The sequence below is a fragment of the Geobacillus sp. CX412 genome (genome assembly GCF_027942335.1).
In the GTDB taxonomy this organism is placed as follows: domain Bacteria; phylum Bacillota; class Bacilli; order Bacillales; family Anoxybacillaceae; genus Parageobacillus_B; species Parageobacillus_B toebii.
The window spans coordinates 3,171,183-3,401,868 of record NZ_CP103461.1 but is presented as its reverse complement, the minus strand read 5'-3'; the positions used below and the strand labels follow the sequence as shown (position 1 = coordinate 3,401,868).

The 230,686-nt window shown below is 43.8% G+C and carries 190 protein-coding genes, 33 tRNA genes, 15 rRNA genes, 26 pseudogenes, 3 riboswitches and 2 other annotated features (2 of these 269 only partly in view); of the genes and pseudogenes, 235 read left to right on the top strand and 29 right to left on the bottom strand.

The window, feature by feature from the left end; translation table 11 throughout:
• The 110 genes and pseudogenes from yabP to salA form a co-directional block, all read left to right on the top strand.
• Positions 1-136 carry the final stretch of a sporulation protein YabP gene (gene yabP, locus NXM86_RS17825; RefSeq protein WP_003247459.1) on the top strand. 170 nt of this gene lie to the left of the window's left edge, so 136 of the gene's 306 nt are visible here — the last part of the coding sequence; its start codon lies off the left edge, out of view; its stop codon occupies positions 134-136.
• Complete coding sequence (gene yabQ, locus NXM86_RS17820) at positions 133-741, top strand: spore cortex biosynthesis protein YabQ (protein WP_012748833.1); 609 nt, start codon at positions 133-135, stop codon at positions 739-741. Before yabP ends, yabQ begins: the two co-directional genes overlap by 4 nt.
• Positions 742-760: 19 nt before the next feature.
• Positions 761-1,132, top strand: coding sequence for an FtsB family cell division protein (locus NXM86_RS17815; RefSeq protein WP_062756170.1), 372 nt, complete (start codon positions 761-763; stop codon positions 1,130-1,132).
• A 119-nt stretch (positions 1,133-1,251) separates the two neighbouring features.
• Positions 1,252-1,650: a S1 domain-containing RNA-binding protein gene (locus NXM86_RS17810; protein ID WP_012748835.1), complete on the top strand. Its 399-nt coding sequence runs from the start codon at positions 1,252-1,254 to the stop codon at positions 1,648-1,650.
• Between the two features lie 233 nt (positions 1,651-1,883).
• Positions 1,884-1,960 (top strand) — tRNA-Met (locus NXM86_RS17805).
• 5 nt (positions 1,961-1,965) lie between these two features.
• A tRNA-Glu gene (locus tag NXM86_RS17800) sits at positions 1,966-2,037 on the top strand.
• Between the two features lie 408 nt (positions 2,038-2,445).
• Positions 2,446-4,926, top strand: a complete 2,481-nt coding sequence (gene spoIIE, locus NXM86_RS17795; protein ID WP_205424255.1) for a stage II sporulation protein E — start codon at positions 2,446-2,448, stop codon at positions 4,924-4,926.
• 62 nt (positions 4,927-4,988) lie between these two features.
• Complete coding sequence (locus NXM86_RS17790; RefSeq protein ID WP_012748837.1) at positions 4,989-5,723, top strand: VWA domain-containing protein; 735 nt, start codon at positions 4,989-4,991, stop codon at positions 5,721-5,723.
• Complete coding sequence (gene prkT, locus NXM86_RS17785; RefSeq protein ID WP_081189188.1) at positions 5,692-6,669, top strand: serine/threonine protein kinase PrkT; 978 nt, start codon at positions 5,692-5,694, stop codon at positions 6,667-6,669. The genes NXM86_RS17790 and prkT overlap by 32 nt, the downstream gene beginning before the upstream one ends.
• Before the next feature lie 122 nt (positions 6,670-6,791).
• The gene (gene tilS, locus NXM86_RS17780; RefSeq protein ID WP_012748839.1) at positions 6,792-8,180 is read left to right on the top strand and encodes a tRNA lysidine(34) synthetase TilS; all 1,389 of its coding nucleotides are present in this window, start codon (positions 6,792-6,794) and stop codon (positions 8,178-8,180) included.
• 21 nt (positions 8,181-8,201) lie between these two features.
• Entirely contained in the window at positions 8,202-8,747 is a 546-nt protein-coding gene (hpt, locus tag NXM86_RS17775; protein ID WP_081189187.1) for a hypoxanthine phosphoribosyltransferase, read from the top strand.
• Positions 8,748-8,841: 94 nt separating this feature from the next.
• Positions 8,842-10,749 (top strand): ATP-dependent zinc metalloprotease FtsH, encoded by a 1,908-nt coding sequence (gene ftsH, locus NXM86_RS17770; RefSeq protein ID WP_062677404.1) that lies wholly within the window; start codon positions 8,842-8,844, stop codon positions 10,747-10,749.
• A 98-nt stretch (positions 10,750-10,847) separates the two neighbouring features.
• Positions 10,848-11,624, top strand: a complete 777-nt coding sequence (locus tag NXM86_RS17765) for a type III pantothenate kinase (RefSeq protein ID WP_012748842.1) — start codon at positions 10,848-10,850, stop codon at positions 11,622-11,624.
• A 14-nt stretch (positions 11,625-11,638) separates the two neighbouring features.
• Positions 11,639-12,526 (top strand): Hsp33 family molecular chaperone HslO, encoded by an 888-nt coding sequence (gene hslO / locus NXM86_RS17760; RefSeq protein WP_012748843.1) that lies wholly within the window; start codon positions 11,639-11,641, stop codon positions 12,524-12,526.
• Positions 12,527-12,603: 77 nt separating this feature from the next.
• The gene (cysK, locus tag NXM86_RS17755; protein WP_498958393.1) at positions 12,604-13,530 is read left to right on the top strand and encodes a cysteine synthase A; all 927 of its coding nucleotides are present in this window, start codon (positions 12,604-12,606) and stop codon (positions 13,528-13,530) included.
• A gap of 110 nt (positions 13,531-13,640) precedes the next feature.
• On the top strand, positions 13,641-13,787 hold the full coding sequence (locus tag NXM86_RS17750) for a hypothetical protein (protein ID WP_498958392.1): 147 nt from the start codon (positions 13,641-13,643) through the stop codon (positions 13,785-13,787).
• Between the two features lie 96 nt (positions 13,788-13,883).
• Positions 13,884-14,183, top strand: coding sequence for a chorismate-binding protein (locus tag NXM86_RS17745; protein ID WP_498958391.1), 300 nt, complete (start codon positions 13,884-13,886; stop codon positions 14,181-14,183).
• Positions 14,184-14,212: 29 nt separating this feature from the next.
• Positions 14,213-14,317, top strand: a complete 105-nt coding sequence (locus NXM86_RS17740) for a hypothetical protein (RefSeq protein WP_498958390.1) — start codon at positions 14,213-14,215, stop codon at positions 14,315-14,317.
• A gap of 10 nt (positions 14,318-14,327) precedes the next feature.
• Positions 14,328-14,906, top strand: a complete 579-nt coding sequence (pabA, locus tag NXM86_RS17735; RefSeq protein ID WP_062677403.1) for an aminodeoxychorismate/anthranilate synthase component II — start codon at positions 14,328-14,330, stop codon at positions 14,904-14,906.
• A gap of 4 nt (positions 14,907-14,910) precedes the next feature.
• Positions 14,911-15,783 (top strand): aminodeoxychorismate lyase, encoded by an 873-nt coding sequence (pabC, locus tag NXM86_RS17730; RefSeq protein WP_012748847.1) that lies wholly within the window; start codon positions 14,911-14,913, stop codon positions 15,781-15,783.
• Complete coding sequence (folP, locus tag NXM86_RS17725; protein WP_498958389.1) at positions 15,780-16,640, top strand: dihydropteroate synthase; 861 nt, start codon at positions 15,780-15,782, stop codon at positions 16,638-16,640. The genes pabC and folP overlap by 4 nt, the downstream gene beginning before the upstream one ends.
• A gap of 16 nt (positions 16,641-16,656) precedes the next feature.
• The gene (gene folB / locus NXM86_RS17720) at positions 16,657-16,992 is read left to right on the top strand and encodes a dihydroneopterin aldolase (RefSeq protein WP_498959063.1); all 336 of its coding nucleotides are present in this window, start codon (positions 16,657-16,659) and stop codon (positions 16,990-16,992) included.
• The gene (gene folK / locus NXM86_RS17715) at positions 16,993-17,520 is read left to right on the top strand and encodes a 2-amino-4-hydroxy-6-hydroxymethyldihydropteridine diphosphokinase (protein ID WP_012748850.1); all 528 of its coding nucleotides are present in this window, start codon (positions 16,993-16,995) and stop codon (positions 17,518-17,520) included.
• Positions 17,472-17,693 carry a helix-turn-helix domain-containing protein gene (locus NXM86_RS17710; RefSeq protein ID WP_062677400.1) on the top strand — a complete coding sequence of 74 codons (222 nt, stop codon included), beginning with the start codon at positions 17,472-17,474 and terminating at the stop codon, positions 17,691-17,693. The genes folK and NXM86_RS17710 overlap by 49 nt, the downstream gene beginning before the upstream one ends.
• Before the next feature lie 17 nt (positions 17,694-17,710).
• Entirely contained in the window at positions 17,711-18,712 is a 1,002-nt protein-coding gene (gene dusB, locus NXM86_RS17705) for a tRNA dihydrouridine synthase DusB (protein WP_062677399.1), read from the top strand.
• A gap of 89 nt (positions 18,713-18,801) precedes the next feature.
• Positions 18,802-20,286: a lysine--tRNA ligase gene (gene lysS, locus NXM86_RS17700; RefSeq protein ID WP_012748852.1), complete on the top strand. Its 1,485-nt coding sequence runs from the start codon at positions 18,802-18,804 to the stop codon at positions 20,284-20,286.
• Positions 20,287-20,809: 523 nt separating this feature from the next.
• Positions 20,810-22,367 (top strand): 16S ribosomal RNA (locus NXM86_RS17695).
• Between the two features lie 791 nt (positions 22,368-23,158).
• A 23S ribosomal RNA gene (locus tag NXM86_RS17690) occupies positions 23,159-26,093 on the top strand.
• Positions 26,094-26,340: 247 nt separating this feature from the next.
• Positions 26,341-26,457 (top strand): 5S ribosomal RNA (rrf, locus tag NXM86_RS17685).
• A gap of 10 nt (positions 26,458-26,467) precedes the next feature.
• A tRNA-Val gene (locus NXM86_RS17680) sits at positions 26,468-26,543 on the top strand.
• Positions 26,544-26,584: 41 nt separating this feature from the next.
• Positions 26,585-26,657 (top strand) — tRNA-Lys (locus NXM86_RS17675).
• 10 nt (positions 26,658-26,667) lie between these two features.
• Positions 26,668-26,752: transfer RNA gene (locus tag NXM86_RS17670), tRNA-Leu, on the top strand.
• 23 nt (positions 26,753-26,775) lie between these two features.
• Positions 26,776-26,850: transfer RNA gene (locus NXM86_RS17665), tRNA-Gly, on the top strand.
• A 6-nt stretch (positions 26,851-26,856) separates the two neighbouring features.
• A tRNA-Leu gene (locus tag NXM86_RS17660) sits at positions 26,857-26,942 on the top strand.
• A gap of 3 nt (positions 26,943-26,945) precedes the next feature.
• Positions 26,946-27,022: transfer RNA gene (locus tag NXM86_RS17655), tRNA-Arg, on the top strand.
• A gap of 3 nt (positions 27,023-27,025) precedes the next feature.
• Positions 27,026-27,099, top strand: a tRNA-Pro gene (locus tag NXM86_RS17650).
• Between the two features lie 12 nt (positions 27,100-27,111).
• Positions 27,112-27,184 (top strand) — tRNA-Ala (locus NXM86_RS17645).
• 119 nt (positions 27,185-27,303) lie between these two features.
• Positions 27,304-28,859: ribosomal RNA gene (locus NXM86_RS17640) — 16S ribosomal RNA — on the top strand.
• A 668-nt stretch (positions 28,860-29,527) separates the two neighbouring features.
• Positions 29,528-32,462: ribosomal RNA gene (locus NXM86_RS17635) — 23S ribosomal RNA — on the top strand.
• A gap of 286 nt (positions 32,463-32,748) precedes the next feature.
• Positions 32,749-32,865 (top strand): 5S ribosomal RNA (gene rrf, locus NXM86_RS17630).
• Together the 16S, 23S and 5S rRNA genes with 8 tRNA genes alongside form the textbook arrangement of a ribosomal RNA operon.
• 226 nt (positions 32,866-33,091) lie before the next feature.
• Positions 33,092-33,553 carry a CtsR family transcriptional regulator gene (locus NXM86_RS17625; RefSeq protein ID WP_012748854.1) on the top strand — a complete coding sequence of 154 codons (462 nt, stop codon included), beginning with the start codon at positions 33,092-33,094 and terminating at the stop codon, positions 33,551-33,553.
• Between the two features lie 13 nt (positions 33,554-33,566).
• On the top strand, positions 33,567-34,115 hold the full coding sequence (gene mcsA / locus NXM86_RS17620) for a protein-arginine kinase activator protein McsA (RefSeq protein WP_498958388.1): 549 nt from the start codon (positions 33,567-33,569) through the stop codon (positions 34,113-34,115).
• Between the two features lie 4 nt (positions 34,116-34,119).
• Positions 34,120-35,208, top strand: coding sequence for a protein-arginine kinase McsB (mcsB, locus tag NXM86_RS17615; RefSeq protein ID WP_012748856.1), 1,089 nt, complete (start codon positions 34,120-34,122; stop codon positions 35,206-35,208).
• Positions 35,208-37,642: pseudogene (clpC, locus tag NXM86_RS17610) on the top strand (ATP-dependent protease ATP-binding subunit ClpC). Before mcsB ends, clpC begins: the two are co-directional and overlap by 1 nt.
• An 86-nt stretch (positions 37,643-37,728) precedes the next feature.
• The gene (gene radA, locus NXM86_RS17605; RefSeq protein ID WP_498958387.1) at positions 37,729-39,102 is read left to right on the top strand and encodes a DNA repair protein RadA; all 1,374 of its coding nucleotides are present in this window, start codon (positions 37,729-37,731) and stop codon (positions 39,100-39,102) included.
• Between the two features lie 111 nt (positions 39,103-39,213).
• Positions 39,214-40,308 (top strand): PIN/TRAM domain-containing protein, encoded by a 1,095-nt coding sequence (locus NXM86_RS17600; RefSeq protein ID WP_081189181.1) that lies wholly within the window; start codon positions 39,214-39,216, stop codon positions 40,306-40,308.
• Positions 40,309-40,331: 23 nt separating this feature from the next.
• Complete coding sequence (gene ispD / locus NXM86_RS17595; RefSeq protein WP_012748860.1) at positions 40,332-41,018, top strand: 2-C-methyl-D-erythritol 4-phosphate cytidylyltransferase; 687 nt, start codon at positions 40,332-40,334, stop codon at positions 41,016-41,018.
• Positions 41,019-41,034: 16 nt separating this feature from the next.
• Complete coding sequence (gene ispF, locus NXM86_RS17590; protein WP_089096709.1) at positions 41,035-41,511, top strand: 2-C-methyl-D-erythritol 2,4-cyclodiphosphate synthase; 477 nt, start codon at positions 41,035-41,037, stop codon at positions 41,509-41,511.
• Between the two features lie 114 nt (positions 41,512-41,625).
• On the top strand, positions 41,626-43,086 hold the full coding sequence (gene gltX, locus NXM86_RS17585) for a glutamate--tRNA ligase (RefSeq protein WP_062677078.1): 1,461 nt from the start codon (positions 41,626-41,628) through the stop codon (positions 43,084-43,086).
• 39 nt (positions 43,087-43,125) lie between these two features.
• Positions 43,126-43,358: a binding site (T-box leader), on the top strand.
• A gap of 71 nt (positions 43,359-43,429) precedes the next feature.
• Positions 43,430-44,101, top strand: coding sequence for a serine O-acetyltransferase (gene cysE / locus NXM86_RS17580; protein WP_012748863.1), 672 nt, complete (start codon positions 43,430-43,432; stop codon positions 44,099-44,101).
• Positions 44,079-45,288: pseudogene (gene cysS / locus NXM86_RS17575) on the top strand (cysteine--tRNA ligase). The gene cysE and the pseudogene cysS overlap by 23 nt, the downstream one beginning before the upstream one ends.
• Positions 45,225-45,476: a CysS/YqeB C-terminal domain-containing protein gene (locus NXM86_RS17570; protein ID WP_498958386.1), complete on the top strand. Its 252-nt coding sequence runs from the start codon at positions 45,225-45,227 to the stop codon at positions 45,474-45,476. Before cysS ends, NXM86_RS17570 begins: the two are co-directional and overlap by 64 nt.
• A 6-nt stretch (positions 45,477-45,482) precedes the next feature.
• Positions 45,483-45,766: pseudogene (locus NXM86_RS17565) on the top strand (ribonuclease III domain-containing protein); the annotation flags it as partial.
• A 137-nt stretch (positions 45,767-45,903) separates the two neighbouring features.
• A pseudogene (gene rlmB / locus NXM86_RS17560) lies at positions 45,904-46,640 on the top strand (23S rRNA (guanosine(2251)-2'-O)-methyltransferase RlmB).
• Positions 46,641-46,644: 4 nt separating this feature from the next.
• On the top strand, positions 46,645-47,157 hold the full coding sequence (locus tag NXM86_RS17555) for an NYN domain-containing protein (protein ID WP_012748867.1): 513 nt from the start codon (positions 46,645-46,647) through the stop codon (positions 47,155-47,157).
• Positions 47,158-47,226: 69 nt separating this feature from the next.
• On the top strand, positions 47,227-47,877 hold the full coding sequence (gene sigH, locus NXM86_RS17550) for an RNA polymerase sporulation sigma factor SigH (RefSeq protein ID WP_498958385.1): 651 nt from the start codon (positions 47,227-47,229) through the stop codon (positions 47,875-47,877).
• 89 nt (positions 47,878-47,966) lie between these two features.
• Positions 47,967-48,116 carry a 50S ribosomal protein L33 gene (rpmG, locus tag NXM86_RS17545; RefSeq protein ID WP_012748869.1) on the top strand — a complete coding sequence of 50 codons (150 nt, stop codon included), beginning with the start codon at positions 47,967-47,969 and terminating at the stop codon, positions 48,114-48,116.
• Positions 48,117-48,158: 42 nt separating this feature from the next.
• The gene (gene secE, locus NXM86_RS17540) at positions 48,159-48,341 is read left to right on the top strand and encodes a preprotein translocase subunit SecE (RefSeq protein ID WP_012748870.1); all 183 of its coding nucleotides are present in this window, start codon (positions 48,159-48,161) and stop codon (positions 48,339-48,341) included.
• A 128-nt stretch (positions 48,342-48,469) separates the two neighbouring features.
• Complete coding sequence (gene nusG / locus NXM86_RS17535; RefSeq protein WP_498959062.1) at positions 48,470-49,003, top strand: transcription termination/antitermination protein NusG; 534 nt, start codon at positions 48,470-48,472, stop codon at positions 49,001-49,003.
• A gap of 247 nt (positions 49,004-49,250) precedes the next feature.
• Positions 49,251-49,676 carry a 50S ribosomal protein L11 gene (gene rplK, locus NXM86_RS17530; RefSeq protein ID WP_012748872.1) on the top strand — a complete coding sequence of 142 codons (426 nt, stop codon included), beginning with the start codon at positions 49,251-49,253 and terminating at the stop codon, positions 49,674-49,676.
• A 108-nt stretch (positions 49,677-49,784) separates the two neighbouring features.
• On the top strand, positions 49,785-50,486 hold the full coding sequence (gene rplA / locus NXM86_RS17525) for a 50S ribosomal protein L1 (RefSeq protein WP_012748873.1): 702 nt from the start codon (positions 49,785-49,787) through the stop codon (positions 50,484-50,486).
• A gap of 47 nt (positions 50,487-50,533) precedes the next feature.
• Positions 50,534-50,687: a sequence feature (ribosomal protein L10 leader region), on the top strand.
• Positions 50,688-50,731: 44 nt separating this feature from the next.
• Entirely contained in the window at positions 50,732-51,232 is a 501-nt protein-coding gene (rplJ, locus tag NXM86_RS17520; RefSeq protein WP_062756068.1) for a 50S ribosomal protein L10, read from the top strand.
• Between the two features lie 53 nt (positions 51,233-51,285).
• Positions 51,286-51,651 (top strand): 50S ribosomal protein L7/L12, encoded by a 366-nt coding sequence (gene rplL / locus NXM86_RS17515; protein WP_041269549.1) that lies wholly within the window; start codon positions 51,286-51,288, stop codon positions 51,649-51,651.
• Between the two features lie 101 nt (positions 51,652-51,752).
• Positions 51,753-52,354 (top strand): annotated as a pseudogene (locus tag NXM86_RS17510) (class I SAM-dependent methyltransferase).
• A gap of 221 nt (positions 52,355-52,575) precedes the next feature.
• Positions 52,576-56,133 carry a DNA-directed RNA polymerase subunit beta gene (gene rpoB, locus NXM86_RS17505; protein WP_012748877.1) on the top strand — a complete coding sequence of 1,186 codons (3,558 nt, stop codon included), beginning with the start codon at positions 52,576-52,578 and terminating at the stop codon, positions 56,131-56,133.
• Positions 56,134-56,272: 139 nt separating this feature from the next.
• On the top strand, positions 56,273-59,872 hold the full coding sequence (gene rpoC / locus NXM86_RS17500) for a DNA-directed RNA polymerase subunit beta' (RefSeq protein ID WP_012748878.1): 3,600 nt from the start codon (positions 56,273-56,275) through the stop codon (positions 59,870-59,872).
• A 132-nt stretch (positions 59,873-60,004) separates the two neighbouring features.
• Entirely contained in the window at positions 60,005-60,253 is a 249-nt protein-coding gene (locus NXM86_RS17495) for a 50S ribosomal protein L7ae-like protein (RefSeq protein WP_097353939.1), read from the top strand.
• A gap of 104 nt (positions 60,254-60,357) precedes the next feature.
• Positions 60,358-60,780: a 30S ribosomal protein S12 gene (gene rpsL / locus NXM86_RS17490; RefSeq protein ID WP_012748880.1), complete on the top strand. Its 423-nt coding sequence runs from the start codon at positions 60,358-60,360 to the stop codon at positions 60,778-60,780.
• Positions 60,781-60,817: 37 nt separating this feature from the next.
• Positions 60,818-61,288, top strand: a complete 471-nt coding sequence (gene rpsG / locus NXM86_RS17485) for a 30S ribosomal protein S7 (RefSeq protein ID WP_012748881.1) — start codon at positions 60,818-60,820, stop codon at positions 61,286-61,288.
• Between the two features lie 157 nt (positions 61,289-61,445).
• A complete protein-coding gene (gene fusA / locus NXM86_RS17480) occupies positions 61,446-63,524 on the top strand; it encodes an elongation factor G (protein ID WP_012748882.1) in 2,079 nt (692 codons plus the stop codon).
• A 144-nt stretch (positions 63,525-63,668) separates the two neighbouring features.
• Positions 63,669-64,856, top strand: coding sequence for an elongation factor Tu (gene tuf, locus NXM86_RS17475; RefSeq protein WP_012748883.1), 1,188 nt, complete (start codon positions 63,669-63,671; stop codon positions 64,854-64,856).
• A 295-nt stretch (positions 64,857-65,151) separates the two neighbouring features.
• Entirely contained in the window at positions 65,152-65,460 is a 309-nt protein-coding gene (gene rpsJ, locus NXM86_RS17470) for a 30S ribosomal protein S10 (protein WP_003247558.1), read from the top strand.
• Positions 65,461-65,480: 20 nt separating this feature from the next.
• Entirely contained in the window at positions 65,481-66,116 is a 636-nt protein-coding gene (rplC, locus tag NXM86_RS17465) for a 50S ribosomal protein L3 (protein WP_012748884.1), read from the top strand.
• A gap of 29 nt (positions 66,117-66,145) precedes the next feature.
• Positions 66,146-66,768, top strand: a pseudogene (gene rplD / locus NXM86_RS17460) (50S ribosomal protein L4).
• Positions 66,768-67,055: a 50S ribosomal protein L23 gene (rplW, locus tag NXM86_RS17455; protein WP_012748886.1), complete on the top strand. Its 288-nt coding sequence runs from the start codon at positions 66,768-66,770 to the stop codon at positions 67,053-67,055. The pseudogene rplD and the gene rplW overlap by 1 nt, the downstream one beginning before the upstream one ends.
• Before the next feature lie 26 nt (positions 67,056-67,081).
• Positions 67,082-67,912 (top strand): 50S ribosomal protein L2, encoded by an 831-nt coding sequence (rplB, locus tag NXM86_RS17450; RefSeq protein WP_012748887.1) that lies wholly within the window; start codon positions 67,082-67,084, stop codon positions 67,910-67,912.
• Between the two features lie 57 nt (positions 67,913-67,969).
• Positions 67,970-68,248 (top strand): 30S ribosomal protein S19, encoded by a 279-nt coding sequence (gene rpsS / locus NXM86_RS17445; protein ID WP_003247570.1) that lies wholly within the window; start codon positions 67,970-67,972, stop codon positions 68,246-68,248.
• 18 nt (positions 68,249-68,266) lie between these two features.
• On the top strand, positions 68,267-68,608 hold the full coding sequence (gene rplV, locus NXM86_RS17440) for a 50S ribosomal protein L22 (RefSeq protein ID WP_012748888.1): 342 nt from the start codon (positions 68,267-68,269) through the stop codon (positions 68,606-68,608).
• Positions 68,609-68,611: 3 nt separating this feature from the next.
• Positions 68,612-69,268, top strand: a complete 657-nt coding sequence (gene rpsC, locus NXM86_RS17435) for a 30S ribosomal protein S3 (RefSeq protein ID WP_012748889.1) — start codon at positions 68,612-68,614, stop codon at positions 69,266-69,268.
• Positions 69,269-69,270: 2 nt separating this feature from the next.
• The gene (rplP, locus tag NXM86_RS17430; protein WP_012748890.1) at positions 69,271-69,705 is read left to right on the top strand and encodes a 50S ribosomal protein L16; all 435 of its coding nucleotides are present in this window, start codon (positions 69,271-69,273) and stop codon (positions 69,703-69,705) included.
• The gene (gene rpmC, locus NXM86_RS17425) at positions 69,695-69,901 is read left to right on the top strand and encodes a 50S ribosomal protein L29 (protein ID WP_003247579.1); all 207 of its coding nucleotides are present in this window, start codon (positions 69,695-69,697) and stop codon (positions 69,899-69,901) included. The genes rplP and rpmC overlap by 11 nt, the downstream gene beginning before the upstream one ends.
• Before the next feature lie 23 nt (positions 69,902-69,924).
• Positions 69,925-70,188: a 30S ribosomal protein S17 gene (rpsQ, locus tag NXM86_RS17420; RefSeq protein ID WP_003247581.1), complete on the top strand. Its 264-nt coding sequence runs from the start codon at positions 69,925-69,927 to the stop codon at positions 70,186-70,188.
• 50 nt (positions 70,189-70,238) lie between these two features.
• Entirely contained in the window at positions 70,239-70,607 is a 369-nt protein-coding gene (rplN, locus tag NXM86_RS17415; RefSeq protein ID WP_003247583.1) for a 50S ribosomal protein L14, read from the top strand.
• Between the two features lie 37 nt (positions 70,608-70,644).
• Positions 70,645-70,956: a 50S ribosomal protein L24 gene (gene rplX, locus NXM86_RS17410; RefSeq protein WP_012748891.1), complete on the top strand. Its 312-nt coding sequence runs from the start codon at positions 70,645-70,647 to the stop codon at positions 70,954-70,956.
• A 5-nt stretch (positions 70,957-70,961) separates the two neighbouring features.
• Positions 70,962-71,522 (top strand): 50S ribosomal protein L5, encoded by a 561-nt coding sequence (rplE, locus tag NXM86_RS17405; RefSeq protein WP_498958383.1) that lies wholly within the window; start codon positions 70,962-70,964, stop codon positions 71,520-71,522.
• Positions 71,523-71,556: 34 nt separating this feature from the next.
• Positions 71,557-71,742 (top strand): type Z 30S ribosomal protein S14, encoded by a 186-nt coding sequence (locus tag NXM86_RS17400; protein WP_003247599.1) that lies wholly within the window; start codon positions 71,557-71,559, stop codon positions 71,740-71,742.
• Between the two features lie 32 nt (positions 71,743-71,774).
• The gene (gene rpsH / locus NXM86_RS17395) at positions 71,775-72,173 is read left to right on the top strand and encodes a 30S ribosomal protein S8 (RefSeq protein WP_012748893.1); all 399 of its coding nucleotides are present in this window, start codon (positions 71,775-71,777) and stop codon (positions 72,171-72,173) included.
• 31 nt (positions 72,174-72,204) lie between these two features.
• Positions 72,205-72,741, top strand: coding sequence for a 50S ribosomal protein L6 (gene rplF, locus NXM86_RS17390; protein ID WP_012748894.1), 537 nt, complete (start codon positions 72,205-72,207; stop codon positions 72,739-72,741).
• A 32-nt stretch (positions 72,742-72,773) separates the two neighbouring features.
• Complete coding sequence (rplR, locus tag NXM86_RS17385; protein ID WP_012748895.1) at positions 72,774-73,136, top strand: 50S ribosomal protein L18; 363 nt, start codon at positions 72,774-72,776, stop codon at positions 73,134-73,136.
• Between the two features lie 19 nt (positions 73,137-73,155).
• On the top strand, positions 73,156-73,656 hold the full coding sequence (gene rpsE, locus NXM86_RS17380) for a 30S ribosomal protein S5 (RefSeq protein ID WP_012748896.1): 501 nt from the start codon (positions 73,156-73,158) through the stop codon (positions 73,654-73,656).
• A gap of 13 nt (positions 73,657-73,669) precedes the next feature.
• Positions 73,670-73,858 carry a 50S ribosomal protein L30 gene (rpmD, locus tag NXM86_RS17375; RefSeq protein WP_012748897.1) on the top strand — a complete coding sequence of 63 codons (189 nt, stop codon included), beginning with the start codon at positions 73,670-73,672 and terminating at the stop codon, positions 73,856-73,858.
• Between the two features lie 23 nt (positions 73,859-73,881).
• The gene (gene rplO / locus NXM86_RS17370) at positions 73,882-74,322 is read left to right on the top strand and encodes a 50S ribosomal protein L15 (RefSeq protein ID WP_081189183.1); all 441 of its coding nucleotides are present in this window, start codon (positions 73,882-73,884) and stop codon (positions 74,320-74,322) included.
• Complete coding sequence (gene secY / locus NXM86_RS17365; RefSeq protein ID WP_081189184.1) at positions 74,322-75,614, top strand: preprotein translocase subunit SecY; 1,293 nt, start codon at positions 74,322-74,324, stop codon at positions 75,612-75,614. The genes rplO and secY overlap by 1 nt, the downstream gene beginning before the upstream one ends.
• A gap of 47 nt (positions 75,615-75,661) precedes the next feature.
• On the top strand, positions 75,662-76,312 hold the full coding sequence (locus NXM86_RS17360; RefSeq protein WP_012748900.1) for an adenylate kinase: 651 nt from the start codon (positions 75,662-75,664) through the stop codon (positions 76,310-76,312).
• The gene (map, locus tag NXM86_RS17355) at positions 76,312-77,058 is read left to right on the top strand and encodes a type I methionyl aminopeptidase (RefSeq protein ID WP_012748901.1); all 747 of its coding nucleotides are present in this window, start codon (positions 76,312-76,314) and stop codon (positions 77,056-77,058) included. The genes NXM86_RS17360 and map overlap by 1 nt, the downstream gene beginning before the upstream one ends.
• Positions 77,059-77,162: 104 nt before the next feature.
• Complete coding sequence (gene infA / locus NXM86_RS17350; protein WP_003247618.1) at positions 77,163-77,381, top strand: translation initiation factor IF-1; 219 nt, start codon at positions 77,163-77,165, stop codon at positions 77,379-77,381.
• 32 nt (positions 77,382-77,413) lie between these two features.
• Positions 77,414-77,527 carry a 50S ribosomal protein L36 gene (gene rpmJ / locus NXM86_RS17345; protein WP_003247619.1) on the top strand — a complete coding sequence of 38 codons (114 nt, stop codon included), beginning with the start codon at positions 77,414-77,416 and terminating at the stop codon, positions 77,525-77,527.
• A gap of 20 nt (positions 77,528-77,547) precedes the next feature.
• Positions 77,548-77,913: a 30S ribosomal protein S13 gene (gene rpsM / locus NXM86_RS17340; protein WP_012748902.1), complete on the top strand. Its 366-nt coding sequence runs from the start codon at positions 77,548-77,550 to the stop codon at positions 77,911-77,913.
• A gap of 25 nt (positions 77,914-77,938) precedes the next feature.
• The gene (rpsK, locus tag NXM86_RS17335) at positions 77,939-78,328 is read left to right on the top strand and encodes a 30S ribosomal protein S11 (protein WP_003247621.1); all 390 of its coding nucleotides are present in this window, start codon (positions 77,939-77,941) and stop codon (positions 78,326-78,328) included.
• Between the two features lie 174 nt (positions 78,329-78,502).
• A complete protein-coding gene (locus NXM86_RS17330; RefSeq protein ID WP_012748903.1) occupies positions 78,503-79,447 on the top strand; it encodes a DNA-directed RNA polymerase subunit alpha in 945 nt (314 codons plus the stop codon).
• Between the two features lie 137 nt (positions 79,448-79,584).
• Positions 79,585-79,947 (top strand): 50S ribosomal protein L17, encoded by a 363-nt coding sequence (gene rplQ / locus NXM86_RS17325; protein ID WP_012748904.1) that lies wholly within the window; start codon positions 79,585-79,587, stop codon positions 79,945-79,947.
• Between the two features lie 121 nt (positions 79,948-80,068).
• Complete coding sequence (locus NXM86_RS17320) at positions 80,069-80,908, top strand: energy-coupling factor ABC transporter ATP-binding protein (RefSeq protein ID WP_062756055.1); 840 nt, start codon at positions 80,069-80,071, stop codon at positions 80,906-80,908.
• The gene (locus NXM86_RS17315; RefSeq protein ID WP_062756053.1) at positions 80,884-81,759 is read left to right on the top strand and encodes an energy-coupling factor ABC transporter ATP-binding protein; all 876 of its coding nucleotides are present in this window, start codon (positions 80,884-80,886) and stop codon (positions 81,757-81,759) included. Before NXM86_RS17320 ends, NXM86_RS17315 begins: the two co-directional genes overlap by 25 nt.
• Positions 81,749-82,546 (top strand): energy-coupling factor transporter transmembrane component T family protein, encoded by a 798-nt coding sequence (locus tag NXM86_RS17310; RefSeq protein ID WP_012748907.1) that lies wholly within the window; start codon positions 81,749-81,751, stop codon positions 82,544-82,546. The genes NXM86_RS17315 and NXM86_RS17310 overlap by 11 nt, the downstream gene beginning before the upstream one ends.
• Positions 82,547-82,559: 13 nt before the next feature.
• Entirely contained in the window at positions 82,560-83,306 is a 747-nt protein-coding gene (truA, locus tag NXM86_RS17305) for a tRNA pseudouridine(38-40) synthase TruA (RefSeq protein ID WP_012748908.1), read from the top strand.
• Between the two features lie 145 nt (positions 83,307-83,451).
• Positions 83,452-83,889 (top strand): 50S ribosomal protein L13, encoded by a 438-nt coding sequence (rplM, locus tag NXM86_RS17300; protein ID WP_012748909.1) that lies wholly within the window; start codon positions 83,452-83,454, stop codon positions 83,887-83,889.
• Positions 83,890-83,911: 22 nt separating this feature from the next.
• Positions 83,912-84,304: a 30S ribosomal protein S9 gene (gene rpsI, locus NXM86_RS17295; protein ID WP_012748910.1), complete on the top strand. Its 393-nt coding sequence runs from the start codon at positions 83,912-83,914 to the stop codon at positions 84,302-84,304.
• Positions 84,305-84,428: 124 nt separating this feature from the next.
• Positions 84,429-84,869 carry a YbaK family protein gene (locus NXM86_RS17290; protein WP_012748911.1) on the top strand — a complete coding sequence of 147 codons (441 nt, stop codon included), beginning with the start codon at positions 84,429-84,431 and terminating at the stop codon, positions 84,867-84,869.
• 64 nt (positions 84,870-84,933) lie between these two features.
• Entirely contained in the window at positions 84,934-85,641 is a 708-nt protein-coding gene (cwlD, locus tag NXM86_RS17285; protein ID WP_062756047.1) for an N-acetylmuramoyl-L-alanine amidase CwlD, read from the top strand.
• Between the two features lie 98 nt (positions 85,642-85,739).
• Positions 85,740-86,756: an iron-sulfur carrier protein/transcriptional regulator SalA gene (salA, locus tag NXM86_RS17280; RefSeq protein WP_012748913.1), complete on the top strand. Its 1,017-nt coding sequence runs from the start codon at positions 85,740-85,742 to the stop codon at positions 86,754-86,756.
• A gap of 39 nt (positions 86,757-86,795) precedes the next feature.
• Here salA and gerD read toward each other — a convergent pair whose 3' ends face one another.
• On the bottom strand, positions 86,796-87,425 hold the full coding sequence (gene gerD / locus NXM86_RS17275) for a spore germination lipoprotein GerD (RefSeq protein WP_062756081.1): 630 nt from the start codon (positions 87,423-87,425) through the stop codon (positions 86,796-86,798).
• A 331-nt stretch (positions 87,426-87,756) separates the two neighbouring features.
• Between gerD and NXM86_RS17270 the strand changes: the two genes are divergently transcribed.
• The 3 genes from NXM86_RS17270 (at position 87,757) to NXM86_RS17260 (ending at position 89,429) form a co-directional block, all read left to right on the top strand.
• Positions 87,757-88,311, top strand: coding sequence for a transposase (locus tag NXM86_RS17270; protein WP_498958381.1), 555 nt, complete (start codon positions 87,757-87,759; stop codon positions 88,309-88,311).
• Positions 88,283-88,600 carry a transposase gene (locus tag NXM86_RS17265; protein ID WP_133066511.1) on the top strand — a complete coding sequence of 106 codons (318 nt, stop codon included), beginning with the start codon at positions 88,283-88,285 and terminating at the stop codon, positions 88,598-88,600. Before NXM86_RS17270 ends, NXM86_RS17265 begins: the two co-directional genes overlap by 29 nt.
• A gap of 223 nt (positions 88,601-88,823) precedes the next feature.
• Positions 88,824-89,429, top strand: coding sequence for a KinB-signaling pathway activation protein (locus tag NXM86_RS17260; RefSeq protein ID WP_012748915.1), 606 nt, complete (start codon positions 88,824-88,826; stop codon positions 89,427-89,429).
• Positions 89,430-89,525: 96 nt separating this feature from the next.
• On the opposite strand, the gene pdaB is transcribed toward NXM86_RS17260, so the two are convergent.
• Positions 89,526-90,287, bottom strand: a complete 762-nt coding sequence (pdaB, locus tag NXM86_RS17255; RefSeq protein ID WP_498958380.1) for a polysaccharide deacetylase family sporulation protein PdaB — start codon at positions 90,285-90,287, stop codon at positions 89,526-89,528.
• A 597-nt stretch (positions 90,288-90,884) separates the two neighbouring features.
• On the opposite strand from pdaB, the gene NXM86_RS17250 reads away from it, so the two are divergent.
• The 22 genes and pseudogenes from NXM86_RS17250 (at position 90,885) to NXM86_RS17145 (ending at position 106,415) form a co-directional block, all read left to right on the top strand.
• Positions 90,885-92,439: ribosomal RNA gene (locus NXM86_RS17250) — 16S ribosomal RNA — on the top strand.
• Positions 92,440-92,603: 164 nt separating this feature from the next.
• Positions 92,604-95,538 (top strand): 23S ribosomal RNA (locus tag NXM86_RS17245).
• Positions 95,539-95,603: 65 nt separating this feature from the next.
• Positions 95,604-95,861: a hypothetical protein gene (locus NXM86_RS17240; RefSeq protein ID WP_498958379.1), complete on the top strand. Its 258-nt coding sequence runs from the start codon at positions 95,604-95,606 to the stop codon at positions 95,859-95,861.
• 72 nt (positions 95,862-95,933) lie between these two features.
• A 5S ribosomal RNA gene (rrf, locus tag NXM86_RS17235) occupies positions 95,934-96,050 on the top strand.
• A gap of 152 nt (positions 96,051-96,202) precedes the next feature.
• Positions 96,203-96,277: transfer RNA gene (locus NXM86_RS17230), tRNA-Asn, on the top strand.
• Between the two features lies 1 nt (position 96,278).
• Positions 96,279-96,351, top strand: a tRNA-Thr gene (locus NXM86_RS17225).
• Between the two features lie 18 nt (positions 96,352-96,369).
• Positions 96,370-96,441: transfer RNA gene (locus tag NXM86_RS17220), tRNA-Glu, on the top strand.
• A 12-nt stretch (positions 96,442-96,453) separates the two neighbouring features.
• Positions 96,454-96,529 (top strand) — tRNA-Val (locus NXM86_RS17215).
• A 156-nt stretch (positions 96,530-96,685) separates the two neighbouring features.
• Positions 96,686-96,758 (top strand) — tRNA-Thr (locus tag NXM86_RS17210).
• A gap of 9 nt (positions 96,759-96,767) precedes the next feature.
• Positions 96,768-96,852, top strand: a tRNA-Tyr gene (locus tag NXM86_RS17205).
• Positions 96,853-96,943: 91 nt separating this feature from the next.
• Positions 96,944-97,018, top strand: a tRNA-Gln gene (locus NXM86_RS17200).
• 144 nt (positions 97,019-97,162) lie between these two features.
• Positions 97,163-97,235: transfer RNA gene (locus NXM86_RS17195), tRNA-Lys, on the top strand.
• 7 nt (positions 97,236-97,242) lie between these two features.
• Positions 97,243-97,314: transfer RNA gene (locus NXM86_RS17190), tRNA-Gly, on the top strand.
• Between the two features lie 20 nt (positions 97,315-97,334).
• Positions 97,335-97,407: transfer RNA gene (locus tag NXM86_RS17185), tRNA-Ala, on the top strand.
• A gap of 165 nt (positions 97,408-97,572) precedes the next feature.
• The gene (rocF, locus tag NXM86_RS17180) at positions 97,573-98,475 is read left to right on the top strand and encodes an arginase (RefSeq protein WP_012748917.1); all 903 of its coding nucleotides are present in this window, start codon (positions 97,573-97,575) and stop codon (positions 98,473-98,475) included.
• Between the two features lie 159 nt (positions 98,476-98,634).
• Positions 98,635-99,198, top strand: coding sequence for an RNA polymerase sigma factor SigW (gene sigW, locus NXM86_RS17175; protein ID WP_041269551.1), 564 nt, complete (start codon positions 98,635-98,637; stop codon positions 99,196-99,198).
• Between the two features lie 13 nt (positions 99,199-99,211).
• Positions 99,212-99,823: an anti-sigma-W factor RsiW gene (gene rsiW, locus NXM86_RS17170; RefSeq protein ID WP_498958378.1), complete on the top strand. Its 612-nt coding sequence runs from the start codon at positions 99,212-99,214 to the stop codon at positions 99,821-99,823.
• Between the two features lie 101 nt (positions 99,824-99,924).
• Positions 99,925-100,746 (top strand): diadenylate cyclase CdaA, encoded by an 822-nt coding sequence (gene cdaA, locus NXM86_RS17165; RefSeq protein WP_498958377.1) that lies wholly within the window; start codon positions 99,925-99,927, stop codon positions 100,744-100,746.
• Positions 100,739-101,974 carry a CdaR family protein gene (locus NXM86_RS17160; RefSeq protein ID WP_012748921.1) on the top strand — a complete coding sequence of 412 codons (1,236 nt, stop codon included), beginning with the start codon at positions 100,739-100,741 and terminating at the stop codon, positions 101,972-101,974. The genes cdaA and NXM86_RS17160 overlap by 8 nt, the downstream gene beginning before the upstream one ends.
• 28 nt (positions 101,975-102,002) lie before the next feature.
• On the top strand, positions 102,003-103,349 hold the full coding sequence (gene glmM, locus NXM86_RS17155) for a phosphoglucosamine mutase (protein WP_012748922.1): 1,347 nt from the start codon (positions 102,003-102,005) through the stop codon (positions 103,347-103,349).
• 463 nt (positions 103,350-103,812) lie between these two features.
• A pseudogene (gene glmS / locus NXM86_RS17150) lies at positions 103,813-105,614 on the top strand (glutamine--fructose-6-phosphate transaminase (isomerizing)).
• A 321-nt stretch (positions 105,615-105,935) separates the two neighbouring features.
• A complete protein-coding gene (locus NXM86_RS17145) occupies positions 105,936-106,415 on the top strand; it encodes a flavin reductase family protein (protein ID WP_003247648.1) in 480 nt (159 codons plus the stop codon).
• A 916-nt stretch (positions 106,416-107,331) separates the two neighbouring features.
• Here the strand turns inward: NXM86_RS17145 and NXM86_RS17140 are convergent.
• The 5 genes and pseudogenes from NXM86_RS17140 to NXM86_RS17120 form a co-directional block, all read right to left on the bottom strand.
• A complete protein-coding gene (locus NXM86_RS17140) occupies positions 107,332-107,637 on the bottom strand; it encodes a transposase (protein WP_498958376.1) in 306 nt (101 codons plus the stop codon).
• 498 nt (positions 107,638-108,135) lie between these two features.
• The gene (locus NXM86_RS17135; RefSeq protein ID WP_081189343.1) at positions 108,136-109,137 is read right to left on the bottom strand and encodes a FecCD family ABC transporter permease; all 1,002 of its coding nucleotides are present in this window, start codon (positions 109,135-109,137) and stop codon (positions 108,136-108,138) included.
• Positions 109,134-110,143: pseudogene (locus NXM86_RS17130) on the bottom strand (FecCD family ABC transporter permease). The gene NXM86_RS17135 and the pseudogene NXM86_RS17130 overlap by 4 nt, the downstream one beginning before the upstream one ends.
• 80 nt (positions 110,144-110,223) lie before the next feature.
• Positions 110,224-111,147, bottom strand: a complete 924-nt coding sequence (locus NXM86_RS17125) for an iron-hydroxamate ABC transporter substrate-binding protein (RefSeq protein WP_013399854.1) — start codon at positions 111,145-111,147, stop codon at positions 110,224-110,226.
• A 4-nt stretch (positions 111,148-111,151) separates the two neighbouring features.
• Entirely contained in the window at positions 111,152-111,943 is a 792-nt protein-coding gene (locus NXM86_RS17120) for an ABC transporter ATP-binding protein (protein ID WP_081189345.1), read from the bottom strand.
• Between the two features lie 181 nt (positions 111,944-112,124).
• Between NXM86_RS17120 and NXM86_RS17115 the strand changes: the two genes are divergently transcribed.
• From NXM86_RS17115 to NXM86_RS17100, 4 genes and pseudogenes are all read left to right on the top strand, one after another.
• Positions 112,125-113,174, top strand: coding sequence for an NAD(P)/FAD-dependent oxidoreductase (locus tag NXM86_RS17115; RefSeq protein ID WP_081189346.1), 1,050 nt, complete (start codon positions 112,125-112,127; stop codon positions 113,172-113,174).
• Positions 113,175-113,949: 775 nt separating this feature from the next.
• Positions 113,950-114,803: pseudogene (gene erm / locus NXM86_RS17110) on the top strand (23S ribosomal RNA methyltransferase Erm).
• Between the two features lie 28 nt (positions 114,804-114,831).
• A pseudogene (locus NXM86_RS17105) lies at positions 114,832-115,706 on the top strand (putative RNA methyltransferase).
• Between the two features lie 172 nt (positions 115,707-115,878).
• Positions 115,879-116,628 carry a MerR family transcriptional regulator gene (locus NXM86_RS17100; protein WP_498958373.1) on the top strand — a complete coding sequence of 250 codons (750 nt, stop codon included), beginning with the start codon at positions 115,879-115,881 and terminating at the stop codon, positions 116,626-116,628.
• Positions 116,629-116,753: 125 nt separating this feature from the next.
• On the opposite strand, the gene NXM86_RS17095 is transcribed toward NXM86_RS17100, so the two are convergent.
• Positions 116,754-117,209, bottom strand: coding sequence for a DUF2269 family protein (locus NXM86_RS17095; protein WP_374718982.1), 456 nt, complete (start codon positions 117,207-117,209; stop codon positions 116,754-116,756).
• A gap of 415 nt (positions 117,210-117,624) precedes the next feature.
• Between NXM86_RS17095 and NXM86_RS17090 the strand changes: the two genes are divergently transcribed.
• A complete protein-coding gene (locus tag NXM86_RS17090) occupies positions 117,625-118,830 on the top strand; it encodes a trans-sulfuration enzyme family protein (RefSeq protein ID WP_374718981.1) in 1,206 nt (401 codons plus the stop codon).
• A gap of 362 nt (positions 118,831-119,192) precedes the next feature.
• Here NXM86_RS17090 and NXM86_RS17085 read toward each other — a convergent pair whose 3' ends face one another.
• Entirely contained in the window at positions 119,193-120,854 is a 1,662-nt protein-coding gene (locus NXM86_RS17085; RefSeq protein WP_498958372.1) for an IS1634 family transposase, read from the bottom strand.
• Positions 120,855-121,002: 148 nt separating this feature from the next.
• Here NXM86_RS17085 and NXM86_RS17080 point away from each other — a divergent pair, with 148 nt between their 5' ends.
• The 8 genes from NXM86_RS17080 to NXM86_RS17045 all read left to right on the top strand — a co-directional run bounded on the left by NXM86_RS17080 (position 121,003) and on the right by NXM86_RS17045 (position 126,752).
• The gene (locus NXM86_RS17080; protein WP_498958371.1) at positions 121,003-121,452 is read left to right on the top strand and encodes an SgcJ/EcaC family oxidoreductase; all 450 of its coding nucleotides are present in this window, start codon (positions 121,003-121,005) and stop codon (positions 121,450-121,452) included.
• Between the two features lie 294 nt (positions 121,453-121,746).
• A complete protein-coding gene (locus NXM86_RS17075; protein WP_375217077.1) occupies positions 121,747-122,211 on the top strand; it encodes a DMT family transporter in 465 nt (154 codons plus the stop codon).
• A 251-nt stretch (positions 122,212-122,462) separates the two neighbouring features.
• Entirely contained in the window at positions 122,463-122,933 is a 471-nt protein-coding gene (locus tag NXM86_RS17070; RefSeq protein ID WP_081189351.1) for a YjdJ family protein, read from the top strand.
• A 321-nt stretch (positions 122,934-123,254) separates the two neighbouring features.
• Entirely contained in the window at positions 123,255-123,896 is a 642-nt protein-coding gene (locus tag NXM86_RS17065) for a tetratricopeptide repeat protein (protein ID WP_498958370.1), read from the top strand.
• 125 nt (positions 123,897-124,021) lie between these two features.
• Positions 124,022-124,327, top strand: a complete 306-nt coding sequence (locus tag NXM86_RS17060) for a CPBP family glutamic-type intramembrane protease (protein WP_171699402.1) — start codon at positions 124,022-124,024, stop codon at positions 124,325-124,327.
• A gap of 550 nt (positions 124,328-124,877) precedes the next feature.
• A complete protein-coding gene (locus tag NXM86_RS17055; protein WP_012748933.1) occupies positions 124,878-125,210 on the top strand; it encodes a PadR family transcriptional regulator in 333 nt (110 codons plus the stop codon).
• A complete protein-coding gene (locus tag NXM86_RS17050; RefSeq protein ID WP_498958368.1) occupies positions 125,207-125,899 on the top strand; it encodes a DUF1129 family protein in 693 nt (230 codons plus the stop codon). The genes NXM86_RS17055 and NXM86_RS17050 overlap by 4 nt, the downstream gene beginning before the upstream one ends.
• Before the next feature lie 142 nt (positions 125,900-126,041).
• Positions 126,042-126,752 (top strand): DsbA family oxidoreductase, encoded by a 711-nt coding sequence (locus NXM86_RS17045; RefSeq protein ID WP_498958367.1) that lies wholly within the window; start codon positions 126,042-126,044, stop codon positions 126,750-126,752.
• A 61-nt stretch (positions 126,753-126,813) separates the two neighbouring features.
• Here NXM86_RS17045 and NXM86_RS17040 read toward each other — a convergent pair whose 3' ends face one another.
• Positions 126,814-127,278 (bottom strand): DinB family protein, encoded by a 465-nt coding sequence (locus NXM86_RS17040; protein WP_062679282.1) that lies wholly within the window; start codon positions 127,276-127,278, stop codon positions 126,814-126,816.
• Positions 127,279-127,339: 61 nt separating this feature from the next.
• Positions 127,340-127,561, bottom strand: a complete 222-nt coding sequence (locus NXM86_RS17035; RefSeq protein WP_498959060.1) for an ATP-binding protein — start codon at positions 127,559-127,561, stop codon at positions 127,340-127,342.
• A 45-nt stretch (positions 127,562-127,606) separates the two neighbouring features.
• On the opposite strand from NXM86_RS17035, the pseudogene NXM86_RS17030 reads away from it, so the two are divergent.
• From NXM86_RS17030 to NXM86_RS17020, 3 genes and pseudogenes are all read left to right on the top strand, one after another.
• Positions 127,607-127,806, top strand: a pseudogene (locus NXM86_RS17030) (DUF3949 domain-containing protein).
• Between the two features lie 110 nt (positions 127,807-127,916).
• Positions 127,917-128,603, top strand: a complete 687-nt coding sequence (locus tag NXM86_RS17025; protein ID WP_498958366.1) for an N-acetylmuramoyl-L-alanine amidase family protein — start codon at positions 127,917-127,919, stop codon at positions 128,601-128,603.
• A gap of 135 nt (positions 128,604-128,738) precedes the next feature.
• Positions 128,739-130,063: pseudogene (locus NXM86_RS17020) on the top strand (S8 family peptidase).
• Positions 130,064-130,081: 18 nt separating this feature from the next.
• Here NXM86_RS17020 and ltaS read toward each other — a convergent pair.
• Positions 130,082-132,034, bottom strand: coding sequence for a lipoteichoic acid synthase (gene ltaS / locus NXM86_RS17015; protein ID WP_498959059.1), 1,953 nt, complete (start codon positions 132,032-132,034; stop codon positions 130,082-130,084).
• 407 nt (positions 132,035-132,441) lie between these two features.
• On the opposite strand from ltaS, the gene NXM86_RS17010 reads away from it, so the two are divergent.
• From NXM86_RS17010 to NXM86_RS16990, 5 genes and pseudogenes are all read left to right on the top strand, one after another.
• Entirely contained in the window at positions 132,442-132,636 is a 195-nt protein-coding gene (locus NXM86_RS17010) for a hypothetical protein (RefSeq protein WP_156779777.1), read from the top strand.
• Positions 132,637-132,798: 162 nt separating this feature from the next.
• Positions 132,799-132,948: pseudogene (locus NXM86_RS17005) on the top strand (hypothetical protein); the annotation flags it as partial.
• A 110-nt stretch (positions 132,949-133,058) separates the two neighbouring features.
• Complete coding sequence (gene ytaF / locus NXM86_RS17000; RefSeq protein ID WP_062756436.1) at positions 133,059-133,727, top strand: sporulation membrane protein YtaF; 669 nt, start codon at positions 133,059-133,061, stop codon at positions 133,725-133,727.
• A 103-nt stretch (positions 133,728-133,830) separates the two neighbouring features.
• Positions 133,831-134,787 carry a sporulation protein gene (locus tag NXM86_RS16995; RefSeq protein ID WP_097353925.1) on the top strand — a complete coding sequence of 319 codons (957 nt, stop codon included), beginning with the start codon at positions 133,831-133,833 and terminating at the stop codon, positions 134,785-134,787.
• Between the two features lie 285 nt (positions 134,788-135,072).
• A complete protein-coding gene (locus NXM86_RS16990) occupies positions 135,073-135,894 on the top strand; it encodes an undecaprenyl-diphosphate phosphatase (protein ID WP_205424238.1) in 822 nt (273 codons plus the stop codon).
• Between the two features lie 47 nt (positions 135,895-135,941).
• Here NXM86_RS16990 and NXM86_RS16985 read toward each other — a convergent pair whose 3' ends face one another.
• The 3 genes from NXM86_RS16985 to NXM86_RS16975 are packed head-to-tail and all read right to left on the bottom strand — an operon-like array spanning position 135,942 to position 138,593.
• Positions 135,942-136,541 (bottom strand): response regulator, encoded by a 600-nt coding sequence (locus NXM86_RS16985; protein ID WP_498958365.1) that lies wholly within the window; start codon positions 136,539-136,541, stop codon positions 135,942-135,944.
• Positions 136,513-138,366 (bottom strand): sensor histidine kinase, encoded by a 1,854-nt coding sequence (locus NXM86_RS16980; RefSeq protein WP_498958364.1) that lies wholly within the window; start codon positions 138,364-138,366, stop codon positions 136,513-136,515. The genes NXM86_RS16985 and NXM86_RS16980 overlap by 29 nt, the downstream gene beginning before the upstream one ends.
• The gene (locus tag NXM86_RS16975) at positions 138,339-138,593 is read right to left on the bottom strand and encodes a hypothetical protein (RefSeq protein ID WP_498958363.1); all 255 of its coding nucleotides are present in this window, start codon (positions 138,591-138,593) and stop codon (positions 138,339-138,341) included. Before NXM86_RS16975 ends, NXM86_RS16980 begins: the two co-directional genes overlap by 28 nt.
• A 975-nt stretch (positions 138,594-139,568) precedes the next feature.
• Here NXM86_RS16975 and NXM86_RS16970 point away from each other — a divergent pair.
• From NXM86_RS16970 to NXM86_RS16955, 4 genes are all read left to right on the top strand, one after another.
• On the top strand, positions 139,569-140,357 hold the full coding sequence (locus NXM86_RS16970; protein WP_375217084.1) for an ABC transporter permease: 789 nt from the start codon (positions 139,569-139,571) through the stop codon (positions 140,355-140,357).
• On the top strand, positions 140,350-141,864 hold the full coding sequence (locus tag NXM86_RS16965) for a permease (protein WP_328268169.1): 1,515 nt from the start codon (positions 140,350-140,352) through the stop codon (positions 141,862-141,864). The genes NXM86_RS16970 and NXM86_RS16965 overlap by 8 nt, the downstream gene beginning before the upstream one ends.
• A 17-nt stretch (positions 141,865-141,881) precedes the next feature.
• Positions 141,882-142,520: an ABC transporter ATP-binding protein gene (locus NXM86_RS16960; RefSeq protein WP_049625389.1), complete on the top strand. Its 639-nt coding sequence runs from the start codon at positions 141,882-141,884 to the stop codon at positions 142,518-142,520.
• A 713-nt stretch (positions 142,521-143,233) separates the two neighbouring features.
• Positions 143,234-143,827, top strand: coding sequence for a hypothetical protein (locus NXM86_RS16955; RefSeq protein ID WP_171699445.1), 594 nt, complete (start codon positions 143,234-143,236; stop codon positions 143,825-143,827).
• Positions 143,828-144,317: 490 nt separating this feature from the next.
• On the opposite strand, the gene NXM86_RS16950 is transcribed toward NXM86_RS16955, so the two are convergent.
• From NXM86_RS16950 to murG, 3 genes are all read right to left on the bottom strand, one after another.
• A complete protein-coding gene (locus NXM86_RS16950) occupies positions 144,318-144,380 on the bottom strand; it encodes a hypothetical protein (protein ID WP_498959058.1) in 63 nt (20 codons plus the stop codon).
• A gap of 290 nt (positions 144,381-144,670) precedes the next feature.
• Complete coding sequence (locus NXM86_RS16945) at positions 144,671-146,038, bottom strand: ISLre2 family transposase (RefSeq protein ID WP_190305579.1); 1,368 nt, start codon at positions 146,036-146,038, stop codon at positions 144,671-144,673.
• A 619-nt stretch (positions 146,039-146,657) separates the two neighbouring features.
• Positions 146,658-147,731 carry an undecaprenyldiphospho-muramoylpentapeptide beta-N-acetylglucosaminyltransferase gene (gene murG / locus NXM86_RS16940; protein WP_062756422.1) on the bottom strand — a complete coding sequence of 358 codons (1,074 nt, stop codon included), beginning with the start codon at positions 147,729-147,731 and terminating at the stop codon, positions 146,658-146,660.
• 347 nt (positions 147,732-148,078) lie between these two features.
• On the opposite strand from murG, the gene NXM86_RS16935 reads away from it, so the two are divergent.
• The 8 genes and pseudogenes from NXM86_RS16935 to NXM86_RS16900 all read left to right on the top strand — a co-directional run.
• The gene (locus NXM86_RS16935) at positions 148,079-148,801 is read left to right on the top strand and encodes a polysaccharide deacetylase family protein (RefSeq protein WP_089096740.1); all 723 of its coding nucleotides are present in this window, start codon (positions 148,079-148,081) and stop codon (positions 148,799-148,801) included.
• An 11-nt stretch (positions 148,802-148,812) separates the two neighbouring features.
• A complete protein-coding gene (locus tag NXM86_RS16930) occupies positions 148,813-149,409 on the top strand; it encodes a DedA family protein (protein ID WP_062756420.1) in 597 nt (198 codons plus the stop codon).
• A gap of 12 nt (positions 149,410-149,421) precedes the next feature.
• The gene (locus tag NXM86_RS16925; protein ID WP_062678770.1) at positions 149,422-150,561 is read left to right on the top strand and encodes an MGDG synthase family glycosyltransferase; all 1,140 of its coding nucleotides are present in this window, start codon (positions 149,422-149,424) and stop codon (positions 150,559-150,561) included.
• A gap of 149 nt (positions 150,562-150,710) precedes the next feature.
• A complete protein-coding gene (locus NXM86_RS16920) occupies positions 150,711-151,805 on the top strand; it encodes a D-alanine--D-alanine ligase (RefSeq protein WP_062678769.1) in 1,095 nt (364 codons plus the stop codon).
• Between the two features lie 18 nt (positions 151,806-151,823).
• A pseudogene (locus NXM86_RS16915) lies at positions 151,824-153,199 on the top strand (UDP-N-acetylmuramoyl-tripeptide--D-alanyl-D-alanine ligase).
• Positions 153,200-153,292: 93 nt separating this feature from the next.
• Positions 153,293-154,003: an alpha/beta hydrolase gene (locus NXM86_RS16910; RefSeq protein WP_169712544.1), complete on the top strand. Its 711-nt coding sequence runs from the start codon at positions 153,293-153,295 to the stop codon at positions 154,001-154,003.
• Positions 154,004-154,094: 91 nt separating this feature from the next.
• Positions 154,095-155,413 (top strand): annotated as a pseudogene (cshA, locus tag NXM86_RS16905) (degradosome RNA helicase CshA); the annotation flags it as partial.
• Between the two features lie 212 nt (positions 155,414-155,625).
• Positions 155,626-155,858: pseudogene (locus NXM86_RS16900) on the top strand (UV DNA damage repair endonuclease UvsE); the annotation flags it as partial.
• An 86-nt stretch (positions 155,859-155,944) separates the two neighbouring features.
• Here the strand turns inward: NXM86_RS16900 and NXM86_RS16895 are convergent.
• The gene (locus NXM86_RS16895) at positions 155,945-156,562 is read right to left on the bottom strand and encodes a rhomboid family intramembrane serine protease (protein ID WP_089096744.1); all 618 of its coding nucleotides are present in this window, start codon (positions 156,560-156,562) and stop codon (positions 155,945-155,947) included.
• 59 nt (positions 156,563-156,621) lie between these two features.
• On the opposite strand from NXM86_RS16895, the gene acpS reads away from it, so the two are divergent.
• The 7 genes from acpS to NXM86_RS16860 all read left to right on the top strand — a co-directional run bounded on the left by acpS (position 156,622) and on the right by NXM86_RS16860 (position 164,443).
• A complete protein-coding gene (gene acpS, locus NXM86_RS16890; protein ID WP_012748962.1) occupies positions 156,622-156,981 on the top strand; it encodes a holo-ACP synthase in 360 nt (119 codons plus the stop codon).
• 81 nt (positions 156,982-157,062) lie between these two features.
• Positions 157,063-158,076 (top strand): LolA family protein, encoded by a 1,014-nt coding sequence (locus tag NXM86_RS16885; protein WP_081189843.1) that lies wholly within the window; start codon positions 157,063-157,065, stop codon positions 158,074-158,076.
• Positions 158,077-158,299: 223 nt separating this feature from the next.
• Positions 158,300-159,463, top strand: a complete 1,164-nt coding sequence (alr, locus tag NXM86_RS16880) for an alanine racemase (protein WP_012748964.1) — start codon at positions 158,300-158,302, stop codon at positions 159,461-159,463.
• A 240-nt stretch (positions 159,464-159,703) separates the two neighbouring features.
• On the top strand, positions 159,704-161,071 hold the full coding sequence (locus NXM86_RS16875; protein ID WP_190305579.1) for an ISLre2 family transposase: 1,368 nt from the start codon (positions 159,704-159,706) through the stop codon (positions 161,069-161,071).
• A 237-nt stretch (positions 161,072-161,308) separates the two neighbouring features.
• On the top strand, positions 161,309-161,590 hold the full coding sequence (locus NXM86_RS16870; RefSeq protein ID WP_003253419.1) for a CopG family ribbon-helix-helix protein: 282 nt from the start codon (positions 161,309-161,311) through the stop codon (positions 161,588-161,590).
• A gap of 4 nt (positions 161,591-161,594) precedes the next feature.
• On the top strand, positions 161,595-161,945 hold the full coding sequence (gene ndoA / locus NXM86_RS16865) for a type II toxin-antitoxin system endoribonuclease NdoA (protein ID WP_003253417.1): 351 nt from the start codon (positions 161,595-161,597) through the stop codon (positions 161,943-161,945).
• Between the two features lie 332 nt (positions 161,946-162,277).
• Positions 162,278-164,443: a Tex family protein gene (locus NXM86_RS16860; protein WP_187252148.1), complete on the top strand. Its 2,166-nt coding sequence runs from the start codon at positions 162,278-162,280 to the stop codon at positions 164,441-164,443.
• Here NXM86_RS16860 and cmpA read toward each other — a convergent pair.
• A pseudogene (gene cmpA / locus NXM86_RS16855) lies at positions 164,438-164,550 on the bottom strand (cortex morphogenetic protein CmpA). The gene NXM86_RS16860 and the pseudogene cmpA sit on opposite strands and share 6 nt — an antisense overlap.
• 88 nt (positions 164,551-164,638) lie before the next feature.
• On the opposite strand from cmpA, the gene NXM86_RS16850 reads away from it, so the two are divergent.
• From NXM86_RS16850 to tsaD, 21 genes are all read left to right on the top strand, one after another.
• Positions 164,639-165,106: a SprT family protein gene (locus NXM86_RS16850; protein ID WP_012748967.1), complete on the top strand. Its 468-nt coding sequence runs from the start codon at positions 164,639-164,641 to the stop codon at positions 165,104-165,106.
• 436 nt (positions 165,107-165,542) lie between these two features.
• Positions 165,543-165,617: transfer RNA gene (locus NXM86_RS16845), tRNA-Asn, on the top strand.
• A gap of 2 nt (positions 165,618-165,619) precedes the next feature.
• Positions 165,620-165,712 (top strand) — tRNA-Ser (locus NXM86_RS16840).
• A gap of 20 nt (positions 165,713-165,732) precedes the next feature.
• Positions 165,733-165,804: transfer RNA gene (locus NXM86_RS16835), tRNA-Glu, on the top strand.
• A 49-nt stretch (positions 165,805-165,853) separates the two neighbouring features.
• Positions 165,854-165,929: transfer RNA gene (locus tag NXM86_RS16830), tRNA-Asp, on the top strand.
• A 20-nt stretch (positions 165,930-165,949) separates the two neighbouring features.
• A tRNA-Gln gene (locus NXM86_RS16825) sits at positions 165,950-166,024 on the top strand.
• 1 nt (position 166,025) lies between these two features.
• A tRNA-Lys gene (locus NXM86_RS16820) sits at positions 166,026-166,098 on the top strand.
• Positions 166,099-166,103: 5 nt separating this feature from the next.
• A tRNA-Leu gene (locus tag NXM86_RS16815) sits at positions 166,104-166,188 on the top strand.
• Positions 166,189-166,204: 16 nt separating this feature from the next.
• Positions 166,205-166,286 (top strand) — tRNA-Leu (locus tag NXM86_RS16810).
• A 75-nt stretch (positions 166,287-166,361) separates the two neighbouring features.
• Positions 166,362-166,438: transfer RNA gene (locus tag NXM86_RS16805), tRNA-Arg, on the top strand.
• A gap of 3 nt (positions 166,439-166,441) precedes the next feature.
• A tRNA-Pro gene (locus tag NXM86_RS16800) sits at positions 166,442-166,515 on the top strand.
• Positions 166,516-166,541: 26 nt separating this feature from the next.
• A tRNA-Gly gene (locus NXM86_RS16795) sits at positions 166,542-166,615 on the top strand.
• A gap of 125 nt (positions 166,616-166,740) precedes the next feature.
• Positions 166,741-168,295: ribosomal RNA gene (locus NXM86_RS16790) — 16S ribosomal RNA — on the top strand.
• A 396-nt stretch (positions 168,296-168,691) separates the two neighbouring features.
• Positions 168,692-171,627, top strand: a 23S ribosomal RNA gene (locus tag NXM86_RS16785).
• A gap of 253 nt (positions 171,628-171,880) precedes the next feature.
• Positions 171,881-171,997, top strand: a 5S ribosomal RNA gene (gene rrf / locus NXM86_RS16780).
• Positions 171,998-172,187: 190 nt separating this feature from the next.
• Positions 172,188-172,264 (top strand) — tRNA-Met (locus NXM86_RS16775).
• Between the two features lie 5 nt (positions 172,265-172,269).
• A tRNA-Asp gene (locus NXM86_RS16770) sits at positions 172,270-172,342 on the top strand.
• A gap of 319 nt (positions 172,343-172,661) precedes the next feature.
• A complete protein-coding gene (tsaE, locus tag NXM86_RS16765; RefSeq protein WP_012748968.1) occupies positions 172,662-173,120 on the top strand; it encodes a tRNA (adenosine(37)-N6)-threonylcarbamoyltransferase complex ATPase subunit type 1 TsaE in 459 nt (152 codons plus the stop codon).
• On the top strand, positions 173,117-173,857 hold the full coding sequence (gene tsaB / locus NXM86_RS16760; RefSeq protein WP_081189578.1) for a tRNA (adenosine(37)-N6)-threonylcarbamoyltransferase complex dimerization subunit type 1 TsaB: 741 nt from the start codon (positions 173,117-173,119) through the stop codon (positions 173,855-173,857). Before tsaE ends, tsaB begins: the two co-directional genes overlap by 4 nt.
• Positions 173,817-174,269: a ribosomal protein S18-alanine N-acetyltransferase gene (rimI, locus tag NXM86_RS16755; protein WP_012748970.1), complete on the top strand. Its 453-nt coding sequence runs from the start codon at positions 173,817-173,819 to the stop codon at positions 174,267-174,269. Before tsaB ends, rimI begins: the two co-directional genes overlap by 41 nt.
• A complete protein-coding gene (gene tsaD / locus NXM86_RS16750) occupies positions 174,266-175,279 on the top strand; it encodes a tRNA (adenosine(37)-N6)-threonylcarbamoyltransferase complex transferase subunit TsaD (RefSeq protein WP_062756384.1) in 1,014 nt (337 codons plus the stop codon). The genes rimI and tsaD overlap by 4 nt, the downstream gene beginning before the upstream one ends.
• 420 nt (positions 175,280-175,699) lie before the next feature.
• On the opposite strand, the gene NXM86_RS16745 is transcribed toward tsaD, so the two are convergent.
• The gene (locus tag NXM86_RS16745) at positions 175,700-177,634 is read right to left on the bottom strand and encodes an ABC-F family ATP-binding cassette domain-containing protein (RefSeq protein ID WP_012748973.1); all 1,935 of its coding nucleotides are present in this window, start codon (positions 177,632-177,634) and stop codon (positions 175,700-175,702) included.
• Between the two features lie 123 nt (positions 177,635-177,757).
• Between NXM86_RS16745 and moaC the strand changes: the two genes are divergently transcribed.
• From moaC to tatC, 4 genes are read left to right on the top strand one after another with little or no spacing between them, the layout of a single operon-like run.
• Complete coding sequence (gene moaC / locus NXM86_RS16740; protein WP_012748974.1) at positions 177,758-178,279, top strand: cyclic pyranopterin monophosphate synthase MoaC; 522 nt, start codon at positions 177,758-177,760, stop codon at positions 178,277-178,279.
• Positions 178,269-178,925, top strand: coding sequence for a redox-sensing transcriptional repressor Rex (locus tag NXM86_RS16735; RefSeq protein WP_081189579.1), 657 nt, complete (start codon positions 178,269-178,271; stop codon positions 178,923-178,925). Before moaC ends, NXM86_RS16735 begins: the two co-directional genes overlap by 11 nt.
• Entirely contained in the window at positions 178,922-179,077 is a 156-nt protein-coding gene (locus NXM86_RS16730; RefSeq protein WP_012748976.1) for a twin-arginine translocase TatA/TatE family subunit, read from the top strand. The genes NXM86_RS16735 and NXM86_RS16730 overlap by 4 nt, the downstream gene beginning before the upstream one ends.
• 20 nt (positions 179,078-179,097) lie before the next feature.
• The gene (gene tatC, locus NXM86_RS16725) at positions 179,098-179,844 is read left to right on the top strand and encodes a twin-arginine translocase subunit TatC (protein WP_081189580.1); all 747 of its coding nucleotides are present in this window, start codon (positions 179,098-179,100) and stop codon (positions 179,842-179,844) included.
• A gap of 14 nt (positions 179,845-179,858) precedes the next feature.
• Here tatC and NXM86_RS16720 read toward each other — a convergent pair whose 3' ends face one another.
• Both NXM86_RS16720 and NXM86_RS16715 read right to left on the bottom strand, forming a co-directional pair.
• Complete coding sequence (locus NXM86_RS16720; RefSeq protein ID WP_375781777.1) at positions 179,859-179,999, bottom strand: YdiK family protein; 141 nt, start codon at positions 179,997-179,999, stop codon at positions 179,859-179,861.
• Positions 180,000-180,045: 46 nt separating this feature from the next.
• Positions 180,046-180,780 carry a CPBP family intramembrane glutamic endopeptidase gene (locus NXM86_RS16715; protein WP_081189581.1) on the bottom strand — a complete coding sequence of 245 codons (735 nt, stop codon included), beginning with the start codon at positions 180,778-180,780 and terminating at the stop codon, positions 180,046-180,048.
• A gap of 279 nt (positions 180,781-181,059) precedes the next feature.
• On the opposite strand from NXM86_RS16715, the gene groES reads away from it, so the two are divergent.
• Together groES and groL are read left to right on the top strand one after the other, a co-directional pair.
• A complete protein-coding gene (gene groES / locus NXM86_RS16710) occupies positions 181,060-181,344 on the top strand; it encodes a co-chaperone GroES (RefSeq protein WP_043903404.1) in 285 nt (94 codons plus the stop codon).
• Positions 181,345-181,438: 94 nt separating this feature from the next.
• The gene (gene groL, locus NXM86_RS16705; protein WP_498958361.1) at positions 181,439-183,058 is read left to right on the top strand and encodes a chaperonin GroEL; all 1,620 of its coding nucleotides are present in this window, start codon (positions 181,439-181,441) and stop codon (positions 183,056-183,058) included.
• 260 nt (positions 183,059-183,318) lie between these two features.
• Here groL and NXM86_RS16700 read toward each other — a convergent pair.
• The 3 genes and pseudogenes from NXM86_RS16700 to NXM86_RS16690 all read right to left on the bottom strand — a co-directional run bounded on the left by NXM86_RS16700 (position 183,319) and on the right by NXM86_RS16690 (position 186,809).
• Positions 183,319-184,576, bottom strand: a pseudogene (locus NXM86_RS16700) (cation:proton antiporter).
• Between the two features lie 9 nt (positions 184,577-184,585).
• Entirely contained in the window at positions 184,586-185,080 is a 495-nt protein-coding gene (locus NXM86_RS16695) for a cation:proton antiporter regulatory subunit (protein ID WP_012748983.1), read from the bottom strand.
• 484 nt (positions 185,081-185,564) lie between these two features.
• Entirely contained in the window at positions 185,565-186,809 is a 1,245-nt protein-coding gene (locus NXM86_RS16690; RefSeq protein WP_081189584.1) for an Nramp family divalent metal transporter, read from the bottom strand.
• A gap of 151 nt (positions 186,810-186,960) precedes the next feature.
• Between NXM86_RS16690 and NXM86_RS16685 the strand changes: the two are divergent.
• The 9 genes and pseudogenes from NXM86_RS16685 (at position 186,961) to rrf (NXM86_RS16645) (ending at position 201,229) form a co-directional block, all read left to right on the top strand.
• Positions 186,961-187,910 (top strand): annotated as a pseudogene (locus NXM86_RS16685) (AAA family ATPase).
• Positions 187,911-187,918: 8 nt separating this feature from the next.
• Positions 187,919-189,109 carry a DUF58 domain-containing protein gene (locus NXM86_RS16680; protein WP_081189585.1) on the top strand — a complete coding sequence of 397 codons (1,191 nt, stop codon included), beginning with the start codon at positions 187,919-187,921 and terminating at the stop codon, positions 189,107-189,109.
• Positions 189,103-191,289, top strand: coding sequence for a DUF4129 domain-containing transglutaminase family protein (locus NXM86_RS16675; RefSeq protein WP_081189586.1), 2,187 nt, complete (start codon positions 189,103-189,105; stop codon positions 191,287-191,289). The genes NXM86_RS16680 and NXM86_RS16675 overlap by 7 nt, the downstream gene beginning before the upstream one ends.
• A gap of 40 nt (positions 191,290-191,329) precedes the next feature.
• Positions 191,330-191,431: riboswitch (purine riboswitch) on the top strand.
• Positions 191,432-191,492: 61 nt separating this feature from the next.
• Complete coding sequence (guaA, locus tag NXM86_RS16670) at positions 191,493-193,031, top strand: glutamine-hydrolyzing GMP synthase (protein ID WP_081189587.1); 1,539 nt, start codon at positions 191,493-191,495, stop codon at positions 193,029-193,031.
• A 95-nt stretch (positions 193,032-193,126) separates the two neighbouring features.
• Positions 193,127-193,228, top strand: a riboswitch (purine riboswitch).
• Positions 193,229-193,327: 99 nt separating this feature from the next.
• On the top strand, positions 193,328-194,653 hold the full coding sequence (locus NXM86_RS16665; RefSeq protein ID WP_171699442.1) for a solute carrier family 23 protein: 1,326 nt from the start codon (positions 193,328-193,330) through the stop codon (positions 194,651-194,653).
• Positions 194,654-194,737: 84 nt separating this feature from the next.
• Positions 194,738-195,279 (top strand): annotated as a pseudogene (locus tag NXM86_RS16660) (GNAT family N-acetyltransferase).
• 525 nt (positions 195,280-195,804) lie between these two features.
• Positions 195,805-197,362 (top strand): 16S ribosomal RNA (locus NXM86_RS16655).
• Between the two features lie 651 nt (positions 197,363-198,013).
• A 23S ribosomal RNA gene (locus NXM86_RS16650) occupies positions 198,014-200,947 on the top strand.
• Between the two features lie 165 nt (positions 200,948-201,112).
• Positions 201,113-201,229, top strand: a 5S ribosomal RNA gene (rrf, locus tag NXM86_RS16645).
• Between the two features lie 367 nt (positions 201,230-201,596).
• On the opposite strand, the pseudogene NXM86_RS16640 reads toward rrf (NXM86_RS16645), so the two are convergent.
• Positions 201,597-202,033: pseudogene (locus NXM86_RS16640) on the bottom strand (Hsp20/alpha crystallin family protein).
• A 148-nt stretch (positions 202,034-202,181) separates the two neighbouring features.
• Positions 202,182-202,283: riboswitch (purine riboswitch) on the top strand.
• Between the two features lie 114 nt (positions 202,284-202,397).
• Here NXM86_RS16640 and purE point away from each other — a divergent pair.
• The 12 genes and pseudogenes from purE (at position 202,398) to purD (ending at position 215,116) form a co-directional block, all read left to right on the top strand.
• Positions 202,398-202,886, top strand: coding sequence for a 5-(carboxyamino)imidazole ribonucleotide mutase (purE, locus tag NXM86_RS16635; protein WP_012748999.1), 489 nt, complete (start codon positions 202,398-202,400; stop codon positions 202,884-202,886).
• Between the two features lie 58 nt (positions 202,887-202,944).
• Positions 202,945-204,023: pseudogene (gene purK / locus NXM86_RS16630) on the top strand (5-(carboxyamino)imidazole ribonucleotide synthase).
• A pseudogene (gene purB, locus NXM86_RS16625) lies at positions 204,020-205,313 on the top strand (adenylosuccinate lyase). The pseudogenes purK and purB overlap by 4 nt, the downstream one beginning before the upstream one ends.
• Before the next feature lie 77 nt (positions 205,314-205,390).
• A pseudogene (gene purC / locus NXM86_RS16620) lies at positions 205,391-206,118 on the top strand (phosphoribosylaminoimidazolesuccinocarboxamide synthase).
• Positions 206,106-206,360 (top strand): phosphoribosylformylglycinamidine synthase subunit PurS, encoded by a 255-nt coding sequence (gene purS, locus NXM86_RS16615; RefSeq protein WP_012749003.1) that lies wholly within the window; start codon positions 206,106-206,108, stop codon positions 206,358-206,360. The pseudogene purC and the gene purS overlap by 13 nt, the downstream one beginning before the upstream one ends.
• Positions 206,357-207,043: a phosphoribosylformylglycinamidine synthase subunit PurQ gene (gene purQ / locus NXM86_RS16610; RefSeq protein ID WP_012749004.1), complete on the top strand. Its 687-nt coding sequence runs from the start codon at positions 206,357-206,359 to the stop codon at positions 207,041-207,043. Before purS ends, purQ begins: the two co-directional genes overlap by 4 nt.
• Positions 207,027-209,253: pseudogene (gene purL / locus NXM86_RS16605) on the top strand (phosphoribosylformylglycinamidine synthase subunit PurL). Before purQ ends, purL begins: the two are co-directional and overlap by 17 nt.
• Positions 209,229-210,641: an amidophosphoribosyltransferase gene (purF, locus tag NXM86_RS16600; RefSeq protein WP_089096759.1), complete on the top strand. Its 1,413-nt coding sequence runs from the start codon at positions 209,229-209,231 to the stop codon at positions 210,639-210,641. The pseudogene purL and the gene purF overlap by 25 nt, the downstream one beginning before the upstream one ends.
• 16 nt (positions 210,642-210,657) lie before the next feature.
• Complete coding sequence (gene purM / locus NXM86_RS16595; RefSeq protein WP_081189525.1) at positions 210,658-211,698, top strand: phosphoribosylformylglycinamidine cyclo-ligase; 1,041 nt, start codon at positions 210,658-210,660, stop codon at positions 211,696-211,698.
• Positions 211,695-212,279 (top strand): phosphoribosylglycinamide formyltransferase, encoded by a 585-nt coding sequence (gene purN / locus NXM86_RS16590; RefSeq protein WP_108430249.1) that lies wholly within the window; start codon positions 211,695-211,697, stop codon positions 212,277-212,279. The genes purM and purN overlap by 4 nt, the downstream gene beginning before the upstream one ends.
• On the top strand, positions 212,279-213,817 hold the full coding sequence (gene purH, locus NXM86_RS16585; RefSeq protein ID WP_081189526.1) for a bifunctional phosphoribosylaminoimidazolecarboxamide formyltransferase/IMP cyclohydrolase: 1,539 nt from the start codon (positions 212,279-212,281) through the stop codon (positions 213,815-213,817). The genes purN and purH overlap by 1 nt, the downstream gene beginning before the upstream one ends.
• Before the next feature lie 15 nt (positions 213,818-213,832).
• Positions 213,833-215,116 carry a phosphoribosylamine--glycine ligase gene (purD, locus tag NXM86_RS16580; protein ID WP_375216787.1) on the top strand — a complete coding sequence of 428 codons (1,284 nt, stop codon included), beginning with the start codon at positions 213,833-213,835 and terminating at the stop codon, positions 215,114-215,116.
• On the opposite strand, the gene NXM86_RS16575 is transcribed toward purD, so the two are convergent.
• Together NXM86_RS16575 and NXM86_RS16570 are read right to left on the bottom strand one after the other, a co-directional pair.
• Entirely contained in the window at positions 215,079-215,159 is an 81-nt protein-coding gene (locus tag NXM86_RS16575) for an EYxxD motif small membrane protein (RefSeq protein ID WP_338049574.1), read from the bottom strand. The genes purD and NXM86_RS16575 overlap by 38 nt on opposite strands.
• Before the next feature lie 74 nt (positions 215,160-215,233).
• Entirely contained in the window at positions 215,234-215,479 is a 246-nt protein-coding gene (locus NXM86_RS16570; protein WP_041269786.1) for a YgaP family membrane protein, read from the bottom strand.
• A 93-nt stretch (positions 215,480-215,572) separates the two neighbouring features.
• Here NXM86_RS16570 and NXM86_RS16565 point away from each other — a divergent pair, with 93 nt between their 5' ends.
• The 12 genes and pseudogenes from NXM86_RS16565 to NXM86_RS16510 form a co-directional block, all read left to right on the top strand.
• Entirely contained in the window at positions 215,573-217,318 is a 1,746-nt protein-coding gene (locus NXM86_RS16565) for an adenine deaminase C-terminal domain-containing protein (protein WP_498958355.1), read from the top strand.
• A 73-nt stretch (positions 217,319-217,391) separates the two neighbouring features.
• The gene (locus tag NXM86_RS16560) at positions 217,392-218,351 is read left to right on the top strand and encodes a DUF3048 domain-containing protein (RefSeq protein WP_498959057.1); all 960 of its coding nucleotides are present in this window, start codon (positions 217,392-217,394) and stop codon (positions 218,349-218,351) included.
• Between the two features lie 13 nt (positions 218,352-218,364).
• A complete protein-coding gene (locus NXM86_RS16555; RefSeq protein ID WP_062755932.1) occupies positions 218,365-218,700 on the top strand; it encodes a YerC/YecD family TrpR-related protein in 336 nt (111 codons plus the stop codon).
• A gap of 93 nt (positions 218,701-218,793) precedes the next feature.
• Positions 218,794-219,480: a heptaprenylglyceryl phosphate synthase gene (gene pcrB, locus NXM86_RS16550; protein ID WP_498958354.1), complete on the top strand. Its 687-nt coding sequence runs from the start codon at positions 218,794-218,796 to the stop codon at positions 219,478-219,480.
• Positions 219,481-219,540: 60 nt separating this feature from the next.
• A complete protein-coding gene (pcrA, locus tag NXM86_RS16545) occupies positions 219,541-221,739 on the top strand; it encodes a DNA helicase PcrA (RefSeq protein WP_498958353.1) in 2,199 nt (732 codons plus the stop codon).
• Between the two features lie 17 nt (positions 221,740-221,756).
• A pseudogene (gene ligA, locus NXM86_RS16540) lies at positions 221,757-223,768 on the top strand (NAD-dependent DNA ligase LigA).
• A gap of 10 nt (positions 223,769-223,778) precedes the next feature.
• The gene (locus NXM86_RS16535; protein WP_089096766.1) at positions 223,779-224,942 is read left to right on the top strand and encodes a CamS family sex pheromone protein; all 1,164 of its coding nucleotides are present in this window, start codon (positions 223,779-223,781) and stop codon (positions 224,940-224,942) included.
• A 108-nt stretch (positions 224,943-225,050) separates the two neighbouring features.
• Positions 225,051-226,598, top strand: coding sequence for an L-glutamate gamma-semialdehyde dehydrogenase (pruA, locus tag NXM86_RS16530; protein ID WP_062755927.1), 1,548 nt, complete (start codon positions 225,051-225,053; stop codon positions 226,596-226,598).
• Between the two features lie 126 nt (positions 226,599-226,724).
• Positions 226,725-227,498: a MerR family transcriptional regulator gene (locus NXM86_RS16525; protein WP_062678529.1), complete on the top strand. Its 774-nt coding sequence runs from the start codon at positions 226,725-226,727 to the stop codon at positions 227,496-227,498.
• Positions 227,482-229,233 carry an ABC transporter ATP-binding protein gene (locus tag NXM86_RS16520; protein ID WP_498958351.1) on the top strand — a complete coding sequence of 584 codons (1,752 nt, stop codon included), beginning with the start codon at positions 227,482-227,484 and terminating at the stop codon, positions 229,231-229,233. Before NXM86_RS16525 ends, NXM86_RS16520 begins: the two co-directional genes overlap by 17 nt.
• A gap of 44 nt (positions 229,234-229,277) precedes the next feature.
• Complete coding sequence (locus NXM86_RS16515) at positions 229,278-229,433, top strand: hypothetical protein (protein WP_498958350.1); 156 nt, start codon at positions 229,278-229,280, stop codon at positions 229,431-229,433.
• 312 nt (positions 229,434-229,745) lie between these two features.
• A protein-coding gene (locus tag NXM86_RS16510) for an IS110 family RNA-guided transposase (protein ID WP_498958349.1) crosses the window boundary here: on the top strand, positions 229,746-230,686 show its 5' portion. Its footprint extends 337 nt past the window's final position; only the first 941 of its 1,278 coding nucleotides appear in the window; the start codon lies at positions 229,746-229,748; its stop codon lies off the right edge, out of view.

Sequence of the window (230,686 nt, the reverse complement as noted above, 5' to 3'; positions counted from 1 at the left end):
CGGACAAAATTTGCAAATGAAAAACTTAGACGTGGATAAAGGGGTCGTTTCGATTAAAGGGAGAATTTTTGACCTTGTTTATTTAGATGACCATCAGGAGAAGGCTAAAGGATTCTTTAGCAAGTTGTTCAAATGAGTTTAACGACGCAGCTGGCGACAATGCTGGCGATGATCGGAATGGGCAGCTGGCTTGGCGCCGCGCTCGATACGTATAACCGCTTTTTAAAACGACAGGACCGCGCCCATTGGATCGTTTTTATTAATGATATTTTATTTTGGATTGTTCAAGGTTTGATTATTTTTTACGTTTTACTGCTCGTCAATGAAGGCGAGCTGCGCTTTTATATTTTTCTAGCGATTTTATGTGGGTATGCTGCTTATCAAAGTTTGTTTCGTATGATATATTTAAAAGTGCTTGAATGGACGATTTGGTTTGCGGTGCGGTTATACCGCTTTTTTGTTCAGTTGTGCTATTATTCCATCGTTCGCCCGATTCAATTGCTTTTTCAAATATTATTGGCACTTTCGTTTTTTGTATGGAAATTGTTTTCCTCTTTCCTTCATATTTTGTATCAATGTGTAAAGATATTATTTGCTCCGGTTCGCTGGATTGGCTTTATGATTTGGAGAGGAATTCCAAAACATTGGAAACAGCCGCTAGAAAAAATTTTCAGCTATTTAGCAGGAATTATTCGCCAAGTGAAGAATATGAAAGATAGTTTCATAAAACGGCGAAAGTAAGGGTGGAGGTGTGAAAACAGTGAGCGTACCGCATAAAACAAATGTAACAAAGTTACAATCTTCATACATATCAGCTCAGGAAGAAAAGAGGGAGAAAGCGTCGAGAAGACGACGAATCGCCGTCGTTCGTTTTACATTTTTTAGCGTTGTATTAGCAGCGTTATCTTCGATATTTCTTTACACCCTCCACTCTCAATCAAAGGACATTGAAGCGAAATTAGCAGATAAAAAGCAGCTTGAGCAGCAGCTAGACAAGCTCGAGAAACAGCAAAAACACCTGAAAGAGGAAATTAAAAAATTGCATGATGATGAATATATCGCTGAGTTAGCAAGAAAAAAATATTATTTATCGAAGGATGGGGAGATTATTTTTGTCGTCCCCGAAAAATAATCTTTTGTCCTGTGATGTTCGATAAATTCAGGCACTCATCTTATTGACACTTGTTTTTTACATTCGTTATAATAAAGGAAATAATTTTGAAAGTTTTTTTAAGGAGGAGCACTTTTTTTATGTCAATTGAAGTAGGCAGCAAGTTACGAGGCAAAGTAACGGGGATTACGAAATTCGGAGCGTTTGTGGAGCTGCCAGAAGGTGTAACTGGACTAGTTCATATTAGTGAGGTAGCGGATAATTACGTAAAGGATATTAACGATCATCTTAAAGTTGGAGATATCGTTAATGTCAAGGTCATTAACGTAGAGAAAGATGGAAAAATTGGTTTATCCATTAAAAAAGCAAAAGATACGCAACCTTCGCAGCGTCCACGCTATAAGGCCAATGATCGAGCCGCAACAGAAAGCTTTGAACAAAAAATCAGCCGCTTTCTTAAAGAAAGTGAAGATCGTCTAGCATCTCTTAGACGCCATATGGAATCAAAGCGGGGAGGTCGTGGCGCGAGACGTGGGTAACTTGCTGCTGAATGTATAAGGATGATCATATCATAATAGTGAATAACAGCTAAAAAGCATCCACGGTGATGGATGCTTTTTCTTATTTTTTAGCGAGAAGGCAGATGTATTTTGCCGTTCGTGTATGTGGAATTTTTTATATTGTTTCACAACAAATTTTTCTAATATATTTCCTGTAGAAAAGCTATTGACAATCACATGTTTTATCATTATTATAAGAAATGTTGTTGCGTGGCGGCGTAGCTCAGCTGGCTAGAGCGTACGGTTCATACCCGTGAGGTCGGGGGTTCGATTCCCTCCGCCGCTACCATATGAGGCCCGTTGGTCAAGTGGTTAAGACACCGCCCTTTCACGGCGGTAACACGGGTTCGAATCCCGTACGGGTCACTAAAAAACGAGGGTGTTTCTCGAAAGAGAGGCGCCCTCGTTTTTTATGTTTTTTGGGAATTTATCTTTTTTGCCGAGAAGGCCCCGCCTCTAAGCAGCGCATAGATAGGGGATGAATCGGCATTTTTTGTTTTTTAGTAATCTTAATAGTTGAAGAACGTTCTTCTTCTGTCATAAATGAACGGAGGGGATTCTTGGGACCTTTGAGCAACAACAGCCAAAGGAAACAAGAATCCCCCACTTCCACCGTCATTAGCCGGTAAGTAGGGGTAGTTCAATGTGAACTTATGGCATGTTAGCAAGAAATACGTCGAACGGTTTTTTTGGTTGCTTTTCTTTTTTTGACAAATTTTTGACTATTGGAAATGTATAATAGGAGCAACAGAAAAACAAAGGAGTGGGATCGGAGTGGAAAGAGTAGAAAGAAGGTTTATGAATCAAATTTCAGAAGTGCCTATTCATGAGACACAGGCTGTGTTGTCGCGGTGGGTGCGCCATGTGAAATTGCGAGTCGGACATTTATTTATTCATAAGGGGTTTCTTCTTCTTATTATCGGTTTTCTGCTTGGACGAGCTCTTATTCTATCCAAGCTAACTCCATTTGCTTTACCGTTTTTTGCCGCTGTTTATATGTTGCGCCGCGATAAAGCAGCACTAGCATTTATTGCATTGCTTGCAGGTTCACTTACTCTATCGTTTGAGGCAACGTTATTTGTATTTGTCGGAATATTCGGTTTCCTGGTTGTGAATGCATTTATAAGGAAGTTTTTTAGTGAGTCGTTAAAAATGGTGCCTTTTGTTGTATTTTGTCTATCATTTTCTACAAAATTAGCCATTTTCTATTATTTGTTGGGAAATAGGACGCTATATGAAGCAATGATGGCGTTTGTCGAAGCAGGGCTCGCATTTGTATTGACACTTATTTTTATTCAAAGCATCCCGTTGTTAATGATTCGCAAATATAAACAAGCGTTAAGAGCCGAAGAAATTATTTCGCTCATTATTTTAATTGCGTCGATGTTAACGGGGATGATCGGTTGGACGTTCTATGGACTTTCACTTGAACATGTAATGTCCCGCTATCTTGTGTTAATTTTTGCGTTTGTGGCAGGAGCGACGATTGGCTCTACAGTAGGAGTAGTAACAGGGCTTATTTTAAGTTTAGCGAACGTCGGTAATTTATACGAAATGAGTTTGTTAGCGTTTGCTGGTCTTTTAGGAGGCTTATTAAAAGAAGGAAAGAAAGCCGGCGTGTCTTTCGGATTGCTCATCGCTACCTTGCTGATTGGCTTATATGGGAGCGGTAAGGCAGAAATTATTCCAACAGTGATGGAGTCGTTCTTGGCGATTATTCTATTTGCATTTACGTCTCGCTCATTGACGGAAAAAATCGCAAAACACATTCCTGGTACAGCAGAATATGCCAATGAACAGCAGCAGTATGTCCGCAAAATTCGCGATGTGACTGCACAGCGCGTTTCCCAATTTTCTCACGTATTTCAAGCGCTGGCCAATAGCTTTTCAACGAAGAGTCTAATTTCTTCTGATGAAGATTATAGCGAACGGGAAATTGATTACTTTTTAAGCGATATTACGGAAAAAACGTGCCAAACTTGCTTTAAAAAAGAACAATGTTGGTCATACAACTTTGATACAACATATGAATATATGAAGCAAATTATGCTAGAAGCAGATGCGGGAATTTTGGAACATAACCATAAACTATTGCGAGAATGGGACAACCATTGCGTAAAAGCAAGCAAAGTAGTCGACATGATTGAAAAAGACGTGACGTTTTATCAAGCGAATCGTAAACTGCGCAAACAAATGAATGAAAGCAGAAAGTTGGTTGCCGAACAGCTGTTGGGTGTCTCGCAAGTGATGGAAGATTTCGCTAAGGAAATTCAGCGGGAGCGTGAAAATCATTATTTGCAGGAGGAACAAATCTTTCACGCCTTGCAAGAATTCGGGATTGAAATCGGACACGTTGATATTTATAGCTTAGAAAAAGGAAATATCGATATTGAAATGAGCATTCCATATTGTGAAGGCCGCGGCGAATGTGAAAAATTAATTGCGCCGATGCTATCCGATATTTTAGGAGAAACGATTGTGGTAAAACGCGAAGAATGCGCCGCTTACCCGAACGGTTATTGCCGAGTAGCATTCGGCTCAACAAAAGCGTTCGTCGTAGAAACAGGCGTAGCGTTTGCGGCAAAAGGCGGCGGTCTTGTTTCCGGTGATAGCTATTCCATGATTGAACTCGGAACAGGAAAATATGCGATTGCGATCAGCGATGGAATGGGAAATGGAGAGCGTGCACATAACGAAAGCAATGAAACGTTGCGTCTTTTACAAGAAATTTTACAAACAGGAATTGATGAATCTATTGCCATTAAATCCGTTAATTCCATTTTATCATTACGGACGACAGAAGATATGTTTTCTACGTTAGATTTAGCCATTATTGATTTGCAAAACGCTGTCACGAAGTTTTTAAAAGTCGGTTCCACGCCAAGCTTTGTCAAACGCGGGGATAAAGTCATGAAAATTGAGGCAAGCAACTTGCCAATCGGAATTATTAAAGAAGCGGACTTTGAGATTGTCAGTGAACAATTAAAAGCGGGCGACTTGCTTATTATGATGAGCGATGGGGTATTTGAAGGGCCGCCGCACGTAGAAAATTACGATTTATGGATGAAGCGGAAAATTAAAGAATTGAAAACGAACGACCCGCAAGAAGTGGCAGACTTAATTATGGAAGAAGTGATCCGAAGCCGTTCTGGAAGAATTGAAGACGACATGACGGTAGTCGTTGCGAAAATCAAGCATAACACGCCAAAATGGGCGACGATTCCAGCTTATATGTATACAAAAAAAGCGCAATAATGGTATAAAATCCCCATCCTCCGGCGATGCTTGTAATACATTAGCTGAGGAGGGAAGATCAGATGCGCAAAGGAACGTTGCGGCAGATTTTGCTTATTACAGATGGCTGTTCCAATCATGGCGAAGACCCGATTGCGATGGCTTCTTTAGCAAAAGAACAAGGGATTACGGTGAATGTGATCGGTGTTCTTGACCAAGATACGATTGATGAAAGTGGATTGCGTGAAATTGAAGGGATCGCTTTATCGGGAGGTGGAATCAGCCAAGTTGTCTATGCCAAACAGCTGTCTCAAACGGTGCAAATGGTAACGAGAAAGGCAATGACGCAAACGCTTCAAGGTGTCGTGAATAGAGAATTGAAGCAAATATTAGGATCGGACGTGTCGCTTGAAGATTTGCCTCCGGAAAAACGAGGAGAGGTGATGGAAGTCGTCGATGAACTTGGAGAAACAGTGGAATTAGAAGTTTTAATATTAATAGATACGAGCGGGAGTATGAAAACGAAATTGCCAACGGTGAAAGAGGCACTGCTTGATTTGTCCCTCAGCCTTAATGCACGTATCGGTGATAATCGTTTCGCTGTGTTTGTATTTCCGGGGAAACGAGGAAATGTAGAAAAAATTGTTGACTGGACGCCGAAAATAGAGGAGCTTTCCACTGTTTTTCCAAAATTAACATCGGGAGGATTGACACCGACAGGACCGGCCTTGCGCGAAGCATTAACATATTTTGAGAAAAAGCGGTCGTTAAGGGGTTTGATTCGTGATGATGAATCATACTTTGAAGAATCTATGTAATCTTCCGCTAGGGACGGTCGTGACAGGAAAGTGGCACCGCCATTCGTACAAGCTGGTAAAACCGCTTGGAAATGGAGCTAACGGGGTCGTTTATTTGGCGGAAAGCACGAAGGGGCTTGTTGCTTTAAAGTTAAGCGATAATAGCGCGGCGATCGCATCAGAGGTCAATGTATTACGTCGATTTTCCAAGGTCCAGGGAGTTGCCCTTGGACCTTCTTTACTAGATGTTGATGACTGGGTAAATCCTTTGATGAATAAAACGATTCCTTTTTATGTGATGGAATATATCAAAGGAGAAAATTTTTTTACGTTTATTCGCAAACGTGGAAAAGAGTGGGTAGTCGTTCTTTTGTTACAGCTTTTATCTGCCCTTGACCAGCTTCACCAAGAAGGATGGGTATTTGGCGATTTGAAGCCCGAAAACTTGTTAGTTGCAGGTCCGCCGCCGACGGTCCGTCTTCTTGATGTGGGAGGAACAACGTTGCAAGGAAGAGCTGTTAAAGAGTTTACCGAATTTTACGATCGCGGTTATTGGGGAGTGGGGTCACGAAAAGCAGAGCCTTCATATGATTTATTTGCTGTGGCAATGATCATGATCCAAGCTTGTTATCCAATCAAATTTGAGCGGAAAGGAGATGGACGCCGTCAGCTAATCTCCATCATTCAGGCAGATGATACGTTGCGGACATATCAGACGGTGTTGATGAAAGCGATTGATGGGAAATATAAAAGAGCTTCCGAAATGAAACAAGACTTTTTGACCGCTCTTCAGCGTTCTTATCATTCTCATTCCAACCAGCGTACTTTCCAGAGAACGATGCAAAAAACACGCCGAAATAAAAAAAGAAAAAGCAGCAAAACAAAGGGAGTGTTGGAAACAGCGTTGATCGTTGCCGTACTTTTATGCGCATACGCAATATATGTATACCATCAAGTACTTCCTTGACAAATTTTTATCGCTATGATGTTTATTTTTGATAAAATAATTGGGCGAGATTTTTGAGAAAATATTGTAATAATGGTACGATGAATTTTAGAATTACGTTATTATAAAGAGGGTTTTTCCGAATGATTGCGGAAGTGTACGAGTTTATAAAAAAACATGAGCTGCTCACTCCGAATTCGACGGTCATTGTTGGCGTATCGGGAGGACCGGATTCACTAGCGCTGTTGCATTTTTTTTGGTCGATTCGACAAGAATGGAATATCACGTTGATCGCCGCACATGTAGATCATATGTTTCGCGGTAAACAGTCAGAGGAAGATATGAATTTTGTGAAACATTTTTGCGCGGCGCGCGGTATTATATGTGAGGCGGTGCAAATGGATGTTCCGGCATTCCAGCGCGAGTCCAAATTAGGTGTTCAAGAGGCGGCGCGTCAATGCCGTTACCGTTTTTTCGGTGAACTGATGAAAAAATATAAAGCGCATTATTTAGCTTTAGGCCATCATGGCGATGACCAAGTTGAAACGATTTTAATGCGGCTTGTGCGCGGCAGTACTAGCAAAGGCTATGCCGGTATTCCGGCAAAGCGCCCATTTTACGGAGGATATATTATTCGCCCGTTTTTGGCGATCAGCCGTGCAGATATTGATGCGTATTGTCGACAACATCAAATTACGCCTCGTCATGATGCTAGTAATGATAAAGATGATTATACAAGAAATCGGTTTCGCCACCATGTTATTCCATTTTTAAAAAAAGAAAATCCGCGTCTTCATGAGCGGTTCCAATCGTATAGTGAAATGGTAATGGAAGATGAGTTATTTTTAGAGGAATTAGCGAAAGATGCGATGAATAAAGTAATGGAAAAACAACATGATACGGTTGCATTAAAAATTGAACCATTTCAGGCGATGCCAAAACCTTTACAAAGAAGAGGGATTCAACTAATATTGAACTATCTTTATAAAGACATCCCTTCTTCCCTTTCGTCTGTACATATCCATAATATATTTACGTTTTTAAACCGCGACCATCCTTCAGGAAGATTAGACTTTCCGCATGGCTTAAAAGTCATTCGTTCTTATGACCGTTGCTTGTTTACATTTCGAGAGGAAAAAGAAGATATAAGCTATGCATTCGAGCTGGATATTCCAGCTGTATTGCCCCTCCCAAACAATCATGTAATCATTAGTGAATTTTGGGAACACTATCCGAAAGAACAGAAGGGAAACGATGTATTTATTATTGATCCGGAAGCGGTTCGTCTTCCGTTACGAGTACGAACACGCCGCGCTGGTGACCGGATGACGTTGAAAGGGACAAAAGGGACAAAGAAGATTAAGGAAATTTTCATTGAAGCGAAAATTCCTTTATATGAAAGGGATCGCTGGCCAATTGTAGAAGACGCGCAAGGAAATATTTTATGGGTTCCGAAGTTAAAAAAATCAAATTTTGAAGCAACAAATGTTACAAAAGCAAGCTACATTGTATTACACTATAAAGAGCAATGAACATCTAGGAGGAAAAGAAAGATGGGGATGAAAGACGATATCCAAAAAATACTTATTACGGAGGAGCAAATTCAAGAAAAGGTAAAGGAGCTAGGCAAGCTGTTGACAGAAGAATATGAAGGGCGTTTTCCGTTAGCCGTCGGAGTACTAAAAGGGGCCATGCCGTTTATGGCAGATTTGTTAAAGCATATCGATACATATTTAGAAATGGATTTTATGGATGTGTCCAGTTATGGAAACGCGACGGTATCGTCCGGCGAAGTGAAAATTTTAAAGGATTTAAATACTTCTGTGGAAGGGCGTGACATTTTAATTATCGAGGATATTATTGATAGTGGTTTAACATTAAGTTATTTAGTCGACTTATTCCGTTATCGGAAAGCGAACTCGATTAAAATTGTTACCTTATTAGATAAACCTTCCGGACGCAAGGCGGATATTCAAGCAGATTATGCCGGTTTTATCATTCCTGACGAATTTGTTGTCGGCTATGGCTTAGACTATTGTGAGAAATACCGTAATCTTCCTTTTATCGGAGTGCTGAAACCGGAAGTGTACAATAAGTAGTTTGCTTTTTCAGCCGCTAGCGAATTGTTTGTATTTATACAATTTTCTATGATACTATTGAGTATAGTGTGTTTCATATGGGAGGAGGCAAGAGATGAATCGGATCTTCCGAAATACCATATTTTACTTATTGATTTTTCTCGTTGTGATCGGTGTAGTCAGCTTCTTTAACGGAAGCAATCAACGGACGGAACCGATGACATACGATGCCTTTATTACACATTTAGAAAATGGCGATGTTAAATCGTTTTCCATGAAACCGGAGCGCGGTGTGTATGAGATAAGGGGACAGCTCAAAACGTACAGTGAGGATCAATACTTTTCCACTTATGTCATGAACAGCGATACGGTGCTGAACCGTATTGACGCTGCAGCGAAAAGAACAAGAGTGGAAGTAATGCCTGCGGATGAAACGAGCGGATGGGTCACCTTTTTCACTTCAATCATCCCGTTTGTCATCATTTTTATCTTGTTTTTCTTCTTGTTGAACCAAGCGCAAGGCGGCGGCAGCCGGGTAATGAACTTTGGAAAAAGCCGGGCGCGCTTATATACGGACGACAAGAAAAAAGTTCGTTTCCGCGATGTTGCTGGTGCGGATGAAGAAAAACAAGAGCTTGTGGAAATTGTGGAATTTTTAAAAGATCCGCGGAAGTTTGTGGAGCTTGGCGCCCGTATTCCGAAAGGAGTTCTTCTTGTTGGGCCTCCGGGGACAGGGAAAACGTTGCTTGCGCGCGCGGTTGCAGGAGAAGCTGGCGTACCGTTTTTCTCCATCAGCGGTTCCGACTTCGTAGAAATGTTCGTTGGTGTCGGTGCGTCACGTGTGCGCGATTTGTTCGAAACCGCGAAAAAGAACGCGCCATGTATCATTTTTATTGACGAAATTGATGCGGTTGGCCGTCAACGCGGAGCAGGTCTTGGCGGCGGACATGATGAGCGTGAACAAACGCTCAACCAATTGCTTGTCGAGATGGATGGATTCAATGGAAACGAAGGAATTATTATCATCGCAGCGACAAACCGCCCGGATATTTTAGACCCAGCATTGTTACGTCCAGGTCGTTTTGACCGGCAAATTACGGTAGACCGTCCGGACGTAAAAGGGCGTGAAGCGGTATTGCGCGTACACGCTCGCAATAAGCCGCTTGATGAATCCGTTGATTTAAAAGCGATTGCAATGCGTACACCAGGCTTCTCTGGTGCTGATTTAGAAAACTTGTTGAACGAGGCGGCCCTTGTTGCGGCGCGACGGAATAAAAAGAAAATTGATATGAGCGACATCGATGAGGCGACAGACCGTGTCATCGCCGGACCGGCAAAGAAAAGCCGCGTCATCTCAGAAAAAGAGCGACGCATTGTTGCATACCATGAAGCGGGTCATACCGTCATTGGTATGGTGCTTGATAATGCGGAAATGGTGCATAAAGTGACGATCGTTCCACGTGGCCAAGCCGGTGGTTACGCGGTTATGCTTCCGAAAGAAGACCGCTATTTTATGACAAAGCAAGACTTGTTAGATAAAATTACCGGTTTATTAGGCGGGCGCGTTGCGGAAGAAATTGTGTTTAACGAAGTGAGCACAGGGGCGCATAATGACTTCCAACGTGCGACGAACATTGCTCGCCGCATGGTCACCGAGTTTGGAATGAGTGAGAAGCTTGGTCCATTGCAATTTGGGCAGCCGAGCGGGCAAGTGTTTTTAGGGCGTGACTTGCACAATGAGCAAAACTACAGCGATAAAATTGCATATGAAATTGATTTAGAAATTCAACGGATTATTAAAGAATGTTATGAGAAGGCGAAAAACATTTTAACACAACATCGTGATAAACTGGAGTTAATCGCTACTACATTGCTAGAAGTAGAAACGTTAGATGCAGAACAAATTAAACATTTATTTGAACATGGAACATTGCCAAACCGTGATGCAAATAATGGCAATGACAATAAAAATAATGAGGATAACAATGACGTCAAAATAAATATTCAAAAGAAAGATGAGTAAGATGTCTCTTTTTAAGGGACATCTTTTTTTTATCCGAGTAAAAACAAGATATGATATGATGTAGAAAGTAACAATTTATGAGAAGTGGTGATGAAACGATGATTTTTGTGTTAGACGTTGGCAATACCAATACGGTGTTAGGAGTATATGATGGCGATGAATTAAAGCATCATTGGCGCATCGAAACGAGCCGGGGCAAAACGGAAGATGAATACGCCATGACGATCAAGGCGTTATTGAACCATGTCGGGCTTCAGTTTTCCGACATTGATGGTATTATTATCTCTTCCGTGGTGCCGCCGATTATGTTTGCGCTTGAGCGAATGTGTTTAAAATACTTTCATATTAAGCCGATTATCGTCGGGCCAGGGATTAAAACAGGACTGAATATTAAATACGATAATCCGCGAGAAGTAGGGGCAGACCGAATTGTGAACGCGGTTGCCGGCATTCACTTGTATGGCAGCCCTCTCATTATTGTCGACTTTGGTACGGCGACGACGTATTGTTATATTAATGAACATAAACAATATATGGGGGGCGCTATTGCTCCAGGGATTATGATTTCCACGGAAGCGCTTTTCGCGCGAGCTGCGAAATTGCCTCGTATCGAAATTGCCCGTCCGGATGACATTATTGGGAAAAATACTGTTAGTGCGATGCAAGCTGGAATTTTATATGGATACGTGGGGCAAGTAGAGGGCATTGTTTCGCGGATGAAAGCAAAAAGCTCTGTTCCTCCAAAAGTGATTGCAACAGGAGGGTTAGCGTCCTTAATTGCCAGCGAATCTAGTGTGATTGATATTGTTGATCCGTTTTTGACGCTGACAGGATTAAAAATTTTATACGAGAAAAACGTTGATAAAAAACAATGAAAGGTTGAGTGTGTATGTCAGACTACTTAGTGAAAGCCTTAGCTTATGATGGACAAGTAAGAGCATATGCCGCACGAACAACAGATACCGTTAGCGAGGCACAGCGCCGCCATCAAACATGGCCGACTGCTTCCGCAGCGCTTGGCCGGGCTATTACGGCGGGGGTCATGATGGGAGCCATGTTAAAAGGAGACGATAAATTAACGATTAAAATTGATGGCGGCGGTCCAATCGGCACCATTTTGGTCGACAGCAACGCCAAGGGAGAGGTGCGTGGATACGTCACAAATCCACACGTTCACTTTGATTTAAACGAACATGGGAAATTAGACGTGGCAAAAGCGGTAGGCAAAAATGGCATGTTAACGGTTGTAAAAGACTTAGGATTGCGTGATTTCTTTACAGGACAAGTGCCGATTATTTCCGGGGAACTTGGTGAAGATTTCACGTACTATTTTGCTTCTTCGGAACAAGTTCCGTCTTCTGTCGGGGTTGGTGTACTTGTGAATCCAGACAACACGATATTGGCGGCAGGAGGCTTTATCATCCAGCTGATGCCGGGAACGGAAGAGAAGACGATTGAACAAATCGAACAGCGTTTACAAACGATTCCTCCAGTTTCGAAAATGGTTGAAAGCGGGCTAACACCGGAAGAAATTTTAGAGGAACTGCTTGGAAAGGGAAATGTCAAAGTACTTGAAACACTTCCTGTTTCGTTTGTATGTCGCTGTTCGCGGGAGAGAATTGCCGATGCGATTATTAGTTTAGGTCCACAAGAAATTCAAGACATTATGGAAAAAGAAGGGTATGCCGAAGCATCATGTCATTTTTGTAATGAAACGTATCATTTTACAAAAGAAGAGCTCGAACAATTAAAACAACTTGCAGAAGCAAAAAATTAAAATGATTGACAATTCCATCAATAACTGATACATTTTAAACAAATTCGATAAAATTAATCGGGATTAGGGGTGGAAAGATGGCAAGAACAGTAAACTCCATTACAGAGCTTATTGGCGATACGCCTGCAGTGAAATTAAACCGCATTGTTGATGAAGATAGCGCCGATGTATATTTAAAACTGGAATTTATGAACCCTGGCAGCAGCGTCAAAGACCGTATTGCCTTAGCGATGATCGAAGCGGCGGAAAAAGCCGGAAAATTAAAACCTGGTGACACGATTGTAGAGCCGACAAGCGGAAACACCGGAATTGGATTGGCGATGGTTGCCGCGGCAAAAGGGTATAAAGCGGTTTTAGTCATGCCAGATACGATGAGTTTAGAACGTCGCAATTTGTTGCGCGCATATGGCGCTGAATTAGTGCTAACACCAGGAAGCGAAGGAATGCGCGGCGCGATTGCGAAGGCGGAAGAGCTAGTAAGAGAGCATGGCTATTTTATGCCACAACAATTTAAGAATGAGGCAAACCCAGAAATCCATCGGTTAACGACTGGAAAAGAAATTGTTGAGCAAATGGGCGACCAATTAGATGCGTTTATTGCCGGCGTCGGTACTGGCGGAACGATTACAGGGGCAGGACAAGTGCTTCGCGAAACATATCCAAACATTAAAATTTATGCCGTAGAACCTGCTGATTCACCAGTATTATCGGGCGGAAAACCAGGTCCTCATAAAATTCAAGGAATCGGCGCCGGATTTGTGCCGGACATTTTAGATACAAGCATTTATGATGGAGTCATTACCGTTACAACAGAAGAAGCGTTCACCGCTGCTCGCCGCGCTGCTCGCGAAGAAGGAATACTTGGCGGAATTTCTTCTGGTGCCGCTATTCATGCTGCATTGAAGGTCGCCAAAGAACTTGGAAAAGGAAAAAAAGTGCTGGCAATTATTCCAAGTAACGGAGAACGTTACTTAAGTACACCGCTTTATCAATTTGAGGAGTAATCATCCTATTTCGACAGGGGAGGACCCCTGTCGAAATTTTTTGTAATGATATGTTCCGCGACTCATTGTACAATAAGAAATGCATAGCTAATAAAGGGAGTGATATCGCTGTGCGGAAATGGAGAAATAGAAAGAGGCGAACGATTCCTTATTCGAAACATGATTGGTTTCGGCAATATAAGATGCTTGCCGCTGGTGAGCCGTATCATGCTCTGCTAGAAAGCGGTCAGGGCGGACGATATAGTATTATTGGTTAACTCCTGCGGGTATCATCCAAACAAAAGAAAAAACGAAAAGGAAATAGCAGGAGCATGTAATGCTGTCGATTTAGAGCGCAACGATTTAGGACGTGTATGCAATATGGTACAGTAAAAGTAGATGAATGGATGACAATCGAACGTTATTCCCACGTTATGCATATTGTGTCCCATGTGTCGGGAAAATTGCAGCAAGGAAAAGATGTATTTGATATTATACAAGCAATGTTTCCTGGCGGTACGATTACTGGTGCTCCAAAAGTACGGACAATGGAAATTATCGAAGAGTTGGAGCCGATACGTCGGGTGTATATACTGGTTCCATCGGGTGGATTAGCTTCGAGGGGATATGGAATTCAAATTGCGATTCGCACGATGATTGCAAAGACGGAATAGCTCATGTGCAAGCGGGAGCTGGAATTGTTATGGATTCCCACCCTGAACATGAATATCAGGAATGTTTGAAAAAGGCGACAGCCCTTTGGAAAGCAAAAGAGCTGAGCGAAGCAGAGAAACTATTGAGAGCATGAGGTGAGATCGATGATTTTAATGGTTGATAATTACGATTCTTTTACATACAACTTAGTGCAATATCTAGGCGTGTTAGGGGAAGAATTAATCGTAAAACGAAATGACGAGATTACGATTAAGGAGATAGAGACACTAAGCCCTGATTTTCTTATGATTTCGCCTGGTCCTTGCACTCCTAATGAGGCGGGCATCAGCATGGAAGCCATCGAATACTTTGCAGGGAAAATTCCGATTTTTGGAGTTTGCCTTGGGCATCAAGCGATTGCTCAAGTATTTGGGGGAAAAGTCATTCGTGCTGACCGTTTAATGCACGGTAAAACGTCGCCAATTTTCCATGATGGAAGAACCATTTTCGCCAATATTCCTAGCCCGTTTACGGCCACTCGTTATCATTCTCTTATTGTTGAAAAAGAAACATTGCCAGATTGTTTTGAAATTTCCGCTTGGACAGAAGAAAACGAAATTATGGCGATTCGCCATAAAACATTGCCGGTTGAAGGGGTTCAGTTTCATCCGGAATCGATTATGACGAGTCACGGGATGAAGCTGTTGGAAAACTTTATTCAAACATATAAAAGGGTTCGATAACAGTATGTATGTATATATCAATGGAGATGTCGTTCATAAAGACGAAGCGCGTATTTCGCCGTTTGACCACGGTTTTTTGTATGGTCTTGGTGTATTTGAAACGTTTCGTACATATGATGGGCATCCGTTTTTGCTAGACGACCATTTGGAACGGTTAAATCATAGCTTACAAGAGATGAATATTGTCAAATCCTTTACTCGCGGTGAAGTCATGGAGATACTTCGTCGTCTGTTAGAAGCAAATGGTTTGCGAAATGCTTACGTTCGTTTCAATATTTCGGCAGGCATCGGGGATATTGGTTTGCAAACGAGTGAGTATGATGAACCGACGATCATTATGTATATGAAGCCTTTTTCACCTCCGTCATTTGCAAAAGGCAAAATCGCAACAGTTCTAAAAACAAAACGAAACACCCCGGAGGGAAAAGAACGCTTAAAATCGCATCATTATTTGAATAATATTATAGGCAAACGGGAAATCGGCAGCCGTACCGATGTGGAAGGCATTTTTTTGAATGAACAAGGGTATGTTGCTGAGGGAATTGTCTCCAATATTTTTTGGGTAAAAAATAAAACGGTATACACTCCGGCGATTCATACAGGAATTTTAAATGGAGTAACAAGACAATTTGTGATTGCGATGTTGAACGTGCTAAACATTGAATATGAGGAAGGTTTTTATACACTTGACCATCTGCAACAGGCGGATGAAATATTTGTGACCAATTCCATTCAGGAAATCGTCCCTATTTATCAAATGAATGGTCGTACTTATCCAGGTGCTGATGGGATTGTTACTTCATTTTTGCAAAGGTATTACAAGCGCTTCACACCATTTTTATGGACAAGACATGAGTTGGCAGAAAGGATTGAATGAATGATGGTACAACAAATGCAGCTTCTTTTGTACTTCGCTGCGGGGATTATGAGTTAGATTTACGGAAAAAGACCATGATCATGGGCATTGTCAATGTAACGCCAGACTCTTTTTCTGACGGCGGACGGTTTTATGATATCGATCGTGCCGTAGAGCATGCAAAACGTCTTGTTGCCGATGGGGCAGATATTATTGATATTGGGGGGGAATCGACCCGCCCTGGTGCAGAAAAGGTATCGCTTGAAGAAGAATTACGGCGTGTCATTCCTGTGGTGAAAGCAGTCGCTCAAGAAATCGATGTTCCTATTTCCATTGATACGTATAAAGCTGAAGTTGCAAAGCAAGCGATCGAAGCGGGAGCACATATTATTAACGATGTATGGGGAGCAAAAGCGGATGCAAAGATGGCAGAAGTTGCCGCTTTTTACGATGTTCCGATTATTTTAATGCACAACCGTCATGATCTTCAATATCGTGATTTAATTTCCGACATGATTTCTGATTTAATGGAAAGTGTTGCAATCGCAAAACGCGCAGGGGTGAAAGATGAAAATATTATTTTAGATCCAGGTATTGGATTTGCGAAAACATTGGAACATAACTTAGAAGTCATGCGGCGTTTAGATGAATTTGCCAAACTGGGATACCCGCTGCTATTGGGAACATCACGGAAACGATTCATCGGCCATGTTCTTGATTTACCGGTTAATGAACGAGTCGAAGGAACAGGAGCGACCGTATGCCTCGGAATCGTAAAGGGAGCTCACATCGTCCGTGTTCATGATGTATTGCCGATTGCGCGAATGGCGAAAATGATGGATGCAATGCTTGGAAAAGGAGTGGAGAGCGATCGATAAAATTTATCTTCATCGGATGGAGTTTTATGGATATCACGGCGTCCTTCCCGAAGAAAATGTGCTTGGACAGCGCTTTATTGTAGATGTCATTCTCGAAACGGATTTACAAAAGGCTGGAAAAAGCGATCGATTAGATGATACCATTAATTATGCGGAAGTGTATGATATTTGCCGAAATGTTGTCGAGAAAAGGAGATTTGCGTTAATCGAAGCAGTAGCAGAGACGATTGCGGAGCAAATTTTATCTTCTTTTCCAACCGTTGCTCGTTGTACGATTAAAGTGACAAAACCAAATCCACCCATTCAAGGTCATTATGAATCTGTAGCAGTAGAAATTGTAAGGGGTCGTTAGATGGAAAATTATGCGTATATTGCTCTTGGCTCTAATATCGGTGATCGCCTATATTACCTGCGGGAAGCTGTCAAAATGTTGGATAGACATGAACAAATTTCCGTCACTGCTGCTTCATCTATTTATGAGACGGAACCGGTCGGTTATGTGAATCAAGATAAGTTTTTAAATATGGTTATAAAAATTTATACAACTCTTTCTCCTTTTGCATTGCTAGACGTCACGCAAAATATCGAACAAAAACTTGGGAGAAAAAGGGAAATACGGTGGGGACCACGAACGTTAGACCTTGACATTTTATTATATAATCATGAAAATATTGAAACAGAACAACTTATCATTCCTCATCCGCGTATGACAGAGCGGGCGTTTGTTATGATTCCGTTATTGGAATTAAATCACGATATCCATTTTCCAAATATTTCTGAACGTTTAGCATGCCTCATAGATCGACTACCTGACAAAGAAGGAGTTCGTGTATGGAAGCAGAAAAATGGGGAAGACGTATTCGCGCTTTTCGAAAGCTGAAAGGATATACACAGGAAAAATTGGCAAAAGATCTGGGGGTATCTGTGTCCATTTTAGGAGAAGTTGAGCGTGGAAATCGCTTACCGTCGGAGCAATTAATAGAGAAAATTGCCGAACGGTTAAATATATCTGTAGAAGAGCTTGCACCGCCACGTTCAGAGCCTAGGGAATAAGAAAGGAGGGTAAACCGATGTTTAAAATCGGAGATGTAGAAATTAAAAATCGTGTTGTTCTTGCTCCAATGGCCGGTGTGTGCAATTCGGCATTCCGTCTCACGGTAAAAGAGTTTGGGGCAGGGCTTGTTTGTGCGGAAATGGTAAGTGATAAAGGGATCGTGTACAATAACGAAAAAACGCTAGGCATGTTATATATTGATGAACGGGAAAAACCATTAAGTTTGCAAATTTTTGGCGGAGAAAAGGAAACGCTTGTAGAAGCCGCAAAATTTGTCGATAAACATACGAATGCGGATATCATCGATATTAATATGGGATGTCCTGTTCCAAAAGTCACGAAATGCGATGCGGGTGCGAAATGGCTTTTAGATCCAAATAAGATTTATGATGTAGTTGCCGCCATTGTAGATGCAGTGGAAAAACCTGTGACAGTAAAAATGCGAATCGGTTGGGACGAAAATCATATTTACGCAGTAGAAAACGCGCAAGCTGTAGAACGCGCTGGCGGTAAGGCAGTAGCGGTTCACGGAAGAACGAGAGTACAGATGTACGAAGGAAAAGCAGATTGGAATATCATTAAACAAGTAAAAGAAGCAGTGAATATTCCTGTCATTGGAAATGGGGATGTAAAAACACCGCAAGATGCAAAGCGGATGCTTGAAGAAACAGGCGTGGACGGCGTGATGATCGGACGCGCTGCACTTGGAAACCCATGGATGATTTACCGCACAGTCCGTTATTTAGAAACAGGGGAATTAATCCCGGAACCAACGGTAAGAGAAAAAATAGAAGTATGTCTTTTACATTTAGATCGCCTCATTGCATTAAAAGGCGAGCATATTGCAGTAAAAGAAATGCGGAAACATGCGGCATGGTATTTAAAAGGGGTGCGCGGTAACGCAAAAATTCGCAATGCCATTAATGAATGTGACACTCGTGAACAGCTTGCCACCCTTTTACTTAACTTTGCCGAAGAAGTAGAAAGCAAAGAACAGGCGAATGCACAGGCTGTGTAAATGGATCAATAAAAGATTGCGGTTATTCACTGCCAGCCGTTGCTGGCAGTATTTTTCATAAAAACTTTTTTAAATGGAGTGAAGGCCATATGAGTCATGAAGAATTAAACGATCAATTACTAGTCCGTAGGGAAAAATTAAATAAATTGAGAGAAATGGGAATTGATCCGTTTGGAAAACGGTTTGAGCGCACACATAAAGCAAAAGAGTTATTTGATTTATATGGGGATTTATCCAAAGAAGAGCTAGAAGAGAAACAAATAAAAGTTGCCGTTGCCGGACGTATTATGACAAAACGCGGCAAAGGTAAAGCTGGGTTTGCCCATATTCAAGATGTTACGGGGCAAATTCAAATTTACGTTCGTGAAGATACAGTTGGTGAGGAGCAATACGAGCTTTTCAAAACTTCTGACTTAGGAGATATTATCGGTGTTTATGGAACAGTATTTAAAACAAAAGTAGGAGAGCTGTCCATTAAAGTATCTTCTTATGAGTTTTTAACGAAAGCATTGCGTCCACTTCCAGAGAAATACCATGGACTAAAAGATATTGAACAACGCTATCGTCAACGGTACTTAGATTTAATTATGAATCCGGAGAGCAAAAATACGTTTATCACTCGCAGCCGAATTATTCAAGCGATGCGCCGCTACTTGGACAGCCACGGCTATTTAGAAGTAGAAACACCGATGATGCATTCCATTGCCGGAGGAGCAGCAGCTCGTCCATTTATCACTCACCATAATGCGTTGGATATGCCATTATATATGCGGATTGCGATCGAGCTTCATTTGAAACGTTTAATTGTCGGCGGATTAGAAAAGGTATATGAAATTGGGCGCGTGTTCCGTAATGAAGGGATTTCTACTCGACATAATCCGGAATTTACGATGCTTGAGCTATATGAAGCATATGCAGATTTCCGCGATATTATGAAATTGACAGAAAATTTAATTGCTCATATCGCGCAAGAGGTATTAGGAACGACAAAAATCCAATATGGAGAGCATACAGTTGATTTAACTCCTGAGTGGAAACGACTTCATATGGTAGATGCGATTAAGGAATACGTAGGTGTCGATTTTTGGAAACAAATGAGCGATGAAGAGGCTAGAGAATTGGCAAAAGAGCATGGTGTTGAAATAGCGCCGCACATGACGTTTGGTCATATTGTTAATGAGTTTTTTGAGCAAAAAGTAGAGGACAAGCTCATTCAACCGACGTTTATTTACGGACACCCGGTAGAAATCTCGCCGTTAGCGAAGAAAAATCCAGACGATCCGCGCTTCACAGATCGCTTTGAATTGTTTATCGTTGGTCGTGAACACGCGAATGCATTTACTGAGTTAAATGATCCGATTGACCAACGTGAGCGCTTTGAGGCACAGCTGAAAGAGCGAGAGCAAGGAAATGACGAAGCGCACGAGATGGACGAGGACTTCATTGAAGCGCTTGAATATGGAATGCCACCAACAGGCGGTTTAGGTATTGGCGTTGATCGACTTGTTATGCTATTAACAAATTCACCGTCTATTCGTGACGTATTGTTATTCCCGCAAATGCGTAATAAATAAGATATCATGTCCCCTATGATCAAAAAAATCATAGGGGACATAAGATTTTTAAAAAAGTAGTTGACTTTTATATTCATAATTGATATATTAGTAAACGTCGCTTTTGAAAAACGAATAAAACAAAAAGTGATTGACAATAAAATTTTAAAATGATATATTAACAAGGTCGTTTTAAAAAAGAATGTTCTTTGAAAACTGAACAAAACGAAGCGTCCACAACGAAAAGCGAAGGCAACTGATTAGCCCCCGGCAGGCGCTGGAGGGCTCGCGAGGAGGCTGTTGCCGCCACAGCGAGACCGAAGCGGCCCGAGGGGCTAGGAGCCGAAGCTGGACAATAAGAAATGCTGAAGCGCCGCGATCAGCTCTCGAAGCCAAATGTTCTTCACCCGCTGAAGTGCTTGCACTTCGAGGGGGAAGGTTATTTGGCACGAGAGAGCTAGGCGCTGAAGCTGGACAATGTGAAAAGCTGAAGCGCTTGACACCTTCGGTGTCAGTGAAGAATTAAATAAGCCAATCAACTTTCTTTTTGGAGAGTTTGATCCTGGCTCAGGACGAACGCTGGCGGCGTGCCTAATACATGCAAGTCGAGCGGACCGAACGGAAGCTTGCTTCTGTTCGGTTAGCGGCGGACGGGTGAGTAACACGTGGGTAACCTGCCCGTAAGACCGGGATAACTCCGGGAAACCGGGGCTAATACCGGATAACACCGAAGACCGCATGGTCTTTGGTTGAAAGGTGGCTTTTGCTACCACTTACGGATGGGCCCGCGGCGCATTAGCTAGTTGGTGAGGTAACGGCTCACCAAGGCGACGATGCGTAGCCGGCCTGAGAGGGTGACCGGCCACACTGGGACTGAGACACGGCCCAGACTCCTACGGGAGGCAGCAGTAGGGAATCTTCCGCAATGGACGAAAGTCTGACGGAGCGACGCCGCGTGAGCGAAGAAGGTCTTCGGATCGTAAAGCTCTGTTGTTAGGGAAGAAGAAGTACCGTTCGAATAGGGCGGTACGGTGACGGTACCTAACGAGAAAGCCCCGGCTAACTACGTGCCAGCAGCCGCGGTAATACGTAGGGGGCGAGCGTTGTCCGGAATTATTGGGCGTAAAGCGCGCGCAGGCGGTCCCTTAAGTCTGATGTGAAAGCCCACGGCTCAACCGTGGAGGGTCATTGGAAACTGGGGGACTTGAGTGCAGAAGAGGAGAGCGGAATTCCACGTGTAGCGGTGAAATGCGTAGAGATGTGGAGGAACACCAGTGGCGAAGGCGGCTCTCTGGTCTGTAACTGACGCTGAGGCGCGAAAGCGTGGGGAGCAAACAGGATTAGATACCCTGGTAGTCCACGCCGTAAACGATGAGTGCTAAGTGTTAGAGGGGTTTTCCCTTTAGTGCTGTAGCTAACGCGTTAAGCACTCCGCCTGGGGAGTACGGCCGCAAGGCTGAAACTCAAAGGAATTGACGGGGGCCCGCACAAGCGGTGGAGCATGTGGTTTAATTCGAAGCAACGCGAAGAACCTTACCAGGTCTTGACATCCCCTGACAACCCTGGAGACAGGGCGTTCCCCCTTCGGGGGGGACAGGGTGACAGGTGGTGCATGGTTGTCGTCAGCTCGTGTCGTGAGATGTTGGGTTAAGTCCCGCAACGAGCGCAACCCTCGCCCCTAGTTGCCAGCATTCAGTTGGGCACTCTAGGGGGACTGCCGGTGACAAACCGGAGGAAGGTGGGGATGACGTCAAATCATCATGCCCCTTATGACCTGGGCTACACACGTGCTACAATGGGCGGTACAAAGGGCTGCGAACCCGCGAGGGGGAGCGAATCCCAAAAAGCCGCTCTCAGTTCGGATTGCAGGCTGCAACTCGCCTGCATGAAGCCGGAATCGCTAGTAATCGCGGATCAGCATGCCGCGGTGAATACGTTCCCGGGCCTTGTACACACCGCCCGTCACACCACGAGAGCTTGCAACACCCGAAGTCGGTGAGGTAACCCTTTAAGGGAGCCAGCCGCCGAAGGTGGGGCAAGTGATTGGGGTGAAGTCGTAACAAGGTAGCCGTACCGGAAGGTGCGGCTGGATCACCTCCTTTCTAAGGATGATACGAAAAGCGAAGGCGACTGGTTAGCCCCGACAGGCGCTGGAGGGCTCGCGAGGAGGCTGTTGCCGCCGCAGCGAGACCGAAGCGGCCCGAGGGGCTAGGAGCCGAAGCTAGACAGTACGAAAAGCGGAAGCGCCGCGATCAGCTCTCGAAGCCAAATGTTCTTCACCCGCTGAAGTGCTTGCACTTCGAGGGGGGAAGGTTATTTGGCACAAGAGAGCTAGGCGCTGGAGCTAGACAGTACGAAAAGCGGAAGCGGCTGCCCTTATGGGCTAGTCGGAAGTGGACGCTTCGGGTTTGTTCAGTTTTGAGGGAACATGTTTATGTTCTCTTCAATCAATCCGTTTTGCGCCTGCGTCTACGAGCGAATTCAAAGATGATGGATTCCTCGGCGCAAGGCAGCAGAGAAGTTGATTCAAGGCAGTAGCCTTGTTCAGTTTTGAGGGAGCATTCTACTCCTTCAAGTGCTTTGTGTCTGCGTCTGCTAGTAAATTCGAGGAAGCAGGATTCCTCGACACAAGGCTGCAAGGAAGCATACTCAAGTAGTCGCCTTGCGCCTGCGTCTATGAGCGGATGCAGGAAATAAGTTGGTTCCTTGAAAACTAGATAACCGAGAAGAAAAGCGGAGGCGCCGCGATTAGCCCCGATAGGCGCTGGAGGGCCTGCGAGGAGGCTATTGCCGCCATGGCAGGACCGAAGCGACCGTGAGGGGCTAGGCGCCGAAGCTAGACAAAGGAAGAAGCCGAGAAGCGAAGGCGGCAAGCATGAAGCTGTTTTCGCATGGTTAAGTTAGAAAGGGCGCACGGTGGATGCCTTGGCACTAGGAGCCGATGAAGGACGGGGCAAACGCCGAAACGCTTCGGGGAGCTGTAAGCAAGCGTTGATCCGGAGATGTCCGAATGGGGAAACCCACTGTCCGTAATGGGGCAGTATCCATACCTGAATCCATAGGGTATGGAGGGCACACCCGGGGAACTGAAACATCTAAGTACCCGGAGGAGAAGAAAGCAACCGCGATTCCCTGAGTAGCGGCGAGCGAAACGGGAACAGCCCAAACCAAGAGGCTTGCCTCTTGGGGTTGTAGGACCACTCACATGGGAGTTACAAAGGAACGGGGTAGACGAAGCGGTCTGGAAAGGCCCGCCAGAGAAGGTGACAGCCCTGTAGTCGAAACTTCGTTCCCTCCCGAGTGGATCCTGAGTACGGCGGGACACGGGGAATCCCGTCGGAAGCAGGGAGGACCATCTCCCAAGGCTAAATACTCCCTAGTGACCGATAGTGAACCAGTACCGTGAGGGAAAGGTGAAAAGCACCCCGGAAGGGGAGTGAAAGAGAACCTGAAACCGTGTGCCTACAAGTAGTCAGAGCCCGTTTATGGGTGATGGCGTGCCTTTTGTAGAATGAACCGGCGAGTTACGATGACGTGCGAGGTTAAGTCGAAGAGACGGAGCCGCAGCGAAAGCGAGTCTGAATAGGGCGTTAAGTACGTCGTCGTAGACCCGAAACCAGGTGATCTACCCATGTCCAGGGTGAAGGTAGGGTAACACCTACTGGAGGCCCGAACCCACGTACGTTGAAAAGTGCGGGGATGAGGTGTGGGTAGGGGTGAAATGCCAATCGAACCTGGAGATAGCTGGTTCTCCCCGAAATAGCTTTAGGGCTAGCCTCAAGGGAAGAGTCTTGGAGGTAGAGCACTGATTGAGCTAGGGGCCCTCATCGGGTTACCGAACTCAGTCAAACTCCGAATGCCAACGACTTATCCTTGGGAGTCAGACTACGAGTGATAAGATCCGTGGTCGAGAGGGAAACAGCCCAGACCACCAGCTAAGGTCCCAAAGTGCACGTTAAGTGGAAAAGGATGTGGAGTTGCCCAGACAACCAGGATGTTGGCTTAGAAGCAGCCATCATTTAAAGAGTGCGTAATAGCTCACTGGTCGAGTGACTCTGCGCCGAAAATGTACCGGGGGCTAAACGTGCCACCGAAGCTGTGGGATGACCGTTGGTCATCGGTAGGGGAGCGTTCTAAGCGCGCCGAAGCGGGACCGGAAGGACTCGTGGAGCGCTTAGAAGTGAGAATGCCGGTGTGAGTAGCGAAAACAGAGGTGAGAATCCTCTGCACCGAAAGCCTAAGGTTTCCTGAGGAAGGTTCGTCCGCTCAGGGTTAGTCGGGACCTAAGCCGAGGCCGAAAGGCGTAGGTGATGGGCAACAGGTTGAGATTCCTGTACCACCTCCTCACCGTTTGAGCAATGGGGGGACGCAGGAAGGTAGGGCGAGCAGGCTGCTGGAATAGCCTGTCCAAGCGGTTAGGCTGCCAGATAGGCAAATCCGTCTGGCGCAAAGGCTGAGCCGTGATGGCGAAGGGACCATCGGTCCCGAAGTCCCCGATCCTACACTGCCAAGAAAAGCCTCTAGCGAGGTGAGAGGTGCCCGTACCGCAAACCGACACAGGTAGGCGAGGAGAGAATCCTAAGGTGCGCGGGAGAACTCTCGTTAAGGAACTCGGCAAAATGACCCCGTAACTTCGGGAGAAGGGGTGCTCTCTTGGGTGATGAGCCCGAGAGAGCCGCAGTGAAAAGGCCCAAGCGACTGTTTACCAAAAACACAGGTCTCTGCGAAGCCGAAAGGCGAAGTATAGGGGCTGACACCTGCCCGGTGCTGGAAGGTTAAGGGGAGCGCTTAAGCCGCAAGGCTGAAGGTGCGAACCGAAGCCCAGTAAACGGCGGCCGTAACTATAACGGTCCTAAGGTAGCGAAATTCCTTGTCGGGTAAGTTCCGACCCGCACGAAAGGTGTAACGACTTGGGCACTGTCTCAACGAGAGACCCGGTGAAATCATACTACCTGTGAAGATGCAGGTTACCCGCGACAGGACGGAAAGACCCCGTGGAGCTTTACTGCAGCCTGATATGGAATTTTGGTATCGCTTGTACAGGATAGGTGGGAGCCTGAGAAGCCGGAGCGCCAGCTTCGGTGGAGGCGCCGGTGGGATACCACCCTGGCGGTATTGAAATTCTAACCCGCACCCCTTATCGGGGTGGGAGACAGTGTCAGGTGGGCAGTTTGACTGGGGCGGTCGCCTCCCAAAAGGTAACGGAGGCGCCCAAAGGTTCCCTCAGAATGGTTGGAAATCATTCGTAGAGTGCAAAGGCACAAGGGAGCTTGACTGCGAGACGGACAGGTCGAGCAGGGACGAAAGTCGGGCTTAGTGATCCGGTGGTTCCGTATGGAAGGGCCATCGCTCAACGGATAAAAGCTACCCCGGGGATAACAGGCTGATCTCCCCCAAGAGTCCACATCGACGGGGAGGTTTGGCACCTCGATGTCGGCTCATCGCATCCTGGGGCTGTAGTCGGTCCCAAGGGTTGGGCTGTTCGCCCATTAAAGCGGTACGCGAGCTGGGTTCAGAACGTCGTGAGACAGTTCGGTCCCTATCCGTCGCGGGCGCAGGAAATTTGAGAGGAGCTGTCCTTAGTACGAGAGGACCGGGATGGACGCACCGCTGGTGTACCAGTTGTCCCGCCAGGGGCACCGCTGGGTAGCTATGTGCGGAAGGGATAAGCGCTGAAAGCATCTAAGCGTGAAGCCCCCCTCAAGATGAGATTTCCCATCGCGTCAAGCGAGTAAGATCCCTCGAAGATGACGAGGTCGATAGGTCCGAGGTGGAAGCGTGGCGACACGTGGAGCTGACGGATACTAATCGATCGAGGACTTAACCAAGCGGAAAAGTGGAGGCGAGCGCTTAGCGCCAAAAGAAAAATGTTCTTCGCCCGTAGAGGTGCTTGCACCTCAAGGGAGAAGGTTATTTGGCGCAAGAGAGCTAGGCACCGGAGCTAGACAACGGAAAAGCATAGGCCGCCTATGCAAGACGGCTTCTTCCAAACGGACGGTTATCTAGTTTTGAGGGAATGAAATTTCCCTTGACAATGTCAATGATTGAACTATAATGGAACTTGTCCATTACTTGCCTAGTGACAATAGCGGAGAGGAAACACCCGTTCCCATCCCGAACACGGAAGTTAAGCTCTCCAGCGCCGATGGTAGTTGGGGCCAGCGCCCCTGCAAGAGTAGGTCGTTGCTAGGCAGTTTATTATGGAGGATTAGCTCAGCTGGGAGAGCACTTGCCTTACAAGCAAGGGGTCGGCGGTTCGATCCCGTCATCCTCCACCATTACTTATTACAAATAGAATCAGTTGCTTTTCTCGAATGATGAGCCATTAGCTCAGTAGGTAGAGCATCTGACTTTTAATCAGAGGGTCGGAGGTTCGAATCCTCCATGGCTCACTCTTTGACCGCGGGTGTGGCGGAATTGGCAGACGCGCTAGATTCAGGGTCTAGTGCCCTTTACGGGCGTGGGGGTTCAAGTCCCTTCACCCGCACTCTATAACTCTATATTGAAGATGCGGAAGTAGTTCAGTGGTAGAACACCACCTTGCCAAGGTGGGGGTCGCGGGTTCGAGTCCCGTCTTCCGCTCCATTAATCGCCGGGGTGGCGGAATTGGCAGACGCACAGGACTTAAAATCCTGGGGTAGGTAACTACCGTGCCGGTTCGAGTCCGGCCCTCGGCATATGCGCTCGTAGCTCAATTGGATAGAGCATCTGACTACGGATCAGAAGGTTAGGGGTTCGAATCCTCTCGAGCGCGCCATTACGGGAAGTAGCTCAGCTTGGTAGAGCACATGGTTTGGGACCATGGGGTCGCAGGTTCGAATCCTGTCTTCCCGATTTAGAAAATATGGGGCCTTAGCTCAGCTGGGAGAGCGCCTGCTTTGCACGCAGGAGGTCATCGGTTCGATCCCGATAGGCTCCACTTATTCAAAAATTTAATGTTCTTTGAAAACTGAACAAAACGAAGCGTCCACAACGAAAAGCGAAGGCGACTTGACACCTTCGGTGTCAGTGACGAATTAAATAAGCCAATCAACTTTCTTTTTGGAGAGTTTGATCCTGGCTCAGGACGAACGCTGGCGGCGTGCCTAATACATGCAAGTCGAGCGGACCGAGCGGGAGCTTGCTTCTGTTCGGTTAGCGGCGGACGGGTGAGTAACACGTGGGTAACCTGCCCGTAAGACCGGGATAACTCCGGGAAACCGGGGCTAATACCGGATAACACCGAAGACCGCATGGTCTTTGGTTGAAAGGTGGCTTTTGCTACCACTTACGGATGGGCCCGCGGCGCATTAGCTAGTTGGTGAGGTAACGGCTCACCAAGGCGACGATGCGTAGCCGGCCTGAGAGGGTGACCGGCCACACTGGGACTGAGACACGGCCCAGACTCCTACGGGAGGCAGCAGTAGGGAATCTTCCGCAATGGACGAAAGTCTGACGGAGCGACGCCGCGTGAGCGAAGAAGGTCTTCGGATCGTAAAGCTCTGTTGTTAGGGAAGAAGAAGTACCGTTCGAATAGGGCGGTACGGTGACGGTACCTAACGAGAAAGCCCCGGCTAACTACGTGCCAGCAGCCGCGGTAATACGTAGGGGGCGAGCGTTGTCCGGAATTATTGGGCGTAAAGCGCGCGCAGGCGGTCCCTTAAGTCTGATGTGAAAGCCCACGGCTCAACCGTGGAGGGTCATTGGAAACTGGGGGACTTGAGTGCAGAAGAGGAGAGCGGAATTCCACGTGTAGCGGTGAAATGCGTAGAGATGTGGAGGAACACCAGTGGCGAAGGCGGCTCTCTGGTCTGTAACTGACGCTGAGGCGCGAAAGCGTGGGGAGCAAACAGGATTAGATACCCTGGTAGTCCACGCCGTAAACGATGAGTGCTAAGTGTTAGAGGGGTTTTCCCTTTAGTGCTGTAGCTAACGCGTTAAGCACTCCGCCTGGGGAGTACGGCCGCAAGGCTGAAACTCAAAGGAATTGACGGGGGCCCGCACAAGCGGTGGAGCATGTGGTTTAATTCGAAGCAACGCGAAGAACCTTACCAGGTCTTGACATCCCCTGACAACCCTGGAGACAGGGCGTTCCCCCTTCGGGGGGGACAGGGTGACAGGTGGTGCATGGTTGTCGTCAGCTCGTGTCGTGAGATGTTGGGTTAAGTCCCGCAACGAGCGCAACCCTCGCCCCTAGTTGCCAGCATTCAGTTGGGCACTCTAGGGGACTGCCGGCTAAAAGTCGGAGGAAGGTGGGGATGACGTCAAATCATCATGCCCCTTATGACCTGGGCTACACACGTGCTACAATGGGCGGTACAAAGGGCTGCGAACCCGCGAGGGGGAGCGAATCCCAAAAAGCCGCTCTCAGTTCGGATTGCAGGCTGCAACTCGCCTGCATGAAGCCGGAATCGCTAGTAATCGCGGATCAGCATGCCGCGGTGAATACGTTCCCGGGCCTTGTACACACCGCCCGTCACACCACGAGAGCTTGCAACACCCGAAGTCGGTGAGGTAACCCGTAAGGGAGCCAGCCGCCGAAGGTGGGGCAAGTGATTGGGGTGAAGTCGTAACAAGGTAGCCGTACCGGAAGGTGCGGCTGGATCACCTCCTTTCTAAGGATGATACGAAAAGCGAAGGCGACTGGTTAGCCCCGACAGGCGCTGGAGGGCTCGCGAGGAGGCTGTTGCCGCCGCAGCGAGACCGAAGCGGCCCGAGGGGCTAGGAGCCGAAGCTAGACAGTACGAAAAGCGGAAGCGCCGCGATCAGCTCTCGAAGCCAAATGTTCTTCACCCGCAGAAGTGCTTGCACTTCGAGGGGGAAGGTTATTTGGCACAAGAGAGCTAGGCGCTGGAGCTAGACAGTACGAAAAGCGGAAGCGGCTGCCCTTATGGGCTAGTCGGAAGTGGACGCTTCGGGTTTGTTCAGTTTTGAGGGAACATGTTTATGTTCTCTTCAATCAATCCGTTTTGCGCCTGCGTCTACCAGCGGATTCAAGGAAGCTGGATTCCTCGGCGCAAGGCTGCAAGGAAGCATACTCAAGTAGTCGCCTTGCGCCTGCGTCTATGAGCGGATGCAGGAAATAAGTTGGTTCCTTGAAAACTAGATAACCGAGAAAAAAAGCGGAGGCGCCGCGATTAGCTCTCGAAGTCAAATGTTCTTCACCCACAGAAGTGCTTGCACTTCGAGGGGGAAGGTTATTTGACAAGAGAGCTAGGCGCCGAAGCTAGACAAAGGAAGAAGCCGAGAAGCGAAGGCGGCTAGCGTGAAGCTGTTTTCGCATGGTTAAGTTAGAAAGGGCGCACGGTGGATGCCTTGGCACTAGGAGCCGATGAAGGACGGGGCAAACGCCGAAACGCTTCGGGGAGCTGTAAGCAAGCGTTGATCCGGAGATGTCCGAATGGGGAAACCCACTGCCCGTAATGGAGCAGTATCCATACCTGAATCCATAGGGTATGGAGGGCACACCCGGGGAACTGAAACATCTAAGTACCCGGAGGAGAAGAAAGCAACCGCGATTCCCTGAGTAGCGGCGAGCGAAACGGGAACAGCCCAAACCAAGAGGCTTGCCTCTTGGGGTTGTAGGACCACTCACATGGGAGTTACAAAGGAACGGGGTAGACGAAGCGGTCTGGAAAGGCCCGCCAGAGAAGGTGACAGCCCTGTAGTCGAAACTTCGTTCCCTCCCGAGTGGATCCTGAGTACGGCGGGACACGGGGAATCCCGTCGGAAGCAGGGAGGACCATCTCCCAAGGCTAAATACTCCCTAGTGACCGATAGTGAACCAGTACCGTGAGGGAAAGGTGAAAAGCACCCCGGAAGGGGAGTGAAAGAGAACCTGAAACCGTGTGCCTACAAGTAGTCAGAGCCCGTTTATGGGTGATGGCGTGCCTTTTGTAGAATGAACCGGCGAGTTACGATGACGTGCGAGGTTAAGTCGAAGAGACGGAGCCGCAGCGAAAGCGAGTCTGAATAGGGCGTTAAGTACGTCGTCGTAGACCCGAAACCAGGTGATCTACCCATGTCCAGGGTGAAGGTAGGGTAACACCTACTGGAGGCCCGAACCCACGTACGTTGAAAAGTGCGGGGATGAGGTGTGGGTAGGGGTGAAATGCCAATCGAACCTGGAGATAGCTGGTTCTCCCCGAAATAGCTTTAGGGCTAGCCTCAAGGGAAGAGTCTTGGAGGTAGAGCACTGATTGAGCTAGGGGCCCTCATCGGGTTACCGAACTCAGTCAAACTCCGAATGCCAACGACTTATCCTTGGGAGTCAGACTACGAGTGATAAGATCCGTGGTCGAGAGGGAAACAGCCCAGACCACCAGCTAAGGTCCCAAAGTGCACGTTAAGTGGAAAAGGATGTGGAGTTGCCCAGACAACCAGGATGTTGGCTTAGAAGCAGCCATCATTTAAAGAGTGCGTAATAGCTCACTGGTCGAGTGACTCTGCGCCGAAAATGTACCGGGGCTAAACGTGCCACCGAAGCTGTGGGATGACCGCCCGTCATCGGTAGGGGAGCGTTCTAAGCGCGCCGAAGCGGGACCGGAAGGACTCGTGGAGCGCTTAGAAGTGAGAATGCCGGTGTGAGTAGCGAAAACAGAGGTGAGAATCCTCTGCACCGAAAGCCTAAGGTTTCCTGAGGAAGGTTCGTCCGCTCAGGGTTAGTCGGGACCTAAGCCGAGGCCGAAAGGCGTAGGTGATGGGCAACAGGTTGAGATTCCTGTACCACCTCCTCACCGTTTGAGCAATGGGGGGACGCAGGAAGGTAGGGCGAGCAGGCTGCTGGAATAGCCTGTCCAAGCGGTTAGGCTGCCAGATAGGCAAATCCGTCTGGCGCAAAGGCTGAGCCGTGATGGCGAAGGGACCATCGGTCCCGAAGTCCCCGATCCTACACTGCCAAGAAAAGCCTCTAGCGAGGTGAGAGGTGCCCGTACCGCAAACCGACACAGGTAGGCGAGGAGAGAATCCTAAGGTGCGCGGGAGAACTCTCGTTAAGGAACTCGGCAAAATGACCCCGTAACTTCGGGAGAAGGGGTGCTCTCTTGGGTGATGAGCCCGAGAGAGCCGCAGTGAAAAGGCCCAAGCGACTGTTTACCAAAAACACAGGTCTCTGCGAAGCCGAAAGGCGAAGTATAGGGGCTGACACCTGCCCGGTGCTGGAAGGTTAAGGGGAGCGCTTAAGCCGCAAGGCTGAAGGTGCGAACCGAAGCCCCAGTAAACGGCGGCCGTAACTATAACGGTCCTAAGGTAGCGAAATTCCTTGTCGGGTAAGTTCCGACCCGCACGAAAGGTGTAACGACTTGGGCACTGTCTCAACGAGAGACCCGGTGAAATCATACTACCTGTGAAGATGCAGGTTACCCGCGACAGGACGGAAAGACCCCGTGGAGCTTTACTGCAGCCTGATATGGAATTTTGGTATCGCTTGTACAGGATAGGTGGGAGCCTGAGAAGCCGGAGCGCCAGCTTCGGTGGAGGCGCCGGTGGGATACCACCCTGGCGGTATTGAAATTCTAACCCGCACCCCTTATCGGGGTGGGAGACAGTGTCAGGTGGGCAGTTTGACTGGGGCGGTCGCCTCCCAAAAGGTAACGGAGGCGCCCAAAGGTTCCCTCAGAATGGTTGGAAATCATTCGTAGAGTGCAAAGGCACAAGGGAGCTTGACTGCGAGACGGACAGGTCGAGCAGGGACGAAAGTCGGGCTTAGTGATCCGGTGGTTCCGTATGGAAGGGCCATCGCTCAACGGATAAAAGCTACCCCGGGGATAACAGGCTGATCTCCCCCAAGAGTCCACATCGACGGGGAGGTTTGGCACCTCGATGTCGGCTCATCGCATCCTGGGGCTGTAGTCGGTCCCAAGGGTTGGGCTGTTCGCCCATTAAAGCGGTACGCGAGCTGGGTTCAGAACGTCGTGAGACAGTTCGGTCCCTATCCGTCGCGGGCGCAGGAAATTTGAGAGGAGCTGTCCTTAGTACGAGAGGACCGGGATGGACGCACCGCTGGTGTACCAGTTGTCCCGCCAGGGGCACCGCTGGGTAGCTATGTGCGGAAGGGATAAGCGCTGAAAGCATCTAAGCGTGAAGCCCCCCTCAAGATGAGATTTCCCATCGCGTCAAGCGAGTAAGATCCCTCGAAGATGACGAGGTCGATAGGTCCGAGGTGGAAGCGTGGCGACACGTGGAGCTGACGGATACTAATCGATCGAGGACTTAACCAAGCGGAAAAGCGGAGGCGAGCGCTTAGCGCCAAAAGGAAAATGTTCTTCGCCCGTAGAGGTGCTTGCACCTCAAGGGAGAAGGTTATTTGGCGCAAGAGAGCTAGGCACCGGAGCTAGACAAAGCGAAAAGCGGAGGACGCTAGGAGCTAGACAATGGAAAAGCGTAGGCCGCCTACGCAAGACGGCTTCTTCCAAACGGACGGTTATCTAGTTTTGAGGGAACGAAATCCCTCTTGACAAACGTGATGATTGGAATATAATAATAAATGTCCAATTGAGATAATTGCCTAGTGACAATAGCGGAGAGGAAACACCCGTTCCCATCCCGAACACGGAAGTTAAGCTCTCCAGCGCCGATGGTAGTTGGGGCCAGCGCCCCTGCAAGAGTAGGTCGTTGCTAGGCAATGTAAAAAGAAGCATGCCTTAATGAAAGGCATGCTTCTTTTTTTCTATATTTGCTTACCCTTTCCTTTTATTACCTAAAATCATGTTTCATTTTCGAAAAAAAAAGGAAATCATATGACTAGCCATTTTTGTGAGTGACCCTTGCATTTTTTTATAATAAACTATATAGTAGAAGTAAGGTCAAATATAGTCAAAGTCAACTTGGTTTGTAAGGAGGAGGTAGAGTGCCAAACATTTCTGATATTATTGAGCAATATTTAAAACAGGTATTAAATATGAGCGGTAAAGACATTGTGGAAATCAAAAGAAGTGAAATTGCTGATAAATTTCAATGTGTTCCCTCACAAATTAATTATGTTATTAATACAAGATTTACGCTAGAGCGAGGATATATTGTTGAGAGTAAGCGCGGTGGCGGTGGTTACATCCGCATTATGAAAGTGAAAACAAAAAGTGAAGCACAGTTAATTGATCAACTGTTAGAATTAATCCAGCATCGGATTAGTCAATCAAATGCGGAAGATATTATTGATCGTCTTGTCGAGGAAAAAGTAATTACCGAACGAGAAGCAAAGATTATGCTAAGCGTAATGGACCGTTCTGTATTATACATCGATTTGCCCCAACGTGATGAATTGAGAGCACGCATGCTAAGAGCGATGTTGATATCGCTAAAATATAAGTAGGGAGGGGATAAAGTTGATATGTCAGGAATGCAATCAAAGACCGGCAACAGTGCATTTTACGAAAATTATAAACGGCGAAAAAACCGAATTTCATCTTTGCGAACAATGCGCTCAAGAGAATAGTGATATGTTTATGTTTTACGGAAATGATGACTTTTCCTTTAATAATTTATTAGCTGGCCTGCTTAATTTTTCATCTCCAATGAAAGAAATGACGTCAAGCCCGTTCCAAAGCACCGATATTTTACAATGCGAGAAGTGTACAATGACTTATCATCAGTTTACAAAAACAGGCCGTTTCGGCTGTTCAAACTGTTACCGCACATTTGCTAGATATTTACCACCAATATTAAAAAGACTCCATAGCGGAAATACAACCCATGCTGGAAAAATACCGAAACGAAAAGGTGGAACACTCCATCTGCGCAAGCAAATTGCTATGTTAAAACAAAAACTGCAAGAACTTGTGGCGAGAGAAGAATTTGAAAAGGCGGCAGAGGTTCGTGATCAAATTCGCTCTCTTGAATATCAGTTGCATCAACATCGAGGGGGGGAGATGTAGTTATATGTCGTTTGAGAAGTTTTTTAATACGGCGGTCAGTTCTTGGATGAGTCAAGAGGGGCCTGATTCTGATATCGTGTTAAGCAGCCGTATCCGTTTAGCAAGAAACATTGTTGATTTTCAGTTTCCAACAGTATTTAACAATGAGGAAGCACAGCAAATTGTTTCATTGTTTGAGCAAACATTTGCTCATCGTTTTTACCCGTCTGTCGGTCGTTTTGAATTGTTAAAAATGTCAGAGCTTCAACCGATTGAAAAAAGGGTATTGGTAGAAAAGCATTTAATTAGCCCGCATTTGGCAGAAGATTCTCCTTTTGGGGCGTGCTTGCTTTCAGAAAATGAAGAAATAAGCATTATGATTAATGAAGAGGATCACATTCGTATTCAATGTTTATTTCCTGGTCTTCAATTAACAGAAGCGTTAAAAGTGGCTAATGAGCTTGATGATTGGATTGAGGAACATGTCAATTATGCGTTTGATGAAAAACTCGGATATTTAACAAGCTGTCCGACAAACGTTGGAACAGGGATGCGCGCTTCTGTTATGATGCATCTCCCGGCTCTCGTTTTAACACAGCAAATAAACCGCATTATTCCAGCAATCAACCAACTAGGATTAGTAGTACGCGGAACATATGGAGAAGGCAGTGAGGCGTTAGGTAACATTTTCCAAATTTCAAATCAAATTACATTAGGAAAGTCGGAAGAGGATATTGTGGAAGATTTGAAAAGCGTTGTTCAACAATTAATTGCCCAGGAAAGAATGGCGAGGGAGACATTAGTCAAAACTTTAAACATACAATTAGAAGACAGAGTATTCCGTTCTTATGGGATATTAGCAAATAGCCGTGTTATTGAATCTAAAGAAGCAGCGCAATGTTTGTCTGATGTACGTTTAGGAATTGACTTAGGATATATTAAAAATATTTCGCGCAATATTTTAAATGAGCTGATGATTTTAACTCAACCTGGATTTTTACAACAGTATGCAGGCGGCGTGCTAAGACCGGAAGAACGGGATGTTCGACGGGCGGCACTAATCCGCGAACGTCTAAAAATGGAAGAAAGAAAAGCGATGGAGGGTGATGAATAATGATGTTTGGAAGATTTACGGAGCGGGCGCAAAAAGTATTGGCGCTAGCTCAAGAGGAAGCAATACGCCTTGGCCATAATAACATTGGAACGGAACATATTTTATTAGGTTTAATTCGCGAGGGGAAGGAATTGCAGCAAAAGCATTAATGGCTTTAGGGCTTGGGCCAGAAAAAATTCAAAAAGAGGTAGAATCGTTAATCGGTCGCGGTCATGAAGTTTCCCATACGATCCATTATACGCCGCGTGCGAAAAAAGTAATTGAACTATCGATGGATGAAGCGAGAAAGCTTGGCCATTCCTATGTAGGAACAGAACATATTTTACTAGGTCTTATTCGTGAAGGTGAAGGAGTTGCGGCCCGCGTACTTAACAATTTGGGAGTAAGTCTTAATAAAGCGCGCCAACAAGTGTTGCAACTGCTTGGAAGCAATGAGTCTGTTTCCGGTCATTCAGGAGGCGGTGCTTCACACGTAAGTACACCAACATTAGACAGCTTAGCTCGCGATTTAACGGCGATTGCTCGTGAAGGAAGATTAGACCCTGTTATTGGCAGAAGCAAGGAAATTCAGCGCGTTATTGAAGTGTTAAGCCGTCGTACAAAAAATAACCCGGTGTTAATCGGAGAACCTGGGGTTGGGAAAACAGCCATTGCTGAAGGTCTTGCGCAACAAATCGTAAATAATGAGGTTCCAGAAACACTCCGCGATAAGCGAGTAATGACGTTAGATATGGGAACGGTAGTAGCTGGTACAAAATACCGCGGTGAATTTGAAGATCGTCTGAAAAAAGTGATGGATGAGATTCGTCAAGCAGGAAATATCATTCTCTTCATTGATGAGCTCCATACGCTTATTGGCGCAGGTGGTGCAGAAGGTGCGATTGACGCATCGAACATCTTGAAGCCAGCGCTTGCCCGTGGGGAGTTGCAATGCATTGGTGCGACTACATTGGATGAGTATCGGAAATATATTGAAAAAGACGCGGCATTAGAACGTCGTTTCCAACCAATTTACGTCGATGAACCGACGGTAGAAGAATCGATTCAAATTTTAAAAGGATTGCGCGATCGCTATGAAGCGCATCACCGTGTATCTATTTCGGATGAAGCAATCATTCAGGCAGTAAAATTATCTGACCGCTATATTACTGACCGTTTCCTTCCAGATAAAGCAATCGATTTAATCGATGAGGCTTGTTCGAAAGTTCGCCTTCGTTCGTTTACTGCTCCTCCACAATTAAAGGAGCTTGAGCAAAAACTTGAGGAAGTACGCAAAGAAAAAGATGCTGCTGTACAAAGCCAAGAATTTGAAAAAGCTGCTTCCTTGCGTGATATGGAACAACGTTTACGTGAAGAATTAGAAGAAACGAAACGCGCGTGGAAAGAAAAACAGGGGCAGGAAAACTCTGAAGTAACAGTGGAAGACATTGCGATGGTTGTATCAAGCTGGACAGGAATTCCGGTGTCAAAACTTGCACAAACAGAAACAGAACGATTATTGAAACTAGAAGAAATTTTACATTCCCGCGTCGTTGGTCAAGATGAAGCAGTAAAAGCAGTTGCCAAAGCAGTTCGGCGTGCGCGCGCTGGATTAAAAGATCCGAAACGCCCGATTGGCTCGTTCATTTTCCTCGGTCCAACTGGTGTTGGAAAAACAGAATTAGCAAGAGCGCTTGCAGAAGCGATGTTCGGTGATGAAGACGCACTTATTCGCATCGATATGTCGGAATATATGGAGAAGCACTCGACATCTCGTTTAATCGGTTCGCCTCCTGGCTATGTCGGATACGAGGAAGGCGGTCAACTAACGGAAAAAGTGCGCCGCAAACCGTATTCGGTCGTGTTGTTAGATGAGATGGAAAAAGCGCATCCGGACGTATTTAACATTTTGCTGCAAGTGTTGGAAGACGGGCGTTTAACTGATTCGAAAGGAAGAACGGTTGATTTCCGCAATACGATTATCATTATGACATCGAACGTCGGTGCGGATGCGTTAAAGCGGAATAAATACGTCGGCTTTAATATCCAAGATGAAGATCAGAAGTATAAAGACATGAAAGGAAAAGTCATGGACGAGTTAAAGAAAGCATTTCGTCCGGAGTTTTTAAACCGAATTGATGAAATTATTGTCTTCCATTCACTTGAAAAACAACATTTAAAAGAAATTGTAAAACTAATGGCAGAACAGCTTGTAAAACGCTTAAAAGAACAAGATATCGATTTAGAGTTAACGGATGCGGCCATTGAAAAAATTGTTTCCGAGGGATATGATCTAGAATACGGTGCTCGTCCATTGCGTCGCGCGTTGCAAAAACATGTAGAAGATCGTTTGTCGGAAGAGCTGTTAAAAGGAACGATTGGCAAAGGGCAAAAAGTCATTGTAGACGTAAAAGACGGAGAGTTCGTCGTTTTATCAGAGCAAGCGGTGATGTAATCGGCGTTTTCTTGATGGAAGGTATGCGGCGGCTCACTGCCCATACCTTTTTGTTTCAACGATGAAAAAGAAAGGGTTTTCTAGCGATGGGGAAAAAGAAAACAAAGTTTGTTTGTCAAGAATGCGGTTATGAATCAGCGAAATGGCTTGGAAGATGTCCAGGATGCAGTACATGGAATTCGATGGTCGAGGAAATTGAGCGGACAAAGCCAATGACAAGAGGAGTGTTTGTGCATTCCACGGATGATATCATCTCAAAACCAGTTCCAATTACTACCGTGACCACAACGCAAGAGCCGCGCATACAAACGAATATTTCTGAATTTAACCGCGTATTAGGTGGGGGAATTGTGAAAGGTTCGCTCGTTTTAATCGGTGGGGATCCAGGCATTGGAAAATCAACGCTTCTTTTGCAAGTTTCTGCGCAACTTGCTGCTATGCAACATAAAGTATTATATATATCCGGCGAAGAATCCGTAAAACAAACGAAATTGCGCGCTGACCGCCTTCACATTGCTTCCGACCAATTGTATGTATTAGCGGAGACAGATTTGGAATATATTGCAGAAGCAATCGAAAATGTTCGCCCCGCTTGTGTTGTGATTGATTCGATTCAAACGATTTACCGTGCAGATATTACGTCCGCACCAGGAAGTGTATCGCAAGTCCGTGAATGTACAGCGGAACTGATGAAAATTGCCAAAACAAAAGGAATTGCCATTTTTATTGTCGGCCATGTAACGAAAGAGGGAGCGATTGCCGGTCCAAGAATTTTAGAGCATATGGTGGATACGGTTCTTTATTTCGAAGGAGAACGTCACCATACGTATCGTATTTTACGGGCGGTGAAAAACCGTTTCGGCTCCACAAATGAAATTGGTATTTTTGAAATGAGAGATTCAGGACTTATCGAGGTCGAAAACCCTTCAGAAGTGTTTTTAGAAGAACGTTCCCGAGGGTCGGCAGGTTCAACCGTTGTCGCGGCAATGGAAGGAACTCGTCCTGTATTAGTCGAAATTCAAGCATTAGTATCTCCAACGAGTTTTGGCAACCCGCGGCGGATGGCAACGGGAATCGACCATAACCGTGTTTCTTTATTAATGGCCGTATTGGAAAAAAGGGTCGGCCTGCTTTTACAAAATCAGGACGCTTACTTGAAAGTGGCAGGGGGAGTAAAATTAGACGAGCCAGCGATTGATTTGGCGATTGCCGTAAGCATTGCCTCAAGTTTCCGCGATCAGCCAACCAACCCGTCCGATGTGATTATCGGCGAGGTCGGTTTAACTGGGGAAGTACGCCGTGTTTCCCGTATTGAACAACGGGTGCAAGAAGCAGTAAAATTAGGGTTTTCTCGCATCATTATTCCTAAAAACAATTTAGCAGGATGGAATCCGCCAAAACATATAACCGTGATCGGTGTGTCCCACGTTGCCGAGGCACTTGAACATACGTTGCAGTAAAATTTACAAGTACATGTCAAATATTTAAAAAATATTAAAAACTATGTTAAAGATTGGTTTCAAACATTGGAAACTGTTTATAATGTTAGATAGGGAGGTGAAAATAAAGAAATGGTAAAACGTATCGTTCAGTTGTTTTTTCTTGTTGTTGGAGGAACATTAGGTGTTGTTTTCTTGCCAAATTTGTTGCGCCTTATGAATATAAGCGACATTTCATTATTAAATAATTCATATACATTGGCGGTATTAGGAGCACTTATTTTCTTTATGATGACTTTTTGGCTAGTAGATTATATTGTAGATATGATTCGCTGGGTCGAGGAATCGCTCGTTAAAGTGCCTGTTGCTGATCTTTTATTTGGCAGTTTAGGGCTTATTTTCGGCCTTATTATTGCGTTTTTAGTCGTCATGCCGCTGCAATCGTTTCAGTTTCAAGTCGTCAATACGGTGCTGCCAATATTTTTGACGATCCTGCTTGGTTATTTAGGATTTCAAGTCGGATTTAAAAAACGGCATGAATTAATGAATTTATTTTCTCTTTCCAATCGAATGGCAAAGAAAAAGGGGACAGAAGAAGAGACCGGCTTATCAAAAGACAGTCCTGTAAAAATTTTAGACACAAGTGTAATTATTGATGGCCGAATTGCGGATATTTGCCAAACAGGTTTTTTAGAAGGAACGATTGTCATTCCTCGTTTTGTGCTTGAAGAATTGCAACATATTGCAGATTCATCTGATGTGTTAAAACGCAATCGTGGCCGACGTGGACTTGACATTTTAAACCGCATTCAAAAGGAATTGGACATTAAAGTGGAAATTTATGAAGGTGATTTTGACGATATTCAAGAGGTAGACAGTAAGCTGGTGAAGTTGGCAAAATTAACATCAGGTGTTGTCGTCACGAATGATTTCAATTTAAATAAAGTATGTGAGCTGCAAAATGTGCGTGTCCTTAATATTAATGATTTAGCGAATGCGGTGAAACCGGTTGTTCTCCCTGGGGAAGAATTAAACGTTCATGTGATCAAAGATGGCAAGGAGCACAATCAAGGTGTGGCGTACTTAGATGATGGAACAATGATTGTCGTGGAAGACGGAAAAGATTATATAGGCAAACGGGTTGACGTACTGGTGACAAGCGTGTTACAAACATCAGCAGGGAGAATGATTTTCGCGAAGCTAAAGCTATTGCAAAAAGCGTTATAAACGAATGAGTAGGGGAAACAGCGATGATGTATGAGGTAGTCATTCCTGCAGCCGGGCAAGGAAAGCGAATGAAGGCAGGAGTTAATAAACAATTGATTGAACTTCAAAACGAACCGCTAATTGTGCGCACATTAAAAGTGTTTGAAAACGATGAATGGTGCCGTGGTATTATTGTTGTGATTAATGAAGCGGAAAGAACACAGTTTGAACAATTATTTTCTCGTTTCCATATTAAAAAAATCACCGCGATCGTAAGCGGTGGAAAAGAGCGACAACATAGCGTGTACAATGGACTGAAAGCGGTGAAAAATGGGGATATTGTGCTTATTCATGATGGTGCGCGTCCGTTCGTTACTATAGAGCACATTCATGAATTAGTAAAAGAAGCGAAGGAACACGGTGCGGCAATTCCGGCTGTGCGCGTTAAAGACACTATCAAAAAGGCGCGCGATCAGTTTGTTGAGGAAACGGTGGAACGCTCTAGCTTGTGGGCTGTACAAACTCCACAAGCTTTTCATGTTTCTCTCGTTTTAAGGGCACATGAGCAGGCACAAAAAGATGGTTATATTGGCACAGATGATGCAAGTCTTGTAGAGCGAATTGGCGGGAAAGTAAAAATTGTCGAAGGCGATTACCGCAATATTAAATTAACGACACCGGATGATTTATTATTTGCTGAAGCGATTTTATCAAGTTGGGTAATTTCATAACGAGAGGGGTAACTACATGTTTCGCATTGGTCAAGGATTTGATGTTCATCAGCTTGTCGAGGGCCGTCCCCTCATCATTGGAGGCGTTCGCATTCCATACGAAAAAGGGTTGCTCGGCCATTCCGACGCCGATGTATTGTTGCATGCGGTCGCAGATGCATGTTTAGGAGCAATTGGTGCAGGTGATATTGGCAAGCATTTTCCAGATACCGATGACTGCTATAAGGACGCTGATTCTGCGCTATTATTAAAACAAGTATGGGAATTAGTCAAGCAGCAAGGATACGAACTTGCTAATCTCGATTGCACGATTATCGCACAAAAGCCAAAGATGGCGCCACATATCGAGCAAATGAAAGAAAACATTGCGAATTTGTTAGAAGGAGAACTGTCACAAGTCAATGTCAAAGCAACAACGACGGAAAAGTTAGGTTTTACTGGCCGAGAAGAAGGAATTGCTGCTCAAGCGGTCGTATTATTGCAAAAAAAATAAAATAAACATCATATTGCTTACTTGTATAGCCTCAAACAATCCATTTTGAACTTTGCTCATATAAAATGTACAATAGTGGTACAAGTTTGATTAGATATTGGAGGGTTATTGACGATGTCACAAGAAGTGAGAGTGCGATACGCACCGAGCCCAACCGGTCATTTACATATTGGCGGTGCAAGAACGGCGTTATTTAACTATTTATTTGCTCGTCATCATAATGGAAAATTTATTGTACGTATTGAGGATACGGATATCGAACGAAACGTAGAAGGTGGCGAACAGTCGCAGTTAGAAAACTTAAAATGGTTAGGCATTGATTATGACGAGTCGGTGGATAAAGACGGCGGATACGGTCCATATCGCCAAACGGAACGTCTCGATATATATCGTAAATACGTGAATGAACTTTTAGAAAAAGGATATGCGTATAAATGTTTCTGCACGCCAGAAGAGCTGGAAAAAGAGCGGGAAGCGCAAAGAGCGGCAGGGATTGCAGCGCCGCAATATAGCGGAAAGTGCCGCCATTTAACAAAAGAACAAGTCGCACAATTGGAAGCAGAAGGAAAGCCGTATACGATTCGTGTAAAAGTACCTGAAGGAAAAGTATATGAATTTGAAGATATCGTACGTGGAAAAGTGACGTTTGAATCAAAAGATATTGGCGATTGGGTCATTATGAAAGCAAACGGCATCCCAACATACAATTTTGCTGTTGTTATTGATGACCACTTAATGAAAATTACCCACGTGTTCCGCGGTGAAGAACATTTATCGAACACGCCGAAACAGTTAATGATTTACGACTATTTCGGGTGGGAGCCGCCGAAATTTGCTCATTTAACGTTAATTGTAAATGAGAATCGCAAAAAACTTTCAAAACGTGATGAATCGATTATTCAATTTGTTTCTCAATATAAAGAGCTTGGCTATTTGCCAGAAGCGTTGTTTAACTTCTTTGCACTATTAGGATGGTCACCAGAAGGGGAAGAAGAAATTTTCTCGAAAGAGGAACTCATTCGTATTTTTGATGTTTCCCGATTGTCCAAATCACCATCGATGTTCGATACGAAAAAGTTGACATGGATGAATAACCAATATATTAAAAAATTAGACTTAGACCGATTAGTGGAAATTTCATTGCCGCACTTGATTAAAGCCGGCCGCCTGCCAGAACAAATGAGTGAAGAACAACGTCAATGGGCGCGTGATTTAATTGCATTATACCAAGAACAAATGAGTTATGGAGCGGAAATTGTAGAGCTATCGGAGTTGTTCTTTAAAGAAGACATTGAGTATAATGAAGAAGCGAAAGAAGTGTTAGCCGGCGAACAAGTCCCTGATGTGTTAAAAACATTTTTAGAAGAAGTGAAACAGCTTGAGCCGTTTACGGCAGAAAATATTAAAGCGGCAATTAAATCGGTGCAAAAAGCGACAGGACAAAAAGGGAAAAAATTGTTTATGCCGATTCGCGTTGCGGTAACAGGGCAAACACACGGCCCGGAACTGCCATTTGCGATTCAATTATTAGGAAAAGAAAAAGTTATAAGCCGATTAGAAAAAGTAATTCATTAACCTTTTTATCCGTTTTTCATATAGTAAAAATAAAATATAGAAAAAGCGTTGACGAGGAGAAGTAGAAAACATTGGCATTCCAGAGAGAATCACCTTGGCTGGAAGTGATTCATGACCGATGTTTTTGAAATGCCCCTCGGAGCCTCCTTTCGAACCAGAGCAGAGACGTTCTGTAGTAGATAGGAGCGGAGTTTCTCCGTTATCAGATTGGAGTGAGCTAAACGAATCGTTTAGCTAAACAGAGTGGAACCGCGCCTAGAAGCGTCTCTGTGTCATTGGCACAGAGACGCTTTTTTCATAGATGTACTTTCCGCAAATTTGATGAAAGTGGAGGGAGGATTATATGTTTAAAACACTTAAGGAAGATATTGAGGTGATTTTTGAGCAAGATCCAGCAGCAAGAAGCTATTTAGAAGTTATTTTAACATACTCTGGTCTTCACGCGATTTGGGCGCACCGTATTGCTCATGCATTATATAAGCGTAAATTTTACTTTCTTGCCCGCCTTATTTCGCAAATTAGCCGCTTTTTTACAGGCATTGAAATTCACCCGGGAGCGAAAATCGGCCGCCGCTTTTTCATCGATCATGGCATGGGTGTGGTGATTGGCGAAACATGTGAAATTGGAGATAATGTAACTGTGTATCAAGGTGTAACATTAGGAGGAACAGGGAAAGAAAAAGGAAAGCGCCATCCAACGATTAAAGACAACTGCTTAATTGCAGCAGGTGCGAAAGTGCTCGGTTCCATTACGATTGGAGAAAACTCAAAAATCGGAGCAGGTTCTGTTGTGTTGAAAGACGTTCCACCGAACTCCACGGTTGTTGGCATTCCGGGACGAGTGGTTGTCCGCAATGGTGTGAAAGTGAAAAAAGACTTAAATCATACGGACTTGCCAGATCCGGTTGCCGATCGCATTAAAGAGTTAGAAGCAGAAATTGCAAGATTGCGTGAAGAAATTGAAAGCTTAAAGAAGGAAAGGAAGGTCGAAGATGAGCAGCATTCGACTTTATAACACGTTAACAAGAAAAAAGGAACTGTTTGAACCGCTAGAACCGAATAAAGTAAAAATGTATGTATGCGGTCCAACCGTATATAACTATATTCATATTGGGAACGCCCGCGCCGCGATTGTGTTTGATACGATTCGCCGTTACCTAGAGTTTCGCGGTTATGAAGTGAAATACGTCTCCAATTTTACGGATGTGGATGACAAGTTAATTAAGGCGGCGCGCGAATTAGGAGAAGATGTGCCGACAATCGCGGAGCGTTTTATTCAAGCGTATTTGAAGATATTACAGCGCTTGGATGCAAAAAGCGGATGTTCATCCACGCGTAACGGAAAATATAGATACGATTATTGAATTTATTCAAACATTAATCGATAGAGGTTATGCATACGAAGTAGACGGGGATGTGTACTATCGTACAAGGAAATTTAAAGAATATGGAAAACTCTCGCATCAATCTATTGATGAACTAAAAGCGGGAGCGCGCATTGAAGTAGGGGAAAAGAAAGAAGATCCGCTTGATTTTGCGTTATGGAAAGCGGCAAAAGAAGGCGAAATTTGCTGGGATAGCCCGTGGGGAAAAGGGCGTCCGGGATGGCATATCGAGTGCTCGGCAATGGCGCGTAAATATTTAGGGGATACGATTGATATTCATGCCGGTGGTCAAGATTTGACGTTTCCTCATCATGAAAACGAAATTGCACAATCAGAAGCGTTAACAGGAAAACCGTTTGCGAAATATTGGCTTCATAACGGATATTTAAATATTAATAACGAAAAAATGTCAAAATCGCTAGGTAATTTTGTGCTCGTTCACGATATTATCCAGCAAATCGATCCGCAAGTATTACGGTTCTTTATGCTTTCTGTTCATTACCGACATCCGATTAACTATAGTGAAGAATTATTAGAAAGCGCGAAAAAAGGATTGGAACGGTTAAAAACGTCCTATTTTAATTTAAAACATCGATTGCAAAGCAGCACGAACTTAACCGATGATGATGATCAATGGCTTGCGCGCATTCAAGAGCAACATGAGGCATTTATTCGGGAGATGGACGATGATTTTAACACAGCCAATGGGATTGCCGTGTTATTTGAGCTATCGAAACAAGCGAACTTATATTTGTGGAAAAAAATACGTCCGAACGCGTCATTCATGCATTTTTGCGTGAATTTGAACAGCTGTTAGATGTACTGGGCATTACGTTGCAAGAAGAGGAATTATTGGACGAGGAAATCGAAGCGCTTATTCAAAAGCGGAACGAAGCGAGAAAGAATCGGAATTTTGCTTTAGCGGATCAAATTCGTGATGAATTAAAGGCGAAAAACATTATTTTAGAAGATACGCCGCAAGGTACGAGATGGAAAAGAGGATAAGATGCGATGAGTCTTTTACAGCCGATCAAAGATGTAAAACAACTAAACGGATTAGCGCTTGCTTACATTGGGGATGCCGTATACGAACTTTATGTACGGCATCACCTTCTTTCAAACGGAAATGTGAAGCCGCATCAGCTTCATAAACAAGCGATTCAATATGTATCAGCGAAAGCACAAGCAAAAGTGTTGTTAACATTATTAGAAAATGAATTATTAACAGAAGAAGAGCAGTCGGTCGTTCGCCGGGAAGAAACGCCAAATCTGGTACGATTCCCAAAAACACGGATGTGCAGACGTACCGATATAGTACAGCATTTGAAGCGCTTATTGGCTATCATTTTTTAGGAAATAATGAAAAACGAGTTGAGGAGATTATTCGCTGTTCTTTTGCGATTATTGAAGGTGAGGAAAGGGAGTTGTAGCAATGGATTTTATTATTGGAAAAAATCCTGTCATCGAGGCATTGAAATCAGAAAGGGAAATTAACAAAATTTGGATAGCAGAAGGTGTGCAGCGCAACTCTATCCAACCGATTATTCAGCTTGCTAAGCAAAATGGTGTGCTTGTGCAATATGTTCCGAAAAAAAAGCTTGATCAAATGGTGGAAGGGGCGCACCAAGGAGTTGTCGCTCAAGTTGCGGCGTACCGTTATTATGAGGTGATGATTTATTTGCGCGAGCATCCGAAAAAAACGAACCGCCATTTTTTCTCATTCTTGATGAATTGGAAGATCCACATAACTTAGGTTCGATTATGCGAACGGCTGATGCCGTAGGCGCCCACGGAATCATTATTCCGAAACGCCGTTCTGTAGGATTGACAGCAACGGTAGCAAAAGCTTCGACAGGTGCGATCGAATATGTCCCCGTTGCGCGAGTGACGAATTTAGCGAGAACGATTGATGAATTAAAAGAGCGCGGTGTATGGATTGTTGGAACAGATGCCAAAGCAAAAGATGACTATCGCTCCCTTGACGGAACGATGCCGCTGGCTCTTGTCATTGGCAGTGAAGGAAAAGGAATCGGAAGGCTCATTTTAGAAAAATGCGATTTTCTCATTCATTTGCCGATGAGAGGGCATGTTACGTCATTGAATGCTTCTGTCGCTGCAAGTCTTCTCATGTATGAGGTGTACCGCAAACGTTATCCGCAAGGAGAATAAATCGATGAATATTCTGATTGTCGATGGCTATAACATGATCGGTGCTTGGCCGGAGCTTCGCAAGCTGAAAGAGGAGGATGACCTTGCTGCGGCAAGGGATTTATTGATTTCCAAAATGGCCGAGTACCAAGGATTTACTGGAGATCAAGTCATTATCGTTTTCGATGCGCACCTCATACAAGGGAATGAGAAAAAATATAAAGATCATCAAGTCGAAGTTATTTTTACCAAAGAAAATGAGACAGCGGATGAACGGATTGAAAGGTTAGCAAAAAGCTTAATTAATGTGCAAACAAAGGTGTATGTCGCTACGTCGGATTATACGGAGCAATGGACGATTTTTAGTCAAGGGGCGTTGCGTAAGTCGGCACGTGAACTTTTAGTCGAAATGGAGTCTATCGAAAAGGCTATTTCGAAAAAATTACAAAATATACAAGAACAAACTCCTATGTCTAAAGTTCCATTGACAGATGAAATTGCTGAAATTTTCGAAAGATGGCGAAGAGGGCAAAAATGAGCGGTTGACGCTGTAAAAATTTGTACTGTATAATAAATTCTAGTGATTTATGCGGTCGGGGGGATCAGCGTGTGCGATTGCTTCAAAGAAAAAACATATAAAAACTATAAACATTTGGAAGATGAGCAATTAGTTGAACTTGTGCATCAAGGGGATGGAGATGCGCTAGATTTTTTGATTCATAAGTATCAAAATTTTGTACGTGCCAAAGCGCGCTCTTATTTTTTAGTCGGCGCCGATCGGGAAGATATCATTCAAGAAGGAATGATTGGTTTATATAAGGCGGTTCGCGATTTTAAAGGGGACAAGCTTTCCTCTTTTAAAGCGTTTGCAGAACTTTGTATTACAAGGCAGATGATCACTGCAATTAAAACAGCGACAAGACAAAAACATATTCCGCTTAATTCTTATGTATCTTTGGATAGACCTATTTATGATGATGAATCAGACCGGACGCTGATGGATGTCATTTCTGGAACGAAAGCGATGGATCCAGAAGAACTGATCGTCAATCGCGAGGAAGTCGATGATATCGAGGTGAAAATGACCGAACTGCTCAGCTATTTGGAGCGGAAAGTGCTTGCTTTATATTTAGATGGTCGCTCATATCAAGAAATTTCTGAAGAGCTAAATCGCCATGTCAAATCGATTGATAACGCCCTTCAGCGCGTAAAAAGAAAACTGGAAAAATATTTGGAATATCGTGAAATTAGTCTTTAGGAGAAGACTTTTATTTTCCTGAAGTCATTGACATAGGAATACGTGTATGGTAAATTTTTATGGACATCCTTTAGAACGGTGGGACATTCATGAGGAAAAAAATTATTTTAGCTTGTAGTCAATGCAATAGTCGAAATTATGTTACAATGAAAAACGTCAACCGTTGTCAAGAACGCTTTGAAACGAGCAAATTTTGCAAAACTTGCAATATGCATACGACCCACCGCGAAACGAAATAAAGCAATGTGGGCAGCTCGTAGGTTTGTTGGAGGTTACTAATCATGCAACGAATAATGAATTTTTTTAAAGAAGTAGCACGGGAAATGAAAAAAGTAAGCTGGCCAAGCCGAAAAGAACTTGTCAATTATACGGCTATTGTATTGGCCACCGTTGTGTTTTTTACGGTCTTTTTCGCTATTGTTGATCTAGGTATTTCTAAATTAATTCGTCTTGTTTTTGAATAAGTCTTTTGCCCATATGATATAATGAAAGATAATAAAGCGAACGTATAGCCCGGTAACGGGTTTTTGTTTTGCTTAAAAAAGGAAACCAAACCGATTTAGGGAGGGAAAGGACAGTCAAGTCCTCATCGATGGAGAAAAATTGGTATGTCATTCATACGTATTCAGGCTATGAAAATAAAGTAAAAGCCAACTTGGAAAAGCGCGTGGAATCAATGGGTATGCAAGATAAAATTTTTCGCATCGTCGTTCCTGAAGAAACGGAAACAGATACAAAAAACGGAAAGAAGAAGGCAACAAAGAAAAAAGTATTTCCAGGGTATGTGTTAGTGGAGATGGTGATGACCGATGATTCCTGGTATGTAGTACGCAACACGCCAGGAGTAACAGGGTTTGTTGGATCAAGCGGGGCAGGTTCAAAACCAACGCCACTTCTTGAAGAGGAAGTCGAAATGATTTTAAAACGAAGGGGTATGCCGTTGACGGAGATCGATGTAGACTATGAATTAAATGAAACGGTAAGGGTGAAAGAAGGTCCTTTTGCTAACTTTACCGGTAAAATTGAAGAGATCGATCTAGATAAGAGAAAAGTAAAAGTGCTTGTCAATATGTTTGGTCGCGAAACACCAGTGGAATTTGAGTTTTCACAAATTGAAAAAATATAATGGAAAACAACTTGCAATCGAAATAGAAAAGTGATAATATTTTAAAGTCAGTATGTCTCGTGAATCGAGGCAAACAATTGGTTTGCATTAGGCAATGAACTTATACAAGTTTGTATAAGGGAGCGTTTTTCTAACACGCAGATCCTCTCAACCGAAACGAGAGAATACGGAAAAGGGCTATAGTTAGCCTTATGAGTGGGAGGGACAATCCCTAATACCACATCACGGACTTAAGGAGGTGTGTCTCGTGGCAAAAAAAGTTATAAAAGTCGTGAAACTACAAATTCCTGCAGGTAAAGCAAATCCGGCACCACCAGTTGGTCCAGCGTTAGGTCAAGCCGGTGTTAATATTATGGCATTTTGTAAAGAGTTCAATGCTCGCACAGCTGACCAAGCGGGTTTAATTATTCCGGTTGAAATTACGGTTTTTGAAGACCGTTCATTTACATTTATTACGAAAACTCCGCCAGCTGCAGTATTATTGAAAAAAGCGGCCGGCATTGAATCTGGTTCTGGTGAACCAAACCGTAATAAAGTAGCGACAATCAAACGCGATAAAGTGCGCGAGATTGCCGAAATGAAAATGCCGGATTTAAACGCAGCGAGCATCGAAGCTGCGATGCGCATGGTTGAAGGTACAGCCCGCAGCATGGGTATTGTTATCGAAGACTAATGTGCATAAAGTTGGCTGAGGAGGTTGCGACTATAAGGAGAAATCCTTTTCGCAACCTTTATTCGTGGGAGGTCATTCCGCTAAAACCACAATAAGGAGGAATTTTACATGCCAAAAAGAGGAAAGAAATATTTAGAAGCAGCAAAGCTTGTGGATCGCTTCAAAGCGTATCCGATTGCAGAAGCAATTGAACTTGTGAAGAAAACAAACATTGCGAAATTCGACGCTACAGTAGAAGTTGCGTTCCGTTTAGGTGTTGATCCGAAAAAAGCCGATCAACAAATTCGCGGTGCGGTTGTATTGCCTCATGGTACAGGAAAAGTACAACGCGTATTAGTATTCGCGAAAGGCGAAAAAGCAAAAGAAGCGGAAGCAGCTGGTGCTGATTACGTTGGCGATACAGAGTATATCAACAAAATTCAACAAGGTTGGTTCGATTTTGACGTTGTTGTCGCTACTCCAGATATGATGGGTGAAGTTGGTAAATTAGGACGTATTTTAGGTCCGAAAGGGTTAATGCCAAACCCGAAAACAGGCACTGTTACATTTGATGTTGCGAAAGCGGTGCAAGAAATTAAAGCTGGTAAAGTAGAATACCGCGTTGATAAAGCCGGCAACATTCATGTACCGATTGGTAAAGTGTCATTTGATAACGAGAAACTGGCAGAAAACTTCACTACGATTTACGAGGCGATTTTAAAAGCAAAACCAGCCGCTGCAAAAGGTACTTACGTGAAAAACGTAACGATTACTTCAACGATGGGCCCTGGCATCAAAGTAGATCCGTCTACAGTAGCGGTAGCGCAATAAATATTGACTTCTTTCAATCCTTTTAGTAAAATGTTTTTTGTCTGAAAAAATGAATATCATTTGTACCGTAGACAGTAGGTGCTCTTAGGAGCTTAATATCCTACCGAGGTATTTGTACGATAGAAAAACGCGTTCAAGGTCATTTTGCGCGTTTTACGATACCTCCATGTCTACGTGGCATGGAGGTTTTTTGTTGATGCGGTATAAGTGGTGTTTTCATTTTATCTTCCACAGGAGGTGTAAAAATGAGCAGTGCGATCGAACTCAAAAAACAAATTGTAGCAGAGATAGCTGAAAAATTCCGCGCCAGCAAATCTACGGTTATCGTAGACTACCGCGGCTTAAACGTAGCGGAAGTTACAGAACTTCGCAAGCGACTTCGTGAAGCAGGCGTTGAGTTCAAAGTGTATAAAAACACATTAACTCGCCGTGCGTTAGCGGAAGTTGGCTTAGAAGGATTAAATGATGTACTTACTGGGCCAAATGCGATTGCATTTAGCAAAGAAGATGTTGTAGCGCCTGCGAAAATTTTAAGCGAATTTGCTAAAGACCATGAAGCGCTTGAAATTAAAGCAGGTGTCATTGAAGGCAACATTGCAACGCTTGAAGAAATCAACGCGCTTGCAAAACTTCCTTCCCGCGAAGGCTTGCTTTCTATGTTGCTTAGCGTTCTTCAAGCTCCAATTCGCAACTTTGCGCTTGTTGCAAAAGCAGTTGCGGACAAAAAAGAGGAACAAAGCGCATAATTTCTCTTTCGTTTATGCTATAAAACCATAATGATATTAAGGAGGAACTGATGATGACAAAAGAACAAATCATTGAAGCGGTTAAAAATATGACTGTATTAGAATTAAACGAATTAGTAAAAGCAATTGAAGAAGAGTTCGGCGTCACTGCTGCTGCTCCTGTAGTAGTTGCTGGCGGTGCTGCTGGCGGCGATGCTGCTGCTGAAAAAACTGAATTTGATGTTATTCTTGCTGACGCTGGTGCGCAAAAAATTAAAGTTATCAAAGTTGTTCGTGAAATCACTGGTCTTGGCTTGAAAGAAGCAAAAGACTTAGTTGATAACACTCCAAAACCAATTAAAGAAGGCGTTTCTAAAGAAGAAGCAGAAGAAATCAAAGCGAAACTTGAAGAAGTTGGCGCTAGCGTAGAAGTGAAATAATTGTCATTCGCGCAGAAAAAGCTCGCTGAAACCAGCGGGCTTTTTTATTTATAAGAAAATGGGTATGATGAAAATAAATCAGTAATAGAAGGGTGATGTCATTGAGCGAACATTATTACTCTTCCACTCCATCGTCGGAAAGCAATCCCCATACATGGGCATTTACATTGCGGGCAATGAACTGACGTTTACGACAGATAGTGGTGTATTTTCGAAACGAGAAGTTGATTTTGGGACACGCTTGCTTATTGAAACGTTTGAAGAACCGAAAGTAGATGGTGATTTTTTAGATGTAGGTTGCGGATACGGTCCGATCGGTTTATCTATTGCCAAGGCATTTCCAAACCGACATGTAGACATGATTGATATAAACAAACGTGCTCTTGAGCTGGCAAATGAAAATAAACATGCTAACCATATTACCAACGCTTCCATTTATGAAAGTGATTTATTTGCGCAAGTAGGAGATAAAAAGTTTGCTGCGATTTTGACAAATCCACCGATTCGCGCTGGGAAACGTGTTGTTCATGCCATTTTTGAACAAAGTGCTGCCCATCTTTATCCTAACGGAGAATTATGGGTTGTGATTCAGAAAAAACAAGGGGCTCCTTCTGCATTAAAAAAACTGCAGGAAATATTCTCGTATGTAGAAGTTGTGACAAAGAAAAAAGGATATTATATCATAAAGTCAAAAAAATGTTGACAGTATTCTATGGTTGTGGTAGTATTATAAAATGCTAAATATGTACATTTCATCGCAAGGATATGACGTATAATTTTATCCATAATGGGAAGAATGATAAAATCAATAAACAGGTAAAAATATGGTTTTCTATAATAGAAACCATTTTCTTTTTTTCTCCATTATAGCTGAAGGTTTACCTTCCATTTTGATTAATGTTTAAATTTTGAGGGGTGAATCAGTTGACAGGCCGACTAGTTCAATATGGACGACACCGCCAACGAAGAAGTTACGCGCGTATTAGTGAAGTGCTAGAATTGCCAAATCTTATTGAGATTCAGACTTCCTCTTATAAATGGTTTCTTGATGAAGGATTGCGGGAAATGTTTAAAGAAATTTCCCCGATTGAAGACTTTTCCGGTAATCTTTCTCTTGAGTTTATTGATTATAGTTTAGGGGAGCCAAAATATACTGTTGAAGAGGCAAAAGAACGCGATGTTACATATGCCGCACCACTTCGCGTAAAAGTACGTTTAATTAATAAAGAGACTGGTGAAGTAAAAGAACAAGATGTTTTTATGGGCGATTTTCCGTTAATGACAGAAACAGGAACGTTTATCATTAACGGGGCGGAACGTGTTATTGTGTCACAGCTTGTCCGCTCTCCAAGCGTTTATTATAGTGAAAAGGTTGATAAAAACGGAAAACGCGGTTATTCGGCAACGGTTATTCCGAACCGCGGCGCGTGGTTAGAATACGAAACAGACGCAAAAGATGTTGTATATGTCCGTATTGATCGCACTCGTAAACTACCAGTTACGGTGCTTCTTCGTGCGCTCGGGTTTGGTTCCGATCAGGAAATTATCGATTTAATCGGTGATAATGAATATCTTCGCAACACGCTTGAAAAAGATAATACGGATAGCACTGAAAAAGCGCTCATTGAAATTTACGAGCGTTTGCGTCCAGGTGAACCACCGACGATTGAAAACGCGAAAAATTTGTTAATCTCCCGCTTTTTTGATCCAAAACGTTATGACTTAGCAAGCGTTGGACGTTATAAAATTAACAAAAAACTTCATATTAAAAACCGTCTGTTTAACCAACGTCTTGCCGAAACATTGGTAAATCCGGAAACTGGTGAAATCATTGCGGAAAAAGGAACGCTTATTGATCGAAGAACGTTAAATCGAATTTTACCGTACCTTGAAAACGGCGTTGGATTACAAGTTTATAAACCTGTCGGTGGCGTAGTGGATGAAGAATTTGCGTTACAGTCTATTAAAATTTATTCACCAAACGACGCGGATGGAGAAAAAGTTATTAATGTCATCAGCAACGGCTATATTGCCGAAGATGTGAAACATATTACTCCTGCGGATATTATTGCTTCGATTAGCTATTTCTTTAACTTATTACACGGAGTCGGTGACACGGATGATATTGACCATTTAGGAAATCGCCGTCTTCGTTCTGTCGGTGAATTATTGCAAAACCAATTCCGGATTGGCTTGTCACGCATGGAGCGGGTGGTTCGTGAGCGCATGTCCATTCAAGATATAAACACGATCACTCCGCAACAGCTGATTAACATTCGTCCTGTCATTGCAGCGATTAAAGAGTTTTTCGGAAGCTCACAGCTTTCACAATTTATGGACCAAACGAACCCGCTTGCTGAATTGACGCATAAACGCCGCCTTTCTGCGTTAGGACCGGGTGGTTTAACTCGTGAACGCGCAGGTTTCGAGGTGCGTGACGTTCACTATTCACACTATGGACGAATGTGCCCGATTGAAACACCTGAAGGTCCAAACATTGGGTTGATCAACTCACTATCTACGTATGCAAAAGTAAATAAATTTGGTTTTATCGAAACGCCATATCGACGTGTCGATCCGGAGACAGGAAGAGTTACCGATCAAATTGATTATTTAACAGCCGATGAAGAAGATAACTATGTTATAGCACAAGCGAACGTCCCTCTAGCGGAAGATGGAACGTTCTTAGAAGAAAATGTAGTTGCTCGTTTCCGCGGGGAAAACATTGTCGTAAAACGCGACCGCGTCGACTATATGGACGTATCGCCAAAACAAGTTGTATCAGCAGCGACGGCCTGCATTCCATTTTTGGAAAACGACGACTCGAACCGTGCGCTTATGGGAGCGAACATGCAGCGTCAAGCAGTTCCATTGTTAGAGCCAGAAGCGCCAATTGTCGGTACAGGAATGGAATATGTGTCCGCAAAAGACTCCGGTGCCGCTGTTATTTGTAAACATCGCGGCATTGTCGAACGAGTGGAGGCAAAGGAAATTTGGGTTCGCCGCCTCATTGAAGTGGACGGAAAAGAAGTAAAAGGTGATCTTGATAAATATCGTCTTTTGAAATTCGTTCGTTCGAACCAAGGGACTTGTTACAATCAACGCCCGATTGTGAAAAAAGGCGATATCGTTGAAAAAGGAGAAATTTTAGCAGATGGTCCATCCATGGATAAAGGTGAGCTTGCACTCGGCCGCAACGTACTGGTTGCCTTTATGACATGGGATGGATACAACTATGAAGACGCGATTATCATGAGCGAACGTCTTGTCAAAGAAGACGTATATACGTCCATCCATATCGAGGAGTATGAAGCAGAATCCCGTGATACAAAACTTGGTCCGGAAGAAATCACGCGCGATATTCCAAACGTCGGTGAAGACGCGCTACGGAACTTGGACGAACGTGGAATTGTCCGCATTGGCGCGGAAGTAAAAGACGGTGATTTGCTCGTTGGTAAAGTAACACCGAAAGGAATGACGGAGCTTACAGCAGAAGAACGGCTGTTACATGCTATTTTCGGTGAGAAAGCGCGCGAGGTGCGTGATACGTCTCTTCGAGTTCCACATGGTGGCGGCGGTATTGTCCTTGATGTGAAGGTCTTTAACCGCGAGGACGGAGATGAGCTTCCGCCAGGTGTTAACCAGCTTGTCCGTGTTTATATCGTGCAAAAACGGAAAATTTCCGAAGGCGATAAAATGGCAGGACGCCATGGAAACAAAGGGGTTATTTCGCGAATTTTACCGGAAGAAGATATGCCGTTCTTACCAGACGGTACTCCAATTGATATTATGTTAAACCCTTTAGGCGTTCCGTCGCGTATGAATATCGGGCAAGTGTTCGAATTGCATCTCGGTATGGCAGCGAAGAAGCTCGGCCTCCATATTGCATCGCCAGTATTTGATGGGGCTATGGAAGAAGACGTATGGAACATTTTAGAAGAAGCAGGAATGCCGCGTGACGCAAAAACGGTTTTATACGATGGCAGAACGGGTGAGCCGTTTGATAACCGCGTATCTGTCGGTATTATGTACATGATTAAGCTTGCTCACATGGTTGACGATAAGCTTCATGCCCGTTCAACGGGACCGTACTCGCTCGTTACGCAGCAACCACTTGGCGGTAAAGCGCAATTTGGCGGGCAGCGCTTCGGCGAAATGGAAGTGTGGGCGCTCGAAGCTTATGGCGCTGCATATACATTGCAAGAAATACTTACAGTCAAATCGGACGATGTCGTCGGTCGTGTGAAAACATATGAAGCAATCGTCAAAGGTGAGAACATACCAGAACCAGGTGTGCCGGAATCGTTTAAAGTGTTGATTAAAGAGCTGCAAAGCTTAGGTATGGATGTAACCATTTTGACTAGCGACGAAAAAGAAATTAATATGGAAAACTTTGATGAAGATGATGATCATAGTGCGGATGCCATTGTTCCAGAAGTGAAGTCGACAGAGAACGAAAAAGATGTCGTCACAAAAGAATAAGCTTATTGAACGGTGATGGGGGAGTTGATCCTCCATCACTTTCAAGATGTTATGACTCACAAAAGAACGTTCACTACTAACCTTTATTTCATAAAAGCAATCGAGGCAAAACCGAGTGATAAAGAGGGAGGTATACCCCTTGCTAGATGTAAATAAATTTGAGTACATGAAAATCGGGCTCGCTTCACCGGAGAAAATCCGTTCTTGGTCGTACGGTGAAGTAAAAAAACCAGAAACGATTAACTATCGTACATTGAAACCAGAAAAAGACGGATTATTTTGTGAGCGTATTTTCGGACCAACAAAAGATTGGGAATGTCATTGTGGAAAATATAAGCGCGTACGTTATAAAGGTGTTGTCTGCGACCGTTGCGGTGTCGAAGTGACTCGCTCGAAAGTCCGTCGTGAACGGATGGGTCATATTGAACTAGCAGCTCCTGTTTCACATATTTGGTATTTCAAAGGAATCCCAAGCCGTATGGGACTCGTTTTGGACATGTCGCCACGTGCGTTAGAGGAAGTGATTTATTTCGCTTCATACGTTGTGACTGATCCAGGTGATACGCCACTGGAGAAAAAACAATTGCTTTCCGAAAAAGAATATCGTGCGTATCGTGAAAAATACGGGCAATCGTTCCAAGCCTCCATGGGTGCAGAGGCAATTAAAAAACTTCTTCAAGATATCGACTTAGAAAAAGAAGTGGCAACGTTAAAAGAGGAGTTAAAAACAGCACAGGGGCAGCGACGCGCCCGCATTATTAAGCGTTTGGAAGTGTTAGAGGCGTTCCGGAATTCAGGAAACGATCCTGCTTGGATGGTGCTTGATGTGCTTCCTGTTATTCCTCCTGAATTGCGGCCGATGGTGCAATTAGACGGTGGACGCTTTGCGACATCAGACCTCAATGATTTATATCGCCGTGTCATTAACCGAAACAACCGCTTAAAACGTTTATTAGATCTTGGTGCACCAAACATTATTGTGCAAAACGAAAAACGGATGCTTCAAGAAGCGGTCGATGCATTAATCGATAACGGTCGACGGGGGCGTCCGGTAACAGGACCTGGAAACCGTCCGCTAAAATCGCTCTCTCATATGTTAAAAGGGAAACAAGGTCGTTTCCGTCAAAACTTGCTTGGTAAGCGCGTAGACTATTCAGGCCGTTCGGTTATTGTCGTCGGTCCGAACTTGAAAATGTATCAATGCGGCTTGCCGAAAGAAATGGCGCTTGAGCTCTTTAAACCGTTTGTGATGAAAGAGCTTGTCGAACGTGGATTAGCGCACAACATTAAAAGTGCAAAACGGAAAATTGAGCGCGTCCATCCGGAAGTATGGGATGTGTTAGAAGATGTGATTAAAGAGCATCCGGTATTACTTAACCGTGCCCCAACTCTTCACCGATTAGGTATTCAAGCGTTTGAGCCAACGCTTGTTGAAGGTCGCGCCATCCGATTGCATCCGCTTGTATGTACAGCATATAACGCTGACTTTGACGGAGACCAAATGGCCGTGCACGTTCCGTTATCCGCAGAAGCTCAGGCAGAAGCGCGATTGCTCATGCTGGCCGCGCAAAATATTTTGAACCCGAAAGACGGAAAACCGGTTGTTACTCCTTCGCAAGACATGGTTTTAGGTAACTATTATTTAACGATGGAACGTGAAGGAGCAATCGGTGAAGGAATGGTATTTAAAGATACGGATGAGGCGTTGCTTGCGTATCATAATGGTTATGTCCATTTACATTCACGAATCGCTGTTCATGCCGGTTCATTGAAAAATGAAACGTTTACGGAAGAGCAAAATAACAAACTGCTTATTACAACAGTTGGAAAACTTATTTTCAACGAAATTTTACCAAACTCATTCCCTTATATTAACGAGCCGACAACTGAAAATATCGAAGGGCGGACACCGGATAAATACTTCCTCGATAAAGGTGCAAATGTAAAAGAAGAAATTCGCAAGCGCGAACTTGTTCCACCGTTTAAGAAAAAAGTGCTCGGACAAATTATCGCTGAGGTATTTAAGCGGTTCAAAATTACAGAAACATCGAAGATGCTTGACCGCATGAAAGATTTAGGGTTCCAATATTCAACAAAAGCCGGCATTACGATTGGGGTTGCCGATATTGTCGTATTACCGGAAAAACAAGAAATTCTTGAAGAAGCACAAGCAAAAGTCGACACGGTCTTAAAACAATTCCGACGCGGTTTAATTACTGACGAAGAGCGCTATGAACGTGTCATTTCGATTTGGAGCGAAGCGAAAGACAAAATTCAAGACAGACTGATGAAATCGCTCGATAAACGCAACCCAATCTTTATGATGAGCGATTCTGGAGCTCGCGGTAACGCATCAAACTTTACGCAGCTTGCCGGAATGCGCGGTCTCATGGCAAACCCAGCGGGACGCATCATCGAATTGCCGATCAAATCTTCGTTCCGTGAAGGATTAACGGTATTGGAATACTTTATTTCTACACACGGAGCGCGCAAAGGGCTTGCTGATACCGCACTAAAAACAGCAGACTCCGGTTATCTCACAAGACGTCTTGTCGATGTGGCGCAAGATGTCATTGTTCGTGAAGAGGATTGCGGTACGGACCGTGGTATTCTTGCAAGAGCATTAACGGACGGTACGGAAGTCATTGTCAAACTAGAAGAGCGTCTTGTTGGCCGTTATGCGCAAAAAACGGTGAAACATCCGGAAACAGGCGAAATACTCGTTCGCAAAGACGAAATGATCACCGAAGATATTGCGAACGCGATTATTAAAGCAGGCATTGAAGAAGTATGGATCCGCTCTGCCTTTACATGTAATACACGACACGGTGTATGTAAAAAATGTTACGGTCGTAACTTGGCGACAGGTGCGGATGTGGAAGTTGGCGAAGCGGTTGGTATTATCGCTGCGCAATCGATCGGTGAACCGGGTACGCAGTTAACGATGCGTACGTTCCACACAGGCGGTGTTGCCGGCGACGATATCACCCAAGGTTTGCCGCGTGTTCAAGAGCTGTTTGAAGCACGTAATCCGAAAGGGCAAGCGGTTATTTCTGAAATTGACGGAATCGTCACTTCGATTAGCCAAACGCGTGATCGTCAATATGAAATTGTCGTAAAAGGCGAGGTCGAGACACGCTCTTACATTGCTCCTTATAACGCAAGATTAAAAGTAGAGGAAGGACAACAAGTAGAGCGTGGTCAAGAACTTACTGAAGGATCCATTGATCCAAAACAATTATTAAAAGTAAGGGATGTTACGTCCGTTCAAGAATATTTATTGCGTGAAGTACAAAAGGTATATAGAATGCAAGGGGTAGAAATTAGCGATAAGCATATCGAAGTAATGGTCCGTCAGATGCTTCGTAAAGTGCGCGTCATTGATGCGGGGGATACAGATGTCCTGCCTGGAACGTTATTAGATGTGCATCAATTTACGGACGTGAACGAAAAAGCGCTTCTTGAAGGAAAACGTCCAGCAACGGCTCGCCCAGTATTGCTTGGTATTACAAAAGCATCGCTAGAAACTGATTCGTTCTTATCAGCGGCATCGTTCCAAGAAACGACACGCGTTTTAACCGATGCGGCGATCAAAGGAAAACGGGATGAGTTGCTCGGCTTAAAAGAAAATGTTATTATCGGTAAGCTTGTCCCAGCAGGAACTGGAATGGCGCGCTATCGTAAAGTAAAACCGGTAATTAAGAAAGAAGCAAATGAGGACGCGGTTACTTCTAAATAATTGGTTGTTACCAGCAAAGGACGATTCCTTTGCTGGTAGCAAATTACTTAAAAATATAGTTGACAATGTCTTATGAAAGTGATAGTCTAATAAAGGTGTTCCAAAAACCTGGTACTTTGGAGGATATGTTACATGTCTTATGAAAAAGTATTGCAGGCTGGAAAAATTGTTGTAGGAACAAAGCAAACAGTAAGAGCTCTGAAAGAAGGAAAGGCACTGGAAGTTATCGTTGCGGAAGATGCTGATCCATCCATTATCGATAAAGTGATGGAAGCGGCAAAAGAAGCGAACGTTCCAGTTACGAAAGTGGATTCCATGAAAAAACTTGGGAAAGCATGCAAAATTCAAGTAGGAGCAGCTGCTGTAGCAATCATTCGTTAAAAACCGTTTTTGTGGTTTTTACTACAAAAACTTTGTTTTTGCATAAATAATGAACCGCCTGGATATGTGGGCTTGAGTTTGTATGTGAAGGGAGGAAATTTAACATGCCTACAATTAACCAACTAGTTCGCAAAGGTCGCGAGAAAAAAGTGGTAAAATCAAAATCGCCTGCATTAAATAAAGGGTACAACAGCTTCAAAAAAATACAAACAAACGTGTCTTCTCCACAAAAACGCGGTGTTTGTACACGTGTTGGCACGATGACACCGAAAAAGCCAAACTCTGCGCTTCGTAAATATGCGCGTGTTCGTTTAACGAACGGTATTGAGGTAACGGCTTATATCCCTGGTATCGGCCATAACCTACAAGAACACAGCGTCGTGTTAATTCGCGGCGGACGTGTAAAAGACTTGCCAGGGGTGCGTTATCACATTATTCGTGGTGCCCTAGATACAGCAGGCGTAGCGAACCGTATGCAAGGTCGTTCAAAATACGGTGCGAAAAAACCAAAAGAATCGAAAAAATAATATGAAATAGGATTTTTGGTTGAAAGGAGGAAAAAATATGCCACGTAGAGGTCCAGTTCCAAAACGAGACGTACTACCAGATCCAATTTACAATTCAAAACTAGTGACCCGTCTTATCAATAAAATTATGATTGACGGTAAAAAAGGAAAAGCGCAAAAAATTCTTTATACAGCATTTGATATTATTCGCGAGCGTACGGGTAAAGATCCAATGGAAGTATTTGAGCAAGCGTTGAAAAACGTAATGCCTGTGCTTGAAGTTCGTGCACGCCGCGTTGGTGGTGCGAACTATCAAGTTCCTGTTGAGGTTCGCCCAGATCGTCGCGTTACATTAGGTCTTCGCTGGTTAGTACAGTATGCTCGTCTCCGCGGTGAAAGAACGATGGAAGAGCGTCTTGCGAATGAAATTATGGACGCTGCAAACAACACTGGCGCAGCTGTGAAAAAACGCGAAGATACACACAAAATGGCAGAAGCAAACAAAGCGTTTGCACATTATCGTTGGTAATTACGGTTCTTTATTGATAATCTACAAGGGAGAATAGGTGATGGTGGCTGGGAAACTTGCCGCCAATTCACCTATATTCCTATATTATTTATTATTATGATTTTGTATTAGCGAATATCACATGATACTTATTTGAAGGAAGGAGAAAATAACCACCATGGCAAGAGAGTTCTCCTTAGAAAACACTCGAAACATTGGGATTATGGCGCATATTGACGCCGGTAAGACGACAACAACAGAGCGCATCTTGTTCTATACTGGCCGTATTCATAAAATTGGGGAAACTCATGAAGGTGCTTCCCAAATGGACTGGATGGAACAAGAACAAGAGCGCGGGATTACGATTACATCTGCTGCGACAACAGCACAATGGAAAGGGCATCGCATCAATATCATCGATACACCAGGGCACGTAGACTTTACGGTAGAAGTTGAACGTTCTCTTCGTGTACTTGACGGTGCGATCACTGTTCTTGACGCGCAATCTGGTGTAGAACCGCAAACAGAAACAGTATGGCGCCAAGCGACTACATACGGGGTTCCACGTATCGTATTCGTTAACAAAATGGATAAAATTGGCGCGGACTTTTTGTATTCCGTAAAAACGCTTCATGACCGCTTGCATGCAAACGCGCATCCTGTGCAATTGCCAATCGGCGCGGAGGACCAATTCTCCGGCATTATTGACCTTGTGGAAATGTGCGCGTACCATTATCATGATGAGCTTGGCAAAAATATTGAGCGCATTGAAATTCCAGAAGATTACCGCGATATGGCGGAAGAATATCGCAACAAGCTCATTGAAGCAGTTGCGGAATTAGATGAAGAGCTTATGATGAAATATTTAGAAGGGGAAGAAATTACAAAAGAAGAATTGAAAGCTGCGATTCGTAAAGCGACGATTAGCGTGGAATTCTTCCCTGTATTTTGCGGTTCTGCATTTAAAAACAAAGGGGTTCAGTTATTGCTTGACGGAGTTGTAGACTATCTTCCTTCTCCTGTGGACATCCCTCCAATTAAAGGGATCGTTCCGGATACAGAAGAAGAAGTAGTTCGTGAAGCAGACGATGACGCTCCATTCGCAGCGTTAGCGTTTAAAGTTATGACTGACCCTTACGTTGGTAAGTTAACGTTCTTCCGTGTGTACTCTGGTACACTAGATTCTGGTTCATATGTCATGAACTCGACAAAACGTAAACGTGAACGTATTGGTCGTATCCTACAAATGCATGCGAACCACCGTCAGGAAATTTCGAAAGTATATGCCGGTGACATCGCAGCAGCTGTAGGTTTAAAAGATACAACAACAGGCGATACTCTATGTGATGAAAAGAACCTTGTTATACTAGAATCAATGCAGTTCCCTGAACCAGTTATTTCGGTGGCGATCGAGCCAAAATCGAAAGCGGATCAAGATAAAATGGGTCAAGCATTGCAAAAATTACAAGAAGAAGACCCGACATTCCGCGCTCATACAGATCCGGAAACTGGCCAAACGATCATTTCTGGTATGGGTGAGCTTCACCTAGACATCATCGTTGACCGTATGCGCCGTGAATTCAAAGTGGAAGCAAACGTCGGTGCTCCACAAGTTGCATATCGCGAAACATTCCGTAAATCGGCGCAAGTCGAAGGGAAATTCATCCGCCAATCTGGTGGTCGCGGTCAATATGGTCACGTTTGGATCGAATTCTCTCCAAATGAGCGTGGAAAAGGATTCGAATTCGAAAACGCGATTGTCGGTGGGGTTGTCCCGAAAGAATATGTACCGGCAGTACAGGCAGGTCTTGAAGAAGCAATGCAAAACGGGGTTCTTGCCGGATATCCAGTGGTCGATATTAAAGCGAAACTATTTGATGGTTCTTACCATGATGTCGACTCGAGTGAAATGGCGTTCAAAATCGCAGCTTCGTTAGCATTGAAAAACGCTGCGACAAAATGTGACCCTGTGTTGCTTGAGCCAATCATGAAAGTTGAAGTAGTAATCCCAGAAGAATATCTTGGCGATATTATGGGTGACATTACTTCTCGCCGTGGACGCGTAGAAGGAATGGAAGCTCGCGGTAACGCACAAGTCGTTCGCGCGATGGTTCCACTAGCGGAAATGTTTGGATACGCTACTTCGCTACGCTCTAACACACAAGGACGTGGAACATTCACGATGGTATTTGACCATTATGAAGAAGTTCCGAAAAACATTGCAGATGAAATCATCAAAAAAAATAAGGGTGAATAATTGATTTCTGTCTGCAGTTTCGCTATAAATACTTATGTAAGACTTGGGAGCAAATATGACAAGTGTTTGCTCCCGGGCATTCTATATTATAAATTCAATTTTTAATTTAAAAATTAATATTCTAATTTTAAGGAGGATACTATAATGGCTAAAGAGAAATTCGAACGTAAGAAACCACACGTCAATATTGGTACTATCGGCCACGTTGACCATGGTAAAACTACGTTAACTGCTGCAATTACAGCGGTTCTTGCAAAACAAGGTAAAGCGCAAGCTAGAGCATACGACCAAATCGATGCTGCTCCAGAAGAACGTGAACGCGGTATCACAATCTCTACTTCACACGTTGAGTATGAAACTGACAACCGTCACTATGCACACGTTGACTGCCCTGGCCACGCTGACTACGTGAAAAACATGATCACAGGTGCAGCGCAAATGGACGGCGCAATTCTTGTTGTGTCTGCAGCTGACGGTCCAATGCCACAAACTCGCGAACACATTCTTCTTTCTCGCCAAGTAGGCGTACCATACATCGTTGTATTCTTGAACAAATGCGATATGGTAGACGACGAAGAATTGCTAGAACTAGTTGAAATGGAAGTTCGCGATCTATTATCTGAATATGACTTCCCTGGCGACGAAGTACCTGTTATCAAAGGTTCTGCGTTAAAAGCACTTGAAGGCGATCCACAATGGGAAGAAAAAATTATTGAACTTATGAATGCAGTTGATGAATACATTCCAACTCCACAACGTGAAATTGACAAACCATTTATGATGCCAATCGAAGACGTATTCTCGATCACTGGTCGCGGTACAGTTGCAACTGGCCGTGTTGAACGCGGTACGTTAAAAGTTGGTGACGCTGTAGAAATCGTTGGTCTTGCTGACGAGCCAAAATCTACAACGGTTACTGGTGTAGAAATGTTCCGTAAACTTCTTGACCAAGCAGAAGCTGGTGACAACATCGGTGCGCTTCTTCGCGGGGTATCTCGTGATGAAGTAGAACGCGGTCAAGTATTGGCAAAACCAGGCTCTATCACACCACACACAAAATTTAAAGCACAAGTTTACGTTTTAACAAAAGAAGAAGGTGGACGTCATACTCCATTCTTCTCTAACTACCGTCCACAATTCTACTTCCGTACAACAGACGTTACAGGTATCATCACGCTTCCAGAAGGCGTGGAAATGGTTATGCCTGGTGACAACGTTGAAATGACTGTAGAATTAATCGCGCCAATCGCGATCGAAGAAGGTACAAAATTCTCGATCCGTGAAGGCGGACGTACAGTAGGCGCTGGTTCTGTATCTGAAATTATTGAATAATAACAGCCCTACTAAAAAGCAGGTTTGCAAACGCAAACCTGCTTTTATTTCATTTGCGCAATTTTTTGACAAGTTGAAAATGCTCATTAGCTATGTATAATATAATAAGTGTGTAGAAAAACAAAGAAATTGCTTGCAATCTCGTTTACATATCTGTATAATATCAAATGTTGGTCTTTGACTGCGATGAAGTGGAAGGTTGCTGACACACCCGGTCGCTTTGCCATGGCGAGTGTGCAGGAAATTTCCATGGAGAATGTCTATTTTCAAAATAGGCGAAGAAGGAGGGAAAACAATGGCAAAGGAAAAAATTCGTATCCGTTTAAAAGCTTACGATCATCGAATTCTTGATCAATCTGCTGAGAAAATCGTAGAAACAGCGAAACGTTCCGGGGCAAAAGTGTCTGGTCCAATTCCGTTGCCAACGGAAAGAACTGTTTATACGATTTTGCGTGCTGTTCACAAGTATAAAGACTCTCGTGAACAATTCGAAATGCGTACACATAAACGTTTGATCGATATCGTAAATCCTACTCCACAAACGGTAGATTCATTAATGCGTCTTGACTTACCGTCTGGTGTTGATATTGAAATTAAACTTTAATTTAGCAGGAGGTGTGACGAATGACCAAGGGAATCTTAGGGAGAAAAATTGGTATGACGCAAGTATTCGCGGAAAACGGCGACTTAATTCCTGTAACCGTCATCGAAGCAACTCCAAACGTGGTATTGCAAAAGAAAACAATTGAAAAAGACGGTTACGAAGCGATTCAATTAGGTTTTGAAGATATAAGCGAAAAACGCGCCAATAAACCGCAAATCGGTCATGCTGCGAAAGCGAATACTGCACCTAAGCGCTTCATCCGTGAAATTCGCGGCGCAAATATTGATGAATATGAAGTTGGTCAGGAAGTCAAAGTAGATATTTTCGCTGAAGGCGATATTGTTGATGTTACTGGAATTTCAAAAGGGAAAGGATTCCAAGGCGCAATCAAACGTCATGGACAATCTCGCGGGCCAATGGCACACGGTTCTCGCTATCATCGTCGTCCTGGTTCAATGGGTGCGATTGCTCCAAACCGTGTATTTAAATCAAAAGAATTGCCAGGTCGCATGGGTGGCCAACGTGTAACAATCCAAAACTTGAAAATTGTCAAAGTGGATCCAGAACGCAACCTTCTTCTTATTAAAGGAAACGTACCTGGCCCAAGAAAAGGATTAGTCATCGTTAAAAGCGCAGTGAAAGCAAAAGCAAAATAATACTTTGCTAGGAAAGGAGGAACTATCCAATGCCAAAAGTAGCATTGTATAACCAGAGCGGAGAAACAATCGGAGAAATCGAACTGAACGATTCCGTATTTGGCATTGAGCCAAATAAACATGTGTTATTTGAAGCGGTTGTTATGCAACGTGCTTCTTTGCGTCAAGGAACGCACAAAACAAAAATCGCGCTGAAGTAAGTGGCGGCGGCCGCAAACCATGGCGTCAAAAAGGTACAGGACGTGCTCGTCAAGGTTCTATTCGCGCTCCACAATGGCGTGGTGGCGGTACGGTATTTGGTCCTGTTCCGCGCAGCTACAGCTATAAGTTGCCGAAAAAAGTTCGTCGCTTAGCAATTAAGTCAGCGTTATCTTCTAAAGTTCTTGAAAACAACATTGTTGTTTTAGATAACTTAACATTAGAAGCTCCAAAAACAAAAGAAATGGTGAAAATCTTAAATAACCTTTCTGTTGATCGCAAAGCGTTAATTGTAACTGATGATGTGAACGAAAATGTCACATTATCCGCACGCAATATTCCTGGCGTTACCGTGGTTACAGCAAACGGCATTAACGTTCTTGATGTATTAAATCATGATAAACTTGTAATCACGAAAGCGGCCGTGGAGAAAGTAGAGGAGGTGCTTGCATAATGAAAGATCCTCGTGATATTATTAAGCGCCCCATCATCACGGAAAACACGATGAATTTAACGGCTCAAAAAAAATATACGTTTGAAGTAGATGTAAAAGCGAATAAAACAGAAGTGAAAGAAGCAGTAGAGAAAATTTTTGGTGTTAAAGTAGAAAAAGTAAACATCATGAACTATAAAGGAAAATTCAAACGCGTTGGTCGTTACAGCGGTTATACAAACCGTCGCCGCAAAGCGATTGTAACGTTAACGCCAGACAGCAAGGATATCGAATTGTTCGAAGTATAGTTTAAAAGCGAAGGAGGGAAACAAACATGGCGATTAAAAAATATAAACCGACGTCAAATGGTCGTCGTGGTATGACAGTTCTTGACTTCTCAGAAATCACAACAGATCAGCCGGAAAAATCGTTGCTTGCGCCATTAAAGAAAAAAGCTGGCCGCAACAACCAAGGAAAAATTACGGTACGTCATCAAGGTGGCGGTCATAAACGTCAATATCGTATTATTGACTTTAAACGTGATAAAGATGGAATTCCAGGCCGCGTTGCTACAATCGAGTATGATCCAAACCGTTCTGCAAACATTGCGTTAATTCACTATGCAGATGGTGAAAAACGTTATATCATTGCGCCGAAAAACCTAAAAGTAGGCATGGAAATTATGTCTGGACCAGATGCAGATATTAAAGTGGGTAACGCATTGCCGCTTGAAAATATTCCAGTTGGTACGTTTGTGCACAATATCGAACTAAAACCAGGAAGAGGTGGACAATTGGTCCGCGCTGCTGGTACATCTGCGCAAGTGCTTGGTAAAGAAGGAAAATACGTTATTGTTCGTCTTGCATCTGGCGAGGTCCGCATGATTTTAGGTGCTTGCCGTGCAACAGTTGGGGAAGTAGGCAATGAGCAGCATGAGCTTGTGAAGATCGGTAAGGCAGGTCGCGCTCGTTGGTTAGGTATTCGCCCGACAGTTCGCGGTTCGGTTATGAACCCTGTTGATCACCCACACGGTGGTGGTGAAGGTAAAGCACCAATCGGACGCAAATCTCCAATGACTCCTTGGGGTAAACCAACACTTGGCTTTAAAACACGCAAAAAGAAAAACAAATCGGATAAATTCATTATACGTCGTCGTAAAAAATAACGGGGTTGAACTACGGTTCTTAAGAACCGTAGAGCAATCACGAAGGGAGGTTCATTTATGGGTCGCAGCTTAAAAAAAGGTCCATTCTGTGATGAGCATTTAATGAAAAAAATCGAAAAATTAAATGAAACAGGACAAAAACAAGTGATTAAAACATGGTCTCGTCGTTCCACTATTTTCCCACAATTTGTTGGTCACACGATCGCCGTATACGATGGACGCAAACACGTACCGGTTTATATCACAGAAGATATGGTAGGACATAAACTTGGCGAGTTCGCACCAACACGTACGTTCAGAGGACACGCTGGCGACGATAAGAAAACAAAACGTTAATGAGAGGAGGTTCAACACATGCAAGCTAAAGCTGTTGCACGAACAGTCCGTATTGCTCCTCGTAAGGCACGTTTAGTGATTGACTTAATTCGAGGAAAAGAAGTTGGTGAGGCAGTCGCAATTCTTCGCCACACACCAAAAGCTGCTTCTCCGATTATTGAAAAAGTTTTAAAATCTGCAGTAGCAAACGCTGAACATAACTACGATATGGATGTCAACAAATTAGTGATTACGGAAGCATACGTTGACGAAGGACCAACATTGAAACGTTTCCGTCCGCGCGCAATGGGTCGTGCTAGCGCAATTAATAAACGCACAAGCCATATCACCATCGTTGTTTCAGAAAAGAAGGAGGGATAATCAGTGGGTCAAAAGGTGAATCCGGTCGGTCTCCGCATCGGCATTATTCGTGACTGGGACTCTAGATGGTACGCTGAAAAAGATTATGCGGACCTTTTACATGAGGATCTAAAAATCCGTGAGTATATTAATAAACGTTTGCAAGACGCTGCAGTATCTCGCATTGAAATTGAACGTGCAGCAAACCGCGTTAACATTACGATTCACACAGCGAAACCAGGCATGGTGATCGGAAAAGGTGGTTCAGAAGTAGAGGCGCTTCGCAAGGCATTAACGCAATTAACTGGCAAACGTGTTCACATTAACATCGTTGAAATCAAAAAGCCAGACTTAGATGCGAAACTAGTTGCCGAAAACATTGCACGCCAACTTGAAAACCGCGTTTCGTTCCGTCGTGCGCAAAAACAAGCGATTCAACGTGCAATGCGCGCAGGAGCAAAAGGGATTAAAACGATGGTATCCGGTCGTCTTGGCGGTGCGGATATCGCACGTTCTGAACATTACAGTGAAGGAACTGTTCCACTCCACACGCTTCGCGCTGACATCGATTATGCAACTGCAGAAGCGGATACAACATACGGAAAACTTGGTGTAAAAGTATGGATTTATCGTGGAGAGGTCCTTCCGACAAAAAAGAAAACTGAGGAAGGAGGAAAATAATCATGTTAATGCCAAAACGCGTAAAATATCGTCGTGAACATCGCGGACGCATGAAAGGGCGCGCAAAAGGCGGTACGGAAGTACATTTCGGTGAGTACGGATTGCAAGCGCTAGAATCTGCTTGGATCACAAACCGACAAATCGAGGCTGCTCGTCGTGCGATGACTCGTTATATGAAACGTGGCGGTAAAGTTTGGATTAAAATTTTCCCTTCTAAACCATATACAGCAAAACCATTGGAAGTACGGATGGGTTCCGGTAAAGGTGCTCCTGAAGGTTGGGTAGCTGTTGTAAAACCAGGTAAAGTAATGTTTGAAGTTGGCGGTGTTTCTGAGGAAGTAGCACGTGAAGCATTGCGTCTTGCTTCTCACAAACTTCCGATCAAATGCAAGTTTGTAAAACGTGAAGAAATTGGTGGTGAAGCAAATGAAAGCTAAAGAAATTCGTGAACTTACCACTGCCGAAATCGAACAAAAAATTAAAGCGTTAAAAGAAGAATTATTCAACCTTCGCTTCCAATTGGCAACAGGGCAATTAGAAAACACAGCACGCATCCGCCAAGTGCGTAAAGATATTGCACGCATGAAAACGATTATCCGCGAAAGAGAGATTGCTGCGAACGCAAAAAAATAACCGTTTGAGAGGAGGTTTGCGACATGAGTGAGCGCAATCAACGCAAAGTGTACGTAGGCCGCGTTGTATCCGACAAAATGGATAAAACCATTACTGTTCTTGTTGAAACATACAAAAAACATCCGCTTTACGGCAAACGCGTGAAATATTCAAAAAAATATAAAGCGCATGATGAAAACAACATCGCAAAAGTCGGCGATATCGTAAAAATTATGGAGACTCGCCCGCTTTCTGCAACGAAGCGTTTCCGTTTAGTAGAAATCGTTGAAAAAGCAGTTATCGTTTAATCATTATCTATGTTCGGATCGTGATATAATTCCGAAAGGAGGTTTCGTCAATGATTCAACAAGAATCTCGTTTAAAAGTAGCTGATAACTCAGGCGCACGTGAAGTGCTTGTCATTAAAGTATTAGGCGGTTCTGGTCGCCGCTACGCAAACATTGGCGATGTGGTCGTTGCGACAGTTAAAGAAGCGACACCAGGTGGCGTTGTTAAAAAAGGTCAAGTAGTGAAAGCGGTAGTTGTTCGTACGAAACGTGGTGTTCGTCGCTCTGACGGTTCTTATATCCGCTTTGATGAAAATGCTTGCGTCATTATTCGTGATGATAAAAGCCCGCGTGGCACACGTATTTTCGGACCTGTTGCACGTGAATTACGTGACAAAGACTTTATGAAAATCATTTCTTTAGCTCCAGAAGTAATTTAACGGACAGGAAAAGCCTTTTAAGGAGGTGCGAACTGCGATGCATGTAAAAAAAGGTGATAAAGTACAAGTAATCTCCGGCAAAGATAAAGGAAAACAAGGCGTGATCCTTGCTGCATTCCCTAAGAAAAACCGTGTGATTGTTGAAGGTGTCAATATCGTTAAAAAACACGCAAAACCATCTCAAGCAAATCCACAAGGCGGCATTATCACAAAAGAGGCACCAATTCACGTATCTAAAGTAATGCCTTTAGATCCAAAAACGGGACTTCCAACACGTATTGGATATAAGATTGTAGATGGCAAAAAAGTACGTTATGCAAAAAGATCTGGTGAGATTTTAGATAAATAATTGTGATGTCAGAAAGGAGGTACTCTTATGAACCGCCTAAAGAGAAGTATTTAAAAGAAGTGACTCCTGCTTTAATGAGCAAGTTCAACTATAAATCTATAATGCAAGTTCCAAAAATCGAAAAAATCGTCATCAACATGGGTGTTGGTGATGCGGTACAAAATCCAAAAGCACTTGATAGTGCTGTAGAAGAATTAACATTAATCGCTGGTCAAAAACCGGTTGTAACTCGTGCGAAAAAATCAATCGCTGGATTCCGTCTTCGCGCTGGAATGCCAATCGGTGCGAAAGTGACATTGCGTGGAGAACGCATGTATGATTTCTTAGACAAACTTATTTCTGTATCTCTTCCGCGTGTTCGTGATTTCCGTGGAGTATCGAAAAAGTCGTTTGATGGTCGCGGTAACTATACGTTAGGAATTAAAGAACAATTGATTTTCCCTGAAATTGATTACGATAAAGTAAATAAAGTTCGCGGTATGGATATCGTTATTGTTACTACAGCGAAAACGGACGAAGAGGCTCGTGAACTATTAACATTACTCGGTATGCCATTCCAAAAATAATGAATCCCATCTGTAAAATAAGGGAGGCGAAATCGTGGCTAAAAAATCAATGATCGCGAAACAAAAACGTACGCCAAAGTTTAAAGTAAGAGCGTACACCCGTTGCGAACGCTGCGGTCGTCCGCATTCGGTTTATCGCAAATTTAAACTTTGCCGTATTTGTTTCCGTGAATTAGCATACAAAGGTCAACTTCCAGGCATTAAAAAAGCAAGCTGGTAATAAACCCATGAATTGGGAAGGAGGTAAAACATATGGTGATGACAGATCCAATTGCAGATATGCTCACTCGCATTCGTAATGCGAATATGGTACGTCACGAGAAGCTCGAAGTGCCTGCTTCGAAAATGAAACGTGAAATCGCGGAAATTTTAAAACGCGAAGGATTTATTCGTGATGTTGAATACATTGAAGATAATAAGCAAGGCATTCTTCGTATTTTCTTAAAATACGGCCCAAATAACGAACGTGTAATTACCGGTTTGAAACGCATCAGCAAACCTGGTTTGCGCGTTTATGTTAAAGCCCATGAAGTGCCTCGCGTATTGAACGGTTTAGGGATTGCGATCCTTTCTACATCTCAAGGCATTTTAACAGATAAAGAAGCACGTCAAAAAGGAACTGGCGGCGAAGTAATCGCATACGTATGGTAATTCATTTTGCTAAGAATGGAGGTGTTTATGCATGTCACGTGTTGGTAAAAAGCCAATTGAAATTCCGTCTGGTGTAACAGTAACGGTTAACGGCAATACCGTTACAGTGAAAGGACCAAAAGGCGAATTGACTCGCACTTTTCATCCAGATATGACAATTAAAGTAGAAGATAATGTAATCACTGTTACTCGTCCGAGCGACGAAAAACGCCATCGTGCTCTTCATGGTACGACTCGCAGTTTGCTTGCAAACATGGTTGAAGGTGTATCAAAAGGTTACGAAAAAACGCTTGAATTAGTCGGTGTCGGTTATCGTGCGGCGAAACAAGGTAAAAAACTTGTACTGAACGTCGGTTTTTCTCATCCAGTAGAAATTGAACCGGAAGAAGGATTAGAAATTGAAGTTCCTTCACAAACAAAAATCGTTGTAAAAGGTGCAGACAAACAACGTGTCGGCGAACTTGCAGCGAATATTCGCGCTGTGCGTCCACCTGAACCATATAAAGGCAAAGGTATTCGCTACGAAGGCGAAGTCGTACGTCTTAAAGAAGGTAAAACTGGCAAATAATGCAGCTTAGCGAAATGAAAGGAGTGACATAAATGATCACAAAAGTTGACCGTAACGCAGTTCGTAAAAAAAGACATGCGCGCGTTCGCAAAAAAATATTTGGAACTGCTGAACGTCCACGCTTAAATGTGTTCCGTTCTAATAAACACATTTATGCGCAAATTATTGATGATATGAAAGCAGTAACGATTGTCAGCGCTTCTACATTAGATAAAGAATTTGACTTAGAATCGACTGGAAATATCGAAGCAGCAAAAAAAGTTGGCGAATTAGTCGCAAAACGTGCGTTAGAAAAAGGAATTAAAAAGGTCGTTTTCGACCGCGGCGGATATTTATATCACGGACGTGTAAAAGCACTTGCTGATGCTGCTCGCGAAGCTGGCTTAGAATTCTAATTATAAAGGAGGGACAATGATGCGTCGTATCGATCCAAATAAACTTGAACTTGAAGAGCGCGTAGTAGCGGTGAACCGTGTTGCAAAGGTAGTAAAAGGTGGACGTCGTTTACGCTTTTCCGCATTAGTGGTGGTCGGCGATAAAAACGGTCATGTCGGTTTTGGTACAGGAAAAGCACAAGAAGTTCCTGATGCGATCCGCAAAGCGATTGAAGATGCGAAGAAAAATTTAATTGAAGTACCGATTGTTGGAACAACGATTCCTCACGAAGTGATCGGTCATTTTGGAGCAGGGAAAATCATTTTGAAACCTGCATCCGAAGGTACAGGGGTTATCGCTGGTGGTCCAGCTCGTGCTGTACTAGAGTTAGCGGGTATTAGCGACATTTTATCTAAATCTATCGGTTCGAATACGCCAATTAACATGGTGCGCGCTACTGTTGACGGGTTAAAACAATTAAAACGTGCAGAAGATGTAGCGAGATTGCGCGGTAAAACAGTTGAGGAACTGTTAGGATAAGGAGGGAAATACAATGGCAAAAAAATTGGAGATTACCCTCACTCGCAGCGTCATCGGTCGTCCAGAAGATCAACGGATCACAGTGAAAACGTTAGGTTTACGCAAAATGCACCAAACCGTCGTTCATAATGATAATCCTGCGATTCGCGGGATGATTAACAAAGTCGCTCACCTTGTCAAAGTAAAAGAAATTGAAGAATAATGATCATAAGGAGGTGCTTCGCGATGAAACTTCATGAATTACAACCAGCACCAGGTTCCCGCAAAGAACGCACTCGCGTGGGCCGTGGTATCGGTTCTGGTAAAGGTAAAACGTCTGGTAGAGGTCAAAAAGGTCAAAATGCACGCTCTGGCGGTGGGGTACGCCTCGGTTTTGAAGGTGGTCAAACTCCTTTATTCCGTCGTCTTCCAAAACGCGGTTTTACCAACATTAATCGCAAAGAATATACGATCGTCAACCTTGATAAGTTAAATCGCTTTGAAGACGGTACAGAAGTAACGCCTGAATTGTTGCTTGAAACTGGCGTAATCAGCAAATTAAAATCAGGTGTGAAAATTTTAGGAAAAGGCCAAATCGAGAAAAAGTTAACGGTAAAAGCTCATAAATTCTCTGCTTCTGCGAAAGAAGCGATTGAAGCTGCTGGCGGTAAAACTGAGGTGATTTAATGTTTCGGACAATCTCCAACTTTATGCGCGTCGGTGATATAAGAAAAAAAATTATTTTTACTCTTCTCATGCTCGTTGTGTTCCGAATTGGGACGTTTATTCCTGTGCCGAATGTGAATGCGGATGTATTAAAAGTGCAAGACCAAATGAACGCTTTCGGTGTTCTGAACATATTCGGCGGCGGGGCATTACAAAACTTTTCCATTTTTGCGATGGGCGTCATGCCGTATATTACAGCATCCATCATCGTGCAGCTTTTGCAGATGGATGTTGTTCCTAAATTTACGGAGTGGTCAAAGCAAGGTGAGGTTGGACGACGTAAATTAGCTCAGTTTACCCGCTATTTTACGGTCGTTTTAGGTTTTATTCAGGCGCTCGGAATGTCATACGGTTTTAATAACCTAGCTTCAGGAGCGCTCATTAAAAATCCTGGAATACCAACATACCTGTTAATTGCAACGGTGTTAACAGCCGGAACTGCATTTCTAATGTGGCTTGGAGAACAAATTACTGCTAAAGGTGTTGGAAACGGCATTTCGATCATTATTTTTGCCGGGATTGTCTCCGGTATCCCTGCCGTGTTAAACCAAATTTATGCTCAACAATTTGAAAACATCGGCGAAGATTTGTTCTTACGAATTGTTAAGCTTCTGCTTGTTGCGTTAGCGGTAGTTGTTGTTATCGTTGGCGTTATTTACATTCAACAAGCATTCCGGAAAATTCCGATTCAATATGCAAAACGACTGGAAGGACGCAGCCCAGTTGGCGGGCATTCTACTCACTTGCCGCTGAAAGTAAATCCAGCGGGAGTGATTCCAGTTATTTTTGCTGTGTCGTTTCTTGTTGCTCCACCAACAATTGCATCGTTTTTTGGTTCGAATGATGTAACATTGTGGATTCGGAAAACATTCGATTATACACATCCAGTTGGCATGGTTATTTATGTTCTATTAATTATTGCGTTTACGTATTTCTATGCATTTGTCCAAGTCAATCCGGAACAGATGGCGGACAACCTGAAAAAACAAGGTGGTTACATCCCAGGAATACGTCCAGGAAAGAATACACAGGAATATGTAACGAAAATTCTTTACCGGCTTACTTTTGTCGGTTCGCTATTTTTAGCGGCTATTGCAATTCTTCCTGTTTTCTTTGTGGAATTTGCTAAATTGCCGCCTTCCGCTCAAATCGGTGGAACAAGTTTGCTCATTGTTGTCGGTGTTGCACTTGAGACAATGAAACAACTTGAAAGTCAGCTTGTAAAACGTCACTATCGTGGTTTTATTAAATAAAGAGGTCAGGGGTACCCTAACCTCTATAGAGCTGAGGGGGAGCGAGGATGAATTTAGTACTAATGGGATTGCCGGGCGCTGGGAAAGGTACTCAAGCGGAGAAAATCGTTGAAACATATGGGATTCCGCATATTTCGACTGGCGACATGTTTCGTGCTGCCATTAAAGAAGGGACGCCATTAGGACTGCAAGCGAAAGAGTATATGGACCGCGGCGATCTAGTTCCTGATGAAGTGACGATTGGGATCGTTCGCGAGCGTTTAAGCAAAGATGACTGCCAAAAAGGGTTTTTGCTAGATGGGTTTCCGCGGACCGTTGCTCAAGCGGAAGCATTAGAAAACATTCTAGCGGAATTAAATCGTTCGATCGACTATGTCATCCATATTCAAGTCGACAAAGATATTTTAATGGAGCGGTTAACTGGAAGAAGAATTTGTAAAAACTGTGGTGCAACGTACCACCTCGTGTTTAACCCACCAGCAAAGTCTGGTGTTTGTGACAAATGTGGCGGTGAACTGTACCAACGTGCAGATGACAATGAGGAAACGGTAGCAAACCGTCTCGAAGTCAATATAAAACAAACGCAGCCATTGCTTGAGTTTTATGAAAAGAAAGGGTATTTACGCCATATTAACGGACAACAGGACATTGAAAAAGTATTTGCGGACATTCGTGAACTTCTTGGGGGATTACAATAATGATTATTTGCAAAACTCCGCGTGAAATTGAAATCATGCGTGAGGCAGGAAAAATTGTTGCTTTGACTCGCCAAGAGTTAGAAAAACATATTCGTCCTGGAATTACGACAAAAGAGTTGGATGCGATTGCTGAAGCAGTTATACGGAAACATGGGGCAATTCCTTCGTTTAAAGGATACAACGGATTCCCTGGCAGCATTTGCGCTTCGGTAAATGAAGAACTCGTTCACGGTATTCCTGGTGACCGGGTGTTAAAAGAAGGCGATATTATTAGCATTGATGTCGGGGCCCAATATAATGGTTATCATGCCGACTCTGCATGGACGTATCCTGTTGGGGAAATTGCGGAAGAAACGAAAAAACTTCTTGAAGTAACGGAAAAATCCTTATATATAGGATTAGAAGAAGCAAAACCAGGTGCCCGTTTGTCCAATATTTCCCATGCTATACAAACGTACGTCGAATCCCATCATTTTTCGATTGTTCGCGAGTATGTTGGGCACGGAATTGGTCAAAACTTACATGAAGACCCACAAATACCGCATTATGGTCCGCCAAATAAAGGGCCACGTTTGAAACCAGGAATGACGCTATGTATTGAACCGATGGTAAATGCGGGAAGCCGTTATGTTAAAACACTTGCCGATAACTGGACGGTCGTTACAGTAGATGGAAAGATGTGTGCTCATTTTGAGCATACGATTGCCATTACAGAAAATGGCTATGAAATTTTAACAACTCTCTAATATAATCATGATGGAGACTGGTCGTGTAGCAATTCGTAGATATAGTATGCGTTCGGTTTTTTCCTAACACTATGTTACTCATTCGAAGGAGGGAGAGCCGTTCGATGGCTAAAGACGATGTAATTGAAGTGGAAGGCACCGTTGTCGAAACATTGCCCAATGCCATGTTCCGTGTGGAATTAGAAAACGGTCATACGGTATTGGCACACGTTTCTGGCAAAATTCGCATGCACTTCATTCGAATTTTACCAGGAGATAAAGTTACGGTAGAATTATCTCCGTATGATTTGACTCGCGGTCGGATCACGTACCGCTATAAATAAAGGACTCCGCATCAATAAGGAGGTTAAAGGACATGAAAGTAAGACCATCTGTAAAACCTATTTGCGAAAAATGCAAAGTTATTCGTAGACGTGGCAAAGTTATGGTAATTTGCGAAAATCCAAAACATAAACAAAGACAAGGGTAATCTTTAAGGAGGTGTATAGTATGGCACGTATTGCAGGTGTAGATATTCCTCGTGACAAACGTGTAGTCATTTCGTTAACATATATCTACGGAATCGGTAAATCTACTGCTAAAAAAATCTTAGCGGAGGCTGGCGTTTCCGAAGATACACGCGTTCGTGATTTGACAGAAGAAGAACTAGGAAGAATTCGTGAAATCGTTGGTCGTTTGAAAGTAGAAGGAGATCTTCGTCGCGAAGTATCGCTAAATATCAAACGTTTAATCGAAATCGGATGCTATCGCGGTATTCGTCATCGTCGCGGCTTGCCAGTTCGCGGTCAAAATACGAAAAACAATGCTCGTACACGTAAAGGTCCACGCCGTACAGTAGCAAACAAGAAAAAATAATTAAGCAAAGGAGGTAATTCCACGAATGGCACGTAAAACAAATACACGCAAACGCCGTGTAAGAAAAAATATTGAGACTGGTATTGCGCATATCCGTTCAACATTTAACAATACGATCGTAACAATTACTGACGTTCACGGTAACACGATTGCTTGGTCAAGTGCTGGAGCATTAGGTTTTAAAGGCTCTCGTAAATCGACGCCGTTTGCGGCACAAATGGCAGCAGAAGCAGCTGCAAAAGCCTCCATGGAACATGGAATGAAAACAGTAGAAGTAAATGTAAAAGGCCCTGGTGCTGGTCGTGAGGCAGCGATTCGTGCATTACAAGCAGCTGGATTAGAAATTACAGCAATTAAAGACGTAACTCCTATACCGCACAATGGATGCCGTCCGCCAAAACGTCGCCGTGTGTAATACCCCTGTATAGAATTTGTATCCTTGTCAATAATGGGATATGATAAGTATTAAATTACAGGGAAGTTTTGCTCAGCCATTCGCACATTTGGGAACTTATTCATGGGGGAATTTCGATTAGGCGTTTATCGTTTGGTCGGGGTTTCGACGTTTTGAAGGAGGGTATAATAACTAATGATCGAAATTGAAAAACCGAGAATCGAAACGGTTGAAATCAGCGAAGATGCCAAATATGGCAAATTCGTTGTCGAACCGCTTGAGCGTGGATATGGTACAACTTTGGGTAACTCCTTACGTCGTATCCTATTGTCTTCACTCCCTGGTGCTGCTGTGACATCGGTTCAAATAGATGGTGTGCTGCATGAGTTCTCAACGATTGATGGCGTCGTAGAAGATGTGACAGCAATTATTTTAAATATAAAAAAATTAGCGTTGAAAATTTATTCTGACGAAGAAAAAACGTTGGAAATTGATGCACAGGGCGAAGGAGTTGTCACAGCTGCTGATATTACTCACGACAGCGATGTAGAAATTTTAAACCCGGACCTTCATATTGCTACGTTAGCAGAAGGCGGGCGCTTACGCATGAGAATGACAGCAAAACGAGGGCGTGGGTATGTTCCAGCTGAGGCCAATAAACGCGAGGATCAGCCAATAGGCGTTATCCCTATCGATTCGATTTATACACCGGTTTCACGCGTTTCTTATCAAGTAGAAAATACGCGTGTCGGTCAAGTGACAGACTATGATAAGTTAACGATAGATGTGTGGACAGATGGGAGCATTGGACCAAAAGAAGCGATTGCTCTCGGCGCAAAAATTTTGACCGAGCACTTAAATATTTTCGTTAGCCTAACAGACGAAGCACAAAATGCCGAAATCATGGTAGAAAAAGAGGAAGATCAAAAAGAAAAAGTGCTCGAAATGACAATTGAAGAACTTGATCTTTCTGTTCGTTCCTACAACTGTTTAAAACGTGCTGGTATTAACACCGTTCAAGAGCTTACGCAAAAAACGGAAGAAGATATGATGAAAGTGCGCAATCTCGGTCGCAAATCTCTCGAAGAAGTAAAAGCAAAGCTTGCTGAACTCGGTCTCAGTTTGCGTAAAGATGACTAGTTAACGTTTGTTTAACTAGTATTTTCATGTTACTAGATACATGAACGCTTACGTTTCTAAAAATAGACGTGATCGTATAAAGTATCATTTCTGAAATGAGATTTGTAGTGAAAATGCTAAAAAGGAGGGGACACTTCATGTCATACAGAAAATTAGGACGTACAAGCGCTCAACGCAAAGCATTGCTTCGTGATTTAGCAACAGATTTAATCATTAATGAGCGTATTGAAACAACAGAGGCGCGCGCAAAAGAATTGCGTTCTGTTGTTGAAAAAATGATTACGCTTGGTAAACGCGGTGATTTGCATGCACGCCGTCAAGCTGCTGCATTTATCCGTAAAGAAGTAGCAAATAGCGAAACAGGTCAAGATGCACTTCAAAAGCTATTTAGCGACATTGCACCGCGTTACCAAGATCGCCAAGGCGGTTACACTCGTATTATGAAACTTGGTCCTCGTCGTGGTGATGGGGCACCAATGGTGATTATCGAGTTAGTATAAAACGATTCGGTTGGCTAACAAGGGCGAGACAGTTTGTTTTGAACTGGATCTATGCCCTTTTTTTATTTGCCCTTTTTTAGTAGAGTAGAGATGAGAATGTCAGAGACAAGGGGAAGAAATGATGGAAGAAACCATTGTATCAGTAGAAAAACTATACTTTCGATATCCGAATCAATCAGATTACGCGGTACAAAACGTTACCTTTCAAGTGAAACGCGGGGAATGGCTAGCGATTGTCGGTCATAACGGTTCAGGAAAATCAACGATCGCTAAATTGCTTATCGGGTTGTTAAGACCGGAAAGCGGTGTGATTAAACTATTTCACACTGTACTCGATGAACAGACGGTTTGGGAGATTCGTCGCCGTGTTGGCATGGTATTTCAAAATCCCGATAACCAGTTTGTTGGAACAACGGTAGAAGATGATGTCGCTTTTGCTCTTGAAAATAATGGAATTCCTCGCGATGAAATGGTCAAAAGAGTGCATGAAGCTATACAGCTAGTTCGTATGGAAGAGTTTTTGCATCATGAACCGCATCACCTTTCTGGTGGTCAAAAACAACGTGTTGCGATTGCAGGCATCCTTGCATTGCGGCCAGATCTCATCATTTTAGATGAGGCAACATCGATGCTAGATCCGAAAGGAAGGCAGGAAGTATTAGACACGGTCCGTGATTTAAACAAAAAGCAACGTATCACTGTATTGTCCATTACCCATGATTTAGAGGAAGTCGCTAAGGCTGATCGCGTTATTGTTATGAATAGGGGAGAAATCATGGCAGAAGGAACGCCGAAACAAATTTTTGCGCTTGGGACAAAACTAGAACGAATTGGTTTAGATTTGCCGTTTGCGGTAAAAGTAAGAGACCGGCTGAAGCAGTGCGGAATCCCGCTATCTTCAAGCTACTTTACGATAGAGGAGTTGGTAGAAGAATTATGGACATTATATTCCAAAAGGTAGAGCATGTATATAATGCCAACTCACCGTTTGCCCGCCGAGCGTTGTACGATGTAGACATCATGATTGAAAGCGGCTCTTATGTGGCGGTTATCGGCCATACTGGTTCAGGAAAATCAACGCTGCTTCAGCATCTAAACGGTTTGCTTCAGCCGACAAGCGGAACAGTGATGATAGGAAATCAAACGATTACGAATAAAAAACGGCAAACGGACTTAAAACCGCTCCGAAAAAAAGTTGGCATTGTCTTTCAATTTCCGGAACATCAACTGTTTGAGGAAACGGTGGAGAAAGATATATGTTTCGGACCAATGAATTTCGGCGTTCCTGAGGAGGAAGCAAAAAAGAAAGCAAAGGAGCTTATTAAGTTAGTCGGGCTTTCAGAAGACGTACTAACCAAATCACCATTCGATTTAAGCGGCGGGCAAATGCGCCGTGTTGCGATTGCCGGAGTGCTTGCGATGGAACCTGATGTGATTGTGTTAGACGAACCAACTGCTGGCTTAGATCCACGCGGCCGCAAAGAAATTATGGAAATGTTTTATCGCCTTCATCGTGAAAAACAGCTGACGACCGTGTTAGTTACTCATAGTATGGAAGATGCTGCCGCATACGCAGATTATATGATTGTCATGCATAAAGGAACAGTGTGGAAAACGGGGACACCACAGCAAATTTTTCAAGATAGCGATTCTTTGGCGGAAATTGGGCTCAATGTGCCGGAGACAGTGCGGCTAAAAAAAGAATTGGAGAAAAAGTTAGGGATCACCGTGCCGTCTCCGTGTTTGACGATCGAGCAGACCGTAGACGCCATTCAAAAATTATTTTCCAAGGTGAACGCCCATGATGAATAGCATGATTATCGGCAAATATGTACCAGGCGATTCCGTGATTCACCGCATGGATCCGCGCGCGAAACTGCTAATCATCTTTATATATGTATTTATTGTTTTTCTAGCGAATAATAGTGCTACTTATGCTGTTTTAACGATATTTACGTTTAGTCTTTTAGCATTATCGCGCATTCCGTTATCGTTTGTGATTAAAGGTTTAAAACCGATTATATGGGTTATCGTCTTTACTTTTTTGCTGCATGTCTTTATGACAAAAGAAGGAGATGTGCTGTACCAAATTGGTTCCTTTTCGATTTACGAAGGCGGCGTCAAGCAAGGAATTTTTATTTCGCTGCGTTTTCTGCTGCTCATTATTATTACTACTTTATTAACCTTAACAACCACCCCGATCGAAGTGACTGACGGAGTGGAAAGCCTACTGGCGCCGTTGAAGAAAATGCGCGTCCCTGTCCATGAACTGGCGCTAATGATGTCTATTTCGCTTCGCTTTATCCCGACGTTAATGGAAGAGACGGAGAAAATTATAAAAGCACAAACCGCACGCGGTGTCGACTTTACAGGGGGGCCGTTTTCTGAAAGAATCAAGGCAATCGTCTCCTTGCTTGTTCCATTGTTTATCAGTTCGTTTAAACGTGCCGAAGAATTGGCGACCGCGATGGAGGCACGCGGTTACCGCGGCGGCGAGGGAAGGACGAAATTTCGCCTGCTTGTATGGAAATGGACAGATACAGCTTTTTTAGCGGCAGTGTTATTATTAGCAGTTGTTTTGTTTATACTACGCTCATAACAGGGTGAGAAAAATGAGTAAACGGATCAAATGCACGCTTTCCTATGACGGTACACATTTTTTCGGTTACCAAATTCAGCCTGGCAAACGAACGGTGCAAGGCGAGTTAGAACGAGTGCTCGAACAAATGCATAAAGGGAAAGCGATTCGTGTTACTGCTTCAGGAAGGACAGATGCGGGTGTTCATGCATACGGGCAAGTAATTCATTTCGATACGTTCTTATCGCTTTCTCCAGATCAATGGAAAAAAGCATTAAATGCCCAGTTACCGGATGATATAGTGATTAAAGATGTACAAGAAGCAGATCCTTCTTTTCATGCGCGTTTTAGTGCCAAAGCAAAAGAATATCGATATAAAGTACGAATTGCCCAAGAACGTGACGTATTTTTACGTAATTATTGCTATCATTACCCTTATCCACTTGATATGGAAGCGATGAGACATGCATTGCGACTTATAGAGGGCACGCATGACTTTACTAGCTTTTGTTCAGCAAAGACGGATGTTGATGATCGTGTACGCACGATTTATAAAGCAGATATGGCGATGCATGATGATTTATTGGAATTTTGCTTTATTGGCAACGGGTTTTTATATAATATGGTGCGGATTATCGTTGGAACGATTTTGGAAGTTGGGCAAGGAAAACGGAGTATAGATAGCATCTCACACGCTTTTGAGGCAAAAGATCGCCAGTTTGCTGGCAAAACGGCTCCACCGCAAGGATTATATTTATGGAAAGTATATTATGACAACTAGTCCTGGTGTAACATTTTCTTGACATTGATATGCTAAAGAGATATTATATCATATGGTATGTATTTTTCCACGATTAGCCCCGGAAAGTAATCGTGTTGAGATAAATAGATGATGTTCGTTGATTTTTTATTTAGGAGGGAAAAGTATGCGTACAACTTATATGGCGAAGCCGAATGAAGTAGAACGTAAATGGTACGTTGTCGACGCTGCTGGTAAAACGTTAGGACGCCTTGCAAGTGAAGTAGCAGCCATTTTGCGTGGCAAACATAAACCAACATTCACACCACATGTGGATTGTGGTGATCATGTCATCATTATCAACGCTGAGAAAATTGAACTAACTGGAAAGAAATTAACAAAGAAACTATACTATCGTCATAGCTTGCATCCAGGTGGATTAAAAGTAAGAACGGCGTTAGAAATGCGTACAAATTATCCAGAGCAAATGCTTGAAAGAGCTATACGCGGAATGCTTCCAAAAGGTCGCTTAGGTCGTCAAATGTTTAAAAAATTGCACGTATATCGTGGAAGCGAACACCCACATCAAGCACAAAAACCAGAAGTTTATGAACTTCGCGGATAATCAATAGAAGGAGGGCATTATTTTGGCACAAGTACAATATTATGGCACAGGCCGTCGTAAAAGCTCTGTCGCACGTGTGCGCCTCGTTCCAGGCGACGGACGCATTGTGATTAACGATCGTGACATTCGTGACTATATTCCATCGGAAGCGTTGATCGAAGTTGTGAAACAACCGTTAGTATTAACAGAAACGTTAGGAAATTACGATGTGTTAGTAAACGTAAAAGGCGGCGGATTCTCTGGCCAAGCAGGCGCGATTCGCCATGGAATCGCTCGTGCGTTATTGCAAGTAGATCCAGATTACCGTCCAGTATTAAAACGCGCAGGTTTATTAACACGCGATGCTCGTGTGAAAGAACGCAAAAAATACGGTCTTAAAGGTGCTCGTCGCGCTCCACAATTCTCAAAACGTTAATGGTATTTTTCCAAAAATCCCAGCCGATATCGGCTGGGATTTTTTTCTTTTCTCCCTCTTTTTTTATTCACGCATGTTTAGGATGAATCGTTAAAAACTACATCCTAAAGGGGTGTGAAAGAACATGAGTGTGATCACTTCATTTAAAGAAAAGAAGCAGGAAAAACAAATGTTATATGAACGAAAAATGTTGCGTGAGTTGTCTTTCGAAAAGCTGAAAACAAAGGCGATCAAGCATTTTAGTCCTTTTTATCCAATGTACCGTGCATTCCCATCCGTCATTGAAGAAGGATGTATCGATATCGCTATTGAAGCGTATTTACTTGGTGCGAACTACAGTCGATTCGGTTACTATGGAGAACCAGCAGAAAGTGTAAGACGACGGTGCGCGCAAGAAGAAAAATATTTCATTGATACATTATTTGATTTTCTTTGCTTTTGGGGAAACATTGATGATGGTTTAGCCAATGAGTCGCTTTATTATGCCTGTGAACATTACGTTGTTTATTGGTGGACGGAAGGATTTGAAAGAGGAAAAAAACGTCGACGTCTGAAACTTCACTAAAAAGTTCTATTTTTGCCTCTTGTCCCATATAAGATAGAGAAGGGGAAACGCAGGAGGAGAAACAATGAAAGTAAAATGGTTGGGTGCTCTCATTAGTTCCATTATTGTTATTGTTCTTTTCCAATATATCTTTGCGAATACGACTTCAACTAAATCGTGGAACCTCCCTCTCTCTGGAAGGATTATCATTTTAGATCCTGGTCATGGCGGGCCGGACGGAGGAGCTGTCGGCGGTGATGTGGTAGAAGAAGAAGTGACGCTGAAAGTGGCGGAGAAATTGCGAGACTACTTGCAGCAGCAAGGTGCGCTCGTGTTGATGACAAGGGAAACGGACAGCGACCTTGCCGATAAAGACACACGTGGCTATAGCCGTCGAAAGGCGGAAGATTTACGAAAACGTGTTGCGTTGATTAATAAATCGGAGGCAGATTTATTTATTAGTATCCATCTTAATGCCATTCCCTCTCCGCGTTGGCGTGGGGCGCAAACGTTTTATTACGGCTCACTGATCGAAAATGAACGGATCGCTAAGTTTATCCAAGCGGAATTGCGGCGCAATCTTGAAAATACAAATCGTACTGCCAAAATAATCGATACCGTTTATTTGTTGAAATATGCGAAAAAACCAGGTGCGCTTGTCGAAGTGGGGTTTTTATCTAATCCAGAGGAACGGGAACTTTTAGCTTCTGACCGTTATCAAACGAAGCTAGCGGCATCGATATATAAAGGGGTACTGCGATATTTTTCGAATGAAAAAAATCCTCCTGAATAGGGAGGATTCCTTTTTTTTACATGATAGATACGCAATGGTTATATATGTTATAGTAAAAGTATGAAAGGGAATACATACATAAGGATTGGTGATGGCCGATGCTCACAGAAAATGATGTAAGAGGATTGTTAGAAAATATAAAAGACCCATTTTTAAACAAGACGTTTAAAGAAACAAATGCGATTCAAGAAATTAAAATCAAGGAAGATAAAAAGCACGTCAGCGTCAAAATCGCATTAGCAAAAACAGGGACAGCCGAGCAGCTTCGCATCCAAACAACGATTGTTCAGCTACTAAAAGATGCTGGCGCTGCTTCGGTCGGTTTGCGGTTTGCGCAGCTCCCTGAAGAAGTAGTAGCAAAATATCAAGGGGAAACATCGAAAACGACATACATTGCAATTGCTAGCGGAAAAGGCGGCGTTGGAAAATCGACCGTTTCCGTGAACCTTGCTGTTTCTCTCGCTCGTCTTGGGAAAAAAGTAGGGCTGATTGATGCCGATATTTATGGGTTTAGTGTTCCGGATATGATGGGCATTGTCGAACGACCAACCGTGCGCGGCGATAAAATTATTCCGGTTGAACGATTCGGCGTAAAAGTTATTTCCATGGCCTTTTTCGTCGAAGATAACGCTCCTGTTATTTGGCGCGGTCCAATGTTAGGAAAAATGTTAAACAACTTTTTCAAAGAAGTCGAATGGGGCGACTTAGATTATTTATTATTAGATTTGCCTCCGGGAACGGGGGACGTTGCGTTAGATGTACATACCATGTTGCCTTCGTGTAAAGAAATCATTGTTACTACCCCGCATCCGACAGCGGCGTTTGTCGCGGCGCGCGCAGGTGCAATGGCGCTTCGCACGGAACACGAAATCATCGGTGTGATTGAAAATATGTCCTATTTTGAAAGCCGCAAAACAGGCGAAAGAGAATATGTATTCGGCAAAGGCGGCGGCGAAAAGCTTGCGAAAGAGTTGCAAACGGAGCTTTTAGGGCAGCTGCCACTCCAACAACCAGATTGGAACGATGAGGATTTCGCTCCATCTGTTTATGCGGAAGATCATCCTATTGGGAAAATATATATGGACATTGCGCGAAAAATTATTGAAAAGTGTTAAAGAAAAAAGGAGCATATCTCGCTCGGAGATAGCTCCTTTTTAACTTCCTCCTTGCCCTTGCTGATCGTCGCCGCTTTCCTCTCCTTCTCCTCCCTCTTGATTTTCATTTTGTTTTTTTGTTTCCTGCTGAATGTTTTCAGCGGATTTTATTAATATGTCTTGAATTTTTGCCTGGAATAATGGACTATTCAGCGTTTCTGTTATGACTTGTTGAAGGTGCTTGCGAAATTCTTTACTTTTTAGCACGTCCATCATCGCTTTTTCCATTTCTGGATTTTTTAAAATATCTATCATCATCCCTTGATATTCAGGGTCTTTCATTAACGCTTTGATCGTTTTTTCTTGCCCTGTTTTTAAACTTTTTGCAAAGCTTTCTGCAAACTTTGGATCTTGCAGTGCTTTTTCCCAAAATTTTATTCCTTTTTCCGACGTTAACACTTGTTCGAGTGTTTCTTTGACAACGGTTTGCTCCATTACTAATTGTTGTTTCACTTTTTCATCCGTCATAATTTCCTGAATAGCCTTTTTCCCCTCATCTGTTTTTAAAATATCAACGACCATTTTTTTCGTTTGATCGTAATCCGGGGGAGGTGGGCTAATTTCTTGAGGAGCACAAGAGCTAAGGATAAGGAAATAACTAAATAATAGGAGCAATGCGCTTTTTTTCATGTGTAAATAAGCTCCTTTCTGCAAAAATCCCTTACCCTTAATATGAATTTCTGTCAAAAAAATATGCATTTGCTTTATTCCTAAGTCGTTGATAAAATTTAAAGCGAATCGAATTTGAGAATAATGGAGGTATAAGCAGTTTGTTAAACATCTATAAAATCATGTAAATATCTCCTGCTATTGGACGTAAAGAGGCAGATGTTCTCCATCTTTTCTATCGTCTCCTGTCTGATGATAAAAAATCATCTCCCCTTCCTCATGTAAAAAGGAAAGGAAGAAGATTTAGCGAATATATGTTCTTAAGGATCCAAACAAGGGGGAAGGCAAGGGGATGAAAACGGTTCGGGTGATGAAAATTGTTTCCAATGATGAAACACACCTTCGCTCATTAGATGAGTTGATGCGCGTCTTTGTTTCCGCGAAGCGATACGCGTTCAACCGTTTGCTGGAGGGAAGGAACGCCAAAGACCTCATCCAGCACCTTCTGCGCCAATTTCAGCTCAACAAACGGTATGCCGAAGATGCGGTCTTGTTTGCACAATCGTTGATTTCTTCTCAACGTGAGTTGCTTCCAATGCGCTTAGAGGATGTGCAGGCGAAAATCGAAAAAACCGAAAAGAAAATCGATGACTACCAACATGGAAGAAAAACACCGAAAAAAGTCGATCTTCAAACGTGTTTAGACGGATTACACCGACGATTAGAAAAATGGAAATCGAAAGAAGATGAGCTAAAGCACCATCTCGACCAAGGGACGATTCCACGTGTGATTTTTGGCGGAAAACAAAACTTTTACAAGCGCTTGAAAGGAAAAATCACGAACGAAGAATGGAAAGATTTGCGCTCGAATCAGTTGTATGAAAAAGTATGGGTTATCCGTTCATGAAAGTGCCGCTTTGGTGATTGGCAGACGGGGGTTAGGGCATCAGGAACGATTGCCAAAAGAACTCATGGACATCATAAAAACGAAAGTGAAGCGTCATTTGATTGCCGTGTTAGGGTCGATGGAAGAATCCTACAAGCAATCGAAAAGCGGCAAGAAACAACGCCAATATTTAATCATGATGTTACAAAAAATCGAAAATTTCAAACAAGAACATGAATGGTCGTTATGGAACATCTTGCACAAATTCTGCTGGATGAATCAGTATCAAATTCAACTAAGGGAGGTGTAGACCTGGTTGCTAAAATCGTTGTCGTGTACTGACCGATGGAAGGAATGGTGCACGACAGATGCCATCGCTGACAGCGAGCCACGGGGTGTCTTTTACAATAGGTGAATGACAAGGGAATTTCCCTTCCTGATGGAACTCAGGTGTTTCCTGAGCGGCAAGCGGTGTTTCCTGGTTCCATCGCGATGAGTCGATTTTTATAGATTTTAGTAACCAGGATGAAGTTGTGAACAGCCGTAAATGGGTGCGTTTATTTTTAACAACATTAGCTATTGGAGGAATAACAACAGCGATTATAGGGATTATACTTAACTGGAGTGAATACGAGAAACTGTTTTTACGATCGGACGTATTGGAAATTATTGCGGTGTTAGTGTGGCACATCGGTGTTGGCTTTATTTTTAGTGTCATTAGTCAAATGGGGTTTTTCGCCTATTTAACCATTCATCGCTTTGGACTTGGGATCTTTCGTTCTGACTCTCTTTGGAACTCAGTACAAGTTGTGCTAATTTTGTTTGTGCTTTTCGATTTAGTATATTTCCGCTATCAAGTGTTTGCTGTGGAAGGGGAGTCTATTGTCAGTTACATACTAGTCGCTTTATTTATTTTGATTGTCGGGCTTATTGTTGCTTATATAAAAAGTGCACAAACGAATAAAGGGGCGTTTGTACCAGCATTATTTTTTATGGTTGTCGTAACGGTTATTGAGTGGTTTCCAGCATTGCGTATTAACAATGAAGATTGGCTTTATTTAATGTTATTTCCATTATTAGTTTGTAACGCTTATCAGCTTCTTATACTGCATAAACTAACAGGTGTTCCAAAGTCATAAAGGGGAGGAGGATACCTCCCTTTCTTTTGCGCGTGCTTATGTTTACAGGATAACTAACCACGAAAGTCCGCGACTTTAGTCACGCGGAAATTCAGTTTAGTTTATTTCTTTACTATTTACATCGCCATTAGCGATCAGTTGTGAAACGCTAACATTACGGTAACCGTTTTCCTTCATTGCTTCAATAATTTTTGGAAGTGCTTTTGCTGTTTGGTTAGCAGAATCTGATGCGTGAAGTAAAATGATATCTCCGGCTTCCATGTCGTTTACGACATTTTCAACAATTGTCTTTACTCCAGGGTTAAGCCAATCTTTTGAGTCAATACTCCAATGAACGACGGTATAACCTAGCGAATCAGCAATCTTTAATACATTCTTATTAAAGTTGCCGCTCGGAGGCCGCAATAATGTAATTTCTTTAATTCCAAGCGTGTCAAATACTTTTTTTGCCTGCATAAGATCTTGACGTATTTTCGGGCTTTCTAACTCTGTGTAGTTAACAAAGTTATATCCCATGCTTCCGATTTCATGACCGTCTTCTTTAATTCGTTTCACAATATTCGGATGACGTTCCGCCCAAGAGGCAGATAAAAAAAATGTTGCATTTTTTATGTCATTTTGTTTTAATACATCGAGGATGTGTAAGGCGTTTTGATCCCCCCAGCTGATATCAAATGTTAGTGATACCTCATGTTTACTTTTTTCTATTTTATAGACCGCTTTTGGCCCAGTAGAGAGAGAAAGCGTGGGATTATTGATTCCTTGGGCATATAAAATAGTGGCTGTAAAAAATGCAGATAGAACGATAATAAGTGCCTTTTTTAAGGAACGTCCATTTAATGCATAGAAAAAACTCACTATTTTTCCCCCTTTATCCTAAAGTTGTTCTGTCACCATCTTATGCTTGTCACCCCGGGTGTTATGAAAAATATTTTCAAACCATGTTTTATTCTTGATCCCGATAAACATATTAATAAAAAATACATAAAAAAGTATTGACAATAAAAATTTGCTATGGTAAATCGTTTAACGTCGCTAAGTGATAGCGAAAATAATATTGACATCTTATTAATGAATGTGTTAGCATAAAAAAGTCGCAAAAAGAGGAAAATGTTCTTTGAAAACTGAACAAAACGAAGCGTCCACAACGAAAAGCGAAGGCGACTGATTAGCCCCGGCAGGCGCTGGAGGGCTCGCGAGGAGGCTGTTGCCGCCACAGCGAGACCGAAGCGGCCCGAGGGGCTAGGAGCCGAAGCTAGACAGTACGAAAAGCTGAAGCGCCGCGATCAGCTCTCGAAGCCAAATGTTCTTCACCCGCTGAAGTGCTTGCACTTCGAGGGGGAAGGTTATTTGGCACAAGAGAGCTAGGCGCTGAAGCTAGACAATACGAAAAGCGAAGGCGAGCGACACCTTGCGGTGTCGGCGCTGAAGCTGAAAAGAAGCCAATCAACTTTCTTTTTGGAGAGTTTGATCCTGGCTCAGGACGAACGCTGGCGGCGTGCCTAATACATGCAAGTCGAGCGGACCGAACGGGAGCTTGCTTCTGTTCGGTTAGCGGCGGACGGGTGAGTAACACGTGGGTAACCTGCCCGTAAGACCGGGATAACTCCGGGAAACCGGGGCTAATACCGGATAACACCGAAGACCGCATGGTCTTTGGTTGAAAGGTGGCTTTTGCTACCACTTACGGATGGGCCCGCGGCGCATTAGCTAGTTGGTGAGGTAACGGCTCACCAAGGCGACGATGCGTAGCCGGCCTGAGAGGGTGACCGGCCACACTGGGACTGAGACACGGCCCAGACTCCTACGGGAGGCAGCAGTAGGGAATCTTCCGCAATGGACGAAAGTCTGACGGAGCGATGCCGCGTGAGCGAAGAAGGTCTTCGGATCGTAAAGCTCTGTTGTTAGGGAAGAAGAAGTACCGTTCGAATAGGGCGGTACGGTGACGGTACCTAACGAGAAAGCCCGGCTAACTACGTGCCAGCAGCCGCGGTAATACGTAGGGGGCGAGCGTTGTCCGGAATTATTGGGCGTAAAGCGCGCGCAGGCGGTCCCTTAAGTCTGATGTGAAAGCCCACGGCTCAACCGTGGAGGGTCATTGGAAACTGGGGGACTTGAGTGCAGAAGAGGAGAGCGGAATTCCACGTGTAGCGGTGAAATGCGTAGAGATGTGGAGGAACACCAGTGGCGAAGGCGGCTCTCTGGTCTGTAACTGACGCTGAGGCGCGAAAGCGTGGGGAGCAAACAGGATTAGATACCCTGGTAGTCCACGCCGTAAACGATGAGTGCTAAGTGTTAGAGGGGTTTTCCCTTTAGTGCTGTAGCTAACGCGTTAAGCACTCCGCCTGGGGAGTACGGCCGCAAGGCTGAAACTCAAAGGAATTGACGGGGGCCCGCACAAGCGGTGGAGCATGTGGTTTAATTCGAAGCAACGCGAAGAACCTTACCAGGTCTTGACATCCCCTGACAACCCTGGAGACAGGGCGTTCCCCCTTCGGGGGGACAGGGTGACAGGTGGTGCATGGTTGTCGTCAGCTCGTGTCGTGAGATGTTGGGTTAAGTCCCGCAACGAGCGCAACCCTCGCCCCTAGTTGCCAGCATTCAGTTGGGCACTCTAGGGGGACTGCCGGCTAAAAGTCGGAGGAAGGTGGGGATGACGTCAAATCATCATGCCCCTTATGACCTGGGCTACACACGTGCTACAATGGGCGGTACAAAGGGCTGCGAACCCGCGAGGGGGAGCGAATCCCAAAAAGCCGCTCTCAGTTCGGATTGCAGGCTGCAACTCGCCTGCATGAAGCCGGAATCGCTAGTAATCGCGGATCAGCATGCCGCGGTGAATACGTTCCCGGGCCTTGTACACACCGCCCGTCACACCACGAGAGCTTGCAACACCCGAAGTCGGTGAGGTAACCCGTAAGGGAGCCAGCCGCCGAAGGTGGGGCAAGTGATTGGGGTGAAGTCGTAACAAGGTAGCCGTACCGGAAGGTGCGGCTGGATCACCTCCTTTCTAAGGACTGTATGTGTGTGAAATAAGGTGGGCGCTTCGGGTTTGTTCAGTTTTGAGGGAACATGCTATATGTTCTTTCAAATAAATGTTGTTCCTTGAAAACTAGATAACCGATTGGAAGAAGCCGAGAAGCGAAGGCGGCAAGCATGAAGCTGTTTTCGCATGGTTAAGTTAGAAAGGGCGCACGGTGGATGCCTTGGCACTAGGAGCCGATGAAGGACGGGGCAAACGCCGAAACGCTTCGGGGAGCTGTAAGCAAGCGTTGATCCGGAGATGTCCGAATGGGGAAACCCACTGTCCGTAATGGGGCAGTATCCATGCCTGAATCCATAGGGTATGGAGGGCACACCCGGGGAACTGAAACATCTTAGTACCCGGAGGAGAAGAAAGCAACCGCGATTCCCTGAGTAGCGGCGAGCGAAACGGGAACAGCCCAAACCAAGAGGCTTGCCTCTTGGGGTTGTAGGACCACTCATATGGGAGTTACAAAGGAACGGGGTAGACGAAGCGGTCTGGAAAGGCCCGCCATAGAAGGTGACAGCCCTGTAGTCGAAACTTCGTTCCCTCCCGAGTGGATCCTGAGTACGGCGGGACACGGGGAATCCCGTCGGAAGCAGGGAGGACCATCTCCCAAGGCTAAATACTCCCTAGTGACCGATAGTGAACCAGTACCGTGAGGGAAAGGTGAAAAGCACCCCGGAAGGGGAGTGAAAGAGAACCTGAAACCGTGTGCCTACAAGTAGTCAGAGCCCGTTTATGGGTGATGGCGTGCCTTTTGTAGAATGAACCGGCGAGTTACGATGACGTGCGAGGTTAAGTCGAAGAGACGGAGCCGTAGCGAAAGCGAGTCTGAATAGGGCGTTAAGTACGTCGTCGTAGACCCGAAACCAGGTGATCTACCCATGTCCAGGGTGAAGGTAGGGTAACACCTACTGGAGGCCCGAACCCACGTACGTTGAAAAGTGCGGGGATGAGGTGTGGGTAGGGGTGAAATGCCAATCGAACCTGGAGATAGCTGGTTCTCCCCGAAATAGCTTTAGGGCTAGCCTCAAGGGAAGAGTCTTGGAGGTAGAGCACTGATTGAGCTAGGGGCCCTCATCGGGTTACCGAACTCAGTCAAACTCCGAATGCCAACGACTTATCCTTGGGAGTCAGACTACGAGTGATAAGATCCGTGGTCGAGAGGGAAACAGCCCAGACCACCAGCTAAGGTCCCAAAGTGCACGTTAAGTGGAAAAGGATGTGGAGTTGCCCAGACAACCAGGATGTTGGCTTAGAAGCAGCCATCATTTAAAGAGTGCGTAATAGCTCACTGGTCGAGTGACTCTGCGCCGAAAATGTACCGGGGCTAAACGTGCCACCGAAGCTGTGGGATGACCGTTGGTCATCGGTAGGGGAGCGTTCTAAGCGCGCCGAAGCGAGACCGGAAGGACTCGTGGAGCGCTTAGAAGTGAGAATGCCGGTGTGAGTAGCGAAAACAGAGGTGAGAATCCTCTGCACCGAAAGCCTAAGGTTTCCTGAGGAAGGTTCGTCCGCTCAGGGTTAGTCGGGACCTAAGCCGAGGCCGAAAGGCGTAGGTGATGGGCAACAGGTTGAGATTCCTGTACCACCTCCTCACCGTTTGAGCAATGGGGGGACGCAGGAAGGTAGGGCGAGCAGGCTGCTGGAATAGCCTGTCCAAGCGGTTAGGCTGCCAGATAGGCAAATCCGTCTGGCGCAAAGGCTGAGCCGTGATGGCGAAGGGACCATCGGTCCCGAAGTCCCCGATCCTACACTGCCAAGAAAAGCCTCTAGCGAGGTGAGAGGTGCCCGTACCGCAAACCGACACAGGTAGGCGAGGAGAGAATCCTAAGGTGCGCGGGAGAACTCTCGTTAAGGAACTCGGCAAAATGACCCCGTAACTTCGGGAGAAGGGGTGCTCTCTTGGGTGATGAGCCCGAGAGAGCCGCAGTGAAAAGGCCCAAGCGACTGTTTACCAAAAACACAGGTCTCTGCGAAGCCGAAAGGCGAAGTATAGGGGCTGACACCTGCCCGGTGCTGGAAGGTTAAGGGGAGCGCTTAAGCCGCAAGGCTGAAGGTGCGAACCGAAGCCCCAGTAAACGGCGGCCGTAACTATAACGGTCCTAAGGTAGCGAAATTCCTTGTCGGGTAAGTTCCGACCCGCACGAAAGGTGTAACGACTTGGGCACTGTCTCAACGAGAGACCCGGTGAAATCATACTACCTGTGAAGATGCAGGTTACCCGCGACAGGACGGAAAGACCCCGTGGAGCTTTACTGCAGCCTGATATGGAATTTTGGTATCGCTTGTACAGGATAGGTGGGAGCCTGAGAAGCCGGAGCGCCAGCTTCGGTGGAGGCGCCGGTGGGATACCACCCTGGCGGTATTGAAATTCTAACCCGCACCCCTTATCGGGGTGGGAGACAGTGTCAGGTGGGCAGTTTGACTGGGGCGGTCGCCTCCCAAAAGGTAACGGAGGCGCCCAAAGGTTCCCTCAGAATGGTTGGAAATCATTCGTAGAGTGCAAAGGCACAAGGGAGCTTGACTGCGAGACGGACAGGTCGAGCAGGGACGAAAGTCGGGCTTAGTGATCCGGTGGTTCCGTATGGAAGGGCCATCGCTCAACGGATAAAAGCTACCCCGGGGATAACAGGCTGATCTCCCCCAAGAGTCCACATCGACGGGGAGGTTTGGCACCTCGATGTCGGCTCATCGCATCCTGGGGCTGTAGTCGGTCCCAAGGGTTGGGCTGTTCGCCCATTAAAGCGGTACGCGAGCTGGGTTCAGAACGTCGTGAGACAGTTCGGTCCCTATCCGTCGCGGGCGCAGGAAATTTGAGAGGAGCTGTCCTTAGTACGAGAGGACCGGGATGGACGCACCGCTGGTGTACCAGTTGTCCCGCCAGGGGCACCGCTGGGTAGCTATGTGCGGAAGGGATAAGCGCTGAAAGCATCTAAGCGTGAAGCCCCCCTCAAGATGAGATTTCCCATCGCGTCAAGCGAGTAAGATCCCTCGAAGATGACGAGGTCGATAGGTCCGAGGTGGAAGCGTGGCGACACGTGGAGCTGACGGATACTAATCGATCGAGGACTTAACCAAAGCGAAAAGTGGAGGCGAGCGCTTAGCGCCAAAAGGAAAATGTTCTTCCGACGAGACATGCTTGCATGTCGATGGAGGAAGGTTATTTTCCGCAAGGCGCTGCGAGCCGGAGCTGGACAAAGCGAAAAGCGGAGGACGCCTGTCTATCGGCGACACGCGCTGGAGGGCCCGTGAGGAGGCTGTTGCCGCCGCAACGGGACCGAAGCGTCGCGAGCCGATGGCGTCCGGAGCTAGACAGCGTACGTAAAGCAGAAGCGGCCGTTTCACTTCAAAAAGCTAGCCGCCTATGCAAAACGGCTTCTTCCAAACGGACGGTTATCTAGTTTTGAGGGAATGAAATTTCACTCTTGACAAGATTATTTATTTGGATATAATAATATTTGGCTGATAACTTGCCTAGTGACAATAGCGGAGAGGAAACACCCGTTCCCATCCCGAACACGGAAGTTAAGCTCTCCAGCGCCGATGGTAGTTGGGGCCAGCGCCCCTGCAAGAGTAGGTCGTTGCTAGGCAAGTTGAATATTCCAAAGCAGCTCAGTGGGAAGCAACGAGCCTAAGCTTCACCGAATAAGCTACGAGTTGCCTCGACACATCCAGTTTCTTTGAAAAAGCTTGTAGAGGAAGAGGCAACGAAAAAATTGAGTATAAACCAACAACCCGTTATTCCGCAGTAGCTCAGTGGTAGAGCAATCGGCTGTTAACCGATCGGTCGCAGGTTCGAATCCTGCCTGCGGAGCCATGCTTCCATAGCTCAGTTGGTAGAGCACTTCCATGGTAAGGAAGAGGTCACCGGTTCAAGCCCGGTTGGAAGCTTTCGTATTGTGATTTTTTGGCCCGTTGGTCAAGTGGTTAAGACACCGCCCTTTCACGGCGGTAACACGGGTTCGAATCCCGTACGGGTCACTTTCTTTTTGTGGAGGATTAGCTCAGCTGGGAGAGCACTTGCCTTACAAGCAAGGGGTCGGCGGTTCGATCCCGTCATCCTCCACCACGACATTTTTAATGCCCGCTTAGCTCAATGGTAGAGACGAGCCTAAGCTTCCGTGAATTCCCTGCGAGTTGTTCCGATGCATATCACTTCGCTGAATAAGCGAGAAGAGGAAGGGACACAAAAAATTAAGTATATATGTCAATACTTCTTTCTTATGCCGGCTTAGCTCAATTGGTAGAGCAACTGACTTGTAATCAGTAGGTTGCGGGTTCAAGTCCTGCAGCCGGCATCATAATATGGAGGGGTAGCGAAGTGGCCAAACGCGGCGGACTGTAAATCCGCTCCCTTTGGGTTCGGCGGTTCGAATCCGTCCCCCTCCACCACCTTATACATAGAGTAATTAGCTGAAATGAAGTATAATTTTTATGTTATGTGAAATAATATTTTCGGTAGCATTAGGTACTCCAATATTATTGGGCTATAGCCAAGCGGTAAGGCAACGGACTTTGACTCCGTGATGCGCTGGTTCGAATCCAGCTAGCCCAGCCATAATCTCATTAATTAGCTCAGCAGGGAAGCAATGAGCAAAGCTTCTATGAGTTCGCTACGAATTGTCCCGACGCATCCTGCTTCTGTGAATTAGCTAGAAGAGGAAGAGGCAACAAAAACATGGAGTGTTTTCATTTACTACATGAGCCATTAGCTCAGCAGGTAGAGCATCTGACTTTTAATCAGAGGGTCGGAGGTTCGAGTCCTCCATGGCTCATTGTCATGCGGAAGTAGTTCAGTGGTAGAACACCACCTTGCCAAGGTGGGGGTCGCGGGTTCGAGTCCCGTCTTCCGCTCTTTTACAACAAGATAGTTTGGGGCCTTAGCTCAGCTGGGAGAGCGCCTGCTTTGCACGCAGGAGGTCATCGGTTCGATCCCGATAGGCTCCATCGATATAACATCCCACTTCGTTTTTTCCGAAGTGGGATTTTTGTTTATTGTGATTGCAGACTGTTCTTTTTTTATAAGAATAAATATTCAAAAAACTGTCGAGTTGAGTCAATATGATATTTTTGTCTACAATTGAAGTAGCACAATGGGAAGGAGAGGGAAACATGAAGACGGTATCGATTATTGGTGTACCGATGGATTTAGGGCAGACACGTCGTGGTGTAGATATGGGGCCGAGTGCCATGCGTTATGCAGGGGTAATCGAGAGGTTAGAACGTCTTCATTATGAAATTGAAGATCTAGGCGATATTCCAATTGGAAAAACAGAACATCCTGATGATGAAGGATCACAGCCCAACTTACGAAATTTGAAAGCGGTTGCAGAAGCAAATGAAAAATTAGCAAAAACAGTGGACGAAGTGATCAAAAGGGGGCGCTTCCCTCTCGTGTTGGGCGGTGATCATAGCATTGCCATTGGTACATTAGCTGGTATTGCGAAGCATTATAAGAATTTAGGAGTTATTTGGTATGACGCCCATGGTGATTTAAATACGCCAGAAACCTCTCCATCCGGAAACATTCATGGCATGCCACTGGCTGTGAGTCTTGGTTTAGGACATCCGTATTTGACGAATATCGGCGGTTATAGCCCAAAAGTGAAACCTGAAAACATTGTTCTTATTGGCATTCGCTCTCTGGACGAAGGGGAAAAGCAGTTAATCCGTGAAAAAGGGATTAAAGTATATACGATGCATGAAATAGATCGTCTCGGCATGACGACAGTAATGGAAGAAACGATTGCATATTTAAAAGAACGAACGGATGGAGTGCATTTATCACTTGATTTAGACGGACTTGATCCGAACGATGCACCGGGAGTGGGTACGCCAGTTATCGGTGGTCTTACTTATCGTGAAAGCCATTTGGCAATGGAAATGCTCGCAGAGGCAAAACTAATTACATCAGCGGAATTTGTAGAGGTGAATCCGATTTTAGATGAGCGCAATAAGACTGCTTCTGTTGCTGTAGGATTGATGGGGTCCCTTTTTGGAGAAAAGCTGGTGTAACGGTGTAAAAACAGCAGATTTTACAGAATCTGCTGTTTTTATTTTGCTTAGGAAAGATTAGGCGGATATGATAAAATAAATGGTGCATGTTTGCATGAAACTTTTTTTATTTGTGAACGTAATACACTGTAGCCGCAGTGAGCGGGGGTACGTATTATTATGGAGATATTTGTGAAAAAACGTATAAAAGCGGTCAAAAAAGGCGATCAAAATGCCTATGCTGATATTGTAGATCTTTATAAAGATAAAATATACCGTTTATGTTATCGTATGCTAGGAAATCGCCATGAGGCGGAAGATGCTGCGCAAGAAGCGTTTATCCGCGCTTATGTTAATATTCATACGTATAATCCAAATATGAGGTTTTCCTCGTGGCTTTACCGAATTGCCGCCAATTTGGCGATTGATAAGATTCGGAAGAAAAAACCGGATGCCTATTTAGACGAAGAGATAAGCGGTACTGATGGGCTTACGATGTATTCACAGCTTTCCTCTAGCGAAGCTTCTCCGGAAGAAACATTAGAAAGTTTGGAGCTACAGGAAACAGTACAGAAAGCAATTGAACAACTTCCAGAAAAATATCGTAGTGTTATTGTATTGAAGTATATAGAAGGGCTATCATTACAGGAGATTAGCGAAATTTTAGACTTGCCGCTCGGCACGGTAAAAACGAGACTTCACCGTGGCAGAGAAGCGTTGCGAAAGCATTTGGGTCATTTATGAGAGGGTGAAGAACATGAAATGTCCGCATAACATTGTAAACCTTATGCATGATTTTTTAGATGGTGATATTGGGCCGCATGATGAAAAAATATTAAGGGAGCATTTGCAGCAATGTTCAGCATGCGCTGATCATTTTAATGGACTAGAGAAAACAGTCGCGTTCATTCAGCATGTGTCCCATCTCACCCCTCCTTCGGATTTTACGGCCCGTGTGATGGCACAGCTACCGAAAGAAAGAAAGATGATTCGTGTTAGAAGGTGGCTGCAAACCCATCCGTTTATTACCGCTGCATCGTTATTTATGATGTTGACGATAGGCAGTCTATTTACCACATGGAACGCACAGAAACAATTTTCTGTTTCCACACATGAAAATGTCATTATTCGCGGTCATACTGTCATTGTTCCGAAAGGAGAAGTCGTTCAAGGAGATATTGTCGTTCGCAACGGTTCTATAAAGATAGAAGGGAAAGTCGAGGGCAATGTCACCGTGATTCATGGAGAAAAATATTTAGCTTCTGCAGGACAAGTAACAGGAGAAATTGAAGAAATTAACCAAGTATTTGAGTGGATTTGGTATAATATTAAGGAACGAATCAAGGATGCGGTGGAAGCGTTCGAATAGAGAGCCATCTTTTTTGATGGCTTTTTTATATGATATGTTATAATAGAAGGGTTGTTTCAATAAAATTATGTTTGAATTAGAATGATAAAGGAAGTGTGAAAATGCCTTTCGGAGAGCTCCCGATTTTAAGTTATTTAGGCAAGGCCGTCGATATTCTTGTTGTTTGGTATGTTATATATAAATTAATCATGATGATTCGCGGGACGAAGGCAGTCCAGCTTCTAAAAGGAATTATTCTTATTATACTAGTGCATATTGTTAGTAACTTTCTCGGTCTTAACACGCTGCAATGGCTAATGGATCGAGCAATCACATGGGGGTTTCTCGCTATTATTATTATCTTCCAGCCGGAATTGCGGCGTGCGCTTGAGCAAATAGGACGGGGAAAGCTGTTTTCTCGAAGCAGCTCGAATGAGGACGAAGAGCAAGTAAAAATGGTTGAAGCGATTATTAAAGCGACGGAATATATGGCAAAACGGAGAATAGGCGCGTTAATTTCCATTGAACGGGAAACAGGAATGGGAGATTATATTGAAACAGGCATTATTTTGAATGCCCGTATTTCCTCTGAACTATTAATTAATATTTTTATCCCTAATACTCCGTTGCACGACGGGGCTGTTATTATTCAAAAAAACCATGTCGCAGCAGCGGCCTGTTACCTGCCGCTTTCAGAAAGCCCTTTTATTTCGAAAGAGCTTGGGACTCGGCATCGCGCTGCATTAGGAATTAGTGAAGTGACAGATAGCATAACGGTTGTTGTATCAGAAGAAACCGGTGCGGTATCGGTCACAAAAAACGGGGAGCTACACAGAGATTTAACCCCGGAGCAGTTTCGGGAGTTGCTTACAAAGGAGCTAGTGCCATCCACAAAGGCGACTTCCTCATCCCGTTGGCAATGGAGGGGGAAGAAACATGGATAAGTTAATGAATAATCATTGGTTTATTAAAATATTTTCTTTACTGTTAGCGATTATGCTTTATATGTCGGCCAATATTGAGAAAGAAACAAAATCGGGAGTGATTACCCGCAATACGGTAGGACAAGAGGATACGGAAACAATGACAAATGTTCCTGTAGTGGTTTATTATGATGAGGAAAATTTAGTTGTCTCCGGTATTCCAAAATATGTGAATGTCACTTTGCAAGGGCCTGCAAGTATTGTTAAGCCGACTGCTTTACAGCGCAATTTTGAAGTGTATATCGACTTAACGAATTTACCATTAGGAACGTATACCGTTCCAATTAAATATAAAGATATATCTGATAAACTAAAGGTCAACATCCACCCTTCAGTCGCAAAAGTAACGATTCAAGAAAAAGTTTCTAAAAATTTCCCTGTCGGGGTTGATTTGATCAATAAAAATAAAGTGCCCGAAGGCTATTTGATTGAAAAGCCGATTGTCAAACCAAACGCCGTTACTATTACGGGTGCCAAAGAATTAATTGAAAGTATATCATCGGTAAAAGCTAGAATTGATTTAGATAGGGCAACAGATACCGTAACAGAGGAATCGAGCGTAACCGTTTATGACAAAAGAGGCAACGTACTTAATGTAGATGTCCAGCCTTCCGTAGTAGAAGTAACCGTTCCGATTAAAAGCCCAAGCAAAACGGTTCCACTGAAAATTAATCGGACAGGATCACTGCGAAAAGGATTAAGTATAGTAAAAATAGAAACCATCCCAAATCAAGTAACTATTTTTGGCTCAAAAGAAAAAATCAATTCCATTGAATTTATTGACGGTATTACGATTCATTTAGATGAAATTACAGAAGATAAGACATTGGAAGTGAATGTTCCGTTGCCTGCAGGAGTAAAAAGTGTGGATCCTTCTAAAATAAAAATAGTCATTGATGTACAAAAAGAAGAATCGAAAACATTAAAAGATGTACCGATTCATGTAGTAGGATTAGGAGATCAATATACGGTTGATTTTGTAGATCTGCAAGAAGGGGCGATGGATGTTCAGCTTTATGGGGCACCGAATGTATTAAGCGATATAACAAAAGACGATATTCAATTATATATAGATGTTAGTGATTTAGGCGTTGGTGAACATGAAGTAAAAGCGGAATTAAATGGTCCACAAAATATCAAATGGCAATTACCGAAAGAAAAAGTAAAAATTAAAATTAATGAACGATAATTTCATTTGCGTAAGGAGAGAGTGTATAATGGGTAAATATTTTGGCACTGATGGTGTTCGTGGAGTAGCGAATCGTGAGTTGACGCCAGAACTGGCATTTAAAATAGGCCGCTGCGGCGGTTATGTATTAACAAAAAGCGAAGAACGGCCAAAAGTATTAATTGGTCGTGATACACGTATTTCTGGTCATATGCTTGAAGGAGCGCTTGTCGCTGGGCTGCTTTCTATCGGGGCGGAAGTGATGCGCCTCGGTGTGATTTCTACACCAGGTGTTGCTTATTTGACAAAAGCGTTGGGAGCGCAAGCGGGAATTATGATTTCCGCATCACATAACCCTGTTCAAGATAATGGAATCAAGTTTTTTGGTCCAGACGGCTTTAAACTTTCCGATGAACAAGAACAAGAAATTGAAGCGTTGATTGATAGCCCGGAAGATATGTTGCCAAGACCGATAGGAAAAGCATTAGGACAAGTGAACGATTATTTTGAAGGCGGTCAAAAGTATTTGCAGTATTTAAAACAGACCATTGACGAAGATTTTTCCGGATTGAAAATTGCGCTCGATTGCGCGCATGGAGCCACTTCATCTCTTGCTACCCATTTATTCGCCGATTTGGAGGCGGATGTGGTTACAATGGGTGCATCACCGAACGGTCTTAACATTAACGAAGGAGTTGGCTCGACACATCCAGAAGCATTAGCGGCGTTTGTGAAAGAAAAAGGAGCAGATGTTGGACTTGCCTTTGACGGCGACGGGGATCGCTTGATTGCGGTAGATGAATACGGAAATATTGTGGATGGCGACCAAATTATGTACATTTGCGCGAAATATTTAAAAGAAACTGGCCGTCTTAAACATCAAACCGTCGTTTCCACTGTGATGAGCAATCTCGGATTTTACAAAGCGCTTGAGGCGCAAGGAATTCAAAGTGTACAAACAGCTGTTGGCGACCGTTATGTCGTAGAAGAAATGAGAAAAAATGGTTATAACTTAGGCGGAGAACAGTCAGGGCATATTATTTTCCTCGATTACAATACAACAGGAGATGGATTGCTAACGGCATTGCAGCTTGTGAACATTATGAAAGTCAAAGAAAAACCGCTTTCTGAGCTTGCCAGTGAAATGAAAAAATATCCGCAACAGCTGGTAAACATAAAAGTAGCGGATAAGCATAAAGTAATGGAAAATGAAAAAGTAAAAGCTGTTATTCAAGAAGTGGAAGCAGAAATGAACGGAAACGGCCGGGTTCTTGTTCGTCCGTCTGGAACGGAGCCGGTTGTACGTGTGATGGCAGAAGCGCCGACGGAAGAAGCATGCCGGAATTATGTCGAACGGATCGCCTCTGTCGTTCGCGAAGAAATGGGAGTCGAATAAAATAAAACGCTCATAACTAACCTATGTATAAATGGAACATTCTGTTCTATTTATGCATAGGTTATTTTATGAAATAATTCTAACAGTTGACGCTTTTAAAGACGTACTGTAATATTATTTTGTTGTTATTCTAAAAAGAAAGGTGGGTAGAGGTTTTTCATTTGCATTTTTTAAAAAGCGCCTGGACTAAGCGTGGACGGAAAAACGCTTAGTTGACGAGGAGGAGGTTTATCGAGGTTTCGGCGGATGCCTCCCGGTTGCTGCGATTACAACCGCAAGTCCTTTCTTAAAACAAAGAGGTGACTCTTTGGACAAAGGGAAGGATATAATCGCAAAAATACGGAAATGGGGAGTCTGTCCGCGCAAAAGGGGTCAGACACCTGACAACGTTCCTTGACAAAAAAATAATAGAGGAATTCCTTTGTGCGACAGTCTTCCTGAATATTAAGGAGGATACGGATCTATGTGTGGAATTGTCGGTTACATCGGTCAACATGACGCGAAGGAAATTTTATTGCGCGGATTAGAAAAATTAGAGTATCGCGGGTATGACTCTGCAGGTATTGCGGTATTAAACGATGAAGGAGTTCAACTTTTTAAAAAAAAAGGTCGGATCGCTGATTTGCGGGCTGTCGTTGATCCTAACGTGAGCGGTACTCTTGGAATCGGCCATACACGCTGGGCAACACATGGTGCTCCGAGCCGCATCAATGCGCACCCGCACCAAAGTGCTTCTGGCCGTTTTACGCTGGTGCACAACGGGTCATTGAAAACTACGCGCTTCTTAAACAGGAGTATTTACAAGATGTGGCGTTAAAGAGCGATACGGATACGGAAATTATCGTGCAGCTTGTTGAAAAATTTGTAAACGACGGTCTTTCTGTCGAAGAAGCGTTCCGCAAAACATTAACATTGTTGAAAGGTTCTTATGCCATCGCAATGATTGATGCGGAAAATCAAGAAGTTATTTATGTCGCAAAAAATAAAAGCCCGTTGCTTGTCGGACTCGGCAATGGTTTCAATGTTGTGTCGAGCGACGCGATGGCGATGCTGCAAGTGACAAAACAATTTGTCGAGCTTATGGATAAAGAAATGGTCATTGTGACAAGAGAAAGCATTACAATTAAAAACTTAAACGGTGACATTATTGAGCGCGCTCCATATACAGCGGAGCTAGACGCAAGCGATATTGAGAAAGGAACATATCCGCATTACATGTTAAAAGAAATAGATGAACAACCGTTTGTCATGCGCCGCATTATTCAAAAATATCAAGACGAAAATGGTCAGCTTACGATTGATCCAGAAATAGTCAAAGAAGTGATCAATGCGGATCGTTTATATATTATCGCTTGTGGTACAAGTTATCACGCGGGGTTAGTCGGAAAACAATTGATCGAGAAATGGGCGAAAATCCCTGTTGAGGTACATGTCGCAAGCGAGTTTTCGTACAATATGCCGCTGTTGTCTGAAAAACCGCTATTCATTTACATTTCTCAAAGCGGGGAAACAGCGGACAGCCGTGCGGTGCTTGTCCAAACGAAAGAACTTGGCTACAAAGCGATTACGATTACGAACGTACCAGGTTCTACTCTTTCCCGTGAGGCGGATTATACGTTATTGCTTCATGCCGGCCCGGAAATCGCTGTTGCATCAACAAAAGCATATACGGCCCAAATCGCTGTGCTTGCGATTTTAGCGACAGCTGCGGCGAAAGCAAAAGGCATTGCGCTTGACTTTGACTTGAAAAAAGAGCTTGGTATTATCGCCAACGTAATGGAAATGTTGTGCGATGCAAAAGAAGAAATGGAAAAAATCGCTCTCGAGTATTTATCAACAACGCGCAACTGTTTCTTCATCGGCCGCACTGTTGACTATTATGTATGCTTGGAAGGCGCGTTAAAATTAAAAGAGATTTCTTACATTCAAGCAGAAGGATTCGCTGGCGGAGAATTGAAGCACGGTACGATCGCTCTTATCGAAAACGGCACCCCAGTAATCGCCTTGGCGACACAAGAGCATGTCAACTTAAGCATTCGCGGCAACGTTAAAGAAGTTGTTGCCCGCGGCGCCAACCCTTGCATCATTTCGATGAGAGGCTTGGAAACAGACGAAGACCGTTACATCATTCCAGCGGTTCATCCAATGCTCACGCCGCTCGTTTCCGTCGTGCCGTTGCAGCTCATCGCCTACTACGCGGCACTGCACCGCGGTTGCGATGTCGACAAACCACGCAACTTAGCAAAGAGCGTGACGGTCGAATAAAAGATAGAAATACGCGTCTCGTATTTGTTAAGTGACAAAAAAGTTGTATACTGGGTCTTTTAAAGAGGGTGTCCCATTTTCTGCTTTTGGGACACCCTCTTTTTTAAGGAATATCCTTCCATTCTCTTTTCCAATAAAGGATTATGCCATCTGTCGTTTTCTTGAAAACTTGTGTTCGGCCGCTGTATTCTAAGTTGTGAAATTTCCCTTGTCTCCTAAAAATAAAAAGCTGGACATATATTATTAGTTTGAATAAAATGGAAAATAAGAACATTTACACAACTGAAAAACGCGATTTTTACGGAAGGAGGAGTTCCATACATGGATGCCAAGGCGAAAAAAACGGCTTTACGCGGAATTACATACGGTTTATACATTGTCGGCACAAAAGATGAAAATGGCGCTGCCAATGCTTTTGCGGGAAACTGGCTGACACAAACGTCTTTTAATCCTCCATTGGTAGCGGTTGCAGTGAAAGTAGGCACCCGTTCCCAAGAGCAAATTGCCAAAAGCGGCGTATTTAGCGTCAATATTTTAGAAACAGGCCAAAAGGATATGGTCACCGCTTTCTTTAAATCTTTAGAACCGGAAGGAAATAAGCTGGCAGGGTACGAATTCTATACTGAAGAAACAGGATGCCCGATTTTTAAAGATGCGCTCAGTTTCTTTGAATGCAAAGTTGTTGAAAAAGTAGAAAAAGGCGATCACTATATTTATGTAGGCGAAGTAATCAATGCGGGTGTGCATCGGGAAGGCGATCCGCTGACACTCAAGGAAACCGGATTTTATTACGGGGGGTAATTTGGGGACTCCCAACGTATAAGCCAGTTATAAGCGGTTGCGAAGGGAACGGATATGAAAACCACTGCATGTATGGGATGAAGCAGGCTTTTTCCGCCTGCTTCATCCTTTTAACATATTTACCGAGAAGTCTCCCACCTCTAAAACAGAGTGTAGGTGGGAGATGATGTTGAGTGACAAAAAAGTTGTATACTCGATTTTGATTAATTAAAATTTTTAGGGCGACGATTTGAGTATTTATTTTTTGGCTCTGTTAATCAATACTGTTGATTAATTTAAAAAAGTAAAAGCGACCATACTAAGAAAGGTCGCTTTAAAAACTATCTTATACTTTTTGCGAAGTTTTTATAAAGCGAATTAAAATTGCAGTTCCTATAATGTTTGAAATTATACTTATTCCAATCAATACACTCCATATAGGGGTAGGCAAGGTAAGAGTTAACGATAACATTAAGAAAACAAAACCAAGTAACACGAAAACAAAACCTATATTTTTATTATTCAAATTCAACACCTCCCATTTGTATATTGTAGCAAATATTTGCAATTATTTAACACAGCCTTTGTAAAAAATGCTTTAAGGAGAAGTCTTTTGATTAACAAAGGACACAGAGCCATTCGCTTATAAAAAATATTTATTTTTAAAGCCATATTTCATAAAATATAGAAAATAATCATTTAAGGAGCATTCCTGTTAGAAAGGTTTTCGGGGACTTGAAAGAAAAAAGCCCTCTTGGTATGTGGACATATCCCTGTCAAGTAGACAGTGTTTAAAAAGACCCTCTCATTAGCTTCATCCATCATAGTTGATTGGGCTTTGTCAGTGTCAAGGAAATCACTTGACACTGACAGCCCATCAACTAATTGGTAGACAAGCTGATGGAGGAGCTATTCTAGTCATCCGTGATTCCTTGTGTTATGCACATACCTTCTTTCTGTATTGTACAGGGCTAAGATATGTGAGTTTCTTTTGAATGCGCCTATTATTATAAAACTCGATATATTTATGAACAGCTGCTTCTAGGTCATCCATGGAGTGAAATTCCCCAAGATATATACATTCTGTTTTTAGATGGCTAAAAAAGTTTTCTATACAAGCATTGTCTAAACAGTTTGCTTTTCTAGACATACTTGGAATGATACCATGTTGTTGAAGAGCTGCGTGGTATTCATGGGATGTGTACTGGAACCCTTGGTCACTGTGTAAAATGGTTCCATTCACATCCCGTTTTTTTATTGCTTCGTCTAAGGTATCAAGAACTAGCTGAACATCATTTACATTATGACTGTACGTAATTTAAATTCAAAACTATAGCTTTTGTATTTTGCATTTGATTTATCCAAAAAAATCCCTCCTGTATAGCAGTGTGTCCTTTTTCTACACTGTCTACACAAGAGGGATAATATCAGGGGATATTTTTATAAAAAAATGTAACCAAGTATTTATCCATATGAAAAGTTTAAGTCCTTTTCCCGGATGCCGGCGACCGAACAACACCGCTTCTTAGCTGATTCATATTCGTTCAGCGGATCGTTGTTCGGTTTTGGTCGTAAAGCCAAAGTTACTGTCTCCGACAGCCGAAATATTCTTCTGATGGTTAACCAAAGATTGCCTGTATTTTTTGGCCCTATATTCATGATGGTGTGCGTTTATATTGCAATGTGACGGTTGGACAGGACGGATGTCAAACAAGATGCCGCTGATTGCTATGGCAGAACATTATTTTCTCAGTAATAAATAAATAAAATATGGCGCGCCGATTAAAGAAACGATGATGCCTGTTGGAATACCGTCTGCTATATTGCGCCCGATGGTGTCAGCGAATAATAAAAGCCATCCGCCCATCAGAATTGCGATCGGGATAAATAGTTGGTTTCTCGGTCCTATTAATGCTTTTGCGATATGCGGAGCCATTAGGCCGATAAATGCAATTCCTCCGGTGACGGAAACGGCGGTAGCGGCTAGCGCAACAGCAGTGATCATCAATAAAATGCGCTCTTTTTGAATTTCTAATCCGACTCCGATTGCCATCGGTTCATTTAATTCTAATATATTCAACCGGTTTGCTTTGTATAATGTCAATGGTATCAGGACAATTAACCATGGAAGAATGGCTAATATAAACGGCCAATCATCACCCCATATATTTCCGGCCAGCCATTTGGCGATAAAATCTACTTTTGTCCGTTCGGCAGAGGAAATGAGCACAATCATGGCCCCAGAAAGCGCCATGGAAAATCCAACTCCGATAAGCACCAACCTTACTGGCTGAAATCCTGCGTTTCGGTTATATGATAGCAAATAAATGAAACACGCCGTCAGTAAAGCGCTAATAAAGGCGATAAGCGGAATCAAGTAAGCAAAGGAATTCGACTGTATAGGGAAAAACAAAAAGAACACCGCCACTCCAACGCCGGCGCCAGAATTAATGCCTAAAATGCCGGGATCCGCTAAATCGTTCCGAGTGATTCCTTGCAAAATAGCGCCTGACAACGCGAGGGCCATCCCGGCCAGCAGTGTGATCACAATCCGCGGCAGGCGGATGGAAAATAAAATAAATTCTTCTTTAAACGTACCTTGGCCGAAAAGGACGGGAATCAGCCGGTCATAAGATAGGGAGGAATAACCTGTTCCCATCCCGATCACGATTGTTGCCATGATCAATATCAGTAAAATAACGAGAATCCGCCGTTGTTTTTTGATTAACGCTGATTGAATCATGAGAGTGTTTTCCCCCCTTTATGAACAATAAACAGGAAGAAAGGCAGGCCCATGATCGCAACGATTGCCGCCACTGGCGTTTCATACGGTGCGTTGATCGTCCGGCCAAGTGTATCAGCCAAAAGCGTCAAAGTCGCTCCTAAAATCGCTGACATTGGCAGGATAAAACGGTAATCCGTTCCCACCATTGCCCGAACAATATGCGGCACCATTAAACCGATGAACGTCATATTTCCGGCAAGCGCCACCGAAGCGCCAGTGAGCAGGATAATGGCAAAGAATAGGATCGTTTTTATTTGCGTCGTTTTTTGGCCTAACCCGACTGCCACTTCTTCATTGAGGCTAAGAATGGTCAGCTGTCTTGAGAAAAAAAGCGAAATAAGCATGCCGATTGCAATAAAGGGAACAATGACTTGAATCTGACGCCATGAAGTTCCGATAAATCCTCCTGCCGTCCACATCGACACATCTTTTGAAATTTTAAAGTAAATGCCGACTCCTTCTGAGATTGCGTATAAGAATGTGGAAACAGCAGCGCCGGCTAGCACCATTCGAAGTGGTGAAAAGCCTTCTTTTTTCATCGCGCCAATGCTGAAAACCATCATCGATCCGACAGCTGCCCCGATAAAACAGGCAATCGTGATGCTAAAATAATTGGCCGAGGGAATGAAGCCATTGTAATGGCCAATGCTGCATTGGCGCCGGCTGTTAATCCAAGCAGGCCAGGATCAGCAAGCGGGTTTCTCGTGATCCCTTGCATAATCGCACCGGAAGTGGCTAATGCGGCTCCGACAAATACCGCAGCAATTTCACGTGGCAGGCGAAGCTCGCGAATAATTAAAATTTGTTCATTTTTTACATGGGAAGTGAGGGCAAGCCAGACATCTTTGATGGTCGTATTTGCCGCGCCTAGCACCATAGCGATCAAAAACATCCCGACAAGCGCAAAGATGGCAACAATGAACTTATAGATAAACGGGATCGACTGTTCCGTTTTTGCCGTCATGTTTATCCTCTCTTTTCTTTTTTCTTTGGAACACTTAAACGAGGAATTCTTAATGTTTAAGAATTCCTCGTCTTTTCCGTTTACTCACCTAAAAAATGTTTTTTAAAGAAATCGAGCTGGTACTCTAGTGTGATCGGGTCATTAAAATAGAACTCTTTCGCATTTGCCTCAAACACCCGGTGGTTTTTTACTGCTGGAAGGTTTTTGTATGTTTCCGTTTGCTGGAATGAAGTGTCGCCGTCTGGATTTTTGCTAATGATTAAATAGTCGCCGGCGAACTGAGGAAGCGCTTCTAATGACAGTGCATAATAACCTTGTTTTAATGCCATTTCTTCCACTTTTTTAGGCATTTTTAACTTCATTTCTTGATAAAGAATTTCAGTACCTCTTCCCCAGTTATTTCCAAAAACATAAAGTTGTTTATCGAAGTTTTCGATGACAGAAACAGTGGCATTTTCGCCAATTTTCGCTCTTATTTCTTCTCCGGCTTGTTGCGCCCGTTTTTTAAAGTCATCGATCCATGCTTTCGCCTCTTTTTCTTTATTTAACAGTTTGCCGATTTCTAAAAATTGTGTTAAGTAGTCAACTTTTCCGTACGTATATGTGACAGTTGGAGCAATTTTGCTTAATTTATCGACGTTCTTTGTGTTAGACAACCCAATAATCAAATCTGGATTTAATTCTATGATTTTTTCGATATCTTCGTCAGTCACTACCTCGGCATTTTTCAGCTTGTCTTGAAAGCGAGGGTTCATTTTCGACCATTGATCGACACCAACGATATTGACGCCTAAGGCCATCACATGGCCGGCGAAAGAGGACAGCACAACCACACGTTTCGGATGGGCAGGAACCTCGATTGGCCCGTTTTCGGATTGATACGTAATCGTTTCTGGTTCCTTTTCTTTTGCGGCGGAATTGTCTTTATTTTCAGTTGTCTTGCCGCCGCAAGCGCTCATTACTAGTACAATCAGCACGATGAAGGGGATCAACAGTTTTTTCATTTCTTTATTCTCCTTTCAGTAAGTGATATGTCAGGCATATTGGTTTGTTCGTCCGAGGGTCTCGCCCGATTTCGGCATCAATATGAAATACTTGTTTGAGCACATCACGTGTCATCACTTCGTCGCCGTTTCCGGCTTTCACAATTTTTCCGTCTTTCAAAGCGATAATATAATCCGCAAAACGGGCCGCTTGGTTTAAATCATGAAGAACCATGACGATCGTCCGGCCTTGTTCAACGTTCAGTTTTTGCAATAGCTCCAATACTTCAAGCTGATGGGCCATATCTAAATAGGTAGTCGGTTCATCAAGGAAAATAATGTCCGTTTCTTGGGCAAGCGCCATGGCGATCCACACACGCTGGCGTTGCCCGCCAGACAGCGAATCGACAGGGCGGTATTTAAACTCGATCGTCCCTGTTACTTTCAGCGCCCAATCAATGACTTCGTAATCTTTTTTCGTTAAGTGTCCGAATCCTTTTTGGTAAGGAAAGCGGCCGTAGGAAACGAGTTCTCCGACTGTCAGCCCGCCTGGACTTTCCAGTGTTTGGGGAAGAATCGCCATCTTTCTTGCAAGGATTTTTGTATTTTCATGGAAAATTTGTTTTCCATCTAAAACGACTGTTCCTGATTGAGGAGTTATAATCCGCGTCAATGTTTTTAAGAGGGTGGATTTGCCGCAGCCATTCGGTCCGATAATGGCTGTAATTTTTTGATCAGGAATTTGGATGTTCAAATTTTTTATAATTAACTGTTCATGATAGCCAATATTTAAATCCTTCGTGTACAGGCGAACCATGGATTTCACCTCCTGTTCTTGAAAAAACGGTTAATAACGATAATCATTATCAATATAGTACATTATACAATGTAAAGAAATTTGTTAAGATTGTCAATAATCATATTGTAAAGGAGGAGAAAAAGAGATATATTTTATTGAGAATGATAATCGTTGATGATTGCCGTGTGAGGTGAAGCCGATGGAACGGGAAGAACTGTATGATGTGACGATTATTGGCGGAGGGCCAGCAGGGCTTTACGCTGCTTTCTACAGCGGGCTGCGGAAGATGAAGACAAAGCTGATTGAATGTCAGCCGCAGTTAGGTGGGAAACTGCATGTCTATCCTGAGAAAATAATTTGGGATGTGGGAGGGCATGCGCCCATAACAGGAGAACAGTTAATGAAACAATTAGTAAAACAAGGGTTAATGTTTCATCCTACGGTCATATTAAATGAAAAGGTAGTGTCCATGAAGCGTCAGAATGATGGCATTTTTGTGTTATCGACGGCTTCCGGACAGCAGCATTTTTCAAAGACAGTAATTGTGGCGGTAGGAAGTGGCATCTTAAAGCCGAAAAAACTGGAGATAGAAGGGACAGAAAAATTTGAGGTAACGAATTTACATTATACGGTGAAATCATTAAAGCGCTTTAAAGATAAAACCGTGATCATTTCTGGCGGCGGCAACTCTGCTATCGATTGGGCGAATGAATTAGTGCCGATTGCCAAAAAAGTGTATTTAACCTATCGAAAAGAAGAGTTAAAAGGTCATGAATCACAAGTAACGCAGTTATTGAATAGTTCAGCCGTTTGTTATTTTAATACGTCGATTACCAAATTAATCGCCAGTGCGAATCATGAAATCATTGACCGTGTCGAGCTGAGAAACCATGAAACGGGAGAAGTTATCTATTTGCCGGTGGATGAAGTGATTGTTAATCACGGTTATGAACGTGATACATCATTACTTGAAAATAGTGAGTTAGATATAAAAATGGTCGATAATGATTATATTGCAGGCAATGCGAATTGTGAGTCCTCCGTCCCCGGGCTTTATGCGGCTGGTGATATTTTAAAATATGACGGAAAGTTAAATTTAATCATCGGTGCTTTTCAAGACGCAGCAAATGCGGTCAATAGCGCTAAACGGTTTATTGAGCCTATGGCTGCTCCATTTGGGATGGTTTCTTCACATAACGAAATCTTTAAAGAACAAAATAAAGAGTTCATAAAACAAATGATGAAATAAAAAACGGATTTTTTCACTGTACTTCCAGGTGTGTTTTTAGCAAGGTTACGTGAAGAGCAATCTCACAGTGCTGGATAGATGGGAGTCAGTTATCCACTTAATAAGTGTGTTTGGTTGTGTAATAGAGCCAATAATGAAAGCCTTCACGGATTACGGGGAGAGATATGCGTTCCCTGTTATTTTTTCACGGAAGCCCGCTAAGCAGAGAGAATCAAAAGATTTTAAAATTCGAAAGATGAGCCTTTTTTGCTTTAATAACAGTTTTATGGGATGAATTTTTCCTGTTGTTTATAAGTTAATGATTATGTTATACTACTATCGATTTTTGAAAATGGAGGGTTTCCTTGTGACATTTATCAGACTTCGATCCCAAGCTTTGAACGGGTAATTGAATACGTTTAAAGGCTCTGCCTGTGTGTAGAGTTAAGGGGATTGGTCTGCCTATTTTAAGGAACCCTGTTGTTTTATAATAATGCGGAAAAATAGGGGGCGAATCTGCCCCTTTTTTGTTTTTCTTTCAACAATATTCGATAAGGAATGTTTCTTCGTATTTTTATCCACACCGCATGCATTTGGCTTTTTTGCTGTTATTTTATGACGTGTGGGCAGGTTAAGTTAAGTATGCCATTCTTTATTGGAAGGCCAGGATTGTAACCAAGGAAAGGTTGTTGTTTTCTTCTGAAAATCACTTCTTAAATATAGGCCCATCTTCCGTTGCTGAAACACGGGAAGATCGCCTGTGTTTTTTATTTTGTCAAAGCAAAGGAGGGGCTGTATGAAAAAACAAAATAAACGCAATCACAAAACCCGCAAAGATATAGAGTGGCCTAATTTTTGGGGCAACATCTTTTGCATAACAAACGGATCATTAATGACTTAATTCAAATGGCCAATTTGGCTCTGAATGACACCGTATAGGATCTTGGAGCGGGAAAAGGAGCACTGACGTTTCCGGTGGCAGAAAAAGCAGGAAAGGTTATCGCTGTAGAGTATGACCCTCGCTTTGTAGAGATTCTTAAGAAAAAAGCGGAAGCTTATCCTAATATTAAAGTTATTCAACAAGATATTTTAAAGCTTCATCTTCCTAAAGAACCTTTTATTGTCGTAGCTGGCATCCCATATGCTATTACGACGCCAATTACGAAAATGCTTCTTCATCAACCTGCTAATTCATTACAAAGAGCCGTGTTAGTGATGGAAAAAGGAGCAGCTAAGCGTTTCACTTCTTATCCCATTACGAATCCGCTTATTTTAAAGTGGCGAATGTGGTTTGATTTAGGATATGTAAGAGAAATTTCTCGTGAAAACTTTTCCCCTCCACCAAAGGTAGATTCCGCCATCTTAATCATACGGAGGAAAAAGAAACTTAGCATTCCATACAAATATCATGACAGTTTTTTAGGGTTGGCTGAATATGCTTTGAAATATCCGCAACTGCCATTGTACGAAGCGTTGAAAGGAGTGTTTACTCCTCCGCAAATAACCCGTTTGGTTCGAAATCTCGGCGTCAACCGAAATATAGCCATTTGTTTGCTGAATGAAATTCAGTGGGGGATTGTTTTCCATACGATGGTCCAGTATGTTCAACGTCCGTACTGGCCAAAAGCCAAAAAGCACAAAAATAACTAATTATTATAAAAGGTGGGGGCATTGTTAAATGAGCAAAAAAATCATATGCGCCGAACTGATCAATAAATTTGAAAAGATTTTCCAATGTCCAATTTGTTCGTCTCCTATGGGAATCGTGGACTTGAAAAGTTTAATTTGCTCTAACAACCATACTTTTGATATCGCCAAGCAGGGATATGTAAATTTGATGACTCGTTCTCTCGCATCGAGGTACGATAAAGAATTATTTGAATCACGTAAGATTATTGCTGAAAGTGGATTTTTGAACCGTTATACAGGATGGTTAGTGAATGGATAAAAAATGACGTGCGTTTAGAGGAAGAAACGGTAAAAATACTAGACACAGGATGCGGAGAGGGATCGCATTTATCCAGGATCAAGCAGAAAATCAGTTCTCATTCCACCGGTGAAGTATTGGGAGTGGGGATTGATATAGCGAAAGAGGGTATTTTGGTAGCAGCTAAGCATCATTCAAACATGATTTGGTGCGTCGCTGATCTTGCACACAGCCCTTTTAAGAGCAACACATTTGACGTAATCCTTAACATCCTGTCGCCAGCAAACTCTAAAGAATTCCAAAGACTGCTGAATGACAACGGCATCGTCATAAAAGTGGTTCCTCGAAGTGATTATCTGAAAGAACTAAGAGAAGTTTTCTTTGATGAACCAGAAAAGCAGTCTTATTCTAATCAAAAGATAGTTCGAAGATTTAATGCTAACTTTGAAACTGTGGACATGTTTCGGTTGTGTTACAGTGTTTCTTTGAGTAAAGCGCTGATTTCACCGTTGATTCGCATGACTCCTTTATCATGGTCTGCAACAGCGGAAAAGATAGAGGCATTGTTAAACATGAATTTATCCGAAATAACCATCGATCTAGATATTTTAGTTGGAAAAAAATAAGGCCATATGGCTTTGTTTAGAAAGCCACATAAACAGAAGAAATTGCTGTTTTTTACACCGTTCGGATCTCTGAACGGTGTTATGCATATTTTATACGTTTATTTTTCAAAACGCATGTTGACTCTCACGTTGCGTGATACTTTATAGTGAATGTTGAAGGGAGGCCAAAACGATGGCAATGAGAGTGAAAGAAGTGGCAGATTTAGTTGGCATTAGTGTGCGCACACTGCATTATTATGATGAAATCGGGCTATTAACCCCAGAGAAGACAACCGAAGCTGGTTACCGCCTTTATACAGATGATGACCTTGAGAAATTGCAACAAATTTTATTTTTTAAAGAGCTTGGCTTCCCTTTAAAAAAGATCAAAGAAATTATCAATAATCCTTCGTTTGACCGATATGAGGCGTTGGTGCTGCAGCGGAAAATGCTGCTGGAGAAACGCAGGCGGCTCGATAAAATGATTACGACAATTGATAAGACCATTCAGCACATGAAAGGAGAAATTCAAATGACAAACAAAGAGAAATTTGAAGGTTTTGATTTTCGTCATAATCCATATGAACAAGAAGCACGTGAACGTTGGGGAGATGAAGCGGTCGATAAAGCAAACGCTAAAATCGGGAGCATGTCTAAAGATGAACAAGAAGCTATGGCTAAAGCGATGAATTCGATCTATCAAAAACTTGCAGCCCTTCGCCACGGCTCGCCTGAATCAGAAGAGGCGCAAGCGGCAATTAAAGAATGGTATGACTTTTTGAACAATAACTTTGGCAATTACTCGCTCGAAGCGTTCAAAGGATTAGGTCAAATGTACGTGGACGATGAACGCTTCACTAAAAACATCGACCAATTTGGAGAAGGCCTGGCAAAATTTATGCGCGATGCCATGGCAGTCTTTGCGGATAAAAACAAAAAATGATGTGAACAAAAGCAGGGCAATGCCCCGCTTTTGTTCAGACTGGTAATTTGAGAGTTCGGGTTTTGCTAAATAGACGGATGAAGGAAAAAGGCTATTTATGAATTTTTCTGCATATCACCACATGCTCAAAATGGTTTTAGAATCATAAGTGCAATAATGATTAAAAAAATACCGTTTTCTATGCGCTCATAACGAAAAAGCTGATTGGATAAACGCGTATATTCCTCTGGTATGTCTTCTCCCTTATAAGTTTCTAACAAATGTTTTATTGGTCTTGATTTAGGCGCTAATACAAGCGGTCCCATCGCGAGTGCAATTAAGAAGAGAACAAGGCTTGTCACATACCAGCCCATCTGAAATAAGCTTCTATTTAAAAATCCCATTAACAAACCTGTAATAAGTAAAAGTGTGCCTCCGATCATAGTGAAGGTATGCAGCTGCCGTCTAATTGCGTAAGCATATTTAAGTTGCGTCATTGTTTTCGCGGGTTTTACGACATGCATTAAAATAAAACCCGGTCCCATACCTAATATCGCTGAAAAAATATGTATAAAAACAAGAATTTTATAAAGTGCTGTCATGAGAATCCTCCTCTCTGTTGAGGCAAGTTGCGCTTTCTACCTTATCATACACCATTTATTCTTATATAACGCAGTGATATTTCATACAAAACAAAAAATAATGTGAACAAAAGCAGGGCAATGCCCTGCTTTCGTTGCTTATACCACAAAATAAGTTTTTGCTTAAGTAGATGGTGATGCAGGCAGGAGAAGAGTGATAAAACACAATGGCAAACAAAAAGGGGAAAGGGAGAATATCACACACCCTCTTGACTTAATCCATCTACAACGATGGGTTTACTTTTTTTAAGAAAAATTATATAATATCTATTAAATTCTGAAATAAATGAAGGTTATGTTAATTACAAGGTAGATCCATATGGGCCCAATAATAGACCGGCGCCACTTATCTAGAAAAGTAAAGGAGAGAGAATAGATGAACAAACGTGATCATCGTGAAGAGATGAACCTTGAAGGACTACGAACCGAAACTTTAGTTGTACATGGCGATGACTGGGTAACTAATGATGGGACGATAGCTCCGGCAATTTATTACACAGCTACGTTTCGTGCGCATAATTCCAGTGAATTTGCGGAAATGGCGGGAACACCCCGTCATCCTCGATATTACACGCGTTACGGCAATCCAGTGCATGAGCGTGTAACGAAGATTATGGCTGAACTAGAAGGTACAGAAACTGCAATGGTAACTGGCTCCGGGATGGGGGCGATTGCTACGACCATTTTGGCTCTGGTCAGCGCAGGAGATCATGTGATTGCACAGACACGGCATTATATGAGCACCGCCAAGATCATGGATGAAATGTTGCCGCGATTTGGTGTGGAAGTGACTCTGGTCGAACAAGCGGACATCAACGCCTTTGCGGAAGCGATACGGCCTAACACAAAGCTCATCATGGTAGAAACGCCAGCTAATCCGACTTTGGTGTTGACCGATTTAGCTGCTGTGGTGGAGTTGGCGCGCCCGCATGGAATTATCGTCGTGGCTGATAACACCTTCGCGTCTCCGATCAATCAGCGTCCTCACGATCTAGGCGTTGATATCGTTATTCATAGCGCGACAAAATATTTGGGTGGACACCATGATTTGACAGCTGGTGTCATCTGCACCAGCGAGGAGTTAGCCGAGCGTATTTGGCATACGCATATTTCCATTGGTTCCGTCCTCTCGCCAATGGATGCATGGCTATTATTGCGCGGTCTGCGCACGCTTCCGATACGGATGGAACGCATTAATGCCAACGCCTTAGCATTGGCAAAGTTTTTGGAGGAGCAGCCGCAGGTAGAGCGTGTGTATTATCCTGGCCTTCCTAGCCATCCGCAACACGAATTGGCAAAACGGCAGATGAAAGGGTTCGGAGCGGTTATTGCCTTTGCCATTAAAGGGGGGTATGAAGAAACTCAGCGGTTCGTTTCCGCATTGAAACTACCGCCTAATGCGGTGAGTCTGGGAGGGATCGATTCCCTTGTGGTACATACAGCGGCGATGTGGGAAGGAGTAATGACCGAGGAGCAGATGAAGACAGCTGGGATTCCGTCCAATTTCGTGAGATTCTCGGTCGGCATCGAACACATCGAGGACCTGAAAGCGGATGTATGGCAGGCTCTGCAGGTAGTTTAATATTTTTCCCGGAAAGTCTCCCTCCTCAAAACGAAGAGAAGGAGGGAGGTTTTTGATCCCCAGAAGTAATAGAACCATCGCATCAAGTAGAGAAGGATGGCGTGTCCAATTTCTAGACTAACATCTTATCTACAAATGGGCCATTTAGTTGAAGAGCAATATTCAAGAATTGGCTTGAATGGAGGAGATTCGTTTAAATTGGCTGCTATGAATAAAAGAAAGGATTTTTTAAAACTCACATTTCGCACCCTAACAAGGTCAAAACAAAGGATTTTTTATTTAGTTTTTCAGAATAACTTTTTGACCAACACGACAAGCGATGGCAATCCTTTTTTTACCATCGCTAGTCGTTCCATATGACGTTACACGTAAATGCTCTCATCCATTCCCAATCCTTGCAGAATCCTTCGCTGCTCGTAGGTGAGCGGTTTTCCTAGCGCGCGTTGGATGCGTCCATCCGGCAGCTTGAGGAGGACGACGTTCACATATTGAAACAGCTGAAAAATCGCTTGCCCGGTCGGTCGGGTCAGCTTGCGGCCTCCGGCGCCCTTTAACGGGCGTTCTGGTGTGATGAACTGACGCACCCGGCGCTGAAAGACGCGGTAAATCGCCAAGGCCAAGAGAAATAAATAGCCCAACACCGCCACCCGTTCTGGCTTTTTGACGTAAATCTCGTCGGTGAAAAACGGATCTTTGAGAAAGGAGAAGTTCATTTCCACCGAGATTTGCCCTTTATACAACTTCAAGATTTCTCGAGCATCCATCGTTCGGCCTTTCCATTCCTTCGGAACGGTCGTGACGAGGACAAACCGGGACGCTTTCCGTCTTGCCTGTTCCCATGCCTGTTGGTGGAATTCGACGTCCAGGCGCAAAAGATACAGCGTCTCCACCTCGGGTTCCACCTCTTTTTTCGGCCGGCCGCGCCGTTTTTTCGGGCGCACGATCTCTTCGACCGCGGCCTTGACCCGATGAAACCGGGGGCGAAGGGACGCCTTGAGGGACGCCAAGGCTTGTTCGGCGTCTTCGCGGCAGGAGAAGGGGTGACGCTCCCAACGGGCTTGTTCCTCGCGGAGAAGCTCCGCTTCTTTGACCCGCTCTTTTTCGAGCGTTTTTCCTTTGCGCTGGTCGAGTGCGCTCGATTCGACGACGATCAGCCGAACGGGGTGGCCTTCATACGTCGAGGCCGTTTCCCATACCCGGTACGCCGCGCCGTTTTTCTCGGCCAACGAAAAGGAGTCGCTCCACGCTGGATCGGGTTGGACATCCGCTTCCGCCAGAGCAGCTTTGACGATTCGGAGCGACGATGGGCCTCTCGTGATCAAAAAGGCGTTGGCGGCTTTCGTCTGCGCCAGAGTGTCTTTCGTCATGGCGGCGGAATCGGCCACGTAAATCCATTCGTCTTCAATCTTGGCTTGTTTGAGCTGTTCGTGGACACGGGACAGCACCTCTGGATTCCACGTTTTGTCCGGCAGGTTGCCGTCGTGCACATCGCCGTAAAACGGGATGCCATCCTCGTTGCCGATCAGCCCGAAACCGATCTGTTTTTGCCAGCGATGATGCCGGTTGTAGCCATGCGTGATCCGCAGGGCCTCTGACGAGACCGATTCATACGCGCCGTAAACGGTCTTGTCCGTCGTATCGGCGTGGAAGGCCTGGAGAGGAAGGCCTTCTTTCCGATAAATGTGAATCAAGCAAGTGCTGATCACCTTGTGAATATCCGCCTCATACAGGCGGTCGAGATGACGAGCCAACGCATCATCATTGAACCAAGAAGGCTTCAGCCCCGGCCGGATCAGCTTCGACAAATCGATCTCATGCGCCCATCGCTCCAAATGGACGAGTGCTTGTCGTCCGCTCAAGATATCCAGAAGGATCAGCTTGACCGCATCGCTGGTTCGGGTTTGGCATTGGGGATCCACCGGAACCAGCCGATCGATGAGCTGGGGAAGGTCAAGATCTTGGAAAAGGGCACTTATTATATTCAAATAGGAACTGTCATAAATCTCACAAATTTGAACATCCATGGTGGACAAACTCCTTTGCATTCCTTGTGTGTCAAGGATTCATTCCACATCGATGCAAAAAAATCCTCCCGATTTTCGTTGGAAGGGTGCGAAATGTGAGTTAAAAAATGAATGGTATCTTAGTTAAACTTTTCAAGGAGGAATTATTGTGACATCTTCTGCATCCAATGAAGTCATCGCACTCTATCAAAAGCTGTTAGATGGATGGAATAACCGAAATGCCGTTGCAATGGCCGAGCAGTTTACAGAGAAGGGCGAGCTCATCGGTTTTGATGGGAGCCAGGCGATTGGACGGGAAGAGATCTTTTCTCATCTTCAACCGATCTTTGAAAGTCATCCTACTCCCCCATATGTGAGTAAAGTGAAAGATGTGCGTTTTCTTGGTTCCGAAATTGCTATTTTACGCGCTATAGCAGGAATGGTGTCACCTGGACACTCGGACATCGATCCAAAATTCAACGCACATCATACACTTGTCGCAGTCAAGAGCGAAGAGGGCTGGCGGATCGAGCTTTTTCAGAATACCCCGGCTCAGTTTCACGGAAGACCCGAGTTGGTCGGGCAAATGACAGAGGAATTAAGGCAGTTGCTTAAGTGAGTCTTGCCGTAATCGAGCGCGATGGTGAGATAAGCACCTATTTCTAGCCTTTCAGATGAAATACCCCTTGTTCATTTTAACCCCCTTGTCATTATGACCTGGAGGTTAGTGTGTTTTAGGCTCTGAAGATTTTCTTTTCTGTGAAAATAACGCTGAATCTAGGTTGTTATTTTCATGCTTGGGTGAGGAGAAAAATATACTCATGGATGTTTTTTGTGATGAATCAAAAAACATGGCAATTATTATGATATGTTAATTAAAGATATTTTTGTATTTATTTGGTGGGAGTGGGAAATGAAAGAGATGTCAAGCAAGTATTTATACATCTTTTTATTAGTAACTATTATTTTGTTATGGAGTTATGGATGGGTTCTAACGAAGATTGGATTAAGTTACATGGGACCCTTTACATTTGCTGCTTTACGCTTTTTACTAGCTTCAATAGCGATGATAGTCGTTTTATCTTTTTTAAAGGCCTCTAGACCAAAAGGTAAAGAATGGATTATTCTTTTTATAATGGGTTTGTTACAAACAACCGCCATGTTTCTATTAATCAATTACGGAATGATGTTCGTAAATGTGAGCAAATCTTCAATACTGATTTACTCGATGCCTATATGGAGCGGAATCCTCGGATATATCTTTCTTCATGAATCATTAGGAGCATTGTTGGTTACGATTGGTGTTTACTTAGCAACCGTGGCTAAACCTAAAGAAAGGCATAAAATAGAACGATCTTCTATAAATATAAAAAGCTAAGCAAATTGTCGCTTAGCTTTTATTATTGGGCTCTTAGGGTGTGAGCATAAAAAAAGCATCTGTAAATAGGCAGTTTTCTTGAAGAAGGATATCAAGTTTGTAGGGAGAATTGTCTTTAGAGAAGTTTTTTATGTGTACATAATGAATGAAGGGAGGGTTTATAATGAATTTGCAATTTGAAATTCGTAAAGCAACAGTCCAAGACATAGAAGAAATTATAAGATTACGTTTTAGGGGGAGGGATTATTGTTTTGAGGATTATTATTCAATTTGGATTAGTCACTATTTTACTTTTATTTTCTACTCTAGCTGCTTGGTATGAAGGTAGTGCAATATTAGATAATCCTTGGGAATGGAAGCATTCAACACCATTTTCCCAAATGCTATACGGTCAAGTACATAGTGAAAGCCATATTTCACAACTTGACTACTTTGTATACGCGGCTAAATTCCGTCCTATTTTTCCAAGTATCATGGCAATAAGCAGTTTATACTTATTAATTCTTATTGGGTACTATTTCTTAAAACTGCAGCATAAAAGATTTGCTTATTTTCTATTAATTTTAGGAGGAGGCTTATTCCTACTTAGTTATTTTTTTATTGATTCTACTTCAATAGGTGGAAAAATCTTTTTTTATATTTGGTTAGTGAGTGGATCTTTGTGTACTGTAATAGCTATAATAACTTATTTCCAAGTATTAAATCGTAATAAAAGGATATAAAAATGGAGTTAATTTTTTTACGGAGTTGTTTCCTCATTAACCCCTAATGGATTTGGACGCTCCATAAGGTTGTTTTTTTATAATCGAAGTAACCAAATGAAGGGAGCTTTTGATGTACATGAAGCGAGTTTCACCACAGATGATGGAAGTTAATTTGTTCTTCCATGAAAGGATTACCCTTCACTTGGAACTTTATTCGAAATAAGACGTGCAATTCTAATTAATAAACAATCTACACTAATTATCCATAACCTGAGATTCCTATGTTGATAGTTATCAAAATCTCTTTGAATGTTGAAAACATAGCAAAGGAGTTTGGAAATGAGAACAATTATTATTTGGTGCATAGTAGGAGCCGCAATAGGATGGATGCTCGGGATGGCGGGAGTGCAGATCCCAGATTGGGCCGCCGTTGGAATCGTAATTGCGCTGGTCGTTGTCATTGTTGGTTATCATGCGTATGTTCTTTTTTGGACAAAGAATATCCAGCTCGTCGAAGCATATCTCAAGAAGCGAAAGAAGCAGCCTTATTACGCTTTGATGCTGGCGCTGGCAAACGGGGATCTTGAGAAGGCGGAGCGATATGCCGAACAACTGACGGGAAAGTATGAAGAAGCGCGAAAATCGGCACTGGTGAATATTCAAATAGAGAAAAATCAGCTGGAAGAAGCCGCTGACATAGCGAATGAAATCAAGAACGATACCGTCCGTTATTATAACCAGGCGCTCGTCGCTCTCATGCAAGGGAAAGAGAAGCAGTTTGCACAAGCAAAGAACAACGTGGCAAATCGAGTGCTCCGTTATGTGTTGGAGGCAGAAAAGGCTTTTCACCAAGGTGACAAAAAAGAGGCGGAACGGCTTGGCTATCTCGCTATTTCTTCCGCAAGAGGCCTGCAAAAATATGTGCTTGTCCGATCATTAGAACGTCAGCAAAAAAATCCAAACAGACATTCATTTTTTTAAATAAGCCCTTTTAAAAATTAAAACTAGAATGATTAGAGGATACTATGTTCAATATAAGAGCATACATAATATTAGAAGGAGTTAGTATATGAAGCCAAATTTTGTTCTTCCTGAATTAGGAAAAAATAGTCATATTCGTTATTTTTCTTGTCCCTATTCAAACTACTTCGGAAGAGTTATTTTTCAGAGGATTTTTATTGCAATGGATAGGGAAACTAGTCAAACAACCAATTTTATTATCCATCATAGTAGGATTTATCTTTGGAGCATTACATTTTGGTAATCCTGAGATGTCAGATAGCGCACTTTGGGCAGGGTTAGATTATGTTTTCACTGGGTTCATACTTTCATACATCACTATTCGAACCAATAGTGCTGAATTCACGATTGGTGCTCATGCTGCAAACAATATGTTTTTTGTATCTTTTTGACATATGAAAATAGTGTATATGGAAATCTTCCTTCTTTATTGGCCTTAACCGATGTAAATGGTATGCTTTCTACTATTTATTCGATTATTACATATACTCTGTTTTTTATTATAGCTGTTCATTATCATAAGAAAAAATGCCGATAAAAAATAGATGAAATAAAAGGTAAGCAAACATATTCAACATGACTAATATGTGCTTACCTTTATTTTTTAGAGATTTTTAGATTTTAGGTCTTGATAAAAAATGTGATTGATTATCTTGTTCAACGATCATTTATTTACTGATGATGTGACGCGGTATGGAAGAATGAATTAACTTCCATCATCTGTGGTGCTATGAAATGTGGCATAGTTGGCTAACGGGGGTTTCGTTGAACAAGATCTATTTTTGTCTGTGGTCTAAAATCAACACTGAAATGTAAGGAATATTTTGGTTGAAATTCAGATGGAAGTGGATATATAATAAACATGTAGGTATCTTGCATTGCAAGATACATTTTCTTTTGCTGACTATCTTGCATTACAAGGTATATAAGGAGCTGGAAAACATGTCGCTAAGAAGCCAGTTGTTAAAAGGGGTGCTGGAAGGATGCATTTTGGCCATTATTAAACAAGAATCCGTGTACGGCTATGAATTGTCAGTAAAGCTGCAGCAATTTGGCCTCAATGACGTGAGTGAAGGCTCCATTTATCCGCTTTTGCTTCGGCTGCAAAAAGCGGGATTGATTAAGGGAGAAATGCGTGACTCCCCTTCAGGTCCGAAGAGGAAATATTATCATCTGACAGAAAAAGGGGAGAAAGCGCTGCAAGACTTCATCACCGAGTGGGAGAGTATTCGGACGCCGGTAGAGGCGATTTTACGAGGGGGAGAGGTAACATGAATGCGAAAGATTTGGCAGTGCTTAATAATGAAAAGCGTAAACAATTAAATGAACATAATCGAAACTACTATGAAGATATGCTCGTTTATATCCGTTCCCATTTGTTGCTATCGGAACAGCAAAGCGAGGAATTGTTGATGGAATTGTTAGATCATTTATTGGAGGCACAGAAACATGGCAAAAGTGCGGAAGATGTATTCGGCAAAGATCCGAAAGCGTATTGCGATGAGTTGATTGGTCAGCTGCCAAAGGAAAAAAGGAGAAATATATATGCTTTTATTGGCTACTTAATGATCCAATTATTCGCTCTCATTACCTTGGCGACAGGTGCAGTGGAACTAGTAGCAGAGCTGTTTACAGATGTGGATGATACCGTCTATCTTGGAAAAGAGTTTGTCCTTTTTGTGATTGAATGTGCTGTTATTTTGTTAGTGGTTGCTATCATCGTACTATGGATTAGAAAATCTACTTTTCGTGATGATTCGAACACATTTAACAATAAGGTAAAGACATTCTTGGTTGTATGGTTTGTTTTTTTCATTGTCTTCGGTATGTTTATTCTAATGGAAAGGCTTGTCCCTGAGTTTGGTTACCGTATCGAAGCGGGAGGAATGGTTCGGATCCTTTTCGGCTTGTTTGTATTAGCTATGACATGGTTGCTTAATAAGAAGTTTCGCATTACAAAATAGTTGTGAGCGGCATTTCCTTTATGCATGCCAAGTTCATTTATTTGAATACCGGCATGGCGATTCGCTACAATAAAGTGGAAACATGAAATTTTGCTTTCTTGTTGTTTATGCAACGGAGAGCCTAAACCGAGGTGCATATACGATGAAAATAGAAGTTTGGTCTGATTTTGTCTGCCCATTTTGCTATATTGGGAAACGCCGGTTGGAAAAAGCGCTTGAGCAGTTTCCGCATAAAGACCAAGTCGAAGTCATATTCCGCAGTTTTGAGCTGGACCCCAACGCAAAAAAACATTATGATATGACGATTCACGAAATCATTGCGCAAAAATATGGTATTTCAGTTGAAGAGGCGAAAAGGGTCAATGCCGATATTGGCAGACAGGCAGAGTCCGTCGGGCTGACGTTCCGCTTTGACACGATGAAGCCGACGAATACGTTTGACGCCCACCGTCTTGCCAAATATGCCGAAGAACAAGGAAAACTTCGGGAAATGGTAGAGCGGCTGTTTCAAGCGTATTTTACCGATTCGAAACTAATTAGCGACTATGACGTGCTTATCGAGTTGGCAGGCGAAGCAGGGCTGGATCGCGATAAAGTAAAACAAGTTCTTGAAAGCGACCGCTATACTGATGAGGTGAGAAAAGACGAAGCGGAAGCGGCTCGTTTCGGCGTCCGCGGTGTGCCATTCTTTGTGCTGAACCGCAAATACGCGATTTCCGGCGCACAGCCGACCGAAGTGTTTATGCAGGCGCTTGAAAAAGTATGGGAAGAGGAAAACGCAAACTCTCCATTGCAGCCGCTGGCATCGGACGGCGGGGGCCAATGCATGGACGGCAACTGCAAAATCGAATAGGTAAGCGTATGAAAAAACAACCAGACGGTCTTTGGAGAGAGACGCCTGGTTGTTTTTTTCATTATCCTCGTTTGACAAACAATGGCAAGTCGGTATGCCCCATTTCGCGGACGTATACGAAAAGCTGGCCCTTATGATGGATTTCGTGGTCCATCGCCATTTGCAAAAATTGCGCTGTTGGGATTTTTGCGCCAAATACGTTTGTGAGATCTAAAACGCGCTCGAAATCTTCATCGGTAAGGGATTCGAGCAATTGCTTCGTTTTTTCTGTATATGTTTCAGCAAGCTTTTGCAAATTGGTCTCCGCTTCCTCGATTTTTTGTGTAAATAACGCTGGATCCCCTTGTTTTGCGGTGTTGGCGAATTTATAAAAGCTAAAAAGAATATGAGTGGCTAAATCTTTTGCCGACATCGACGTTGGTGTCGGTTTGTAGTCATAATGCTTTTCCTCGATTTTATTAATTAACTCCACCGTGACATTGCGATGGGATAAAAAGTGTTGCACGAATTGCTGTGCACGGCTCATGTGTATTCCTCCCTTTAGGTTTGTTTCCCTTTCGATTATATCAAAGAAGGATAGGATATAGTTAGTAAGGCGGCTTGACAATAAAGGTCGTCCCTTGCCCTGAGGAGCTTTCTATGCCGATCGTGTCATCGAGGGTCAATACGAATTCTTTCGCAATCGAAAGCCCCCAGTCGCCCTGCTTGCACGTTCTTGACTCATTAGTGCGGTAAAATCGATTAAACAACGAATGAAACTTTTGGAAATACCGTTCGTAATATAATAAAAGAGAAAATGAGAATGACATCGTCATTGAGGGTTTTTCGGCATTATTGCACTGTTGTATTTCCTTATGATGGTTCTGATTCAATATTTATATGGAGCAAAAGAGCGGACAAAAAAATTGAAGTTTTCACAAGAGCAAATGTATGTAAACATATCGTTTGAGAAAGAGCAGCTACACTTCCATATACAAGGAAACATTTGAATCGCCCTGCTGCATTGGTCGCGAATGCACTGTATCACATTCGCCATCATAAAGGAAGATCATAGAGATAAAGGTGCAACCGCTTTTCTTACTTATTTCAATGTTAATTCCGTTACATCTTCCATTTCTATACATTATGCTTGAGGTTCTAGGATGAATTGATAAGGAGGAGCATATGCTGAAAATTTTTATTGATCCGGGACATGGCGGAAAAGATACAGGCGCACTTGGAAACGGACTGCAAGAGAAAGATATTACGTTGTCCATTGCATTGGAGATGCGGCGTATATTGCAAAACGAATATGAAAGCGTATCTGTGCAATTAAGTCGAACAAGCGATATAGCCGTGCCGTTAAGCGAGCGGGCGGCTAAAGCGAACCGCTGGGACGCCGATGTTTACGTATCGATTCATGTGAATGCTGGCGGAGGAACGGGGTATGAGGATTACATTTATGAAGGACTTTCGGATCACTCAACAACAGCGCGGATTCGCGATATCATTCACGAAGAAGTGATACGAGCGACAGGATTCCGCGATCGTGGGAAAAAGAAAGCAAACTTTTATGTGCTAAGGGAAACGATCATGCCAGCGATACTTACGGAAAACGGATTTGTCGATCGAAAAGAAGATGCGGAAAAGTTGAAAGACCCTGCGTTTCTTCAAAAGATCGCAAGAGGACATGTGAATGGGTTAGAGAAAGCTTTTCATTTAACGAAAAAGTCGGATTCGAACGATTTAATTCGTGTCATTGTTGATGGAAAGCAAATCGGTGCCTATGAGAAAAAAGAAAATGTATTGAAACAAGTTGAGTACTATTTAGGAAAGGCTAATAAAATCGAGTTGGAACGAGTGAAAAGATAAATTCGTATAGCAAGCCTATCGCACTTTATTAAGTGTGATAGGCTTTTTTGATTGGTTTGTCGCAAGATACAAGCCGTTGCCAAGCTCCTCCTTTTTCATAGAGTATATCAAGGTTTCACAAGAGGGGGAGATCGAATGTTTGGGTATTCTATCGTTCAACTAGCGCGTAATTATACACATAAATTAGACCGTCCTTTGCGCCATTTTATGGTAAGTATGTATAAGCCTTTTATGTATACTCCTTGTATGATTCATAAGCAGCTAGAAAGATGGATGAAAAAGGCAAAAAAAATTCCGGTTATCATTCATTTTCATGAAAAGAATAGTATTTTTGCTCTCCAGGAAATTGAAAAACAACACTTCCGCATGAAAATCCACCATCAATTCCGCTATATCTCTTCGTGCAGTGCCGAAGTGACTCCGCAAGTGTTAGAACAAATTTTACAGCGGTCTGATGTGAAAAAAGTATACTTAAACCGAAAAGTAAGCGCGCTATTAAATAACGCTGTTCCATCAGCGAATGCGAAACATGTGGCGGTGAACGGAACAACGTTAAGCGGAAAAGGAGTGACAATTGCGATTGTCGACACAGGGATTTATCCGCATCCTGATTTAGAAGGACGGATTGTCGAGTTTGTCGATTTCGTCAATGGGCGTACAGCTCCATATGATGATAATGGACATGGCACCCATTGCGCGGGGGACGCAGCAGGGAATGGTTCGGTTTCTTCCGGATTGTATGCGGGACCGGCGTATGAGGCAAATGTGGTTGGAGTAAAAGTGTTGGACAAAACAGGCGCTGGCACGCTTGATACGATTATTCGCGGGATTGAATGGTGCATCCAATATAATGAAACGAATAAAGATAGAAAGATCGATGTTATTTCATTGTCATTGGGTGGGGAATCACAGCCGTTTCCAGCGGAAAATGACGATCCGCTTGTTCAAGTAGTGGAAGAGGCATGGGACAGGGCATAGTCGTCTGTGCTGCAGCTGGAAATGAGGGGCCGGAATATAAAACGATTTCAAGCCCTGGAATTAGCGATAAAATTATTACAGTTGGAGCGCTAGATGACCGCGATACAGCAGAGACAAGAGAAGATGATGAAATTGCGGAATTTTCTAGCCGTGGGCCGACTTATTATGGAGTTAGGAAACCAGATATTGTCGTTCCAGGAGTAAACATTATTTCTTTACGTGCGCCAAAATCAACATTCGATAAATATCAAAAGCAAAATCGCATTGGGCAATACTATACGAGCATGTCAGGAACATCGATGGCGACGCCAATCTGCGCTGGCATTGTTGCTTTAATGCTCGAATATAAACCGAATGCAACGCCAGATGAGATAAAAAGCGCGCTAAAAGAAGGCGCAGTCTTATGGAAAGATCGTGACCCAAATATATATGGCGCGGGATATGTCAATGCGAAAAGGGCGATTGAGTTATTAAAAAAATAAAAAAGAAAAGGGAAGCTGTTATTTACTTCCCTTTTCTTTATCTTCACGATTATTATAATCGTATTTTGTAGGATCGACCGGTTTGAATCCTTTTGGTGTGTAGAACCGCAGTAAATCTCCGTATACGACTTTGTCCGAAAGATCGAGTTTTGTACGGGCGATTTGCTCAAGCTGTTTAATTTCCGGTGTTTCTTTAATTGGTTCGCCCGTTTTCGAATCATAATATTTTCCATTTACTGCTGTCACTGTCGGAGTGACAAAGTTACCATTACGGAATGGTACGATTTCCTGATGTTCCGGTGACAACAAGTCTGTACCGAAATGAACATAGTTTTTCGTATCGATTCCTAATAGGTGAAGAACCGTTGGCAATAAATCAATTTGTCCGCCGTATTGGTGCATAATTCCGCCTTTGACGCCCGGAACACGGATAAATAAAGGCACTCGCTGCAATTGTGCATGTTCAAATGGTGTAATTTCTTTTCCTAACACTTGTGACATTGCTTTGTTATGATTTTCGGAAATTCCATAATGGTCACCATATAAAATGATGACGGAACGGTCGTACAAACCAGATTTTTTGAGATAATCAAAGAACTCTTTTAATGCCTCATCCAAATAGCGAGCCGTTTGGAAATAACGGTCTACCGAGCCATCTCCCGTTTCAGCTGGTTCAATTGTTGCCTCTTCTTCGCTGATTGGATAAGGGAAGTGGTTCGATAACGTGATAAATTTTACATAGAACGGCTCTTTCAATGATTCTAACAACGGAATCGACTCTCTAAAGAACGGTTTATCCTTTAACCCGTAGTTAAGCACATTTTCATCGCTCATGTCATAGTAGCTTGCGTCAAAGAAATGGTCGAAACCAAACGATTTATAAATTTCATCGCGGTTCCAGAACGTTTTATAGTTGCCGTGGAATACCGCTGTCGTATACCCTTGCTGGGAAAGAATAGCCGGAGCTGCGTGGTACGTGTTTTGTCCTTTTGTCGTAAACACGGCTCCTTGCGGCAATCCAAACAACGAGTTTTCTAGCATAAACTCAGCATCGGATGTTTTCCCTTGACCTGTTTGATGGAAAAAGTTATCAAAGTAAAACGTATTCGGATCACGAACGAGCGAGTTCAAAAATGGCGTTACTTCTTCACCATGTAATTTATAGTTAATCAAAAAGCTTTGGAATGATTCCAAATGAATGTAAATCACATTCATTCCTTTTGCTACACCGAAATACTTTGGATTTGGTTTTGCATATGTTGCTTGTACATGGTTCAGAACGGTTGTGATATCGCTTTTGTTCGCAAAAGCACGCTGTGTCGACGATTTCATGCTTTGTACAGCATCATAAATCAAATAGTTGTAAACACCTAAATACTTCACGATATAGTTGCGGTCAAACGTTCTGGTTAACAATTGCGGACGGTCTGCTTCAGCTAACGCAAGGTTTATGCTGAAAATAAGAGCGGCAATAGCGAACACAATGCTTTTTTTATAACGTCCGGCTTGAACTGGCGGCAACGAAAAACGTTTGGAAGCGACAATAACCGTTAAAATAATGGTATCTAAGAAGTAAAAAATATCGTACCATTCGATTAATTCCAAAATGCTTCCGCCCAAATCTCCAAAGTTTTTCGTTTGCGTGAGCGTTGGCAACGTAATAAAATCGCTAAAGAAACGATAATAAACAATATTGGCGTATAAAATAAACGATAAAATGAAATTAATGATAATAAGCCAAGTATATGTCCGCTTTCCTTTCGCTAGTAACGCTAACCCGAGAAAGAAAATCGCCGAACTAATCGGGTTGATGAATAATAGAAATTCCTGCAAGGAATTGCTAATGCCTAAATTAAATTCAGCTTGATAAGCTGCATATGTTTTCATCCAAAATAAAAATACGGTAAAAATAAAAAAAACAATATAATGATTAGGGAGAGAACGGTATTTTTCTAATAGCTTTCCACCAATCCTCTTCACGTCCTCTTCGCCTCCTTATTCGTTATTCCAACGTCTGGTGCAAATAACTACGAATATATGAATATATGACCAACAGCTGCACAAAGTTCCGTGCAGCATGCAAAAAAACGTTATGTCACCATTTTACATTGAAAAGTCTCTACGTCAAGTAGCATAATATCTATTTTATATAAAGTCAATTGGAATGTTTTTATCATATTTCCACCCCATTTTTTGCTTCTTGCGGTGAGCCTCCCCTTTAAAACCAAGCATTTTTCTTTCCATTTTATATAGACGAAAATGGAAGACAAATAGTTTCATGATTTATGTAAAATTTATAAAATAAAGGAATGGTCATGCCCTCTAATCATTTTATTAATGGAATTGCTTATTATGATTAAAAATAAAGCAATGAAAAATTGAGCGTACTTGTATGTTTTTCTATGTTTGATGTACAACTATGCGGACTTTATCAGGCCGCAGCACCGCGAACAGCTGGATTGGATACATTGAATGCTGGTGATTTAACATTACAATATTTGCGAGGAAGAGTTGGACCGATCGCCTTAGGCTGGCCACATTGCATCGCAAACATGATTCGTTTTGTTATCTAAAAAAATGATGATTGGTTAAGCGAGAAGCGAAAAATAAGCAAAAGAGTGAGAAAGAAAAAACAGCAAGCCATAAAATAAGCAAAATTCCTTTATTGCCAATGATCGATTTTTGCCAAGGAGCTTATCGGCTCGCGGCGATCGTCTTGTATTTTCTAATGGGATTCACCGGTTACGATCTTAATGCCGCAATTCATCGTAAAAAAATGGTGGCAAACGCTTCTGCACAACCAAACAGCGATTATTTTGCGCTTTTTCTTTATTATGAAAAAAGATATTGTCATTGCGACGTTGCCGTATCATTTAAAAGAGTAATGTGTCGATAAAAGCGGAAATATTTCCTTGGAAATCGATATGTGTCGAATGAAACAAAATGGTTTCCTCTGCGTTGCTGTTTGCATATAGTAACGCAGGAGGAACGAATTATGTGGAAATATATATCGATGTTCATGTTAGCTTTTGCCGTGAGTATGGATAGTTTCAGTGTCGGTGTGACATATGGAATGAGAAATATTAAATTTCCGCTTCGATCCGTTATGATTATTGCGTGTATGTCCAGCGTGATGTTACTACTGTCTATGCATGTTGGCAGCTTTCTTCTATTGTTTTTACCGGTGCAAGCGGAACGATGGATCGCCTCATGTCTGCTAATTGCGCTCGGCATTTGGGCGATTTATAATGTTATTAAAAAAGATGAGGATGAATGCGATTATTCCGAACCATTGCCAAAACAACTTAGAATCAAAGTATGGCGATTCGATTTAAAACGGTTTGGTATCGTTATTCAAGTGCTGAAACGCCCAATGTTAGCGGATTTAGATCGTTCAGGAAGCATTAGTATAAAAGAAGCATTGCTTATTGGTTTCGCGCTATCGATGGATGCGTTTGGAGCGGGATTAAGCGCCTCGTTTTTAGGCTATTCGCCGTTTATGCTTGCTTTGCTTGTATGTATATGGAATGTCATTTTCATTCGCTTAGGATTCAGAGCCGGAAATATGTTTGCCAAGACAAAGGCAATGAAAAAAGCAACTGTCATCCCTGGGATGATTTTAATCTTTCTTGGGATTGTCAAAATATTTTTTAGAACATCCTAAAGGTACTATTTGCCTTTAGGATTTATTATGTTGAATCCTTTTTGCCGGTTGGTTCGTAACCATTGTTGAAATAAACATTATTCCATAAGGAGAGATCGGTGCCATGTTGAAAAAGCTTTTGTCCAAGCTTGGAGTAGGAGCTGCGAAAGTCGATCTTGTGCTGCATCATCCTCACGTGCGCCTTGGGGAGAAGTTGGAAGGGGAGTTTTTTATTGAAGGAGGAACAGTAGAACAACGCATTCGCAAATTAGAGGTGGAACTACAGCTTATCGTTCAGACGAATGGAAAAGCATATCGCCGAACGGTTGCTGTCATTCCGGTTTCCCCTTCATTTACGATTCGGCCTGGAGAAAGAAAAGTATTGCCGTTTTCGTATGTGCTTCCACTGCATTTGCCAATTACTCGTCCTAGCGTGGGTTATACGTTTGTAACACGTTTAGATATTGCAGACGGAGTCGATGCTTTTGACCAAGATGCGATCCGTATTCTTCCTCCACTATCGCTCGAGAAACTATTTCATGCGTTTGAAAAGCTCGGCTTCCGCGAAAAGCCTTCATCTGGGAAAATAACTGCATATGGTCAGGAATTTGCGTTTTTCCCAACGGAAGTGTTTAAAGGCACTGTTCAAGAAGTAGAATTTTCAGCATTCATCGAAGAAAACGGTATTCGATTGTTCCTTGAAGTGGATGTATGGAGCGGATTTGGCGGCTTCCATGAAAGAGAAATAAAACGAGAAATCTTCTTGAGCGATGAAGAAATAGAGGATGTGGAAGAAACCGCGAAAAAATTGCACACAGCTATCGAAGAAATGATCGAGCAGCCACGTTCTTATGCTGGTACATCGTACGTTCCACATGCTTCTTATCCTCCGCGGCACGTATCTCATCACCACGGACATGGAATGGCGGGAGCGATTGGAGGATTTGCGGCAGGAATGCTTGCAGGTATGGCAGCGGAGGAGTTGCTGGAGGATGTCATTGAGGAAGCGCTCGATGACCATGACCTAGGAGACATGTTGGATGTCGGCGATTGGTTCGACGGTGGAGACGATATTATATAATCATTACAGAGGGTGTTTCCAAAAGCGAAAGGGGACACCCTTTTTTCTGCGTCAATTATCGTGAGCTTAAACGGTGAAATGGCTTATGGCAGATAGATACCTCTTTTGGCGGTGGTAGAAATTGAAGATTTATAGTAAAATAAGGCGTGCTGACTTTTTGGTGTGTATCGATTGGTAAAAGCAAAAAAGTGATGTAAAAAGAAGAGAATCGTGATATTTTGGCATAGCGGAGAAATATGTTATATAAGGACAGCCATAATTTCGAAAAGAAAGGAATGCTAGAGGATGGACATTGTAGAGATTATAAAGGCCATTATTTTAGGAATGGTCGAAGGATTAACGGAATTTGCCCCGGTTTCCTCAACGGGTCATATGATTATTGTCGATGATATGTGGCTGAAATCGCAGGAATTTTTAGGAAAATATGCAGCAAATACCTTTAAGGTCGTTATTCAGCTCGGCTCGATTTTGGCGGTCGTTGTCGTGTTTAAAGACCGATTTATCGACTTGCTTGGGCTGCGCGGACGCCATCGTGATGGGAAGCCGCGCTTGAAGCTGATGCAAGTGATCGTTGGACTCATTCCAGCAGGGGTATTAGGGGTATTATTTGAAGATTATATTGACGAGCACTTATTTTCCACAGCAACCGTGCTGATCGGATTAGTGCTCGGGGCGCTGTTGATGATTGCCGCCGATGTATTTGCCAAAAAGGCGCCAAAAGCGCAAACGGTGGACCAAATTACATATAAGCAGGCGCTTATCGTCGGTCTTGTTCAATGTTTGTCCTTATGGCCAGGATTTTCCCGATCCGGCTCGACGATTTCCGGCGGGGTATTGGTGGGAATGAGCCACCGGGCGGCAGCCGATTTTACGTTCATTATGGCCGTTCCGATTATGATGGGAGCGAGCGTGCTCTCTTTGCTGAAAAACTGGCAGTATTTTACGATCGACGCTCTGCCGTTTTTCATCGCCGGCTTTATTAGCGCGTTTGTGTTCGCACTCATTTCGATTCGCTTTTTCTTAAAGCTTATTAACCAAATCCGCCTCGTGCCGTTTGCGGTGTACCGTATTGTTTTGGCGCTTGTTATTTACATCGTGTATTTCTAGAAATTATTTAACGGACGCCCGATGGACAACATTCCATCGGGCTGTTTTTATTCCAATATTCCTAGTTTCATCGCTTTGACAACCGCTCCCACCCGTGAGTCGACATCCAATTTTCGCAAAATCGAAGATACGTGGTGTTCGACCGTTCTTCTGCTGATGTTTAACAGCTCGCTGATTTCTGCGTTTGTCCTATCCTCGGAAATGAGTTGGAGAATGTTTAATTCTACGTTTGTGAGAGGAGAATTATAATTGGATAATCGGTCAATCGGAAAAGATTTGATTCTTAAATGGCTTTGCCTAATCGCATTGGCCAATTCAAAGGCGGAATTTTCTTTTGTCACAAACGCATAAGCCCCGGCTTCGTAAGCAGCGTGAATGTATTCGTCATAGTCATACCCTGATAAAATAACGACTTTACATGTTGGATATGTTTCAGCGATTTTCTTCGTCCATTCAATTCCGTTATCGTTTTTCATTCTTATATCCATGACAATGACGTCAGGGTTGTGCTTGATGATTTCCTCCTCTAAACGGGCGGGATGACAAATCGTATTTACAACCTCTAAATCAGCTTCATTTTCTAACAATTGTTGAATCCCGAGCATCACTAATAAATGGTCATCCACTAGTAATACTTTGATTTTCATTTGTTCCATCCCCATCTATTGGCAGAGTTATCGAAACGCAAGTTCCAGCTCCCGGTTCAGACTGTATGTCAAGTGTGCCTTTTAACTGATTGACTCGTTTTTGAATCGTAATCAATCCTAAATGATTGTTTTGCGATAACTCTGATAAACGATTCGGCACCTTAAATCCAATACCATGATCTTTTACTTTTATGTTTAGGAAATTGTTCGTTTCTACAACAGAAACGAAAACCTTCTTTGACGAAGAATGCTTGATAGCGTTGCAAACCAATTCTTTGATCATTCGAAACACTTGAATAGAGAGGGAAGCGGGAATGACTCTCAGATTCGTATTATAATCAATCTCAATGATCACATTATGGTTCGTTTGACATTTTCTTTTTAGTGAATAGAGACTTTTCTCCAATCCCAAATCTTCTACTATAACCGGATATAACTCATGGCACATTTCCCTTATTTCAAAAATACTGTTGCGGAGCGACTCTTTAATGTCTTCGAAAACTCCGTTATCCATTTTTTTATTTTTGCTTAGCAATTCAAGTTTATTGAAAAGCAGGATTAAATTTTGCAACACCTCATCATGGAGGAAAACAGATAGCTTCTTTTTTTCCTCTTCTTGTTCATTAAGCAGCAGCAAATGAAATTGTTTATAATCTTGAGATTCTTTCATTGTTTCCTTTAACTGTTTTTCGATTTGCTGTAACGATTTCGAGCTGGAAAATAATTCTGTCGCGTCGGTTCGAATTTTTTCGATGAGTTTGATTTCTTCTTTTTCAAAAACCGTCGCGTTTGTTTTCTCTCCGATGATGACCCATCCGATCGTTACATCCTCCATATTCATAGGATAGAAAAAGAAGTTCTTTCCATTGATATTCATTTTTTCAGGATGGCAGCTCTGATGAACGCAAGTCAGTAGTTCCGCATCGTTAAAATGGAGAAAAACTCCTGTTTTATGCAAAATCATAGGGATGTTATCGTTTTTCCATATCATACATACTCCGCTAACATCGATCGTTTTGTGTATTAAATCAGCAATGAGTTTTGCGCAATATTCCAAATGCTTCCTGTTCAGCAATTGCTGAAGGATGAGCAATTTTTCTTTTTGTATTTCTTGATTCTTAAGATCCCATTTTTTCATTTTTAAAGGTTCCAACCCTTTGTGGATCAGGTCATAAACAACGAAGGTGCATACGAGCAGGGTGTTCATTAAGACAGCTGACTTTAAGTTGAATTTGTAAAACATAGCCAATAATAGGTTAAATGCAACTAAACTCAAAATCACTGCTAATAATTGAAAACTAATTTTTCGAAAGATTTCTCGAAAATCAACGACTTCTTGCTTTGTTAATAGATATGACAGTGTCATAGGAAAGACAATGATGCTGCTAAGACTATAATGAAAAGGAACGCCCGAAAAAGAAAAAAATACATCTGGAATTAAGCTAAAAATGACAACAGGAGCAAACGATAGAATCAGGCCAGCGATTAAAAGATACATTTGATTTTTTATTTTATCGGAATTAGATCGAAGGTGTAAATAAAATAGGACAATACAAGATAGTAACGATAGAACCATGTTTGCGACAATGCATGGGCGAACGATCGTGCTGACGATGACATGGTGACTAATGCCTATTAAGAAATAAATGAGAGTTGCGAAAATGGCAATAAATAATGTGATCATACGAATTTGGCGAAAAAATGTCGGTTTTGTAGATGAAGGAAAATGCTCAAAAAATTTCATAAGGACGTAAGGAGCAAACGAAGCGGTGATCACTTCCAATTCTTTTGCCGGTTTTATATTCCAGCTAGAAGGTGTTGACAAAGCAATAGCCAGCCCGCTAATAACATTAACGCTAAAAAATGTTGAACAACGATCGAGTTCGGTTTTTGCACATAGCTATAGATGCCAATGAACAAAAATGTCATTCCAATGAATATCGTGAAATAATGCTGAAAAGAAAAGTGCTCATTGTACATTTTTAATAAAATATAACAAATAATGAAGACAGAAATGAGTAGCATGACAAAAGGAAAAGCTTTTTTGTTCATGTTATCCCTAGCTTTCTAGATAACTTTTTAAACGATTCACTTGAACTTGTTTTTCAGGAAAATGGGCAGCAAGCTGGTCCAATGCTTTATTCATATAAACTTTGGAGAGAATGAAACAGTAGTCGATTGCCCCGGTTTTACGTATATAGTTCTTAATCTCCTGCATTAATAGAGAGTTGTGATCATTTGCTTTCAATTGATGAAGTTTCTTTAGTAGCCATCCATTATCTTTTTCGAAACTATATTCAACGGCTTTAGTGGCTTTTTTGTTTATTAAATCACTCTTATTCCATGGAATCTCTCTCTAGTAGTGTTTGAAGAACATACCATGGATTTTGATTCATTAGTATCCCCCTCCAACAAATATTTACAGTAAAATTTTACACCATATTACAACATATGTCATCATTTTCTGGAAAATAGGTATTTTCTGCAATCAAATTTGCGGAAAATACGGATGTTTTTTCAGGTTTATTTTGATATAGTGGGGACGAAGCCGGCCAGTTATCATCTAAAATTACGAGGAGAAATGTTAAAAAATGAAAAAGAAATTCGCAGTACTTACCTTAGCAGCAGGGCTTCTCGCGGCAGGAGGCTTGGCTCAGGCCGGTACAACGTATGGCGGGTATGACGTAATTGTCCCAAAGTTAAACGGTAATGCGTTTACTCCTCAACAAACCAAATCTACTACCGGTGCATCAGCTGATTTGAAAGTATCTATACTTGGAAAAGCATTGGATGCAAGAGCGCATTCTTATAGCGGGGGAACTGGGCCTTGGGTTCGTATCGCAACCGTTGGGGGCCATTCAAATTGCCTAATTCGATCAAATCAGGTAAGGATGCCCGAGTTGAGTTCAGCTCGGATCTTACTCAATTGGTAGACGTAAGGGTAAAGGGAGAGTGGAGAAGCAATTAATTCACAATGAGAATGGACCGAGCCATTCTCTTCAAAACTAAAACTAAGAGCAGGAAAGGATGTCAAAAATGTTAAGTCATCAGGTGAAAGTAGAATTGATGAGAGCCGTCACCTGGCGTCAATGTGTGATTTGGGCGGCATTGATATTGGTTCTTCCCACCATTCAATTTTTATTGATTAAAGAGAATTATGTTTATTATAGACAATTAGATCTTTTTCTACGATTAAATTCTAATTTTGTTCCGCTGCTTTTTCCTATCATAATGGTTCTTGTGTATGCGATTTACTTCGTTGGTGAACAAAAAAACCATTTTATTCCGTATGTGCGTATTCGTATCCCTTTGGCTACTTACTTATTTAGCAAATTAGTAGTCAATGCGATTCTATCTTTTTTGATAGCCTTTTTGATGGTATTCGTCCCTTTTATATTTTCTATGTATATTGAACCTGTTTTGGACATCGTTCATTTATATCCTGCAGATGGCAATCCTATTCCTTATACAACGTTTGAGCAATTGCTTTTTCTTGGAACATTGCCATATGGAATTATTTACTCGCTATGGGTAGGACTGAATGGAATGATGTATGCGACAATGGGATTATTGCTAGTTATGATCTTAGAGAAACCTTTTGTTGCGCTTTCCATCCCATTTATGTATTATTTGTTAGGCAATTTTATTACGCAAATTCTTGGATATGAGCAATTTTCACCCACTTATACTATTTTTCCTTTTAGTATCTCACAACAACCTTTGTGGACGGTATTCGTCCCATTTGCAATATTATGTATTGTCATTATCATATTAGGATTTTATTTAAAGGAGAATCTACACAAACACTATGGCTAGGATATTAAGAAGTAAATGGAAAGATTTCATCGACGAACTATTTACATTCAAATGGATTATCTTTGGAATGATTATTTACATATATGGATCAAGAAGCAAAGAACAAATATATTATTTTTCAGTTCAAACAAAATTATCGTTGAACAAGTGGGACTTGTTGCATAGCTTTCTTAGTGATATTTATCTTATTTTGTATTTCATTTTACCTGTTTTACTATACCGTTCTATTTCGATTATCATATCTGATTTTGAGTACACGATTCTTATACGATTAGGTTCTTATCGAAGTTGGGTGTATCAAACATTAAATAAATTTGTTCAAAGCCTCAGTATAGCAACGATAGTTTGGGGAGCAGTGAGTGGGCTTTTATTAATTGGCGCTCCTTCTTTTGCTGGTTGGAGCCCGTTTAGTAAGCTTGATGGTTCTCTAAGTGAAACGCAAATATTGCAAAAATTTATAGATACACCCTTTTTAGCATTGTTATTACATCTTTCGTTACTCATTCTAAGTTTGATTTGTATCCACTTTATTCTAGCCATCATTTATGTAAAATCACAAAGAAAAGGTATTGTCATATTCATTGCGGTTTTCATATGGGTATATAGTGGAGTGTCATTTAAACTTCTTCCTAGTCATGCTTATTTATTCAATTTGTGCAATTACCTCATTTTACATTCGGGGGCTGCACAGTTCGGTAATATATGGGGACCGTTCGCAATTGTAATAGGATTGGCGACGTTGATTGTATGGAGTGTAAATCGAATAGATTTAAATGATGAAATATTTAGTAAATTGCGATATAACTGGGGCTATATCATTTTTTTTGCACTGATTGTCATAGCATTATGGTCCGGTATGCGAGAAAAGTTAGGAAAAACCATTTGGGATCAATTTATTTTCATGTTTATAGGCGGTTCAAACCAAACATTTAGTTTAAAGTCATTTTTGTCTTATTGGGTTATATATTTTGGTTTTATCTATTTAATACAATTGTATTTACAAAGGGAATTGTCGGAAATTGGTTATTATAAGCTTTTGCGTTATCGCTCTATAAGTAAGTGGTTTTGGGAATGGTATCGCAAAATAATGATATATATTGCATTCTATTTGTTAATATTGGCATTATTTTCGTTATTGCTCTCTTCTTTGAAACGTTTTTCTTTTGATTTCTATATTTCTGTTGATAACTCTATTACGATATTCGAGGTATTTTATCATTTTTTTGTCAATGGTTATCTACAAGTTCTCTTCTATGTGTTATTTGTGTTTATTATTTCTTGGCTAAGCAAAGAAATTTTTTATAGTCTATTGGCTATTTGTATACTTTCGATCTTTATGTTTCCAGGTCTTAATAATTGGTTAATCATTCCATCTGGATTGAATAGTATTGGCTATATATTAAGCGATCACTCTATTTATCGTATAAGTGTGGTTCTATCTTTATGGAATATTTTAGGAATAATTTTTGTGTTGTATATTTTTCATAAAAAAGACATTGATTTATAAAAAGGGGAGTGAGGAAGTTGCCACATATACAACTGAATCAAGTCAGTAAATCTTTTAAAGGGGTAACGATTTTTGAAAATATGAATTTTGCAGTGGAAAAGGGGAAAATTTATGGAATTATTGGTCCTAACGGTTCTGGCAAGTCAGTATTATTCAAACTAATATGCGGATTTATATTTCCTGATCACGGTAGTGTGATCGTGGATGGGGAAGAGTTGGGTACCAATAAACGGTTTCCGAATAATTTTGGGATTATCATTGATCGGCCTGGATATATAGCGGGAAAGACAGGGTTTGATAATTTAAAAGCATTAGCCCTAATTAGAAACAAAATTAATGATGACAAAATAAAGAAAACGATGAAGATGGTTGGATTAAATCCAGAATCGACACAAAAGGTAAAACATTACTCGCTTGGAATGAAACAAAAGCTTGCCCTTGCTCAAGCCATTATGGAAGATCAACAAACACTTATTTTAGATGAACCATTTAATGCTTTGGATGCTGAAAGCGTTGAAAATATCCGCAATTTACTCCGAAAATTCAAGCAAGAAGGGAGAACTATTTTGCTTACCAGCCATAATCAAGAGGATATTGATATTCTTTGTGATGAAGTTTACAGAATCAACCACTTTAAACTTGAAAAAGTGAAGTAATTCCTACCATAGGGAAAAGGATAAATTTTCTGTTGAAATGGGAAAGAGGGACTGACTTCCAATCTGGCGAAGCGGTAGTAAGAGATAACTATTATAGCCTCATTATTCGCAAACTAATACCAAAGCACCTGAGAACAAATTTGGTATTAGTTTGCTGCTTTTTTATGGCTCGATAAAATATTATCATTTATACGGTTTTAGAAGTGGTAACGTTAGGGGAATTTATGCCGTGGCCGCACATCCTTTTTATTCCAGACGCCCATTTGGGATCCGTTTTTATTAAGGAAATTTGTGATTTTGTCGATAACGGTTATCGTGCTTATGTTTACAACAGTTGTTTTCATTCAGAGAGCAGACAGGAAACCTCAGTAGCATATAGAGCTGCTGCTTGCGCTTTTTCAGGATCATTGAAGAACAAGGGATGGGAAAGGAGGAAGTAAAAACTTTTCTTAAAAATTGGAAAATAATAGATCAAGCTCCCTCTGCTTGTTGCTTCTCAAGTGAAACGTCCTAAGCCCTGAAAAACTTTTCTTTGTGATGCTCGATGTACGCTAAGATGCTGCCACCGATTGTTCAATCTCATGGATATCCTTAAACATCCGCATTTTCTGCAATCAAATTTGCGGAAAATACGGATGTTTTTTCTAATTCCTTTTGATACAATGGGGGGAGCTGAGCGGCTTGACAAGATAATGAATGAGGAAGGAATCTTTATGAACAAAAGAAAACCTGTTAAAAAGCTTATAGGTATCGTCTTTTTTATATTAGTTTTTGTATTTGCATGTACTGTATTTTTTTTGGATTTACATCTTACTCCTTTAAACGCTGCTAAGAAAAACAATTATATACATAAGAATGCTGTATTACTAAAAGAAATAAGCGCTCGTGAAAACAAAATATATATTTTTCAGGATAACGATCAATCCTATAAAACTGTCATATCTAAGCCTTTTGGACCATTCTGGAAAAGTGAGATAGCATTTAATTATCAATCAAATTTAAAAAATGATATTGAAACAGTTGGCTACGCCAAGATAAATGATCAAACCATTAATATGCTTATGTTGGCTTTTAAAACAAATACAAATGACATTAAATATGTTGAAGCTGGTCCGGACGGAGAAAGATTTTTGCGACCAATGCATCTAGGGAATATCGAGATTTTTTACTGGGAAGGGAAGTTGAATGAAAGAGATATCAACCCAATAGCTCTTTCTGCCGATAAAAAGTCAAAATATTACTATGGTTTTTCTAAAGGTGAACAATATGATGATCTAAGGACAATACAATGGCATGAATATCATTAGTTTCTACGTGAAATATATGCTAAAAATAGGGTTTTTACTCATTAGACCCGGACACACGATAAAGGTTATTTTTTATAATCGTAGTGACAATGGGGCGTGTGATAGATGAAATGGAGAAAGTGTTTGAAGGACTTTAAACTACCAAGCATTCTAAATTCATGTGGAAAGTATCTATAAAAGGAGGAAACTGGATTAAATCCTGAAATTTGTATAAAAAGAAAACGGCAAAAAACGATTTTGTTTTCCGGTGATCCAAGTTCAATGGACTGAGAGCGAAATTTTACACAATCATTAGGACTTGATCAACATCAAACAAAAGCCTTCATTTTACGACACTAATCATGTATAATATATACAGAAGGTTCGTATAAATAAAATAGACCAAGGGTGTTGCAACACCCTCGGTCCTGCAATAGAACGGTTCCCTGAAAGGGGGATCGGCAGCAGGGCAGAAATAATCCACCCGTAGCTCCGACAACTCAAGGGTGGATTATTTCTTTTGGTTGTAAGACAGTATTGAAACGATAAGACTTGCAAAAGCTATCGCAAACATTAACGCTTCAAACACTGTCATCGGCATCACCCCCTTTCTGCATATAAAGGGGTACAATGCCGACCCACCCTTGAGTTTCCCCGTACCATTGCCTTCCTATTATACTATATATTTACAACTGTTGAAAACGGGAGATAATAAGGTGAGTCAGTCAAGATTTTGTGGGAACTTTTTTGGTTCGCTGAAAACAGGTGTAAGTCATAGATTGGCGAACCATTTTTTTGAATTTTATCCGTAAGCGCTTTCGAACTCTCATCCCTTGCCATGACAGATCGATATGTATACCTTTTTTACCATCCTTTGAGTTCAGACAGGGCATGATAGATCGGTGTCCCGGACGATTGCTGTAAATATGGCACGTTATTCCGCGTTACCTCCGGAAGAAGACGGCGGACGCGTTGTTTCGCCTTGTTCACGACCGTCTGTTTAGTGGATGCCGTTTCCTCCGCCGGATGCGACGATTCTTCTCCGAAACGACGTCCGAAAAGACGAATCCCATCCATCCGGGCAATCATTGCCTTGAAAAACGCCCTGAGTCCCTTGTCTGTCCAACTGCGGCGGTATTTCACCCGATACGCCAACTGGCTCATCACGCTTTCAGCCCTCCCCATCGGATACATGCCCGTTGTGTCCACTCCTTGCTCCTTCAGCCATTCCCGGTAATCACGGATGCATCCCGGCATCGATTCGATCCGGTGGATCAAGGCAGCCAGCTGTTGTTCTTTCGCTTCGTCCCCCAGCGTACCGAGGGCGCTGTTCAGTTCCACAAGCAACCCCTCTTCATCCTGCTTCACCAGCTTTTGCCGAATCGCCTGCCACCGTGGATGGCCCGAGAGGCATTGGCGCAATTCACGCGCCACGTGGAATCGATCCAATTGAAAGCAGACCCGTCCCTTGAAATACTCCCGGCACGCGGTAATCCATGGAGCGCCGTCCCCGTTGATGACAAGAAGATCCCGGCAAGGATCATAGGCATATTCATTTATCAAAAATTCCTCGAAGCCTTCCCACACCTCCCCCTTGCCCTCATGGACGTAATGGCGCTGATTCACGAATTCGATCCGGGAGCCGTTGCGCTTCCATCCTTCGTGAACGGTCAGGATTTTGTCTTCCTTGGCCCGTTTTCCCTTCCCTTGGCGGGAAACAAACAGTCCATCGGCCTCCACCAACAGCACCCGTCCATATCGCTGGTCCACCGGGCAGTGCAGCGGAACTTCGGCCTCGAGCACCAACTGGCGGATCGCCTCATGGCTCATCACCGGATACCCGACCATCTGGGCAAGCGTACGAGCCGCTTTGCGATAGGAAGAGCACTCCACCGCCAATCCCACCGCTGTTTCTTCTAGACAAGGGCTGATTGACTGTGATCCATCAAACGCTAAAAAGGAGTCAAGCAAAAACGTGTAACGGTTTTGTTCTCGGTCTAAATAGTAGTTTCGCTCAAAGGTGACTTCGCCAAACAGGGTTTGAATCGTGGTGCGTCGTTTGTCTTTCAAGTGGTATCGGCGCTTATCTCGATTCTCTGCCAATTGCCGGTCGATGTCCTCCAACAGAGCCGTAAACAGCTCGGCGAAGGCGTTTTGCAAGGCTCGAAACAAAGCAAGTTCGATCTCTTTCCATGTCAACGAATTTGTGGTAAGATGTTGTTGAATATTCATAGGACTCTCTCCTCCTGTTTGTAGTGTGGTCAATGAACATCTTACCAGGGAGAGAGTCCTTTTTTCATGTTTCCTGCTTGGGATCCTACCGCGCTTCGCTTGGTGGCCCCGATGAGGGGGGATTGCGAACCTACGTTCCCAACCCCCTCATCGGGGAACTTCTAAGAATTTTTCCCACAAACATTTTACTCACACTAATAAGGTAATGTGTCAAGCAAAAATGGAAAATTATTTCCGACAGCAAAACATATATTCAAGGGATTTTAAATAGTTTAGCTATCACGGTGGAAAGCGCAATAGAAGAAGAGTCGGAGATTACGCTCTTTAACTTTTTAAGAAAAAATTCAGCTAAAGCAGACTCTAAATATAGTAAAAGTGAAGGTACTTTTTCGGCTAGTGCATATAAAGAGGTGATATTTGTGAAGAATCAAGACAAGTATTGTCTCTAGTAGCAATTGGTGTCTTTTTTGTAGGTTTTCAACTATACCAATTAATGACACACTAAAGGAATTAGTAAGTGTAATAAATAATAGATAATAAAAATAGGGAAAATGGGAAAGAGAGGCTGACTTCAAAAGGTAGATTTAGCAACCTTTTGAGTCAACCTCGTCTTTTTTACTTAACTTTTCCTTGCTTCCTCAATCAACGTCAGCAACTTTTGCAGTGCATCTCCCGCGTCGGACCGATCCATGTTTTGCCGGTAGCGGTCTTTGTTTTGGTAAAGATGATAAATAGCATTGCGCAGTGATTTGTTCGTTAAGTTTTCTTCCATCAGCACTTCCGCGTAGCCGGATTTTTCAAAAGAGCGGGCGTTTAAAATTTGGTCGCCGCGGCTTGCTTCTTTGGAAAGAGGAATGAGCAGCATTGGTTTGCGCAAGGCGAGAAACTCGAAAATCGAGTTTGCGCCAGCTCGTGATAAGACGATATCCGCCATTGCCATCAGATGAGGAAGCTCTTCATGAACGTACTCAAACTGTTTGTAGCCTTTTTTGTTCGTCCATTGAGGGTCGACATTTCCTTTTCCGCAAATGTGGACGATTTGAAAATCATCAAGAAGCGTCTGTAAATTGGCGCGCAGTGCATCGTTAATCCGCTTCGAACCGAGACTTCCGCCCATGACGAGAAGAACGGGTTTCCCTTTTTCAAATTGGCAGTACTCCCGCCCTTTGTCGGCGTTTCCTCGTTTTAATTCTTCACGCACCACCGCGCCAATGTAAATCCCTTTTTCTTCTTTGACATGGCGGAGTGTTTCTGGAAACGTGACGCAAATTTTTGTCGCAAACGGCATCGCAATTTTATTGGCAAGTCCCGGGGTAATATCGGACTCGTGGATGATGGATGGGACGCCATTTAACCATGCGCCGATAATGACGGGGACGGAAACGAATCCACCTTTGGAAAATACGATGCTCGGTTTTTCTTTTTTAATGATGCGGTACGCTTGAAATGTACCTTTGAGGACTTTAAATGGATCTTTAAAGTTGTTCCAGTCGAAATAGCGGCGTAGTTTTCCTGTCGAAATCGGAAAATAAGGCACGCCTTCCACCTTCGAAATTAGTTCGCGCTCAATACCTTGGTGGGAACCGATATATGCGATATCCCAGCCTTGTTCTTTTAGCTTGGGAATGAGCGCTAAATTGACCATCACGTGCCCGGCTGTTCCGCCGCCGGTAAGAATAATTTTTTTATTCAATGTAATCACCTATCTTTTTGAGCATATTGAAATTTTACATTCCTTTTAAAAACGATTATTACTATCTTTAATATCGTATTGTATTATAGCAAATTGACGCTTGAGGTGCGAAAACATGAAAATTTCGTTAGATGGAGAAGAATCAAGGCAATGTTTGTATCTTTTTCTTTTTTATTTTTATGAAAGTGCTTGCGGTATATAACATATGACTGATTTTATTCATTTAATAAAAAATGTAAAATTGGAAATGGTTACGTGAAAATGATTAATAAAGATAAATAGGATTATAATTTTCTATTTTCAAAGAAAAAGAGTACTGGTAAAGTACAAATAAAGAGGTGAAAACGATGCTATGGATCGTTTTGTTCGCTGGAGTAATGATATTATACGGCATCGTTCCAACAGTTCTTATTCGAAAAACAAATTTTCGCATTTACCGCAAAGGGACACAACCAGGAATGATCGCGTTAACGTTCGATGACGGTCCCGACCCATATTATACACCGAGACTGTTAGATTTGTTGAAAAAACATCAAGTGAAGGCAACCTTTTTCGTTGTTGGGAAAAAGGCGAAGCAATACCCTTATATTGTGAAACGAATGCATGATGAAGGCCATGAAATTGGGATGCATAACTATCGACATATAAGCAATTGGTTTATTTTCCCTCCTTTTTTAGAAAAAGGATTGCAAAAATCCGCGGATATTATTGAACAAATTGTTGGAACGCGGCCGATGTATTATCGTCCGCCGTGGGGGCATTTTAATTTGTTCACCCCGTTTTTGCAGAAAAAATATTCGACGGTGATGTGGACGGACATTCTTGGCGATTGGAATGCCAAAATTGGTACAATGGAATTGTTTAATCGGCTGAAAAATAGCTTGAAAGATGGAGCGGTGATTGTTCTTCATGACAGCGGGAAAACGTTTGGCGCTGATGAATTGGCTCCAGAACAAATGCTTTCGGCGTTGGAATTGTTATTGAAGGAAGAAGAAGCGAAAAATATGCGCTGGGTGACGATTACAGATTTGCTGAACGAGCAAACTAATAAACAAATTTCATCGATATAATTGGGGGATCTATGGATACGAGCATTCTTTTTTCGTACGTGCAATCATATGGATATGTGATTATTTTTCTGTTTCTGTTTTTTGGCATTGTCGGCATTCCCGCTCCGGAAGAGAGTTTGCTGTTTTTTCTAGGGATTGTTATTGCCAGGAAGCAGCTGTTATGGGAATATTGTTTTATCGTAAGCTGGGGCGGTGTTGTTATAGGAATGATCGTCGCCTACGGCATCGGCCGCTTTTTAGGAGCGCCATTTATTAAAAGGTACGGAAAGTATGTAGGAATAAAAGAGGAAAAATGGGAGCGAACACGAAAGTTGTTTCATCGATATGGAAAATGGGTCATTTTGTTTGGCTATTACGTCCCCGGCGTTCGGCAAATTTCGCCATATATGGCTGGTGTGATCCGCTTTCCTTTCCGTTTGTTTTTATTGCTTGCATCCGTTGGCGCAGCGATATGGGTGATTCCCATCATCGTTGTTGGAATGCTGCTTGGTCAACATGTGCAAATTCCACTGATTTATTTTCCGATGATCGGGATTGTTTTATTTTTGTTGTTTCTGCTTGGAGTGTGGGTTGGACAGCAATTTCGCAAAAAATCTTTTGAAAATTAAAGGGAGCTAACGATGATGAAAATTCTTGTATTACCATTGTTCCAAATGAGCACAGGCCATCATAAAGTAGCCGATACGTTGATTGATTTTCTGCAAAGGCAATTTCAAGATATATACTGTAAAAAAATCGACTTTTTAAGCTATTGTAATGAACTGATGGAAAAAATGGTTTCTGAAATGTATTTACGATGGATTCGCTCTCATCCAGCTTCCTATCATCGTGTTTATAAGGCGTTTATGTACTATGATGTTCATCGGTTAGAATTCGTTTCTTTTGAGCCATGGCTGCCTTATTTTGAAAATAAAATGAAAAAAATGTTGGAGAAGGAGAAACCGACACTCATTATTTGCACTCATTCGTTCCCATCGCGCATTTTGCAACGGCTAAAGCGGAAGAAGCTGATTCAAATACCAGTAATCAACGTATATACCGATTTTTTCATCAATAGCGTATGGGGGAAACGGGACATCGACTATCATTTTGTTCCACATGCGGACGCAAAAAAGGAGTTAATGACGAAATATCATATTGATGAAAAACGAATTATTGTGACAGGTATTCCCGTCCATGAAGTGTTTATGACGAAACATTCCGAGCTGAGGGGGAAAAGACGCCCGTTTCATTTGCTGTTGGCGGGAGGAAACCAAGGACTAGGCAATATTGTCGATTTTTTTAAGAAAGTAGAAGATTCCCGTTTATTTCGCTATTCGGTACTATGTGGAACGAACAAAAAGTTATATGATGAAATCGCAAGCTGGAAGCATCCACATATTCGCCCTTTCTCATACATATCTAGCCCACAAGAGATGAATCGTTTGTATAACGAAGTAGATGCGGTAATTACAAAACCAGGCGGCGTTACGGTAAGTGAAGTGCTGCATAAACAATTGCCTGTTTTTACGGTTGGTTACTTGCCTGGTCAAGAACAAATTAATTTGCAATATCTTGAAAAACATGGATTGATTTATAATTTGACAGGGTTTCGTTATTACGAACGAAAAATCATTCATGTACTCACGGATGAAATAGAAAAAAATCATTTTTATCGACGGGTGCATGAATATTTTTCACAGATTGAAAAAACGGCGCAAGACGCATTAAAAGAGATTGTGGCAATGTATCAAGGACAATACCGTGCTCTCTGGAAATAGAGATTTCACCATCTAACGAATGGGTTAGATGGTGTTTTTACTGTTTTCAAAGTGACGAAACAACCTATATTACTCATATAAAATACCATACGATTATGCTGGAAACGTGTTAAAATAGAAACTATGGTAAACAAAGAGGAGGAGCCTAAATGAAAACGAGAGTTGGAATTTTATACGGCGGCAAATCGCCTGAGCATAACGTATCTTTATCAACGGCGATGGCGGTGATGAATGCCATTGATAAAAATAAATTTGACGTCATCCCGATTTATATTACAACAGAAGGACAGTGGATCAAGGGAGAACGGTTGACCGGAAAAGTAAATGATATAAAGCAATTGCAGTTTCAATCTGACGCAAAAGCCATTATACCGGTAGCGTTAAATCAAACGCCGGCGGTTGCGGACGGGAAAAAGCAAGAGGAAGCGGTAGTGGATGTCATTTTTCCATTATTGCATGGGCCGAACGGAGAAGATGGCACGGTGCAAGGGTTGCTTGAGCTCCTTAATATTCCATACGTTGGAAACGGTGTGCTTGCCTCCGCAGTCGGGATGGATAAAGTGGTGATGAAAAACTTATTTGCGCAAGCAGGATTACGTCAGGCAAAATACGTATCGTTTACGAAGCGGGAATGGAGTAGAAACGAAGAAGCGGCTTATGACAAGGTGGAACAAGAGCTTGGATACCCTTGTTTCGTCAAGCCGGCGAATGCGGGATCAAGCGTCGGGATTACGAAATGCAAGCAGCGCGATGATTTAAAAGCGGCTTTTGCTGAGGCGTTTAAGTATGATCGAAAAATTATTGTTGAGGAAGCGATTGTTGGGCGTGAAATCGAAATCGGCGTCATCGGCAACGATGATCCAATTTGTTCGGTTGTTGGAGAAATTGTCCCGAAAAAAGAATTTTACGATTATCAAGCGAAATATGAAGACGGTAATACGGAATTAATTATTCCGGCAGACGTTACAAAAGAACAGTATGAAACGATTAAACAAATGGCGATTACCGCGTTTAAGGCGCTTGACCTTTCTGGACTCGTACGAGCCGACTTTTTCTTAACGGAAGACGGCGAAGCGTATATTAATGAAATTAATACAATGCCTGGGTTTACACCGTATAGTATGTTTCCTTTGTTATGGAAACATAGCGGCATTTCCTATTCAGAACTGATTGAACGTCTTGTACAATTAGCGATCGAACGTCATGAAGAAAAGCAAACAATCACGTATACGTTTGAGAAATAAAAATGAAGGTGAAAAAAGATGATCACTCGTACATTGCGCGATATACAGTCGATGGTGGACGGACGCGGTTAGCGGCCGGCTTTTTCGACATAATGGTTCATGGGGTTTCAACGGATACGCGAACGATTCAACAAGGCAATTTGTACGTTCCATTAAAAGGAGCTAAGTTTAACGGTCATGCGTTTGTCCAAGATGCGCTCGATAAGGGCGCGAGTGCTGTGCTTTGGGCGGAAACGGAAGGAACCCCGCCGAAAGACGTGCCAGTGATTATCGTGGACGACACGTTGCGCGCGCTCCAGCGCCTCGCGCATCGGTATCGCAAGCAGCTTTCGGTAAAAGTCATCGGCATTACGGGGAGCAATGGCAAAACAACGACAAAGGATATGGTGGCATCATTATTAGCAACCACCTATGAAGTACAAAAGACGGAAGGAAATTTGAACAATCATATTGGCGTACCATTGACATTGCTCCGCTTGGAAGAAGACACAGAGATGGCTGTCGTCGAAATGGGAATGAGCAATTTTGGCGAAATCGAATTATTATCTAACATCGCCGAGCCGGATGCGGCAGTTATTACAAATATTGGCGAATCGCATTTGCAAGAACTAGGTTCACGCGAAGGGATTGCTCAAGCAAAATTAGAAATTTTATCGGGTTTAAAAAAGAACGGCCTTTTTGTTTATCATGGAGATGAGCCGTTGCTGGTGAACCGGGTTCCAGACTTGCCGCTGCCTGAGCACGTCTTGAGATTTGGGCAAGGAAGCGAAAACGATTATTATCCGAAAGCGGTCCATGTACAGGCCAATGGCACTACGTTTACCGTTCATCAGGCGCCAAATCGCTCCTTTTTCCTTCCGATTTTAGGGAAGCATCATGTATATAACGCGTTGGCTGCTATCGCTGTAGCTCGCTTTTTTCACGTAAGCTGGGAGAAGATTCAAGAAGCATTTTCACAATTGCAAGTGACGCGTATGCGCATGGAATTAATCGAAACAAAGAAAGGCTGGACGATTATTAATGACGCGTATAACGCTAACCCAACATCGATGAAAGCGGCGTTGCAATTGCTTCACGAATTGACGGGATATGAGAAAAAGATTGCTGTATTAGGAGACATGCTGGAGCTTGGCGATCAAGAAGCGGAGTTTCATCGGGAAATCGGCGCGATGCTGCGGCCGGAAATGGTCGATTATGTATTTACGTATGGAGCGTTAGCACGTCATATTGCGCTCGCGGCACAGCCGTTTTTTCCAGATGGGCGCGTGAAAGCATATGAAGATAAGCAGTCTTTGGCAAAAGACTTGCTTGCGGTTGTTTCCTCTGGCGATGTGATTTTGCTGAAGGCTTCACGTGGAATGAAGCTAGAAGAGTTGCTTCCTGATTTGCAATAACCATATCATTGTGTAAAATGAAAACAACCGTGAAAAAATAAAAGCGGCGTTTCTAACTGCCGCTTTTGATTTTTTTGGAAAATGGTGATGATGATGATTGGGTGTCTATGTATACACGGATTTACGGGAAGCCCTGATGAAGTAGCTCCGCTGGCGGAATATTTACAAAAACGAACGGACTGGGTGATCAAAACGCCGACACTTCCCGGACATGGAAAGCGGCTGCAACTAAAAGGAATTACTTATGATCAATGGTTTCAAGCGGCAGAAAGGGAATTGCAAGCATTAATGGAAATATGCGAAACGGTTTATGTCATCGGCTTTTCGATGGGTGGAGTAATCGCGGTATATTTGGCGGAAAAATATAAGATTGACAAGCTTGTGCTATTAAGCGCCGCTTTTTATTATGTCAATCCGCGTCAATTAATAAAAGATATCCATGAAATCGTTCGTGATGGATGGAGGAGGCGTCTTCGCGAAAATCCGCTTTTTATCCGTTACAAAAATAAAATTTTAGCAACGCCGCTTACAGCCATATTAGAGTTCCGAAAATTAGTCAATGAAGTCCGGCCGCGTTTGCCTAATGTACATATTCCGGCGCTGATTGTTCAAGGTGAAAAAGATGGCATCGTTCCGGTAAAAAGCGCCCATTATTTATATAATAAGATCGGTTCATCGCAAAAAAAGCTGTTATTGTTACGAGAATCATACCATCACGTCTGCCACGGCCCTGACCGATATCTATTGTTTTGCGAAGTAGAAAAATTTTTACGGGAAAATAAGTTAGAAAATGGTATTTATTGAAAACAGAACGTGAAAATGGTATGATAACTCTTAAATATTTTTATTCGATTCATTTCGGATAGTAAGGAAATTTAAAGGAGTTTGAATAACATTGACAACGTTTCATGAATTAGGATTAAGCAACGAATTAATGAAGGCGATTCGCCGGATGGGATTTGAGGAAACGACCCCGATTCAAGCGGAAACGATTCCGTTAAGTCTACAAAATAAAGACGTCATTGGGCAGGCGCAAACTGGCACCGGTAAAACGGCTGCTTTTGGTATTCCGCTCATTGAAAAAGTAGATGTAAAAAATGAAGCCATTCAAGGTCTTGTTGTGGCACCGACGCGGGAGCTGGCGATTCAAGTATCGGAAGAACTTTATAAAATTGGAGCAGTCAAGCGCGTTCGAGTATTGCCGATTTACGGAGGGCAAGATATTGAGCGGCAAATTCGCGCATTAAAAAAAACGCCCGCACATCATTGTAGGAACGCCTGGCCGAATTATTGATCATATCAACCGTAAGACGCTTCGGTTAGACAACGTGCACACCGTTGTGCTTGATGAAGCGGATGAGATGCTTAATATGGGGTTTATCGACGATATCGAAGCGATTTTAAGCAATGTTCCTGAAAAACGGCAGACATTATTATTTTCCGCAACGATGCCGGAGCCAATCCGCCGCATCGCCGAACGGTTTATGAATGAGCCGCACATTGTGAAAGTAAAAGCGAGGGAAATGACGGTTCCAAATATTCAACAATATTATTTAGAAGTGCAAGAAAAGAAGAAATTCGATATTTTAACGCGTTTATTGGATATTCAAGCGCCGGAGTTAGCCATTGTTTTCGGACGTACAAAACGGCGCGTGGATGAATTGGCAGAAGCGCTCAACTTGCGTGGGTACGCTGCCGAAGGAATTCATGGCGATTTGAGCCAAGCGAAACGGTTATCCGTTCTTCGTAAATTTAAAGAAGGTTCGATTGAAATTTTAGTCGCTACGGATGTAGCGGCACGTGGACTGGATATTTCCGGCGTGACGCACGTTTACAATTTTGATATCCCGCAAGATCCGGAAAGCTACGTTCACCGTATTGGCCGCACCGGGCGCGCTGGAAAAACAGGTGTAGCGATGACGTTTGTTACGCCGCGGGAAATTGGACAGCTTCATAATATTGAGCGCACGACAAAACGGAAGATGGAACGGATGAAGCCGCCGACGCTTGATGAGGCGCTAGAAGGCCAACAGCGTATCGCTGTGGAAAAGCTGGTTGCGACTGTCGAATCGGAAAATCTTTCTTTTTATAAACGAGCTGCCGAAGAGTTATTGGAAGAACATGATTCCGTGTCGCTTGTCGCCGCGTGCATTAAAATGTTGACAAAAGAGCCTGATACAACGCCAGTGCAATTAACGGAAGAGCCGCCGCTTCCGGTAAAACGGGAGAAAAAGCGCGGGAACCGTCAAGGCAGTCAACCGAAAGAGCGTACAAAAAAACGGCGCGTTGCCCGTTAAAAAACGGCGCATAAGCGCCGTTTTTTATTTGAGCGATCCAATAAAGCGGGAAAATCCGTATGCATGAATGACAGCCGGACAGTAGACATTATGAATATACAATATGCTGATAGATGAAAGGTGATTCGTATGACAATTGTCCGGCTTGGTTATGTAGCGATGAGTGTACATTTACAAAATTGTTCTCCTTCCAAACGATGACATTTGCGCAATTTCAAAAAATACATGATCGGGATGAAGCGATAAAAAAACTAGAACGGATTGCCATTTCTAATTTGCATAATTGTTTACGGTTGTTGAAACATAACAAAGTGCATGATATTCGTTTTTTTCGCTTCAGTTCCCGTTTAATTCCATTGGCAATTTCCTGAAATCGAATGGATTGATGGTGCAAGTTTTCTCATTCGGTAATTAAGATCCCGCTTTCATGAATGAAGAAAGCGGAATCTTAGCGATGAAGAAGAAAAGGCTGATGTGGATGCAGATGGGAAGAAATGAAAGGAGCAATGATCCCACCGCCTAAAAAACCAAACAGGTGAGCGACCATATTTACATTAGGGGCAGTAAATGAGATAAATAGGCTAATACATATGACGGCAAAAAGAAGTCGCGCGTGTTGTGTTTCGATTATATCGCGGCAAAATACGATCAAGTATCCATACATGCCGAACAAACCGAAAATGGCCCCAGAAGCTCCAGCATGACTATACATCGCTGGCAGAACAAAAAATGTTGCAATGTTGGCGCATATTCCACTGCCAATATAAAGAATCAGAAACTTGCTTTTCCCTAACATTTTTTCCAAAGCAGGTCCGAATAAAATGAGAGAAATGGAGTTGATGATCATATGTTCAAACCGTACATGCAAAACAAGCGGGCTTACTAACCGCCAATACTCCCCGTTCTGTACAGCGGCATTAAAACCAATCATTTTTTCCCATAATGGCTCGGCTATAGGAATGCGTAAAAAAAACGTGAACCAAATCACTACGTGAAGGGCGACAAGGATGGAAACGACAGGGTAAAACCGAAAAAATGTATGGGCATTTTCCATGCGCGCAAACATAAACTTCGCTCCTTTATTCGTTTATTAAAATGTATGTACATAGAGAGGGTAGAAGAACGATGATTATCGGGATTGGCATCGATATTGTAGAATTGGAACGGATTGAGCAACTAATGATGAAAAATGAAAAATTTATTGATCGAATTTTAACGGAGGAAGAAAAAAGGATTTTTTTTCAATTATCACCGAAACGAAAAGTAGAATTTTTGGCAGGGCGGTTTGCGGCAAAAGAGGCATATGCAAAAGCGATTGGAACAGGAATCGGAAAGAATGTATCATTTCATGATATCCAAATTATGAATGACGATAACGGAAAACCGATCGTTGTTTCAAATGGGAAGGATTGCCGCATTCACGTTTCGATCTCTCATAGCCGCGATTATGCGATTGCTCAAGTCATTATTGAGCGCTTGTCATAGCTAGTCTGCATATTCCCCTAAGTTGTCTCATATATTGTAATGCACAGATGGAAATCGATATGAGACAAAGGGGTTGAAACGATGAGGAGAAAAGTGTTTAGTGTATTTATGGGCATCATACTGCTTGTCGCTTTAACTGGCTGCTGGGCAAAATCACAAGAAGACGTGATGAAAGCGCTGGATGAAAAGATGGATGAGATGACAAGTTACCAAGCAGAGGCAAAAATGACCTTTCAAACAGGATCTAAGCCGCAAGTATACCATGTTGAAATTTGGTATAAGCAGCCTTCGTACTACCGTGTCAGCTTAAAAAATGCCGACAAAGGTCAAAGCCAGATGATTTTACGCAACGATGAAGGGGTTTTTGTTTTTACTCCGGCGCTAAACAAAAGCTTCCGTTTCCAAAGTGATTGGCCGAAAAACAGCAGTCAAGCGTATTTGTATGAGTCACTGGTCAAAGACATTTTAAGCGATTCGAAAGCGGGTTTTAAAGCGACGAAAAATCATTACGTATTTGAAACGAAAACAAACTATCCGAACAGCAACATGATTCCAAAGCAAGAAATTACGTTAAACAAAAAAGATTTATCGCCGGTATCCGTCAAAGTGATGGATACAGACCGGAACGCCTTGTTAACCGTACAATTTTCAAAAGTGGAGTTTAATAAAAAATTTGATGATGATGCGTTTGATACCTCTAAAAACATGACAGGAGCACGCTTAGAAGTACCAACGATGGCAAAAGCGGAAGACAAAGCGATTGAAGTAATGTATCCGGTCAATTTACCGGAAGGGGTAAAACAAATAGATGAAAAAGAAGTTGCTGCCGAAGATGGGAAACGGATTATTATGACATTTGGAGGCGAAAAATCATTCACGTTAGTCCAAGAGAAAGCGAGAGTATTGCCGGCAACAAGCACTCCGACACTTGTCAATGGCGAACCGATTGATTTAGGTTTTGCGATCGGCGCGTTGACAGATCAGACTCTTACATGGTCGTATAAAGGAGTCGAATTTACGCTCGCTTCGAAGGACTTAACGCCAGAAGAAATGATAATGGTTGCTCGTTCTGTACAAGGAAAAGCAATGAAATAACCGTTATTGGCACGGACCAGCAGTTGCTGGGCCTTTTTTGTTTGCTAAAAAATCTGGGGAACTTAAATATTGACGATAAGTACATATTCCTTCATTGCTTTGCAAGTGGTAAACTAAAAAAAGATGGAATGCTTCCTTTTATCGAGATAGGAAGATAAAGTTGGAGTAAATATCTTTCAATGTATTTGCATTCATTTTGATAGACAAGGAAGTGCAGCGAGATATGAGCAATTTGTTTTACCGCGATACTTGGGCAGAAATTGATTTAGATGCCATTTACTACAATGTTTCACAATTAAAAAACTTTTTGCAAAACGACATCCGCATTATGGCGGTAGTGAAGGCAAACGCATACGGCCACGGTGATGTACAAGTGGCAAAAACAGCGCTTGAAGCAGGTGCTTCTTATTTAGCAGTGGCGTTTTTAGACGAAGCGATTGCGCTAAGGAAAAAAGGAGTTACTGCACCTATTCTTGTGCTAGGGGCTTGCCGGCCTAGCGATATTAATATTGCCGCAAAGCATCGGATTACGCTCACTGTGTTTCAGCCGGAATGGATAGAACAAGCGGCAAACGTATACAGCGAAACGAGTCCCGTTTTATTTCATTTAAAAATGGATACAGGAATGGGACGGTTAGGTGTCAGGGAGGAAACGGAAACAAAGCGCGTCATTGAACAAATTGACCGACATCCGTATTTTTCATTGGAAGGAGCATATACTCATTTTGCTACAGCTGATGAAATAAACACGGACTATTTTTCTTTCCAATACGATAATTTTTTGCGAATGCTTGAATGGCTTCCATATAAACCACCGATTATCCACTGCGGAAACAGTGCGACAGCTTTACGGTTTCCGGATAAAGCCTTTAATATGGTGCGCTTTGGCATTTCAATGTATGGTCTATCTCCTTCACCGGAAATCAAACAATATTTGCCGTATGAGCTAAAAGAAGCTTTTTCATTGCATAGCCGTCTCGTTCATGTGAAAAAGTTAAAGCCTGGAGAAAAGGTGAGTTATGGAGCGACATATACGGCGGAAACGGAGCAGTGGGTTGGAACGGTCCCGATTGGATATGCAGATGGTTGGTTGCGTAAACTGCAAAATTTCCATGTACTTGTGAACGGAGAAAAAGCGCCGATTATCGGAAGAATTTGCATGGATCAATTAATGGTCCGTCTGCCGAAGCAAATGCCTGTTGGAACGAAAGTGACGCTGATTGGGCGGCAAGGCGACGAATATATTTCTGTTGATGACGTGGCTCAATATCTTGGAACGATTAACTATGAGGTTCCTTGTACAATAAGTTATCGCGTTCCCCGTATTTTTTTCAGAAATAAGAGTATAATGGAAGTGAGAAATTTTGTTTTGGATGGCAATGATTAAGTATAAACTGAAAGACTTTTCAGAAGATAATAGGTAGAAAAAGCAGGTGTGAGTAAAATGTTTGTGGGAAAAATTCTTAGAAGTTCCCCGATGAGGGGGTTGGGAACGTAGGTTCGCAATCCCCCTCATCGGGGCCACCAAGCGAAGCGCGGTAGGATCCCAAGCAGGAAACATGAAAAAAGGACTCTCTCCCTGGTAAGATGTTCATTGACCACACTACAAACAGGAGGAGAGAGTCCTATGAATATTCAACAACATCTTACCACAAATTCGTTGACATGGAAAGAGATCGAACTTGCTTTGTTTCGAGCCTTGCAAAACGCCTTCGCCGAGCTGTTTACGGCTCTGTTGGAGGACATCGACCGGCAATTGGCAGAGAATCGAGATAAGCGCCGATACCACTTGAAAGACAAACGACGCACCACGATTCAAACCCTGTTTGGCGAAGTCACCTTTGAGCGAAACTACTATTTAGACCGAGAACAAAACCGTTACACATTTTTGCTGGATTCCTTTCTCGCGTTTGATGGATCGCAGTCAATCAGCCCTTGTCTAGAAGAAACAGCGGTGGGATTGGCGGTGGAGTGCTCTTCCTATCGCAAAGCGGCTCGTACGCTTGCCCAGATGGTCGGGTATCCGGTGATGAGCCATGAGGCGATCCGCCAGTTGGTGCTCGAGGCCGAAGTTCCGCTGCACTGCCCGGTGGACCAGCGATATGGACGGGTGCTGTTGGTGGAGGCCGATGGACTGTTTGTTTCCCGCCAAGGGAAGGGAAAACGGGCCAAGGAAGACAAAATCCTGACCGTTCACGAAGGATGGAAGCGCAACGGCTCCCGGATCGAATTCGTGAATCAGCGCCATTACGTCCATGAGGGCAAGGGGGAGGTGTGGGAAGGCTTCGAGGAATTTTTGATAAATGAATATGCCTATGATCCTTGCCGGGATCTTCTTGTCATCAACGGGGACGGCGCTCCATGGATTACCGCGTGCCGGGAGTATTTCAAGGGACGGGTCTGCTTTCAATTGGATCGATTCCACGTGGCGCGTGAATTGCGCCAATGCCTCTCGGGCCATCCACGGTGGCAGGCGATTCGGCAAAAGCTGGTGAAGCAGGATGAAGAGGGGTTGCTTGTGGAACTGAACAGCGCCCTCGGTACGCTGGGGGACGAAGCGAAAGAACAACAGCTGGCTGCCTTGATCCACCGGATCGAATCGATGCCGGGATGCATCCGTGATTACCGGGAATGGCTGAAGGAGCAAGGAGTGGACACAACGGGCATGTATCCGATGGGGAGGGCTGAAAGCGTGATGAGCCAGTTGGCGTATCGGGTGAAATACCGCCGCAGTTGGACAGACAAGGGACTCAGGGCGTTTTTCAAGGCAATGATTGCCCGGATGGATGGGATTCGTCTTTTCGGACGTCGTTTCGGAGAAGAATCGTCGCATCCGGCGGAGGAAACGGCATCCACTAAACAGACGGTCGTGAACAAGGCGAAACAACGCGTCCGCCGTCTTCTTCCGGAGGTAACGCGGAATAACGTGCCATATTTACAGCAATCGTCCGGGACACCGATCTATCATGCCCTGTCTGAACTCAAAGGATGGTAAAAAAGGTATACATATCGATCTGTCATGGCAAGGGATGAGAGTTCGAAAGCGCTTACGGATAAAATTCAAAAAAATGGTTCGCCAATCTATGACTTACACCTGTTTTCAGCGAACCAAAAAAGTTCCCACAAAATCTTGACTGACTCAAAAAGCAGAAATGACTTTGCAGCGTTTTTATTTAGTGGTATTATGAAATGGAAGTAATGAATCGGCTGCAGTTCGTGGAGGTGTATGTTCGTGTCGGAATCTAGCGCAACAACAGAAATCGTCGTTCGTTTGCCTCAAGCATTGGTAACCGAATTAGATGTGCTTGTAAAACAGGAAAACGGCAACCGCAATGACCTTATTTATCAAGCGACTAAAATGTATATTCGCGAGCGAAAAAAACGTCAAATCCGTGAAGCAATGAGACGCGGTTATATGGAAATGGCCAAAATCAATTTATCCATTGCTTCAGAAGCGTTTCTTGCAGAATACGAGGCCGACCACACCGTTGAACGTTTAGTTAGCGGGGGGTAATGCTTTGATTGTTAAGCGTGGCGACGTTTATTTTGCGGACCTTTCCCCGGTAGTGGGCTCAGAGCAAGGAGGCGTTCGTCCGGTATTGGTCATTCAAAATGACATTGGAAATCGATTTAGTCCGACGGTGATTGTGGCGGCAATTACAGCACAAATTCAAAAAGCGAAGCTGCCAACGCATGTCGAAATTGATGCAAAACGTTACGGGTTTGAGCGGGATTCTGTCATTCTGCTAGAGCAAATTCGGACAATTGATAAACAGCGGCTAACAGACAAAATTACTCACTTGGACGATGAAATGATGGATAAGGTGGACGAAGCGCTGCAAATTAGTTTAGGACTTATAGATTTTTAAACAGTAGCGCTCGAAATTTAAATTTCTCTTCTCCGAAACAAAACTTGTTTCGTGACCCCCCCACTCCGTTTTTGCAGCAAGAGTATAGACGGAAACGGCCTTCAGGATATATAAGTCTCATTCACCATGAGAGAATGCACTGAGCCACCTATCGCCTCCGTTTCATAAAAAGTGGTGAGTAGTTTGCTATGCGCAAAAAAGGGCAGGTCGCAAACAATCGATCTGTCCAACTATTTTATTCATATACGACTCGTTAGGAATAGCTGCATCATTGTAGCTATTTTTATTTTTAGTCATGGAGGGGTAAGGATTTGTTAAATAGAGAAGCGTTGATGGACCTGATAGCGAATGAATTACATTTGTCCACAAAGCAAGTTAGCAATGTGATTTCTCTTTCTGAGGAAGGAAATACGGTGCCGTTTATTGCCCGCTATCGGAAAGAGATGACAGGCGCCTTAGATGAAGTGCAAATTCGTGATATTTTGGAGAAATGGAATTACCTACAAAACTTAGAACAGCGGAAAGAAGAAGTCCTTCGCCTTATTGATGAACAAGGAAAACTAACGGATGATCTAAAAAACGCGATCATCAATGCTACGAAACTGCAGCAAGTGGAAGATTTGTATCGTCCTTATAGACAAAAACGACGTACAAAAGCCACCATTGCCAAGGAAAAAGGGTTAGAGCCTCTTGCGGAATGGTTATGGACGTGTCCAATGAGGCCGCGGCCGGAAGAAAAAGCGCAAGAGTTTATTCAACCAGAAAAAGAAGTACGTACCGTCGAAGAGGCGCTTCAAGGTGCGAAAGACATCATCGCTGAAAAGGTATCGGATGATGCACAATTTCGCCAATGGATTCGCCAGCACACATGGAAAAAAGGCGTGATCATATCGACTGTCAAAGAGTCGGAAAATGATGAGAAAAAAGTATATGAAATGTATTACGAATATGAAGAGCCAGTACATAGGATTGTTCCGCATCGTGTATTAGCGCTCAATCGCGGCGAAAAAGAAGGAGTGTTGCGTGTTTCCATTCAGGCGCCGGTAGAAGATATTATGACATACTTACAAAAGCACATTATTACAAATCCGCAATCTCCCGCCGCTTCCCTCCTTTCTGAAGCGATTGAGGACGGCTACAAAAGGCTTATTGAACCGTCAATCGAGCGGGATATTCGCAATGAATTAACCGAAAAAGCGGAAGAGCGGGCGATTCATATTTTTGCGGAGAACTTACGCAAGCTATTGCTTCAGCCGCCGTTAAAAGGGAAGATTGTTCTTGGTATAGACCCTGCCTATCGAACGGGATGCAAGCTGGCGGTGGTCGACGAAACAGGCAAATTGCTGAAAATCGATGTCATTTACCCTCATCCCCCGCAGCAACAGATAGAAGAAGCGAGAGAAAAGTTAATCCGCATTATCGAAGAATATCATGTCGAAATGATTGCCATTGGGAACGGAACTGCATCAAGGGAAACGGAGCAATTTGTGGCGGACACCTTAAAACAAGTAGATAAAGAAATTTTTTACCTTATTGTCAATGAAGCGGGAGCGAGCGTCTATTCCGCCTCTGACCTTGCCCGTCAAGAGTTTCCAGATTTACAGGTAGAAGAACGGAGCGCAGTTTCGATCGCAAGGCGTGTACAAGATCCGCTTGCCGAACTGGTGAAAATTGATCCAAAATCAGTAGGAGTTGGCCAATATCAGCATGACGTTTCACAAAAAAAATTAGCGCAATCATTGCAGTTTGTCGTGGAAACCGTTGTTAACCAAGTTGGCGTCAACGTCAACACTGCCTCCGTCTCTTTATTGCAATACGTATCAGGGCTTACGAAAACAGTATCGGAAAATATCGTAAAACGCCGTGAGGAACAAGGAAAATTTAAAAACCGCGAGGAATTAAAATCGATACCGCGGCTTGGTGCTAAAACATATGAACAGTGTATCGGATTTTTACGCATTATTGATGGAGACGAACCGCTCGACCGTACGCCGATTCATCCTGAGCGGTATGAAGAAGTGAAAAGGCTGTTGCACCAAATTGGTTTTACAACTGAACATATCGGAAGTGAAGAGCTTCGTCAGGCATTGCAATCTCTTTCCATTCCTGACACGGCTGCTGAACTTGGCATCGGAGAATTGACATTACAAGACATTATCGACGCTTTAATTCGTCCAGAACGTGATCCTCGCGATGAGCTGCCAAAGCCGTTATTACGAAAAGACATTTTAAAAATGGAAGATTTAAAAAGGGGAATGGAGTTAGAAGGAACGGTGCGGAACGTCGTCGATTTCGGAGCGTTTGTGGATATTGGGGTTAAGCAGGATGGGCTTGTTCACATTTCAAAATTAAGCAAGCAATATGTACGTCATCCGCTTGACGTTGTATCAGTAGGCGATGTGGTAAAAGTTTGGGTTGACAATGTAGATCTCGATAAAGGAAGAATTTCTTTATCTATGATTCCACCGGAAGAATCAGAAAAAACACTGCTTTCATGAGCAGTGTTTTTTCTGATAAAAAAACCAGCATTGATTTAGCAATTTGATTTGGTAACGATTTTTTCATAATAGGCTCGTCTCATTTGATTTTTTAACCATGTTGGCATAACAGTCGACCTCCTGTAACAGAAAGGTTAGTATATAATGTATGTATGGTTGGTCTGTCCTGTGTCAAAAAAGTAAGGAGTAACGAAAATGAAACAAAGTGATTTGCAACGGCTTGTCGAAAGAGTGTCTTTACAATTTTTCAAAAAACCGTTCAAACATACAGCGACATTCAATCCAAGGCTTCGAACAACGGGAGGACGTTACATATTACAAACTCATAACATTGAACTAAATAAAAAATATTACGAAGCGTTCGGAGAAGAAGAGCTTATTGCCATTATTAAGCATGAATTATGCCATTACCATCTTCATTTGGAAGGAAAAGGATATCGCCATCGTGACCAAGACTTTCGTGATTTATTACGACAAGTTCAGGCTCCCCGCTATTGTCGGCCACTCCCTCAGCAAGCACAACAAAGAACAAAAAAAGTTTACGTGTATGTTTGTTCTAAGTGCAGTTTAAAATATAGACGGAAAAAGCGGGTCAATACAGACAAGTATGTTTGTGGACAATGTGGCGGAAAACTAATGTTGGATAACGGCGGAGAAATATGAAAGCACGTTTTGCCGTAGTTTCATTTTGTGCATTTATAGGGGCAAGCCTAAAAAAACAAACAATATTTTTGTTAAAAAAGTGTTGACAGCTATTGTTTGTATATGCTAAATTATAAAAGCCGTCGCCAAAAGGCGATGGATGATAAATGAATACAAAAGCTATTGACAACCATCACTCAGCTCAATATAATAAAGAATGTCGATTGAACGAGCCTTTAAGAATGAAAAATTGTAATAGATATGGCTCGATATGTTTCTGTAGTAAGAAAGCATGATTTTGTTTATTCCGCAATAGCTCAGCGACGAGCGATACTTCTATGAATTTGCTACGAGTTGCCTCGATGCATCCAACAACTTTGAGTTCGCTAGCAGAGGAAGAGGCAACGAACTGGAAAGTTATGATGTTTTGCAACAAGATAACTACATTTCCCTTTATTCCGCAATAGCTCAGCGGTAGAGCAACCGGCTGTTAACCGGTAGGTCGTAGGTTCGAATCCTACTTGCGGAGCCATTGGAGAAGTACCCAAGTGGCTGAAGGGGACGGTTTGCTAAACCGTTAGGTCGTGTCTTTACGGCGCGCGGGTTCAAATCCCGCCTTCTCCGCCACTTTTGATATATTTTGTCGTGGCCCGTTGGTCAAGTGGTTAAGACACCGCCCTTTCACGGCGGTAACACGGGTTCGAATCCCGTACGGGTCACTGCTGATGGGTGTTGGGGTCTATAAAGCACCAACCCCATTTTATTGATGGTCCCGTAGTGTAGTGGTTAACACGCCTGCCTGTCACGCAGGAGATCGCGGGTTCGAGTCCCGTCGGGACCGCCATTTAGATACTTTATTTACATTGGGCTATAGCCAAGCGGTAAGGCAACGGACTTTGACTCCGTGATGCGCTGGTTCGAATCCAGCTAGCCCAGCCATGAGCCATTAGCTCAGTAGGTAGAGCATCTGACTTTTAATCAGAGGGTCGGAGGTTCGAGTCCTCCATGGCTCATTTTTGCGGGTGTGGCGGAATTGGCAGACGCACCAGACTTAGGATCTGGCGCCTTACGGCGTGGGGGTTCAAGTCCCTCCACCCGCACCACTAACTTAATAAACATGCGGTCGTGGCGGAATGGCAGACGCGCTAGGTTGAGGGCCTAGTGGGGGCAACCCGTGGAGGTTCAAGTCCTCTCGACCGCATAAATACAAAAAAATACTTGTGATTTATTTCAGGAAGTGCTAAAATATAATTCGTTGTTTCCAAAATCAATATTTGCGCTCGTAGCTCAATTGGATAGAGCATCTGACTACGGATCAGAAGGTTAGGGGTTCGAATCCTCTCGAGCGCGCCATTTCGGGAAGTAGCTCAGCTTGGTAGAGCACATGGTTTGGGACCATGGGGTCGCAGGTTCGAATCCTGTCTTCCCGATTTATTTAATCTTAATGAATAAACATGCGGGTGTAGTTTAGTGGTAAAACCTCAGCCTTCCAAGCTGATGTCGTGGGTTCGATTCCCATCACCCGCTCCATAATTAACAACTAATGTTTCAGGGAATGCTCCTTGAAAACTGAACAAAACGAAGCGTCCACAACGAAAAGCGAAGGCGACTTGACACCTTCGGTGTCGGCGCCGAATTAAAGCCAATCAACTTTCTTTTTGGAGAGTTTGATCCTGGCTCAGGACGAACGCTGGCGGCGTGCCTAATACATGCAAGTCGAGCGGACCGAACGGAAGCTTGCTTCTGTTCGGTTAGCGGCGGACGGGTGAGTAACACGTGGGTAACCTGCCCGTAAGACCGGGATAACTCCGGGAAACCGGGGCTAATACCGGATAACACCGAAGACCGCATGGTCTTCGGTTGAAAGGTGGCTTTTGCTACCACTTACGGATGGGCCCGCGGCGCATTAGCTAGTTGGTGAGGTAACGGCTCACCAAGGCGACGATGCGTAGCCGGCCTGAGAGGGTGACCGGCCACACTGGGACTGAGACACGGCCCAGACTCCTACGGGAGGCAGCAGTAGGGAATCTTCCGCAATGGACGAAAGTCTGACGGAGCGACGCCGCGTGAGCGAAGAAGGTCTTCGGATCGTAAAGCTCTGTTGTTAGGGAAGAAGAAGTACCGTTCGAATAGGGCGGTACGGTGACGGTACCTAACGAGAAAGCCCGGCTAACTACGTGCCAGCAGCCGCGGTAATACGTAGGGGGCGAGCGTTGTCCGGAATTATTGGGCGTAAAGCGCGCGCAGGCGGTCCCTTAAGTCTGATGTGAAAGCCCACGGCTCAACCGTGGAGGGTCATTGGAAACTGGGGGACTTGAGTGCAGAAGAGGAGAGCGGAATTCCACGTGTAGCGGTGAAATGCGTAGAGATGTGGAGGAACACCAGTGGCGAAGGCGGCTCTCTGGTCTGTAACTGACGCTGAGGCGCGAAAGCGTGGGGAGCAAACAGGATTAGATACCCTGGTAGTCCACGCCGTAAACGATGAGTGCTAAGTGTTAGAGGGGTTTTCCCTTTAGTGCTGTAGCTAACGCGTTAAGCACTCCGCCTGGGGAGTACGGCCGCAAGGCTGAAACTCAAAGGAATTGACGGGGGCCCGCACAAGCGGTGGAGCATGTGGTTTAATTCGAAGCAACGCGAAGAACCTTACCAGGTCTTGACATCCCCTGACAACCCTGGAGACAGGGCGTTCCCCCTTCGGGGGGACAGGGTGACAGGTGGTGCATGGTTGTCGTCAGCTCGTGTCGTGAGATGTTGGGTTAAGTCCCGCAACGAGCGCAACCCTCGCCCCTAGTTGCCAGCATTCAGTTGGGCACTCTAGGGGGACTGCCGGTGACAAACCGGAGGAAGGTGGGGATGACGTCAAATCATCATGCCCCTTATGACCTGGGCTACACACGTGCTACAATGGGCGGTACAAAGGGCTGCGAACCCGCGAGGGGGAGCGAATCCCAAAAAGCCGCTCTCAGTTCGGATTGCAGGCTGCAACTCGCCTGCATGAAGCCGGAATCGCTAGTAATCGCGGATCAGCATGCCGCGGTGAATACGTTCCCGGGCCTTGTACACACCGCCCGTCACACCACGAGAGCTTGCAACACCCGAAGTCGGTGAGGTAACCCGTAAGGGAGCCAGCCGCCGAAGGTGGGGCAAGTGATTGGGGTGAAGTCGTAACAAGGTAGCCGTACCGGAAGGTGCGGCTGGATCACCTCCTTTCTAAGGACTGTATGTGTGTGAAATAAGGTGGGCGCTTCGGGTTTGTTCAGTTTTGAGGGAGCATTTCACTCCTTCAAGTGTTTTGTGTCTGCGTCTGCTAGTGAATTCGAGGAAGCAGGATTCCTCGACACAAGGCTGCAAGGAAGCATACTCAAGTAGTCGCCTTGCGCCTGCGTCTATGAGCGGATGCAGGAAATAAGTTGGTTCCTTGAAAACTAGATAACCGGAAGGAAAAGCGGAGGCGCCGCGGTTAGCCCCGATAGGTGCTGGAGGGCCTGCGAGGAGGCTATTGCCGCCACGGCAGGACCGAAGCCGACCGTGAGGGGTTAGGCGCCGAAGCTAGACAGTGGAAGAAGCCGAGAAGCGAAGGCGGCAAGCATGAAGCTGTTTTCGCATGGTTAAGTTAGAAAGGGCGCACGGTGGATGCCTTGGCACTAGGAGCCGATGAAGGACGGGGCAAACGCCGAAACGCTTCGGGGAGCTGTAAGCAAGCGTTGATCCGGAGATGTCCGAATGGGGAAACCCACTGCCCGTAATGGGGCAGTATCCATACCTGAATCCATAGGGTATGGAGGGCACACCCGGGGAACTGAAACATCTAAGTACCCGGAGGAGAAGAAAGCAACCGCGATTCCCTGAGTAGCGGCGAGCGAAACGGGAACAGCCCAAACCAAGAGGCTTGCCTCTTGGGGTTGTAGGACCACTCATGATGGGAGTTACAAAGGAACGGGGTAGACGAAGCGGTCTGGAAAGGCCCGCCAGAGAAGGTGACAGCCCTGTAGTCGAAACTTCGTTCCCTCCCGAGTGGATCCTGAGTACGGCGGGACACGGGGAATCCCGTCGGAAGCAGGGAGGACCATCTCCCAAGGCTAAATACTCCCTAGTGACCGATAGTGAACCAGTACCGTGAGGGAAAGGTGAAAAGCACCCCGGAAGGGGAGTGAAAGAGAACCTGAAACCGTGTGCCTACAAGTAGTCAGAGCCCGTTTATGGGTGATGGCGTGCCTTTTGTAGAATGAACCGGCGAGTTACGATGACGTGCGAGGTTAAGTCGAAGAGACGGAGCCGCAGCGAAAGCGAGTCTGAATAGGGCGTTAAGTACGTCGTCGTAGACCCGAAACCAGGTGATCTACCCATGTCCAGGGTGAAGGTAGGGTAACACCTACTGGAGGCCCGAACCCACGTACGTTGAAAAGTGCGGGGATGAGGTGTGGGTAGGGGTGAAATGCCAATCGAACCTGGAGATAGCTGGTTCTCCCCGAAATAGCTTTAGGGCTAGCCTCAAGGGAAGAGTCTTGGAGGTAGAGCACTGATTGAGCTAGGGGCCCTCATCGGGTTACCGAACTCAGTCAAACTCCGAATGCCAATGACTTATCCTTGGGAGTCAGACTACGAGTGATAAGATCCGTGGTCGAGAGGGAAACAGCCCAGACCACCAGCTAAGGTCCCAAAGTGCACGTTAAGTGGAAAAGGATGTGGAGTTGCCCAGACAACCAGGATGTTGGCTTAGAAGCAGCCATCATTTAAAGAGTGCGTAATAGCTCACTGGTCGAGTGACTCTGCGCCGAAAATGTACCGGGGCTAAACGTGCCACCGAAGCTGTGGGATGACCGCCCGTCATCGGTAGGGGAGCGTTCTAAGTGCGCCGAAGCGAGACCGGAAGGACTCGTGGAGCGCTTAGAAGTGAGAATGCCGGTGTGAGTAGCGAAAACAGAGGTGAGAATCCTCTGCACCGAAAGCCTAAGGTTTCCTGAGGAAGGTTCGTCCGCTCAGGGTTAGTCGGGACCTAAGCCGAGGCCGAAAGGCGTAGGTGATGGGCAACAGGTTGAGATTCCTGTACCACCTCCTCACCGTTTGAGCAATGGGGGGACGCAGGAAGGTAGGGCGAGCAGGCTGCTGGAATAGCCTGTCCAAGCGGTTAGGCTGCCAGATAGGCAAATCCGTCTGGCGCAAAGGCTGAGCCGTGATGGCGAAGGGACCATCGGTCCCGAAGTCCCCGATCCTACACTGCCAAGAAAAGCCTCTAGCGAGGTGAGAGGTGCCCGTACCGCAAACCGACACAGGTAGGCGAGGAGAGAATCCTAAGGTGCGCGGGAGAACTCTCGTTAAGGAACTCGGCAAAATGACCCCGTAACTTCGGGAGAAGGGGTGCTCTCTTGGGTGATGAGCCCGAGAGAGCCGCAGTGAAAAGGCCCAAGCGACTGTTTACCAAAAACACAGGTCTCTGCGAAGCCGAAAGGCGAAGTATAGGGGCTGACACCTGCCCGGTGCTGGAAGGTTAAGGGGAGCGCTTAAGCCGCAAGGCTGAAGGTGCGAACCGAAGCCCCAGTAAACGGCGGCCGTAACTATAACGGTCCTAAGGTAGCGAAATTCCTTGTCGGGTAAGTTCCGACCCGCACGAAAGGTGTAACGACTTGGGCGCTGTCTCAACGAGAGACCCGGTGAAATCATACTACCTGTGAAGATGCAGGTTACCCGCGACAGGACGGAAAGACCCCGTGGAGCTTTACTGCAGCCTGATATGGAATTTTGGTATCGCTTGTACAGGATAGGTGGGAGCCTGAGAAGCCGGAGCGCCAGCTTCGGTGGAGGCGCCGGTGGGATACCACCCTGGCGGTATTGAAATTCTAACCCGCACCCCTTATCGGGGTGGGAGACAGTGTCAGGTGGGCAGTTTGACTGGGGCGGTCGCCTCCCAAAAGGTAACGGAGGCGCCCAAAGGTTCCCTCAGAATGGTTGGAAATCATTCGTAGAGTGCAAAGGCACAAGGGAGCTTGACTGCGAGACGGACAGGTCGAGCAGGGACGAAAGTCGGGCTTAGTGATCCGGTGGTTCCGTATGGAAGGGCCATCGCTCAACGGATAAAAGCTACCCCGGGGATAACAGGCTGATCTCCCCCAAGAGTCCACATCGACGGGGAGGTTTGGCACCTCGATGTCGGCTCATCGCATCCTGGGGCTGTAGTCGGTCCCAAGGGTTGGGCTGTTCGCCCATTAAAGCGGTACGCGAGCTGGGTTCAGAACGTCGTGAGACAGTTCGGTCCCTATCCGTCGCGGGCGCAGGAAATTTGAGAGGAGCTGTCCTTAGTACGAGAGGACCGGGATGGACGCACCGCTGGTGTACCAGTTGTCCCGCCAGGGGCACCGCTGGGTAGCTATGTGCGGAAGGGATAAGCGCTGAAAGCATCTAAGCGTGAAGCCCCCCTCAAGATGAGATTTCCCATCGCGTCAAGCGAGTAAGATCCCTCGAAGATGACGAGGTCGATAGGTCCGAGGTGGAAGCGTGGCGACACGTGGAGCTGACGGATACTAATCGATCGAGGACTTAACCAAGCGAAAAGTGGAGGCGAGCGCTTAGCGCCAAAAGGAAAATGTTCTTCACCCGTAGAGGTGTTTGCACCTCAAGGGAGAAGGTTATTTGGCGCAAGAGAGCTAGGCATCGGAGCTAGACAAAGCGAAAAGCGGAGGCCGCCTATGCAAAACGGCTTCTTCCAAACGGACGGTTATCTAGTTTTGAGGGAACGAAATCCCTCTTGACAAACGTGATGATTGGAATATAATAATATGTGGCCAATTGAAGTGCTTGCCTAGTGACAATAGCGGAGAGGAAACACCCGTTCCCATCCCGAACACGGAAGTTAAGCTCTCCAGCGCCGATGGTAGTTGGGGCCAGCGCCCCTGCGAGAGTAGGTCGTCGCTAGGCTATTTATATGATTAATTTATTTCTTTCTATCGTCGCGGGGTGGAGCAACGAGCTTAAGCTCCATCGAATAAGCTACGAGTTGCCTCGACGCATTTGACATCTTTGAATTAGCTAGTAGAGGAAGAGGCAACGAATTGAATTAAAGTTTTCCAAATCATTTGTTCCTAATTCAATCATTCCTTTCTATCACCGCGGGGTGGAGCAGTCCGGTAGCTCGTCGGGCTCATAACCCGAAGGTCGCAGGTTCAAATCCTGCCCCCGCAACCAATATTGGTCCCGTAGTGTAGTGGTTAACATGCCTGCCTGTCACGCAGGAGATCGCGGGTTCGAGTCCCGTCGGGACCGCTTAAGGTTGAATGCATTTTAATAAAATTCTTGCGTAGGAAACGAAACAGCCTTGTTTCGTTTTTTTATTTCTCCTTAGGAAGTGGCTTCCTAGGGTTTTTTTATTTTTTTTAGATGTGCAACTAGCTTACTGCAGGTTGGACTCATCCTTTAAGAAGATTGACGAAGGAAGCCGATAACTTTAGTCATTGTGTAGAGGCATAGATGCTTCTTTTCAACAATATTAAATATTAGCAGGGAAAGTGGTAACAAGTGATAAGAATATGATAAAATTTCAGAAGCGAAGGTTATCATTATAAAAATGTAAAGGTGAAACGTGATGAAACGTTATGAACTGATTATGCACTCTCCTGAGGAAACGATGCATCTTGCTTCAAGATTTGGAGAACAGTTAAAAGCAAAAGATGTCATTACATTAGAAGGGGATTTAGGCGCGGGAAAAACGACGTTTACAAAAGGATTAGCCAAAGGATTGGGAGTAAGGAAAACGGTTAGCAGTCCTACTTTTACGATTGTGAAGGAATATAAAGGGCGTCTCCCCCTTTATCATATGGATGTGTATCGTTTAGAAGATACAATGGAGGATCTCGGTTTTGACGAATATTTTCATGGTGATGGTGTCACTGTCATCGAATGGGCACATCTTATCGAACCACAGCTACCACCGGAAAGATTGAACATTTATCTGTTTCACCATGGGAATGATGAGCGAAAATTAGTGATTGAACCAATCGGAGAACGATATGAACAGTTATGTAAGGGGATTTTAGAGTCATGAAAATATTAGCGATTGATACATCAAATGTGGTAATGGGAGTCGCATTAGTGGAAGACGATATCGTAAAAGGAGAAATAGTGACAAATATAAAGAAAGACCATTCCACGCGCGTAATGCCGGCAATCCAGTCTTTATTGAAAGATTGCGGTGTATCTCCCAGTGAACTAGAGTTAATTGTTGTTGCGAGAGGGCCCGGGTCTTATACGGGAGTGCGCATCGGAGTAACGATTGCAAAAACATTAGCATGGGCATTAAAGATCCCGATTGTAGGAGTATCTAGCCTTGAAGTGTTAGCAGCGAACGGAAGGTATTTTTCGGGTGTTATCGCTCCGTTTTTTGATGCGAGAAGAGGTCAAATTTATACAGGATTATATCGCTATAACGGCGTACAACTAGAGTGTATAGAAAGTGACCGAATCGTTTTGGCCGATGAATGGGCGCACAAACTGCAGGAAAGACAGGAGAAAGTGTTATTTATCGGAGCCGATATCGCCTTATATAAAGAAACGTTTCAGCAACAACTTGGCGATTTTGCGGAATTTGCGCCGTCTTCGTTACAATTGCCTCGCCCAGGTGAGTTAGCGCTGCTTGGAAAAAATAAAGAAAAAGAGAATACTCATACTTTTGTGCCTAATTACGTTCGCCTTGCCGAGGCAGAAGCAAAATGGCTTGCCAAGCAAAAAGGGGAAAACAAATATGGGGATGAAAATTCGATTTCGCTCAATGACCTTAAATGATATTGATGCAGTATTGCAAGTGGAGCATGCTTCTTTTACGTCTCCTTGGAGCAGAGAAGCATTTTATAATGAGCTTGTTTATAATCGTTATGCCAAATATATCGTAATGGAACATAACGGCCGCATCATTGGCTATGCGGGAATGTGGGTCGTCATTGATGAAGCGCATATTACAAATGTAGCTGTATTGCCTGAATATCGCGGCAAAAAATTAGGGGAAGCGCTAATGCGCAAATTAATGGAAACAGCAAAGCAACTTGGGGCTGTCACCATGACATTAGAAGTTCGTGTTTCTAATCATGTAGCCCAATCTTTATATCGAAAATTAGGATTTCTTAATGGCGGTATCCGCAGACATTATTATCCAGATAATTTAGAAGATGCTCTTGTAATGTGGGTGAAATTATCATGAATCATGACATATATGTTCTTGGAATTGAAACGAGCTGCGATGAAACCGCGGCGGCAGTTGTGAAAAATGGAACGGAAATTTTGTCTAATATTGTGGCTTCCCAAATGGAAAGCCATAAACGATTTGGCGGAGTCGTACCAGAAATCGCCTCGCGCCACCATGTCGAGCAGATTACGCTCGTTATTGAAGAAGCGATGCGTAAGGCGGATGTTTCGTTTCAACAGTTGAGTGCTATTGCAGTGACGCAAGGTCCAGGATTAGTCGGCGCTCTTTTGATTGGTGTGAACGCGGCGAAAGCGTTAGCGTTTGCCCATGGTCTTCCGCTTGTAGGCGTTCATCATATCGCTGGGCATATTTACGCGAATCGGCTTGTTACGGAAATGAAATTTCCGTTGTTATCTCTTGTGGTTTCAGGAGGACATACGGAACTTGTGTACATGGAGGGGCATGGCAAGTTTCAAGTCATCGGCGAAACGAGAGACGATGCGGCGGGAGAAGCGTATGACAAGGTGGCGAGGGCATTAAACCTTCCTTATCCGGGCGGACCGCATATTGACCGTCTTGCACAGGAAGGAAAGGTGACCATTGATTTGCCTCGTGCATGGCTGGAAGAAGGGTCATATGATTTTAGCTTCAGCGGGTTGAAATCGGCGGTATTAAACACGCTTCATAACGCGAATCAGCGTGGAGAAATCATCGACCCGAAAGATATGGCAGCCAGCTTTCAAGCGAGCGTAATCGATGTGCTTGTGACCAAAACCGTCAACGCAGCAAAAGAATATAATGTCCGTCAAGTGCTGCTTGCGGGCGGAGTCGCCGCAAACAGAGGATTACGAGCGGAGTTGGAGCGAAAAATGGCTGAATTAGACCATATCGAATTGGTTATTCCGCCTTTATCGCTTTGTACCGACAATGCGGCGATGATTGCGGCGGCAGGAACTGTTTTATTCGCACAAGGAAAACTTGCCGACATGGCATTGAACGCAGATCCAAGTTTAGAACTAGATTAAACGAAAAGGACTTCTTTCAAGATATGTCTTGAAGGAAGTTCTTTTTTTATATAAAAATGTGTAACTTTTTTCGTTGAACGGAGTGAAAGGAAGAGAGATAAAGTATCTTTGAACAGATTAGCTATGAGCGTTTTACATGGTGGAAAAAGGAAAAACCAATTTTTTATTAAAAAAATAATCATGTGAATATATTTATCCACAAATTGTGGATATTGTGGAAAAAGAGAAAGAATCTTATTTTATTAGGGATGAAATAACCACAAATTTTTTCATATAAAAACGGCTTTTTTTGTGGATAATGTGGAAAAATCCGTGAATAACTTAAATTGTGGGAAAAAAATTGGGGATAAGTTTGTGGGTATGTGACTAACTAAAAAACATCCACGGGTATGCACAACCGTGGATGTTTTTTCGCAATTATTATTGTAATGTATGAAGTGTTTCCCATTCTTCTAGTAATTTTTCTAATTTTCCCTTCATTTCGTCACTCTCTTTTGTTAATTTTTGTACTTTCTCATGGTCTTGATAAATTTCTGGATCGCATAATTGTTCGTCGATGTATGCGATTTGCTGTTCTAATTCGCTAATTTCTGTTTCAATTTCTTCAATGCGCCGCTTGCGCTGTCGTTCTAGTTTTTTCGCCTCTTTTTCCTGTTCGTAGCTAAGTTTCGATGATGCCTCTTCATGAGAACGGCCTGTTTGTTTCTCGGAAGCGAGACGTTCTAGCTCCAGCATTTCCGCCTTTTTTGCGACATAGTAGTCATAATCGCCTAAATACTCGGTAATTCCGTCACTAGAAAGCTCATATACTTTCGTGGCAATTCGATTAATAAAATAGCGGTCGTGAGAAACGAATAAAATAGTTCCGGGATATTCGATTAAGGCGTTTTCGAGCACTTCTTTACTGTCTAAATCAAGATGGTTTGTCGGTTCGTCTAAAATAAGGAAATTGGCTTTTTGCATCATTAGTTTGGCAAGCGCCAGTCTCGCTTTTTCACCGCCGCTTAAGGCCGATACAGGTTTTAATACATCGTCTCCAGAGAATAAGAAGCTTCCGAGCACGGTGCGGATTTCTTTTTCCGTTTTGTCAGGGTATTCATCCCAAAGTTCATCGAGCACGCGCTTATTCGAGGACAAATCAGCCTGGTTTTGGTCGTAATAGCCGATTTGCACGTTCGAACCGTAACGGAAATGTCCTGATTGCAGCGGAAGTTTGTTTACAATCGCTTTTAACAACGTTGACTTTCCGATTCCGTTCGGTCCGACCAAGGCGATGCTTTCACCGCGCGTGATGCGGAAACGAATGTTGCGAATGAGCGGCTTGTTCTCATCATATCCGACTGCGACATCTTCAGCGATTAATACGTCATTTCCGCTTTGCCGTTCGATGTCAAAAGAAAAGGAAGCAACTTTTTCGTCTCCTGCTGGTTTTTCCATTCTCTCCATTTTTTCTAACTGTTTTCTCCGGCTTTGTGCACGTCTTGTTGTGGAGGCACGGGCAATATTGCGTTGAATAAAGTCTTGGAGTTTTGCGATTTCTTCTTGTTGTTTTTCATACAGTTTTCGTTCTCGTTCATATTCGGCTGCTTTTTGTTCTAAGTAACGGCTGTAATTTCCTGTGTATCGTTTCAATGTTGTCCGTGACAGCTCATATACTTGGGTGACAACTTTATCGAGAAAGTAGCGGTCGTGGGATACGATAAGAATAGCGCCAGGATATGTTTGCAAGTATTGTTCGAGCCATGTTAATGTTTCAAGGTCTAAATGGTTTGTCGGTTCGTCCAAAATAAGCAAATCAGGCTTCATTAAAAGCAGTTTTCCAAGCGCCAGACGAGTTCGTTGTCCGCCGCTTAACGATTGAACGGGAGTCGTCATATAGTCATATTTCGCAAATTGTAAGCCGTGTAAAATCGAACGAATATCCGCTTCGTATTGATAACCGCCTTGTTCTTTATAGCGTTCTTGCAATGCATCATAATCTTTTAATAATTTTTCATAGCGGGAAGAATCGGCGATTAGATCAGGGTCTCCCATTTGCAGCTCCATCTGGCGAAGTTGTTTTTCTATTGTTTTTAGAGGAGCAAATACTGTCATCATTTCTTCCCAAATGGATAAAGAGGAGTGTAGACCGCTATCTTGAGCAAGATATCCGATCGATACTTCTTTTGGTTTGATGATTTCTCCACTATCGTAAGACATCTCACCAGCAATAATTTTTAATAGTGTCGATTTTCCTGCTCCGTTTCTTCCGACGAGCGCAATTCTATCTTTGGATTGTATTTCTAATTTTATATTCGATAAAATAAGGTCAGCACCGAAATATTTTGTTAGTTGATTGACTTGTAAAATAATCATTGTTGTTCACCTCTCGTTTAACAATAATAGTGTAGCGTAATTTGTTTTCTTATCGCAATAAAACAAAACGATAAAAGACAGATGTCTAAAATAGTGTATAGTTTATAAATGGGGGAGATATGTGTGTCATCATTTACGCATTTTAATGAACAAGGCCGTGCAAAAATGGTCGATATTACGGAAAAAGAGGATACCATTCGAGTAGCGGTAGCACAAACGAGCGTGACCGTAAATAAAGAAATTTACGAGAAAATGACAAATCGCATGATTGAAAAAGGGGATGTGCTTGCTGTTGCGCAAGTAGCCGGCATTATGGCCGCAAAAAAAACGTCTGATTTAATTCCAATGTGCCACCCTCTTATGTTAAAAGGTGTCGACATCCAATTTGCATGGCATGTCGAGGAAGAAAAAGCGCTTTACCAATTACTGATCACCGTAACGGTAAAAACAAAAGGAAGTACAGGTGTGGAGATGGAAGCGCTGACGGCTGCTTCTGTTTGTGCACTGACCGTGTATGATATGTGTAAGGCGCTAGACAAAGGGATGGTGATTGGCCCAACCTATTTAGTGGAAAAATCAGGTGGGAAATCAGGCCATTATCAACGAGAAAACAGTAGTGTTGGGGGATTTGCGAATGAACAATGAACAACCAAAAATTCCGCAAGCAACTGCAAAACGTTTGCCACTATATTACCGCTTTTTGAAAAATTTACATGCTTCAGGAAAACAACGAGTTTCTTCTGCGGAATTAAGTGAGGCAGTAAAAGTTGATCCCGCGACCATTCGCCGTGATTTTTCCTATTTCGGTGCGCTTGGCAAAAAAGGATACGGATATAATGTCAATTATTTATTATCTTTTTTTCGCAAGACGCTTGATCAAGATGAAATTACCGAAGTGGCGTTATTTGGAGTCGGGAACTTAGGGACAGCGTTTTTAAATTATAATTTTACAAAAAATAATAATACAAAAATTGTGATGGCATTTGATGTCGATCAAAAGAAAGTAGGAAAAGAAGTTGGCGGTGTGCCAGTATATCATTTGGATGAATTGGAAAATCGCCTTCACGAAGGAATTCCTGTTGCGATTTTGACCGTACCGGCTCCTGCCGCTCAATGGATTACGGACCGTCTCGTTCAAAAAGGGATTAAAGGAATTTTAAACTTTACACCCGCTCGATTGAACGTACCGAAACATATTCGTGTCCATCATATTGATTTAGCGGTTGAATTGCAATCATTAGTCTATTTCTTAAAAAATTATCCGGCCGATAAAGGAGAGAATGAAAAGTGAAATATTTGTTAATTGTGCTTGTTATTTTATTATTGTTTGGAACGAAAAAACTTCCGGAGCTGGGCAAATCGCTCGGTCAATCGCTGCGGGAATTTAAGGATGCCACTAAAGGATTAACAGACGAGGATGAAAAAAAGCCAGACCAATTATGATTTGTTAGGATGATTGAAGTATGGACGATAAAGAAATGTCGGTGTACGAACACCTGGGAGAATTACGAAAGCGACTTATTATTGTTCTTGCGTTTTTTGTCATTGCCCTTATTGCTAGTTTCTTTTTCGTGGAGCCCGTCATTTTATATTTGCAGCGAACGGACGAAGCGAAGGAATTAACGATGAACGCCTTTCGTTTAACAGATCCAATAAAAATTTATGTTCAATTTGCGTTTGTTCTTGCGTTTGTTCTTACCGCGCCAGTTCTGCTTTATCAAATTTGGGCGTTTGTCAGTCCTGGGCTGTATGAAAAGGAACGAAGAGTCACGTTAAGCTACATTCCGATTTCGATCTTTCTCTTTTTAGCTGGCATTAGTTTTGCGTATTTCATCTTATTTCCTTTCGTCGTTCGTTTTATGCAAAATTTAGCGTCCCGTCTCGGCATTCATCAGGTGATAGGGATTAATGAATACTTTGAATTTTTGCTTCACCTGATCTTGCCATTTGGAATTGTATTTCAGCTTCCGGTAGTTGTAATGTTTTTAACAAGGCTTGGCTTGATTACACCGATGTTGTTAGTAAAAGTGCGCAAATATGCATATTTAGTTTTATTGATTTTGGCGGCAATCATTACTCCGCCGGATGTGCTGTCACAAATCATTGTTATGATTCCTCTTTCGGTTTTATACGAAATTAGCATTTGGATTTCGAAAATAGCTTATCGCAAAGCGCTATTGGCGCAGACGGAACAAGAAAACCTCCCGTGAATGCGGCGGGAGGTTCATTTTTTAAAGTAAAGTACTAACAGACGTATCGCAGTTCCAAAATCAAGCGTAGCTATTATCGCAAGAACGATCGTGAAAAAATTCCAAATGGTTTCATCCGCACTTTGAATCGACAAGTAAGTGAATAAGATGCCCATAAGAAAATAGAAAAAAGCGAATTGTAATGGTGACCTTTTCATCGTACTAAAAGCCTCCAATAATGAGTTGTATCTGTTCTGTTTGCCGCATCATTTTTTCTATCTCATCCGCAAATATCGTTTGTATTAATACGACGAACGTATTCATAGTGACGTGGGCAAAAATCGGAACGAAAATACGCTTTGTTTTCGCGTAAAGAAACGCGAAGGTAAATCCCATTGTCGCATACAGCAGCAGGTGTTCGAACTCCATATGGACAACCGCAAATAAAAGAGAACTAACTAGTGCGGAAATGAAGAAATTATATTTTTGATATAGTGTTCCGAAAATAATTTTGCGAAAAATAATTTCTTCTAAAATCGGTCCGATGATAGAAGTAACGACCATCAATAAGGGGGTGACTCGAATAATCTCGACAATTCGTTTTGTATTTTCTGAACCGGGCTCGATGCCGAGCAAGCGCCATTCAATATTGGCGGCAATGCTTTGGGCAAACAAGGCTAAAAAGACGCCGCCAATGGCCCACATCCATGCTGCAGATAACGGAACGCTATAACGGGTGTGCCGCTGTTTTATATCTTCACGCAAGAAAAAGAGAATGATGAGAAAGGCGATGGAAAAGCTGATAACCGCCCAATAGCCAGAGGCGATCTCTGTTGCCACAAAGTCATTTTTTGCGTGTTTTCCAACACCGAGAAAATGCAACAATGGGACCCCTGCAATACCTGATAGCTGCATGATGACATACGTAATAATGACATACCAGTAGCGTCGTTTCAATGAAACTTACCCCTTTGCCGATAAAATAATATAGTGATACTTCCCGTATTGTAGCACATCTTCTATAAAAAATGACAAAAAAAGAATGGATTGTTGTTTAGGTTTGTGGAAATGTGAAATAATTAAAAAGGGCAGGAAACGAGAAAAAACATATTATTTTTTGGTGTTTCCCACTTGCAAAAAAAAGAGAAGTTCATTAATATTATAAGTGTGTTAGCACTCAGTTAAGACGAGTGCTAATAAGAACGGCGAAAATTATTATCAAGGAGGTTGTTTTCCGTGTTAAAGCCATTAGGTGATCGCGTTGTCATTGAAGTGATTGAAACAGAAGAAAAAACTGCAAGCGGCATCGTATTGCCAGACACTGCGAAAGAAAAACCACAAGAAGGCAGAGTTGTTGCTGTTGGTAAAGGTCGCGTGCTTGACAGCGGTGAACGTGTAGCTCCAGAAGTAGAAGTTGGCGATCGTATTATCTTCTCGAAATATGCAGGTACAGAAGTAAAATATGATGGCAAAGAATACTTAATTTTACGTGAAAGCGATATTTTAGCTGTTATTGGTTAATATAGCATTGATAACATAGATATGCAAAAATAATATTTAACAAAATACTTAACAAAATACTTAACGATTCTATTTCATAAGGAGGTAACGGGGTATGGCAAAAGAAATTAAATTCAGCGAAGAAGCTCGTCGTGCGATGTTACGTGGTGTGGACAAATTAGCTGATGCGGTAAAAGTAACGTTAGGTCCAAAAGGCCGTAACGTCGTATTAGAGAAAAAATTCGGTTCTCCATTAATTACAAACGACGGTGTAACAATCGCGAAAGAAATCGAATTAGAAGATCCATTTGAAAACATGGGTGCGAAGCTTGTCGCTGAAGTTGCAAGCAAAACAAACGATGTTGCTGGGGACGGTACAACAACGGCAACAGTTTTAGCGCAAGCAATGATCCGCGAAGGATTGAAAAACGTTACAGCTGGCGCAAACCCAATGGGCATCCGTAAAGGTATTGAAAAAGCGGTTGCTGTGGCAGTAGAAGAATTAAAAGCAATCTCCAAACCAATTCAAGGTAGAGAATCCATTGCTCAAGTTGCGGCTATTTCTGCAGCTGACGAAGAAGTTGGCCAATTAATTGCAGAAGCAATGGAACGTGTTGGTAACGACGGTGTTATCACATTAGAAGAATCGAAAGGTTTCACAACAGAATTAGATGTTGTGGAAGGTATGCAATTTGACCGTGGTTATGTATCTCCATACATGATCACAGATACAGAAAAAATGGAAGCAGTGCTTGAAAATCCATATATCTTAATCACAGACAAAAAAATCTCTAACATCCAAGACATCTTGCCTATCTTAGAACAAGTAGTTCAACAAGGCAAACCATTATTAATCATCGCAGAAGATGTCGAAGGCGAAGCACTTGCGACATTAGTAGTGAACAAACTTCGCGGTACATTCACTGCCGTAGCAGTTAAAGCTCCTGGCTTCGGTGATCGTCGTAAAGCAATGCTTGAAGACATCGCAATCTTAACTGGCGGTGAAGTTATCTCCGAAGAACTAGGACGTGACTTAAAATCTACAACAATCGCATCACTTGGCCGCGCTTCAAAAGTTGTTGTAACAAAAGAAAATACAACAATTGTAGATGGCGCTGGCGACTCTGAACGCATTAAAGCTCGCATCAACCAAATTCGTGCGCAATTAGAAGAAACAACTTCTGAATTCGATCGTGAAAAATTGCAAGAACGTCTAGCAAAATTAGCTGGCGGCGTAGCGGTAATCAAAGTTGGTGCAGCTACAGAAACAGAATTGAAAGAACGCAAATTACGCATCGAAGACGCGCTCAACTCTACTCGTGCCGCTGTGGAAGAAGGTATCGTAGCCGGCGGTGGTACAGCATTAATGAACGTATACAATAAAGTTGCTGCGATTGAAGCAGAAGGCGATGAAGCAACTGGTGTGAAAATCGTTCTTCGCGCAATTGAAGAGCCAGTTCGCCAAATCGCGCAAAACGCTGGTTTGGAAGGCTCTGTCATTGTTGAACGCTTAAAAACAGAAAAACCTGGCATCGGCTTCAACGCGGCTACTGGTGAATGGGTAGACATGATTGAAGCTGGTATCGTAGACCCAACGAAAGTAACTCGTTCCGCACTTCAAAACGCAGCTTCTGTTGCCGCTATGTTCTTAACAACAGAAGCAGTTGTCGCTGACAAACCAGAAGAAAACAAAGGCGGCAACGCAGGCATGCCTGACATGGGCGGAATGATGTAATCCCTATAAAAAACAAGGAACACTGGGAGTGACCCCGGTGTTCCTTTTCTTTTTGGATAGAGGGAAGAGAAGAAACGGAGTCTACAGTATTTGCATAGAGAGGTCTTCTTTTGGAATGTAAACATCTTTTAGACCGATCGGTTGCATGAATACGTCCCTGAGTTGCCGCTTGTCCGGTAACTGAGCGTCCACTCGGGGGGGAAGCAAATAAGAGATGGATCTGAAGTAAGCGAATGGTAAAGAAGGCGTTGCAGATGCTATTATTTTTCCGCAGTTTCCAGTCGTTCCTTCTGCTTCTCTTTTATTACCTTCTTATCCCATTTAAATACTTTATTGAGTAGTTTATATATACTTTTACTTTCTTTGGCAAAGAGCGGCCCCAATATCGCGAGCATGAGAACGTAAAGTGCGGTAAAAGGAGTTAATATAGGGTTTAACCCCGCTGTAATCCCCAGATTCGCAACAATAATGGAAAATTCCCCACGCGCAGTGATCGTCAAACCAATGTTTGTAGAGGCTTTGTAGGACAATCCAGCCCTTCTCCCAGCGATCATCCCTGCGACGATATTTGCTATTAGAGTGACGATAACGGCCCCTAATGATAACCAAAACACATGAATTAAGGTTGACGGTTCAATACTCAAACCGAAACTAAAGAAAAAAATAGCTCCAAAGAAGTCACGGAATGGAACAACTAAATGTGCGATTCGATCACGGTGTTCCGTCTCCGAAAAGACAAGCCCGAGCAGTAAGGCTCCGATGGCTTCAGCGACGTGAATCGTTTCGGAAAAACCGGCAACAAAGAAGAGAGTAGCAAAGATGACGATGATAAATATTTCATCGGATTTGATATTTAACCATTTGTTCAGTAGAGGGGCACCTTTTCGAGCGATGATAAAAAATAGCAACATATAAGCGACAGATGTGAAAACAGATAGGCTGATTCCAAAAAGGGAGGTGGAGCCAGCTAGCAAAACACCTGACATCGTCGTCAAAAATAAGGCAAGGAAGATATCATCAAAAAGGATCATCCCTAAAATGAGCTCTGTTTCAGGATTGGCCGTCCTCTTCAGGATTGGCCGTCCTCTTTAAATCGACAAGCACTTTAGCCACGATGGCACTTGATGATACACTGAGGAGCCCGGCAATCAGAAGCGTTTCCATCCATGGCATTCCGACGGCCTTGCCGTAAAGCAATCCTAAAACAAAGTTCATTATGACATAGATGGTGCCACCAACTACAATGTTTTTTCCGGACTTAATCAGTTTGCCGACAGAAAATTCAAGCCCCAAATAAAACAGCAAAAAAAGTACCCCGATCCTCCCTAAAAACTGGATAATTTCATTACTTTCAATAAAGGTGAGGTCAATAATCCTAATCGTGGGGGCATGAGGACCAACCAGCATGCCGATAATGATCAAAAACGGGATAATGGAGAAGTTTAATTTATTGGCAATGATGGATCCAATAGCAACTAAAACGAGCGCTGTTCCCACTTCCAATACTAAGTCGTTCATTTATCTACATCACTCCTTATTTGATAGTAGCTGATTAATGATCTCCTTTATTTGTTGTCTTTCTCCAGACATGACCAATGTATCCCCGGCTTCAATCAATGTATTGGGACCCGGATTATGAGATTTTCGGGAATGTTTCTTTTTGATAGCGATAACGGTGATACCGAAGCGGTTCCGAATATCAAGATCTCCAATTTTTTTATTTACAGCAGGGGCGTTCGGTTCTACTTGAAACCACTCGATAATTAGATCGTCAAAGGCGAATTCAACCGTTTCGAGTGCTTTCGGTTTGTATGCCATTCCTCCAATGATCCCCGCAATTTGCCTCGCTTCTTGGTCGCTTAGCGTCACACTGCTAACGACTTCATCATAATCCTCTGCGTCAAAGTGATAAATTTCTCTTCGTCCATCGTCATGAATCACAATGACAAGTTTATCTTTGTTTCGCGTAATAATTTCAAATTTGTACCCAATTCCTGGAAGTTCAATTTCTCGAATATTCATGGTCAAAGATTCCTCCTTATGGATTGTTTATTTGTTTTTGAAGCGCCATTTGGATTATGGCACCTAATAAACCCTAATATTACCAAATGTGAGCAACAATAAACTTTCTACGACCTTTTTTAGATTTGGTCATCGAAGGAATAGAAGTGTCGATGATGAGTAGTTTGCTTATAGAGGAAGCAGTCGAAAATTTTTGGATAAAAATACCATTTTTGTTTATATCTAATTCTTACAACAAATGGTCCCTTTCCTGTTATCTATTTGGGCTATAGTTATATAGTTATTATAACAGTAAAAAAGGTTCTTTTCACTGTTTTTGTCTTGGTTGACTGTTTGAAGGCAGGCGAGAGGGAAATACATATGTCAGTTGCCCCGCCTGTCTTCTATATCTTTTCCTTTGTTTTGCGTTACACGAAAGACAATAAAAAATCATTATGTGGACGATAGAAAAAAACATCCTGGCAGCTCCAGGATGTTTTTTTATTCAGGCAAAAAGGTTGCGCAGTTCGTTCACCGCCAATACGGCAAACAAGACGAGGCAAAGAATCAACAATAAGTTGGACAGCCGATGGTTGCGTCTTCCTTCCGGCAGCTCTTTTTTCGAATTTAAAAGCCACAGTAGCGTAATCGCCAAAAACGGCATAAATAATGCTCCTAACGCACCGTAGACGATAATTAATCCAACCGGTTTGCCGATAAAATGCAAAAGCATCGGTGGAAATGTGAGCCAAAAGACGTAAAAGCGGAATGCTTTTGTTTGATTGAGTTTTTCTTTATCAATGTTCAATTTTCGTACATTGCGGATAAAATCGGCGAACAAATATGATACTCCGTTCCATACGCCGATTACCGACGTAAAGGAGGCAGACCAAAATCCAAGCAAAAACAGCCAGCGCGCTGCCGGATGCAGCTCATTGCCCATAATGGAGGCGAAGGAGACAAGCCCTTGCTCGCCGCTGATGCTTGTGTCTGTTCCGTATAACAAGGCGGCACCAAGCACAAGTAGCGACAACGTAAAAATAGCTGTTACAATGTAAGCGATAGCGGAATCATAGCGCATCGGCGAAATGTAGGAGGGTCCTTTCCAGCCGTTTTCTTGAATCCAATAGCCGTATGATGCCATTGTAATCGAGCCGCCGACGCCGCCGATTAATCCGAGCGCGTAAAGGAGGGATCCTTTCGGCAGGTCAGGAACGGCCGTATGCCATAGTCCGTTCAGCTGCGGAAGAACGAGAATGGCCGAGCCGACTACAGTAATAAACATGAGACCGACTAGTACGTTCATGACACGCTCAAATAGCTGAAAACGGCCCGACCAAGTGATCGCAAACCCGGCGATTCCATGGATAATTGCCCAAGCCCAGAGAGGAATGGCCGGAACCATCGCTGACATCGCCAAGGCGCACGAAGATGTACCGGCGGCGCCGTATACAAAGCCCCAAATAAGCGCATAGACGCCAAAATAGCCGGAGGCCCATTTCCCCATCGACTGCCAGCCTTCAAAAATGGTTTTGCCGCTCAGCAAATGCCAGCGTCCTACCCCTTCATTTAACACAAATTTAAAGATAGCTCCAACGATGATTGCCCATGCGAACACAAGAGCGTAATTCGTGCCGGCGACAAGCGCGGCGACGAGGTCCCCTGCCCCGACACCGGTAGCCGCGACAATGAGACCGGGACCAATAATGGTCCATTTTTTCTTGTTGGTTTGGCTATTTGATGTTTCCATCTCCATCCTCCTTAATAATAAAAATTATTTCAAAAATTATGTATATTAGTTATTATAATATTAAATAATTGAGGAAATGAAATGTCCACAGCCAAAAGTTTTATCATCATAACAATATGACTGCCATCCTAAAAGTAAAGGAGCTTCATTCATGACGGTAAAAGAAATGTTACAGCCTTCGATAGAACAAGTTGTAGAAAATATCGAGAAAGTGATTGTGGGGAAAAGAAACGTAGCGATATTAAGCCTTGTTGCACTGCTGGCCAAAGGCATGTGCTTTTGGAAGACGTTCCCGGCGTCGGCAAAACGATGCTGGTGCGCGCGCTGGCCAAATCGATCAACGCGCAGTTTAAGCGGATTCAATTCACCCCTGACTTGCTTCCGAGCGATGTAACAGGTGTGTCTATTTATAACCCGAGAGAGAGGCAATTTGAATACAAGCCCGGGCCAATTATGGGGAACATCGTGCTGGCCGATGAAATCAACCGTACGTCGCCGAAAACGCAATCGGCGCTTTTGGAAGCGATGGAAGAGGGAAGCGTTACAGTGGATGGGGCGACAAGACCGTTGCCGCGTCCGTTTTTCGTCATGGCAACGCAAAACCCGATTGAATATGAAGGAACATATCCGCTCCCGGAAGCCCAGTTAGACCGCTTTTTATTGAAGCTAAACATGGGATATCCATCCCCTGAGGAAGAGGTGGGAATATTAAGCCGAGTGGAAAAAGCGCCGCCTATTGAGGGAATTCGCCCTGTAATGGCTTTGGATGAGCTGCTGGAGCTGCAGCGGCAGGTGACGAAAGTATACGTTAGCGATCCTATTAAGCGTTACATCGTTGACATCGTGCAGCGAAGCCGTTCGAACGCGTCCGTTTACCTAGGAGTAAGTCCGCGGGGGTCTGTTGCGCTGATGAAAGCGGCACAAGCGTATGCGTTTATGCACGGACGGGAATTCGTTGTCCCTGATGATGTGCAGTTTTTAGCGCCATATGTATTGTCTCATCGCATGATCATTAAATCAGAAGCAAAGTTTGACGGGCTCACAGCGGAAGAGATTGTCGCCCAAATTATCGCTAGAACTCCTGTTCCAATTCAAAGGTAGTGAAACGGATGAGAAAACGAACGCGCTTTATTCGGCAAGTTTTTGGTTTATTTAGTTTATTTGTGATCCTTTTTTCATATGCGATGTTTCAGGGAGGTTTTGTCAGTTGGTTTTTGTTTTATAGTTTTCTTCCATTTGGTCTTTATTCACTAGCAATTGCCGTCTATCCGTTTCATCGCGTCATTGTGAGGCGAGTGATTCATCAGCGGCAGTTTCATGCCGGCGATTCGCTTACGGCAACGGTCGAAGTGCGTTTTCCGATTTGGTTTCCATTTGTGGCGTTGACGATGGAGGAAGCCGATGTTCCTTTACTTAAGATGGAACAGACAAAAGTAACGATTCCATTTATTTGGAAACGAACGTTTTCTTACACGTATGAATTGCGCGAGCTGCCGCGAGGGGAACATGTATTTTCCGCGCTTCGCCTTACCGCTACGGACTTTTTCGGACTGATAGAAAAGAATTCGATCCATTTCGCAGAAGAAACGATTTTAGTATATCCTCGCTATATCGATATCATGTACCGAAAAGCGGAACAACAGTTTGACCAAGGAATGGCCGCTTCCTTGCTACAGATTCATCGAGATATGACGATGGCTGTGGGGGTTCGGGAATATGCGCCAGGCGACCGCTTTTCATGGGTTCATTGGAAAGCATCTGCCCGCAAGCAACGGTTGATGACAAAAGAGTTTGAAGAACGGCAGCGGGATGATTTGATCGTTGTACTTGATCGTACACCAACATCATTGTTTGAAGAGATCGTGACATTTGTTGCTTCTTTTTTGCGGGCCGCTATTAAACAAGGGGTGCAGACAGGACTTGTATCCGTTGGCAGCGACCGCACCATCTTTCCTGCTCGAAATGGTGAGGAGCATCTACAGCGCTTGTTTTATCATTTAGCAAAAGTAGCTTGTGATAGTCATGAGCCATTTGCGCGCGTTATTTCCAATGAAAGAGCAAACTGGAGAGCGACCGTTGCTTTTTGCTATGTTACTTCTTATTTACAGAAAGAGCTGGTTTTCACGTTAGGCGAAATGTCTGCACGCCGCCATGAGGGAACCGTGTTTCTTATCAAGGATGATTTGACGAAAGAGGAGCGGAACTGGATGGAAGCGCTGCGCCACAAAGGAATCCATGTTGTGGTCGTATCGCCGCGAAATATAATGACGACCTTGCATAAAGGCAGGGATGAATGGTGAATGCAATTAAAAATCTCGGGAAGAATCTGCTTATATATGGGTTGGCTTGCTGGCTGCTGATCGAATGGCTTCTTCCGCTAGAAACGGTGTCTGATACCAGGAATGTGCAAGTCTTCATTTGGTTTGTGTCTGTCTGTTTTCTTCTTTATTTGTTGCGGATTCCAGTGTGGCTTTCTGCTTTTATAAAGATTGCATATATGGTCTGTGCGTTAAACACATTGTTTTACCATGTTTCTTATCTGCAGGTGCTGAAGCTGCTTGTTCGGGAAATTGTTGATCACGTCCCTATTTTATTTTCGATGCGTTGGGCGGAACTGACCAACTCGTTTCGCAGCTTTCTTTTTTTTCTTTTGTTATGGATGATGGCGTATTTACTGCATTATTGGCTATTTACGCAAAAACGGCTGTTTTTCTTTTATGTCCTGACTGTTACGTACATTACGGTACTAGATACGTTTACCATGTTTCGTGGAAACGGTGCGATTATTCGTTTAGTCGTCTTTGGTTTTTTCCTCTTAAGCTTCCTGCATATAGAACGGTTGCGTGAAAAGGCATCGATTGCAGGCGGAATCAGAAAATGGACGGTTTTCTGCTTATGCCTAATTGGACTAGCTTTCATCTGCGGATATTTTAGTCCCAAACTGCCGCCTAAATGGCCGGATCCGGTGGCGTTTGTGAGAAGCTATGCAGCCCCGCAAGAGGAAAAACGGAATGATCCTGCTTTAGCAAAGGTGAAAAAAATCGGCTATGGGCAAAATGATTCGCGGCTTGGCGGTCCATTTATTGCCGATGATACGGTCGTTTTTATTGCCGAAGACCAAAAGCGGCATTATTGGCGTGTCGAAACGAAAGATATTTATACAGGAAAAGGATGGGAAAGCTCGGATAGTGTGCAAGTAAAAACATTTGAAAAAAATACAGATATCGGTTATTCTTGGTGGAATCTATCGGTGAAAAAACAAACGATGACAGCTAGCATCCATATAAAGGAGCCTTATTTCCATATTGTTTACCCTCTTGGGCTAAAGACAATAGATACGCCTGAAGACATTGTGTTTCGTTTGGACACGGCAACGGAAAAAATGTATGCAACTGATCGTTCAGCTTATGCGATTATGTTAAGGACATATAATATTACTTATGAATATCCGACGTTCTCCATTGATAAATTAAACGCCGCACCGCCAGTGCAAGATGAGGGGGTAAAAAAGCGATATACGCAGCTTCCTGAAAGCGTACCGAAACGAGTGCGCGATTTGGCGAAACAAATCGTAAAAGGAAAGCAAACACAGTATGAACAAGTAAAAGCAATTGAGCAATATTTTCACATGAACGGATATGTGTATGAAACGAGTGATGTTGCTATTCCAGGGGAAAAGGATGACTACGTCGATCAGTTTTTATTTGAAACAAAAAAAGGATATTGTGATAATTTTTCCACTTCGATGGTTGTGCTCCTACGTTCTCTTGGTATTCCAGCACGTTGGGTGAAGGGATATACGTCGGGGCAACTAATAGAAGGAGCAACTTTGGGAGAGGAAGAAGGAAAAAATGTATATCAAGTGACGAACAAGGATGCGCATTCATGGGTGGAAGTGTATTTTTCCGGAATCGGCTGGGTTCCGTTTGAGCCAACGCAAGGGTTTGCGAACCCATATGAGTTTACCGATTTGCAATCTACGCCGGAAACAGCGCCGGTTCCTCGACAGCGTAGGCTCGAGCAAGGCCGTGTTCCTATAAAAGATGTGATGGAGCAAGATCGTTCTCCTTCATCAAGTGTGAAAGAAACATTCGCCAGCTTTTTAGACATTTTGTCGTGGAAGCGTATCACGATTGTAGTGTCTATATTGCTTGTTTGTGTATTGGTGTTGTACAAAACGAGACGGAAATGGTGGCCGTATGTTACATTGTTTCTATTCAAATATAAGCGGGGGAATGACCGATTTACGAAAGCGTATCTTTCTTTACTCCGTCACTTGGATGATTATGGATTAAAACGGAAACAAGATCAAACGCTAAGACAATACGCCGCATATGTCGACGATTGGTTTCAAACAAAGGAAATGACGAAGTTGACATTGTTATATGAAAAGGTGATTTATCAACAAGAAACCGTTCGGGTTGAATGGGCGGAAGTGAAAGAATTATGGGAAAATTTAATTAAAAAAACGGCATCTTGACCGCTGATAGATAGAGTTGATAGAATGGATTAAAATTTAATGAAATCATCATATGTACCTTCATATATCCTCGGTAATATGGTCCGAGAGTCTCTACCGGGTCGCCGTAAACGACCCGACTATGAAGGCGGAATTAACTAGAATTTTGCCTTTATAGTTGTCGGGGGCGATTCTAGTTTTTTATTTTGCGATGAGGTGATGACATGGAACAAAAACAGGAAATGATTATTGTTCTAGATTTTGGAAGCCAGTATAACCAATTAATTACTCGCCGCATTCGCGAGTTTGGGGTATACAGCGAATTGCATCCACATACGATTACAGCGGAAAAAATTCAAGAAATGAATGTAAAAGGAATCATTTTTTCTGGCGGTCCAAACAGCGTATATGATGATAATGCGTTTACGTGTGATCCGAAAATTTTTGAGCTTGGTTTGCCGATTTTAGGAATTTGTTATGGCATGCAGTTAATGACCTATCATTTGGGTGGAAAAGTAGAAAAAGCAACACATCGTGAGTACGGAAAAGCAATGATTCAAGTAAAGAACGCTTCCGCCCTTTTTGAACGTCTCCCAGACGAGCAAGTGGTCTGGATGAGCCACGGCGATTTAGTCACTGCTCCGCCAGAAGGGTTTACTGTAGATGCTGTTAGCGCTTCTTGTCCAATTGCGGCAATGAGCAATGAGGCGAAAAAGTTTTACGCGGTGCAATTCCATCCAGAAGTGCGCCATTCCGTTTACGGAAACGATATTTTAAGAAATTTCGTATTTGACGTGTGCCAATGTAAAGGCGATTGGACAATGGAAAGCTTTATCGATAGCGAAGTGCGCAAAATTCGCGAGCTTGTTGGAGATAAAAAAGTGCTTTGCGCGTTAAGCGGCGGTGTCGATTCTTCCGTGGCGGCTGTGCTTGTGCATCGCGCCATCGGCGATCAACTCACATGTATTTTTGTCGATCACGGGCTCCTTCGCAAAGGGGAAGCGGAAAGCGTCATGAAAACATTCCGCGAAGGATTCCATATGAACGTTATTAAAGTGGATGCGAAAGAGCGCTTTTTATCAAAATTAAAAGGGGTAACCGACCCGGAACAAAAACGCAAAATCATCGGCAACGAATTTATTTATGTGTTTGATGATGAAGCGGCAAAATTAGAAGGAATAGAGTTTTTAGTACAAGGGACGCTTTATACGGATATTATCGAAAGCGGCACGGCGACAGCACAGACGATCAAGTCTCATCATAATGTCGGCGGATTGCCGGAAGATATGAAATTCAAACTCATCGAACCGCTTAATACGCTGTTTAAAGATGAAGTACGCGCGCTTGGAACGGAATTAGGCCTTCCAGATGAAATTGTTTGGCGGCAGCCGTTCCCAGGTCCAGGATTAGGCATTCGCGTGCTTGGCGAAGTGACAGAAGAAAAATTAGAAATCGTCCGTGAATCGGACGCGATTTTACGGGAAGAAATTAAAAAAGCGGGACTTGATCGGGAAATTTGGCAATATTTCACGGTGCTTCCGGACATTCGCAGCGTCGGTGTGATGGGTGATGCCCGCACATATGACTATACGGTCGGCATTCGCGCTGTTACATCGGTGGATGGCATGACAGCGGATTGGGCGCGCATTCCTTGGGAAGTGCTTGAGAAAATTTCTACGCGTATCGTCAATGAAGTGCCGCATGTCAATCGAGTTGTATACGATATTACAAGTAAGCCGCCGGCAACAATTGAATGGGAATGATTTCTGTAAAACGAACAAAAGACGGACATTTATCATTAAATGTTCGTCTTTTTCATTGACATAAAGCGATCGTGCTGATACAATGTACCTATATCGCGAATATTGTCAAAATACGTCGTATAATCCCGGGAATATGGCTCGGGAGTTTCTACCAAGCTACCGTAAATAGCTTGACTACGAGGTATAATGGGGTAGAGAGTGCATTTTTTTGTCCTCTCTATATTCATTATCCCTCTTTAGTCAACGCTTCTGGTAGCTTACTAGAAGCGTTTTTATTTTTATAGGGGGGACAGTAAGTGAAAAAGTATTTCCAATTTGAAGAGCTCGGCACGAATTACCGTACGGAGATCATCGCTGGGATTACAACGTTTTTGTCGATGGCATACATTTTGTTCGTTAACCCGTTTACCCTGTCATTAGGAGCGGTAAAAGATTTTCCTAATGAGCTGCGGATTGACCAAGGTGCGGTATTTGTCGCGACCGCGCTTGCTGCGGCGTATGGTTGTATTTTAATGGGGATTTTAGCTCGTTACCCGATTGCGCTAGCGCCAGGGATGGGACTAAATGCGTTCTTTGCATTCACAGTTGTTTTGCATATGCAAATCCCATGGCAGACGGCATTAGCGGGAGTGTTCGTATCAGGGGTTATTTTTACGATTTTATCTTTAACAGGCATCCGCGAAAAAATTATTGATGCGATTCCGGTAGAGTTGAAGTACGCCGTTGGATCGGGAATCGGGCTATTTATCACATTTATCGGCTTGCAAAATGCAAAAATCATTGTCGATAATCCGGCGACGTTAGTAGGTTTAAGCGATTTAAAAGACGGAAATACGCTATTAGCTATTTTTGGTTTGTTTGTGACGATAATATTAATGGTAAGAAAAGTAAATGGCAGCGTATTTTACGGTATGGTCATTACAGCGATTGTCGGAATGATTTTTGGTTTAATCAAAGTACCAGATAAAATCGTCGGAGCTGTTCCGGATATTTCTCCGACATTTGGCGTTGCTCTTCAGCATTTACCGGACATTTTCTCGTTAAAAATGCTTGGGGTAGTGTTAACTTTCTTCATCGTCGACTTTTTTGACGCAACAGGGACGCTATTAGCAGTAGCGAATCAAGCAGGGCTGTTAAAGGATAATAAACTGCCTCGCGCGGGGAAAGCATTGCTTGTTGATGCAACGGCGGTCATGGTTGGCGCCGTGCTTGGAACATCGACGACGACTTCTTATGTCGAATCATCGGCAGGGGTCGCGGCTGGCGGCCGTTCCGGTTTTTCTGCGGTAGTAACAGGAATTTTGTTTTTGCTGGCACTATTTTTCTCGCCGTTATTAAGTGTTGTTACCGCGCCTGTCACCGCCCCGGCGTTGATTATTGTTGGTGTGTTAATGGTATCTTCGATTGGAGAAATCGATTGGAAAAAACTCGAAGTTGCAATTCCGGCGTTTTTCACGTTAATTACGATGCCGCTTTCGTATAGCATTGCGACAGGGATTGCGGTTGGATTCATCTTTTATCCAATTACGATGATTTTAAGAGGACGCGGTAAAGAAGTTCATCCGATTTTATATGTGTTGTTTGTCATCTTTATCTTATACTTTCTCTTTTTAAGAGAATAGAAAAAGTCCGCCAAAACGGCGGGCTTTTTTATTTGGATTTGGTATAATAGTAGGAAAAATTTATAAAACTGGGAGGGGGACGCTATGTTTATCCACCGCCTGGATGAAGAATCGTGGCTGAAGTTGCTTACAGTGGAAGATGCAGAACGGTTATTTGCGTTAGTTGATTCATGCCGTCCGCATTTGCGGAAGTGGCTTCCGTGGGTGGATTCAACAAAAACAGTAGAGGATTCGAAAGCGTTTATCGCGGGGGGATTGCGGAAATTTGCCGCTGGAAACGGCTTTGAAGCAGGGATTTGGCATAAAGGACAATTAGCGGGAGTCATTGGACTTCATTATATTGATCGCGCGAATAAAAAAACAAGCATTGGCTACTGGCTGGGGAGCAGTTTCAAGGGCTTGGATTAATGACGAAAGCGTGCAAAGCGTGTATCGACTATGCCTTTAATGAATTGAAATTGCATCGGTTGGAAATCCGTTGCGCAGTGGAAAATGAACGAAGCAGGGCAATTCCTGAGCGATTAGGGTTTACAAACGAAGGGACGATCCGGGAAGCAGAGTGGCTTTACGACCATTTCGTTGACCACGTTATTTATGGAATGTTAGAGAGAGAATGGAAACGTTAAAGCGAACTAGAGGGTGCCATACGAATGATCTTTTGTGGCATCTTTCTTTTTGTTTATACTAGAGATTTGACAGCTAAATATATTGCAAACACAAAGAAAAAGTTATTTACCTAATAGTGTTAGGTTGAGGTTATAAACGAAGGTATTGCCGCTAATATTGTACTTGGCGGCTATATAAGGATAAAACGCATGTGCTGTTTGTTTGGCTGTATGTGTGATCGTGGTGAATATAGAATATAGAGTACAGAAAGTGTTGTTTGGTTGGATAAAAATACCTATGGTAAATGGTTGACATTTAATAAGCGATGATGTTATATTAGTAAAGCCGCTTTGATGCGGACGAAAAAAATTAAAAAACATATTGACATGTTAAATTGAAAGTGATATATTATAAGAGTCGCTTTTAAAGAACAAAACAAATGTTCTTTGAAAACTGAACAAAACGAAGCGTCCAAATAGAAAAGCGAAGGCGAGCGACGCCTTGCGGTGTCGGCGCTGAAGCTGAAAAGAAGCCAATCAACTTTCTTTTTGGAGAGTTTGATCCTGGCTCAGGACGAACGCTGGCGGCGTGCCTAATACATGCAAGTCGAGCGGACCGAACGGAAGCTTGCTTCTGTTCGGTTAGCGGCGGACGGGTGAGTAACACGTGGGTAACCTGCCCGTAAGACCGGGATAACTCCGGGAAACCGGGGCTAATACCGGATAACACCGAAGACCGCATGGTCTTTGGTTGAAAGGTGGCTTTTGCTACCACTTACGGATGGGCCCGCGGCGCATTAGCTAGTTGGTGAGGTAACGGCTCACCAAGGCGACGATGCGTAGCCGGCCTGAGAGGGTGACCGGCCACACTGGGACTGAGACACGGCCCAGACTCCTACGGGAGGCAGCAGTAGGGAATCTTCCGCAATGGACGAAAGTCTGACGGAGCGACGCCGCGTGAGCGAAGAAGGTCTTCGGATCGTAAAGCTCTGTTGTTAGGGAAGAAGAAGTACCGTTCGAATAGGGCGGTACGGTGACGGTACCTAACGAGAAAGCCCCGGCTAACTACGTGCCAGCAGCCGCGGTAATACGTAGGGGGCGAGCGTTGTCCGGAATTATTGGGCGTAAAGCGCGCGCAGGCGGTCCCTTAAGTCTGATGTGAAAGCCCACGGCTCAACCGTGGAGGGTCATTGGAAACTGGGGGACTTGAGTGCAGAAGAGGAGAGCGGAATTCCACGTGTAGCGGTGAAATGCGTAGAGATGTGGAGGAACACCAGTGGCGAAGGCGGCTCTCTGGTCTGTAACTGACGCTGAGGCGCGAAAGCGTGGGGAGCAAACAGGATTAGATACCCTGGTAGTCCACGCCGTAAACGATGAGTGCTAAGTGTTAGAGGGGTTAAACCCTTTAGTGCTGTAGCTAACGCGTTAAGCACTCCGCCTGGGGAGTACGGCCGCAAGGCTGAAACTCAAAGGAATTGACGGGGGCCCGCACAAGCGGTGGAGCATGTGGTTTAATTCGAAGCAACGCGAAGAACCTTACCAGGTCTTGACATCCCCTGACAACCCTGGAGACAGGGCGTTCCCCCTTCGGGGGGACAGGGTGACAGGTGGTGCATGGTTGTCGTCAGCTCGTGTCGTGAGATGTTGGGTTAAGTCCCGCAACGAGCGCAACCCTCGCCCCTAGTTGCCAGCATTCAGTTGGGCACTCTAGGGGGACTGCCGGTGACAAACCGGAGGAAGGTGGGGATGACGTCAAATCATCATGCCCCTTATGACCTGGGCTACACACGTGCTACAATGGGCGGTACAAAGGGCTGCGAACCCGCGAGGGGGAGCGAATCCCAAAAAGCCGCTCTCAGTTCGGATTGCAGGCTGCAACTCGCCTGCATGAAGCCGGAATCGCTAGTAATCGCGGATCAGCATGCCGCGGTGAATACGTTCCCGGGCCTTGTACACACCGCCCGTCACACCACGAGAGCTTGCAACACCCGAAGTCGGTGAGGTAACCCTTTAAGGGAGCCAGCCGCCGAAGGTGGGGCAAGTGATTGGGGTGAAGTCGTAACAAGGTAGCCGTACCGGAAGGTGCGGCTGGATCACCTCCTTTCTAAGGATGATACGAAAAGCGAAGGCGACTGGTTAGCCCCGACAGGCGCTGGAGGGCTCGCGAGGAGGCTGTTGCCGCCGCAGCGAGACCGAAGCGGCCCGAGGGGCTAGGAGCCGAAGCTAGACAGTACGAAAAGCGGAAGCGGCTGCCCTTATGGGCTAGTCGGAAGTGGACGCTTCGGGTTTGTTCAGTTTTGAGGGAGCATTTCACTCCTTCAGTCGTTTTGCGTCTGCGTCTACGAGTGGATTCAGAGAAGCTAGATTCCTCGACGCAAGGCAGCAGAGAAGTTGATTCAAGGCAGTAGCCTTGTTCAGTTTTGAAGGAGCATGTTTATGTTCTTTCAAAATAGAGGCTTTGTGTCAGAATTAGTCTTGTGCCTGCGTCTACAAGCAGGTTCGAGGAAGTTAGGTTCCTCGGCACAAAGCTGCAAAGAAGCGAACTCAAAGTAGTAGCTTCGTTCCTTGAAAACTAGATAACCGAAAAGAAAAGCGGAGGCGCCGCGGTTAGCTCTCGAAGCCAAATGTTCTTCACCCGCAGAAGTGCTTGCACTTCGAGGGGGAAGGTTATTTGGCACAAGAGAGCTAGGCGCCGAAGCTAGACATAGGAAGAAGCCGAGAAGCGAAGGCGGCAAGCATGAAGCTGTTTTCGCATGGTTAAGTTAGAAAGGGCGCACGGTGGATGCCTTGGCACTAGGAGCCGATGAAGGACGGGGCAAACGCCGAAACGCTTCGGGGAGCTGTAAGCAAGCGTTGATCCGGAGATGTCCGAATGGGGAAACCCACTGTCCGTAATGGGGCAGTATCCATACCTGAATCCATAGGGTATGGAGGGCACACCCGGGGAACTGAAACATCTAAGTACCCGGAGGAGAAGAAAGCAACCGCGATTCCCTGAGTAGCGGCGAGCGAAACGGGAACAGCCCAAACCAAGAGGCTTGCCTCTTGGGGTTGTAGGACCACTCATGATGGGAGTTACAAAGGAACGGGGTAGACGAAGCGGTCTGGAAAGGCCCGCCAGAGAAGGTGACAGCCCTGTAGTCGAAACTTCGTTCCCCCGAGTGGATCCTGAGTACGGCGGGACACGGGGAATCCCGTCGGAAGCAGGGAGGACCATCTCCCAAGGCTAAATACTCCCTAGTGACCGATAGTGAACCAGTACCGTGAGGGAAAGGTGAAAAGCACCCCGGAAGGGGAGTGAAAGAGAACCTGAAACCGTGTGCCTACAAGTAGTCAGAGCCCGTTCATGGGTGATGGCGTGCCTTTTGTAGAATGAACCGGCGAGTTACGATGACGTGCGAGGTTAAGTCGAAGAGACGGAGCCGCAGCGAAAGCGAGTCTGAATAGGGCGTTAAGTACGTCGTCGTAGACCCGAAACCAGGTGATCTACCCATGTCCAGGGTGAAGGTAGGGTAACACCTACTGGAGGCCCGAACCCACGTACGTTGAAAAGTGCGGGGATGAGGTGTGGGTAGGGGTGAAATGCCAATCGAACCTGGAGATAGCTGGTTCTCCCCGAAATAGCTTTAGGGCTAGCCTCAAGGGAAGAGTCTTGGAGGTAGAGCACTGATTGAGCTAGGGGCCCTCATCGGGTTACCGAACTCAGTCAAACTCCGAATGCCAACGACTTATCCTTGGGAGTCAGACTACGAGTGATAAGATCCGTGGTCGAGAGGGAAACAGCCCAGACCACCAGCTAAGGTCCCAAAGTGCACGTTAAGTGGAAAAGGATGTGGAGTTGCCCAGACAACCAGGATGTTGGCTTAGAAGCAGCCATCATTTAAAGAGTGCGTAATAGCTCACTGGTCGAGTGACTCTGCGCCGAAAATGTACCGGGGCTAAACGTGCCACCGAAGCTGTGGGATGACCATTGGTCATCGGTAGGGGAGCGTTCTAAGCGCGCCGAAGCGGGACCGGAAGGACTCGTGGAGCGCTTAGAAGTGAGAATGCCGGTGTGAGTAGCGAAAACAGAGGTGAGAATCCTCTGCACCGAAAGCCTAAGGTTTCCTGAGGAAGGTTCGTCCGCTCAGGGTTAGTCGGGACCTAAGCCGAGGCCGAAAGGCGTAGGTGATGGGCAACAGGTTGAGATTCCTGTACCACCTCCTCACCGTTTGAGCAATGGGGGGACGCAGGAAGGTAGGGCGAGCAGGCTGCTGGAATAGCCTGTCCAAGCGGTTAGGCTGCCAGATAGGCAAATCCGTCTGGCGCAAAGGCTGAGCCGTGATGGCGAAGGGACCATCGGTCCCGAAGTCCCCGATCCTACACTGCCAAGAAAAGCCTCTAGCGAGGTGAGAGGTGCCCGTACCGCAAACCGACACAGGTAGGCGAGGAGAGAATCCTAAGGTGCGCGGGAGAACTCTCGTTAAGGAACTCGGCAAAATGACCCCGTAACTTCGGGAGAAGGGGTGCTCTCTTGGGTGATGAGCCCGAGAGAGCCGCAGTGAAAAGGCCCAAGCGACTGTTTACCAAAAACACAGGTCTCTGCGAAGCCGAAAGGCGAAGTATAGGGGCTGACACCTGCCCGGTGCTGGAAGGTTAAGGGGAGCGCTTAAGCCGCAAGGCTGAAGGTGCGAACCGAAGCCCCAGTAAACGGCGGCCGTAACTATAACGGTCCTAAGGTAGCGAAATTCCTTGTCGGGTAAGTTCCGACCCGCACGAAAGGTGTAACGACTTGGGCACTGTCTCAACGAGAGACCCGGTGAAATCATACTACCTGTGAAGATGCAGGTTACCCGCGACAGGACGGAAAGACCCCGTGGAGCTTTACTGCAGCCTGATATGGAATTTTGGTATCGCTTGTACAGGATAGGTGGGAGCCTGAGAAGCCGGAGCGCCAGCTTCGGTGGAGGCGCCGGTGGGATACCACCCTGGCGGTATTGAAATTCTAACCCGCACCCCTTATCGGGGTGGGAGACAGTGTCAGGTGGGCAGTTTGACTGGGGCGGTCGCCTCCCAAAAGGTAACGGAGGCGCCCAAAGGTTCCCTCAGAATGGTTGGAAATCATTCGTAGAGTGCAAAGGCACAAGGGAGCTTGACTGCGAGACGGACAGGTCGAGCAGGGACGAAAGTCGGGCTTAGTGATCCGGTGGTTCCGTATGGAAGGGCCATCGCTCAACGGATAAAAGCTACCCCGGGGATAACAGGCTGATCTCCCCCAAGAGTCCACATCGACGGGGAGGTTTGGCACCTCGATGTCGGCTCATCGCATCCTGGGGCTGTAGTCGGTCCCAAGGGTTGGGCTGTTCGCCCATTAAAGCGGTACGCGAGCTGGGTTCAGAACGTCGTGAGACAGTTCGGTCCCTATCCGTCGCGGGCGCAGGAAATTTGAGAGGAGCTGTCCTTAGTACGAGAGGACCGGGATGGACGCACCGCTGGTGTACCAGTTGTCCCGCCAGGGGCACCGCTGGGTAGCTATGTGCGGAAGGGATAAGCGCTGAAAGCATCTAAGCGTGAAGCCCCCCTCAAGATGAGATTTCCCATCGCGTCAAGCGAGTAAGATCCCTCGAAGATGACGAGGTCGATAGGTCCGAGGTGGAAGCGTGGCGACACGTGGAGCTGACGGATACTAATCGATCGAGGACTTAACCAAGCGGAAAAGCGGAGGACGCTAGGAGTTAGACAACGGAAAAGCGGAAGCCGCCTATGCAAAACGGCTTCTTCCAAACAGACGGTTATCTAGTTTTGAGGGAACGAAATCCCTCTTGACAAACGTGATGATTGGAATATAATAATATGTGGCCAATTGAAGTGCTTGCCTAGTGACAATAGCGGAGAGGAAACACCCGTTCCCATCCCGAACACGGAAGTTAAGCTCTCCAGCGCCGATGGTAGTTGGGGCCAGCGCCCCTGCAAGAGTAGGTCGTTGCTAGGCAGGCAAAAAATTAGAGAGCTGACAAGTTCTCTAATTTTTTTGCCCAGCTTATATAAAACCATTGAGTTTTTAATGACGCCATTTAAATCCTCTCCCCCAAAACTAGAAGCGTTATCATCGTTTCCTAGACCCCCTTTTTGATTTAGTATAGGAAACGGAAGCTGTGAAAAGAGGGTGTCCCAAAAATTTGTGGACACCCTCCCTTTTTTATATTTAGAAGGAGAAAGGAGTGATCACTTGCAGGGAAAGCGATGTACTGTAACCCATTTTTATCATACATATTTTCTTACCAATGATTGGTTTGTTTTTGAATGATCATGTTTTTATTGCGCTTTTACGGTAGTTGAAAACATGTCGAATGTAAAAACTATTCTCCTTTTTTGATTTCGATTTTCTTTTTTGTCCCATCAGGGATTAGGCGATGAAGATGAATAAACAATAGACCATTGTGATATGTTGCCTCAATTCGATCTTCCTTTACTGCAAAGGGAAGCGGGATCGTTGTTTCCCATTCTCCTTGAAAAATTCCTTCTTCGATTAATTCGAACCCTTTGAATTGCAAATTAATATTTGCTTTAATTTCTAATGTTTTATAGTACACATAAAGTTCAACATCTTCCATTTTTTCTAATCCCGGTAAACTGACAACGATTAATAGCTCGTTGTCCTTTTTGTATATATTCATGCCAGATTGCTTTTTCGTTGTCGGTAAGAATGATTGGAAACTCCCCAAAAATCTCCTTGAAAAAACTGTTCCCATTGTTTTGTCCATTCGGGAAACGAGTTAAACGGGTTTGACTTCACGGCAACTCCCTCCTCCGCTATTTCATCATATGTTTTCTATACCGTTTTGTGAGAATGAATAGAAAACACGAACATTAATAGTATAAATAAATTAAATGTTCGATTTTATATTGACATCTTCTGAAAAAGGTTGGTAAGATAATAGTAACTTCATAAAGTGAATCACCCTCATATAATTTTGGGAATATGGCCCAAAAGTCTCTACCCAATAACCGTAAATTATTGGACTATGAGGGAAAGGATCGTATTGGTTTTTTCGTCACCTTATAGCCGAGGTATGCCCAGAACGATGCTTTCCCTTATCAATAGAGGGAACGTTCGTTCTGGTTTTTTATATGAAGAGAATCAAAGAGGTGAATGCCACATGCAGCCGCTTGTTGGTGTGATTATGGGAAGTCAATCGGATTGGGAGACAATGAAATATGCTTGCGATATATTAGAAGAATTACAAATTCCGTTTGAAAAAAAAGTAGTTTCCGCCCATCGAACGCCAGATTACATGTTTGAGTATGCGGAGACGGCGGAAGAAAGAGGAATTAAAGTCATTATTGCCGGAGCAGGGGGAGCGGCGCATTTACCAGGGATGGTTGCCGCTAAAACGACGCTGCCGGTGATTGGTGTGCCAGTGCAGTCAAAAGCGTTAAACGGATTAGACTCGCTTTTGTCCATTGTACAAATGCCGGGAGGTGTACCAGTGGCGACGGTCGCCATCGGCAAAGCGGGAGCTACGAACGCGGGGCTTTTAGCAGCCTCGATGTTAGGCATTCATTACCCGCAATACATGGAGGCGCTAAAAAAACGCAGGGAAACGATAAGAAAACAAGTAATGGAAAGCAGTGATCAACTTGTGTAATCGACAAATCATTCCTGGACAAACGATTGGAATTATTGGCGGTGGACAACTTGGGCGGATGATGGCAATCGCTGCGAGAGAAATGGGATTTCGCGTTGCCGTTCTTGATCCAACCCCAGATTCTCCATGTGGCCAAGTGGCGGATATCGAGATTACGGCAGAATATAACGATCTTGAAGCAATTCGAAAGCTTGCTGCGGTGAGTGATGTCATTACGTACGAATTTGAAAATATTGATGCGAATGCTTTAAATTGGCTCGTGGAACACGCGTATGTGCCGCAAGGAAGCAAGCTGCTTGCCATTACGCAAGACCGTGCGATGGAGAAAAAGGCGATTACAGATGCGGGACTTCCTGTTGCACCGTACGTCGAAGTGCAATCCAAAGAGGAGCTGGTTTCGGCCATTGAAACGGTCGGTCTTCCTTGTGTACTCAAAACACGCGCGGCGGCTATGACGGCAAAGGACAATTCGTCATCCGCAACAAAGAAGATGTCAAGGAAGCGCTATCCTTATTAGCGGTTGGCCCTTGTGTATTAGAACGCTGGCTTTCGTTTGATAAAGAAATTTCCGTTATCGTAACAAGAAATGGACTTGGGGAGATGGCCGTATTTCCGGTCGCGGAAAATATTCATGTCGATAATATTTTGCACGAAACGATTGTTCCAGCACGAATTTCCGGGCACATAGCGCAAAAAGCGGTTCGTTATGCGGAAACGCTCGCTGGCTATTTTGGGCTCGTCGGAACGTTAGCGGTTGAAATGTTTTTAACAAAAGAAGGGGATATTTATATTAATGAGCTTGCCCCTAGACCGCACAACTCAGGTCATTATACAATTAATGCTTGTGTGACATCTCAATTTGAGCAGCATGTCCGTGCCATCTGCAACTGGCCGTTAGGAAGCACAGAGCTGCTAAAACCAGCCGTGATGGTGAACATTTTAGGTGAGCATATGGAACCAATCCTTCAGAATATCGAAAAACTAAGCCACGTTCACCTTCATCTTTACGGCAAAAAAGAAGCAAAACCGAAAAGAAAAATGGGGCACGTAACGGTGCTCGCGGAAGATGTCAATGTAGCACTTAAAATGATTGATTCATGGCAAATTTGGAATGATCGGAGGCTGGAACACGTATGATTGAACGTTACACAAGACCGGAAATGGGAGCGATTTGGACGGAAGAAAACCGTTTCAAAGCATGGCTTGAAGTTGAAATTTTAGCTTGTGAGGCATGGGCGGAGCTTGGGGTAATTCCAAAAGAAGACGTCGAGCTTATCCGCAAAAATGCATCGTTTGATATTCAGCGTATCAAAGAAATTGAGGAAGAAACGCGCCATGATGTGGTTGCTTTTACGCGCGCGGTTTCGGAAACGCTAGGCGAAGAGCGAAAATGGGTGCATTACGGTTTAACGTCTACCGATGTCGTTGACACAGCGTTATCGTATTTGTTAAAGCAGGCGAACGAGATTTTGTTGAAAGATTTAGAAAACTTTATTCAAGTATTGAAAGAAAAAGCGCAGGAACATAAATATACGGTGATGATGGGCGCACGCACGGCGTTCACGCCGAACCGACAACATTCGGTCTTAAAATGGCGCTTTGGTATGCGGAGATGCAACGTAATTTAGAACGTTTTAAACAAGCGGCGGAAACGGTGCGCGTCGGGAAAATTTCCGGTGCGGTTGGAACGTATGCAAATATTGATCCGTTTGTTGAACAATACGTATGCGAAAAACTCGGGTTAAAACCAGCGTTGATTTCCACACAAACGTTGCAGCGCGACCGCCACGCGTATTATATGGCGACGTTGGCGCTCATTGCGACGTCGATTGAAAAATTCGCTGTTGAAATTCGTGGTTTGCAAAAAGCGAAGTACGCGAAGTGGAAGAGTTTTTCGCCAAAGGTCAAAAAGGTTCTTCGGCGATGCCGCACAAACGCAATCCGATCGGTTCGGAAAATATGACAGGAATGTCGCGCGTTCTTCGCGGTTATATGTTAACGGCCTATGAAAACGTGCCTCTTTGGCATGAGCGTGATATTTCCCATTCTTCTGCTGAGCGCATCATTTTGCCGGATGCGACGATCGCGTTGAACTATATGCTAAATCGCTTTACGAACATCGTGAAAAACTTGAAAGTCTATCCGGAAAACATGAAGAAAAATATGGATCGCACATTAGGGCTTATTTATTCGCAGCGCGTATTGCTCTCGTTAATTGATGCCGGCATGACGCGCGAAGAAGCGTACGACTTAGTGCAGCCAAAAGCGATGGAGGCATGGGAAAAACAAGTGCCGTTCCGTTCGCTCATTGAAGCGGATGAGCGGATTACAAGCCGTTTAACGAAAGAACAAATCGATGACTGTTTTGATTATCACTATCACTTAAAGCATGTGGATACGATTTTTGAACGGTTAGGATTGTCGTAATGATATATCGGCAAGGAATCCCTTGCCGATGTACAACTAAAAAAATTCTCAATATTCTGGATTAGGGGGCCTTTTTGATGGTCAAAAAGCTAGCATTGCTATATGAAGGAAAAGCGAAAAAAGTGTATACGACTGATGATGCGAACGTATTATGGGTGAGTATAAAGATAGCGCCACTGCGTTTAACGGGGAAAAGAAAGCGACGATTGCGGGGAAAGGGCGTCTTAATAACGAAATTACAAGTGTATTATTTTCAAAGCTTTGTGAAGCAGGAATTCCAAATCATTTTATTCAAAAATTATCTGCTACGGAGCAGCTTGTCAAGAAAGTGACGATTATTCCTCTAGAAGTGGTTGTCCGCAATGTTGTTGCTGGGAGTCTAGCAAAACGGCTTGGCATCCCAGAAGGAACCCGCTTGGAAAAGCCTCTCATTGAATTTTATTACAAAAACGATGACCTCGGTGATCCTCTCTTATTAGAAGATCACATCGCGATTTTAAAGCTGGCTACCTCAGAACAAATTGCTGTTTTGAAGGAACTAGCTTTAAAAGTGAATGACGTATTAACGAAACATTTCGCAGACCGCCGTGTGAGATTAATTGATTTTAAATTAGAGTTTGGCGTTGATGCAGAAGGAGCGATTTTGCTTGCCGATGAAATTTCCCCAGACACTTGCCGTTTGTGGGATATGGAAACGAACGAAAAGCTTGATAAAGACGTATTTCGCCGTGATTTAGGAAGCTTAACGGATGCCTATGAAACGATTTTACAACGATTAGGGGGAGAATCAGCATGTACAAAGTAAAAGTATATGTTACGTTACGAGAAAGTGTGCTAGACCCGCAAGGAACGGCGGTGAAGGGAGCGCTCCATAGCTTGTCTTATAAGGAAGTGCAGGATGTACGAATCGGAAAATTTATGGAGCTTGTCATCGAAAAAAGCGAGCGCGATATTGATGTCCTTGTTCGTGAAATGTGCGAAAAGCTCCTAGCGAATACAGTGATTGAAGACTACCGCTATGAAATTGAGGAGGTAGTCGTACAGTGAAATTCGCGGTCATTGTGTTTCCAGGTTCCAACTGTGACGTCGATATGTATCATGCGATTGCCGATGAATTAGGAGAAGAAGTGGAATATGTATGGCATGATGCGGAAAACCTTGATCGATTTGACGCCATTTTGCTTCCAGGAGGATTTTCCTATGGAGATTATCTTCGCTCCGGAGCGATCGCCCGCTTTTCCAATGTCATGAAAGCAGTGAAAAAAGCGGCAGATGAAGGAAAGCCGGTGCTAGGCGTATGCAACGGGTTTCAAATTTTGCTAGAAGCAGGACTGCTTCCAGGAGCGATGCGCCGCAATAACAGTTTGAAATTTATTTGCCGTCCGGTTTCATTAAGAGTCGAAAATAACGAAACGATGTTTACGTCCGCTTACAAACAAGGGGAAGTGATTACGATTCCAATCGCCCACGGTGAAGGCAATTATTACTGTGATGAGCAAACACTGAAGCGGCTGATCGAAAATCGGCAAATCGTCTTTCGCTATCATGGGGAAAACCCAAATGGAAGCTTGGACGACATCGCTGGAATTGTCAATGAAAAAGGGAACGTACTTGGAATGATGCCGCATCCGGAGCGAGCTGTTGATTCGCTTCTTGGCAGCGCTGACGGATTAAAATTGTTTCAATCGATCGTGAAATATTGGAGGGAAACACATGTCGTTACTGCTTGAGCCAACCCCAACAATGATTAAAGAAGAAAAACTGTATCGGGAAATGGGATTAACGGATGAAGAGTTCGCGATGATCGAGAAAATTCTTGGACGTCTGCCAAACTATACAGAAACGGGAATTTTCTCGGTCATGTGGTCAGAACATTGCAGCTATAAAAATTCTAAACCTGTACTAAAAAAGTTTCCAACGGAAGGAAAACATGTGCTTCAAGGTCCAGGGGAAGGAGCGGGCATCGTTGACATCGGTGATGGGCTGGCGGTGGCGTTTAAAATCGAAAGCCATAACCATCCGTCCGCCATTGAACCGTATCAAGGAGCGGCGACTGGTGTCGGCGGGATCATCCGTGATGTATTTTCGATGGGAGCGCGCCCTATCGCTTTGTTAAACTCGCTTCGGTTCGGGGAATTGACTTCCCGCGCGTAAAATATTTATTTGAGCATGTCGTTGCGGGAATCGCTGGGTACGGCAATTGCGTCGGCATTCCAACCGTTGGCGGCGAAGTGCAATTTGATGCGGCTTATGAAGGAAATCCGCTCGTTAACGCCATGTGTGTCGGCATCATCCGTCATGAAGACATCCAGCGTGGAATCGCATCGGGTGTAGGGAATACGGTCATGTACGTCGGAGCAAAAACAGGACGCGACGGATTCATGGAGCGACGTTCGCTTCCGAGGAATTGACCGAGCAATCAGAAGCGAAACGACCGGCTGTTCAAGTCGGCGATCCATTTATGGAAAAATTATTGCTTGAAGCGTGCTTGGAAGTAGTAAAATCCGATGCGCTTGTTGGCATTCAAGATATGGGAGCGGCGGGCTTGACGAGTTCTTCGGCGGAAATGGCGAGCAAAGGCGGTTTTGGCATCGAGATGAACTTAGATCTTGTTCCACAGCGCGAGGCAGGCATGACTCCGTATGAAATGATGCTGTCCGAATCGCAAGAACGGATGCTGCTTGTCGTCAAACAAGGACGCGAGCAAGAAATTTATGAGTTGTTTGCAAAATATGGGCTCGAAGCGAAAGCGATTGGCAAAGTGACCGATGACAAAATGCTCCGCCTTTATTTTCGTGGGGAAGTCGTCGCCGAAATCCCGGTCGACGCCTTAGCCAAAGATGCGCCAGTATACCATAAACCGTCGAAAGAACCAGCATATTATCGCGAATTTCAAGCGATGGAACCGTATGTTCCGGCTGTTTCCAACTATGAAGAAACGCTGCTTTCGTTATTAGCCCAGCCAACGATTGCAAGCAAAGAATGGGTGTATCAACAATACGATTACATGGTGCGGACAAATACGGTCGTTGCCCCAGGATCGGACGCTGCGGTCTTGCGCATCCGCGGCAACGAACAAGGCGCTGGCGATGACGACCGATTGCAACTCGCGCTACATTTATTTAGATCCAGAAACGGGCGGAAAAATCGCCGTGGCGGAAGCGGCGCGAAACGTTGTCTGTTCAGGAGCGAAACCGCTGGCGATTACAGACTGCTTAAATTTCGGCAATCCAGAGAAACCAGAAATTTTTTGGCAGCTAGAAAAAGCCGTTGACGGAATGAGCGAAGTTTGCCGAGTGTTAGGAACTCCAGTCATTAGTGGAAACGTTTCTTTATATAACGAAACAAATGGAGAAGCCATTTATCCGACACCTGTTATCGGCATGGTTGGACTCGTGGAGGACATTCGTCATATTACTACACAAGCGTTTCAACAAGCAGGCGATCTCATTTATGTGATTGGGGAAGCGAAGCAGGAGTTCGGCGGAAGCGAGCTGCAAAAATTGCTAGAAGGCCGCATTTTTGGAAAAGCACCGGAAATTGATTTAGCAACGGAAGCAAAGCGGCAGCAAGAATTGCTGACGGCGATTCAAGCAGGAGTCGTCGCATCCGCGCACGATATCGCAGAAGGCGGTTTTGCGGTCGCTCTGGCGGAATGCGTGATGAGCACAAACGGCCTTGGCGCGAAAGTAACAGTGGACGGGGATATAACGTCTCAATTATTTAGTGAAACACAATCTCGTTTCATCGTTTCCGTGAAAAAGAAAATCAAGAAAAGTTTGAAAAGCTTGTGGAAGCGAAGCTTATTGGCGAAGTAACAAACGATGGCACGCTTCTTGTTGAACGAGCGAGCGGAGAAGTTGTCATCCAGCTTTCAGTCGAGCAAATGAGAAGCGTTTGGAAAGGAGCTATTCCATGCTTGCTGAAATCAAAGGATTGAACGAAGAGTGTGGTGTTTTCGGCATTTGGGGACACGAAAATGCGGCGCAAATAACATATTACGGTTTGCATAGTCTTCAGCATCGCGGACAAGAAGGAGCGGGAATTGTTGTCGCCCATCAAGGAATGTTGCAAGGACATAAAGGATTAGGGCTTGTTACCGAAGTGTTCAGCAACGGAGAGCTTCAAGCGCTAAAAGGATCGGCCGCCATCGGTCATGTTCGTTATTCAACCGCGGGAGGAGGCGGCTATGAAAACGTTCAGCCGCTTCTGTTCCGTTCGCAAACCGGAAGCATTGCGCTTGCACATAACGGCAATCTCGTCAACGCGATGGACTTAAAGCTTCAGCTGGAGGAGCAAGGTAGCATTTTCCAAACGACATCGGATACGGAAGTATTTGCTCATCTCATTCGCCGCAGCCATGCGCCGACATTCAAAGAGCAAATTAAAGAAGCGCTCACGTATGTTGAAGGAGCGTTCGCTTTCCTGCTATTGACGGAAACAGCGTTGTACGTGGCGCTCGACCCGCATGGGTTCCGCCCGCTTTCCATTGGGCGGCTTGGCAATGCATATGTTATCGCTTCCGAAACGTGCGCGTTTGATGTCGTTGGCGCGACGTATGAGCGGGAAGTGGAACCGGGAGAGCTAATCATCATCAGCGCGGAAGGAATGCGTTCTGAACGATTTGCACAAGCGCAATCACGTTCGATTTGCAGCATGGAATACATTTATTTTGCTCGTCCAGACAGCAATGTCGATGGCATCAACATTCATACAGCAAGAAAAAATCTGGGGAAACGCCTGGCGCTTGAAGCTCCGGTGGAAGCGGACATTGTCACCGGCGTGCCTGATTCAAGCATTTCCGTTGCGATTGGTTACGCGGAAGCCACGGGTATTCCTTATGAGCTTGGGCTCATTAAAAACCGATATGTCGGACGTACATTTATTCAGCCGTCCCAGTCACTTCGCGAACAAGGAGTAAAAATGAAACTTTCCCCGGTACGCGGCGTTGTCGCGGAAAAACGCGTCGTCATGGTCGATGATTCGATCGTGCGCGGCACGACAAGCAAACGCATTGTTGCGATGCTTCGCGAAGCAGGAGCGACGGAAGTGCATGTCCGCATCAGCTCGCCGCCGATCACTCATCCTTGTTTTTACGGGATTGATACATCCACAAAAGAGGAATTGATTGCATCTAATTATACGGTAGAAGAAATCCGCCAAATCATCGGAGCAGATTCCTTGGCGTTTTTAAGTCAGGAAGGGCTGTTAGAAGCGATTGGGCGCTCTCCTCATCTACCATTACGTGGGCAATGTATGGCATGTTTTACCGGAAACTATCCGACAGATATTCATAAAGCGCGGTCGCTGTTTATGGCAACAAAGTAAAAAAGGGGGACTCGACGTGGCAGAAGCATATAAACAAGCGGGTGTGGATATTGAAGCAGGGTATAAGGCGGTCTCCTTGATGAAGCAGCATGTGCAAAAAACAATGCGCCCTGAAGTGCTCAGCGGATTAGGCGGTTTTGGCGGGATGTTCGATTTATCTTCACTCGGCTATCGCGAACCGGTGCTTATTTCCGGGACGGACGGAGTGGGGACAAAACTAAAAATCGCGTTTATGATGGACTGCCATGATACGATTGGAATCGATTGTGTGGCAATGTGTGTCAACGATATCGTTGTGCAAGGAGCAGAGCCGCTCTTTTTCCTTGACTATATCGCGTGCGGCAAAGCAATACCGGAAAAAATCGCGCAAATTGTCAAAGGAATCGCGGACGGCTGCGTCGAGGCCGGCTGTGCTCTTATTGGGGGAGAAACGGCGGAAATGCCGGGAATGTATGACGAAAATGAATATGATGTTGCCGGCTTTGCGGTCGGTATTGCCGAAAAGTCGAAGCTTGTTACCGGCAGTGCCATTCAAGCGGGAGATGCTCTCATCGGACTTGCATCAAACGGCATTCATAGCAACGGCTATTCGCTCGTTCGCTGCATCGTTTTCGAGCAGGCGAAACTTGCGCTTGATCGCGTCTATGAACCGCTTAGTGTTCCATTAGGAGAAGAACTATTAAAACCGACGCGCATTTATGTAAAACCGTTGCTTAACGTGATGAAACAATTTGAAATCAAAGGAATGGCGCATATTACTGGCGGCGGTTTTATCGAAAACATTCCACGTATGCTTCCGAAAGGATTAGGTGCGGAAATTGATTACGGTTCGTGGCCGATTCCGCCGGTTTTTGACCTCCTGCAAGAAAAAGGAAACCTTCTTCGCCGTGATATGTTTTCGATTTTTAATATGGGTATTGGCATGGTGCTGGCGGTAGATAGTGAAATGATTCATCCAGTGATCGCACGCTTAGAAGAACTTGGTGAGAAAGCGTATTTAATCGGCCGCGTGAAACAAGGAGAAGGCGTTTCGTTTGCCGGAGGGGCGATGTCATGAAAAATATCGCCATATTTGCTTCCGGCAGCGGAACGAATTTTCAAGCGATTGTCGATGCGGTGAAAAACGGAATTGTGCCAGCAAGAGTAGCGTTATTAGTATGCGACAAGCCGGGAGCGAAAGTGATTGAACGGGCGGAGCGGGAGCGAATCCCTACGTTCGTTTTTTCTCCGAAAGATTACGACTCAAAAGCCGAATTTGAACAAGCGATTTTAGCTGAGTTGCGAAAACACGAGATCGAATTTATCGCTCTTGCCGGTTATATGCGGCTCATTGGTCCAACATTGCTTGATGCATATGAAGGGAAAATCGTCAATATTCATCCTTCGCTGTTGCCGGCGTTCCCGGGAAAAGATGCGATTGGGCAGGCGTACCGCGCAGGAGTGAAAATAACTGGTGTGACGATCCATTATGTTGATGAAGGAATGGATACAGGACCAATCATTGCTCAACGCGCGATTGCCATTCACGAAGGAGAATCGCTAGCACAGCTAGAGGAGCGCATTCATGAAGTGGAACATGAGCTATATCCAGCTGTATTAAAAACATTACTCGAACATGATAGAAAGGATCGAGAATAATGGCAGTAAAACGGGCATTATTAAGTGTATCGAACAAAGAAGGAATCGTATCATTGGCGAAACAGTTAGTGGAACTCGGTGTGGAAATTATTTCAACAGGCGGAACGAAAAAAACGTTAGAAGAAGCGGGAGTTCCTGTCATAGGCATTTCTGATGTTACCGGATTTCCGGAAATTTTAGATGGGCGCGTCAAAACATTGCATCCGATGATCCATGGGGGACTTCTTGCGATTCGCGACAATGAGCGCCATCAAAGCGAGCTTCGCGAGCATCACATTACCCCAATTGACCTTGTTGTCGTCAATTTGTACCCGTTTCAACAAACGATCGCCAAAAGCGACGTGACGTTTGCCGAAGCGATCGAAAACATTGATATTGGCGGCCCGACGATGCTGCGGGCGGCGGCGAAAAACCATCAATATGTGACGGTTGTCGTTGACCCGGCCGACTATGATACGGTAGTGCAAGAACTAAAAAAACACGGAGATGTCTCGGCAGAAACGAAATTAAAGCTTGCGGCAAAAGTATTTCGCCATACAGCTGCGTACGATGCGATGATTGCGGAGTACTTAACGAATAAAACTGGAGAAGAGTATCCGGAATCATTGACGATCACTTTCGAGAAAAAACAAGCGTTGCGTTATGGGGAAAACCCTCACCAAACTGCGGCGTTTTACAAAAAACCGTTAGGCGCATCTTTCTCGATTGCCCAAGCAATGCAGCTGCATGGAAAAGAATTGTCATATAACAACATTAACGATGCGAATGCGGCATTGCAAATCGTCAAAGAATTTACCGAACCAGCCGCGGTGGCGGTGAAGCATATGAATCCGTGCGGTGTCGGTGTTGGCGCAACGATTTATGAAGCGTTCACCAAAGCGTACGAAGCGGATCCAACCTCGATTTTTGGCGGCATTATCGCCCTAAACCGCGAGGTCGATAAAGAAACCGCCGAAAAAATGCATGAAATCTTTTTAGAAATCGTGATTGCCCCATCGTTTAGCAAAGAAGCGCTCGATATTTTAACACAAAAGAAAAACATTCGCCTTCTTACCGTTGATTTCACGGCGCCAAACACGAAAGAGAAGCTGCTTGTTTCCGTACAAGGCGGATTGCTTGTTCAAGAAACGGATACGCATACGCTCGATGACGCGGAGATTAAAGTTGTAACGAAACGCGAGCCGACGGAACAAGAATGGGAAGCGTTGCGGTTTGCATGGAAAGTGGTGAAACATGTGAAATCGAACGCGATCGTGCTTGCAAAAGACGGAATGACCATCGGCGTCGGTGCCGGTCAAATGAATCGCGTCGGCGCGGCGAAAATTGCGATTGAACAAGCAGGGGAAAAAGCAAAAGGAGCCGTGCTTGCCTCTGACGCGTTTTTCCCAATGGATGATACGGTGGAGGCGGCAGCGAAAGCAGGAATCACAGCAATCATCCAGCCAGGCGGCTCGATTCGCGACGCCGATTCGATCAAAAAAGCAGATGAATACGGAATTGCCATGGTCTTTACAGGAATCCGCCATTTTAAACATTAAGTTGGAGGGAATAACATGAAAGTGCTTATTATCGGACGCGGCGGCAGGGAGCATGCGATTGCCTGGAAAGCCGCGCAAAGCCCGCTCGTAAGTAGGTTATATGCCGCCCCAGGCAATCCGGGGATCGCTCAAGTCGCCGAGCTCGTTTCGATTGATGAGCAGGATGTCGAAGCGCTTGTTCAGTTTGCAAAACAAGAGGGTATCGATCTTACGATCGTCGGTCCGGAAGCCCCGTTGCTTGCCGGTATTGTCGACCGTTTTGTGGAGGAAGGGCTGCGCATTTTCGGGCCACGCAAAGAAGCGGCATTGATCGAAGGAAGCAAGGCGTTCGCGAAAGAGATGATGAAAAAGTACGGCATTCCAACGTCGGAACATGCAACTTTCACTTCGTATGAAGAAGCAAAAGCGTATGTCGAGAAAAAAGGAGCGCCGATTGTCATTAAAGCGGACGGATTAGCGGCAGGAAAAGGGGTTATCGTTGCTGCGACGCTGCCGGAAGCAATGGAAGCACTAAGCGCGATGATGGTCGAAAAACGATTCGGCGAAGCGAGCAAGCAAGTAGTAATTGAAGAATATTTGGAGGGCGAAGAATTTTCGTTCATGGCGTTTGTCCATGGAGAGCGCGTTTATCCGATGGTCATTGCCCAAGATCATAAGCGGGCATATGACAATGATCAAGGACCAAATACAGGCGGAATGGGGGCATACTCTCCTGTACCGCAAATTTCAGCACAAACGATTGATGCGGCGCTTTCGCAAATTATCAAGCCGATGGCGAAAGCGATGGCCGCGGAAGGCAGGCCGTTTACCGGCGTGCTGTACGCTGGATTAATGGCAACAAAACAAGGACCAAAAGTCATCGAGTTTAACGCACGCTTTGGCGACCCGGAAGCGCAAGTCGTTTTGCCGCGTTTACAAAACGATTTGATTCAAGTGATTTTGGACTTGCTTGCGGACCGTGAAATAGAGCTTACATGGTCAGAAGAAGCAGTGATTGGCGTTGTCTTAGCAGCGAAAGGTTATCCAGGAAAATACGAGCGCGGAGCAGTTATTAAAGGATGGGAACAGTTAGGAGAAAGCGCACTGTTGTTCCACGCGGGAACGATGATGGAAAACGGCGCGTTATGCACAAACGGAGGACGCGTGTTGCTTGTTGCGGCGAAAGGGGAGACGCTAAAGCAAGCACAACAAACGGTATATGAGCGAATTTCCTATATTACATGCGATCAGCTGTTTTATCGCCGCGACATTGGAAATAAAGCTATCGAACGCGCTTTTTCCGCACGTACACAAATGTAAGAGCAATAATGCCGCCGATGAGGGATGCAAGTACAAATGACATATCTGTTATATATTCGAGTAACATTTCGAACACTCCTTCGGAAAGACTGGCGTCATCAAGCGCCAGTCTCTTTTTTAAGTAGGATTGAACATCGTTTCATCTTTTATACGTATCGATTGCTCACGGCGATTATTTTCAAATAAAGCGGTCATTGGACAAAAACGTGTAATCCCTTCTCCTACTTTCATTGCGGCAAGCAGCGCAACAATGAGATAAGAAGCGCACCAAGGCCGTCTTGTCATTTTTGCCGTTGCCCATGCAAGCATGGTCAAACCAAAAGTAATACGAATGAGCGCATTGACGATACCGATATTAGCCATCTCCATTTTTCCCTCCTTTTTCATTGTGAAAGCGACTTTAATGCGGTAAAATGATTACATGGCATGATTAGGAAAAAAGGGGACGAGATATAGATGAGCGAACAACGTTATCGTTGGAAAAGTTACGAATTGCGTGAACATGTTGCGATTATTGATGGAAAAAAATCACCGACAAAAGTGTTAACGAACGCGACTTATTTACATTCGTATTTTCGTGAATGGTTGAAAGGAAATATTTGGATATACAATGATCGAATTGTGTATGTCGGGGAACGGTTTCCCGATCGGGTCGATGATCAATGTGAAATCATCGATTGCAGCGGTTATATATTAGTTCCTGGTTATATTGAACCACATGCACATCCATTTCAATTATATAATCCCCATTCGTTTGCGCACTATGCATCGAAATATGGAACGACAACATTGATTAACGATAATTTATTCTTTTTGTTGCACTTATCAGATGATCAAGCCTTTTCTTTTTTAAAGAAAATGAATGCGCTTCCGTCATCGATGTACTGGTGGTGTCGATTGGATGGACAGACGGAGCTGGAGAAAGAAGAAGAACAGTTATCCAACGCCAGAGTAAAGCGGTGGCTGGAACAGGAAACGGTATTGCAAGGTGGCGAGCTAACAGGCTGGCCGAAGCTTCTTGCTGGGGATGATCTGATACTTCATTGGATTCAAGAAGCAAAGCGGTTAAGACGAAAAATTGAAGGGCATTTTCCTGGTGCTTCTGAGAAAACGCTTACAAAAATGATGCTTCTTGGTGCTGATAGCGATCATGAAGCGATGACAGGCAAAGAAGTATATATGCGGCTTTTGCACGGATATACCGTGTCATTACGCCATTCGTCCATTCGACCAGATTTACCGATGCTTTTACAAGAAATAAAGGAACTTGGCATTCATCAGTATGATAAGTTGATTCTCACGACGGACGGATCGCCGCCATCGTTTTATGAAGAAGGAGTCATGGACCGCTTGATTCGCATTGCGTTGGAGCATGGTATTCCTGTTATTGACGCATACAATATGGCTACGGTGAACGTTGCTCGCCATTACGGAATAGAGCACCTTCACGGAAGCATTGCGACAGGAAGAATAGCAAACATTAACTTTTTGCGTGCGAAAGAAGATCCAACCCCTGTGCAAGTACTTGCGAAAGGACAATGGGTAAAGAGAGAGGGAGAGGACTCGATTACATGGCCATCGATCTCGTGGAGCGACTATGGAATGGAGCCGCTTCGCTTATCTTGGCATTTAACAATGGATGATTTACAATTTTCGATGCCAATAGGAATGTATATGGAAAACTCGGTGATTATGAAGCCATATTCAATTTCGATCGATACTTCTCGTGACGAACTGTCCACCGATCATGATGAAAGCTTTTTAGTACTGATGGATCGCCATGGGAAATGGCGTGTCAATACGATATTGAAAGGATTCGCTGCTGGTGTTCACGGACTTGTTAGCTCCTATTCGACTACAGGGGATATTATTTTAATCGGAAAAAGCAAGAAGGATATGTTTCTTGCTTTCCAACGAATGAGTGAAATCGGTGGCGGAATTGTATTAGTGGAAAATGGTGAAATCATTCACGAAATTCCGCTATCTCTCCATGGCATGATGTCGAAACAAAGCGTAGAACAGCTGATCGATGAGGAGAAAAAGTTCGTTGAATTATTAAAACAGCGCGGATATCGTTTTGTGGATCCAATTTATTCGCTATTCTTTTTACAATCGACACATTTGCCGTATGTGCGTATTACACAACGGGGAATTTATGATGTAATGAACAAAACAGTACTCTTTCCGCCGATAATGCGTTAAAATAGAAAAGAAAAAGGTTGTGTGGCTGTTGAGAAAACGTTGGCTTGTTTTATTTAGTGCGCTGTACCTTTTTATGGGCGGTTGTATGCATGAATTAAAAGCACCTCAGCCGAAACCGTCGCCCGTAGAAACACCAAAACAACAGAACATTTCCACACAGGAAGTGTTTCCGCTAACCGGGCTGCCAGCGGAAGGAGCGGTGAACCATCGCGTTATTGCGGTAATGGTGAACAATCATCCAAAAGCGCGGCCACAGTCAGGACTGCAAAAGGCAGATATCGTTTATGAGGTGCTCGCTGAAGGGGATATTACACGGCTTTTAGCGTTATATCAAAGCGAATTTCCGAAAAAAGTAGGCCCTGTGCGCAGTGCGCGCGACTACTATATCGAGCTAAGCAATGGTTATCATGCGCTTTACGTTTGCCACGGTTGGAGTCCAGAGGCAAAAGCGATGCTGGAATCAGGGACAACCGATTATTTAAACGGTTTGTTTTACGACGGAACGTTGTTTAAGCGTGTTTCCTTTCGAACAGCGCCGCATAATTCATATATCACGTTTGCCAATATCAAAAAGGGAGCGGCTGAGAAAGGATATTTGCTTCAAGACCATATCGATCCGCTTCCATTTCGCATCGATGCCCCGAAAGGAGAACAGGTGGACAAAATCGACATTATGTATTCTCACCGTGGCTATGCTCAAGTGCAGTACAAATATGTGCCGGATCAAAAAAGCTATTTCCGCTATAGTGCGGGCGAACAAACCATTGATTATGATACGCATGATCCTATCCAAATTCAAAACGTATTGGTTATTGCGGCGAAGCATAATGTTATCGATTCATCGGGGCGACGCAGTATTGATCTAGTTTCTGGCGGAAGCGGATATTTATTTCAAAACGGAATCGTCAAACAAATCGAATGGGAAAATGTGAACGGGCGCATTTTGCCATATGAAAATGGAGCACCAGTCGGCTTTATGCCAGGCAAAACGTGGATCAATGTTGTTCCGGACTTAAACATAGTAAAGTGGTAAGGGAGGAAATATTATGCAAATCGATAAATTACGCGGCAGGGAAGTGGACCAGCTGTTTAAAGCGATTCTTTCCCTGCGTGACTTAGAGGAGTGCTACCGCTTTTTTGACGATTTATGCACGGTCAATGAAATTCAATCGCTAGCACAGCGCCTAGAAGTAGCGCGTATGCTTCGCGAGGGATATACGTATCATAAAATCGAAACGGAAACAGGAGCGAGCACCGCGACGATTTCACGCGTGAAACGTTGTTTAAACTATGGAAACGACGCTTATGCGATGGCGTTAGACCGCATTAAAGAAGAAGAGAAACAACATTCCGAAGAAGCAAATAACGCACAACAGAAGTAAGCAAGGAGATTCCTTCCAAAGAAAAGGAACTCCTTTTCTTTTTGCCGATTTGTTATAATGAAAAAATGGATAAATCAATGGAGGGTTTTCTATATGTACGATATTCGCCAATGGCGTCATGTGTTTAAGTTAGATCCAAACAAAGGAATTAGTGACGAACAGCTTGAACGCATTTGTGAATCAGGAACAGATGCAGTCATTGTCGGCGGAACGGACGATGTTACATTGGAAAACGTCCTGGAGCTTTTGGCGCGAATCCGCCGTTTTTCCGTTCCATGTGTCCTGGAAATATCAAATCTTGAGTCAGTGACACCGGGATTTGATTTTTATTTTGTCCCAATGGTATTAAACAGCCGCGAAAAGAAATGGATTATCGATTTGCATCATGAAGCGGTAAAACAATTTGGCGACATGATGAACTGGGATGAAATTTTTATGGAAGGGTATTGCATCTTACATAAAAATTGCAAAGCAGCAATGCTTACGGATGCGAATACGGAACTTCAAGAAGATGATGTTGTTGCGTATGCGCGCATAGCGGAGCATATGTATCGGCTGCCAATTTTTTATTTAGAATATAGCGGTTCATACGGAAATCCTGAGCTAGTACAGCGCGTAAAACATGTGTTGAAACAAACGCAATTGTTTTACGGCGGCGGAATCGAAACGGAAAAACAGGCAAAAGAAATGGCACAATATGCTGACACGATCGTCGTAGGCAATGTCATTTACGAAGATATAAAAAAGGCGCTTGCGACCGTAAAAGCAGTGAAACAGTAAATTTGTCGATATGAAAAAAGTGGTGTAAAATAGAACATATGTTTTCTGGTGGTGATCAATATGAATTTTTTGTCGGAAAAATTACTCGCTAACTTAAATGAACAGCAACAAGCAGCGGTAAAGACGACGGAAGGGCCGCTTCTCATTATGGCGGGGGCGGGGAGCGGGAAAACGCGTGTATTGACGCATCGGATCGCTTATCTAATGGCGGAAAAACGCGTCGCACCGTGGAATATTTTAGCGATTACATTTACAAATAAGGCGGCGCGTGAAATGAAGGAACGCGTGCAGGGACTTCTTGGCGGAGCAGCCGAGGAAATTTGGATTTCCACGTTTCACTCCATGTGTGTCCGCATTTTGCGCCGCGATATTGATCGCATCGGCATTGACCGCAATTTTTCCATTTTAGATACGACCGACCAACTCTCTGTTTTAAAAAATATTTTAAAAGAAAAAAACATCGATCCGAAAAAATTTGATCCACGCGCGATACTCGGCACGATCAGCAATGCGAAAAATGAATTGCTCACCCCTGAAAAGTTCGCGAAAAAGGTGAGCAGCTACTATGAAAAAATCGTCAGCGACGTATACGAAGAATATCAGAAGCGGCTTTTGCGCAACCATGCGCTCGATTTTGACGACTTAATTATGACAACCATTCAATTGTTTGAGCGTGTGCCGGAAGTGTTGGAACATTATCAATATAAATTTCAATACATTCATATTGACGAGTATCAAGATACAAACCGGGCGCAATATGTGCTTGTCAAAATGCTTGCGTCGCGTTTTAAAAACATATGTGTCGTTGGCGATGCGGATCAGTCGATTTACCGCTGGCGCGGAGCAGATATTCAAAACATTTTATCGTTTGAAAAAGATTATCCGAACGCGAAAGTCATCTTGCTTGAGCAAAACTATCGCTCCACCAAGCGGATTTTACAAGCGGCAAACGAAGTCATTGAACACAACGTGAACCGTAAGCCGAAAAAACTATGGACGGAAAACCCGGAAGGACAAAAAATCGTCTATTACGAAGCGATGAACGAATCGGATGAAGCGCAATTTGTTGTTGGTAAAATAAAAGAATATGTGGACAGCGGAAAACGCCGATATTCTGATTTTGCCATTTTATATCGCACGAACGCTCAATCGCGGGTCATGGAAGAAGTGCTTTTGAAGTCGAACATTCCTTACCAAATTGTCGGCGGTTTGAAGTTCTATGACCGTAAAGAAATTAAAGATGTTTTGGCATATTTGCGGGTGATTGCAAACCCGAATGATGATATTAGTTTGCTGCGCATCATTAATGTGCCGAAACGCGGCATCGGTGTTTCCTCGATCGATAAAATCGTAAGCTATGCTTCCGAAAACGGATTATCGGTATTTGAAGCGCTCGGTGAACTAGAACATATCGGACTTTCTGCCCGCACCGCTGCTTCATTGATCGAATTTCGACGTCAGCTCGAACAATGGGCGCAGCTGCAAGAATATGTTTCTGTCACAGAACTAGTCGAAGAAGTGTTGGACAAGTCTGGTTATCGAGAGATGCTGAAAGCGGAAAAAACGTTGGAGGCGCAAAGCCGATTAGAAAACATCGATGAGTTTTTATCGGTAACGAAACATTTTGAAAATGTAAGCGAAGATAAGTCATTAATTGCGTTTTTAACAGACTTGGCATTAATTTCTGACATTGATCAGTTAAATGAAACAAACGGCGAAAATCAGGATGCGGTAGTGTTAATGACGCTCCATTCGGCAAAAGGGCTGGAATTTCCGGTTGTCTTTTTAATCGGGATGGAAGAAGGTATTTTTCCTCATAGCCGTTCACTTGACGATGGAGACGAAATGGAAGAAGAACGTCGCCTCGCTTACGTCGGGATCACCCGCGCGGAAGAAGAGCTGTTTTTAACGAGCGCGCAAATGCGGACATTGTTTGGATATACAAATATAAATCCGGTATCCCGTTTTATTCGCGAAATTCCAGAAGAGCTAGTGGAACGGGTAAACAAAAGAACGCCATGGACATCGGCCGCGGCGGGAAAACAAACGACTGTCCGTAAAATCGCAATCGCCTCTTCTACTGGCGGAGAAGCGATCCCTTGGAAAGTTGGAGATAAAGTCGAACATAAAAAATGGGGAATCGGCACCGTTGTCAGCGTTCGCGGAGAAGGGGAGGATAAAGAGCTTGACATCGCGTTCCCAAGCCCGATTGGTATTAAACGGCTGCTTGCGAAATTTGCTCCGATTACAAAGGTGTAAGAAAGGAGAAACCGAAAATGGACCGACAAGCTGCGATGAAACGAATCGAAGAGCTTCGAGAGCTTTTAAATAAATACAATTATGAATACTATGTTCTGGACCGTCCGTCTGTACCGGATGCGGAATATGATCGGCTGATGCAAGAGCTCATCGCATTAGAAGAACAATATCCGGATTTAAAAACGAAAGACTCTCCGTCGCAACGCGTGGGCGGGCAGGCGTTAGATGCGTTTCAAAAGTGGAACATCGCACGCCGATGCTAAGCCTTGCGAACGCGTTTAACGAAGGTGATTTGCGCGATTTTGACCGCCGTGTGCGTCAAGAAGTCGGCGATGATGTCGCCTATGTGTGCGAGCTGAAAATCGATGGGCTGGCTGTTTCCGTCCGCTACGAAGACGGCTATTTTGTCCAAGGAGCGACGCGCGGCGACGGGGTGACCGGCGAAGATATTACGGAGAACTTAAAAACGATTCGTTCCTTGCCGCTTCGTCTGAACGAACCCGTGACATTAGAAGCGCGCGGCGAAGCCTACATGCCGAAAGCGTCGTTTGAGCGATTGAACGAACAGAGACGCAATCGCGGGGAAGAGCTGTTTGCCAATCCGCGCAACGCCGCCGCAGGTTCTTTGCGTCAGTTGGATCCGAAAATCGCCGCATCGCGTCACCTGGATTTATTTGTATACGGCCTTGCCAACGCGGAAGAATTAGGAATTGATTCTCATAGCGCGGCGCTCGATTATTTGCAGCAGCTTGGGTTTAAAACAAACCCGGAACGCCGCCGCTGTGCTAATATCGATGAAGTCATTCAATTTGTGAATGAATGGCATGAAAAACGCTCGCATCTACCTTATGAAATCGATGGGATTGTAGTGAAGGTGGATTCATTTGAGCAGCAAAAACAACTAGGTGCGACCGCGAAAAGTCCGCGTTGGGCCATTGCTTATAAATTCCCGGCTGAGGAAGTGGTAACGAAACTGATTGGCATCGAATTAAGCGTCGGGCGCACAGGAGTCGTTACCCCGACAGCGATTTTAGAGCCGGTGCGCGTTGCAGGTACAACGGTACAACGCGCCACCCTTCATAATGAGGATTTTATTCGCCAGAAAGATATCCGCATTGGTGATTCGGTCATCATCAAAAAAGCGGGGGATATTATTCCAGAAGTAGTGAATGTCGTGCCAGACCGGCGGACGGGAGAAGAAGTGCCGTTTGTCATGCCGACCCATTGCCCGGAATGTGCAAGTGAACTAGTTCGTTTAGATGGTGAAGTGGCGCTCCGGTGTATTAACCCGAAATGTCCAGCGCAAATTCGCGAAGGATTAATTCACTTCGTATCACGTCAAGCGATGAACATCGAGGGACTTGGCGAAAAGGTCATTTCCCAGCTATTCCGTGAAGGACTCATTCATGATGTTGCGGATATTTATCGATTGACGAAGGAGCAGCTCATCCCTTTAGAACGTATGGGGGAAAAATCGGCAGCCAATTTACTCCATGCCATTGAAGCGTCCAAACAAAATTCGCTAGAACGTCTTCTCTTCGGTCTCGGCATTCGCCATGTCGGCGCAAAAGCCGCCAAAGTGTTAGCGGAACATTTTGAAACAATGGATCGTCTGCAAACAGCGACAAAAGAAGAATTAATGGCAATTCACGAGATTGGTGAAAAAATGGCTGATTCGATTGTCACGTATTTTGCGAAACCGGAAGTAAAAGAACTTCTAAACGAACTGCGCGCTTACGGTGTCAACATGGAATACAAGGGCCCGAAAACGCCAAAACCTGGCGATGTTCATTCATATTTTGCAGGAAAAACAGTTGTATTAACAGGAAAACTTGAATCATTGTCGCGCAATGAGGCAAAAGAAAAAATTGAACAGCTTGGCGGCAAAGTCACTGGCAGTGTGAGCAAAAATACAGATTTAGTCATTGCCGGAGCAGATGCAGGCTCGAAGCTTGCGAAAGCACAGCAGCTTAACATCGAGATTTGGGATGAAGCGAGATTTCTTCAAGAAATTGAACAAAATAAGTAGGTGTGGAAAAATGAAGAAACGGATGATCATATTCACTGCACTTCTTCTTTTCCTTTCTTCCTGCGCTCCAAAATTTGATGAGGAAGAGGTAGTACAGAAGAAAGACAATAAGGAGCAAAAAGCAGTGATTCCAAAATATAACATTTCCGATTCTTATTACCGTGTTGTGCTGCCGTTTAAAGTCTCAGGAGCACGGGGAGAAGTAGTAGAAGATTTAAATACCCGTTTGGATGTGGATGAATTTGAAACAGGGCTTATGCGTGTAGCACAAGACCGCTTTTCTCCAGAAGAATATTTATTCCAAGAAGGGCAATACTTAGATAAAAAAACGGTGAAACGTTGGCTGAAAAGAGAACGGACTCCTAGTCAGCTAAAAAGAGAAAAGATGAAGCCTTCCGAAAACGTCGGCTTAAATCCACCTATTAGCGACAGCGGAACGAATGAAGAAAAAAATAAAAAAAGCCCGATTTATTTAGCAAGCATTTTGGAGCATGATTATTTAGTCAAAACGAGTGACAATAAAGTAAAATTAGGCGGAGTAGCCATTGGATTAGCATTAAATTCCGTTCATTACTACGAAACGGAACAAGGCTATCCGCGCGAGGTAAAAATCAAAGATGATGTTATTGAAAAGGAAGGAAAACGAATCGCAGCGGAAGTTCTTTCCCGCCTTCGCCATATCAAAGAGTTGAAAGAGGTTCCGATTACGATCGCGCTGTTCAAACAAGCGCCAAAATCTTCGGTTATTCCAGGCAACTTTTTCGCTGTTGCGCATGTGGATGAAGGAAGCGATACGATTGACGAATGGAAAGCCATTCATGAAGAGTACTATTTATTTCCATCCGATGAAGCGCAAAAAAACCATCGGGATGACTGGTTAAAGTTTAACAATTTTAAATCGGATATTGAGGAATTTTTCCCAAATTACACAGGAGTTGTCGGAAAAGCGCTATACCGTAATGATCAACTGCAACAGCTGACGATTAACATCTCGATGCCGTTTTACGGAAAAGCGGAAGTGATAGGATTTACCCAATATGTTACAGGCCTGGTCATGGAAAAGTTTCCGAATTATATTAATGTAAACGTCTATATTTCTTCTGTAGGTGGACCGGAAAGCATTATTATTCGTCAAGCGAAGGCAGATCAACCTTTTGTTCATATTTACCAATAATTTTTTTGCTTTTGCAAAAAATTGAATAACGTTTCTTTATCCGTTAGAATGATAGATGTAGGCTGTAAACGCTTTTTTCGTAATCTGACCAAAGGGGGAAAATCATTGATGGTACAACCTTATAAGCATGAACCACTTACAGACTTTACCGTAGAAGCGAATCGAAAAGCGTTTGAAGAAGCGTTGAAAAAAGTCGAGGCGGAACTTGGCAAAGACTATCCTTTAATTATTGGCGGTGAACGGGTTACAACCGACGAGAAAATCGTTTCAATTAACCCTGCGAATAAGACAGAAGTAATCGGCCGTGTGTCGAAAGCGAATAAAGAACTTGCGGAAAAAGCGATGAAAGTTGCCGATGAAGCGTTTAAATGGTGGAGCAAAACAAAACCGGAGGCGCGTGCAGATATTTTATTCCGCGCTGCTGCGATTGTGCGCCGCCGCAAACATGAATTTTCGGCATTGATGGTAAAAGAAGCGGGTAAACCGTGGAAAGAAGCGGATGCGGATACGGCGGAAGCGATTGACTTTATGGAATATTACGCTCGCCAAATGTTGAAATTAAAAGACGGCATTCCAGTAGAAAGCCGCCCGGGCGAAACAAACCGTTTCTTCTATATTCCGCTTGGCGTCGGCGTTGTCATTTCGCCGTGGAACTTCCCGTTTGCGATTATGGCTGGTACGACCGTCGCATCGCTTGTTACCGGCAATACGGTACTGCTCAAGCCAGCGAGCGCTACCCCAGTAGTTGCTTACAAATTCGCAGAAGTATTGGAAGAAGCAGGGCTTCCTGCGGGAGTATTAAACTACATTCCAGGAAGCGGTGCGGAAGTTGGCGATTACTTAGTAGACCATCCGCGCACTCGCTTTATTAGCTTCACTGGTTCCCGCGATGTCGGCATCCGCATTTATGAGCGTGCGGCGAAAGTGCATCCAGGCCAAATTTGGCTCAAACGCGTTATCGCCGAAATGGGCGGTAAAGATGGTATTGTTGTCGACAAAGAAGCGGATTTAGAATTAGCGGCACAATCGATTGTCGCATCTGCGTTTGGTTTCTCCGGCCAAAAATGTTCGGCTTGCTCGCGCGCCATTATCGTCGAAGATGTGTATGATCAAGTATTAAATCGCGTTGTGGAGTTGACAAAGCAATTAAAAGTCGGCGATCCAGCGGAACAAAGCACATTTATGGGTCCAGTCATCGACCAATCGGCATACAACAAAATTATGGAATATATCGAAATCGGCAAAAAAGAAGGACGTCTCATGACAGGCGGCGAAGGGGACGATTCCAAAGGCTTCTTCATTCAACCAACCGTATTTGCTGATGTCGATCCAAATGCTCGCATCATGCAAGAAGAAATTTTTGGTCCAGTTGTCGCGTTTACGAAAGCGAAAGATTTCGATCATGCGCTTGAAATCGCCAACAACACCGAATACGGCTTAACTGGCGCCGTCATCTCCCGCAATCGCGCCAACCTTGAAAAAGCGCGCGAAGAATTCCATGTCGGCAACCTTTACTTCAACCGCGGCTGCACAGGCGCCATCGTTGGATACCAACCGTTCGGCGGCTTCAACATGTCCGGCACCGACTCGAAAGCGGGCGGCCCTGACTACTTAATTCTTCATATGCAAGCAAAAACAGTATCAGAAATGTTTTAATGAAAAACCCTCTCTGCGCAGGCAGGGAGGGTTTTTTGTGCTGGCGCGGTTCCTTGAATTTAAACATTTTTTATTGATTCTCACGTTACGTGAAGTTTTATGATAGTGTCAGAAGGGGGGAGAAATATGAAGAAGGTGTATCCAATCGGTGAGTTTGCGAAAAAAACAGGCCAAACAATACGAACTCTTCACTATTATGATGAAATAGGGATTTTGAAACCATCGCATGTATCGAGTTCTGGACGCCGATTTTACAGTGAAGATGAGATCATTGCATTGCAAAAGATTGTGGCACTGAAGTTTTTAGGTTTTTCCCTTGAGGAAATTAAAAATTTTATGCAAGAAGAAAAATGGGATTTAAAAGAATCGCTTGCTTTTCAAAAAAAGCTTTTGCTGCAAAAGCGTGAACATATTGACCGTGTCATAAAGGCAGTGACGCATGCCCAGCATCTTATCGAAGAACGAGAAACGGTTGATCCGAATATGTTTTGCATGCTGATTAACTCTATCCAAATGGAAAATAAACATAAAGAATGGCTGAAACAATTTATGCCAGATGAAACAGTGGAAAAAATGTTTGACATTAGCGAAGAAAAACAGTTGGAATATGGGAAGAAGCTGCTTGAAATTTTCGAAAAGCTAAAAGAGTGCTATGGAAAAGATCCGAGCGATAACGATGTGCAATCGCTGATAGAAAAACTTTTCTCTATCGCAAAAGAAGTTGCAAAAGAAGTTTTCGATGAAGATTTATCACTATTTCATTGGAAAGGGGATGAACTTGCAGAAGAGCCAATGCTGTTTTCATCTCCTTTTTCCAAAGAAGAAGAGGAATGGGTGGCAAAAGCTATAGAAATATTTTTAGCGAAAGAAGGAGTAGATTGGAATGAAGAAGAATCGTGATATGCCGATAGACAATTGGCAATCTTTCTGGGAGTTAATCAAGAGCACGAATCCGCCAAAATGGATTTTTGTCACTGCTATTACTCTTAGTTTGATCGAGACAGGGGTTGGACTCATCGTACCATGGTTTACGAAATCTCTTGTTGACCAGATCGCTGCATCTACGGTAGAACCATCGATTATTATTTTACTTGCGGCTTCATTTATTTTGCAAACGATCACTTCCGGCTTTTCTTATTACTTCCTCACCTATATTGGGGAATATGTGGTGGCGGCGATTCGTAAAAAGGTTTGGAATCAAGTTTTATTATTGCCTATTTCTTTTTTCGACAATCACCAATCTGGAGAAACGATGAGCCGAATTACTCAAGATACCAACACGGTAAAAATGCTAATCACCCAACATTTAGTTACGTTTCTGACTGGATTGATCTCGGTCGGAGGGGCTGTTAGCATTCTCCTTATTATCGACTGGAAAATGACCCTTATGATGGTGACGGCCGTTCCAGTTTCGCTCCTCATTCTCTGGCCGCTTGGGCAAAAAATGTACAAAATTTCAAAAGCTACCCAAGATGAAATGGCCAGTTTTTCAGCCAATCTTGGCAGAGTGTTATCCGATATTCGTCTTGTTAAAGCTTATTGTGCAGAGAAAGAGGAGCAAAAAAACGGGGAACTAGGGATTTTTCATTTGTTTCAATTTGGGCTGAAAGAAGCGAGAATACAGGCTGTCATTTCCCCGTTTATGACATTTGTGATGATGCTCGTTTTAGTCGTTTTAATCGGTTATGGCGGCGTTCGTGTAGCCTCAGGCACGCTTTCATCCGGCTCGCTTGTCGCCATCATTATTTACATGGTTCAAATCGTTGTTCCGTTTAGTCAGATGGCTGTATTTTTCACTTCATTTCAAAAAGCAATGGGCGCAACAGAACGAATCCAACGCATTTTATCTTTAGAGAAAGAACCAAGCGGCAGCTTGCCTGCGGTGCAAAATCCTGAGCAAGACATACATTTCCGAAATGTTTCCTTTTCTTATAAAAAAGGGGAGCCTGTACTCAAACAAGTAACGCTCACTATTCCTTCAGGGAAAACAACAGCTATTGTTGGTCCGAGCGGCGCCGGAAAAACGACATTGTTTGCTTTGTTAGAACGATTTTACACACCCGATGAAGGAGAAATATTGCTAGGGGAAACCAATATTGAAGATTTTGACTTGTATTCGTGGCGCAGTCAAATCGGTTATGTTTCTCAAGAAAGTCCAATGATGTCAGGAACGATCCGCGACAACATTTGCTATGGGCTAAATAAAGACGTGACTGATGAAGAAATAGAACGGGCAGCCAAACTGGCAAATGCAGCGGAATTTATCGAACGGCTTCCAAACGGATATTTGACGGAAGTCGGGGAACGGGGAATCAAATTATCAGGTGGACAGCGGCAGAGAATTGCCATTGCCCGCGCTCTTATACGCAATCCGAAAATTCTTCTCCTTGACGAAGCAACCTCAAACCTGGACAGCTCATCGGAAGTTCTTGTTCAAAAGGCCTTGCAGCGGCTGATGGAAGGAAGAACAACACTTGTCATTGCTCATCGCCTCTCAACCGTTGTCAATGCAGACCAAATCGTTGTATTAGAGAATGGGACCATCACTGGGGTCGGAACACACAGCGAATTGCTGCAAACTCATCCGCTCTACAGAGAACTGGCCGAACAACAACTACAAACAATGTCAGAGTAAACAAAAAATAAATTTTTTTGGGGCGTGACGGGTGCGACTTCGCGATGAGTTTACGAAACATTTATCATCCGGTTGAAAAAGACGGGATTGTAGAAATGCAGATTATCGCGATCGGACCGAGAGATCGCAATGAAGTGCATGAAATGGCAAAATCGAGACTTCATCTTTTTTTTGAAGAAGTTCAACAACGTGAAAGATAATTTGAATTCTTCCCACAATACGTAGGGAGGGTATTTATTTTTTAAAACCCCTCTATTTTAGCGGAGCAACAATTATATTGTGATTTGATTTACAATATCCTGTCATTTCGTGTCGATACTCCGTCAAAAAATGGCGGGGTTCCGACACGATGTTGGCGGTGAAGGAACAAGGGATCATAAATATAATTGAGTATAGGGAGCATTCCTGTTAGAAGTTTTTTCGGGGACTTGAATAAAAAAGCCCTCTTGGTATGATTCGGGGGTGTCAATCTGTGAATTGACCCCTAATTTGAATACCAAGGAGGACTATACATGCATTCTATCTCAAACAAGAAGATTAATCAAGTCACCGAACAAACGCTGGTTGTTGGGATGGATATCGCGAAAAAGAAGCATTATGCCTGCTTTGTGGATGAGCGAGGGAGGGTGCTGAAAAAATCGTTTCCCGTTCCGCAATCCAGAGAAGGGTTGGAAGGGTTGTACCAGTGCATCGTGAAAGTGATGGAGGAATTTGAAAAAACGGAAGTGATCGTTGGCATCGAGCCAACGGGACATTATTGGCTCAATCTCGCTTACTTTCTTGACGAGAAGGGCATTCCTCTCGTGATGACAAACCCGATGCACGTGAAGCGCTCCAAAGAGCTGGACGACAATCTTCCAACCAAGCACGATGCGAAAGATGCGCTCGTCATTGCCCGATTAGTAAAAGACGGCCGATTCAGCTATCCGCGTATTCTGAAAGGGATGGAGGCGGAGCTGCGCGTAGGGGCGACATTTCGCTCCAAATTGGTGGGAGAACAGGGAGCAGTTCGAAATCAGATGATTCGCTGGCTTGATCGATATTTTCCGGAATTTTCCCAAGTTTTCCCGTCATTTGGGAAAATGGCGCTCGCGGTGCTGGAATATACGCCATTTCCGAGTGATCTGGCAGGAAAAGAGCTAGAAGAGGTTCTCGCCCTTTACCGGCAAAGTGAGGGGTTACAATCGCCGCAAAGGCCGAAAGCGAAGAAGTTGATGGAATTGGCCCAACACTCCATTGGCGTAACGGAAGGGCAACAGATGGCCCGTATCGAAATTGCCACGCTTGTCCGCCGGTACCGCCAGCTGGAAAAAGAGATCGAGGCATTGACAGAACAGCTGATTGAACTAGTTCAAACCTCCGTCGAATACGAATGGCTGAAGACCGTTCCGGGCTTAGGCGATGCGACCATCGTAGAACTGTTATCAGAGATCGGGAGTTTCTCCCATTATCA

What these genes read in the sequence shown, in the direction of transcription:
- NXM86_RS17320 (WP_062756055.1), top strand. Translation starts at nt 80,069, where the DNA reads ATGGAAGAAACCATTGTATCAGTAGAAAAACTATACTTTCGATATCCG.
- NXM86_RS17090 (WP_374718981.1), top strand. Translation starts at nt 117,625, where the DNA reads ATGAACAAACGTGATCATCGTGAAGAGATGAACCTTGAAGGACTACGA.
- cysK (WP_498958393.1), top strand. Translation starts at nt 12,604, where the DNA reads ATGGCAAGAACAGTAAACTCCATTACAGAGCTTATTGGCGATACGCCT.
- sigW (WP_041269551.1), top strand. Translation starts at nt 98,635, where the DNA reads ATGGAGATATTTGTGAAAAAACGTATAAAAGCGGTCAAAAAAGGCGAT.
- NXM86_RS17710 (WP_062677400.1), top strand. Translation starts at nt 17,472, where the DNA reads ATGGAAGCAGAAAAATGGGGAAGACGTATTCGCGCTTTTCGAAAGCTG.
- NXM86_RS17290 (WP_012748911.1), top strand. Translation starts at nt 84,429, where the DNA reads ATGAGTGTGATCACTTCATTTAAAGAAAAGAAGCAGGAAAAACAAATG.
- NXM86_RS16525 (WP_062678529.1), top strand. Translation starts at nt 226,725, where the DNA reads ATGAAGAAGGTGTATCCAATCGGTGAGTTTGCGAAAAAAACAGGCCAA.
- rpsS (WP_003247570.1), top strand. Translation starts at nt 67,970, where the DNA reads ATGGGTCGCAGCTTAAAAAAAGGTCCATTCTGTGATGAGCATTTAATG.
- yabQ (WP_012748833.1), top strand. Translation starts at nt 133, where the DNA reads ATGAGTTTAACGACGCAGCTGGCGACAATGCTGGCGATGATCGGAATG.
- NXM86_RS17310 (WP_012748907.1), top strand. Translation starts at nt 81,749, where the DNA reads ATGATGAATAGCATGATTATCGGCAAATATGTACCAGGCGATTCCGTG.
- secE (WP_012748870.1), top strand. Translation starts at nt 48,159, where the DNA reads ATGCAACGAATAATGAATTTTTTTAAAGAAGTAGCACGGGAAATGAAA.
- pruA (WP_062755927.1), top strand. Translation starts at nt 225,051, where the DNA reads ATGGTACAACCTTATAAGCATGAACCACTTACAGACTTTACCGTAGAA.
- secY (WP_081189184.1), top strand. Translation starts at nt 74,322, where the DNA reads ATGTTTCGGACAATCTCCAACTTTATGCGCGTCGGTGATATAAGAAAA.
- rplJ (WP_062756068.1), top strand. Translation starts at nt 50,732, where the DNA reads ATGAGCAGTGCGATCGAACTCAAAAAACAAATTGTAGCAGAGATAGCT.
- purE (WP_012748999.1), top strand. Translation starts at nt 202,398, where the DNA reads ATGCAGCCGCTTGTTGGTGTGATTATGGGAAGTCAATCGGATTGGGAG.
- rplX (WP_012748891.1), top strand. Translation starts at nt 70,645, where the DNA reads ATGCATGTAAAAAAAGGTGATAAAGTACAAGTAATCTCCGGCAAAGAT.
- purH (WP_081189526.1), top strand. Translation starts at nt 212,279, where the DNA reads ATGGCAGTAAAACGGGCATTATTAAGTGTATCGAACAAAGAAGGAATC.
- NXM86_RS17050 (WP_498958368.1), top strand. Translation starts at nt 125,207, where the DNA reads ATGAATGCGAAAGATTTGGCAGTGCTTAATAATGAAAAGCGTAAACAA.
- purF (WP_089096759.1), top strand. Translation starts at nt 209,229, where the DNA reads ATGCTTGCTGAAATCAAAGGATTGAACGAAGAGTGTGGTGTTTTCGGC.
- NXM86_RS16555 (WP_062755932.1), top strand. Translation starts at nt 218,365, where the DNA reads ATGCAAATCGATAAATTACGCGGCAGGGAAGTGGACCAGCTGTTTAAA.
- rplP (WP_012748890.1), top strand. Translation starts at nt 69,271, where the DNA reads ATGTTAATGCCAAAACGCGTAAAATATCGTCGTGAACATCGCGGACGC.
- rpsJ (WP_003247558.1), top strand. Translation starts at nt 65,152, where the DNA reads ATGGCAAAGGAAAAAATTCGTATCCGTTTAAAAGCTTACGATCATCGA.
- NXM86_RS16520 (WP_498958351.1), top strand. Translation starts at nt 227,482, where the DNA reads ATGAAGAAGAATCGTGATATGCCGATAGACAATTGGCAATCTTTCTGG.
- rpmC (WP_003247579.1), top strand. Translation starts at nt 69,695, where the DNA reads ATGAAAGCTAAAGAAATTCGTGAACTTACCACTGCCGAAATCGAACAA.
- NXM86_RS17055 (WP_012748933.1), top strand. Translation starts at nt 124,878, where the DNA reads ATGTCGCTAAGAAGCCAGTTGTTAAAAGGGGTGCTGGAAGGATGCATT.
- NXM86_RS16675 (WP_081189586.1), top strand. Translation starts at nt 189,103, where the DNA reads ATGGTGAATGCAATTAAAAATCTCGGGAAGAATCTGCTTATATATGGG.
- rplE (WP_498958383.1), top strand. Translation starts at nt 70,962, where the DNA reads ATGTCAGAAAGGAGGTACTCTTATGAACCGCCTAAAGAGAAGTATTTA.
- cysE (WP_012748863.1), top strand. Translation starts at nt 43,430, where the DNA reads ATGTTTAAAACACTTAAGGAAGATATTGAGGTGATTTTTGAGCAAGAT.
- rplC (WP_012748884.1), top strand. Translation starts at nt 65,481, where the DNA reads ATGACCAAGGGAATCTTAGGGAGAAAAATTGGTATGACGCAAGTATTC.
- NXM86_RS16695 (WP_012748983.1), bottom strand. Translation starts at nt 185,080, where the DNA reads ATGAATATTCGAGAAATTGAACTTCCAGGAATTGGGTACAAATTTGAA.
- rplV (WP_012748888.1), top strand. Translation starts at nt 68,267, where the DNA reads ATGCAAGCTAAAGCTGTTGCACGAACAGTCCGTATTGCTCCTCGTAAG.
- groL (WP_498958361.1), top strand. Translation starts at nt 181,439, where the DNA reads ATGGCAAAAGAAATTAAATTCAGCGAAGAAGCTCGTCGTGCGATGTTA.
- tatC (WP_081189580.1), top strand. Translation starts at nt 179,098, where the DNA reads ATGGACGATAAAGAAATGTCGGTGTACGAACACCTGGGAGAATTACGA.
- NXM86_RS16930 (WP_062756420.1), top strand. Translation starts at nt 148,813, where the DNA reads ATGGATACGAGCATTCTTTTTTCGTACGTGCAATCATATGGATATGTG.
- rpsQ (WP_003247581.1), top strand. Translation starts at nt 69,925, where the DNA reads ATGAGTGAGCGCAATCAACGCAAAGTGTACGTAGGCCGCGTTGTATCC.
- NXM86_RS16935 (WP_089096740.1), top strand. Translation starts at nt 148,079, where the DNA reads ATGCTATGGATCGTTTTGTTCGCTGGAGTAATGATATTATACGGCATC.
- rplA (WP_012748873.1), top strand. Translation starts at nt 49,785, where the DNA reads ATGCCAAAAAGAGGAAAGAAATATTTAGAAGCAGCAAAGCTTGTGGAT.
- rpsK (WP_003247621.1), top strand. Translation starts at nt 77,939, where the DNA reads ATGGCACGTAAAACAAATACACGCAAACGCCGTGTAAGAAAAAATATT.
- NXM86_RS16735 (WP_081189579.1), top strand. Translation starts at nt 178,269, where the DNA reads ATGAACAATGAACAACCAAAAATTCCGCAAGCAACTGCAAAACGTTTG.
- NXM86_RS17765 (WP_012748842.1), top strand. Translation starts at nt 10,848, where the DNA reads ATGATTTTTGTGTTAGACGTTGGCAATACCAATACGGTGTTAGGAGTA.
- rplO (WP_081189183.1), top strand. Translation starts at nt 73,882, where the DNA reads ATGAAACTTCATGAATTACAACCAGCACCAGGTTCCCGCAAAGAACGC.
- NXM86_RS17360 (WP_012748900.1), top strand. Translation starts at nt 75,662, where the DNA reads ATGAATTTAGTACTAATGGGATTGCCGGGCGCTGGGAAAGGTACTCAA.
- NXM86_RS17145 (WP_003247648.1), top strand. Translation starts at nt 105,936, where the DNA reads ATGGATGCCAAGGCGAAAAAAACGGCTTTACGCGGAATTACATACGGT.
- guaA (WP_081189587.1), top strand. Translation starts at nt 191,493, where the DNA reads ATGGAACAAAAACAGGAAATGATTATTGTTCTAGATTTTGGAAGCCAG.
- ispD (WP_012748860.1), top strand. Translation starts at nt 40,332, where the DNA reads ATGATGTATGAGGTAGTCATTCCTGCAGCCGGGCAAGGAAAGCGAATG.
- rplR (WP_012748895.1), top strand. Translation starts at nt 72,774, where the DNA reads ATGATCACAAAAGTTGACCGTAACGCAGTTCGTAAAAAAAGACATGCG.
- fusA (WP_012748882.1), top strand. Translation starts at nt 61,446, where the DNA reads ATGGCAAGAGAGTTCTCCTTAGAAAACACTCGAAACATTGGGATTATG.
- rsiW (WP_498958378.1), top strand. Translation starts at nt 99,212, where the DNA reads ATGAAATGTCCGCATAACATTGTAAACCTTATGCATGATTTTTTAGAT.
- NXM86_RS17315 (WP_062756053.1), top strand. Translation starts at nt 80,884, where the DNA reads ATGGACATTATATTCCAAAAGGTAGAGCATGTATATAATGCCAACTCA.
- rpmD (WP_012748897.1), top strand. Translation starts at nt 73,670, where the DNA reads ATGGCAAAAAAATTGGAGATTACCCTCACTCGCAGCGTCATCGGTCGT.
- NXM86_RS17045 (WP_498958367.1), top strand. Translation starts at nt 126,042, where the DNA reads ATGAAAATAGAAGTTTGGTCTGATTTTGTCTGCCCATTTTGCTATATT.
- NXM86_RS16535 (WP_089096766.1), top strand. Translation starts at nt 223,779, where the DNA reads ATGAAGAAACGGATGATCATATTCACTGCACTTCTTCTTTTCCTTTCT.
- NXM86_RS17160 (WP_012748921.1), top strand. Translation starts at nt 100,739, where the DNA reads ATGGATAAGTTAATGAATAATCATTGGTTTATTAAAATATTTTCTTTA.
- rplN (WP_003247583.1), top strand. Translation starts at nt 70,239, where the DNA reads ATGATTCAACAAGAATCTCGTTTAAAAGTAGCTGATAACTCAGGCGCA.
- NXM86_RS17115 (WP_081189346.1), top strand. Translation starts at nt 112,125, where the DNA reads ATGGAACGGGAAGAACTGTATGATGTGACGATTATTGGCGGAGGGCCA.
- NXM86_RS16565 (WP_498958355.1), top strand. Translation starts at nt 215,573, where the DNA reads ATGAGCGAACAACGTTATCGTTGGAAAAGTTACGAATTGCGTGAACAT.
- ftsH (WP_062677404.1), top strand. Translation starts at nt 8,842, where the DNA reads ATGAATCGGATCTTCCGAAATACCATATTTTACTTATTGATTTTTCTC.
- rpsL (WP_012748880.1), top strand. Translation starts at nt 60,358, where the DNA reads ATGCCTACAATTAACCAACTAGTTCGCAAAGGTCGCGAGAAAAAAGTG.
- mcsB (WP_012748856.1), top strand. Translation starts at nt 34,120, where the DNA reads ATGTCGTTTGAGAAGTTTTTTAATACGGCGGTCAGTTCTTGGATGAGT.
- prkT (WP_081189188.1), top strand. Translation starts at nt 5,692, where the DNA reads ATGATGAATCATACTTTGAAGAATCTATGTAATCTTCCGCTAGGGACG.
- NXM86_RS17270 (WP_498958381.1), top strand. Translation starts at nt 87,757, where the DNA reads ATGAAAACGGTTCGGGTGATGAAAATTGTTTCCAATGATGAAACACAC.
- rocF (WP_012748917.1), top strand. Translation starts at nt 97,573, where the DNA reads ATGAAGACGGTATCGATTATTGGTGTACCGATGGATTTAGGGCAGACA.
- glmM (WP_012748922.1), top strand. Translation starts at nt 102,003, where the DNA reads ATGGGTAAATATTTTGGCACTGATGGTGTTCGTGGAGTAGCGAATCGT.
- NXM86_RS17265 (WP_133066511.1), top strand. Translation starts at nt 88,283, where the DNA reads ATGAAAAAGTATGGGTTATCCGTTCATGAAAGTGCCGCTTTGGTGATT.
- tsaB (WP_081189578.1), top strand. Translation starts at nt 173,117, where the DNA reads ATGAAAATATTAGCGATTGATACATCAAATGTGGTAATGGGAGTCGCA.
- NXM86_RS16975 (WP_498958363.1), bottom strand. Translation starts at nt 138,593, where the DNA reads ATGAACAAAAAAGCTTTTCCTTTTGTCATGCTACTCATTTCTGTCTTC.
- rpmJ (WP_003247619.1), top strand. Translation starts at nt 77,414, where the DNA reads ATGAAAGTAAGACCATCTGTAAAACCTATTTGCGAAAAATGCAAAGTT.
- NXM86_RS16995 (WP_097353925.1), top strand. Translation starts at nt 133,831, where the DNA reads ATGTTGAAAAAGCTTTTGTCCAAGCTTGGAGTAGGAGCTGCGAAAGTC.
- NXM86_RS17240 (WP_498958379.1), top strand. Translation starts at nt 95,604, where the DNA reads ATGTCGATGGAGGAAGGTTATTTTCCGCAAGGCGCTGCGAGCCGGAGC.
- map (WP_012748901.1), top strand. Translation starts at nt 76,312, where the DNA reads ATGATTATTTGCAAAACTCCGCGTGAAATTGAAATCATGCGTGAGGCA.
- pabA (WP_062677403.1), top strand. Translation starts at nt 14,328, where the DNA reads ATGATTTTAATGGTTGATAATTACGATTCTTTTACATACAACTTAGTG.
- NXM86_RS17085 (WP_498958372.1), bottom strand. Translation starts at nt 120,854, where the DNA reads ATGGATGTTCAAATTTGTGAGATTTATGACAGTTCCTATTTGAATATA.
- NXM86_RS17330 (WP_012748903.1), top strand. Translation starts at nt 78,503, where the DNA reads ATGATCGAAATTGAAAAACCGAGAATCGAAACGGTTGAAATCAGCGAA.
- NXM86_RS17495 (WP_097353939.1), top strand. Translation starts at nt 60,005, where the DNA reads ATGTCTTATGAAAAAGTATTGCAGGCTGGAAAAATTGTTGTAGGAACA.
- purS (WP_012749003.1), top strand. Translation starts at nt 206,106, where the DNA reads ATGTACAAAGTAAAAGTATATGTTACGTTACGAGAAAGTGTGCTAGAC.
- NXM86_RS17075 (WP_375217077.1), top strand. Translation starts at nt 121,747, where the DNA reads ATGAAAGAGATGTCAAGCAAGTATTTATACATCTTTTTATTAGTAACT.
- NXM86_RS16885 (WP_081189843.1), top strand. Translation starts at nt 157,063, where the DNA reads ATGAGGAGAAAAGTGTTTAGTGTATTTATGGGCATCATACTGCTTGTC.
- NXM86_RS16965 (WP_328268169.1), top strand. Translation starts at nt 140,350, where the DNA reads ATGGCTAGGATATTAAGAAGTAAATGGAAAGATTTCATCGACGAACTA.
- acpS (WP_012748962.1), top strand. Translation starts at nt 156,622, where the DNA reads ATGATTATCGGGATTGGCATCGATATTGTAGAATTGGAACGGATTGAG.
- rplB (WP_012748887.1), top strand. Translation starts at nt 67,082, where the DNA reads ATGGCGATTAAAAAATATAAACCGACGTCAAATGGTCGTCGTGGTATG.
- pcrA (WP_498958353.1), top strand. Translation starts at nt 219,541, where the DNA reads ATGAATTTTTTGTCGGAAAAATTACTCGCTAACTTAAATGAACAGCAA.
- NXM86_RS16945 (WP_190305579.1), bottom strand. Translation starts at nt 146,038, where the DNA reads ATGAATATTCAACAACATCTTACCACAAATTCGTTGACATGGAAAGAG.
- rplL (WP_041269549.1), top strand. Translation starts at nt 51,286, where the DNA reads ATGACAAAAGAACAAATCATTGAAGCGGTTAAAAATATGACTGTATTA.
- rpsH (WP_012748893.1), top strand. Translation starts at nt 71,775, where the DNA reads ATGGTGATGACAGATCCAATTGCAGATATGCTCACTCGCATTCGTAAT.
- NXM86_RS17040 (WP_062679282.1), bottom strand. Translation starts at nt 127,278, where the DNA reads ATGAGCCGTGCACAGCAATTCGTGCAACACTTTTTATCCCATCGCAAT.
- infA (WP_003247618.1), top strand. Translation starts at nt 77,163, where the DNA reads ATGGCTAAAGACGATGTAATTGAAGTGGAAGGCACCGTTGTCGAAACA.
- NXM86_RS17065 (WP_498958370.1), top strand. Translation starts at nt 123,255, where the DNA reads ATGAGAACAATTATTATTTGGTGCATAGTAGGAGCCGCAATAGGATGG.
- NXM86_RS16720 (WP_375781777.1), bottom strand. Translation starts at nt 179,999, where the DNA reads ATGGGCATCTTATTCACTTACTTGTCGATTCAAAGTGCGGATGAAACC.
- ytaF (WP_062756436.1), top strand. Translation starts at nt 133,059, where the DNA reads ATGTGGAAATATATATCGATGTTCATGTTAGCTTTTGCCGTGAGTATG.
- folK (WP_012748850.1), top strand. Translation starts at nt 16,993, where the DNA reads ATGGAAAATTATGCGTATATTGCTCTTGGCTCTAATATCGGTGATCGC.
- NXM86_RS17810 (WP_012748835.1), top strand. Translation starts at nt 1,252, where the DNA reads ATGTCAATTGAAGTAGGCAGCAAGTTACGAGGCAAAGTAACGGGGATT.
- rplQ (WP_012748904.1), top strand. Translation starts at nt 79,585, where the DNA reads ATGTCATACAGAAAATTAGGACGTACAAGCGCTCAACGCAAAGCATTG.
- folP (WP_498958389.1), top strand. Translation starts at nt 15,780, where the DNA reads ATGAATGATGGTACAACAAATGCAGCTTCTTTTGTACTTCGCTGCGGG.
- NXM86_RS17120 (WP_081189345.1), bottom strand. Translation starts at nt 111,943, where the DNA reads ATGGTTCGCCTGTACACGAAGGATTTAAATATTGGCTATCATGAACAG.
- NXM86_RS17025 (WP_498958366.1), top strand. Translation starts at nt 127,917, where the DNA reads ATGCTGAAAATTTTTATTGATCCGGGACATGGCGGAAAAGATACAGGC.
- NXM86_RS16895 (WP_089096744.1), bottom strand. Translation starts at nt 156,562, where the DNA reads ATGTTTGCGCGCATGGAAAATGCCCATACATTTTTTCGGTTTTACCCT.
- lysS (WP_012748852.1), top strand. Translation starts at nt 18,802, where the DNA reads ATGAGTCATGAAGAATTAAACGATCAATTACTAGTCCGTAGGGAAAAA.
- rpmG (WP_012748869.1), top strand. Translation starts at nt 47,967, where the DNA reads ATGAGGAAAAAAATTATTTTAGCTTGTAGTCAATGCAATAGTCGAAAT.
- NXM86_RS16745 (WP_012748973.1), bottom strand. Translation starts at nt 177,634, where the DNA reads ATGATTATTTTACAAGTCAATCAACTAACAAAATATTTCGGTGCTGAC.
- NXM86_RS17135 (WP_081189343.1), bottom strand. Translation starts at nt 109,137, where the DNA reads ATGATTCAATCAGCGTTAATCAAAAAACAACGGCGGATTCTCGTTATT.
- cwlD (WP_062756047.1), top strand. Translation starts at nt 84,934, where the DNA reads ATGAAAGTAAAATGGTTGGGTGCTCTCATTAGTTCCATTATTGTTATT.
- NXM86_RS16875 (WP_190305579.1), top strand. Translation starts at nt 159,704, where the DNA reads ATGAATATTCAACAACATCTTACCACAAATTCGTTGACATGGAAAGAG.
- dusB (WP_062677399.1), top strand. Translation starts at nt 17,711, where the DNA reads ATGTTTAAAATCGGAGATGTAGAAATTAAAAATCGTGTTGTTCTTGCT.
- NXM86_RS17095 (WP_374718982.1), bottom strand. Translation starts at nt 117,209, where the DNA reads ATGACAGCACTTTATAAAATTCTTGTTTTTATACATATTTTTTCAGCG.
- NXM86_RS16970 (WP_375217084.1), top strand. Translation starts at nt 139,569, where the DNA reads ATGTCAAAAATGTTAAGTCATCAGGTGAAAGTAGAATTGATGAGAGCC.
- salA (WP_012748913.1), top strand. Translation starts at nt 85,740, where the DNA reads ATGCTCACAGAAAATGATGTAAGAGGATTGTTAGAAAATATAAAAGAC.
- rplF (WP_012748894.1), top strand. Translation starts at nt 72,205, where the DNA reads ATGTCACGTGTTGGTAAAAAGCCAATTGAAATTCCGTCTGGTGTAACA.
- tilS (WP_012748839.1), top strand. Translation starts at nt 6,792, where the DNA reads ATGATTGCGGAAGTGTACGAGTTTATAAAAAAACATGAGCTGCTCACT.
- pabC (WP_012748847.1), top strand. Translation starts at nt 14,911, where the DNA reads ATGTATGTATATATCAATGGAGATGTCGTTCATAAAGACGAAGCGCGT.
- cdaA (WP_498958377.1), top strand. Translation starts at nt 99,925, where the DNA reads ATGCCTTTCGGAGAGCTCCCGATTTTAAGTTATTTAGGCAAGGCCGTC.
- NXM86_RS16925 (WP_062678770.1), top strand. Translation starts at nt 149,422, where the DNA reads ATGATGAAAATTCTTGTATTACCATTGTTCCAAATGAGCACAGGCCAT.
- rpsE (WP_012748896.1), top strand. Translation starts at nt 73,156, where the DNA reads ATGCGTCGTATCGATCCAAATAAACTTGAACTTGAAGAGCGCGTAGTA.
- folB (WP_498959063.1), top strand. Translation starts at nt 16,657, where the DNA reads ATGGAGTTTTATGGATATCACGGCGTCCTTCCCGAAGAAAATGTGCTT.
- NXM86_RS16690 (WP_081189584.1), bottom strand. Translation starts at nt 186,809, where the DNA reads ATGGAAACATCAAATAGCCAAACCAACAAGAAAAAATGGACCATTATT.
- NXM86_RS17100 (WP_498958373.1), top strand. Translation starts at nt 115,879, where the DNA reads ATGGCAATGAGAGTGAAAGAAGTGGCAGATTTAGTTGGCATTAGTGTG.
- NXM86_RS16680 (WP_081189585.1), top strand. Translation starts at nt 187,919, where the DNA reads ATGAGAAAACGAACGCGCTTTATTCGGCAAGTTTTTGGTTTATTTAGT.
- NXM86_RS16850 (WP_012748967.1), top strand. Translation starts at nt 164,639, where the DNA reads ATGAAACAAAGTGATTTGCAACGGCTTGTCGAAAGAGTGTCTTTACAA.
- purD (WP_375216787.1), top strand. Translation starts at nt 213,833, where the DNA reads ATGAAAGTGCTTATTATCGGACGCGGCGGCAGGGAGCATGCGATTGCC.
- rimI (WP_012748970.1), top strand. Translation starts at nt 173,817, where the DNA reads ATGGGGATGAAAATTCGATTTCGCTCAATGACCTTAAATGATATTGAT.
- rpsG (WP_012748881.1), top strand. Translation starts at nt 60,818, where the DNA reads ATGCCACGTAGAGGTCCAGTTCCAAAACGAGACGTACTACCAGATCCA.
- truA (WP_012748908.1), top strand. Translation starts at nt 82,560, where the DNA reads ATGAGTAAACGGATCAAATGCACGCTTTCCTATGACGGTACACATTTT.
- alr (WP_012748964.1), top strand. Translation starts at nt 158,300, where the DNA reads ATGAGCAATTTGTTTTACCGCGATACTTGGGCAGAAATTGATTTAGAT.
- NXM86_RS16990 (WP_205424238.1), top strand. Translation starts at nt 135,073, where the DNA reads ATGGACATTGTAGAGATTATAAAGGCCATTATTTTAGGAATGGTCGAA.
- hpt (WP_081189187.1), top strand. Translation starts at nt 8,202, where the DNA reads ATGGGGATGAAAGACGATATCCAAAAAATACTTATTACGGAGGAGCAA.
- NXM86_RS17125 (WP_013399854.1), bottom strand. Translation starts at nt 111,147, where the DNA reads ATGAAAAAACTGTTGATCCCCTTCATCGTGCTGATTGTACTAGTAATG.
- NXM86_RS16515 (WP_498958350.1), top strand. Translation starts at nt 229,278, where the DNA reads ATGAGTTTACGAAACATTTATCATCCGGTTGAAAAAGACGGGATTGTA.
- NXM86_RS17745 (WP_498958391.1), top strand. Translation starts at nt 13,884, where the DNA reads ATGCAATATGGTACAGTAAAAGTAGATGAATGGATGACAATCGAACGT.
- gltX (WP_062677078.1), top strand. Translation starts at nt 41,626, where the DNA reads ATGTCACAAGAAGTGAGAGTGCGATACGCACCGAGCCCAACCGGTCAT.
- tsaD (WP_062756384.1), top strand. Translation starts at nt 174,266, where the DNA reads ATGAATCATGACATATATGTTCTTGGAATTGAAACGAGCTGCGATGAA.
- ispF (WP_089096709.1), top strand. Translation starts at nt 41,035, where the DNA reads ATGTTTCGCATTGGTCAAGGATTTGATGTTCATCAGCTTGTCGAGGGC.
- rpsM (WP_012748902.1), top strand. Translation starts at nt 77,548, where the DNA reads ATGGCACGTATTGCAGGTGTAGATATTCCTCGTGACAAACGTGTAGTC.
- gerD (WP_062756081.1), bottom strand. Translation starts at nt 87,425, where the DNA reads ATGAAAAAAAGCGCATTGCTCCTATTATTTAGTTATTTCCTTATCCTT.
- NXM86_RS16560 (WP_498959057.1), top strand. Translation starts at nt 217,392, where the DNA reads ATGGGCGGTTGTATGCATGAATTAAAAGCACCTCAGCCGAAACCGTCG.
- NXM86_RS17790 (WP_012748837.1), top strand. Translation starts at nt 4,989, where the DNA reads ATGCGCAAAGGAACGTTGCGGCAGATTTTGCTTATTACAGATGGCTGT.
- NXM86_RS16570 (WP_041269786.1), bottom strand. Translation starts at nt 215,479, where the DNA reads ATGGCTAATATCGGTATCGTCAATGCGCTCATTCGTATTACTTTTGGT.
- NXM86_RS17600 (WP_081189181.1), top strand. Translation starts at nt 39,214, where the DNA reads ATGGTAAAACGTATCGTTCAGTTGTTTTTTCTTGTTGTTGGAGGAACA.
- rplW (WP_012748886.1), top strand. Translation starts at nt 66,768, where the DNA reads ATGAAAGATCCTCGTGATATTATTAAGCGCCCCATCATCACGGAAAAC.
- NXM86_RS16955 (WP_171699445.1), top strand. Translation starts at nt 143,234, where the DNA reads ATGAACAAAAGAAAACCTGTTAAAAAGCTTATAGGTATCGTCTTTTTT.
- NXM86_RS16920 (WP_062678769.1), top strand. Translation starts at nt 150,711, where the DNA reads ATGAAAACGAGAGTTGGAATTTTATACGGCGGCAAATCGCCTGAGCAT.
- NXM86_RS17035 (WP_498959060.1), bottom strand. Translation starts at nt 127,561, where the DNA reads ATGTCATTCTCATTTTCTCTTTTATTATATTACGAACGGTATTTCCAA.
- NXM86_RS16985 (WP_498958365.1), bottom strand. Translation starts at nt 136,541, where the DNA reads ATGAAAATCAAAGTATTACTAGTGGATGACCATTTATTAGTGATGCTC.
- radA (WP_498958387.1), top strand. Translation starts at nt 37,729, where the DNA reads ATGGGGAAAAAGAAAACAAAGTTTGTTTGTCAAGAATGCGGTTATGAA.
- NXM86_RS16860 (WP_187252148.1), top strand. Translation starts at nt 162,278, where the DNA reads ATGGACCTGATAGCGAATGAATTACATTTGTCCACAAAGCAAGTTAGC.
- purN (WP_108430249.1), top strand. Translation starts at nt 211,695, where the DNA reads ATGAAAAATATCGCCATATTTGCTTCCGGCAGCGGAACGAATTTTCAA.
- pcrB (WP_498958354.1), top strand. Translation starts at nt 218,794, where the DNA reads ATGTACGATATTCGCCAATGGCGTCATGTGTTTAAGTTAGATCCAAAC.
- tuf (WP_012748883.1), top strand. Translation starts at nt 63,669, where the DNA reads ATGGCTAAAGAGAAATTCGAACGTAAGAAACCACACGTCAATATTGGT.
- NXM86_RS16910 (WP_169712544.1), top strand. Translation starts at nt 153,293, where the DNA reads ATGATTGGGTGTCTATGTATACACGGATTTACGGGAAGCCCTGATGAA.
- hslO (WP_012748843.1), top strand. Translation starts at nt 11,639, where the DNA reads ATGTCAGACTACTTAGTGAAAGCCTTAGCTTATGATGGACAAGTAAGA.
- tsaE (WP_012748968.1), top strand. Translation starts at nt 172,662, where the DNA reads ATGAAACGTTATGAACTGATTATGCACTCTCCTGAGGAAACGATGCAT.
- NXM86_RS16575 (WP_338049574.1), bottom strand. Translation starts at nt 215,159, where the DNA reads ATGTCATTTGTACTTGCATCCCTCATCGGCGGCATTATTGCTCTTACA.
- NXM86_RS17555 (WP_012748867.1), top strand. Translation starts at nt 46,645, where the DNA reads ATGAATATTCTGATTGTCGATGGCTATAACATGATCGGTGCTTGGCCG.
- nusG (WP_498959062.1), top strand. Translation starts at nt 48,470, where the DNA reads ATGGAGAAAAATTGGTATGTCATTCATACGTATTCAGGCTATGAAAAT.
- NXM86_RS17740 (WP_498958390.1), top strand. Translation starts at nt 14,213, where the DNA reads ATGGATTCCCACCCTGAACATGAATATCAGGAATGTTTGAAAAAGGCG.
- rplM (WP_012748909.1), top strand. Translation starts at nt 83,452, where the DNA reads ATGCGTACAACTTATATGGCGAAGCCGAATGAAGTAGAACGTAAATGG.